The sequence below is a fragment of the Candidatus Clostridium eludens genome (assembly GCF_045310515.1).
GTDB lineage: Bacteria > Bacillota > Clostridia > Clostridiales > Clostridiaceae > Clostridium_B > Clostridium_B eludens.
This window is the reverse complement of record NZ_JBJHZX010000003.1, coordinates 1-209080: the sequence shown is the minus strand read 5'-3', so window position 1 is coordinate 209080 and position 209080 is coordinate 1. Positions and strand designations below refer to the sequence as shown.

At 30.9% G+C, this 209080-nt stretch carries 189 protein-coding genes, 6 tRNA genes, 1 pseudogene, 1 riboswitch and 5 other annotated features; of the genes and pseudogenes, 51 read left to right on the top strand and 145 right to left on the bottom strand.

Features of this window, described 5'->3' with window-relative positions:
- Window positions 1–408 precede the first annotated feature (408 nt).
- The 12 genes from ACJDU8_RS03485 to hflX form a co-directional block, all read right to left on the bottom strand.
- Window positions 409–612, bottom strand: a complete 204-nt coding sequence (locus ACJDU8_RS03485; RefSeq protein ID WP_406790759.1) for a hypothetical protein — start codon at window positions 610–612, stop codon at window positions 409–411.
- A 723-nt stretch (window positions 613–1335) separates the two neighbouring features.
- Window positions 1336–1539 (bottom strand): hypothetical protein, encoded by a 204-nt coding sequence (locus ACJDU8_RS03480; RefSeq protein ID WP_406790758.1) that lies wholly within the window; start codon window positions 1537–1539, stop codon window positions 1336–1338.
- 21 nt (window positions 1540–1560) lie between these two features.
- The gene (locus ACJDU8_RS03475) at window positions 1561–2115 is read right to left on the bottom strand and encodes a DUF3841 domain-containing protein (RefSeq protein WP_406790757.1); all 555 of its coding nucleotides are present in this window, start codon (window positions 2113–2115) and stop codon (window positions 1561–1563) included.
- The gene (locus ACJDU8_RS03470; RefSeq protein ID WP_406790756.1) at window positions 2112–2651 is read right to left on the bottom strand and encodes a hypothetical protein; all 540 of its coding nucleotides are present in this window, start codon (window positions 2649–2651) and stop codon (window positions 2112–2114) included. Before ACJDU8_RS03470 ends, ACJDU8_RS03475 begins: the two co-directional genes overlap by 4 nt.
- 725 nt (window positions 2652–3376) lie before the next feature.
- A complete protein-coding gene (locus ACJDU8_RS03465) occupies window positions 3377–3949 on the bottom strand; it encodes a hypothetical protein (RefSeq protein ID WP_406790755.1) in 573 nt (190 codons plus the stop codon).
- 6 nt (window positions 3950–3955) lie between these two features.
- Window positions 3956–4327 carry a hypothetical protein gene (locus tag ACJDU8_RS03460; protein ID WP_406790754.1) on the bottom strand — a complete coding sequence of 124 codons (372 nt, stop codon included), beginning with the start codon at window positions 4325–4327 and terminating at the stop codon, window positions 3956–3958.
- Window positions 4327–5247 (bottom strand): tyrosine-type recombinase/integrase, encoded by a 921-nt coding sequence (locus ACJDU8_RS03455; RefSeq protein ID WP_406790753.1) that lies wholly within the window; start codon window positions 5245–5247, stop codon window positions 4327–4329. Before ACJDU8_RS03455 ends, ACJDU8_RS03460 begins: the two co-directional genes overlap by 1 nt.
- Window positions 5248–5411: 164 nt before the next feature.
- Window positions 5412–6152, bottom strand: coding sequence for a YebC/PmpR family DNA-binding transcriptional regulator (locus ACJDU8_RS03450; RefSeq protein ID WP_406790752.1), 741 nt, complete (start codon window positions 6150–6152; stop codon window positions 5412–5414).
- Window positions 6153–6273: 121 nt separating this feature from the next.
- Window positions 6274–6918, bottom strand: coding sequence for a YigZ family protein (locus tag ACJDU8_RS03445; RefSeq protein WP_406790751.1), 645 nt, complete (start codon window positions 6916–6918; stop codon window positions 6274–6276).
- A 62-nt stretch (window positions 6919–6980) separates the two neighbouring features.
- Complete coding sequence (locus ACJDU8_RS03440) at window positions 6981–8423, bottom strand: aminotransferase-like domain-containing protein (RefSeq protein WP_406790750.1); 1443 nt, start codon at window positions 8421–8423, stop codon at window positions 6981–6983.
- Window positions 8407–9303 (bottom strand): nucleotidyltransferase domain-containing protein, encoded by an 897-nt coding sequence (locus ACJDU8_RS03435; RefSeq protein WP_406790749.1) that lies wholly within the window; start codon window positions 9301–9303, stop codon window positions 8407–8409. The genes ACJDU8_RS03440 and ACJDU8_RS03435 overlap by 17 nt, the downstream gene beginning before the upstream one ends.
- Window positions 9304–9469: 166 nt before the next feature.
- Entirely contained in the window at window positions 9470–11242 is a 1773-nt protein-coding gene (gene hflX, locus ACJDU8_RS03430; protein WP_406790748.1) for a GTPase HflX, read from the bottom strand.
- Between the two features lie 204 nt (window positions 11243–11446).
- Here hflX and ACJDU8_RS03425 point away from each other — a divergent pair, with 204 nt between their 5' ends.
- Window positions 11447–13807 carry a transglycosylase domain-containing protein gene (locus ACJDU8_RS03425; RefSeq protein ID WP_406790747.1) on the top strand — a complete coding sequence of 787 codons (2361 nt, stop codon included), beginning with the start codon at window positions 11447–11449 and terminating at the stop codon, window positions 13805–13807.
- A gap of 81 nt (window positions 13808–13888) precedes the next feature.
- On the opposite strand, the gene sigF is transcribed toward ACJDU8_RS03425, so the two are convergent.
- The 5 genes from sigF to ACJDU8_RS03400 form a co-directional block, all read right to left on the bottom strand.
- Complete coding sequence (sigF, locus tag ACJDU8_RS03420; RefSeq protein WP_406790746.1) at window positions 13889–14644, bottom strand: RNA polymerase sporulation sigma factor SigF; 756 nt, start codon at window positions 14642–14644, stop codon at window positions 13889–13891.
- A 9-nt stretch (window positions 14645–14653) separates the two neighbouring features.
- Window positions 14654–15082, bottom strand: a complete 429-nt coding sequence (gene spoIIAB, locus ACJDU8_RS03415) for an anti-sigma F factor (RefSeq protein ID WP_406790745.1) — start codon at window positions 15080–15082, stop codon at window positions 14654–14656.
- 14 nt (window positions 15083–15096) lie between these two features.
- Complete coding sequence (spoIIAA, locus tag ACJDU8_RS03410; RefSeq protein WP_406790744.1) at window positions 15097–15432, bottom strand: anti-sigma F factor antagonist; 336 nt, start codon at window positions 15430–15432, stop codon at window positions 15097–15099.
- A gap of 449 nt (window positions 15433–15881) precedes the next feature.
- Window positions 15882–16706, bottom strand: coding sequence for a polyamine aminopropyltransferase (gene speE, locus ACJDU8_RS03405; RefSeq protein ID WP_406790743.1), 825 nt, complete (start codon window positions 16704–16706; stop codon window positions 15882–15884).
- Between the two features lie 189 nt (window positions 16707–16895).
- Entirely contained in the window at window positions 16896–18665 is a 1770-nt protein-coding gene (locus ACJDU8_RS03400) for an N-6 DNA methylase family protein (RefSeq protein ID WP_406790742.1), read from the bottom strand.
- Between the two features lie 154 nt (window positions 18666–18819).
- Between ACJDU8_RS03400 and pdaA the strand changes: the two genes are divergently transcribed.
- Window positions 18820–19704 (top strand): delta-lactam-biosynthetic de-N-acetylase, encoded by an 885-nt coding sequence (gene pdaA, locus ACJDU8_RS03395; protein WP_406790741.1) that lies wholly within the window; start codon window positions 18820–18822, stop codon window positions 19702–19704.
- A gap of 185 nt (window positions 19705–19889) precedes the next feature.
- On the opposite strand, the gene ACJDU8_RS03390 is transcribed toward pdaA, so the two are convergent.
- The 19 genes from ACJDU8_RS03390 to ACJDU8_RS03300 form a co-directional block, all read right to left on the bottom strand.
- The gene (locus ACJDU8_RS03390; protein ID WP_406790740.1) at window positions 19890–20609 is read right to left on the bottom strand and encodes a WecB/TagA/CpsF family glycosyltransferase; all 720 of its coding nucleotides are present in this window, start codon (window positions 20607–20609) and stop codon (window positions 19890–19892) included.
- A 1-nt stretch (window position 20610) separates the two neighbouring features.
- A complete protein-coding gene (locus ACJDU8_RS03385; RefSeq protein ID WP_406790739.1) occupies window positions 20611–21264 on the bottom strand; it encodes a sugar transferase in 654 nt (217 codons plus the stop codon).
- Between the two features lie 83 nt (window positions 21265–21347).
- Window positions 21348–22322 carry an acyltransferase gene (locus ACJDU8_RS03380; protein WP_406790738.1) on the bottom strand — a complete coding sequence of 325 codons (975 nt, stop codon included), beginning with the start codon at window positions 22320–22322 and terminating at the stop codon, window positions 21348–21350.
- Between the two features lie 50 nt (window positions 22323–22372).
- Entirely contained in the window at window positions 22373–23923 is a 1551-nt protein-coding gene (gene murJ, locus ACJDU8_RS03375; RefSeq protein ID WP_406790737.1) for a murein biosynthesis integral membrane protein MurJ, read from the bottom strand.
- A 14-nt stretch (window positions 23924–23937) separates the two neighbouring features.
- Window positions 23938–25050 (bottom strand): glycosyltransferase family 4 protein, encoded by a 1113-nt coding sequence (locus tag ACJDU8_RS03370; RefSeq protein WP_406790736.1) that lies wholly within the window; start codon window positions 25048–25050, stop codon window positions 23938–23940.
- 26 nt (window positions 25051–25076) lie between these two features.
- Complete coding sequence (locus ACJDU8_RS03365; protein ID WP_406790735.1) at window positions 25077–25823, bottom strand: N-acetyltransferase; 747 nt, start codon at window positions 25821–25823, stop codon at window positions 25077–25079.
- Between the two features lie 88 nt (window positions 25824–25911).
- Entirely contained in the window at window positions 25912–27978 is a 2067-nt protein-coding gene (locus tag ACJDU8_RS03360; protein ID WP_406790734.1) for a cell wall-binding repeat-containing protein, read from the bottom strand.
- 49 nt (window positions 27979–28027) lie between these two features.
- Complete coding sequence (locus ACJDU8_RS03355) at window positions 28028–29290, bottom strand: O-antigen ligase family protein (RefSeq protein WP_406790733.1); 1263 nt, start codon at window positions 29288–29290, stop codon at window positions 28028–28030.
- 90 nt (window positions 29291–29380) lie between these two features.
- Window positions 29381–30406: a glycosyltransferase family 2 protein gene (locus tag ACJDU8_RS03350; protein WP_406790732.1), complete on the bottom strand. Its 1026-nt coding sequence runs from the start codon at window positions 30404–30406 to the stop codon at window positions 29381–29383.
- Window positions 30407–31951 carry a murein biosynthesis integral membrane protein MurJ gene (murJ, locus tag ACJDU8_RS03345; RefSeq protein WP_406790731.1) on the bottom strand — a complete coding sequence of 515 codons (1545 nt, stop codon included), beginning with the start codon at window positions 31949–31951 and terminating at the stop codon, window positions 30407–30409. It lies immediately after the preceding gene.
- On the bottom strand, window positions 31944–33392 hold the full coding sequence (locus ACJDU8_RS03340; RefSeq protein ID WP_406790730.1) for an O-antigen ligase family protein: 1449 nt from the start codon (window positions 33390–33392) through the stop codon (window positions 31944–31946). Before ACJDU8_RS03340 ends, murJ (ACJDU8_RS03345) begins: the two co-directional genes overlap by 8 nt.
- Window positions 33385–34473 (bottom strand): glycosyltransferase, encoded by a 1089-nt coding sequence (locus ACJDU8_RS03335; RefSeq protein ID WP_406790729.1) that lies wholly within the window; start codon window positions 34471–34473, stop codon window positions 33385–33387. The genes ACJDU8_RS03340 and ACJDU8_RS03335 overlap by 8 nt, the downstream gene beginning before the upstream one ends.
- 112 nt (window positions 34474–34585) lie before the next feature.
- Window positions 34586–35692 carry a Gfo/Idh/MocA family protein gene (locus ACJDU8_RS03330; protein WP_406790728.1) on the bottom strand — a complete coding sequence of 369 codons (1107 nt, stop codon included), beginning with the start codon at window positions 35690–35692 and terminating at the stop codon, window positions 34586–34588.
- A gap of 67 nt (window positions 35693–35759) precedes the next feature.
- Window positions 35760–37076 carry a nucleotide sugar dehydrogenase gene (locus ACJDU8_RS03325; RefSeq protein WP_406790727.1) on the bottom strand — a complete coding sequence of 439 codons (1317 nt, stop codon included), beginning with the start codon at window positions 37074–37076 and terminating at the stop codon, window positions 35760–35762.
- Between the two features lie 319 nt (window positions 37077–37395).
- Window positions 37396–39249: a polysaccharide biosynthesis protein gene (locus ACJDU8_RS03320; RefSeq protein ID WP_406790726.1), complete on the bottom strand. Its 1854-nt coding sequence runs from the start codon at window positions 39247–39249 to the stop codon at window positions 37396–37398.
- A 150-nt stretch (window positions 39250–39399) separates the two neighbouring features.
- The gene (locus tag ACJDU8_RS03315) at window positions 39400–41439 is read right to left on the bottom strand and encodes a cell wall-binding repeat-containing protein (protein WP_406790725.1); all 2040 of its coding nucleotides are present in this window, start codon (window positions 41437–41439) and stop codon (window positions 39400–39402) included.
- Between the two features lie 331 nt (window positions 41440–41770).
- Window positions 41771–42712 carry a UTP--glucose-1-phosphate uridylyltransferase GalU gene (gene galU / locus ACJDU8_RS03310; protein ID WP_406790724.1) on the bottom strand — a complete coding sequence of 314 codons (942 nt, stop codon included), beginning with the start codon at window positions 42710–42712 and terminating at the stop codon, window positions 41771–41773.
- 36 nt (window positions 42713–42748) lie between these two features.
- A complete protein-coding gene (locus ACJDU8_RS03305) occupies window positions 42749–43822 on the bottom strand; it encodes a tetratricopeptide repeat protein (RefSeq protein WP_406790723.1) in 1074 nt (357 codons plus the stop codon).
- Between the two features lie 24 nt (window positions 43823–43846).
- On the bottom strand, window positions 43847–45574 hold the full coding sequence (locus ACJDU8_RS03300) for a phospho-sugar mutase (protein WP_406790722.1): 1728 nt from the start codon (window positions 45572–45574) through the stop codon (window positions 43847–43849).
- Between the two features lie 341 nt (window positions 45575–45915).
- Here ACJDU8_RS03300 and ACJDU8_RS03295 point away from each other — a divergent pair, with 341 nt between their 5' ends.
- Entirely contained in the window at window positions 45916–47376 is a 1461-nt protein-coding gene (locus ACJDU8_RS03295; protein WP_406790721.1) for an aminotransferase class I/II-fold pyridoxal phosphate-dependent enzyme, read from the top strand.
- Window positions 47377–47494: 118 nt separating this feature from the next.
- Here ACJDU8_RS03295 and ACJDU8_RS03290 read toward each other — a convergent pair whose 3' ends face one another.
- The 3 genes from ACJDU8_RS03290 to ACJDU8_RS03280 form a co-directional block, all read right to left on the bottom strand.
- A complete protein-coding gene (locus tag ACJDU8_RS03290) occupies window positions 47495–47953 on the bottom strand; it encodes a 2-thiouracil desulfurase family protein (RefSeq protein WP_406790720.1) in 459 nt (152 codons plus the stop codon).
- A gap of 91 nt (window positions 47954–48044) precedes the next feature.
- Window positions 48045–50405, bottom strand: a complete 2361-nt coding sequence (locus tag ACJDU8_RS03285) for an endonuclease MutS2 (protein ID WP_406790719.1) — start codon at window positions 50403–50405, stop codon at window positions 48045–48047.
- A gap of 36 nt (window positions 50406–50441) precedes the next feature.
- Entirely contained in the window at window positions 50442–52799 is a 2358-nt protein-coding gene (locus ACJDU8_RS03280) for a U32 family peptidase (RefSeq protein WP_406790718.1), read from the bottom strand.
- Between the two features lie 323 nt (window positions 52800–53122).
- On the opposite strand from ACJDU8_RS03280, the gene ACJDU8_RS03275 reads away from it, so the two are divergent.
- Together ACJDU8_RS03275 and ACJDU8_RS03270 are read left to right on the top strand one after the other, a co-directional pair.
- Window positions 53123–53950, top strand: a complete 828-nt coding sequence (locus ACJDU8_RS03275) for a CsxC family protein (RefSeq protein ID WP_406790717.1) — start codon at window positions 53123–53125, stop codon at window positions 53948–53950.
- 312 nt (window positions 53951–54262) lie between these two features.
- Window positions 54263–55087: a hypothetical protein gene (locus ACJDU8_RS03270; RefSeq protein WP_406790716.1), complete on the top strand. Its 825-nt coding sequence runs from the start codon at window positions 54263–54265 to the stop codon at window positions 55085–55087.
- 214 nt (window positions 55088–55301) lie between these two features.
- On the opposite strand, the gene ACJDU8_RS03265 is transcribed toward ACJDU8_RS03270, so the two are convergent.
- Entirely contained in the window at window positions 55302–56777 is a 1476-nt protein-coding gene (locus ACJDU8_RS03265; RefSeq protein ID WP_406790715.1) for a synaptonemal complex protein 1, read from the bottom strand.
- Between the two features lie 140 nt (window positions 56778–56917).
- On the opposite strand from ACJDU8_RS03265, the gene ACJDU8_RS03260 reads away from it, so the two are divergent.
- Window positions 56918–57688: a hypothetical protein gene (locus tag ACJDU8_RS03260; RefSeq protein ID WP_406790714.1), complete on the top strand. Its 771-nt coding sequence runs from the start codon at window positions 56918–56920 to the stop codon at window positions 57686–57688.
- 121 nt (window positions 57689–57809) lie between these two features.
- A complete protein-coding gene (locus ACJDU8_RS03255; protein ID WP_406790713.1) occupies window positions 57810–58361 on the top strand; it encodes a DUF4489 domain-containing protein in 552 nt (183 codons plus the stop codon).
- Window positions 58362–58441: 80 nt separating this feature from the next.
- Here ACJDU8_RS03255 and ACJDU8_RS03250 read toward each other — a convergent pair whose 3' ends face one another.
- The 8 genes from ACJDU8_RS03250 to ytxC form a co-directional block, all read right to left on the bottom strand.
- Entirely contained in the window at window positions 58442–59044 is a 603-nt protein-coding gene (locus ACJDU8_RS03250; RefSeq protein ID WP_406790712.1) for a cell division protein ZapA, read from the bottom strand.
- A 200-nt stretch (window positions 59045–59244) separates the two neighbouring features.
- Complete coding sequence (gene pheT / locus ACJDU8_RS03245; protein ID WP_406790711.1) at window positions 59245–61623, bottom strand: phenylalanine--tRNA ligase subunit beta; 2379 nt, start codon at window positions 61621–61623, stop codon at window positions 59245–59247.
- A 56-nt stretch (window positions 61624–61679) separates the two neighbouring features.
- Window positions 61680–62699: a phenylalanine--tRNA ligase subunit alpha gene (gene pheS, locus ACJDU8_RS03240; protein ID WP_406790710.1), complete on the bottom strand. Its 1020-nt coding sequence runs from the start codon at window positions 62697–62699 to the stop codon at window positions 61680–61682.
- A gap of 60 nt (window positions 62700–62759) precedes the next feature.
- Window positions 62760–62994: a binding site (T-box leader), on the bottom strand.
- A gap of 69 nt (window positions 62995–63063) precedes the next feature.
- The gene (locus ACJDU8_RS03235; protein WP_406790709.1) at window positions 63064–63846 is read right to left on the bottom strand and encodes a TrmH family RNA methyltransferase; all 783 of its coding nucleotides are present in this window, start codon (window positions 63844–63846) and stop codon (window positions 63064–63066) included.
- Window positions 63847–63917: 71 nt separating this feature from the next.
- Window positions 63918–64277: a 50S ribosomal protein L20 gene (gene rplT / locus ACJDU8_RS03230; RefSeq protein ID WP_406790708.1), complete on the bottom strand. Its 360-nt coding sequence runs from the start codon at window positions 64275–64277 to the stop codon at window positions 63918–63920.
- Between the two features lie 29 nt (window positions 64278–64306).
- A complete protein-coding gene (rpmI, locus tag ACJDU8_RS03225) occupies window positions 64307–64504 on the bottom strand; it encodes a 50S ribosomal protein L35 (RefSeq protein ID WP_406790707.1) in 198 nt (65 codons plus the stop codon).
- Window positions 64505–64645: 141 nt separating this feature from the next.
- Window positions 64646–64780: a sequence feature (ribosomal protein L20 leader region), on the bottom strand.
- 78 nt (window positions 64781–64858) lie between these two features.
- Entirely contained in the window at window positions 64859–66772 is a 1914-nt protein-coding gene (gene thrS, locus ACJDU8_RS03220) for a threonine--tRNA ligase (protein ID WP_406790706.1), read from the bottom strand.
- Window positions 66773–66897: 125 nt separating this feature from the next.
- Window positions 66898–67155: a binding site (T-box leader), on the bottom strand.
- A 68-nt stretch (window positions 67156–67223) separates the two neighbouring features.
- Window positions 67224–68123, bottom strand: a complete 900-nt coding sequence (gene ytxC, locus ACJDU8_RS03215; protein ID WP_406790705.1) for a putative sporulation protein YtxC — start codon at window positions 68121–68123, stop codon at window positions 67224–67226.
- A 284-nt stretch (window positions 68124–68407) separates the two neighbouring features.
- On the opposite strand from ytxC, the gene ACJDU8_RS03210 reads away from it, so the two are divergent.
- The 6 genes from ACJDU8_RS03210 (at window position 68408) to ACJDU8_RS03185 (ending at window position 71015) form a co-directional block, all read left to right on the top strand.
- Window positions 68408–68483 (top strand) — tRNA-Val (locus ACJDU8_RS03210).
- 6 nt (window positions 68484–68489) lie between these two features.
- Window positions 68490–68566: transfer RNA gene (locus ACJDU8_RS03205), tRNA-Asp, on the top strand.
- 4 nt (window positions 68567–68570) lie between these two features.
- A tRNA-Phe gene (locus ACJDU8_RS03200) sits at window positions 68571–68646 on the top strand.
- Between the two features lie 5 nt (window positions 68647–68651).
- Window positions 68652–68726 (top strand) — tRNA-Gly (locus ACJDU8_RS03195).
- An 8-nt stretch (window positions 68727–68734) separates the two neighbouring features.
- Window positions 68735–68808 (top strand) — tRNA-Cys (locus ACJDU8_RS03190).
- A 341-nt stretch (window positions 68809–69149) separates the two neighbouring features.
- Window positions 69150–71015 (top strand): cell wall-binding repeat-containing protein, encoded by a 1866-nt coding sequence (locus ACJDU8_RS03185; protein WP_406790704.1) that lies wholly within the window; start codon window positions 69150–69152, stop codon window positions 71013–71015.
- A 103-nt stretch (window positions 71016–71118) separates the two neighbouring features.
- Here ACJDU8_RS03185 and ACJDU8_RS03180 read toward each other — a convergent pair whose 3' ends face one another.
- Window positions 71119–73356 carry an MASE3 domain-containing protein gene (locus ACJDU8_RS03180; RefSeq protein ID WP_406790703.1) on the bottom strand — a complete coding sequence of 746 codons (2238 nt, stop codon included), beginning with the start codon at window positions 73354–73356 and terminating at the stop codon, window positions 71119–71121.
- A 98-nt stretch (window positions 73357–73454) separates the two neighbouring features.
- Window positions 73455–73970: a hypothetical protein gene (locus ACJDU8_RS03175; RefSeq protein ID WP_406790702.1), complete on the bottom strand. Its 516-nt coding sequence runs from the start codon at window positions 73968–73970 to the stop codon at window positions 73455–73457.
- Window positions 73971–74642: 672 nt separating this feature from the next.
- Between ACJDU8_RS03175 and ACJDU8_RS03170 the strand changes: the two genes are divergently transcribed.
- On the top strand, window positions 74643–75803 hold the full coding sequence (locus ACJDU8_RS03170; protein WP_406790701.1) for a pyridoxal phosphate-dependent aminotransferase: 1161 nt from the start codon (window positions 74643–74645) through the stop codon (window positions 75801–75803).
- A 78-nt stretch (window positions 75804–75881) separates the two neighbouring features.
- Here ACJDU8_RS03170 and dapB read toward each other — a convergent pair whose 3' ends face one another.
- The 3 genes from dapB to ACJDU8_RS03155 form a co-directional block, all read right to left on the bottom strand.
- A complete protein-coding gene (gene dapB / locus ACJDU8_RS03165) occupies window positions 75882–76634 on the bottom strand; it encodes a 4-hydroxy-tetrahydrodipicolinate reductase (protein ID WP_406790700.1) in 753 nt (250 codons plus the stop codon).
- Window positions 76635–76779: 145 nt separating this feature from the next.
- Window positions 76780–77661, bottom strand: a complete 882-nt coding sequence (gene dapA, locus ACJDU8_RS03160) for a 4-hydroxy-tetrahydrodipicolinate synthase (RefSeq protein WP_406790699.1) — start codon at window positions 77659–77661, stop codon at window positions 76780–76782.
- A gap of 44 nt (window positions 77662–77705) precedes the next feature.
- The gene (locus ACJDU8_RS03155; RefSeq protein WP_406790698.1) at window positions 77706–78701 is read right to left on the bottom strand and encodes an aspartate-semialdehyde dehydrogenase; all 996 of its coding nucleotides are present in this window, start codon (window positions 78699–78701) and stop codon (window positions 77706–77708) included.
- Window positions 78702–79044: 343 nt separating this feature from the next.
- Between ACJDU8_RS03155 and ACJDU8_RS03150 the strand changes: the two genes are divergently transcribed.
- The 4 genes from ACJDU8_RS03150 (at window position 79045) to dapD (ending at window position 81932) form a co-directional block, all read left to right on the top strand.
- Complete coding sequence (locus ACJDU8_RS03150; protein ID WP_406790697.1) at window positions 79045–79314, top strand: alpha/beta-type small acid-soluble spore protein; 270 nt, start codon at window positions 79045–79047, stop codon at window positions 79312–79314.
- A gap of 123 nt (window positions 79315–79437) precedes the next feature.
- Complete coding sequence (locus ACJDU8_RS03145) at window positions 79438–80181, top strand: class I SAM-dependent DNA methyltransferase (protein WP_406790696.1); 744 nt, start codon at window positions 79438–79440, stop codon at window positions 80179–80181.
- A 16-nt stretch (window positions 80182–80197) separates the two neighbouring features.
- Window positions 80198–81085 carry an Hsp33 family molecular chaperone HslO gene (hslO, locus tag ACJDU8_RS03140; RefSeq protein WP_406790695.1) on the top strand — a complete coding sequence of 296 codons (888 nt, stop codon included), beginning with the start codon at window positions 80198–80200 and terminating at the stop codon, window positions 81083–81085.
- Between the two features lie 130 nt (window positions 81086–81215).
- Window positions 81216–81932, top strand: a complete 717-nt coding sequence (gene dapD, locus ACJDU8_RS03135; protein WP_406790694.1) for a 2,3,4,5-tetrahydropyridine-2,6-dicarboxylate N-acetyltransferase — start codon at window positions 81216–81218, stop codon at window positions 81930–81932.
- A 43-nt stretch (window positions 81933–81975) separates the two neighbouring features.
- Here the strand turns inward: dapD and ACJDU8_RS03130 are convergent, their stop codons facing one another.
- The 3 genes from ACJDU8_RS03130 to pdaB form a co-directional block, all read right to left on the bottom strand.
- Window positions 81976–82719: a single-stranded DNA-binding protein gene (locus tag ACJDU8_RS03130; protein WP_406790764.1), complete on the bottom strand. Its 744-nt coding sequence runs from the start codon at window positions 82717–82719 to the stop codon at window positions 81976–81978.
- A gap of 91 nt (window positions 82720–82810) precedes the next feature.
- The gene (locus ACJDU8_RS03125; RefSeq protein ID WP_406790693.1) at window positions 82811–83308 is read right to left on the bottom strand and encodes a hypothetical protein; all 498 of its coding nucleotides are present in this window, start codon (window positions 83306–83308) and stop codon (window positions 82811–82813) included.
- Between the two features lie 223 nt (window positions 83309–83531).
- A complete protein-coding gene (pdaB, locus tag ACJDU8_RS03120) occupies window positions 83532–84284 on the bottom strand; it encodes a polysaccharide deacetylase family sporulation protein PdaB (protein ID WP_406790692.1) in 753 nt (250 codons plus the stop codon).
- Window positions 84285–84455: 171 nt separating this feature from the next.
- Here pdaB and ACJDU8_RS03115 point away from each other — a divergent pair, with 171 nt between their 5' ends.
- Entirely contained in the window at window positions 84456–84980 is a 525-nt protein-coding gene (locus ACJDU8_RS03115) for a DUF4364 family protein (protein ID WP_406790691.1), read from the top strand.
- A gap of 5 nt (window positions 84981–84985) precedes the next feature.
- On the opposite strand, the gene ACJDU8_RS03110 is transcribed toward ACJDU8_RS03115, so the two are convergent.
- On the bottom strand, window positions 84986–85873 hold the full coding sequence (locus ACJDU8_RS03110; protein ID WP_406790690.1) for a YncE family protein: 888 nt from the start codon (window positions 85871–85873) through the stop codon (window positions 84986–84988).
- 139 nt (window positions 85874–86012) lie between these two features.
- Between ACJDU8_RS03110 and ACJDU8_RS03105 the strand changes: the two genes are divergently transcribed.
- The gene (locus tag ACJDU8_RS03105) at window positions 86013–86261 is read left to right on the top strand and encodes a TIGR03905 family TSCPD domain-containing protein (protein WP_406790689.1); all 249 of its coding nucleotides are present in this window, start codon (window positions 86013–86015) and stop codon (window positions 86259–86261) included.
- Between the two features lie 113 nt (window positions 86262–86374).
- On the opposite strand, the gene ACJDU8_RS03100 is transcribed toward ACJDU8_RS03105, so the two are convergent.
- The 10 genes and pseudogenes from ACJDU8_RS03100 to ACJDU8_RS03055 form a co-directional block, all read right to left on the bottom strand.
- Window positions 86375–87718, bottom strand: coding sequence for a bifunctional folylpolyglutamate synthase/dihydrofolate synthase (locus ACJDU8_RS03100; RefSeq protein WP_406790688.1), 1344 nt, complete (start codon window positions 87716–87718; stop codon window positions 86375–86377).
- Window positions 87719–87736: 18 nt separating this feature from the next.
- Window positions 87737–90385, bottom strand: a complete 2649-nt coding sequence (locus ACJDU8_RS03095; RefSeq protein ID WP_406790687.1) for a valine--tRNA ligase — start codon at window positions 90383–90385, stop codon at window positions 87737–87739.
- Window positions 90386–90584: 199 nt separating this feature from the next.
- Window positions 90585–90798, bottom strand: a binding site (T-box leader).
- A gap of 59 nt (window positions 90799–90857) precedes the next feature.
- Entirely contained in the window at window positions 90858–91658 is an 801-nt protein-coding gene (locus ACJDU8_RS03090) for an ABC transporter substrate-binding protein (RefSeq protein WP_406790686.1), read from the bottom strand.
- Window positions 91659–91739: 81 nt separating this feature from the next.
- The gene (locus tag ACJDU8_RS03085) at window positions 91740–92027 is read right to left on the bottom strand and encodes a hypothetical protein (protein ID WP_406790685.1); all 288 of its coding nucleotides are present in this window, start codon (window positions 92025–92027) and stop codon (window positions 91740–91742) included.
- 169 nt (window positions 92028–92196) lie between these two features.
- A pseudogene (locus ACJDU8_RS03080) lies at window positions 92197–92430 on the bottom strand (polysaccharide deacetylase family protein); the annotation flags it as partial.
- A gap of 21 nt (window positions 92431–92451) precedes the next feature.
- A complete protein-coding gene (locus ACJDU8_RS03075; RefSeq protein ID WP_406790684.1) occupies window positions 92452–92865 on the bottom strand; it encodes a hypothetical protein in 414 nt (137 codons plus the stop codon).
- A 577-nt stretch (window positions 92866–93442) separates the two neighbouring features.
- Complete coding sequence (locus tag ACJDU8_RS03070; RefSeq protein ID WP_406790683.1) at window positions 93443–93616, bottom strand: hypothetical protein; 174 nt, start codon at window positions 93614–93616, stop codon at window positions 93443–93445.
- Between the two features lie 623 nt (window positions 93617–94239).
- Entirely contained in the window at window positions 94240–94698 is a 459-nt protein-coding gene (locus tag ACJDU8_RS03065) for a hypothetical protein (protein ID WP_406790682.1), read from the bottom strand.
- Between the two features lie 74 nt (window positions 94699–94772).
- Entirely contained in the window at window positions 94773–95222 is a 450-nt protein-coding gene (locus ACJDU8_RS03060) for a CBO0543 family protein (RefSeq protein ID WP_406790681.1), read from the bottom strand.
- Window positions 95223–95622: 400 nt separating this feature from the next.
- Window positions 95623–95796 (bottom strand): hypothetical protein, encoded by a 174-nt coding sequence (locus ACJDU8_RS03055; RefSeq protein WP_406790680.1) that lies wholly within the window; start codon window positions 95794–95796, stop codon window positions 95623–95625.
- A 274-nt stretch (window positions 95797–96070) separates the two neighbouring features.
- On the opposite strand from ACJDU8_RS03055, the gene ACJDU8_RS03050 reads away from it, so the two are divergent.
- On the top strand, window positions 96071–96388 hold the full coding sequence (locus ACJDU8_RS03050; protein ID WP_406790679.1) for an ABC transporter substrate-binding protein: 318 nt from the start codon (window positions 96071–96073) through the stop codon (window positions 96386–96388).
- On the opposite strand, the gene ACJDU8_RS03045 is transcribed toward ACJDU8_RS03050, so the two are convergent.
- The 4 genes from ACJDU8_RS03045 to motA all read right to left on the bottom strand — a co-directional run bounded on the left by ACJDU8_RS03045 (window position 96335) and on the right by motA (window position 100739).
- Window positions 96335–97978, bottom strand: a complete 1644-nt coding sequence (locus ACJDU8_RS03045; RefSeq protein WP_406790763.1) for a recombinase family protein — start codon at window positions 97976–97978, stop codon at window positions 96335–96337. The genes ACJDU8_RS03050 and ACJDU8_RS03045 overlap by 54 nt on opposite strands.
- Before the next feature lie 177 nt (window positions 97979–98155).
- Entirely contained in the window at window positions 98156–99028 is an 873-nt protein-coding gene (locus ACJDU8_RS03040; protein ID WP_406790678.1) for a restriction endonuclease, read from the bottom strand.
- Between the two features lie 158 nt (window positions 99029–99186).
- Window positions 99187–99936 (bottom strand): flagellar motor protein MotB, encoded by a 750-nt coding sequence (locus ACJDU8_RS03035; RefSeq protein ID WP_406790677.1) that lies wholly within the window; start codon window positions 99934–99936, stop codon window positions 99187–99189.
- Window positions 99937–99953: 17 nt separating this feature from the next.
- Window positions 99954–100739 (bottom strand): flagellar motor stator protein MotA, encoded by a 786-nt coding sequence (gene motA, locus ACJDU8_RS03030; RefSeq protein WP_406790676.1) that lies wholly within the window; start codon window positions 100737–100739, stop codon window positions 99954–99956.
- Window positions 100740–100961: 222 nt separating this feature from the next.
- On the opposite strand from motA, the gene ACJDU8_RS03025 reads away from it, so the two are divergent.
- On the top strand, window positions 100962–102137 hold the full coding sequence (locus ACJDU8_RS03025) for an MFS transporter (protein ID WP_406790675.1): 1176 nt from the start codon (window positions 100962–100964) through the stop codon (window positions 102135–102137).
- A gap of 179 nt (window positions 102138–102316) precedes the next feature.
- Window positions 102317–103672: an oxygen-binding di-iron domain-containing protein gene (locus tag ACJDU8_RS03020; RefSeq protein ID WP_406790674.1), complete on the top strand. Its 1356-nt coding sequence runs from the start codon at window positions 102317–102319 to the stop codon at window positions 103670–103672.
- Between the two features lie 91 nt (window positions 103673–103763).
- Here ACJDU8_RS03020 and ACJDU8_RS03015 read toward each other — a convergent pair whose 3' ends face one another.
- Window positions 103764–104660 (bottom strand): MBL fold metallo-hydrolase, encoded by an 897-nt coding sequence (locus ACJDU8_RS03015; protein ID WP_406790673.1) that lies wholly within the window; start codon window positions 104658–104660, stop codon window positions 103764–103766.
- 679 nt (window positions 104661–105339) lie between these two features.
- Entirely contained in the window at window positions 105340–109644 is a 4305-nt protein-coding gene (locus tag ACJDU8_RS03010; RefSeq protein ID WP_406790672.1) for an acyl-CoA dehydratase activase-related protein, read from the bottom strand.
- A 400-nt stretch (window positions 109645–110044) separates the two neighbouring features.
- On the opposite strand from ACJDU8_RS03010, the gene ACJDU8_RS03005 reads away from it, so the two are divergent.
- The 3 genes from ACJDU8_RS03005 (at window position 110045) to ACJDU8_RS02995 (ending at window position 112109) form a co-directional block, all read left to right on the top strand.
- Complete coding sequence (locus ACJDU8_RS03005) at window positions 110045–110803, top strand: ABC transporter ATP-binding protein (protein ID WP_406790671.1); 759 nt, start codon at window positions 110045–110047, stop codon at window positions 110801–110803.
- Window positions 110803–111606: an ABC transporter permease gene (locus ACJDU8_RS03000; protein WP_406790670.1), complete on the top strand. Its 804-nt coding sequence runs from the start codon at window positions 110803–110805 to the stop codon at window positions 111604–111606. Before ACJDU8_RS03005 ends, ACJDU8_RS03000 begins: the two co-directional genes overlap by 1 nt.
- 143 nt (window positions 111607–111749) lie before the next feature.
- Window positions 111750–112109, top strand: coding sequence for a tetratricopeptide repeat protein (locus tag ACJDU8_RS02995; protein WP_406790669.1), 360 nt, complete (start codon window positions 111750–111752; stop codon window positions 112107–112109).
- 32 nt (window positions 112110–112141) lie between these two features.
- On the opposite strand, the gene ACJDU8_RS02990 is transcribed toward ACJDU8_RS02995, so the two are convergent.
- The 3 genes from ACJDU8_RS02990 to ACJDU8_RS02980 are packed head-to-tail and all read right to left on the bottom strand — an operon-like array spanning window position 112142 to window position 115487.
- Window positions 112142–113329, bottom strand: coding sequence for a transglutaminase-like domain-containing protein (locus ACJDU8_RS02990; protein WP_406790668.1), 1188 nt, complete (start codon window positions 113327–113329; stop codon window positions 112142–112144).
- Between the two features lie 45 nt (window positions 113330–113374).
- On the bottom strand, window positions 113375–114235 hold the full coding sequence (gene recX / locus ACJDU8_RS02985; protein WP_406790667.1) for a recombination regulator RecX: 861 nt from the start codon (window positions 114233–114235) through the stop codon (window positions 113375–113377).
- A gap of 22 nt (window positions 114236–114257) precedes the next feature.
- Window positions 114258–115487: a M16 family metallopeptidase gene (locus tag ACJDU8_RS02980; protein WP_406790666.1), complete on the bottom strand. Its 1230-nt coding sequence runs from the start codon at window positions 115485–115487 to the stop codon at window positions 114258–114260.
- Window positions 115488–115650: 163 nt separating this feature from the next.
- Here ACJDU8_RS02980 and ACJDU8_RS02975 point away from each other — a divergent pair, with 163 nt between their 5' ends.
- The gene (locus tag ACJDU8_RS02975; protein ID WP_406790665.1) at window positions 115651–117225 is read left to right on the top strand and encodes a DEAD/DEAH box helicase; all 1575 of its coding nucleotides are present in this window, start codon (window positions 115651–115653) and stop codon (window positions 117223–117225) included.
- Window positions 117226–117352: 127 nt separating this feature from the next.
- Here ACJDU8_RS02975 and ACJDU8_RS02970 read toward each other — a convergent pair whose 3' ends face one another.
- The 3 genes from ACJDU8_RS02970 to greA all read right to left on the bottom strand — a co-directional run bounded on the left by ACJDU8_RS02970 (window position 117353) and on the right by greA (window position 120365).
- Window positions 117353–118948: a glycoside hydrolase family 57 protein gene (locus ACJDU8_RS02970; RefSeq protein ID WP_406790664.1), complete on the bottom strand. Its 1596-nt coding sequence runs from the start codon at window positions 118946–118948 to the stop codon at window positions 117353–117355.
- 97 nt (window positions 118949–119045) lie between these two features.
- Window positions 119046–119555 (bottom strand): DUF4912 domain-containing protein, encoded by a 510-nt coding sequence (locus ACJDU8_RS02965; protein ID WP_406790762.1) that lies wholly within the window; start codon window positions 119553–119555, stop codon window positions 119046–119048.
- A 345-nt stretch (window positions 119556–119900) separates the two neighbouring features.
- Window positions 119901–120365 (bottom strand): transcription elongation factor GreA, encoded by a 465-nt coding sequence (gene greA / locus ACJDU8_RS02960; RefSeq protein ID WP_406790663.1) that lies wholly within the window; start codon window positions 120363–120365, stop codon window positions 119901–119903.
- Window positions 120366–120661: 296 nt separating this feature from the next.
- Here greA and ACJDU8_RS02955 point away from each other — a divergent pair, with 296 nt between their 5' ends.
- Both ACJDU8_RS02955 and ACJDU8_RS02950 read left to right on the top strand, forming a co-directional pair.
- Window positions 120662–121306 (top strand): undecaprenyl diphosphate synthase family protein, encoded by a 645-nt coding sequence (locus ACJDU8_RS02955; RefSeq protein ID WP_406790662.1) that lies wholly within the window; start codon window positions 120662–120664, stop codon window positions 121304–121306.
- 109 nt (window positions 121307–121415) lie between these two features.
- Entirely contained in the window at window positions 121416–121583 is a 168-nt protein-coding gene (locus tag ACJDU8_RS02950) for a CDIF630_02480 family spore surface protein (protein WP_406790661.1), read from the top strand.
- Between the two features lie 37 nt (window positions 121584–121620).
- On the opposite strand, the gene nifJ is transcribed toward ACJDU8_RS02950, so the two are convergent.
- Window positions 121621–125139, bottom strand: a complete 3519-nt coding sequence (gene nifJ, locus ACJDU8_RS02945) for a pyruvate:ferredoxin (flavodoxin) oxidoreductase (RefSeq protein ID WP_406790660.1) — start codon at window positions 125137–125139, stop codon at window positions 121621–121623.
- A gap of 297 nt (window positions 125140–125436) precedes the next feature.
- Here nifJ and ACJDU8_RS02940 point away from each other — a divergent pair, with 297 nt between their 5' ends.
- Window positions 125437–126351, top strand: a complete 915-nt coding sequence (locus tag ACJDU8_RS02940; RefSeq protein WP_406790659.1) for a cation diffusion facilitator family transporter — start codon at window positions 125437–125439, stop codon at window positions 126349–126351.
- 28 nt (window positions 126352–126379) lie between these two features.
- Here ACJDU8_RS02940 and ACJDU8_RS02935 read toward each other — a convergent pair whose 3' ends face one another.
- The 3 genes from ACJDU8_RS02935 to cobS form a co-directional block, all read right to left on the bottom strand.
- On the bottom strand, window positions 126380–126577 hold the full coding sequence (locus tag ACJDU8_RS02935; protein WP_406790658.1) for a DUF1858 domain-containing protein: 198 nt from the start codon (window positions 126575–126577) through the stop codon (window positions 126380–126382).
- A gap of 143 nt (window positions 126578–126720) precedes the next feature.
- A complete protein-coding gene (locus tag ACJDU8_RS02930; protein WP_406790657.1) occupies window positions 126721–127773 on the bottom strand; it encodes an FAD:protein FMN transferase in 1053 nt (350 codons plus the stop codon).
- A 52-nt stretch (window positions 127774–127825) separates the two neighbouring features.
- Window positions 127826–128584 (bottom strand): adenosylcobinamide-GDP ribazoletransferase, encoded by a 759-nt coding sequence (gene cobS / locus ACJDU8_RS02925; RefSeq protein WP_406790656.1) that lies wholly within the window; start codon window positions 128582–128584, stop codon window positions 127826–127828.
- A gap of 201 nt (window positions 128585–128785) precedes the next feature.
- Here cobS and perR point away from each other — a divergent pair, with 201 nt between their 5' ends.
- The gene (gene perR, locus ACJDU8_RS02920; protein ID WP_406790655.1) at window positions 128786–129214 is read left to right on the top strand and encodes a transcriptional regulator PerR; all 429 of its coding nucleotides are present in this window, start codon (window positions 128786–128788) and stop codon (window positions 129212–129214) included.
- A 59-nt stretch (window positions 129215–129273) separates the two neighbouring features.
- Here perR and ACJDU8_RS02915 read toward each other — a convergent pair whose 3' ends face one another.
- Window positions 129274–130500 carry an ABC transporter substrate-binding protein gene (locus ACJDU8_RS02915; protein WP_406790654.1) on the bottom strand — a complete coding sequence of 409 codons (1227 nt, stop codon included), beginning with the start codon at window positions 130498–130500 and terminating at the stop codon, window positions 129274–129276.
- A 125-nt stretch (window positions 130501–130625) separates the two neighbouring features.
- On the opposite strand from ACJDU8_RS02915, the gene ACJDU8_RS02910 reads away from it, so the two are divergent.
- Window positions 130626–131558 carry an FG-GAP repeat domain-containing protein gene (locus tag ACJDU8_RS02910; RefSeq protein WP_406790653.1) on the top strand — a complete coding sequence of 311 codons (933 nt, stop codon included), beginning with the start codon at window positions 130626–130628 and terminating at the stop codon, window positions 131556–131558.
- Window positions 131559–131844: 286 nt separating this feature from the next.
- On the opposite strand, the gene ACJDU8_RS02905 is transcribed toward ACJDU8_RS02910, so the two are convergent.
- Entirely contained in the window at window positions 131845–132807 is a 963-nt protein-coding gene (locus ACJDU8_RS02905; protein WP_406790652.1) for a helix-turn-helix transcriptional regulator, read from the bottom strand.
- A gap of 286 nt (window positions 132808–133093) precedes the next feature.
- Between ACJDU8_RS02905 and ACJDU8_RS02900 the strand changes: the two genes are divergently transcribed.
- Window positions 133094–133477 carry a hypothetical protein gene (locus ACJDU8_RS02900; protein ID WP_406790651.1) on the top strand — a complete coding sequence of 128 codons (384 nt, stop codon included), beginning with the start codon at window positions 133094–133096 and terminating at the stop codon, window positions 133475–133477.
- A gap of 110 nt (window positions 133478–133587) precedes the next feature.
- On the opposite strand, the gene ACJDU8_RS02895 is transcribed toward ACJDU8_RS02900, so the two are convergent.
- The 16 genes from ACJDU8_RS02895 to ACJDU8_RS02820 form a co-directional block, all read right to left on the bottom strand.
- Window positions 133588–134280, bottom strand: a complete 693-nt coding sequence (locus ACJDU8_RS02895; protein WP_406790650.1) for a CPBP family intramembrane glutamic endopeptidase — start codon at window positions 134278–134280, stop codon at window positions 133588–133590.
- Between the two features lie 66 nt (window positions 134281–134346).
- Window positions 134347–134940: a ribosome biogenesis GTP-binding protein YihA/YsxC gene (yihA, locus tag ACJDU8_RS02890; RefSeq protein ID WP_406790649.1), complete on the bottom strand. Its 594-nt coding sequence runs from the start codon at window positions 134938–134940 to the stop codon at window positions 134347–134349.
- Between the two features lie 12 nt (window positions 134941–134952).
- Window positions 134953–137274, bottom strand: coding sequence for an endopeptidase La (lon, locus tag ACJDU8_RS02885; RefSeq protein WP_406790648.1), 2322 nt, complete (start codon window positions 137272–137274; stop codon window positions 134953–134955).
- Between the two features lie 126 nt (window positions 137275–137400).
- Window positions 137401–138693 (bottom strand): ATP-dependent Clp protease ATP-binding subunit ClpX, encoded by a 1293-nt coding sequence (clpX, locus tag ACJDU8_RS02880; RefSeq protein ID WP_406790647.1) that lies wholly within the window; start codon window positions 138691–138693, stop codon window positions 137401–137403.
- A 19-nt stretch (window positions 138694–138712) separates the two neighbouring features.
- The gene (clpP, locus tag ACJDU8_RS02875) at window positions 138713–139297 is read right to left on the bottom strand and encodes an ATP-dependent Clp endopeptidase proteolytic subunit ClpP (protein WP_406790646.1); all 585 of its coding nucleotides are present in this window, start codon (window positions 139295–139297) and stop codon (window positions 138713–138715) included.
- A gap of 247 nt (window positions 139298–139544) precedes the next feature.
- A complete protein-coding gene (gene tig / locus ACJDU8_RS02870; protein ID WP_406790645.1) occupies window positions 139545–140837 on the bottom strand; it encodes a trigger factor in 1293 nt (430 codons plus the stop codon).
- 272 nt (window positions 140838–141109) lie between these two features.
- Window positions 141110–141898 carry a sugar phosphate isomerase/epimerase family protein gene (locus tag ACJDU8_RS02865; protein WP_406790644.1) on the bottom strand — a complete coding sequence of 263 codons (789 nt, stop codon included), beginning with the start codon at window positions 141896–141898 and terminating at the stop codon, window positions 141110–141112.
- A 101-nt stretch (window positions 141899–141999) separates the two neighbouring features.
- A complete protein-coding gene (locus tag ACJDU8_RS02860) occupies window positions 142000–142797 on the bottom strand; it encodes a hypothetical protein (protein WP_406790643.1) in 798 nt (265 codons plus the stop codon).
- A 375-nt stretch (window positions 142798–143172) separates the two neighbouring features.
- On the bottom strand, window positions 143173–143745 hold the full coding sequence (pyrE, locus tag ACJDU8_RS02855) for an orotate phosphoribosyltransferase (RefSeq protein ID WP_406790642.1): 573 nt from the start codon (window positions 143743–143745) through the stop codon (window positions 143173–143175).
- A 10-nt stretch (window positions 143746–143755) separates the two neighbouring features.
- Window positions 143756–144646, bottom strand: a complete 891-nt coding sequence (locus tag ACJDU8_RS02850) for a dihydroorotate dehydrogenase (RefSeq protein ID WP_406790641.1) — start codon at window positions 144644–144646, stop codon at window positions 143756–143758.
- A gap of 75 nt (window positions 144647–144721) precedes the next feature.
- Window positions 144722–145498, bottom strand: a complete 777-nt coding sequence (locus ACJDU8_RS02845; protein ID WP_406790640.1) for a dihydroorotate dehydrogenase electron transfer subunit — start codon at window positions 145496–145498, stop codon at window positions 144722–144724.
- Window positions 145499–145530: 32 nt separating this feature from the next.
- Complete coding sequence (gene pyrF, locus ACJDU8_RS02840) at window positions 145531–146418, bottom strand: orotidine-5'-phosphate decarboxylase (RefSeq protein WP_406790639.1); 888 nt, start codon at window positions 146416–146418, stop codon at window positions 145531–145533.
- 26 nt (window positions 146419–146444) lie between these two features.
- Window positions 146445–147632: a dihydroorotase gene (locus ACJDU8_RS02835; protein WP_406790638.1), complete on the bottom strand. Its 1188-nt coding sequence runs from the start codon at window positions 147630–147632 to the stop codon at window positions 146445–146447.
- Window positions 147633–147688: 56 nt separating this feature from the next.
- Window positions 147689–148120 carry an aspartate carbamoyltransferase regulatory subunit gene (locus tag ACJDU8_RS02830; RefSeq protein ID WP_406790637.1) on the bottom strand — a complete coding sequence of 144 codons (432 nt, stop codon included), beginning with the start codon at window positions 148118–148120 and terminating at the stop codon, window positions 147689–147691.
- Window positions 148121–148133: 13 nt separating this feature from the next.
- Complete coding sequence (pyrB, locus tag ACJDU8_RS02825; protein WP_406790636.1) at window positions 148134–149054, bottom strand: aspartate carbamoyltransferase; 921 nt, start codon at window positions 149052–149054, stop codon at window positions 148134–148136.
- 248 nt (window positions 149055–149302) lie between these two features.
- The gene (locus ACJDU8_RS02820; protein WP_406790635.1) at window positions 149303–150058 is read right to left on the bottom strand and encodes a C1 family peptidase; all 756 of its coding nucleotides are present in this window, start codon (window positions 150056–150058) and stop codon (window positions 149303–149305) included.
- Window positions 150059–150516: 458 nt separating this feature from the next.
- Between ACJDU8_RS02820 and ACJDU8_RS02815 the strand changes: the two genes are divergently transcribed.
- The 5 genes from ACJDU8_RS02815 (at window position 150517) to galU (ACJDU8_RS02795) (ending at window position 155641) form a co-directional block, all read left to right on the top strand.
- Window positions 150517–151134, top strand: coding sequence for a manganese efflux pump (locus ACJDU8_RS02815; protein ID WP_406790634.1), 618 nt, complete (start codon window positions 150517–150519; stop codon window positions 151132–151134).
- 207 nt (window positions 151135–151341) lie between these two features.
- Window positions 151342–151563, top strand: coding sequence for a FeoA family protein (locus ACJDU8_RS02810; RefSeq protein WP_406790633.1), 222 nt, complete (start codon window positions 151342–151344; stop codon window positions 151561–151563).
- 36 nt (window positions 151564–151599) lie between these two features.
- On the top strand, window positions 151600–153720 hold the full coding sequence (gene feoB, locus ACJDU8_RS02805; RefSeq protein WP_406790632.1) for a ferrous iron transport protein B: 2121 nt from the start codon (window positions 151600–151602) through the stop codon (window positions 153718–153720).
- Between the two features lie 382 nt (window positions 153721–154102).
- The gene (locus ACJDU8_RS02800) at window positions 154103–154576 is read left to right on the top strand and encodes a metal-dependent transcriptional regulator (protein WP_406790631.1); all 474 of its coding nucleotides are present in this window, start codon (window positions 154103–154105) and stop codon (window positions 154574–154576) included.
- 183 nt (window positions 154577–154759) lie between these two features.
- Window positions 154760–155641: a UTP--glucose-1-phosphate uridylyltransferase GalU gene (galU, locus tag ACJDU8_RS02795; RefSeq protein ID WP_406790630.1), complete on the top strand. Its 882-nt coding sequence runs from the start codon at window positions 154760–154762 to the stop codon at window positions 155639–155641.
- Between the two features lie 33 nt (window positions 155642–155674).
- Here the strand turns inward: galU (ACJDU8_RS02795) and ACJDU8_RS02790 are convergent, their stop codons facing one another.
- Together ACJDU8_RS02790 and ACJDU8_RS02785 are read right to left on the bottom strand one after the other, a co-directional pair.
- Window positions 155675–155857 carry an aspartyl-phosphate phosphatase Spo0E family protein gene (locus ACJDU8_RS02790; protein WP_406790629.1) on the bottom strand — a complete coding sequence of 61 codons (183 nt, stop codon included), beginning with the start codon at window positions 155855–155857 and terminating at the stop codon, window positions 155675–155677.
- Window positions 155858–156005: 148 nt separating this feature from the next.
- Window positions 156006–156362 carry a DUF4064 domain-containing protein gene (locus ACJDU8_RS02785; protein ID WP_406790628.1) on the bottom strand — a complete coding sequence of 119 codons (357 nt, stop codon included), beginning with the start codon at window positions 156360–156362 and terminating at the stop codon, window positions 156006–156008.
- Window positions 156363–156928: 566 nt separating this feature from the next.
- Here ACJDU8_RS02785 and ACJDU8_RS02780 point away from each other — a divergent pair.
- Window positions 156929–157555, top strand: a complete 627-nt coding sequence (locus ACJDU8_RS02780) for a flavodoxin family protein (RefSeq protein WP_406790627.1) — start codon at window positions 156929–156931, stop codon at window positions 157553–157555.
- A gap of 122 nt (window positions 157556–157677) precedes the next feature.
- Here the strand turns inward: ACJDU8_RS02780 and ACJDU8_RS02775 are convergent, their stop codons facing one another.
- The 7 genes from ACJDU8_RS02775 to ACJDU8_RS02745 form a co-directional block, all read right to left on the bottom strand.
- A complete protein-coding gene (locus tag ACJDU8_RS02775; RefSeq protein WP_406790626.1) occupies window positions 157678–158244 on the bottom strand; it encodes an accessory gene regulator B family protein in 567 nt (188 codons plus the stop codon).
- Entirely contained in the window at window positions 158241–159566 is a 1326-nt protein-coding gene (locus ACJDU8_RS02770; protein WP_406790625.1) for a sensor histidine kinase, read from the bottom strand. The genes ACJDU8_RS02775 and ACJDU8_RS02770 overlap by 4 nt, the downstream gene beginning before the upstream one ends.
- A 93-nt stretch (window positions 159567–159659) precedes the next feature.
- Complete coding sequence (locus tag ACJDU8_RS02765; RefSeq protein WP_406790624.1) at window positions 159660–159803, bottom strand: AgrD family cyclic lactone autoinducer peptide; 144 nt, start codon at window positions 159801–159803, stop codon at window positions 159660–159662.
- A gap of 244 nt (window positions 159804–160047) precedes the next feature.
- Window positions 160048–160377 carry a hypothetical protein gene (locus ACJDU8_RS02760; RefSeq protein WP_406790623.1) on the bottom strand — a complete coding sequence of 110 codons (330 nt, stop codon included), beginning with the start codon at window positions 160375–160377 and terminating at the stop codon, window positions 160048–160050.
- Window positions 160378–160655: 278 nt separating this feature from the next.
- Window positions 160656–161021 (bottom strand): P-II family nitrogen regulator, encoded by a 366-nt coding sequence (locus ACJDU8_RS02755; protein ID WP_406790622.1) that lies wholly within the window; start codon window positions 161019–161021, stop codon window positions 160656–160658.
- Between the two features lie 251 nt (window positions 161022–161272).
- The gene (locus tag ACJDU8_RS02750; RefSeq protein WP_406790621.1) at window positions 161273–162502 is read right to left on the bottom strand and encodes an ammonium transporter; all 1230 of its coding nucleotides are present in this window, start codon (window positions 162500–162502) and stop codon (window positions 161273–161275) included.
- 321 nt (window positions 162503–162823) lie between these two features.
- Window positions 162824–164071, bottom strand: coding sequence for an APC family permease (locus ACJDU8_RS02745; RefSeq protein ID WP_406790620.1), 1248 nt, complete (start codon window positions 164069–164071; stop codon window positions 162824–162826).
- A 130-nt stretch (window positions 164072–164201) separates the two neighbouring features.
- On the opposite strand from ACJDU8_RS02745, the gene ACJDU8_RS02740 reads away from it, so the two are divergent.
- Window positions 164202–165089 (top strand): LysR family transcriptional regulator, encoded by an 888-nt coding sequence (locus ACJDU8_RS02740; RefSeq protein ID WP_406790619.1) that lies wholly within the window; start codon window positions 164202–164204, stop codon window positions 165087–165089.
- 76 nt (window positions 165090–165165) lie between these two features.
- Here ACJDU8_RS02740 and smpB read toward each other — a convergent pair whose 3' ends face one another.
- From smpB to ACJDU8_RS02675, 13 genes are all read right to left on the bottom strand, one after another.
- Complete coding sequence (gene smpB, locus ACJDU8_RS02735) at window positions 165166–165639, bottom strand: SsrA-binding protein SmpB (RefSeq protein ID WP_406790618.1); 474 nt, start codon at window positions 165637–165639, stop codon at window positions 165166–165168.
- 38 nt (window positions 165640–165677) lie between these two features.
- Complete coding sequence (gene rnr, locus ACJDU8_RS02730; RefSeq protein WP_406790617.1) at window positions 165678–167813, bottom strand: ribonuclease R; 2136 nt, start codon at window positions 167811–167813, stop codon at window positions 165678–165680.
- A 214-nt stretch (window positions 167814–168027) separates the two neighbouring features.
- Entirely contained in the window at window positions 168028–168261 is a 234-nt protein-coding gene (gene secG / locus ACJDU8_RS02725) for a preprotein translocase subunit SecG (protein ID WP_406790616.1), read from the bottom strand.
- 179 nt (window positions 168262–168440) lie between these two features.
- A complete protein-coding gene (gene eno, locus ACJDU8_RS02720) occupies window positions 168441–169733 on the bottom strand; it encodes a phosphopyruvate hydratase (protein ID WP_406790615.1) in 1293 nt (430 codons plus the stop codon).
- An 82-nt stretch (window positions 169734–169815) separates the two neighbouring features.
- A complete protein-coding gene (gene gpmI, locus ACJDU8_RS02715) occupies window positions 169816–171363 on the bottom strand; it encodes a 2,3-bisphosphoglycerate-independent phosphoglycerate mutase (RefSeq protein WP_406790614.1) in 1548 nt (515 codons plus the stop codon).
- Window positions 171364–171378: 15 nt separating this feature from the next.
- Window positions 171379–172125, bottom strand: coding sequence for a triose-phosphate isomerase (gene tpiA / locus ACJDU8_RS02710; RefSeq protein ID WP_406790613.1), 747 nt, complete (start codon window positions 172123–172125; stop codon window positions 171379–171381).
- Between the two features lie 19 nt (window positions 172126–172144).
- On the bottom strand, window positions 172145–173341 hold the full coding sequence (locus ACJDU8_RS02705; RefSeq protein WP_406790612.1) for a phosphoglycerate kinase: 1197 nt from the start codon (window positions 173339–173341) through the stop codon (window positions 172145–172147).
- 119 nt (window positions 173342–173460) lie between these two features.
- Window positions 173461–174468, bottom strand: a complete 1008-nt coding sequence (gap, locus tag ACJDU8_RS02700) for a type I glyceraldehyde-3-phosphate dehydrogenase (protein ID WP_406790611.1) — start codon at window positions 174466–174468, stop codon at window positions 173461–173463.
- A 417-nt stretch (window positions 174469–174885) separates the two neighbouring features.
- The gene (locus tag ACJDU8_RS02695; protein ID WP_406790610.1) at window positions 174886–175725 is read right to left on the bottom strand and encodes a DegV family protein; all 840 of its coding nucleotides are present in this window, start codon (window positions 175723–175725) and stop codon (window positions 174886–174888) included.
- Between the two features lie 55 nt (window positions 175726–175780).
- Window positions 175781–176248: a tRNA (uridine(34)/cytosine(34)/5-carboxymethylaminomethyluridine(34)-2'-O)-methyltransferase TrmL gene (gene trmL, locus ACJDU8_RS02690; protein ID WP_406790609.1), complete on the bottom strand. Its 468-nt coding sequence runs from the start codon at window positions 176246–176248 to the stop codon at window positions 175781–175783.
- A gap of 182 nt (window positions 176249–176430) precedes the next feature.
- Window positions 176431–177438, bottom strand: a complete 1008-nt coding sequence (gene splB, locus ACJDU8_RS02685) for a spore photoproduct lyase (RefSeq protein WP_406790608.1) — start codon at window positions 177436–177438, stop codon at window positions 176431–176433.
- A gap of 56 nt (window positions 177439–177494) precedes the next feature.
- Window positions 177495–178259: an N-acetylmuramoyl-L-alanine amidase family protein gene (locus ACJDU8_RS02680; RefSeq protein ID WP_406790607.1), complete on the bottom strand. Its 765-nt coding sequence runs from the start codon at window positions 178257–178259 to the stop codon at window positions 177495–177497.
- A gap of 175 nt (window positions 178260–178434) precedes the next feature.
- Window positions 178435–178686 carry a BMC domain-containing protein gene (locus ACJDU8_RS02675; RefSeq protein ID WP_406790606.1) on the bottom strand — a complete coding sequence of 84 codons (252 nt, stop codon included), beginning with the start codon at window positions 178684–178686 and terminating at the stop codon, window positions 178435–178437.
- 181 nt (window positions 178687–178867) lie between these two features.
- Here ACJDU8_RS02675 and ACJDU8_RS02670 point away from each other — a divergent pair, with 181 nt between their 5' ends.
- Entirely contained in the window at window positions 178868–179449 is a 582-nt protein-coding gene (locus tag ACJDU8_RS02670) for a 5' nucleotidase, NT5C type (protein WP_406790605.1), read from the top strand.
- 29 nt (window positions 179450–179478) lie between these two features.
- Here the strand turns inward: ACJDU8_RS02670 and ACJDU8_RS02665 are convergent, their stop codons facing one another.
- The 4 genes from ACJDU8_RS02665 to ACJDU8_RS02650 form a co-directional block, all read right to left on the bottom strand.
- On the bottom strand, window positions 179479–180363 hold the full coding sequence (locus tag ACJDU8_RS02665; protein WP_406790604.1) for a DMT family transporter: 885 nt from the start codon (window positions 180361–180363) through the stop codon (window positions 179479–179481).
- Between the two features lie 647 nt (window positions 180364–181010).
- On the bottom strand, window positions 181011–181409 hold the full coding sequence (locus ACJDU8_RS02660) for a hypothetical protein (protein ID WP_406790603.1): 399 nt from the start codon (window positions 181407–181409) through the stop codon (window positions 181011–181013).
- A gap of 453 nt (window positions 181410–181862) precedes the next feature.
- The gene (locus ACJDU8_RS02655) at window positions 181863–182633 is read right to left on the bottom strand and encodes an ABC transporter permease (RefSeq protein ID WP_406790602.1); all 771 of its coding nucleotides are present in this window, start codon (window positions 182631–182633) and stop codon (window positions 181863–181865) included.
- Window positions 182621–183265, bottom strand: a complete 645-nt coding sequence (locus ACJDU8_RS02650) for an ABC transporter ATP-binding protein (RefSeq protein ID WP_406790601.1) — start codon at window positions 183263–183265, stop codon at window positions 182621–182623. Before ACJDU8_RS02650 ends, ACJDU8_RS02655 begins: the two co-directional genes overlap by 13 nt.
- 212 nt (window positions 183266–183477) lie before the next feature.
- Between ACJDU8_RS02650 and ACJDU8_RS02645 the strand changes: the two genes are divergently transcribed.
- Together ACJDU8_RS02645 and ACJDU8_RS02640 are read left to right on the top strand one after the other, a co-directional pair.
- Window positions 183478–183786 (top strand): PadR family transcriptional regulator, encoded by a 309-nt coding sequence (locus tag ACJDU8_RS02645; RefSeq protein ID WP_406790600.1) that lies wholly within the window; start codon window positions 183478–183480, stop codon window positions 183784–183786.
- Between the two features lie 87 nt (window positions 183787–183873).
- Window positions 183874–184146 carry a DUF1294 domain-containing protein gene (locus tag ACJDU8_RS02640; RefSeq protein WP_406790599.1) on the top strand — a complete coding sequence of 91 codons (273 nt, stop codon included), beginning with the start codon at window positions 183874–183876 and terminating at the stop codon, window positions 184144–184146.
- A gap of 380 nt (window positions 184147–184526) precedes the next feature.
- Here ACJDU8_RS02640 and ACJDU8_RS02635 read toward each other — a convergent pair whose 3' ends face one another.
- A complete protein-coding gene (locus ACJDU8_RS02635; RefSeq protein WP_406790761.1) occupies window positions 184527–184712 on the bottom strand; it encodes an HI0074 family nucleotidyltransferase substrate-binding subunit in 186 nt (61 codons plus the stop codon).
- Between the two features lie 371 nt (window positions 184713–185083).
- Here ACJDU8_RS02635 and ACJDU8_RS02630 point away from each other — a divergent pair, with 371 nt between their 5' ends.
- From ACJDU8_RS02630 to ACJDU8_RS02615, 4 genes are all read left to right on the top strand, one after another.
- Entirely contained in the window at window positions 185084–185578 is a 495-nt protein-coding gene (locus ACJDU8_RS02630) for a DUF2975 domain-containing protein (RefSeq protein WP_406790598.1), read from the top strand.
- 19 nt (window positions 185579–185597) lie between these two features.
- On the top strand, window positions 185598–185804 hold the full coding sequence (locus tag ACJDU8_RS02625; protein ID WP_012103730.1) for a helix-turn-helix domain-containing protein: 207 nt from the start codon (window positions 185598–185600) through the stop codon (window positions 185802–185804).
- A 14-nt stretch (window positions 185805–185818) separates the two neighbouring features.
- A complete protein-coding gene (locus ACJDU8_RS02620) occupies window positions 185819–187300 on the top strand; it encodes a DUF4153 domain-containing protein (protein WP_406790597.1) in 1482 nt (493 codons plus the stop codon).
- Window positions 187301–187928: 628 nt separating this feature from the next.
- On the top strand, window positions 187929–189014 hold the full coding sequence (locus ACJDU8_RS02615; RefSeq protein WP_406790596.1) for a uroporphyrinogen decarboxylase family protein: 1086 nt from the start codon (window positions 187929–187931) through the stop codon (window positions 189012–189014).
- A 692-nt stretch (window positions 189015–189706) separates the two neighbouring features.
- Here the strand turns inward: ACJDU8_RS02615 and ACJDU8_RS02610 are convergent.
- The 4 genes from ACJDU8_RS02610 to ACJDU8_RS02595 are packed head-to-tail and all read right to left on the bottom strand — an operon-like array spanning window position 189707 to window position 193553.
- Window positions 189707–190708, bottom strand: coding sequence for an ABC transporter substrate-binding protein (locus tag ACJDU8_RS02610; protein ID WP_406790595.1), 1002 nt, complete (start codon window positions 190706–190708; stop codon window positions 189707–189709).
- Between the two features lie 14 nt (window positions 190709–190722).
- The gene (locus ACJDU8_RS02605; protein WP_406790594.1) at window positions 190723–191922 is read right to left on the bottom strand and encodes a threonine synthase; all 1200 of its coding nucleotides are present in this window, start codon (window positions 191920–191922) and stop codon (window positions 190723–190725) included.
- Between the two features lie 30 nt (window positions 191923–191952).
- Entirely contained in the window at window positions 191953–192741 is a 789-nt protein-coding gene (locus tag ACJDU8_RS02600) for an ABC transporter ATP-binding protein (RefSeq protein WP_406790593.1), read from the bottom strand.
- Window positions 192742–192758: 17 nt separating this feature from the next.
- On the bottom strand, window positions 192759–193553 hold the full coding sequence (locus tag ACJDU8_RS02595; protein ID WP_406790592.1) for an ABC transporter permease: 795 nt from the start codon (window positions 193551–193553) through the stop codon (window positions 192759–192761).
- 174 nt (window positions 193554–193727) lie between these two features.
- Window positions 193728–193835, bottom strand: a riboswitch (SAM riboswitch).
- Window positions 193836–194207: 372 nt separating this feature from the next.
- On the opposite strand from ACJDU8_RS02595, the gene ACJDU8_RS02590 reads away from it, so the two are divergent.
- Entirely contained in the window at window positions 194208–195077 is an 870-nt protein-coding gene (locus tag ACJDU8_RS02590; protein WP_406790591.1) for a LysR family transcriptional regulator, read from the top strand.
- A gap of 147 nt (window positions 195078–195224) precedes the next feature.
- Here the strand turns inward: ACJDU8_RS02590 and ACJDU8_RS02585 are convergent.
- Window positions 195225–195311, bottom strand: a tRNA-Leu gene (locus ACJDU8_RS02585).
- Between the two features lie 91 nt (window positions 195312–195402).
- A complete protein-coding gene (locus ACJDU8_RS02580) occupies window positions 195403–196560 on the bottom strand; it encodes a VanW family protein (RefSeq protein ID WP_406790590.1) in 1158 nt (385 codons plus the stop codon).
- A gap of 184 nt (window positions 196561–196744) precedes the next feature.
- Between ACJDU8_RS02580 and ACJDU8_RS02575 the strand changes: the two genes are divergently transcribed.
- Window positions 196745–197977, top strand: a complete 1233-nt coding sequence (locus tag ACJDU8_RS02575; RefSeq protein WP_406790589.1) for a competence/damage-inducible protein A — start codon at window positions 196745–196747, stop codon at window positions 197975–197977.
- A 62-nt stretch (window positions 197978–198039) separates the two neighbouring features.
- On the opposite strand, the gene nth is transcribed toward ACJDU8_RS02575, so the two are convergent.
- From nth to ACJDU8_RS02550, 5 genes are all read right to left on the bottom strand, one after another.
- Entirely contained in the window at window positions 198040–198699 is a 660-nt protein-coding gene (nth, locus tag ACJDU8_RS02570; RefSeq protein ID WP_406790588.1) for an endonuclease III, read from the bottom strand.
- Window positions 198696–199415, bottom strand: coding sequence for a lysophospholipid acyltransferase family protein (locus tag ACJDU8_RS02565; protein ID WP_406790587.1), 720 nt, complete (start codon window positions 199413–199415; stop codon window positions 198696–198698). The genes nth and ACJDU8_RS02565 overlap by 4 nt, the downstream gene beginning before the upstream one ends.
- A 202-nt stretch (window positions 199416–199617) precedes the next feature.
- On the bottom strand, window positions 199618–200211 hold the full coding sequence (gene epsC, locus ACJDU8_RS02560) for a serine O-acetyltransferase EpsC (RefSeq protein WP_406790586.1): 594 nt from the start codon (window positions 200209–200211) through the stop codon (window positions 199618–199620).
- Between the two features lie 53 nt (window positions 200212–200264).
- Complete coding sequence (gene cysK, locus ACJDU8_RS02555; RefSeq protein WP_406790585.1) at window positions 200265–201176, bottom strand: cysteine synthase A; 912 nt, start codon at window positions 201174–201176, stop codon at window positions 200265–200267.
- 92 nt (window positions 201177–201268) lie between these two features.
- Window positions 201269–201507: a binding site (T-box leader), on the bottom strand.
- A 189-nt stretch (window positions 201508–201696) separates the two neighbouring features.
- Entirely contained in the window at window positions 201697–202518 is an 822-nt protein-coding gene (locus tag ACJDU8_RS02550; protein ID WP_406790584.1) for a YihY/virulence factor BrkB family protein, read from the bottom strand.
- 184 nt (window positions 202519–202702) lie between these two features.
- On the opposite strand from ACJDU8_RS02550, the gene ACJDU8_RS02545 reads away from it, so the two are divergent.
- Complete coding sequence (locus tag ACJDU8_RS02545; protein ID WP_406790583.1) at window positions 202703–204073, top strand: Ig-like domain-containing protein; 1371 nt, start codon at window positions 202703–202705, stop codon at window positions 204071–204073.
- Between the two features lie 143 nt (window positions 204074–204216).
- Here ACJDU8_RS02545 and ACJDU8_RS02540 read toward each other — a convergent pair whose 3' ends face one another.
- From ACJDU8_RS02540 to eutP, 5 genes are all read right to left on the bottom strand, one after another.
- Complete coding sequence (locus tag ACJDU8_RS02540; RefSeq protein WP_406790582.1) at window positions 204217–204687, bottom strand: EutP/PduV family microcompartment system protein; 471 nt, start codon at window positions 204685–204687, stop codon at window positions 204217–204219.
- Between the two features lie 10 nt (window positions 204688–204697).
- Window positions 204698–205078 carry a BMC domain-containing protein gene (locus tag ACJDU8_RS02535; RefSeq protein WP_406790581.1) on the bottom strand — a complete coding sequence of 127 codons (381 nt, stop codon included), beginning with the start codon at window positions 205076–205078 and terminating at the stop codon, window positions 204698–204700.
- 371 nt (window positions 205079–205449) lie between these two features.
- Window positions 205450–205998, bottom strand: a complete 549-nt coding sequence (locus ACJDU8_RS02530) for an NADH peroxidase (RefSeq protein ID WP_406790580.1) — start codon at window positions 205996–205998, stop codon at window positions 205450–205452.
- A gap of 122 nt (window positions 205999–206120) precedes the next feature.
- Window positions 206121–207092 (bottom strand): type I phosphomannose isomerase catalytic subunit, encoded by a 972-nt coding sequence (locus ACJDU8_RS02525; protein WP_406790579.1) that lies wholly within the window; start codon window positions 207090–207092, stop codon window positions 206121–206123.
- A 190-nt stretch (window positions 207093–207282) separates the two neighbouring features.
- A complete protein-coding gene (gene eutP / locus ACJDU8_RS02520) occupies window positions 207283–207729 on the bottom strand; it encodes a EutP/PduV family microcompartment system protein (protein ID WP_406790578.1) in 447 nt (148 codons plus the stop codon).
- A gap of 255 nt (window positions 207730–207984) precedes the next feature.
- On the opposite strand from eutP, the gene ACJDU8_RS02515 reads away from it, so the two are divergent.
- A complete protein-coding gene (locus ACJDU8_RS02515; RefSeq protein WP_406790577.1) occupies window positions 207985–208428 on the top strand; it encodes a hypothetical protein in 444 nt (147 codons plus the stop codon).
- A 48-nt stretch (window positions 208429–208476) separates the two neighbouring features.
- Here the strand turns inward: ACJDU8_RS02515 and ACJDU8_RS02510 are convergent.
- Window positions 208477–209080: YczE/YyaS/YitT family protein (locus ACJDU8_RS02510; protein WP_479723065.1), on the bottom strand; the 604-nt coding region annotated here is incomplete at its 5' end.

The following is a 209080-nucleotide window of genomic DNA, read 5'->3' as shown; positions in this document are numbered from 1 at the left end:
TCCTGCTATGCATCCATTATTCTCACAACAACCATGACGAATTAATAATAATTCCATAGTTAACACCTCTAGCTATAATTCTAGTTCCATCCAGCAACAATTTTAACATTATTTTAGTATAACCTGTATAATTTTACAAGCATGAGCTAAATGTTTTACAAAATTATTTATACTATATTATCCTAATACTAATATTCTAACGCTATTTTTCTCTTTTAATAAATAAGCATATGTACATAGAAATTTATATTTTTTCATTATATATTTATTACTACAAGGTATCCCCTATTTATTATAATATTACAGCATTTAATTTTCACAAAATAACCTAAACATGAAATAATAGGAATGAATTAAAGCATCATAAAAAGCCTTGTATTCCCTAGTAAATACAAGGCTTTTATTAAGTTAAATATCTTTACTACTGTTATTACTAGTATCATTTGTATTATTATTTTTTTTATTCTTATCTATGTATATATCTAATGCTTTTATCCCTCTTGTAGCTAGTCTTATAAATAAAACAAAAGTAACTATAGCTATTATCAGATATATTATAATAAATATAAAAGAAATGCCTGAGAACATCATTAAACCATGATTGACCATCATATTATAATATCCCCCTTTATTTTAAATAACTTTATATCCTCAATTAATAGTTTATTATAATTTTTGTGAAATATTACATATATTCTTAATATGTACATCTAAATATAGACATACATTCCTATTGGTGATCAAAAAGCTTGCCTTTTATCATATATATTATAAATAAACTTTCTTCTTAAATATTATTTTATAAATACAAGCTTTTTGATCACCTTTCTCATCCTCTCTTGTCAGATTAACTGCAGAGAAACATACGTATGAATTCTTGATAAAAGCAAATTATACTTTAATACCAAACTCAATAATAAATAATTAAATTTTTATATTGCAAATTAATGGTACAAGAAAACATACATACGCCAAACCTACTCTACTACTTTACTTGAACCCCTACTTCACAGTGTCATCCAATGAATATATGAGTGTCACTGAATCAATGTTTGTTATGTATAAAGCATTGATATATGTATCTTTTAAAAAACTTGTTACAAGTATTTTGTTTCTTTTTGTAATATAGTATCTTAGTATATAGAATCGAGTAATAGAATCTATTTTTTGAAGGCCACTGAAAAAGTATTATTTTCTTAAAAATCACATCCTTCAAACCTGCATTGTTTCGTTGTGATTTTGTTGAAAAAAGGACTTTTTCAGTGGCCTCATTTCTTGTATCCCTCTTTTAAATTCATTTAATGACACACCCTCTTTTATTAAACATAATCTATATTATTGATTTTCTCTTTTATTACTCTTGTCAATGACTTTTTGTACTGCCTCTAACCATTGTGGTTCCTCTGGAAAGAATATATCCCTGGTACCCATTTCACTAGCTATTATACTTATTAATTGTCCAAATCTTAGGTCTGGATATTTTAGCCACAGTCCTTCAATCTTACCTAAAAAAGGTTTAATTCTATTGGGATCTCTCATATTCATATTCTCCTTTTATTTTTAATCATCTTCCATCTGATATCCAGTTGCCACAAATTCGTATAGAACTTTAATTTTATTAATATTTATTCTACCAGTGACACCTTGTAGATCACTTATCTTACACCAATCACCCTGTTTAGATAACAAATGCAAATCAAAAATTCTTTCCCAACTCTCTTCTTTTGTTATATTAATTTTTCCTTCTTCATATAAGTTATCCTCTTTTTCAGACAAACTAAAAAACGCATTCATTAAAACTATATGCCATGCTTGAAAATCAGACAATAATACATCTTTTCTGTCCAATTCAATCTCTAACAAAATACCTTTAGCCCCTTTACTAAGATATCCTTCCTTTACATCTTCTCCGTCTGGTTTTTTAGTCCATACCCATACAGGATATTCTCCATTATATTTGACTAATCTCTTTCTCATCTGTTTCATCATCCAACTATAACTCTTTTTAAAATCTCCTATAGCAAAATTTTTATCACCTTGTAGATACCCTCTTTTCTTAGCATCTTCCCAGGCATTTATATGCTGTATAGTATAGAATTTCATATTAAATATCATTCCTTAGCCACATTAATAAATTTCTTTAGATCTAAAAATTCTTTATCTATATCAACATCTACTGGAAAAAAGAAACATAAAACATCATCTTTATATAATTCTTTTAAATACTTATTAACGGTATTTTCCGTTACCTGAAATATTTCACTTAACTCTTTAATACTTGGTAATATTTCATTTTCTATAATACTATACTGAATTATAAAATAATGATAACTTTTTTTACCTTCAATTAATGAATGCCAATTATCCGTTTTTAACTTATATTTATCAGTAACAAAACATAGTTTGACTGGCACTTTTCCTATTTTATAATTTTCACATGAAATACAATTTTTCTTTAAATCTTTCCAAACACTTAAATATTTTCTATAATTAGCTAAAGCAATTTGTTCAGATTTTATTCTGCGGTTCTTATCACAATTATGTTTTTTTCTCAAACTTTTGATATTTTCTAAAACCAGTAATCTTCTCCGATTATATTCTTTACATATTGCATCCATAGTTCTCTTATATTGATCTTCTTTATCAACCATCTATTTCATCCTTTTAATTCAATTTTATTTTTATTAATAGTAATTATATCATAGCTTCCATAATATACTCGGCATACTAATATTATAATGCCATTTTCCTCTTTTAATAAATATCATTCCTTTTTCCTATGCTTAAAGAATAGAATTTAGTAAGAGTAATCAAAATAATTTAAAGCAAGCTTTTATTATACTAAAAACTATATAGTTTTCTTTTTGGTGATCAAAAAGCTTGCCTTATGAATAAGCTTTTTAATCACCTATATCACTACTATATATTAATAATTAATATAAATAGTATATATATTTGAGTAATTTGGTACCCACATTTTAATTTAATTTGACACCCACATTTGGATGTAAACTAAGACTTATATTATTGAAAAACCACAGCTTACATCCAGAAATAAATGAAGGTATTTTACAATATTTTGAACATATTTAGGGCTGAATAACTGACTTTTGATTTTGAATACTAATTTAGAAATTATATTTTCAATAATATTTTGGATTTAAATGCAAAATAAAAATTATTTTTATACAACACAAATAAACCTTTTTCAATACTTTTAAAAAAGGCTAACTTTAATAAACTTATTTTTTAAATTTTTTAATGAAATCTTTAAAAAATAGTGTTATAATGTTAATGTTAAATTTCGATTTGTTACTGTATGTGTTGAGATTATGTAAGTTGCAACTTATATAATCTCTTTAACTTTTTTGCATTTTTATTCTAAGTCTTCCCATCCTAACAATTGTCTTTCTAATTTCTCAAAGTCGTATTCCCTTGGCTTAAAATTATTAAATGTAGATGTTTTTCCTTTGTTATATTTTCTATATGCTTTCTTTTGCTTGTTCTGTTTTTCTGTATTTCTAGTTTTAGCTTCTTCCTGCTGTGCTTGATATATTTGCTTTAATAAATCTACTAATTCTTTTTTCTTTTGCATTATGTAATAGTTGGCCTTATTAAGCCCCTGCCTAACCTTCACAAATGGACATAGAGGACTTTCTGACATACGATTAATGCAATAAGATATATATTCCCTACTAAATCTAAATTCTTTTGCTATCTCTTTCTGTGAGGCATATACTATCATATAATTTTTTTCATTTATATCGGTATTAACTCTACCTTCAAAAAAATCTAAAATTAGACCACAAGCTCCCATAATACCTTTAGGCAATGACTTTAAGAAAGCTATTTTTATGTTTACGGGGAACGCATTACTAAAAATTTTGAGGTTTTTTAGGGGCATGAATTCATTTCTTAGTCTTTCTTTTAACTGTTCACTAAGTAACATTATTTTCTACCCCCTAACCTGCAATCTCATTTTTTTAAATCTAATTTTCCATTTAGGTTTAATATAGATTGTCTCTATCCATTGCCAATGCTTGTCCATTGCAACAATGTATTTATTAAAAGCTTTATCTGTCTTAATTCCTAAGTATTCTTTTAATTTGTCATAGCTTGGTATTTCTCCAAAATTCCAAACGTAATATTGGAAATACTTAGCTAATAAATAACATTTCTTTTTATCGTGTTTCTCGTAACTTCCATCGTTTGTTACTACTAAATATTTATAGTTTTCAGTGTAAGGTATAAAAGATGGGTCAGCAATTCCATTTAATACCTTGAATGTAATTTTGTCTACGTTTATTTGTTCTCTTTTTTCAGCCATTACCTGCCACCTCCTTTAATATTCATTAAAGGACTAGTTTTTAGAGCTAAGTCCATTATTTCCTCATCCTTAATAGACTGCAAATAACGCCTAGTTATAGAAATATTTTCATGTCCAAGAAGACGACTTAAAGAATACACATCTAATCCGTTTTTTAGTTGTGTCTGTGCAAAATAATGTCTAAACGTATGTGGAGAACATCTTATATTTTCCCTAACTTTTGCCTTCTTGCCTGCACCTTTAATAACTCTCTCAACAGCTTCAACTGTAAGAGGATTTCCCCTATAGGAAAGAAAATAATTATCACACTTTACAAATTTATTTATCATGTAACTATTTCTAATTCTTTCATATTTAATCATTATTTTCTTTAACATTGGACTAATCGGAACATATCTCTCCTTATTTCCTTTACCATGTACTAATACAACAGTTTCTCTTACATCTAACATTCCCAAACTACATAATTCAAGATTTCTTATACCCGTATCTATCAAAGTGGCAATAATACACTTATTTCTTGCATTGTAGTAATTTGAATAGTTGTAGACATCTAGCATCTTAATGGCTTCTTTATCACTAAAAGAATTGATAATAACTTTAGGTTCTTTTTGCCAATCAACTTTTTTACAAGGATTGTTACATGTATATTCTTCTTTTTCACAAAACTTATAAAAGCTTCTTAAGTTTTTAAGTATACCATTAATGTATGTTTCTTTACGTCCTTGATTAGTTAAATACTTAAAATAATGTTTAATTTGTACATGAGATATCTGTTCTAGAGATTTGATATCATATTCCTTATCTAGGTAATTAAAGAATGCCCTAATATTATTTCTATATTCCTTAATTGTTCTTATAGAATACTTTTTAATTTCACACTCATACATATATTCTCTTAATAAGTCTGCTAATAACAAAAAAACCACTCCTCATATGAATCCTTATATTTGTCACATGAAAAATGGTTGTCATAATGGTTAAATACTAAAAATCTAAATGTTTATATACAGTGATGACATACCTTTAGGTTTTTTGTTACTTTAAACTATCCTCAAACCTATGTAACCTATTGATTTTCCTACTATTCTTCAAACTCATCAGGAAAATCAGCGTTGTGGTAAACATCCTGGACATCATCGTCATCTTCCAGCTTATCTATGAGCTTTTGAACTTTTCCTGCAGTAGCCACATCAACGGATACTGTATTATCGGGTATCATTGTAATTTCTGATGATAGAAATTCAAAGTCCTTATTTTCCAAATTTTCCCTTACGATACCAAAGTCTTCTACCGTTGTAGTTATTTGAAACACCTCATCCTGAACATTAAAATCTTCTGCACCGGCATCCAATGCCTGCATCATAATTTCATCTTCATCCATATCATCTTTTTTTTCTATTATTAGTTCTCCTTTACTTTGAAACATCCAGGATACGCATCCACTAGCTCCTAAATTTCCACCTTGCTTTGTAAATATACTCCTTACATTACCTGCTGTTCTGTTTTTGTTATCCGTTAAAGCTTTAACTATTACTGCCGCTCCATTTGGACCATATCCTTCATAAACTATTTCTTCATAGTTTACCCCTGCCATTTCTCCTGCACCTTTTTTAATTGCTCTAGTAATTGTATCCTGAGGCATGTTATTAGATTTAGCTTTTGCTATAACATCTCTTAGCTTAGAATTATTATCTGGATTTGAGCCTCCATTTTTAGCAGCAATGGCTAATTCTTTCCCTATTTTAGTAAATACTTTACCCTTTCTTGCATCCGCTTTACCTTTTTTCGCTTGTATATTATGCCATTTTGAATGTCCTGACATATAATATTCCCCCTAACCTACGGTCTTATACTTGTACTTATATATTGATTATGCAAACTGTATTATATCATATAAAAGCATTTAAATACAAATTTAGCTGCCATAATAATTAAAACGAACTCTATTCCTTAATAAGCCTGTTATCTATTTTAAAGTAGGACTCTTCGTCACCAACTATTACCTCACACTTTCCATTTGTAGCCTCTATAATTTCATTTATCAATTTATCAATACTTTCTATAATACAATTTATGGATAACTTAACTTTATCAGCATATTCTATATTTTCTACATAAATTGACTTTTGTTCAAACATGTACTGTAGTTTTCCCAAATTATCATATTCTATTAATATATCTATAGGAGAACCCTGTACTTTCTCCACTATCTTTGCTTCATGGATTGCCAAAGTTGCAGATTTGGAATAAGCTTTTATTAATCCTCCTTTTCCAAGCAGTGTTCCTCCAAAGTGTCTTGTAACTACTATTACCACATCTGTTATACCCTTCTGCTTAATTACCTCCAATATAGGTATTCCTGCAGTTCCCTGTGGTTCTCCATCATCACTATACCTCTGTATGTTCATTTTTTCTCCGATTACATAAGCATACACATTATGAGATGCCTTGGAATTTTCTAATTTTATCTTACTTATAAATTTTTTGGCTCCATTTTCTGTACAAACGCTCCTTATGCTTCCTATAAATATAGATTTTTTTTCTTCAAATCTGGAATTAGCTTCCTCTTTCACCGTAAAATAACTCACAGATAACCCACCTTTCCAAATATCCCTTATACCTAAACCATTAAAAATTTAACAATGAAATATTACACAATTATAATTTCACTCAATATTTTTATTCCATATTCTATATCTTTTTCATTTACATGAGAAAAACTGATTTTAAAATATTTTTTTCCTTCTAAAGAGTTTTTGTAAAATAATAGGCCAGGAGTAATTAAAATTCCTCTATTTTTTGCCTGTCTAAAAAGCTCTATGGAATCCATTTTTATATTTTCTTTAATCTTTAAATAAAAATGTAATCCCCCCCCTGGTTTTATAAACTCTACCTTATCCCCCAAATACTTTAATATACATTTTTGCATATGAATATATCTTTTTTTATAGGCATCATTTAAGGTTTCTATGTAATTTTTCCACAATCCTTTTCTTATATATAAATCCAAAGCTCTCTGCATAATACTAGATGTAGATATATCTGTATTAATTTTAGAATTTTGAATACTCTCTTTAAATTTTCTGGGAGGTATTAAATATCCAATTCTTATACCAGGTAAAAATATTTTTGAAAAACTTTTTATATATAAAACTCTATCATTATTATCTAGACTTCTAAAACTATTATACTTTATACTATTATCATAAATTAATTCCGAAAGATAATCATCTTCCATTATGTAAAAATCATATATCTGTGCCAATTTTAATATTTGTATTTTTTTATCATTACTGCAGCTTATTCCCGTAGGATTCTGAAAATAACTCATAGTATAAAAACATTTTATATTATTCTTTTTAAGTATTTTTTCAAACTTGTCCATATTAATACCATCTTTTTCAACAGGAACTTGAAAAATCTCTGTCCTTCTCCATTTAAATACAGATAAAGCCCCACTATAAGTTGGTTTTTCCACTATTATACTATCGTTTGTATTTAAAATTGCTTTTGAAATTAAATCTATACCCTGCTGTGCCCCTGAAATTATAAGTATATCCTCTTTATCTACTTTTCCATTCCAAAAAACATTACTTATGCTATTTCTAAGCCCTTCATAACCCAAAGATTCCTGATAAATTAAAGCTTTAGCTCCATCTCTATCCAATACTTCATTTAAGACATCCTTAAAAAAGTTTATTTGAAAAAATTCTCCGCTTGGAGTTTCTCCTGTAAAATCCACATAATTTACCATATCCTCATTAAATATCTTTTTTAAGGCTTTAGAGTATTCTCTATTAAAATTTTTATGTATATCCTTTTTTTTGGCATAAGTTCCACTTCCCATTTTTTGAATTGCATATCCTTCGACTTGAAGCTTTTTATAAGCATTTACTATGGTACTATTATTTACATTTAAAAATCTTGCCAAACTTCTTATAGAAGGCAGCTTTTCCCTATCTTCCACTACATTGGTGTCGATTAATCTTTTTATATGCTTCTCTATTAATAGATATTTGGGGATTTCTTCCTGATTTAAATCTACAAAATATTTTTTTAAGATAAAATTCACCTCCTCAGATAAAATATACATTTTCTTTGGCTAAAACGGTTCCATCTTTCATTTTGTAGTCCCTTGTATCTCTCTTAAGTAGATTTTTTTGCCATAATTTATTTAATATTTCCTCCATATTTATATTGTAGTTATAAAATAATTTATCACTTTTTATATCTTCAGAACTTAAAAAGGAATCCTTTTCCCTCATGTAATTTAGAAGTACTTTTGTAATACTTCTTATGTTTTTATCTACATTTTCTTTAAAATAATCCATAGTATCATTTATAGCTTCAACTACATCTCTCTTATTAAAAAATAACTCTTCTACACATCTTTTAAAGTCACCATTCAAATTCATAGCGATAATTACTGCATCTTTACTTATCATATGTCCTGAAGAATTTACATATAATTTTGAAAATTCTTCCACTGAACGTACTGCTGCAATATATGATGTATATATACCATCATTTTGAAGATATTTTTTACATATACCCATACTTTTGAACAGGTCTCCTAAATATACCATATTCCATCTTTCTCTATCTAGATCAGGGTAGTATCTTCCCACATCATACTTAGAAGTTATTTCAATATCTTTAGAAAATACCAATCTAGAGGAGGATATTATTCTATGTATAAATCCACCTTTTAAATCTTCTTCAGAAGATTGCAAAAAGTTGCTTTTACTCATAAGTTTAACATGGATTGGCACACCTTTTTCTTCTGTATATATATCCTTTAAACTAGTTCTTTTATTGTCAAATATTACAAGTAAATCAATATCTGATTCATCCCATAAATCTCCACTAACCATACTTCCAAAAACCATAACTGCGAGAACCGATTTATTAACTTTAAATCTTTCAATAGCACTGTTAAAAGCATTTTGGTATTGTAAGATAGTTCTGTCCATATTAATGCGGACCTCCTTTAAAATTTAATCCATACAAAGATTATTCTGAATTTTTATATATTATATATATTTTTTCCTAAAAACACAATAGCAAAATTTAAAGAAGAGTGGTTGATACTTATGCTACACCCTTCTTCTCACATGTTCACAAATTCAATATATTTTGCTATTCAACTATAAATTTTATACATTTATTATATACTTCTTCATCTACCAATGCACTTATATAGGTTCCATCTTCTCTATAATCTTCCTGTTCTATTTTACAATTTCTATGTATAAATGCTACTGCAGCCTGTTCTGTGTAGGGAATTAAATATTGTACTTTTTTTATACTGCGTGGAAGCATATATGATACTTTTTCCAAAAGTTCTTCCAAATTAATTCCATACTTAGCAGATATACATATTTTCTCTATATCATTACATTGGCTTTTTATACAATCTGTTTCCCCTTTATCTATTTTATTCAATACTAAGAGAATTGGTTTATCAATTACTCCAAGCTGAGCTAGAACCTTATTTACCGCTTCTATATGCTGATATGCATTATCTGAAGATACATCCACTACATGAAGCAGCAAATCAGAGTAATATACTTCTTCTAAAGTAGACTTAAAAGCTTCTACTAAATCATGGGGAAGCTTATTTATAAATCCTACGGTATCAGTTATGGTAATTATTCTGCCATCTTTTAGTTCTACAGCCCTGGTAGTAGTATCCAGGGTAGCAAATAACATATCTGCCTCAAATACCTTATCTTTATGGATACTTTCCTTGGGCACTGCTATTTCACACAGTTTATTCCTTAATGTAGATTTTCCGGAATTGGTATACCCTACCAAAGATACTTTATGTATTTCATTTCTCTTTTCCCTCTGTATTTTCCTTACTCCTTTTATCTTTTTTAATTCTCTATTGATTTCATATATTCTTTCCCTTATATGTCTTTTATCCGTTTCCAGCTTTTTTTCTCCAGGGCCTCTAGTACCTATGCCGCCTCCGGTTCTTGAAAGCATTATCCCAAATCCTGAAAGTCTGGCCAATCTATATTTAAGTTGTGCAAGCTCCACCTGCAGTTTACTTTCTTTACTTTTTGCCCTAGTAGCAAATATGTGCAGTATCAGTGTAGTTCTATCTATTACCTTTATTTTTAAGTTCTCTTCTAGATTTCTAACCTGAGAACCAGATATTTCATCATCAAAAATTATTAAATTGGCATTACACACCTGTGCCGTTAGTCTTATTTCATCTAATTTCCCTTTTCCAACATAAAATGCTGTATCCATGATGGTTCTTTTCTGAAATATCTTTTCCAATGCTTTTACATTACAAGCCTTTGCCAGTTCTTCCAATTCGTCCAAACTCTCTTCACTATCTGTTCCTACAAGTATTGCTCTCTCTCCTGCTTCTTCTAATACATCTCTTTTCTTTATGGACTCTTCTACTTCATTTATCTTCCTTAATACATTATAATTAATTGCATCTTCAGGTGTTAAGTTAACTAATACTTCACTTTCAATGGAATTATCTTTAATGCTGCAAAATCCCAGGCTCATACCTGTAGGACCTTTATGGTTAACTCCTATGGCTGATATACAATCTAATCTTAAATTTATTAAAGCAGAAATATCCACTTCTGAAAGCTGGGAATTGCCATTAGGATGAGTGTGTACCATTCTGATTCCGGAAAGCTTATTTTTTGATACATAAACTTCCTCAATATTTACACTATTACTGTCACCCACTGATATGCTTATAACTTTTCCTTTCCTATTAATAATTACACTTATTTCCCTATTTAAATACATAGTATTTTTACAAAGTATTTCTAAAATTTCCGTATCACAAATATTATCTTTAGATACTTTAATATTATACATTTCTTCTAGCTCATCTAATATAGATTTTTTTATTCCATCTGTATTTCCATATATCAAAAAATATCACCTCTATGTGTTCACTATTAATATTTAATTTTACCATTTACCATTTTAGTATACATTATAAATTTACAAAGTAGAAATGATTTTTATATGTTTATTCACTAAACATTCAAAAACCATTTATGTTTCATTAATACTTTAATTTGTGTTATAATGATTTAAATTAATAAATGTACAAATAGAGCAAGGAGGACAATTATGGTAAAGAGGCACAAAAAGGCTCGTTTTAAGACTTCTAAGCTTATACTTACTATCTTATGTGGTTTATTATTATTAACATTCGTATCGATAATTGGTGCAAGTTTAGCTATTATAAAAAACTCTCCGGAACTTGATGTAAACCGGATATTAAATTTAAACGAGCCTTCTGTTCTATATGACGATAATAACAATGTCATGGATGTAGTAGTTAGCCCCCAACAAAGAACAGTGATTTCTTTTGATAGTATGCCCCAGAACTTAAAAAATGCTTTTATCAGTATAGAAGACGAAAGATTCTATAAACACAAAGGTATAGACTTAAAAAGGATTATAGGTGTAATATTTATAGATGTTAAAAATAAAATTACAGGTAGTAATAACATTCAAGGAGCATCTACTATAACCCAGCAGCTGGTAAGGGGTATATTTCTATCTTCCAATGTAACTTTTAAAAGAAAACTACAAGAGATATATATGTCAATACAACTTGAAAAAAAATTAAGTAAAGATCAAATACTGGAAGCATATATGAATACAATTTATTTAGGAGGAAGGGCATTAGGTGTGGAAGCTGCATCACAGCAGTATTTCAGGAAACCTGCAAAAGACTTAAATTTAATTGAATGTGCTCTTATTGCCGCTATTCCTCAAAGTCCATCTGTATATTATCCCTACTCTACTACTGCTAAAAAAAATCCATCCATATATTTAAACAGAACTAAAACCGTAATTGCAAAAATGTATCAAAATGGTTACATTTCTGAAAGTCAGTATACGGCTGCCATAAATGACATTTCAAATGGTAAACTGGATATTAAACCAGAACCTACTGTAAATAACACATATAATAATGAATGGTTTACAGTACCTGTTATTGCACAGGTAAAAAAAGATTTGAAATCTAAATATAAATATACCGATGAAGAAGCAGAAAATCTGCTTACATATGGAGCTCTTAAAATATATACTACAATGAACAAAGAATTGCAGGAAAAAACAGAAGATACTATAAATAATGATAGTATTTTTCAAAATTCCACTACAGATGGGAATGGGATATTACAGCCTGAAGCATCTGCAGTAGTTATGGATTACCATTCTGGACAAGTAAAGGCTCTTGTAGGAGGTAGGGGGACTCAGCCTGCTAGATCTTTTAATAGGGCTGCATCTGAAAATTATTTAAGACCTCCAGGCTCCAGCATAAAACCACTGTCTGTATACAGTCCTGCTGTAGATTCACAACAATTCACAGCTGCCAGTGTATTTGAGGATTCTCCTCTATCGGATGAAATTGCAAATAAATATATGTCCAATGGTGAACCCTACCAACCTAAAGATGATGAGGCAATTGGCGGAGATATGACTTTAAGAACTGCATTAACTCATTCTATAAATTTAGTGGCAGTTAAATTAGAGGACAAACTAGGATTGGAAACTGGGGCTGCTTATGCAGAGAAATTCGGCATAACTTTAGATAATCATGATAGATCAAGTATAGCAGCATTATCTCTTGGACAACTCCATCATGGTGTAAATACCCTTACAATGTCTGCAGCTTACGGAGTATTTGGAAATTCCGGTACATATACTGCTCCAAAACTTTATACTAAAGTAGAAGACAGAAACAAAAAAATTATATTAGATAATAAGACGGAAACAAAAAAAGTGCTCTCTGCCCAAAGTGCCTATATATTATATGATATGTTAAAAGGACCTGTTAGTCAGGAAGGTACAGGACCTAATGCAAATTTCGGAGACATGGCTGTAAGGGGTAAAACCGGTACTTCCAGCAACAACAGAGACCTTTGGTTTTGTGGACTAACTCCCTATTATTCTGCAGCCGTATGGATTGGTAATGACGACAATTCCGTATTAAATAGTGCAGCAATTAACAGTAATTCTGCAGCTAAACTTTGGGCGGATATAATGTCTCCTTTCCATGAGGGCTTACCCTCAAAAGATATTGAAATGCCATCTGGAATAGTAACTGCTTCTATATGTTCCGAGTCTGGAAAGCTTGCCCGTGCGGCTTGTTATAATGATGTCACAGGCAGTAAGGTTTATGACGAATTATTTATAGACGGTACAGCTCCTACAAGTTACTGTACTCTTTCTCATTCCTGGAACATATTTGATGCTTTTCCCAAAAAAAACACTAATAAAAAACAACAGTTCAATACTAATGACAAAACTACAGATACTATCCAAAATAATACTGACAGTAATGTAGACACCAATGATTCCTCCGGCAAAAATCCAGATAATCCAACGGAAAATTCTGGAGATAAAAACAACACTCATAATAATAATTCATCCACTGACATACCTATTGGAAATACACAGGATACTTCAAGATAAATAACATACTAAAAATGCCTTAATTAAAATTCCACCTTTATGTTTCAGGTGGAATTACTTTTTATTGTGAAATTTTACAAACTACCCACTTAAAATTTCTCTCATAGTTTTAAGTACTTTTTTTTCAATTCTAGAAACCTGTACTTGATTTATCCCTAACATTTTTGCCACTTGAACTTGAGTTTTATCTTTAAAATATCTCAGCATTATAATTTGCCTTGACTTTACATCTAAATTTTTCAAAGCCTCTTTCAATGCAATTCTATCTATAACTTCTACATCTTCCTTGGGATTTTGACTTATTTTATCTATTAAGAGAACTGGAGAGCCATCATCCTGATGTATAGTATCATATAGATATTGAAGACTAGTTGCAGACTCTGTAGCAAAAATTAATTCTTCTACTTTTATTCCTGAGTATTCAGCCAGTTCTTCCACAGTAGGTTCTCTATTTAATTGCTTTGTAAGTGCTTCTCTATCATAGTGAATTTTTTTAGCTGTATTTTTTATACTTCTACTTACTTTTATCATCCCATCATCTCTGAGAAATCGCTTTATTTCTCCCAGTATCATGGGTACAGCATATGTAGAAAACTTTACATTATAGGTTTCATCAAAGTTATTTATTGCCTTCATAAGTCCCATACAGCCTATCTGAAATATATCTTCATATTCATATCCCCTATTTAAGAATTTTTTACTTATAGCTGAAACTAATGGTAAATTTAATTCTACCAGCTTGTTTAAGGATTCTTTGTCTCCTTGTTTTGCAGATTTAATTAATTTCAAGTTATCATTATAACTATATTTAATTTTTTTTGCTGTTTCCTCACCCATATCATTCACCTAACTTAATGAATTAAAAACTTTTTTCATAATTAATCTTGTCCCTTTGTTCTTTTCAGATTCCACTTCAAGAGAATCCATAAATGTCTCCATTACAGTAAATCCCATACCCGATCTCTCTAGTTCAGGCTTTGAGGTATAAAGAGGCTGCCTGGCAGCATTTATATCCTCTATTCCTGAGCCCTTGTCTTCTACTATTAAAATCAACTCTCTTCCTTTAATGGCAGCTTCAATTTTAACTATACCTTCTTTGTTTTCATAACCATGAATAATAGAGTTTGTAACTGCTTCTGAAACTGCAGTTTTTACATCTGTTAATTCATCTAATGTAGGATCTAGCTGGGATACAAAGGCCGCTACTGCTACTCTCGCAAAACTTTCATTTTGTGATTTACTAGTAAACTCTATTTTCACACTGTTATCATACATAATTTATCCCCCCATTAAATATTCTCAATTGCTTCCTCAATACTGTCATAAAGCCCTATAATTTTAAACATCCCTGATAGCTCAAATACCCTTCTCACCGAAGGTGATACACCTACAATACATACCTTGCCTTTTTGGGAATGTAATTTTTTATACCTCCCAATTACCACTCCTATTCCAGAACTATCCATAAAAGTTACTCCCGAAAAATCCATAATCAAATTGTCTGAACCTTCTGCATCTAATTGATTATCAATTTTATTTCTAACTTCTTCTGTACTATGATGATCTAGTTCTCCCTTCATATTAGCTATAAGATTATTCTCTTTGATATAAAATTCTAAATTCATATATTATACAAAACTCTACTAAAACTAATAAAAATAATCTGTCATACTATAGTTTTAGCGTTAAAATATACTTTTAACTTTAATTTACCATATAACATGTAAGTCCTGATGTTACATGACTAAAGTTTAATATATAAACTTTAGCATATGCAAAATATGCATAGTCCGAGTCAGACATTCTTAACCCCCCTTCTTTTATTTGATATTTATCTAAATAAAATACGTGTTTTTAATATATTCTACACAGGAAATAATTTCCCTTTATTTTTTTGCATTTTTATGGTTATTTTATTGATATTATTTCCATATGTTATATTTTTAAACATATGCCGAAAGATTTTCATATATTTCAATTGGTTTTACATATATAGAATAAACAAAAAAATACTAAAAGATATCTTAGTTTATAACAATAAACTAAAATATCTTTTACATAATTTAAAAAATATCTAAGTTAAATCTTCTACAAATTTTGGAAGTACAAAACATGCCTTATGTAATCTTTTAGTATAATATTTTGTGTCTATTTCTATGGTAGAAGATAAATCTACTGACTGTGGATCATACTTTTTAGAACCTACAGTAAAACTCCAAAATCCACTAGGATAAGTAGGTATCCCTGCCATAAATAATTTTGTAATAGGAAAAATTTCCTTTGCATCTTTATAAACCTGTTTTACCACTTCTGGCAAATAAAAAGGTGTTTCTGTCTGTGCTATAAATATACCGTCTTCTGTTAAGCATTTATATATTTCTTCATAAAAACTTCCACCAAACAATCCTTCAGCCGCGCCGAAAGGATCGGTAGAATCTACTATTATAACATCAAATTCATTCCTATGTTCATGAACATACTTTATTCCGTCTCCAATAAAAACTTCACATTTCGGGTTGTCTAACTGGCAGCTTATCTCAGGAAGGTACTTTTTGCACTCAGTAACAACCTGACCATCAATTTCACAGAGTACAACTTTTTCTACAGTGGGATGCTTCAGTACTTCTCTTACAGCGCCTCCATCTCCTCCACCAACCACAAGTACCTTTTGGGGATGAGGGTGAGTAAATAGTGGTATATGGGTTATCATTTCATGATATACATATTCATCTTTAACCGTGGTTTGTACTATTCCATCCAAAACCAACATTCTTCCAAGTGCATAAGTATCTACTATAGCTAAATCCTGATACTTCGTCTTTTTTGTAACTAAAGTTTCTTTTATCTTATAGGTCATAGCAGCATTTTCAATTTGACCTTCTTTTAACCATAAATCCATTTGTGAACTCCTCTCTTGCTTTTTAATTTTCAAATTTTCAGGCATCTTTAAGGCTTTAAATTAGTTTCTATTCACCGTAGATATTATTATAGCAATAATATTATAACATGACAATAATTATACAATTCACAATGCACGGTTCACAGTTCACAATTGAAGTGATTCTGTTTCTCAGAAATGAAGCAGTTTTTAGGTTACACTATCCACATTATTTTTTAAATATTGGATTTCTCTGCTTGTAAGCTGGAAATAACTATATAATTGTTCTTCTTCATTATATTCCTTTGAAAAAATTATAAAGGGAATATAAAGTTTCATAACATTATTAGGGTAATACTCATAGAGATTATGTCCTAATTTTTTTCCAAAGGTTTTAAAGTAAAATTCATAAAGAGAACTGTTTAGTATACTTAAAAGTGTACTGTAAGTCATTGAGCTATTATTCTTTAATACTAAAGAATATATATCTGCGCTAAAATAACTTCCCCTATCTAATGCGAATCTATTATTTGGGGATTTATAAGGAAATATAATTTTTTCACCTTCAAACACTTCCGCTTTTCTTCCCCATTGAAGTTCATACCACTTTCTTACTCCATTTCTACATTCTCTTCTCTTTACAAGTTTTTCTTTATACTTACTTATATATTCTATGGAATTAGGATATTTATTTTCATCTTCTATGAAATTGGAATATATTATAAATTTTTCATCTCCAATTATATTATTCTTATGTATATAACTGTTCTTTATCCATGGTCTGACTAATTCCAATTCAATTTTTTTCTTTATCAGAGTGTCTTTATTTATTATAAAGGCCTTATCACAACCCGTTATTATGCCTTGATAACTTTCACATATGTCATTTAGAGTAACCTGACACTTTTTCTCTATTTTATGGATTATATTTTTTTCAAATTCACTAATAAACACCCATCCACTATCATTTATTGAATCCTGTGCTATAAAAAAGTTTTTATATCTAATTTTATCTTTTTTAAAAAATAAAAAATCATAGAACTTACTTTCCGCTTTTCTTTCGCTCTTTTTAGGTCTTATAATTTCTATTTTGTTATTACAATTCTTTCTATTTTCCAAAAATATTATTACAGGATCAATTCCAACTCCTTTAAAGGGCCTTATACCATAAAAATCAACAATTTTATATATAGTTGTATTGCTGCTTAAAAAATTTCTTAGTTCTTTTCCGCTGCAGGCCTCACAAAAATACCTGGAAGTAACAAAAGCAAGCTTTCCTGGCTCTTCTAAACATTTTAATGACTTTTGAAAAAAACAATAGGAAACGTCTGATTTGTCCTTATATATACTTCCATAAATTTGTTTTAAAATTTTAGAATAGCTTCTTTCTATGGATTTATGTCCTATATAAGGAGGATTGCCTATAAATAGATGAAATTTTTCTTCTACAGATTCTATTAGAAAATCCTTTAGAATGAAATTCTTTTTGCTAAATTCCCCGCTCAATAAAAACAAGTCTATGCTTAAAATCTTAAGTGCAATTTCATCTATATCAAATCCAAATAGATTATTATGCACTATATGGGCATTTATATCTTCGGGTTTTAGATTTATATTATTCATTTCATTTATGGTTTGTATATTTTCAATAAATATATGTCTTAAATAACAAAAACAACTGAATATTATATTTCCACAGCCACAAGCGGGATCCATAATTTTTACAAATGGATTATTAATTACATCTTCTGGTTTTATTAAATTTTTAATCATATATAATGATATTTGCCCAGGAGTATATACCACACCATTTCTTTTATTTATTCCTGTTAATTCATAATATTTCTGTGAAAGATACTCTTCTCTGGCTATTTTAAATTTCACTCTATACTTTTCTATTAATTTTAGTTTTTCTTTTTTGGAATCTGATGTTTCTATAAAATTATAAATTGTTTTAATACTTTCAGTAAAATCATTCACATTTTTATCTCCATTTTATGTAATAATTGAAATCAACATTAATATACGAATGTTGATTCTAACATAATTTACTATTAATTCCTCCAAATTTCAAGTATAAGATAACTCATTAAGTGTACCATAAAATATATGTTATAAGGTAGGTGATACAATTATGAAGAAAAAATTTACATCAATGCTTTTATTATGCATAATTTTTTTATGTTCATTTAATACAAAAAACCATTATAGACAAAAAGTTATTCTAGGAAATAACAATACTCTAACTGTTAATAGCAATTTGAATAATACGGATACCGGAGTTACTTCTGAAAGATTGAAAAATTTAGATATCTCTAAATTGGACAGAAGCGAAAAAAATTGGTTTTTTAAACCTAACAACAAAGGTACCCCTTCTGAGGAGCCAGAAGAAATTCTACAACTTATAAGTAAATATTCTTCCTATTATTTAGGAGACACTTCTAAAAAGGTGCTTTACCTAACTTTTGACGAAGGATATGAAAATGGTTATACTTCTAAAATGCTGGATATATTAAAATCAAATAATGTACCTGCTGCCTTTTTTGTTACCACTCCATATATAAAGGATAATCCAGAACTTGTAAAAAGAATGGTAGAAGAAGGTCATTTAGTATGCAATCACTCTACAAGTCATCCTTCCATGGCAGAAGCTGCAAAGGATCCTGTAAAGTTTGAAAAAGAATTCACTGTAACCGAAAATACTTATGAAAAAATCACTGGTAAACAAATGCCTAAATTTTTTAGACCACCTATGGGAAAATACAACGAATTGTCTTTATTTTATACTAAAAAGTTAGGCTATAAGACAATATTTTGGAGCTTTGCCTATAATGACTGGAATATTAAAAAACAGCCTTCTCCAGCTGAATCCCAAAAGATGATAAGTCGCAGAACTCACAATGGAGCCATTGTTTTACTCCATGCAGTATCAAAAACAAACTCAGAAATACTGGATTCTGTAATAAAAGATTGGAAAAGTAAGGGCTACATCTTAGAAAGTTTGGATAAACTTCCTTGAGTAAGTTAAGAGTTAAAGGTTAATAGTTAAAAGTTAAGGAGGATTTTCTTCTGCTCCGCTTCAGAAAATCTAAAATGCAGAACCATTGAAGCAAAGCTTTAATGGTTCTGGTACTGTATTCCAGAATTTTTCGTAGGAAACCGGAGAAAAATTTTCCTTAACTCTTCACTTTTAATTCTTAATTCTTAACTAAATTTTTTATTATAGAGCATAACCTTTAACAAAAATTTAGGTATGGAAGAAAGCCTTTTTATTCTCCATGGTTCTTTGCAAACCCTATATAGCCATTCAAATCCTAGCTTTATCATCCATCTTGGAGCTCTCTTAACTTTTCCCGAAAAAATATCAAAACTCCCCCCTACTCCCATATATACTTTACAAGGGAGAATATCCATATTTTCAGCTATAAAAATGTCCTGCCGAGGTGAACCCATAGCCACAAATAAAGCATAAGCTTTACTTTTTTTTATATCCAAAATTATATCTTGGCAATTGTGTAAATCAAAATATCCATTATGGCTTCCAGCTATATTTAAATTAGGATACTTATTCGTTAAATTTTTAATACAGTCCTCCAGTATACTTTGTCTCGCTCCCAAAAGATATATTGCTCTGCCTTCTTTATGACATTTTTTTATTATGGATTCCATTACTTCTATGCCTGCTATTTTCTCTTTCACAGGCGACTTTACCATCCTTGAAGCTAGTATGGTACCTAGTCCATCCGGGATTATTACAGTGCTTTTTGAGGTGAAACTTTTAAAAAGCATACTGTTATTAAGTCCATTATATAAAATTTCCGGATTGCCTGATACTATATTTACTTTAAAAATTCCTTCTATGTACTTTAAAAATTCTACTTTACTTCCATTAAACACATTATATTTTAATATTCTTGTAAACATATTAAAATGCACCTTCACTTTTAAATACAGAAAAAACTGTTTTAAATAAAATTTTTATATCCATCCATAGTGAAAAATTCTTTATATAGGTTAAATCATAATAGACAGTCTTCCCAAGTTCTATTTCCCCTCTGCCACTAATCTGAGCTAATCCAGTTATTCCAGGTGTAACTAGAAGTCTTTGTTTATATGCATCAGGATAAAATTTAACCACATCTGGTATCTCAGGTCTCGGTCCAACTAGGCTCATATTTCCAAGCAGTACATTAAATAATTGGGGAATTTCATCCAAACTGGTTTTTCTCAAGAAAGCTCCAGATTTAGTAATTCTATTGTCATTTCTACTTTGGAATATGAAATTTTCTAAATTTCCAGGTTCTATATTTAAGCTCATTTTTTTCTCTGCATCTACTATCATAGTCCTAAACTTATATATTTTAAATTCCTTGCCGTTTTTGCCTACTCTAATTTGTTTAAATATAGCAGGTCCTTTTGAGTCCAACTTTATCCATATACCTAATATTATAAACACTATACTTAATATAATTATTCCTATAAGTGAAATTATGAAATCTAATACTCTCTTTAAAAAAAATTGCACCATTTTATGTTTTATATCCTCATGTAAATCTATTTTTATATCTTCTGCTTTCATAATCTTATGCTCTGTAAAAAATATAATTTACAGAACCTATATGTTCACCTACCTTAACTATTTATTTGTTTTTTATGTTTTCCTCACAGTAATTTTTTCACTTCATTTAAAAGTACAGCACCTATAAGTGTAACTATAAAGGCACTTAAGATAAAATGTAAATTTCCCATCTGTCCATATTTTGCCGTATAATATTGTCCATATAGATATATTATGCCGGCCTGAGATAAATAAATATCATAGGAAGTATTAGATATATACCTTATTATATCCATAAAAAATCCTTTTTTCCATCTAAAGCTAAATATAAAAAGTATAAAAAACAGTGAATAAATAAGTACTGCCGGACGTTGAAAAGTGGTAATATAATCTATACCTTTATTATACTGATTTTTTAATACCAAATCACACAGCATTACAAAAATAGAAAACAAGAACATAATACAAATTATAATTCTGTGTTTATTTAACTTTTCAGAAATACTATCAATATTTTTTCCCATATATCCTCCCAGAGAAAAATAGAAAAGCCAGTAAAATAAATTTTTTTTATTCCAAAACCACTGTTCTGGAGTTATTACTTTGAAATAATAGCTATATATCAAAAAAAACAAGGTAATAGAAAGGCTAAAAAAAAGCCACCACCTTTTCCCTATAAACCTATATATAAGAGGAAATATAACATAAAATTCTATAATTAAAGGTACGAAATAAAAATGATAAAATACATTTCCATATACCATATCATTTAAATCACCATATATATTAAAATTCTTAGTTATAATTAATATATACAGAACACACCACACCACATATTGAGGTACAACTTTTAAGAATCTTTTAACTATAAATTTTGAATAACTGAAATTTTCCTTATAATTTATAGTTAATCCCATTCCCGAAATAATTATAAATGCAGGAACAGAAAATCTTGAAAGCTGATTTAATAAAAATGTTATATTATAAGTAGTAGAATAAGGCTTACATTGGTAAAGTGCAGTTGCAGAAACATGCAGTATTATTACTGCCACTATGGCAACTGCCCTTATTATATCCATTTCTAAAATACGCCTTTTAATAATCTCTGCCACCTTCTTTACATAATAACTTATTTAAAAATTTTTATTTTAAATCCATCAACTAAATACTTAAAACCTTCCACTTTAAAAAAATACAGACATACAAAATAAATTATGCTGCCAAATATAAAAGACAAAAGTATAGAAATCAGACTGCCTATCATAATGGAAGAAACTATATTCATGCATATATTGTTTATAATATATATACATATACCCATTATAACTGAACAAAAACTTATTTTCAAAAAGCTAAAAAACACTCCTCTAAGTTTTATTCCCTGCAATTTTTTATTTAACTTCCACATCATAAGTAAAGTAGTTATGATAGCAGATATAGATGTGGCTAATGCAAGTCCCGACACTTGCATATATTTTATTACAAAAAAATTTATAATTATGTTTAAACCTATTCCTATAAAACTATTTATCATGGGAGTTTTTACATCTTTAATAGAATAAAAAGCTTTGTTTAAAATATCCCTTATTCCATAGGCTATCATGGCAGGGCAATAAAAAAACAGCGCACTAGAGGTTAAATTGGCAGCATGTAAAGTGAATGCTCCTCTTCTAAAAATTATATTTACAAGAGGATGTCTTAGCATGCCTATGGCAACTGCTGCTGGTATCATTATTATCATTATAGTATTTATAGAAGTTACAAGAGCTTTTTTATATTCAAAACTATTATTTTTAACTGCCAGTTCAGATAAAGTTGGATATACTATCATGGCTATTCCAATAGCAAAAACCTCATAGGCCAGAGTATTTACCTTGTTGGCATAGTCTAAAACCGTAACTGCTCCAAAATATATATTAGTTGCAAAAGACCTGTTTACAAAAACATTTAACTGAATCAGTGAAGTACTTATAACCACAGGTATCATCAATTTAAACATCTGTACTGCATATTTATCTTTAAAATTTAATATAAACTTATAACTATATCCAAGCTTCTTATATTTAGGCAAATTTATTACAAATTGGATGAAAAACCCCACTACTGTTGCTGCAGCAAACCCCTTCATTCCATATTTAGAAGTTAAAAACACCAAATATATTATGTAAACTAAATTAGACATTAAAGCCATAGCAGCTGGTTCATAAAAGTTTTTATGAGATTGGAGTACTCCTGTAACTACACTTTGAAGAGTCACAAATATTAAAGACAAAAGTAATATTCTGACAATTTCAACAGATTGGTTAAATACTAAATTATTATATGTAAAACCATGTGCAAAAATATATATTATTTGTTTTGAAAACACTATAAGAAAAATAGTCATAATTATAGTAAAAATAGATGATATATTTATAATATTATTTACAAAATTATTTCTTTCCTTTTTATTACTGTTTTCAATGTGTTCCCAGTGTAAAGGTATAAAGGTAGTAGTAAGTCCATAACTTACAGTAGTAAGAAGATATACTATGCCCAGTGAAAAATTATATATATCTGTAGTATAAGTTGCCCCAAATTTTGCAGCTATAAGGGCATCTCTTACTAGTGCTAAAATTTTCCCTACAATTATTAAAAGCATAACTATAACAGAACTCTTTATTACTTTTTTTCCTGTCATTATTTTCACTCCAACTATTTTTCTGAAAGTACCTCAGTATATGCTTCTAAATATTTTCTACAAAAGTTATCTATAGAAAATTTTGATACTGAAGCATTATATAAATTCTGCCCCATTAGCGAAATTTCATCTCTTTTATCATAAACCTCTTTCATCTTGCGGTATATATCTTCTTCAGATACAGGATTTACCAGAAGAACTGAGCCTTTATCCATAACTTTTCCTATGCTTCCCACATCTGGAGCTATAAAAAACTTCTTTACTGCTGCACTTTCAAGTAACACTATAGGAGGTGCCCCTCCCTCGTTAAAAGAAGTTAAAATTCCAACTTCACCTGCATTGATAAAATCTATTGCATTAGGTTTATATCCTGCAAGTATTACATTATCCTCCAAGTTCAGCTGCAAAATCTTTTTTCTCAACTCTTTTTCCATAGGTCCATCTCCTACTATAAGCAGTTTTACATTTTGCACGTAACTTCTTAGGAGATTAAATGCCTTTATAAGAGATATCTGGTTTTTTATAGGGTGCATCCTAGCTACATTCACATATACAAAGTCATCTTTTAAAATTCCATATTTTTTTCTTATATTTTCTCTATTACATTTTATATTTATATTGTGAAAATCTATCCCATTAGTTACTATAAATTTTTCACCTTTAAAATTATTTTTTTCCAGTAAATTTTTCAGGTAATTAGATACACAAATATAGTATTTGAATTTTTTTAGACTTATGGAACTTAGGGGAGTATAAAATAAATATTTTATTTTATTATTCAAAAAATCCTTTTTATAATTACTGTGAACTGTGGCCACTGCAGGTACTGTTATTTTGTTTCGCAGTAAATAGTAAATAAAAAAAGCCTTTGCACCATGAAAATTTACAATATCAATTTGATTTTGCATTATATATTCCATTATATCTTTGCCATAAGTAGGATTTTTTTTGAATTTTACTGTATCTATTTTTAAACTTTTACTTTTTTCATACAGTTCCCCTTCACCTATGGTTCCAATAGTACAGTGAAATACATTTTGTGAATAAAAAGCCAAATTTAGTACATGAACTCCTCCACCTCCGGTATCATTTGCCGATATAACCTGTAGTACTCTAATATGCGTCACCTCCCCTATTATCAAGTGTAAATTTACTATTGATTTTTAAGAAGTTGATCTTCAGGAACTTTTTTAAGTTTTCTGGCAGGATTTCCTGCAACTATATTTTGGCTTTCTACATTTTTTGTAACTACACTTCCAGCTGCCACAAATCCATCTTCCTCTATAATTTTTCCTGGAAGGATAGTAGCCTGAGCCCCTATTCTTCCCCCTTTTCTAACAGTAACACCCTTAAAATGCTTATACCTTTCTTTAGATCTGGCAGCAAAGTTATCATTTGAAGTTACAACTCCCGGGGCAATAAAAACATTATCTTCAATTTCTGAGTATGCAGTAATATATACGTTAGTTTCAATTTTACAATTGGAACCTATCCTGCAGAAATTCTCTACAGCCGCCCCTCTACCTATTATTGTTTTATTTCCCACTACAACATTTTCCCTCACTGTAGCTAAATCAGCAATTAAGGTGTGCTGTCCTATGTTACATCCACAGTATATTATAACTCCCGCACCTATGAGACAGTCATCACTTATTAAGGCCGGATAAGATTCTTTTTCATCTTTGAATATACTATTTACAGATCTCATAGGTTCTTTTCCAATTACAGTATTATCATCTATTCTTACATTATGGCCAATTTTACTTCCTCTGCGTATCACTACATTATGACCTATTATACAATTATCCCCTATAGTTACTTCATCCTCAATAACTACAAATTTGCCTATGACTACATTATCTCCAACTTTGGAAGTGTTAGATATATAATTCTCACCCATGTCAGTCTGAACCTCCTATTTTAATATTTCAAATAATTACACTTAAATGTAATAGTAAAAAGTATAGATAAGGATAAAATTACCGTGTCTATTTTGCCAGGTTTTGGCCAGTATATTCACTAACAGAACTATTACCACCAAGTATTATTTCATTGATATACTGAGCTGTGTCTATGTATTGCTTTTGTTCATAGTTATTATTACTTATAAGAATTATAGGTGCATTAAGTTTCGCTCCTAAAACACTTCCTGCAAGTGCATCTGGAAAATCTAACCCCGAAGCTAAAATAACGGTATTTCCATCCATTTTAAAATATCTAGCTATATTTAGAGATGTTCCATACCTATCATTTCCTCCAACTCTAGAAATATCCTCCTCTGAAATTCCAGTTAATTTTTTTATATTATCTTTTACAGTATCTGATATCACTCCTGTACCCCCAATTATATAAATCTTGGAAGGCTTTATTTTTGCTATAGTCTCTTGGGATTCACTTGGTAAACTATATGTATCCGAAAGTATTATGGGATATCCCTTAGATGCAGCTAGGGCAGAAACACTAAGTCCATCTGCAAAACTATTGCCAGAAGCTATAATTACCGGAGTGCCATTAGAAGCATTGATTTCATCATTTATGGCCTTTACAGCTCCATATTTTTCTCCGTCTGGAAGTATTTTAATATTAGTATAACCTAATGTTTTCAGAGCTATTATTATGTTCTCATTTATATCTCCCTCATTACCTAATATATATATCATACCACTTTTATTTAAATGTGACTGTATATATTCTAGTGCACTTTGATTTTCCGAATCATTTCTTCCTGACAGAAGTATAGGTGCATCCAACTTTTTTGCTAGTACACTGCCGCTTAATGCATTAGTAAAACTGTATCCTGATGTAATTATTACATTATTAACAAGATTCATATTATATTCTTCTGCTATACTTTTTGCAGTTTCAAACCTGTCTGAACCACTTAATCTTCTGCTTGTAAGTTCTTTTTGCTTTAACGGAGCCCAATTATCAGTAGCCTGCTGTGCTTCATCTGGTTCACTCAAGTATCTTCCTGACTGTTCTTCTGAATATGACTGCCACTCAGGATAGTTCAAAGTTTTATCGTATCTGTTAACTACATATCCGTTCGATTTATAGTAAGTGTTATAATCAAAAGAGTTATCTACAGATGTAGCATCTGTCAGCTGGACATTGTAATTACTCTGTGCTGTAAGAAACAAATTTGTTTTGAACCAATTATTTGTAGCTGCCTCTAACATATATACATCACACCAACGATTACCATAAAACATATTATTGATAATTTTATTATTTACTGCATTAGAACCTATAGCTAGTCCATACGCATGATTATCATACAAACGATTATTTATAATCAAGCAGTTGCTTCCACCATTTGGCTGTCCATATAACTGGATAGCCGCCCCAGCATTATCATGTATATTGTTGCTATCAAAAGTCCAATTATATGCTCCATAACCTATGTATATACCATGATCCTTGGGTCTATCCACTTCAAGTCCTACATTATAAATATGACAGTTTTTAACTGTGCAGTAACTAGAACCTTCTCCATCAATACCAGAAGTCCCATAAGGCCTATAAGTAGGGTAATCCAAATCCCATATAGTTAAATCAGACATTTCAATATATTTTGATGCCTGGGTTATGTATATTCCTGCTCCAGTATACTGAGTCATTTTTATGCCTTGAATTCTCCAATAGGAACTGTTCCTGAAGGTTATAGCATCAGGAGCTGTTTTACCACCCCAGTTAATTTTATAATCTCCTGTCATGGTAACATCCTCATTAGGATAATTCTTTACTGTATACCATCCATCTGAAGAACCATTTTTATCAAAAACATCTGTAGTCTCATGATAAACTCCTCCCCTGATTAGAAGGGTATCACCAGGCTGCAATTCATCCAACCCACGTTGTATTGTTGCAAATGGACTAGATTCACTTCCTTGATTCTTATCATTTCCCTTTGTTGATACATAGATAGTTCTATTTGAAGCAGCATATACTTTAGTAGACTTACCATATACAAAAATTTCAAAGTTTACAGCCATAAAAAGTGCTAAAAGAAAAACTTGAAATTTAAGATTTATTTTAATATTTGTCTTTACCATACTAGTTATCCTCCACTTAAGTATATTATGTTATTTACTATGTAAAATACTAACTGAATATTTTTTCTTTATTTCCAAACATCATTGCCTCGCCTATGGCTAATACAAACCAAAAACATGCTGTGGTTTTAGGTACAAAGAATAGATTATCTGATAAATTCATAAACAAGAATGCCAACATTGAACAAACAAAACCAATGTAAAAGTATCTATAAAATTCATCTTCCACAGAACTAATGATATTTTTAACCTTATTTAATGAAGCTATTAAAATACCTATAAAAAGCACACTTCCTGGAATACCTAGTTCACTTTGTATTTTTAAGTAAGAATTATGACATGGGAACCTTTTATACTCATAATAGATATAGAGTTCATGATATTTAGCAACATAACTATCATAGTAACTAACGAAATTTCCATTTCCTACGCCAAATAAAGGATGTTCTTTTATCATATACCAGGCTGTTTTCCACAATTTTAATCTTGTATAATTTTCAGCACTACTGCCTATCTCTCTGACTCTATCTCCTATTTGAGGAATCAAAAATCCCACTCCTCCCATAATTAAAATAGGGAAAATAAGTCTCCAGCTAAATATTATTGCTAAAACTATAATTCCTATGACAAATCCTAACATAGCATTACGAGAATAGCTGAAAATTATATTACAAAGTAAAGAAGCTGAAAGCAGGCCATAAAAAACCTTATTTTTTAGAGATTTTTCATACAGTGTAAGCATTATTATAGGAAAAATAGCTAGTATTAGAAATGCTCCGAAGTTATTAGCATTATCTAGAGAAACTGTTATCCTTGGCCTTCCCAGAAAACCATCTGTCTTTATAAAATTTTTATTCAATCCAAAACCTGTAAAATATTGATATATTCCAAATATGCTCATGATTGTTACTGAAAATATATAAGAATTTATGAACCCTTTTACATATTTACTATGATTAAACTCATATTTAATTATAAAAAATAAGATTATGTAAGTGGCAAATCTGAAAGTTTCAGATATAGCTAATCCTCTTTCTGCTGCGTAGGTTACAGATACAGCCATTACCAGCAATAACCCGAACATAAATAAACTAAGATAATCTGTAAAGAAATTCACTAACCCAGCAACAAATCTTGATCTAGCTGCTTTAGAAATAATTATTTTCAATACATACATGAAAAAAATTATAAATAGCACTATGTCGCCACCAGAAACATTCATACCTTTTATTTGAACTTTATATTCAATGAAAGGATTAGCTATTATATATAAACAAGTCATCATATAAATTAAAATATCATATATTATCAACCTATCACCTCCACTTTTAAAATGAACTTATTAAGCAACTATAATACCATTCAAGCTGCAAAAATCTGGCTTCTTCCTTAGCCCAATTACTTATCTGGACATCTTTGTATTTTTCTCTACAGCCTTATTGGATTTTAATACATAAAAGCTGAACAAACCCTCTATAAATCCTATACCATAGCTTAAATGTAATATAGGAAATATCAGGGGCATATACTTAAATAAGTTAATTTTTCCCTTAGAAACCTTCATTGAGGCCCATATACTGCATATAAAATACAATAATACTTCTAATAGCCAAATATACAAAATTGGCTTAACAAAAATGCCAAGTATTATACCAAGCAGATTAGCAGCAACAAAAATCATAGGAATCAGGTGCCTCAAGGATGCTGGCTTTCCGTGTTTCTGCATAACTCTAACTTTCCAAAATCCATATTGATAATATTGCTTCCATAATTTACTAAGAGATGATCTACTATAGTAGTAGGATCTTACTTTAGGTGTCAACAATACCTTGCAGCCACTCTTTACAACCCTATAATTAAGTTCATCATCTTGATTTCTTACTAACTCCTCGTCAAAGTATCCTATTTTTTCTAAGGTCTCCTTTCTATATGCTCCGAAAGCCACAGTATCTACAAAAGTTTCTTTTTGTGCATATCTAAAAAGGGCATTTCCAACTCCAAAAGGTGAACTCATAGCTAAAGCTATTGCAGTTCCCTTATCATCTTCACTTATAGTCTCAATAGGTCCCCCTGCACAGCCTATTCCCCTCTTTTCCAATGCTTCTACATTGTATTTTATAAAATCTTTGTCTGCAAATGCATGTGCACCAAAAATTACTACAATGTCTGCCGTACTCTTTTTTATTCCTAAATTCATTCCCTTAGGTGCAGTTAATCCCAGGTTATCCAACAGCTTTATGTTGCCATACTTTTTTTCATATTCCTTGACTATAGTCCTTGTTTTATCTGTAGACATTCCATCACATACAAAAACTTCAAAGCACTGCTTTGGATAAGTTTGATTTACAAAAGAATCTAAACATTTTCCTATGTAATTTTGTTCATTTCTACATGGAATAATTATAGAAACAGTATTCACACTGTTCACCTACCTTTTAATAACTCTATTTATCACCAATTTTTTTATTTCTTTAAGTTGTTCTATTCCAATTATTAAAGCAAATATAATAAATACTACTAATCCACCTAAAGAAGATACAGCTATCTTCAGAAAAATTAAAATGGTAGAATTATAGGTTAACCCTAGAATACTATTCAATAATTTTATAGTTATAATCATAGGTATTGATGCTGCTATTGTCTTAACAGCTGTATTTATTATATATTTGCCATTTATACTGCCTATTTTTCTAGTCAATGTATAAATAAGAAGCCCACAAGCTATATACATAGATGTAGCATTTGCCAATGCCAATCCATTAATTCCAATAAGGCTCTTAAATATAAAAATCAAAACTATATTGACACACATGGCTATGGCACTATTAATCATAGGACTCCTAGTATCCTTTAAGGTATAGTAAGCTTTACAGACAAAGTCCCTCATGCCAAAAGCCAAAAACCCTAAAGAATAACACCCCAAAAGAATTGAAGTTTGTATAGTCAATTGTTCCTTAAAAGCACCTCTTTGAAATAAAATATATACTATAGGTCTACTTTGCATTATAACAATAAAAGACATTGGAAGTATCATAAGTATTAAAGTTCCTAAAGATTTGCTTAATGTGTCCTTCATTCCATTTATTTCATTTCTCGCGGTTTGCCTGGCCATTTTAGGATATATGATAGTTGCTATAGTCATTACAAAAATATCCACAAAAAGTGCAAAGACTCTGTAAGCATAGTTTAAGGACGTAGGAGCACCTTCTCCAAAATGAGTGGCCTGCGCTCTTTCAATAAAAGTATTTATCTGTTGAACACCTGTACCAAAAATAACAGGTATAAGCATTAAGGACATCTTTATTAATAGAGGATCTTTAAAATTTACTTTAAAACTATATTTAAATCCCAGCCTTTTCATAGCTAGGATCTGAGGAATTATTTGTGCAAAGGTTGCTATAAAAGTTATAACTGTAAGCCCTACTACACCATGCTTACCCCCAAAAAATATGAGATATCCTATTGTAATTATATTTAATGGCAGTGCCACTAAAGCTGGTATTGTAAAGTTACCCTCAGATTGAAGTACTGCATTAAATATATAAATAACAGCATTAAATATAAGCGTAGGTATAAGTATATTAGTAAGCTTTCGTGTAAATATAAGCTTTTCACCAGTAAACCCTGGGTTTAAAAGTTCAACTATAGGTCCGCTAAAGATTATACATGCAGCAGATATTACTGCGGTAACTATTATAAAAACATTTAATACATTGTTTATAAATTCTACAGCTTCTTTCTTGCCATCCTTCAGCTTTTCATTATAGAAAGGGATTAGGGTAGTTGTAATAGCTGCGCCAATCATTATAAATAATACCATTGGAACATTAGATGCTTGAAAAAAGGCATCTAAGTTCCCCGCATCAAATTTCGCTGCAGTTATGCTATCTCTTAAAAGTCCAAGAAACTTGCTTGCAAAAGTACAAGCTACAATTAATCCAGCAGTAGTTGCTATCTTATTTTTGTTACTCATATCCTATCTTACCCTTTATTCTATTAGTTTGTATGAATGAAATACTTAGTGCAAATAATAAGTAATTAGGTAAAAAATATGTTACAGAACTTGGCGAAAAACTTCCTATAGTAAATCCAATCAAAGATGTAAATAAAGAGTATGCAATACACTTATCTATGTAACTTTTCTTCAATGCAATTATTAATAAATTGTAAAGCAAATATAAATAAAATACTCCATAAAGTATACTAAATACTCCAAAGTCCCCAAGTATTTCTGTTGCAAGTCCATGAACACTATAAATTTCATGGGTATTACCCTCATCCATCAAGTATTGAATTGTATTGCCAGCTCCAAATCCAAGAATCCTCTTATTTTTTACTACTCCATTAACCACATCATATATTATAGTTGCCCTTACATTCTCAGAACCTTCTTCACCTATTTTAGCACTGCCAATTTTAGCTATACTGCCCATTTTTTCTATCATTTTTTGTTCATACTCAGTTCCATGTCTAACCAACTTATAACTATACTTGTATATACCTGTAAATGCTACAGCTATTATTAACGGATAGATTAGGGCCTTCAGTTTTCCTTCTTTTAAAAGAACTAGCACAAAAACAATCATCATTAAACATATTGCTAAAATATTAGATCTTGAGTTTGTAAGTACTAGTGCTGTAAAGGTAAGTATTGCTGCTAATCCATAAAGTGATTTTATCACCATATTCTTTGCATAATAAAATAAGTATAATATAAACGGGATGCCCATACCTAAAAACGTAGCATAATTATTAGTATTAAAGAAGAATACTACTGGTCTGCTTTCTAGTACCATTAATTCCTTCAAAGTAAGTTTATATAAAATGCTGTCATAATAATGTTTTACCGGTAATTGGGTTCCTGTTACCGCTTCTATCATACCTATAACTACTGTGAACAAAAATACAAACCCTACTACTTTAAGCGTATTGTAAAACTTTTCCTTAGAATCATTAAATATAGCTATTATAAAAACAAAAGTAAACATCATAGCATAAATTACTATATATTTAATATTTAACGATTTGTTCTTTGACCAAATAAAACTTAGAGCTATATAAATAAACCATATTATGTAAAATCCCAATAATTTTTTATTTATTATTCTCAATTTATTATTATTTTTTAATACCTTAAAAAAGGTAATGCCAGCGCATACAGCTAATATAATATGAAAATAATACAATTTTTCAAGCTTAGGAAAATATGATGCATACTCAAAAATACTTGAAACTAGAAGAGTATAATATAGATTTTCATATAAACTATCAGCCTTTGTTAAAATACACGCTGCAACTATACATAACAGAAACAGTGCATTTATTATGTAATTCTTATTAACTATAGAAGATATTAAAAGAAAAATAAAAACTATCAGAAGATAAAAGCTACTTTTCTTTCTAAGTTCAACCATCCATTGTTCCCCCCGTTGTGGCAATTTTATCGTACAAATTTTTCATTATTCTTGCATTTTCAATCCAATTATATTTTTCTTCCACTAGCTTTCTTGCATTTACAGAAAAACTTTTAACTTTATCTTCATTTTCTATAAGTATTTTTAGCTTTTCTTTTAGCAGCTCACTATTGCACGGATCCACAGTATATCCATTATAGTCATCAAATACTATTTCTTTTAGCCCTCCAACATTAGTAGACACTACCGGTCTCCCACAGGCACAAGCTTCTACAGCCGCTACGCCAAAACTTTCACTCAAAGAAGGTATACATACAATATCCATTCTATTTATATAGTCAGACACCTTTGTATTATCTATATTTCCGGTAAAAGTTACCTTTGAGCTTATCTTTAAATCATCACAGAGCTTTTCAAGGTTGCCCCTCTCGCTTCCATGCCCAATTATCATCAATCTTATATCTTTATTTGTCTCTTTTAATAAAGCTTCAAAGGCTTTAACTAAATATTCTATGCCATATATCTTATGTAGGTTCTTGATTACACCAATAGTTACATATTCATTTTTTAAAACAGGAACTTTAACATTAAATTTATCTATATCTACACCAAATGGAGTTATAGTTATTTCCTTTTTACTGCAGTACTTTCCTGTTTCTTTAGCCATATCAGCACTAGTTGAGCATACAGCATCTGCGCCATTTAGAATATAACTTAAAAGTTTGGCTTTTAAACTATTAGACCTTGGAAATTCATATACATCGCTGCCCCATACTGAAATTATAAAAGGATGGTATCCACTCATTCTTCCATACAGGCCATAACTTGTAGCATAATGGCTGTGTAATATGTCCGGCTTTATTTCAAATATCAGCTTTTTAATTTGTTTCACAATAAAAAAATAAGAAAGTTTACTCTTAAAAGGCGGCTCTATAATTATTACCTTAACATTTTTTCTATACTTATAATTTGTATCTCTCATAGAGATTATAAATATTTCATTGTTAAAATTCGAGAAATAATCTACCCATTTTCTCGTATGTATACTATCCACATCTGCCAAAAAACATATCTTAGCCATGAATTCACCCCACAAAATAGCTGCTAAACTCTGGAAGTTTAATTAAATTTTAAAACAATAGAATTTTAACACAAAAATATATATTTTTTATTAACAATTAATAAATAAAAATCTACTGATGTATTTTACTTACTCCATGCATATCCATAGTAGAGAAGTTTTCTAAAGGAAATTTTACCGGCATTCCAGTAAGCCTTGATTTATAAGCAGCAAGAATTATAGACATACCTTTTTTACCTTCTTCTCCATTTATAAGAGGTTCCCTATTGTTATTAATAGCATCTATAACATCTTTAAATAGAGGATTGTGACCAAAACCATATACGTTGTCTGGATCCCCCTCCTGTAGCTTTAATATTTCACTTTCATTATCTTTATGATCCGCGAATCTCCATGTTTCTATTTTATTTACTGCAAGACCTCCAATGCATACTGTTCCTGTCTCGCCGAATATACTTAAAGTTTCCTCCAAATTTTTTGGATATACGCAAGCCGTCCCTTCTACCAATCCTATTGCTCCATTTTTAAATCTTACAATTATTGCCCCAAAATCTTCAGCCTCTATGTCTCTTAAAAATGTATCACACTGGGCATACACTGTATCTATTTCTCCACCCATCATCCATTGAAGTAAGTCTATATTATGTATACACTGGTTCATTAATGTTCCACCATCAAGTTCCCATGTTCCTCTCCACGGTGCTTGTTCATAGTATCCCATATTTCTATTCCATAGGATTCTAGCTGTACCATTAATTAATCTCCCAAATCTATTCTCCTCAACAGCACCTCTTAGCTGTTGGATTGATTTATTGAATCTATTTTGATGACTCACACATAGTTTAACATTATTATTTTTTCCACATTTTATCATTCTATCCGCATCCTCAATAGATAGCGCCATTGGCTTTTCTACTATGACATGCTTTTTCATATTCATGCAATATACAGCTATTTCCGGATGATAACCACTTTCAGTAGCTATAGCTACTACATCTATATCTTCTTTTTCCAGCATTTTTTTGTAGTCTGTATATATACCCAACTCTATCTTTTGTCCTATCTTTGTTATGTATTCTTTTCTTTTTTCTTCAGCTTTTTCTTCAGCTATATCACAAACAGCTGCCAAAATGGCCTCCTCTTTATTAGCAACCAAAGCCTCTACATGTTTGTATGAAATTCTCCCACAGCCTATAATGGCAAACTTTAGTTTTTTCACGTAAAACACTCCTTAACTTTAGAATAAGATAAGCCACAGGAACTTATCTTTTTATTTCTTCAATATATTATAATTTGTGAATCTTTTCTCTATTATTCTTAACATCCTTAGTAGCATTTCTTGTGTCATATACTATCTTAGCCCTAGATACAATTTCTCCATAATCATAACAACTGTGATCAGTTGTTATAATAGCTATATCAGCCTTATCTATTACTTCCCTCCAATCAACACAATAATACATTTTACCATTATGCCTGAACTCTGGTATATATGGATCATTCACTATTATGTCTGCACCATTCTTTTCTAAATATTCTATTACTTTTAATGTAGGGGATTCTCTTGGATCATCAATATCCTTTTTATAAGCAACTCCCAGAAGAAGAACCTTTGAACCATTCATTGCCTTTTTATGTTCATTTAAAAGTTTCATAGCATTATCTACTACGAATTCAGGCATAAAATCATTTATTTCCCCTGAAATTTCTATAAGTCTTGTATGATAATCATACTCCCTTGCTTTCCATGATAAATAGAATGGATCTAGCGGTATGCAGTGTCCTCCAAGTCCTGGACCCGGATAAAATGCCATAAATCCATAAGGTTTAGTTTTAGCTGCATCTATTACTTCCCACACATCTATACCCATTCTCTTACATAATATTGCCATTTCATTTGCAAGGCCTATATTTATATTTCTAAATGTATTTTCTAGTATTTTTTCCATTTCTGCTACAGCTGGCGAAGATACAGTATATATTTCACTTTCTAATATATTTCTATATAAAGTGGCTGCCACCTCTGTACATTCGGGGGTGCATCCTCCTACTACCTTTGGTGTGTTCTTGGTTTTATATTTCTTATTGCCAGGATCTACCCTTTCCGGTGAAAAAGTCAGAAAAAAGTCTTTCCCGCATTTTAGTCCTCCCTCTTCAAGTATGGGCCTTAGTACTTCTTCGGTAGTACCTGGATAAGTGGTACTCTCAAGTACCACAAGCATTCCCCTATGCAAATACTTTGCCACACTTTTAGTTGAATTTACTACATAAGATATATCTGGCTGTTTATACATATCCAGTGGAGTAGGAACACATATGGAAACTACATCTACATCTTTTACAAAACTAAAGTCTGTAGTAGCTCTAATAACCCCTGATTCAACCAACTTTTCAAGGTCTGAATCTACTACATCTCCTATATAATTATGTCCCTGATTTACAAGGTCTACTTTTTTATCTTGAACATCAAATCCAATAACTTCATATCCTGCTTTTGCTTTTTCTACTGCAAGCGGAAGACCAACATAGCCCAATCCGACTACGCCAAGCTTAGCTTTTTTATTGTTCAGTTTTAACATTAATTCTTCTTTTAACTGTGACATTTTTTCCTCCTATATCTATAAATCCCTAATAATTATTACATATTACCCCTTTTAATCTAGATTTAACAATAAAAAGCCTCTCATTTTGTTTAGTTCATTTGCAATACAAACATAGCAAATTTGAGACTTTTTGCATATACTTTTATATATTATGGTGAATAATTCAGGAAGTAGTAGAATCACTTATCCAGGCGCGTAGCAGTGCTTATCTCCCACTTTGATAGAAAAGCAGAGAACCAAAATCTTTAATTTTGTGTGAATCGCTTTCACAGAGTGCGATGGGAGTATTAGCAATGGTAGCGTTCGGATAAATACTGCTTTAAAGTTTCACCTTATTTGTTCTTTTTTTATAGGTAGGTACCTTTTCCTCCATAAGTTTAAATACTTCTTCTTTACTCATTTGTGACACATCATTAAACTGTTTTATAGATTTTTCTACAAAATCCATATCAAATTGGATAGGCTTTTCAATAAAAATTTTATTATGTTCCGTAGAAGTCAAAGCCAATTCATTCATTAATAACTCTTCATATAATTTCTCTCCTGGCCTTAGCCCTGTATATTTAATCTTTATATCTACATCTGGCTTATATCCAGAAAGAGTTATTAAATCCCTTGCCAGATCAATGATTTTAACCGGCTTACCCATATCAAGCACAAATATTTCCCCCCCATGAGCTATAGCCCCAGCCTGAATAACTAATTGCGCTGCTTCAGGTATTGTCATAAAAAATCTATTAATTTCAGGATGAGTAACCGTAACTGGTCCACCATAAGCAATTTGTTTTTTAAATAACGGAATAACAGAACCGTTGCTTCCCAAAACATTTCCAAACCTCACAGCCACATATTCTGTATTACTTACTTTGTCAAAAGCTTGAATCATAATTTCACAAAATCTCTTTGTAGCTCCCATTATATTAGTAGGATTAACCGCTTTATCCGTGCTTATCTGTACAAACTTTTTAACCTGAAACTTGTCACAGCACTTTAGTATATTGTAAGTGCCAACTATATTGTTCTTTATTGCCTCTGAAGGATTCTCCTCCATCAAGGGAACATGCTTATGTGCTGCTGCATGAAAAACTACATTGGGTCTATGTATGCGGAATATCTCCTGCATACGTTTCATATCTCTTATAGAGGCTATTATAATGTCTTTGGTCAACTCTGGATTATTTCGGTTCAACTCCATTTGCAGATCATATACATTATTTTCATATATATCTAATATTAATAATTTTTGCGGATTGAACTTTGCTATTTGCCTGCACAATTCAGAACCAATAGAACCTCCTCCACCAGTAACAAGTATTGTTTTACCTTTTATATATTTATTTATATCTTCATCATTAAGTTTTACTTCTTCTCTTCCAAGTAGGTCTTCAATATTTACATCTCTTAGTTTTGTAATATTCACTTTACCATCTATTAATTCATAAAGACCCGGAATAGTCTTTAATTTGCACTTTGTATCCTTGCATATATTAACAATTTCTCTTTTTACCTGTACGTCTGCTGAGGGAATAGAAAGTATTATCTCTTCTACACCTTTTTTCCTACAAACATCTACTATCCTTTCTCTGGTACCCATAACCTCTATGCCATTTATGAATTTTCCTTTTTTTAATGGATCATCATCTATAAGCCCTACTATATCGTAATTTAAATCTTTATGTCCTTTTATCTCTTTTATTAACAGGGCTGAAGCATCTCCTGCTCCAATTATTAATAATTTCTTATCTATATCTTCTGTAACTTTATCTCCTTTATTGCTTTCAACAATTCTATAAGTAAACCTTGTTCCCCCTAAAGCAATTACCGATAAAATCCAAAAAATTATATGCACTGAAAATGGGAATCTAAAATATCTGTTTTCCAAAAATTTGTAATTCACAAAATAACTATATATTATGAAAGCAATATTAGCTAGTGATACGGAATATATAATAGACATCAATTCTTCAATAGATGCATATTTCCAAATGCTATTGTATAATTTAAAAAATTTATTAGCTATTAGTGTTATAATTACCACAGGAATAATAGACATCCTTAAAAATACCATGTATTCCGAGGGTATATTAAAATCAAACCTTAATAATAAAGCAAAATACAAGGAAACTATAAGGAAAATCACATCATATCCTATTAGCTTTTTATCCTTTTCCACGCTAACACTTCCCTAAATAATAGATTAAAACTCTCTTCATCTATTTTACATCATAGAAAAAATTATTCAATATATTTTTTAGGTGCAGCTGATTTTATATATATCTTATATTACACTCTTCTCTTAAGTCTTTTGTATCAAAGCACTGGTCTATCTTGCTAAATTAAGTTTTAAATTTTCTCCAATTACTGCTGCTCCACCAAAAATAACTTCTTTTGTATAACTCTTTCCATCCACATAACTTTTTTGGTTTTTACTATCTCCATTTACAAGAATAACTGGAGCATTATATTTTGATGCATATACACTGCCAGCCAATGCATCCGGAAAATTTTCTCCCGAAGCAAATGTTACTGTATCTCCATCTAATCCAAAATATTCAGCTATATTTAGAGAAGTTTCATACCTATCCATTCCCCAAATTCTTACCATATTATCTTCTGAAAGGTTAGCTATAGTTTTAACTTCTTCTTTCACTGTATCTGATATAGCACCAGTTCCTCCAATAATATATATTTTAGAAGGTTTTACTTTTTTAATGGTTTCTATGGCATATTCTGATAAATTGTTGCTATCTGACAGAACTATCGGATATCCTTTGGATGCAGCTATAGTAGAAATACTTAATCCATCAGCAAATACATTTCCACCTGCTATAACTAAAGGAGTTCCTTCCTTAGCCTCTATTTCATCATTTATAATTCTTATAGTTTCGTATTTTGAATTACCACTGAGTCTTTTTACATTTGAGTACCCTAAACTAGCTAAACTATTTACTATATCATTATTCACCTCAGTTTCATTACCTAAAATATATATTGTACCATCTTTAACTAAATGCGACTTTATATATTCTAAGGCATTAATATTTTCAGAAGGTGAATTGCCACTTAGAAGTATAGGGGCATTTAATTTGTTAGCTAGTACACTTCCACTTAGAGCATTGGGAAAATTATATCCTGATGTAACAACTACACTATTTACATATCCTCTATTAAATCCTTCTGCTATTTTTCTTGCAGTTTCAAATCTATCTTGTCCACTCAACCTTATACTAGAATACTTTTTAGTACTAACAGGTACCCAATTATTTATTAATGTCTCTGATACATTTTCATCATTTATATATTGTCCACTATATTCCTGCGAACGAGCCTTCCATTGGCTAAATGTCAATACCTCATCGTATCTATTTGCCACTAATCCGTTAACCTTATAATAAGTATTGTTATCAAAAGAATTATCTACTGAACCTTCGTCAGATAATTGTACATTATAGTTACTGTATCTGCTTAAAAACAGGTTATTTCTGAAATAATTTTTAGTGGAGTTTTCTAACATATATACGTCATCATAAACATTTCCATAAAATACGTTATTGTATATGTAATTATTGGTGGCATTGCTTCCAATGGCCATGCCATAAGCGTGGTTATTATATAAAAAGTTATTTATAATTGTGCAATTACTACCACCACTAGGATCACCATACATCTGTATAGCTGCACCTGCATTATCATGAATCTTATTTCCTGAGAAAGTCCAATTATAGGAACCATAGCCTATGTATATTCCATGATCCTTAGGTTTATTTATCTTTAAGCCTACATTATATATTGTGCAATTCTTCACAGTGCAATTACTTGAAGCCTCACCATATACTCCAGAAGTTCCATAAGGTCTATATTCAGGATAATCCAAGTCATGTATAGTCAAATTATCAAGCTCAATATTGCTGGAATTTCCAGTTATATATATTCCCGCCCCTGTATAATTTTTCATCTCTATACCTTCAACCTTCCAATAAGAACTTCCGTTAAAAGTTATTGCATCGGAACCATCCTTTCCATCCATTATTCTATCATTATTTCCTGTCATAACGACAGTCTCACCTGGATAGTTTTTTATGGTGTACCAAGCACTACTTGATCCATTTTTTCCTATTACATCTGTAGTCTCGTAATAGGTTCCTCCTCTTATTAAAAGAGTATCCCCAGGATGCATGTAAGATATACCTTGTCCAATTTTGCTAAAAGGATTGTTTATACTTCCGTCCCCACCTCCAGTACCTCCACTCTGAGATACATAATACACTTTTCCACTACCTTCTGCGTAAACATTAGATGCAGTATAAATTAAAAATCCATATAAAAATAGAATTACAATGAAAAAACTACTGACCTTTTTCAATCTTATCCCCTCACCTCATAATATTTTTATCCCAACGCGGTAATTAGCTAATGCTCCCATCTTCTTCAAAGGGATATAAGCACTGCTGCACGCTTAGATAAGTTCTTCCCTTAAAGGATAACGTATTCTAAGTGCTAAGGACACTAAGAATACTGTTAATAAGGTTCACATGGAGAAAAACATTTCTCATAAATAAACTCCATGTGAACCTTAGAATTACTTGATTAACAAATATGGTTTTACCATATTTTATATTATTTGTTTGACTCTCTTAATTATCGTATAATAAGAGAATTCACTTAAGGATAGACTGGACTGTTTAAAAATTCAATTAAATTACAGTGAGGCTGTTATCTTTATTCTTTTCTTCGGCTGCGGTAATTTCTTCATAAACTTCTTTAAACACATGCTGCTCTTTTAAATCCAAAAGATATTTCATAAAAGGTTTTTTTAGTTCCTCCCTTTTTAAGGCAAACTCCACTGTAGCCTGAAGAAATCCAAGTTTATCCCCTACATCGTATCTTCTTCCTTCAAAAGTATATGCATACATGGCTTCATTTTGTGCCAGTGTTCTAAGGGCATCCGTAAGTTGAATTTCCCCTCCTTTTCCTGGAGTGGTATTTTGCAATATTTCAAATATAGAAGGTGTTATTATATACCTTCCAAGTATGCCCATATTGGAAGGTGCTTCTTCTACTTTAGGTTTTTCTATTAAATCTTTAACTTTATACACATTATTTTCTATATACATGCCCTTAACTATGCCATACTTATATACATCTTCTCTAGGTACTTCCTGTACCCCTATAATTGAAGTTTTATATTCATCATAGCAGTCTATAAGCTGCTTTAAACAAGGTACCTCATTATCTACTACATCATCTCCAAGCATTACTGCAAAAGGATGATTTCCCACAAAAGTTCTAGCACAGCTTATAGCGTGACCAAGGCCCTTAGGTTCTTTTTGCCTTATATAATAAATATCTGTTATGTTGGATATGTCCCTTACCATTTTCAAAAGTTCTTCTTTTCCCTTGATTTCTAATTCCCTCTCCAGTTCTACAGACTTATCGAAATGATCTTCTATGGCCCTTTTATTTCTTCCTGTTATTATGAGTATTTCCTCTATGCCAGATGCCACTGCTTCCTCTATAATATATTGTATAGTAGGCTTATCTACTATAGGAAGCATTTCTTTAGGCTGTGCCTTGGTAGCAGGTAAAAATCGTGTACCAAGTCCTGCTGCCGGTATTATAGCTTTTTTTACGTTCATAAAGTAAACTCTCCTTTCGTTCTTAACTGTTTAAGATTACATATTTTTAATGATACCCTCTAATTCAACTACCACTTGATCCTTATGGTCTAGTTTTTTGGCAATTTCTAAATGAATTTTTGCATTTTGTAGATCTCCGGAATTTAAGTAGCATAATATAAGATTTGTACATATTTCTACGGATTTAGTAGCTTCAAAGGCCTTTCTTAAATAAGCTATAGCTCTTTCATAATTTCCTATAGAAGCATAATTTATTCCCATTTCATTTACAACTTCTACTATATTGCTATCTATATTTAAAGCCTCGTTTAAATAATAAATAGCCTTTTCATGATTTTCAATCATCCTATATCCCATAGCTATATAATAATAAATAGAAGCATTATCACCTAAAGTATCCATAAGAGGAACTAAAAGTTTCAGTGCCTCCACAGGATTACTTTCTAAAAGTTCTTTTCCCCTATCATAATCCACAGCAGATTTTAGCCACTGTTTCATATCTGTTACTTCAGAAGTTTCCTCACCGCCTTTTGATATGTAGTTATTTATAGAGAACAGTGCCTTTTCATAGTTCTCTTCTTCTTTTCTCACAAGTGCCTCATATAGATAAGGCAGTGCATAATTATCTTTAAATCTAGCCTTTTCTAATATATTTAATTCTTCTTCTTTATAAATATTGTTTTTCTTTCTAATTTCATCTACCATAATTATGAGTCTGTCATATATTTCTATGCTGTGGTCTATTATAGACAAACCTTTTAGAATTATATAAGCATCTTCATATTTTTCATTTTTAACACTTTCTGCAATTATACCCTTTATAAATTTATTATTGTTCTTATCTTTAGAAAGTATATCTTTGTAATATTTATTAAATCTAAAATTCTCATCTGCACCTAATACATAAAACATGCCTTCAACAAAATATCCTACAGGTATATTATCCAATTGATTTTGTAACTTAATACTATCTACTATATTTTTAGAATTTACTGGCATATATATGTCTTCTTCCGGCAGAATTTTAAATATCCTTTCAATGTTTTCTTTTTTTATTTCTAAAAATAATATTTCAGACAATTTCTCTGCAAAGTATGATTTTATACTCATAAGTTTTGTCACCTACACAATTTATTAACAATTTGCATCCTTAATTACATTCATTACATTTTGTTTTAATCTTTCTATTTTATCTTCAGAATCTTCAAAACTATTTCCTATTACTGAAAAATAAATTTTTATTTTAGGCTCTGTTCCAGAAGGTCTGACTACAAACCAGCTTTTATCCTTCATAACAAATTTAAGTACATTTGATTTTGGAAGCTCTATTATATTTTCAGTTATATTTACCAGATCTTTCTCAATACTTAATTTATAGTCTAACTTCTTAACTATTTCCACTCCACCCAGTGTTCTCTTCATGGAATGTCTTAAATATTCAAGTATTGTTTCTATATCTTCACGGCCTTTTTTACCTTTAAGTTCTATGGAAACTATACCCTCTTTATAAAACCCATATTTGTTATAGAGATTAGTTAATGCTTCATAAAGACTTATTCCTTTCATTTTGTAATATACAGCCATTTCACATATTAAAGTAGCTGCAATTACAGCATCTTTATCTCTTACAAAATCTCCTGCTAAGTATCCATAACTTTCTTCAAATCCAAATATATATTTTTTACTTTGAAGCTCTTCAAATTCTTTTATTTTTTCCCCTATATATTTAAACCCAGTTAAAACATTTATAAGTTCTACATTGTATTCTTTTGCTATATCTTTTACCATTTCCGTAGTCACTATTGTCTTGATTATGACGCCGTCTTCAGGTATTTTATTCAACTCCTTTAATGACAATAAAATATACTCTGTTAAAAGAACCCCTACCTGATTTCCGGTAAGTGCCATGTACTTGCCTTCCCCATCTTTTACTATAATTCCTATCCTATCACAGTCTGGATCTGTTCCAAATATTATATCTGAGTTTACTTCTTTTGCCAAATTTAAAGCTAATTGAAATACCTTGGGATCCTCTGGATTTGGACATTCTGCCGTAGGAAAATTTCCGTCTGGATACTCTTGCTCTTTTACTATGAATACATTTTCATACCCTAATTCTTTTAAAGTTCTCCTAACAGGAATATTCCCGGTACCATGGAGAGGAGTAAATACTATATTTAAATCTTTCCCATGAGAGGCCACAAGTTCCTTTCTTATAACCATTCTCTTTACTTTTTCTATATAAGATTTATCTATCTCTTCTCCTATTATACGCAAAAGATTTTTATTTTTTGCTTCTTCTATGTCCATATGATTTATCTGTGAGAAATCATAAACATTCTTTATATGATAAAGTATTTTGTTTGCAACTGCATCTGTCACCTGCCCCCCATCTTCTCCATAAACTTTATATCCATTATAACTTTTAGGATTATGGGATGCTGTTATAACAATACCTGATTTACACTTAAGTTCTCTTACTGCATAAGAAAGCATTGGAGTAGGATGAAGCGTTCCAAAAAGATTTACTGTTATACCATTTGCACATAAATTACATGCAGCAACCCTAGCAAATTCCTCAGACATTATTCTACAGTCATATGCTATGGCCACAGAAATATTATTTTTATATCTTTCTGTAAGATACCTTGCTAATCCCTCAGTGGTTTTTTCTACAGTATGTATGTTCATTCTATTAGTACCTAAACCTATTACTCCCCTGAGACCTCCCGTACCAAATTCTAAATCCCTGTAAAATCTATCTTCTATTTCCTTTTCATCCTTTATACTTTTTAATTCCAGTTTTTCTTTATCATCCACATAACATGAATTTAACCAGAATTCATATTTTTCTCTATACATATTCTTACCTCCTACATGCAATATTTAACATTTACTATTATACTATAAATTTTGTACTTAAAAACACCTATAATTTTATATTTTACTTTATATACACAATTTTTAAACCTATTATTTATAGATTTTATTATTATGTAAAAATTAGCTGCATGTTATTGAATTTATAGATCAATTAACATATAATGATATTAGTTTTTTATTAAACTTCTGACTAACCCTTTAATTTAAAAAGTTAAAGGGATATTTTTAAGTATCTTGAAATAAATAACAAATGAATTGCTCCGGCATAATAATTAGTTATTCATTTTAAGATGCCTTATGAAAGAAGGTGCTTTATCAAGGTGTATAGATTAGATCAAAGTGAGACTCCACTATTTGATGCATTAATGGAATATGTAAACAGGAATACAATACCCTTTCATGTCCCAGGACATAAAAAAGGTATTGGAATGGATGAGGAATTCAAACACTTTATAGGAGAAAATCCATTTAAAATTGATGTTACTGTATTTAAATTAGTGGATAGCCTTCACCATCCTACAGGTCCAATAAAAAGAGCCCAACAGTTAGCTGCAGATGCCTATGGTTCTGATGCTGCTTTTTTTTCCATTCACGGTACATCTGGAGCCATACAAGCAATGATTATGTCTGTTGTAAATTCCGGAGACAAATTAATAATTCCAAGAAACGTGCACAAATCAGTTACTGCAGGAATTATATTAAGCGGTGCAATACCTGTGTATATGCAGCCAGCCCTAGATAAAAAAGTGGGGATTGCCCAAGGGGTTACTCCTGAAACTGTAGAAGAAACTTTAAAACAAAATCCTGATGCCAAGGCCGTTTTAATAATAAACCCTACTTATTATGGAGTAGCTACAGATATAAAGAAAATTTCAGATATTGTACACAGCTATGATATCCCTTTGATTGTAGATGAGGCTCATGGACCACACCTTGGTTTTAACGATAATCTGCCAATGTCTGCTATAGAAGCCGGTGCTGATATATGCGCACAGAGTACACATAAAATAATTGGTGCTTTAACCCAATGTTCTCTACTTCATGTATGTTCGGAGCGCATTGACATAAATAGGGTTCACCAAGTGCTGTCTTTACTTCAAACAACTTCCCCTTCCTACATTTTAATGGCTTCACTGGATTGTGCCAGAAGACAAATAGCCCTTTACGGAAAGGAACTTTTAGATAAATCTATTGAACTTGCAAATTATGCTCGATATGAAATAAACAATATTGAAGGATTTTATTGTTTTGGGGAAGAAGTAGTAGGAAATGAAGGTGTAGTGGCACTAGATCCAACTAAAATAACTATAACTTGTAGAGATCTTGGTATTACGGGATATGATCTAGATATGATTTTATCAAATAAGTACCATATTCAAATGGAACTTTCTGATTTATATAATGTTCTAGCCGTAGGCTCTTTTGGAGACACTAAAGAAACTATGGATACCTTAATACATGCGTTAAAAGAAATAAGCAGTGAATACTATGTAAAAGAAAATAAAAAATCTGACTTTTTGGATATACCTGATATACCAAGGCAGTTAAAGATTCCTAGAGATGCTTTTAATTCTCCAAAAAAATCCCTGCTTTTGAAAAATAGTATAGGTAGGATAAGCGGAGAATTTTTAATGGCATACCCTCCCGGAATACCAATACTTTGCCCCGGAGAAGAGATAACTAAAGAAATTGTGGACTATGTACAAAAATTAAAGGACACTGGATTATATGTCCAGGGCACAGAAGACCCTGAGGTAGAGTATATAAAAGTAGTAACATGACTTAAATATAAAGTTCAAAGTTCAGATATCAAAGAACAAATATCTCAAATTTCAACTTTGATATCTGAACTTTATACTTTAGACAAGCTCAAGCCTTCAACTAATACTATATCTGCTGCTATGGCATAGTATTTTTTATATGTTCCTCCGTATATATTTTAATTTTATTTCTAATAAGCAACTCTGCTGTAACTCCATTACCGGTTATAATATTTTTTTTAAAACTTCCATCATAAATTTTTTCATAACCACAAGAAGGGCTTTTAGATTTTAATACAGCTTTTTTTATATTAAATTGCTCAGCTATATGTAAAGTTTCATAAGCACCCTTTAAAAAATTATAGGTAAACTCATTCCCTGTTGAAGTTACCACACTAGCTTTTTTATTCAATACATCCTTACCTGTACCTCCACATATTTCACAAGGTTCCCTGGGAGTGCTAAGCCCTCCTAGTTGTTCTGGACATACAGGTATTACTCTACCTTCTCTTATAAACTTCAATACACTCGGAGAAAAACTATTTTTTCCATTGTATTTGGTATTAATTCCACATAAACATGCACTGACTAATATCATTTTTTGTTCCCCTCTACTGTTCACTTTTAACTCTTCACTTTTAACTTTTAACTCTTCACTTTTAACTCTTAATCATTAATTATAAACACCCTTATTTTAACTCTACTATTGTAACTCCAGTACCACCTTCACCATATTCACCAATTCTATAACTTTTTACGTGAGAATGGGATCTTAGCATATTTGTTATGGAACTTCTTAATATTCCAGTACCTTTGCCATGTATTATAGTGACCTCTTTAAGTCCACCCATGTAGGCATCATCTAAATACTTATCTGCAATATACACTGCTTCTATAGAATCCATTCCTCTTAAATCTACTGAAGTAGCCACAGTTTTTAAATTTAGGTTAGCTTCTCTTTTCAATTTGTTACCTTTAGGTTTGGAACCATCTTTAGAAGCCCTTAACTCTTTTAAGTTAACATTTATTTTCATAATCCCTGCTTGAACTTGTACTTCCCCTTTATTATCAGGTTTGGATAAAACCAATACTTTCTGATTTAATGACGGAATAAACACCTCTTGACCTTCTTTTACACACTTAAGCTGCTGACCATTTTCATCCTTGGCTTTATATAAATTTTCTTCCGCATTTTCCATCTTATCTTTAAGCATTTTTCTATATTCTTGCAATTTTTGATTTACTGAAGAAGTATACCCCATCTTTTCTAATTCTCTTATGTCCTTTAAAATCTCATCTGCCTCTTCTTTAGCGGTTTTTATTATTTCCCTTGCCTTTCTGTGGGCCTCCATAATAGACTTATCCCTTACTTGTTGCAGTCTGCTAGATTTTTCTTCATATTTTTCTTTAATCTTAGCTGCTTCTCTCTTTAATATTTCTGCCTCCCTAAAATAATTTTCAGCTTTTATTCTTTTTTCCTGAAGATTTTCAATTAAATCCTCAAATTTTAAAGCTTCACTTTCTATATTCGCTTTTGCATCTTTTATTATAAATTCAGGTAATCCAAGTCTTTTAGATATTTCAAAAGCATTTGATTTTCCTGGTATTCCTATCATAAGCTTATATGTAGGTCTTAGCGTATCCACATCAAATTCCACTGAAGCATTTTCCACCCCATGGCTTCTTAAAGCATATGCCTTAAGCTCACTGTAATGAGTTGTAGCAGCTACCATGCAGCCTCTGCTTTTCAGATTTTCAAGTATGGATACAGCCAGTGCCGCTCCCTCTGTAGGATCAGTACCTGCTCCCAATTCGTCAAATAATACTAAGGAATTTTCATCAGATTTATTGATAATATTAACTATATTAGTCATATGAGAAGAAAAGGTAGACAAATTTTGTTCAATACTCTGTTCATCACCAATATCTGCAAATATCTCTGTAAAAAATCCTACCGTTGAATTTTCCCTGGCAGATATCATAAGTCCACTTAAAGCCATAATATGTAAAAGTCCTATGGTCTTAAGGGTTACAGTTTTCCCTCCAGTATTAGGACCTGTTATAACTAAACAGGTAAAATCCTTACCCATATATACATCCATAGGTACTACTGTTTTTTTATCTATAAGAGGATGTCTTCCCTCCACTATATCCACTATAGAATTCTCACTTACAACTGGAATATTTCCATTTAGCTCACTTCCAAATTTAGCCTTGGCAAAGATAAAATCCAATTCCCATATTATATCTGCATCATTTTTAATTACACCTATGTTGTCATGTATCTCCTTTGATAATTCAGATAATATTCTATCTATTTCCGCTTTTTCTTTTAACTTTAACTCTTTTATTTCATTATTCAAATTTACAAGAGCCATAGGTTCTATATATATAGTTGAACCGCTGGCGCTTTGATCATGAACAAGTCCTGGTACCAAAGCTTTATTTTCTGCTTTTACCGGAAGCACATATCTATCTCCCCTTACAGTATACAAATTGTCCTGTAAATACAAAGAATATGTCCTTATAAGTGAATTTACCTTATCTCTTACTGAAGCATTCTTATCCCTTAAACTTTTTCTGATATTATATAAAAGAGAGCTGGCCTTGTCTGATATTTCATCTTCACTCTCTATTGAAATGAAAATTTTATCTTCTAAATCCTTAAGTGAAACAATACCTGCACAAATATCTTCTATAATTCTAAAGTGCTGTCCTTCTTCTTTTGACTTTATATATTTTTGAAATGCTCTGGAAACTTTTAAAATACCCCCTATTCTTAGAATTTGTGCCGGCATTAATATGGAACCCTTTTCTGCCATTTTTATACCCTGCCTTATATCATAAACTCCCTCAAAAGGGGGAGTTCCCTTTGATATAATGAGTTCTAAAGCCTCTTCAGTTTCCTGCAGGTGCTCTCTTACTTCATATATATTATCATAGGGTTTTAAATTATCTATTAAATCCTTAGCTGCACTGGTATTTGTGTATTTTTTCAACATCTCCTTTACTTTATAAAATTCTAGAATCCTTAATGATTTTTCATTCATTTAAATTTATCCATCCTTTCAAGGCCAAAATTACTTCTATTCCACTCCATTTCTATAATGTGCTCTTGTAAACTCACTAAAGTCACCATTAAATTCTTCTCTTTTAAAATATTTCAATATTTCTTTAGTTCGTTCATAATCTTCATCAATAAAATCCACTCTAAAGCTACGAATACCCATATCTCTTAATTCTTTTATATTCGATATTAAATTCACAGGTACTGTATTATATATATAACTCCTACAAAATTTATCTGTTTTTAATGTGAATTCTTTTTTCTTTCTATCTATAAGTACAAAATCTCCTCTTTTACAGGCTCTATTACAATCTTTAGAACTACATTTACCTCCAAAGGTACTTCCTATAACACAATACTCACTTACCATCAGTTCTATTTTACCATACACTAACATTTGGGCACTAAAATTGCTATTTTTAATAATATCTCTTATTTCACTCTTATTTAATTCTACACTTAAACAATTTCCATTTGTAATCTTATTATAGAAATCTAGAGAAGAACTATTTGTTATATTTAATTTGTAATCCCCAAAAATCTGTACCTTATCTGCAAATTTGCTTATTATACCTAGATTGCCAGTAACTATACCCTGTATTTTACTTAAATTTTCATTTATAAATTCTTCTATATAACTAAATTCTGTCCTTACTATGTTAGGTACTTTAACATATATCTTTTTAAATTTAATATTATTTAAGTCAATAGCTTCATTACCTTTAAACAAATTTACACATACATGCTCAAAATTTAGTTCCAATGCAGCTTTTAATTGTTCATTATTATTTACAACTACCATTTTTTCAGGTAAACAGATTCTATTAAATTTCATTTTTGACATCATACTATTTAAAATATTATTCTTCTTATTTCTTATTAATATATACTGTTCAATTTTATTTAAAAGTTCTCTTCTAGGTTCATTTATATCTGATATAGGTAAGAATCCATCTTGAAAATTTTCAAATTCTATGCTAATAAACTTAAATATGTTATCTCCAGTTTTATTTATACTTTTGCATATTCTCTCTTTACTTAAAGGTTGGTTTAAAGCTTTTAAAACTTTTTTTCCTCCTACTTTAAAATCTTTTCCACTGAAGCTAGTGGCAAGCATAATAGGTTTCCCCACTTGAAATTCTATTTTTAAATGTAAGTTAATTTTTTTCCCATAGGGATTTTTATATATCTCTTGCAATACTTCTAGCTGCAGGGAATCAGAAGTTTTATATATTATGTCACCACTACTATATTTCACAGGAATGATTTTTACTTTTTCTCCCTTGTAAGCTCTATTTACTTCTTGTTGTGATTTAATTATTTTAGAAATAGCAAAACCTTCATCTCTAATCCTAACGCCATCCTTTACCGATATATCCTCACATAAAAGAATGCTTTTATCATTTTCTACCTTCCCTAATTTTATTCCAGTGTTTTTAGGAAAAGAATAAGACATCATATCTTTTCCTTCATTTTTATATAGATAGGCTTTAGAAAATCCTTCTCTATTAAACAATTGCAAAAGTCTTTTTTGAATATAATTATCTTTATATGAACCATTACATAGCTGCAGGGAGCCATTATAAAAATTTTGAATTATGCTTTTATACTCTGATACCACTCCGGCAACATACTCTGGTCTTTTCATTCTTCCTTCAATTTTTAAAGAAAAAGTACCGCTTTCTATTATTTTATGAATTTCTTCAATAGTGCACATATCTTTAGGACTTAAAAGATATCCTTTTTTTTCATTACATTCTTTTTTATTTAATATTTTATAAGGTAACCTACATGGTTGAGCACATCTTCCTCTATTTCCACTCCTCCCTCCAATAATGCTGCTCATAAGACATTGTCCTGAATAGCATATACAAAGGGCCCCGTGTATAAATATTTCTGTTTCTATACCAAGTTCTTTAGATATATATGTTATCTCTTTTAATGAAAGTTCTCTAGAGAGCACTATTCTCTTAAATCCTATTTTATTTAAATACAGGGCAGCTTCCGCATTATGTATTGTCATTTGAGTAGAAGCATGAAGTTCAAAATCTGAAATTTCTGATTCTAAAATACAGGCAAAGCCAATATCCTGTATTATAAGGGCATCCACTCCTACATTATATAAAAATTTGGCATAATCACAAGCTTTCTGTAATTCATTTTCTTTCATTATAGTGTTCATAGTCACATATACTTTTACATTATATAGGTGACAGTATTTTACTGCGTGTATTACAGCATTATCATCAAAATTATGAGCATAAGCCCTAGCAGAAAATTTGTTTCCTCCTAAATAAACTGCATCTGCCCCTGCTTGAACTGCAGCATACAGACTTTCCAAATCTCCTGCAGGAGCTAGTAACTCTATTTTTTTCATAAATTTATCTCCTATCATATGTCAATTTACAATTCACAATCCACAGTTCACAATTCACAATTACAGTTATTATCTCCCACCTTTAAGAAGATGGGAGTATTAGCTAATTACCCCGTTCGGATAAATTCTTATTTATAGTACCATAAAATAATAGAATTATACAATAAACTTAAACAAAGGAAACACTAAGAGGATTGAGTAAAAAATCTTTTTTAATAAATCTATAAACTTCATGTGTACATTTCTTGTCTTTTAGAATAGTATATATCAGGATATAAAACAACATTATTATCCTACACTTTTTTTAAAAAGGAGATAATAAAATGGATAACAATAACTTTTATTCTGATTCTAGTGCTAGATGCAGTGCTAGGGTTATAAATGCGGATACACTTCCACTTGCTCATAATTACCCATGGCCACAAGGAGAATTTAAGATTCCAAAAGTTCTTGCAGAACTTGTAATTCAGATAGATTCAGAATCAAAGATAAGACTAAATGAACCTTCTTATGAAATAAAAAGAATAGAAAAACAAATATTTTTAACTCAATGCAGATATATTGCACCAACTAATAAAGTATTCATCGAAGGTTATATAAGAAAAAATATAGAATATGCTGTAAGAGAATGCGTAACAGAAGACACAACAGAATGCAAAAAAGGATCTGGAATAGGCGGAATTATTAAGGACACTACTGTTCACGTTCCATTTAAAGTCGCTACTGAAGTAGACTTTGAACATTTTCCAAAAGTTCATCCAAATCTTCCTCCTAGAGTAGCTAGGTATTTTGATGCTAAAAGAAGTGGAAAGAATATAAGAGAAGCAGATAGATCCAATGTTGAAATTTTTAATGAACCTATTTTTTGTGAACTTGAATGGTCTGCAGTTTTTGATGCAGATATTGATGATAGAGGTATTCCAATTGATGGATTTATCAATGAAGAAGAATTTGAAGAATTCACTGACAAATCAGTTGTATATTTATGCTTGAAACTATTACAGAAACAACAAGTTTCATATTTGGATACTTGTAATGATTACACTGGAAATGCTCCTAAACAAGGTGTTAAAAAACAAGTTAGAAAATCACACCCTACACTGGATTCAGACTGGAATTTTCCAATTAATGAATTAAAGCAAAGAAAATAATATTTATAGAAATAGGAGCTAGTTTCTAAAACTAGCTCTTATTGAAGTTAACAAAATATATTATAATGCATATTATATATAGAAAGTAAAATTCAAAATGTAATTAATACATAAACAAAGGATAGTGATGTGGGTAATATATTTTTAACTTTAAAAATCTGGACCATGAATTATTTTGCTATATAAATCCTATTAATAGAGAAGTAAATACTTTATTGACCAGCCATTATTTACTATAAAAAGATCACACCTATGATTTTTAAGCATAATATATAATGTAAATATTGTATACTTCTCAAAAGGAGGAAAACTATGTCAATAAGCTTTAATAATTTCACACCACGTCCTGGACTTGTAAATAAGCAAGGATGCCTGCCGGACCCATCAGAATTAGTTTGTATTGAGGTACCTAAAGTTTTTGACCAATGCTTAATTAAAAGATGTCTTTTTTATGCTGAAGGACCTGATACAGATACCACAGACTGTGAACTAAGAAGTAACCCATTAGATGAACCAAAAATATTTGCAGGTTGTAGAGACTTCAAAATTACATTAAAATCCATAGAGCAGATTCCCATTCTAGGAAAAGATGGATTTAAAAAAATAATTATTCGTTACGTTATATCCTTTTATGCAGACTATATTGATTGCAATGCAGTAAATAAATGCGAGTTTTTTGAAATCAATAGAAAAGATGTAATTGGCAGCTTCTATTGTCCAGATTCATTAGCCAAGGTATCCAGCACCCATGTAACATCTGATAGCTCAGACGACTGCGATACAAACATTATAAAACTTGAAATGGTGGCAGATGCACTTCAAGGTATACTAACTGAATGCAATAATAAAAAATATCTAGATATTACTTTAGGTTATTATATTATAGTTAAATGTCAAATAATAGTACAGCTGTTAATACCTGCTTATAGCTATTGTCCAGTACCTAAAGAGCCATGTGCACCTGAACCTGAGGAAAATTTATGCGATAAGTTTAATAATGCTCCTGTACCTAAATTTTATCCTGACCAAAACCTAAAACCATTATTTGCTGACCGAAATCCTGGATCAAGAATAGATGAAAATGAGTATGAATATGAAGATGAGTATGAAGATGAAAACCATGAAGAATATGAATAAAATTATGTAGAAGAATATTCTAAGTTAGAATATCAATAACAATATTAAACTTTCATAATTACACAATATTAAAAGATATACAAAAGGTAACAGTAAAATTATAAATTTAAAAGTTATAAGATGTACTTGTAGACATATAAATAAAGGCTATTTGCTTGAGGCAAGTTACCTAAGCAGTATATTATGACATAAATTAAAGAAGGAGCATATTAAATTACTCCTTCTTTCTAAATAATTTCGTCATTAAGGACTGACTTCTTTCAAACTCCAATTCTTGTTTAAGTCTATTATTCTCATCTATTAAACGCTCTATCTCTTCTTTAAGCATCTTGTTATCTTTCTCCTTTTTATTTAAATTATTTTTCATATTATTATTAAACATTTTTTGCTTTTCCAGTTCATTCTTTGTCTCATCCAGTTCCCCTTGAATATTTTGTTTAACTTCCATAAAAAAATTACAGTGTTCTTTTAATTTCTTTTTTTCTTCAAGTATTCTGTTAATTTTATTCTCATATTCCTGCACAATAAACTTTTTCTTTTTCATATTAGTACTAAATGAATCAATCTTCTCTTTAAGAAGGCTATTTTCATAACATATCCTTCTAAATTTATCTTTTATTTCTTCAATGCTCCTATCATCAGAGGCAATAATAGAATCATCTTCTGATTTTTCTTCTTCTACCTTAGGCGTCTTATTGTCAGCTAACTCTTCAAAAGATAAAATATATAAATCTTCATCTTCCGTACCATAAGTTATATATGTTCCAATTATATTTCCCATATTTAAAAAATTGTATGATCTAATAGGTGCCTTTAATTTTTTATTAAACTTAGCCGGTCTTTCCCACTTTCCAAAATTGTATTCTGAACAAAGTATATTGCTTTCTTCATTCCAGCAGGTAAGTATTTTATTATTTATATAAAATATGATTGGTTCAACAGGATCTACACTTCCCTTGTAAATTTCATGCTTTCTTATATTGACATTTTCTTCAATACGAACATGTTCAAGTGAATATATAGACCCTTCTCTGGATTTATTAATTATGTTAAATGCATAACCTGTATTTAATACTTTAAACATTATGTTATCACCTTGAATTCCATAGAGTCTTTTAGCTTCAGTCCATGAATTTTGATTATACATGCAATAACTTAATGATACCTCATCCCCCCTGTTTGAAACAAAAAAAACATCGATACAATTTTTTTTCTCTAATTGTATTTCATAATACCTGTCAACTTTATCTGATAAAATTATATATTGAATGGTATATAGTTTTATATCTCTGCCATCCCAAACACAATGTTTTAAAATTCCACGTTTACTGCCATCTACTGCGGCTAATAAATAAAACACGTGCATTTTGCCCTGCAAAATTATAGCTTTCAACTCTTGTACTTGAAAATTATCCTTCTTGATATCATAAACTTTTTCTCCAATCCATTTATCCTCTTTTCTTGTACAGTATTTCAATTCATTCTTTTTATTTACATACAATATATGAATTATTCCATCTTCTATACATATTGCAAATTCAATTATACCTATGTCAATAATTTTTTCTTCAGTCCATTTTTGTTTCTGATGCATTATTTTATACATTAATTCAGCATTATCATTCAGGTAAATTTTCCACACATCATTGTTTTCAGTAATAAATATCCACGGATATTTGTTAGTCATCATATTCTCCCCCTCCCTATTTATATTTTATAAAATATTTATAAAATGTATTACCTAAATCACAACTATAAATAATCAAGCATATTATATCAGTGTAACACTGCATATTTTCTTTATCATAATATTTAAAAGGAGGAGAATTTATGTCCATTAATTTCAATAAATTTGTACCACGTCCTGGTCTTGTAAACAAACAAGGACGTTTACCTGATCCTTCTGAATTAGTTTGCATTGAGGTACCTAAGGTATTTGATCAATGCCTAATTAAAAGGTGTCTTGTATACAATGAAGGCCCGGATACAAAGAGAACAGATTCTGAACTAAGAAGTAATACTCTTGAGGATCCTAAGAGATATCTTAGGAGTAGAGATTTTAATATAAAGTTAATTTCTGTAGATAGAATTCCACTTAAAGGAAATGAAGGTTTTAAAAAAATTACTATCTCTTACGTTATTTCTTTCTACGCAGATTACGTTGACTCTAATAATGTAAATAAAACTGAATTCTATGAAATTAACAGAACAGATGTCATTGGTAAATTTTACTGTCCTGATTCTATAGTTGAAACTTCCGGTAATTTTATACCTACCGGTCAGCCCAAGGACTTGGATTCAAATATTATCAAACTTGAAATGGTTGCCGAAGCTTTAGATGGTGAAATAAGCGAAGATCCGCAGGGGAATTTCGTGTTAGATATTACACTTGGATACTACATTGTGGTAAAATGTGAGCTTATTGTACAGCTGCTAATCCCAGCATACAGCTACTGCCCAGTTCCAGATGAACCATGTGAAGAATCTGAGGAAGATCCATGCGAAATATTTGAAAAAGCTCCTGTTCCTAAATTTTATCCTGATCAAAACTTAGAACCATTGTTCCCTTACTATGATGAAGATTCCAATGAAATACCTTAAGTTTTTGTATATATCATCACCTTTTTTTCATGAAATCATATATTATAGTAGAAGCTAATGACAAAATTATTGCCCTAATATATATTTTAACTTTAATACAAAAAAGAGGAGGATTTCGTTTATGAATTCTATGTCAAAATATTATTATAGAGACGACGACTGTGAGCCTTGCAACAAAGGTCACTTTGAGCCTTGCAACAAAGGTCATTTTGATCCTTGCGATAAGAAAAAGGAAAAATTCTGTCCGACTATTATAAAATGCAGCAGCCCTGGTTCCGTTACAATACCTGCTGCTACTGTTGCAGGCACCACATTTACTCTTACTTCGCTAACATTAAATACCCGCGAATTAGAAGATCCATGCATTAAACTTGAATTTGCAAGTAATCTTGTGGCAACTGTTGCTTTTACTGGCACTATAAATTTTCAAATATTTAGACAATGCAACAACCAGATTACCCCTACTCCTATTGGACCTATATACACTTTTTCATTGGTAGCATTACTTGCCAGCCAGACATTCTCATTCTTCGTATGTGACTGTAATTCTTGCTTTAATGAATGCTGTACCTATACTGTAGTTGCTACTGTTACTAGTGCAGTTACTGTTGGTACTCTTTCTATTAACAACGCAACACTGGGAGCAATAGCTACATGCGGTTCATGCTGCTAATATTTGTGCATAATAAATTTATAACTCAAGGTAAACAGCCTTGAGTTTTTTTAATTTAACTATTAAATAAAGGATAAAAATCACTTGATTCCGTCATTATTTAAAAGAGGGTTTTTTTGTTTTTTTTCTTTTACGAGACTTATTTCATTCTCTATTAATTTATGCTGGAGATCTATTACTTTATATTTTTCCGACTGAACTTGGAATTTCAGTTCTTTATTTTGTGACATAAGTTTTCCATTTTCATTAATATATTTTTGGGCAGATTCCTTTACAACCTTCAGCTCTTCCTGCAGCTTCACAATCTGTTGGTCTTTCTCACTTATAGCTTTGTTATTGCTGCTATTGCCAAGTTTAACTTTAAGCTCCATATTAAGTTCTTCTAAGGATCCAAGCTGCTCCTTTAGAAAATTAATCTGCTGATTATGAGATTTTTCAATTTCCCTCAGCTTGTCTATTTCTCTTAGCAATTCATAGTTATATTGTTTCATTTTCAACATATCATCTGCTACATTAACTGCAGATAAAATAGCTGCTGAGGACGTGCTTAGTTTACCATTATTTTTTAATACACTTTTCACTTTTTTGTCTACATAACTAGCCACTTTATGTAAATATTCCTCTTGTTCGTCTCCCTTTAAATTATATTCAATTCCATTTATAAAAACCGTCACTACGTTCATTTAAACACCCTCTCAGATCATGATGTTTTCCTAACCCATAAGAATATTTTATCACAAATCTCCAGTATATTAAACACATTATTTAACTTTCAAATGTCCATATATAAAAAATTCCCTGTAAATAGCTGATAAATTATAATTTTAAGGTTTAGAAACTCACCTGCTCTAAACCTTAAAAATCTATATTAAAGCAGCATTTTCTATCTAAGTTGTGCCCCTAACTTATACTCTAATGACTTCAATATCTTGTTATGGATTTTATTAACTTCTTCGTCTGTAAGTGTTTTATTTGGAAGTCTATAGGATATGGAATATGCTATACTCTTTTTACCATCTTCTATTTGTTTTCCCTTGTAAATATCAAAGAATTTCACCTTTTCCACCATGTTTCCACCTTGTTTTATTATAATATCCTCTATATCCTGTGTAAGCACATTATCATCTACCACCACTGCCAAATCTCTAGTGACTGCAGGAAATTTAGGAAGAGGTATATATTTGTTATAAGAATTTGAATATTTATATAGTATATCTAAATTAAGCTCCGCTATATAACATCTTTCTTCCACCTCATAATTTTCACATACATGTGGATGTACCTCTCCTAATATTCCTACTAAATCTTTTCTTATATAAAGCAGTGCCGTCCTTCCAGTGTGAAAGCTTGGATTTTCAGTTTCTCTCTTAAAAGAAAATTTTTCTATCTTTAAAATTTCCAATATGTTTTCTACTACACCCTTTAAATTAAAATAATCTGCACTTCCATACATGCCAATAGTTATAATATTGTTCTCTTCAGGTAGTTTACCTACATCTTTATGTGGAATATATACTCTGCCCATTTCAAACAATCTTACCAATTCGTTCTTTCTGGAATAATTTCTGCTTAAAGACTCCATCATAGAAGATATTGTGGTAGTTCTCATTATGCTATAGTCTTCTCCCAATGGATTTTTTATAGCCACTGCATTTCTAAGGAGGCTGCCCTCCGGTAAGAGTATTTTATCAAATACCTTCCTGCTAATAAAGGAATAGCTTATAGATTGACTCAATCCGCTGGAAATCAGTATTTCTATAACTTTATCATCTAATTTTTGTTTCTCATTCTTCCCTCCTTTTGTACTTACACTTTTTATTATAGTAGAAGGTATATTGTCATATCCATATATTCTGGCTATTTCCTCTGCCACATCTTCTTTTATATTTATATCTCCTCTAAAAGTAGGAACCTCTATTTTTAAGGTATTTTCATCTATTACTGTTTTTAATTCCAATCTATTTAGATATTCTGCCATATTCTCCTTAGGTATTTGGATTCCTAAGAATTTATTTACCCAATTATAATCAACTTCCAAGCTGTGAGATTGAACCTTTTCGTTATATATGTCAATTGTACCCTGCATTACTTTTCCCGCACCCAACTTCTCCACTAAATAACAAGCCCTATCCATAGCAATTTCAGCCAAATTAGGATCCAGGTCTTTTTCAAATCTAGAAGATGCCTCTGTTCTAAGCCCTAATTTTTGTGAAGAAATTCTTATATTAGTTCCATCAAAATTAGCACATTCAAATACTACCGAAGAAGTATCCTCTCTGATTTCAGAATTAAGTCCTCCCATTATTCCGGCAATACCTATGGTCCTACTTCCATCTCTTATAGTAAGTGTATCTTCACCTAATGTCCTTTCTTCATTATCTAACGTAACAAACTTTTCTCCTTTTTCTGCCCTTTTAACTACTATACTTCCCGATGTTATTTCTCTTGTATCATACGCGTGCATAGGTGCACCCATTTCCATCATTACAAAATTTGTTATATCCACTATATTATTTATTGGCCTCACTCCTGCTTCTAGAAGTCTCTCTTCTATCCATGAAGGGGACGGTTCTATTTTTACATCTGTTATACCCCTAGCTATATATCTTCTACAGAGGCTATCCTTTATTTCAACCTTTAGTTTATCCTGTATGTTTTCACTGGAAGACGGGTTATATTTCAATTCAGGGGTTTTATGGATTTCATTTAAGGTTGCTGCAGTTTCTCTTGCCATTCCTAAGATGCTTAGGCAATCCGGTCTATTGGAGGTTATTTCTAAATCCAATATGGAATTTGTCATATTTAATACTTCTTTTATATCTTTTCCAATAGGAGTATCCTCAGGCAAAATCATAAGACCCTGTACCTGTTTACCTTCTGCTATCCCCAATTCTTCTTCAGAGCAGAACATTCCATTTGAAATTAATCCTCTAAGTTTTCCCTTTTTTATTTTTACTCCTCCGTGAATTGTAGAATCATGCAGCGCCACAGGAATTATATCCTCTTCCTTCATATTTTTAGCAGCAGTTATAATCTGCAGCGGTTCTTCCCTTCCAATATCAACCTGACATACAAGTAAGTTATCCGCCCCAGGATGATTTTCTATTTTTAATAATTTACCGGTAACTACATTTTGTATATCTTCTCCTGTTGTAACTACCTCCTCTACTTTTGAGCCACTTAAAGTCAATCTATCTCCTAACTCTTTACCTGGAATATTTATATCTACATAATCCTTTAACCACTTTACTGGAACTTTCATATAAAAATCTCCTTTCTGAATAAATATCTACATATTAATCTTCATTTTACAAATATCTAAAATTGATTTAAAAATCTCATATCGCTTTCATACATATTTCTTATATCATCTATTCCATATTTTAACATAACCATTCTATCCACACCCATTCCAAATGCAAATCCACTATATATTTCAGGATCTATTCCACAATTTCTTAGAACCTGTGGGTGGACCATACCACAGCCTAAAAGTTCTATCCAACCTTCTCCCTTGCACACTCTACACCCTTCACCATTACATACAAAACATGTAGCATCCATTTCTGCAGAAGGCTCTGTAAATGGGAAATGGTGAGGTCTGAATTTTGTCTTCATATCACTTCCGAACATCTTTCTTGCAAATAATTCAAGAGTACCTTTAAGATCTGCAAAAGTTACGCCTTTATCAACTACAAGTCCTTCCATTTGATAAAATATAGGTGAATGAGTAGCATCTACTGCGTCTGAACGATAAACCTTTCCTGGAGATATCATTTTTATCGGAGGTTTTTGTTTCTCCATAGTTCTTATCTGTATGGGAGAAGTTTGAGTCCTTAAAACTATATTATCATTTATATAAAAGGTATCCTGTTCCCCCCTGGCAGGATGATTTTTAGGTATATTTAAGGCCTCGAAATTATAGTAATCCAATTCTACCTCAGGTCCTTCTTCTATAGTAAATCCCATGGAAATAAATATTTGCTTCATATCCTCTAGAATTTGTTCTAGGGGATGACGCCTTCCAATAATTTGCTTTACCCCCGGCATAGTAATATCAATGGTTTCATTTTTTAGTTTTATTTCTCTTTCACTGGATTTTATTTTTTTTGAAGCTTCTTCTATGGCATTTTCTAAAGCACTTCTAATTTCATTAGCAAGCTTACCTATAATGGGCCTTTCTTCAGAGGAAAGTGCTTTCATACCCCTCAATATTTGAGTTAGCTCACCTTTTTTTCCCAAATATTTAATTCTTATGCTCTCTATATCCAAATCTTTTCCTTTATTTTGTAACTCTTTAAATGCATTCTCTTTTATTTGTTTTAATTTTTCTCTCATCTTAATTAATCTCTCCTTTCAAAAATAAGGTTAAATTTTCAAACAAAAAAGTCCATCCCTTTAAGGGACGAACATAATCCGCGTTACCACCCAAATTGATACTAAAATAATATCCTCTTTGTATATTTATCGGTATTCCCGCTTAACTGCTACCTAGGCATCTTCAAATACCTTAATTTCACAGCAAGTACTCCAGAGTGAACTTCAATATACACCATTTTAAAAAAGCTTCCAGCCATAACTTTTTCTCTCTAGAAAACTTATATATATTTACTCTCTCTTTCACAGTAATTTCAAATATAGTATTTTTATTAATCATTTATACCATTAAATTTTACATACACATTCATATATTGTCAACACATCAACTTAATTTTTGTCTAACTATTTCAAACATCATTATAGAAGCTGCCACAGCTGCATTTAAAGATTCGGCCTTTCCTGGCATGGGAATACTTACTTCCATATCTGCAATTTCCCTTACATCTTCCCCCAGCCCACTGCCTTCGTTTCCTACAGCAATTATAATTTTTCCCCTTAAATTTATATTATAAAAATTAATATCTGATCTAAGAGAACTGGATATTAACTTAAAACCCGTTTGTTTTAAAAATTTTACTTTTTGGAGATCTTCATCTTCAATTACAGGTATATAAAATATGGATCCCATAGTAGATCTTAAGGTTTTTTCATTATATACATCTACTGTACCCTTAGTAGTTATGATGCCCAGAGCTCCCGATGCATGTGCACTTCTTATTATAGTACCCATATTCCCAGGATCTTGTATTTTATCTGCCAAAATATAAAAGCCTTCCTCATCTTTAACATTCAATTCCTTGTTTTTTACTAAGGCAATTATCCCTTGAGGATTTTCAGTGCCACTAATACTTCTAAGAATCTCATCTGTAACAAAATATATAGGGCATTTTACTTGAAGGGATTCTTCTAAAAAAAAGCTCTCTTCCCTATTTATAAAAATATGGCTCAAAAAAATTTCAGATATTTCAAAATCAGAATTGATAGCTTCTTTTACAAATCTGAAACCTTCTATCATAAATTCTTTCCTTTGAACTCTATACTTTTTTTCTTTTAGTTTTTTAGCTTCTTTCACATGTGAGTTATCTTTACTTCTAATTATATCCATATAAACATCTCCATATGATAAAAATGAGTGCAGCAAAATTTTGCTCCACTCATTTTTATGTAATCTCAAATTTATGCATTTAACTGTGTTTTAGCTATTTGAACTAGTTCGGTAAACGCTTTAGGATCATTTATAGCTATTTCTGAAAGTATTTTTCTGTTCATATCAATACCTGCAGTTTTTATTCCATTCATAAATTTTGAATAGGAGAGTCCATTTATCCTTGCTGCCGCATTTATTCTCACTATCCAAAGTTTTCTAAAGTCTCTTTTCTTTAACTTTCTTCCTATATATGCATATCTTAAAGCCCTTATAACTGTCTCGTTGGCAGTTTTAAATAATTTACTCTTACCGCCATAATAACCTTTTGCAAGCTTTAATATTTTTTTATGATGTTTACGGGCATTTACCGCCCTTTTTACTCTTGCCATAGTAAAAACCTCCTTTTAGAATTATCCATTTACACGTAAGGTAATAATTTTTTCATTACTTTTTCCTGAGTTTCTGAAACATATGCTGTCTTCCTAAGATTTCTCTTAGTCTTCCTGCTCTTTTTTGTCAATATATGACTTTTAAAAGCCTGTGCTCTCTTTAATCTACCTGTTCCCGTAAGCTTAAATCTTTTGGCCACACTTTTTTTAGTCTTCATTTTTGGCATAATAATTTCCTCCTCTCAATTATGCTTTTTGTACTTGCAAAACTATTGTAATATTTTTTTCTTCAAGTTTTAGTTACCTTCTATTATGCAAATATATTGAAGTGTAGAATGAAAAATGTACAAAATCCTTTTAACTCATAACACATATAAAAAAGGCGGCTTAAAGCCGCCCTAAATACATTACATAGTAAAGAATCTTACAATTAAGAAATTCTTATAACCATAACCTTACTAGCTTTGCTGTAAGGTGAGAAACGGCTGTTTCTTCTTAACATGCTACATTATACTATTTTTATTTAATACAGTCAATATATAATTTTTGTAAATTTGAACTTTGACATCTGAACTTTTAACTTAAACTTTACTTATTTTTTTATCAATTTCTTCTTTAAGTTTCAATATAAAGTCATCTAATGACATAGTTCCCATATCTCCATCTTTCCTGCTTCTTACAGATATATTTTTTTCTTTCATTTCCTTATCTCCTAAAATAATCATGTAAGGAACCTTCTGCATTTGAGCTTCTCTTATTTTGTAACCTATTTTTTCATTTCTAACATCGCACTCTGCCCTTATATTATTTTCTTTTAATTTTTCAACTATTTCTTTTACATACTCTCCTTGAGCATCAGTAATATTCATAACCTGCACCTGTATCGGTGCAATCCATGCAGGAAATGCCCCTGCATAATGTTCTATGAGAATACCTATAAATCTTTCTATGGAGCCGAACACTACTCTGTGTACCATAACTGGCCTGTGTTTCTCACCATCTGCACCTATATAATTTAGATCAAACTTTTCAGGCATCTGGAAATCCAACTGTACAGTTCCACACTGCCAGGTTCTTCCTATACAATCCTTTAAATGAAAATCTATTTTAGGTCCATAGAAAGCTCCATCTCCTTCATTAACCTTATAGTTAAGTCCTGCAATTTCTAATGCATTTTTCAAGCCCTCAGTTGCAGCTTCCCAATCTTCGTCACTTCCCATAGAATCTTCAGGTCTTGTGGAGAGTTCAACAAAGTACTCAAACCCAAATACTTTATAAAAATTATCTATAAGCTTTATAACTTTCATTATTTCATCTGCAATACCATCTCTGGTAATAAATATATGGGCATCATCCTGGGTAAAGCATCTTACTCTCATAAGTCCATGTAATGCACCTGATTTTTCATGTCTGTGAACAACTCCCATTTCTGCAAATCTCTTTGGAAGATCCCTATAAGATCTTATGGCATTTTTATACACCAGTATGGATCCCGGGCAATTCATAGGTTTTATAGCATAATTCTCATCATCTATTTTAGTAAAATACATGTTTTCCTTATAATGATCCCAATGTCCGGATCTATGCCATAATTCCTCATTTAATATAATAGGAGTCATTATTTCATCATATCCAGCCTTGGCATGCATTTCTCTCCAAAAATTCTGCAGGGTATTTCTAATAACCATTCCCTTAGGATGAAAAAATGGAAATCCAGGTCCTTCTTCATGAATACTAAACAAGTCCAATTCCTTGCCTAATTTTCTATGATCCCTTCTCTTTGCTTCCTCCATTAATTTAAGATAATTTTCAAGTTCACTTTTCTTTTCAAATACAGTACCATATATCCTTTGAAGCATCTTATTATTTTCGTTTCCCCTCCAGTAGGCACCTGCTATAGAGAGAAGCTTTATTGCTTTGGCTCTCCCTGTAGAAGGTACATGGGGGCCCGCACAAAGATCCACAAAATCCCCTTGTTTATAAAAAGATATTACTGCATCTTCCGGTAAATCCTTTATCAATTCAACTTTATAAGGCTCTTTTTTTTCTTCCATAAGTTTTATGGCCTCTTCTCTTGGAAGTTCAAATTTTTCCAACTTTATATTCTCTTTAACTATCTCATTCATTTTATTTTCAATTTTTTGAAGCAATTCTGGTGTAAAGGAAAATTCTGCATCTACATCATAATAAAATCCTGAATCTATAGCCGGCCCTATAGCCAGCTTAACTTCCGGATATAATTTTTTTATTGCCTGAGCAAGTATATGAGAAGCTGTATGCCTTAATATTTTCCTTCCTTCTTCATCTTCAAAGGTCAAAATTTCAAGTTTACAGTCTTTATTGACTTCATCATTAATTTCCGCTACTTTTCCATCTACTATTGCTCCTAATGCCTTCTTTGATAAAGAAACACTTAGTTTAGACGCAATGTCAGCAACTTTTGCTCCCTTTTCTACTTCTATTTCCTTACCATCTTTTAAACCTATTTTTATCATATGGTTCCCTCCTTCAAATACATCTTTGTAATTTTAGTCCTTAAACAAAATAAATATATAAATATGAATAACCTTCGATAATTTTAAAAATAAAAACATGCAAATAAAAAAACCCTTCCCTAAAACAATGGGACGAGTTTTGCCGTGGTTCCACCCAAATTAATAACACCATAATCCATATTTCAAAAATATATTTTAGCAAAATTAATGCAGGGTGTTACTATCTCTATGCCCTTAACGCAGGATAACGGAAATACTTACTGAAATTTCAGTATACAACTCAGAGGTGGTCTTCAATAAATTTTGCTTAAAGGATATTTCAGCTCATAATCCTTCTCTCTTAAAGCAATTCATTTATCTACTTTCCTATTCACAGCTTTTTACTTCTATTTTCAATTATTATATTATTCTAAAATTAGTATGTCAATATAAAAGCAGAAGTTTTTATGTGCTACACCCTATTTAAATTATTTTTTATACTTTTGCAAATTTTGCAATCATCACAAAAGTTAACTCTGTGTGTAAAAACTTTTTTTATAGTATCTATTAACTCCATGTTTTTGCAGTTTTCAACACAATGAATTACTATTTTTTCAGGTGAATTTGTTATCAAAGCACTTATTAAAATATCGTCCAACTCAGTATTAGCACTATATTTTAATTCCGTTAAATCCTTCAAAAAACCTTCTGTTATATCTTCTTCATATTTATCTTTTATAACGTAATTTCCATCATTTCCAATAATTATACTTAAATAATCTATTTTGCTTTCCTGGATTTCTACAAAATATTTTAAAAGCTTTATAAACTCATTATACTCCTTTTCTACCATATATTTTTCCACTACTTTGTCAATTATAACTTCTAAATCCTCTAAAACTTCTTTCATTCTGAAAGTTATGAATCCCTCTATATTTATTTCTCTATTTTCATCCATACACGCACATATTTTATCCAATATCTCATTCCTTTTATTTATGCAGTAAATAGAATTTTCATCTCTAATTTGCATTTCTCCTTTTAATACTTTTAAACTTTCTTCTTTAATTTCCTCTAATTCTTCGTATTTCAAAAAAAAGTATGTGTCAGACAAAAAAGCTAACACATCTTTTTTGCAAAATTCATCTACTATTATGTTATAAAGAATACTGGCAACATGCATATCAAATATATTGTTAAGCTTCTGGTTAATTTCTCTATCACAAAATATTTTAAGGAAGTGAGTATCAGACTCTATACTTTCATATATTCCAATAAGTACACTTTTGTGTTTAAAGTATTCTTTTATTTCCTTTATTCCCTGCATTATATGTTCTCTTTCTTTGTTGTATACTATAGTTATTAACAGCATTTTTTCACACTCCCTTCCAAAGTAGTATATGTCTAAAACAAATCTCTATTCAAATTTTTAATGTCAAATATCGACAGCTATGATATTATTGTAAATTATAATATATTATATATAAAATTATGTGATGGTTACAATTGTAAATGGTTATTTACTTCCTTGATAATGCTTAAATCAAATTTAATTTTAATAATATGTGAAAAAATTATAATAAAGTATTGACAATATATATGTGTGAATATATAATATTACTTGTCACCGTGACAAGAGTTTATTGAGATCTTTATGGGCGCATAGCTCAGCTGGGAGAGCATCTGCCTTACAAGCAGAGGGTCACAGGTTCGAGCCCTGTTGTGCCCACCATTTTAAGGCCCAGTGGCTCAGCTGGTTAGAGTGCCGGCCTGTCACGCCGGAGGCCGAGGGTTCAAGTCCCTTCTGGGTCGCCAATCTGGCCAGATAGCTCAGTCGGTAGAGCAGAGGACTGAAAATCCTCGTGTCCCTGGTTCGATTCCTGGTCTGGCCACCAGTTTTGCGGGAGTGGCTCAGTGGTAGAGCGTCACCTTGCCAAGGTGAACGTCGCGGGTTCAAATCCCGTCTTCCGCTCCAGTATATATGGCGCTATAGCCAAGTGGTAAGGCAGAGGTCTGCAAAACCTTTATCCCCAGTTCAAATCTGGGTGGCGCCTCCAAATTAATATGGAAAGTAGTCTAATCAGTGGTTAGACTACTTTTTTCTTTTGTATTCATTGTTCCAAAAAATACTAAAGAACCTTTGACTGTTGAATGGAAAAGAATAAAAAAATTTTAAATTATGGAATTTTGTATTATACTGGTAACAGTGTTTGTATTAATTAAAAAATTTATTTATCCGAACGCTACCATTGCTAACACCCCCAGCTTCTTCAAAGTGGGGGATAAGCACTGCTACGCGCCTGGATAAGTTCTTCTAAGGTTCAGGTGGAGAAAAGCATTTCTCATGAGCAAACTCCACCTGAACCTAAGAATCACTTGATATTTGGGGGGGACTGAAATGATTAAAAACAAATTAATGCTTATGCTGTGTGCTATAGGTATGACCTTTTCTATGTCAACTAAAGTATTGGCTTCAAATAACATCCAGCGCATCTGGGGCAGCGATAGATATGCTACGGCTATAGAAGTTTCTAAAAGCGGTTGGGCTAATGGTTCAGAGTATGCTGTGTTAGCTAATGGTGAAAACTTTCCTGATGCCCTTAGTGCAGCTCCACTGGCCAAAAAATACAATGCACCTATACTATTAAATCCAGGCTCAACTCTAGACAGCAGGGTTGAGGATGAGTTAAAAAGATTAGGGGTAAAGCAAGTATTTATTATTGGCGGTTCGGCTGTAGTACCCGATTCTGTTAAAAACAGACTTGAAGCGCTTAATATTAAAACTACACGACTTTGGGGACAAGATAGATATGAAACTTCGATTAAGATTGCAGAGCAATTAGACTTTAACGGTGAGGTTTCAGTAGCAAATGGTGAAAACTTTCCTGACGCTTTATCTATATCACCTATTGCAGCTCAAAAATCTATGCCTGTTATACTTACACCATCAAACACTTTACCTGATGTTGTAGCTAAGTACATAAAAAGCAATAAAATAACCAAAAGTTATATTATTGGTGAAGATGATGTGGTAAGCGATAAAATCTTAAATAGCTTTCCGAACAGCGAAAGAATATGGGGAAGTAGTAAATATGACACTAATATCGCAGTGTTAAGAAGGTTTCAAAATGAGTTGAACTTTGATAAAATTTATATGGCTAATGGTGAGAATTTTCCAGATGCCTTATCGGGCTCGGCTTTAGCAGCTAAAAATTCTACCTGTGTTTTATTAGTAAGTGATTACATTGGACTGCCAACAGAGAAATTCTCATTCGATAAATTGCCTTCTGTGAAGGATACCGAAATATTAGGAGGAACTGCAGTTGTTCCTGATAGCTTGGTTAACAAGGTTGTATATCCTGATGAGAATGAAGTTACGAATTTACGTTTATCCGGTTCAGAAGTTAGACAAGGAGATTGGATTTATTATTCCACAGGTGATTATGATAATGCTTCGCTTTTTAAATATAAAACAGATGGAACTTCAACAGTAAAACTATGTGATAAAGGTGCATACAATATTACTGTTATAGGGGATTGGATTTATTATAACGCAATTGCCCCCGAATTAAAAACATCTACAACCAATCAAATAGCTGCTCGTTTATATAAAATAAAAACTGATGGTACAAGTGATACTGAACTAAGTGATGAACCTTGTGTTTGGTTTAAAATAGTAGATAATAAAATTTATTCATCATCAGACAATAGTTTTACTACAATGGACCTAGATGGTGGCAACAAAATTAATGTGCCTGTCAATAGTATGATAGCTAGTCCTAATATCATAGATAACTATTTTTATTATATAGAACAACCTTCAGAAGGAGCTTCAAAAATATACAAAATGAAAAATGATGGTACTGACAAAGTGCAAATATCCTCGGAAGAATCGTATAATTTATATGACTTAAAAATATATAATGACAGGTTGTACTTTACTAGTTCCAATGATGGACATGTTTTTCATTTGGAAAACATGAAACTAGATGGAACGGAAAAAACTAGTCTAGTAGATATAAATGGAGGAGGTTCCTTTGATATATATGATGATTGGATTTACTATGCAGGTCTTTATGAAAGTAATCTATATAAGATAAAAATTGATGGTAGCAGCAATACAAAATTATTAGACACTCCTGCAGCTGCAGTAACAAGTGTATCTAATGGCTGGATATATTATTATTATCACACAGGAGATGATGAACTTTGTTTTGGATATAAAAAAGTTAGAATAGATGGCACTGATAATAGAGATTATTAAATTACTAGCACTAGGATTTACTCCTAGTGCTTTTTGTATGCAATAATAGATGAATTACATATAAGTTTTTGTAGAATGTAGCAGTTTCATTTTTCTTTTATATTCATACTAATTTTTCATCATCATCGTCAGGTATACACGGTAAAATTATATTAAAAGTTGTCCCAACATTTAATTCACTTTTCACCTCAATCCTTCCTTTATGTTCGTGGATTATCTGGAAACAAGAACTCAGCCCTAATCCAGTTCCATTTTTCTTTGTAGTAAAAAATGGAGTTCCTAACTTTGGCATATTTTTTTTAGGTATACCCGACCCATTGTCGGATATTCGCACATATATTTCATTAGCAACATCATCAATACCCGTTTCAATCTTCAGAACTGGCTGCTTCACGTTTTCCATTGCTTCAATTGCATTTTTGCATATATTTAAAATCACCTGCCTAATTCTCACTTGGTCACACATTACATATCTCTCATCATGATTAAAGTCAAAATCAACATCTATTCCTTTTATCAAGGATGAGGTCTGCATCAATTTTTTCACTGAACTAAGCAGATCATATACTGAAACTTCTTCAACGGCAATACTAGCTGGTTTTGCTAAAGTTAGAAAATCAGTTATGATCCTATTAACCTCCTGAGTATCGGTTTTAATTTTTTCAGCATATTCCTTTATTTTTACATCATCTGAATAAAGCTCAATTAACTGACAAGAACCATTTATCGTAGTTAAAAAGTTTCTTGTATCGTGAACTATACTGGCACCCATTTGCCCTAATAATGCCAGCTTTTCTTGATTTATTAATTTTTCCTGATTATTCTTCAGTTCAGTAACATCTTGCATTACAGATATTATTCCAATCTTCTCATTTTCAACATTATATATAGAGGATACTTGTCCAGTTATATCCTTTTTAATACCTTTCATGGACACTAATGAGGCCTCATAGTATTCATCATATAAATCGCCCTGGAAAAACTTATTCACTACTTCCCTATTATTAAATTTGACCATTTTATTTATCTTAAGAAGAGAAGTGCCTATAATATGATTCTTGTCTAAGTCCAGTAGATTCTCAAATGATACATTACAAGCCGTTATAATACCATGACTATTTATTATCATTGCTGGGTATACCATAGAATTTAGAATAGTCTCAGTCTGTAAATTTAAATTTTCAATAGCTTGCTCCCCAGCAGCTTCCCTGGATATAAACATGATACCGTTTTCTATTTTATGAATATTAACAAGGAGTTTAACTTTATTACCCTCTGGTGTTTTATATGTTCTAATAATGTTCTCCATAGTTATACCTTTTTCTATTAAACTACTTGGAAGCTTATTCTCATCTTCCCTGCCAACCTTTTCAACTTTCTTTAGAAATTCAGCCATGGTTAATCCAACCATATCAGCTGATTTACAGTGAAGCAATTCTTCAAATCTCTTATTTGCAAAAGTTATCTTTAGGTTGTTATCATAGGTATGAATTGCCAGTGGAATAGCATTTAATGTATCCTGCAACTGTTTGTTAACTTCATCTAACCTTAAATAGGGATAACTTATCTCTGTTTTCACTATACCTTTAAATAAGCATATATAATATGCTATCTTCAAAATATGTCCATAAGTTGCCACAAAGGCCGTTAAGGTTTTATAGGTAGTAAAGCAAATCTCCGCGGGTATAAATAACAGGATTGTAATAGCAATGTATTTATATGTAAATGTATCTTTATTATTTATTTTTTTTCTTAAGTTCCATATTGCAGCAACTAATATAAATATTATACAGTATTCAAGTAACATTTTAATATTAGTTACCCCATTTGAAGTATATAGTATTGGAAAAAGATTTTCATGAAAAAGTATAAAGTATGATATACCAAGGGAATAGGTAAGTGAACCAAATAGCCCTAACCATTTGTTTATTTTTATTTTAGATAAATTAACAGTAATAATTAAAAGTAAGATTGCTTCAGTAATTCTACCAATAATCCAAAACCTAGCTGATAAATCAAAGTAATTCTTTGGTGAAAATCCCAAAGCAGCAAAATAAAAAGCATGCAGAAGATCAAAAATTGCTATTGCTAAGAAACCCAATGCTATAATTTGGTTTTTGACAGAATTACTATAGTATCTACACCACACTACTAGAAACGAAGTAGAAGCTAAAACTATACACATCAGCTCCATAAATGAATGAAAAATCCCATTATATTCTGTCCACAATGGAAACACAAGATGTGTAACTACATCAGAAAAAAGTAAAATAATAATTGATTGGGTTACAATAAATAAAAAAGGTTTCTTCTTTAGTTCCTCTAATATTATTTTTATCATTATTACTTATCTCCCATCCTATAGCATTATCCTACATAATTATACCACCATATGAACATTGTGGGAATATATATACAATTTAGAATAACAATTATGTATTATATCTTTACTAATTTTAATAATTTTACCAATACGGGTAATGCCACTAAAGTTGATATAGCATGGGCTAAATCATAAGGGAAACTCATTATAAAATAAGCCATTACACTAGTTACCATGGTTCCAGAAAGTACAGCCATACAAATATTCATACTAAATCCATATACGAAAGCTAAACTAAACCCCATAATGGACAGCTTTAATACTGACTGTCTACCTATTAAGCCTTTTAGTAAAAGAGATACAAATACAACCAACATCCAGCATAATGCTTGTAAAATTGTCCAAACTCCTATACCATAAATCATTCCGGTGATTATGGGATACATAATAGCTATTATCAATCCTGACTTAATTCCTGTGCGATAGTCCTTATCACTAAAAACTATGGTAACTGCTATTACAACAGCTGTAACTATGGTTATATTGGGAGCTGCCATCATTAAAACCTTGAAGGCAATAGTAAGCGCAATAATTACACCCATAAGTGCTGTATATATTACACTATTTTTCACAATCCCCCTCCTCATTTAAGTATATTTAAAACAAATATCAGGTGAATTATACCACAAACCCTTTGATTATTCATCTAAAAGTGCCTTACTAATATGTCATTAATATGTGTATATCTGGAATATGTTACTTGTTTACTGGTATTTTTGATTGTGTTATAATTTTAACATAGTACTATACTACAAAATAACTAAATGCAGATATTCCCAACACTTTTAGCAAAATATATAATTACAAAACCTTTATCTCCAGTTCAAATCTGGATAAGATCTCCTTAAATGAGAAAGATTCTAAAAATATATTTTTAGAATCTTTCTCATAATCATTTATCCGACCGCTACCATTGCTAACACCCATCTTCTTCAAAGTGGGAGATAAGCACTGCTACGCGCCTGGATAAGTTCTTCTCCTAAAGGATAACGTATTCTAAGTGCTAAAGACACTAAGAATACTGTTAATAAGGTTCAGGTGAAGAAAAGCATTTCTTATAAGCGAACTCCACCTGAACCTAAGAATCACTTGATTCCCCAAATTACATCTGTAAAAAATAAATTAAAAGTGAAACATACCTTAAATCATACATTTTTAGTTTATTTTATAAAACTTAAATTATATAATAGGAATTAGGCTATATGTTATAAAATAATTTAGTTATATAGATGGGAAGTGAGAACTTGAATAACATATTAAAAAACTCAGCATCAGAAAATGTTAAGAATATAGAAATTTCAGGTATTAGGAAATTTTATAATAAAGTTGCTCTGTATCCAGGCGCCATATCTCTTACTTTAGGACAACCTGATTTTAATGTACCTGAAAAAATTAAAACTGCTATGATAAAGGCCATTGAACATAATAAAACCACCTACACCTCCAATGCTGGAATCCTGGAACTCAGAACAGAGATATCAAATCACCTCGGTAATTTAGATATATATTATGACCCTGAAGAAATTTGTATTACCGTAGGTGGAAGTGAGGGCCTAATGGATACATTCACCTCTCTGGTAAATCCCGGAGATAAGGTATTAATACCAACCCCTGCATATCCTGCTTACGAAAGCTGTGTAAAAATTTTAGGAGGAACCATAATAAATTACACTTTAAAAGAGGATTTCTCTATAGACTTCAAGGAATTAAAGAAGACACTAGAAAGTGAAAAACCTAAAATAATGGTTTTATCTTACCCTTCTAATCCTACTGGTGCCATACTATCTGAAGAGGATAACAAGAAACTTTTCAATTTATTATGTAAATACAATACCATTGTCATAAGTGATGAAATGTATGCTTGCCTGTGCTTTGAAGAAAATTATCATTCTATTGCCCAATATAAAAAAATAAGAGATAAAATTATACTGATAGGTGGATTTTCTAAGATGTTTTCAATGACAGGACTTAGGGTAGGATATATATGTGCTCATCCATCAATTATGAATGAAATAATGAAAGTACATCAATACAATGTATCTTGTGCCCCTTCTATAGCCCAGTGGGGAGCCTATGAAGGCCTTACAAGTTGTATGGAGGATGTAGATTACATGAAAGATGAATTTATAAAAAGAAGAGATTATATTTATAACAAACTAAAATCCATGGGATTTGATACAACTCTACCCCAAGGAGCTTTTTACATATTTCCTTCTATAAAAAGTTTTGCTATGAAAAGTGAAGAATTTTGCGAAAAGCTTTTAAAAGAAGCTGGTGTTGCCATTGTACCTGGTTCTGCCTTTGGTCCAGGCGGAGAAGATCATGTCAGAATATCTTATGCATACAGTATGGATAAACTTAAGCTGTGTATGGAAAAATTAGAAAACTGGATGGATTCTTTTTAGTAATTAAGAGTTAAAAATGATGAGTTAAGAGTTATAGAAAATTTTTCTATAACTCTTAACCATTAACTTTAAACCTTATTATTTACCACCGATTACATCATCCATTGAGTAAAAACCCTTTTCTCTGTTATACATGAATTCACATGCTTTTAGAGCTCCTACTGCAAATACTTCCCTAGAAATAGCAATGTGCTTAATTTCTATAGTTTCTCCCTGTCCTGCAAATATAACGTCATGCTCTCCTACTATACTTCCACCTCTTATGGCATGTATACCTATTTCATTATGAGTTCTTTTTTTAGTGCCTTCTCTTCCATTTACGAAATCTAACTTTTCTGATATGGAATCCTTTATAGTATTTCCCAGCAATAAAGCAGTTCCGCTTGGAGAATCTACCTTTTGATTATGATGCTTTTCTATTATTTCTATATCAAAATTTTTGTATAAAGAGGCACTCATATTTCTTAATATATTATTTATAACATTTATACCTATAGACATATTAGCAGACCTGAACATAGGAATATACTTAGAAGCCTCATTAATCTTCTCAATCTGTTCCTGGCTATACCCCGTAGTACACAGTATAACACCTATATTTTTTTCTTTGCCATATTGTAAAATAGGGTCTAAGCTCTCTGGCCTTGAAAAGTCTAGTATTACATCTCCTTCTACATTACATTTTGATATATCAGGAAACACAGGAAATTTAGCTTGCTCACAGTTTTTATCTACTCCAGCTACTATAGTTAAGTTAGTAGAACTTTCCGTCAAGTTAGTTATTACTTTTCCCATTTTGCCATTACAACCACTTAATATAATTCTAATCATTTACAACTCCCCTTAAAAATTATATTTACATATTTTAAATTTACTAATTTCACAACTTATAACGTGAAAGAAATTAATCTTCCACGCTAAAATTTAAAAAATAACCTTCCATTTTTACAATAGTCTAAATAAGTTAAATTTTATTTTATTTCAGGAGACCATAATTTTTAAGTTCTGTTTTTAAAACTTCTAAATTTCCTTCTGACATATCACAGAGTGGAAGTCTAAGTTTTCCAGCATTCATTCCTACAATATTCATTGCAGTTTTTATAGGTATAGGATTTGTTTCTATAAACATGGCATTAGTTAACGCCAAAGAATCCAGTTGTATTTTTAATGCTTCTTCTGTTTTACCCTCTAAAAATAATTTACACATATTATGCATATCTTTTGGAATAATATTTGCAAGTACGGATATAACTCCTATTCCTCCTAGGGATAGTATAGGAACTACCTGATCATCATTTCCTGAATATAAATCAATTCTATCTCCACACAAGGCTTTCATCTTAGCAATTTGACTTATATCTCCGCTTGCTTCTTTAATAGCAACAACGTTTTCTATTTCACATAATTCTTTCAAAGTTTTTGGCTGTATATTCATACCAGTTCTCCCTGGAACATTGTATAAAACCATAGGAGTTTTTACAGCCGAAGCCACTGCTTTAAAATGCTCCACTAATCCTTTTTGCGTAGTTTTATTATAATATGGAGTAATAACCAAAAGTCCATCTACCCCTATACTTTCTGCCCATTTGCTCATATCTACAGATGACTTAGTACAATTGCTGCCAGTTCCTGCAATAACGGGAATTCTCTTTTTTACCACATCTACAGTAAGTTTTATTGCATCTTTTCTCTCCTGCTCTGTCATAGTAGAAGCCTCACCAGTAGTACCGCAAATTATTATTGCATCTGTACCTGACTCAATTTGCCACTCTAACAATTCTTCCAATCTTTTCAGGTCCACACCTTTATCATTAAATGGAGTAACTATGGCAACCCCTGAACCCTTAAATAAACTCATAAAAACACCTCATTTTTTTATTTTAAAATATTTATTATAAATATTTATTTCTTATCTTTAATTATATATTCTGCTATTTGAACCGCATTTGTAGCAGCGCCTTTTCTTATATTATCTGCTACAACCCATAAATTTAATCCTGCATCTAAGCTGAAATCTCTTCTTATTCTTCCCACAAATACTTCATTTTTTCCTGCTGCATCTATAGGCATTGGATACTGTGTATTCTCCACATCATCTTTTAATACAATTCCTTCACAGTTCTTGTATAAATTAAATACATCTTCTAATTCAAAATCCTTTTCAAGCTCTATATTTATGCTCTCACTATGTCCATATACCACCGGAACCCTCACCGTAGTAGCAGTAATCTTTAAAGTATCATCATGTAATATTTTTTTAGTTTCATCTATCATCTTCATTTCTTCTTTTGTATATCCATTTTCTAAAAAGGTATCTATATGCGGAATTACATTTCCAGTTATAGCAAAAGGAAATTTCTTAGGTGGATTTCCTTTATATCCTTCCATCAAGTCATTGTATCCCCCTACTCCGGCACCAGATACAGCCTGGTATGTAGAATATACAATCCTTTTTACACCATACTTATCATAAAGCGGCTTAATAGCTACCAAAGCTTGTATTGTTGAGCAATTAGGATTTGCAATTATTCCCTTATTCCATTTTATATCCTCTGGATTTACCTCAGGAACCACTAGAGGTATATCCTTATTCATTCTCCACGCACTGCTATTATCCACAACTACTGCCCCGTACTTTGCAAACACAGGTGCAAATTCAAGACTTGTGTTTCCGCCTGCAGAAAAAAGAGCAATATCTATTTTCTTATTTTTAATATTATCTTCCTTTAACTCTTCTACTGTAAACTCCTTGTTGTTAAACGTCAACACTTTTCCATTAGATTTGGCAGAGGCATACAAATATAAATTTTCTATAGGAAACTTCCTTTCTTCAAGCACCTCAAGAAATTTTCTTCCTACCATTCCAGTACATCCGACTACAGCTAAATTGCAACTCATGTTAATTCCTCCTAAAAACTTTATATAATATTATTACTATTTTATAAAATTGTATTTATAAATACTAGTACAATTAAAATAAATTTAAAATATTTATTATTTATATCTATATAACATTTTACACCAAACTTCTGAAATATGTTAATAGAAATAAATATTATTTAGAATTAAAAATAACACATATTAGATGTAACTACAATAATATATGTCACATAATATTCATATGTGCTTCTCTATTGAAAGAAAATAATCTAAAATCTTTCATAAGTCTCATCCGTCACCGTGTATAAATCTCGCCTTTGAGGTAAAAATAATTTATAGTAAAAGTGGGAGGATGGTAATAATGACAAAAACACCGCTTAAGAAAATAATAAAAGCTAAATTAAAATCACATAAGGAGCTTACTGAAGTAGAAAAACTCAGGGAAAAATTAAAATATGAAATAGCTGAAGAATTGGGATTAAAAGACAAAATTGATTCTTATGGTTGGAGTGGTTTAACTGCTGAAGAAACAGGAAGAATTGGCGGCATAATGACAAAGAGAAAAAAAGAATTAAATATCCCCAAAAATGAAGCCTTATTGAACAATAGTAATAAACCCAAAGATTTATAGAAAAAATATTATCTTATATTAAAATATATACTATAATGATAATTATATTATATATTTTAATTTATAATATACACTGTAAGAAAGGAGTAAAACCTTATATATAGGTTTTTTACAAGGATATGGATGAAATGTTATAGAAAATTTGCCCATATATATGATGATTTAATAAATACTGATATAAATTATAATGAATGGTCTGAAAAAATTATAAGCTTATGTGAAATGTTAAATATTAATAATGGGAGTTATCTGGATTTAGCCTGCGGTACAGGTAACATGACAGAAAAATTAGCCCCCCATTTTCAGACTGCCTGGGGTGTAGACCTGTCAGATGAAATGCTTGCAGAAGCAGATAAAAAATTGAGAAATAAAGGATTAAAAATAAATTTAATATGTCAAGATATAAGTAAACTTAAATTAAATAAAAAATTTGATCTTATAACATGCTGTCTTGACTCTACAAATTATATATTAGAAGAATCAAATTTAAAAAATTACTTCAAAAATGTATTTCATCATTTGACTTCTAATGGAATATTTATATTTGACATAAATTCTCATTACAAAATCACAAATATACTGGGAAATAACACTTACACTTATGACAGCGAAAAAGTAACTTATATATGGGAAAATTTTTTAGAGGATGAAATTGTGGACATGTATCTTACATTTTTTATAAAATATAAAGATTTATATGAAAGATTTGATGAACACCACAGAGAAAAAGCTTATAGCTGTAAACATATTGAAAATGTACTTAAAGATTGCAATCTAAATATAATAACTAAATTAGACAATTACCAGGATAAAGCTATTAATGACACTTCCCAAAGAATAGTCTATGTGGTAAATAGAAATATATAAGGAGATGAAAAATAAAATGCAGGATGAATTAGTACGAGCTACAGCCAAGAATAACAATATTCGAATAATAGCGGCCTCAACTACTAATCTGGTAAACCAAGCTGTTAAAATTCATAACTGTGCTCCTACAGCTGCTGCCGCTTTTGGAAGAATGCTTACTGCCGGAAGTCTTATGGGAGCAATGTTAAAATCATACAAAGACAGTTTAACTCTTAAAATATCCGGAGGCGGAATAGCCCGTGGAGTACTTGTAACTTCCTATGCCGATGCCCATGTAAAAGGATATATCGGAAATCCTTTTGCAGATCTACCTCCCAATAATAAAGGCAAACTAGATGTAGGGGGAATTATAGGTACAAATGGAAATGTGACTGTTATAAGAGATATGGGATTAAAAGAACCTTATTCCAGTCAGATTCCTATACAAACAGGGGAAATAGGAGATGATCTAGCTTATTATTTTACAGTTTCAGAGCAGACTCCTTCTGCCGTAGCTCTAGGAGTTTTAGTAGATACAGATTTAAGCATAAAAGCCTCAGGAGGTTTTATAATTCAAATGATGCCTGGTGCAGACAGCTTTTTATCAGACCTGATAAGCTATAGATTGCAGGAAATTCCTTCTATATCTCATATGATAGACCAAAAACTAACTATACTTGAAATATTAAACACCATCTTTCAGGATATGGATTTAAAAATATTAGATACACTATCTCCCTGTTATAAATGTGACTGCTCTAGAGAACGAGTTGAAAAGGCCCTTATAAGCATAGGTGCAAAAGATTTGGAACAAATCTACCTTGAAAAAAAATCTGAAGAATTAAAGTGTAATTTTTGTAATAAATCTTATAAATTTACACATGATGACATCGGGGGACTACTAAAAAGCTGTAAAAAAGTTTAATAGATGATATTTTATATGGATTAAAAAAAATTTATATGTTATAATTTGCTTAAAAAACAGAAAATGCCACTACTATAAAAATTTATTATAGTGCATAAAATAGATAAATAAGGAAAGGATGATTTAATTTATGGAAACAAAATACGACCTTACAGACCCTTACCAAATAGCCAAGTACATAAAAGAAGCCAAAAAGTCCACTCCACTTAAAGTTTACCTCCAAGGCAATATATCAAGCTGCAATCTAGAAAAGATAGAATATTATGGCAGCAATAATTTTTATGTTCTTTTTGGAGAGAGTACAGATATATCTAAATTTTTAGATGAAAATAAAAATAAAATTGAACAATTTAGAATAGAACAAGATAGGAGAAATTCAGCTATCCCACTTATAGATTTAATAAATATAGATGCTAGAATTGAGCCTGGTGCTATAATACGTGATAAGGTTAAAATAGGTAAAAATGCAGTAATAATGATGGGAGCAGTAATAAATATAGGTGCTGAAATAGGTGAAGGCACCATGATAGATATGAATGCAGTTGTAGGTGCCAGAGGTAAAATAGGTAAAAATGTTCATTTAGGTGCCGGCGCTGTAGTAGCAGGAGTCTTGGAACCTCCTAGCAAATCACCTTGTGAAATAGGTGATAATGTAATGGTAGGTGCCAATTCTGTTATTTTGGAAGGAGTAAAAATCGGAAAAGACTCTGTAATCGCAGCGGGCTCAATAGTAATAGAAGATGTACCAGAAGGAGTTGTAGCTGCAGGCACTCCTGCAAGAATAATAAAATCTGTAGATGATATGACTAAAGATAAAACTAAAATTTTAGCAGATTTAAGAAAATAAACAATTACAGCAGGGATAAAATTTTTATCCCTGCAAATACAAACTAACTTATACGTTTGTCTTCTATATTTTCACGTAGGCTATCTTCCCCTTCCCCACTTTTTTCACAACTCTTCTCATCTTCAGAAAGAAAATTTTCTTTTTCTTCCATTTCTTCATAGTCCTTATCTTTATTTACTTTTTCCATCTTTGATATAGAGACCTCATATGCTATTTTTTTTACGGTTTCCGTATCGGATATTTTTTTCTGATACTCCCTACTTTGCAATCTTCCCCATATTCTTATGTTATCACTAATTTTCAAGGATTTGCAAAACCTAGAGTTCCTTCCCCATGCAATAGTAGGTATGTAATCAGATTTATTATAGGCTCTATTTACAGCTAATAACATATCTGAAATCTCCCTACCAAAAGGAGTTGTCCTATAAACAGGTTCTTTACATATAAATCCATCAAGAAAAATTTGATTTGGGTTTTTGCTCCTCTCCACACATAAACTTATATTTCTGGCAAATACAGTTAATATTAACCTATTTGCCCCATCTACAAATTTATTGTAAGATCTTAATTGTCCCTCCACTATAATTTCTGTCCCTAAACTTATATTCATTCCTCCTATAAGCCTTTCTGAAATGGTAATAAACAGTATATCCTTACTGTCACTTAATCTTTGAACTTCAATATTAAAAGTATAAAAACCTTCCCCATACATTTCATGACTAAATTGCAGTTCTGAAATTACCTTGCCTTCAAGATAGATCTTATTATTTAACATTAAATTGTCCATCATAAACCCCTCTTTCCCTTAGTTTTAAATATATCATTAACATATAAGTATTCATTGAAAAACAAAAATATACTTTAAATACTTAAAATATTTAAATTAAAACATTAAATATTTTATTTTTAAACAAATCATTATCATATTTACCTTCCATTAATCCTATAGTTATGGCTATCATAGAAGCATACAATTGTTCTATATCCTTCAAAATAATGTTTACTGGAATTTCCTGTGACTCAACAATTTTTCTTCCCCTGCACATAATATCCCTTTGAAGGCAATATACAAAACCGCTATTATAATCTAAACTAGATATAGTAACCGTATTTTTACTGCCCAATCCATAAGTTATAATATAGCCACATATATCTACGTTACTCTTTTCTCCACTTATTAAATCCATATTTACAAAACAATAACCGCTATTTAAAATCTTAAACTGTTCATTTATAGAATTTAATAATATATATTCAACCTTTTCATTATCATCATTATTTATAAAAATATTATAATGTAAATCCATCTCATGAAGTAGACTCATCAGATAGGTTGTAAATTTGCAGCTGTTTCCAATAACTTTTATAGATTTCATATTTATTGCCTCCTGTCAAAATATATAATAGTTTAAAATTATTTTAAACAGGATATATTTTTTTATACCAAGGCATGTGAAAATAAATGACAAGTTAAAGATGGAAACTCCATTTTAGCTGCTAAATAATGTATTATAATGTTTTAGGCTTATTCATTTACTATATTGCCATTATAATACATATTTATTCTATTTTTCAATAACAGTTATAATATAAGTTGAATTAATTACTTATCTGTTTCCCTGTATTATCCAATTCATAATTATTTTTATAAATTAAATCCCCCACTTTAACGAACTTATAACCTTCTTCACTTAATTTTTTTATTATTTTAGGTAAATTTTCCGGAGTGTATTTAGCTGTATTATGAAATAATAGTATAGATCCAGGTTTTGTATTTTTTATTATTCTATTATATTCAATATCTGCTCCCTGTTCTTTCCAATCTATACTGTCTACGTCCCATTGAATACAATAATATCCTGACTCTTTCACCGTATCTATAACCGTATCATTATAAGCTCCTTCAGGACACCTAAATAATTCTGTTCCAGAACCAGTAATATTTCTTATTTTAGCTTCATTTATATTTATATCTTCTATAATCCTTTCCTTTGATATATTAGTCATATTAGGATGTCTATTTGAATGATTGCCTATTTCATGTCCTCTTCTATATATTTCTTTTAACTTGTCAGGATTTCTGTCTATCCAATCTCCCACTATAAAAAATGTAGCTTTGACATTGTATTTATCTAGTATATTTAGTATTTGGTCAATGTACTCATCACCCAAACTAACATCAAAAGTTATAGCAACTTTTTTTTCTTTTATGTCAACACAGTAAATAGGCAACTTTTTATTTGTTTTCATAAAAGTTTCTTTATACCTATAATTTGTGAATATAGATACTACAATGGCTACAAGCAGTAATGAAGTTAACATGAATATCTTTTTTATAAGTCTTACCTTCAATTCCTTTCCCCCTATATATTTGTTTTCATAATTTTATATAGTATTCTATATTAATAAATATTACAGTAATATAAAAATTTATTGTTTAACATATTAATTATGTTGAAATACTTTATGTTATAATATATATATAATTATAGTATTTCGAATTTATATGGAGAGGATTTTATAATGTTTGAAGATACTTTAGAACTGGCAGAAAACAAATTATTATTACTTTATATATTTAAAAAAATTAAATTGCCCATTTCAAATAACCACATAACTGAAATTATACTAGAAAATGACTTTATAAACTATTTTACTATGAAACAATATTTAAATGAGCTTTTATCTTCTAATTTTATCAAACAGATAGATGAAACAAACAATCATAATCTTGTAATTACTGAAAAGGGGATAAAAGTATTATGTTTATTTAAAAGCAGAATTTCAAAAGACAAAATAGATACCATAGACCATTATTTAGAAGAACAAAGCAAAAATATAAAAGAACACCTTTCAATAAATACTCATATTTTAAAAGACAAAAATAATTTTATTGTAGATTTAAAGATATCAGAGAAGGATTCTATATTAATGGAAATAAAATTAAATGTAGATTCTGATAAAAAAGCCCAGGAGTTATGCAAAAAATGGGAAAAAAATTTTTCAGAACTTTATCAGAAAATTGTGGAATCTCTCATGGAAAACTAAAAGATTTAATTTATAATCATACCTGTAGGCTCCCCTCCTATAGGTATATATTTTTTACTTTCATCTTTCATGTCTAATTTTATAAGTAGATTATTATAATTGTCACCTATATATAAATTCTCTTTATACTTCACTATATTTCTTGGCATTCCCCCTACAATTATTCTCTTCTTCTCTTTATAGTTATTTATATCTAAAATACTTATTGTGCCATCACCAAAATTAGATACAAACCCATACCTACTATTGCAGTAAATATCCATAGGGGAATTCCCTACAATAATTCTATTTATAATTTTATAATTTTTCAAAGATAAAATAGCTATGCTGCCCTTAAATTCAGAGCCTATGTTGCTCTCGCATATCAAAATATGTTGCCCATCCACTGTAAATATGGCTTTAGTAGGATAGCAGCCTACCCTTATATTTTTAACATATTCTCTATTCTCGCAATCTATTAAAGTTATGCTGTCATCTTTCATATTAGCTATCAACAATAATTTTCTCTCTTTATTTAAGCATATACTGTATGGAAGGCTTCCGCAGGGTATTTCTTCCACTACTCTCTTTAATTTCAAGTCAAAAATCAATAAACTATTTAAATCACCGCATATTACATATGCATTATTACCATAAACTACTGCATCATTACAGCATGCTCCTATATAGTGACTTTCTTCTTGCACCTCATTTTTTATGTCTATTATAGTTATGCCATCATTATATCTATTTGTAGTTATAATCTTATCATTATTTACACATATCCCCTGAGGTCCAACCCTATAATTCATATCATTAGACTTTAGATATATCTTCTTTTCTTCATGAAAAGTATCTAAATTAACTTTTGATACAAGGTCAAAAGAAGTGCTACATACGTAAAGATAATCCAATACCACCACCCCCTTACAAATATAATATGAGTATCTATCAAAATGGGTAATAGCATTAATAAATTATTTTCTTGTATAAGGCAATTATATTTTATATAATTACCTTATGGATTTATTTTTTATAGAATAAGGTGATAAAATGTACAATTACATAACAAAAGGAGTATGTTCAAGACAAATAAATTTTGATGTATGTGATAATAAACTCAAGAATGTAAGCTTCATAGGAGGATGCAATGGTAATCTTCAAGGCATATCCAAATTAGTAGAGGGAATGGATTTAAATGAAGCAATAAAAAAATTGCAGGGTATTTCCTGCGGCTGGAGAGGAACTTCTTGTCCCGATCAACTGGCAAATGCGCTGAAAGAGTTTATCAAAAAAAACTAAGATATATACAAATGATTAAGAATACTAAAATAATAACGCCATTTTACTAAATGTTTTTTTAACTTGCAAAGCTTTAAACCATATAGTAAAAAGGCGTTAAGTGTAAATTTTATTTACATGATACCATATTTTTTTATAATTTTTCGCATATCTCCCACCATATACAGCGATCCAGATATTAAAAGTAAATCCTCTTCCCCGCAATATGAAAATGCTTTTCTATAAGCTTCCTCATAATTATCAAAAGCTTCACAATTAGAATTATACTTTTTTATTATAGTTCTTAATTTATTGGCTTCCTCTCCTCTGGCATCATTAGGAGTAACTGCTATAACTCTTTCTGCTAAAGGAACAATGGTCTTTACCATTGTATCTACCTCTTTATCTGCCAGTATACCTAGTATAAGTATCATATGTTTATATTTAAAATAGGTACGTACATTTTCTTTAAGCATTGAAATTCCCTGAGTATTATGAGCTCCATCTATTACTATCAATGGATTTCTATTCATAACTTCAAGTCTTCCATTCCAGCTTACATTACTCAATGCTTTAAGTATTACAGATTTATCCACCAAAATATCATATCTGGACAATTGTTCTACAGCAAATAAAGCTGCAGCACAATTTAACAGTTGATGTTTACCTAAAAGAGACAGTTTGATGTCATAATTAAATTGTTTTGTACATACTTCTATGTGTTGTATATATTCTTTGCTTCTACTATCTACTTTATTTTCGCCTATAAGATTGGAAGAATTCAATGGAACCTTTATAAGTTCACTACCTTTTTCCTGACATGCTTTTACTATAACTTTTTCAACAGATTTTAGCTGGGGATAAAGTATCACAGGAATACCCTTCTTAATTATTCCTGCTTTTTCATAAGCAATTTTCTCTAGAGTATCACCTAGTATATTCATGTGATCATAACTTATGGAGGCAATTATACTTGCCATAACTCCGCCTCCATATTCTCTAGAAAATGGAATCATAACATTGGTAGAATCAAACCTTCCTCCCAGTCCTACTTCAATTACTGCTATCTGTACGTTTTTCTCCCAAAAATAATAAAACATAGCACAAGTAATTATTTCAAATTCCGTAGGATTGTCATAACCAAGTTCTAAAACTCTATCTACAATTTTTGATACTTTGGTAACTACTCTGCTTAAATCGTCATGAGATATATTTTCCCCATTTATCTGAATTCTTTCTTCAAATTCCTCTAAATAAGGTGAAGTATACATGCCTACCTTAAATCCGGCCTCCATTAATATCTTACTAATCATTACGGTAATAGAACCTTTGCCATTAGTACCCGCTACATGCAGGGTTTTTATTTTTTTATGTGGACTGCCTAGAAGCTCCAGTATTTTTTCTGTTCTCTCAAGGCCTAAATTGACTCCAAATTTAGCAATATTGTTTATATACTGCAATGTGTCCTTATAATTCATAATGCCACATCCTATACTTTATTTTAGGCTTTCTAATCTTTCTATTACAGTTTTAAGCATTTCTTTATATTTATCCCCTTTTGCTCTTTCTCCATCTACAACAGATTGTGGTGCTTTTGATACGAATTTTTCATTTGAAAGCTTATTATCCACTCTTTTTATTTCATTTTCTAATTTTTCTTTTTCCTTACTAAGTCTTTCAATTTCTTTGTCCTTATCCACCAGATCTAAAAGTGGAATAAATAACTCTGCCCCTGTGGTTACTGCAGATACCACATTTTCAGGAGCCTTATTTTTATCGTCTAAAAATTCAACTCCACTTGCAGAGGCCAATTTTTTAAAGTATTCTTCTCCATTTTTAAAAGTATCCAGTGCATTTTTCTCTGTTATGTATACTAATACTTTTGCCTTTTTTGAAAGGGGAACATTCATTTCTGTTCTCACATTTCTAATTGCTTTAATGGATTCTATAATATATTCCATATCCTTTTCCACTTTTAAATTTTTAAGTTCTTCATCATACTTTGGCCATGATGAAATAGTTATAGATTCATATTCAGCATAAAGATGAGTATATATTTCTTCAGTTATAAAAGGCATTATAGGGTGCAGCAGCTGCAGGGAAGTAATAAGTACTTTATTTAATACATTATATGCAACACCCTTCTCTTTTTCATTCTCACCATACATAACCGGTTTAACAAGTTCTATATACCAGTCACAGAATTCCCCCCAAATGAAATCATATATTTTTTGTGAAGCTATACCAAGTTCAAACTTCTCTATATTATCCGTTACTTCTTTTATCAGAGTATTTAACCTAGAAAGTATCCATTTATCTGCATCACTATACTCCATGCACTCTTTATACTTATCCATTATATTTTCATCTAAATTCATAAGTACAAATCTTGAAGCATTCCATATTTTATTGGCAAAATTTCTGGCAGATTCTACTCTCTCCGGGTAATATCTTATGTCGTTTCCCGGTGCATTTCCTGTAATAAGTGCAAACCTGAGTGCATCTGCCCCATATTCATCTATTACTTCTATTGGATCAACACCATTTCCAAGAGACTTCGACATTTTTCTCCCATCTGAATCTCTTACAATTCCATGTATCAATACATTTTCAAAAGGAATGTCATCCATGCAATATAATCCAGAAAATATCATACGTGCTACCCAGAAAAATATTATATCATACCCTGTAACCAAGGTATTATTAGGATAAAAACACTTTAAATCCTTTGTATTTTCAGGCCAGCCCAGTGTAGAAAAAGGCCATAGTGCAGAACTAAACCAAGTATCCAGTACATCTTTATCCTGCTCTATATTGGTTGAATTACATTTACTGCATTTTGAAGGATCTGTATCGCTTACTATAACTTCCCCACAGTCTTTACAATACCACACCGGAATTCTATGCCCCCACCAAAGCTGCCTTGATATACACCAGTCCTGGATATTTTCCATCCAGTTAAAATAAGTCTTTTCAAATCTTTCAGGTATAAATTTAACCTTTTTATTTTTTACTACATCTACAGCAGGCTTTGCAAGAGACTCCATCTTCACAAACCACTGCTTTGAGAGCATAGGTTCAATAGTGGTCTCACACCTGTCATGGCAACCTACATTATGTACATGTTCCTTTACTTTTACCAAAAATCCCTGTTCTTCTAAATCCTTCACTAATAATTTTCTAGCTTTGTATCTATCAAGTGCATCATATTTGGTTCCTGGAAGTTTTACAGTTCCATTTTCATTTAATACTATGATTTCAGGCAAGTCATGTCTTTTACCTACATGATAATCATTAGGATCATGCGCTGGAGTTATTTTTACCGCCCCTGTACCAAATTCCATATCTACATAATCATCAGAAACTATTGGTATCTCTCTATTTAAAATTGGGAGCAGTGCAGTTTTTCCAACTAAGTGTTTGTATCTTTCATCTTTAGGGTTTACTGCAATAGCTGTATCTCCAAACATAGTTTCCGGTCTTGTAGTTGCTATCTCCAAATATTCATTGCTGTTCACTACTTTATATTTTATATGCCAAAAATGGCCCTGTTGTTCACTATACTCAATTTCCGCATCGGATATGGCAGTATGACATTTAGGACACCAGTTTATTATTCTGTTTCCCTGATATATAAGTCCTTCTTCATATAATTTTACGAAAAACTTTCTTACTGCCTTATTCAAACCTTCATCCATAGTAAATCTTTCCCGCGTGAAATCTACAGAACAGCCTAATTTTTTTATCTGCTCTCTTATCCTGGCCCTATACTCATCAGTCCATTCCCAGGTTCTCTCAAGAAAAGCTTCCCTTCCTATTTCCTTCTTTACAATTCCATCTTTTAAAAGTTCCTTTTCTACTTTAACTTCTGTAGCTATACTTGCATGGTCTTCTCCCGGTACCCATAATGTATTATATCCTTGCATTCTTTTAGTTCTTATTATTATATCTTGAATGGTATCATCCAGCGCATGGCCCAAATGTAATTTTCCTGTAATATTTGGAGGGGGTATAACTATAGTATAGGACTTTTCATTATGATTTGCTTCAGGTGTAAAATAGCCTTTTTCCTGCCAAATATTATAAAGCCTCTCTTCAAATGCTTTTGGATTATAGGTAGTTGCCATCTCTTTTTTTTCTGACATTAAATTTCCTCCTCTTATAATCAAGTGATTCTTAGGTTCAGGTGGAGTTTCCTCATAAATAATGCTTTTCTCCATCTGAACCTTAGAAGAACTTATCCAGGCGCGTAGCAGTGCTTATCCCCCCACTTTGAAGAAATTTAGGGGTATTAGCAATGGTAGCGTTCGGATAAATAAATTTCATTATAAAAAGCCTCCATCCATAAAGGACGGAGGCCCGCGTTACCACCTTTTTTCCTGTAAAACTACAGGCTCTTAAAAAATAACGATTAAGAAACCGTCTTTACCTACTGAATAGTTCAGTAAAGAAACTCTAAAGCTACCTTGGAGATAATTTATATAGAAAACCTCTCAACCAATAAGTTTTCCTCTCTTTATACTCTATTATCTCTACTCCTCTTTTTCACAGTTATTAAATTTAATTTAGTTTTACATATTTTTATTATAACCTTAATTTTAAGACTGTCAAGAAATTTTATTTAATAGCTTCTTTTGCAAAAGAATTATTAACTATCTTATCAAAAGGAGGCCTTTCAGGTATTAAATCAGCTTTATAGGACTGTATTATATCCATAAGTCTGTTTAAGTCTTCTTCTTGTATAACAGGTGTATCTGCATATGCATTTATATCTCTATAATTCTTTACCACAGATTTTAATATATCCTCATCAGTGCCAGGGAAAAATGATTTTATAGCTTGAGCTACTTCCTCATCACTGTGTTCTTTAACCCATATCTGGCCTTTATGAATTGCCGTAGTAAATTTTTGTATTGTTTCAGGATTCTTTGATATATAAGATTGGGTAGCAAAATAACATGTATATGGAAGTACGCCTGCGGACTGACCTATTGAAGCCTCTATATAACCATTTTTATCTTTTTGAAGCATGCTAGCTGTTGGTTCAAAGAGAGCTACATAATCTCCTGTATTAGCTTTAAACGCGCCAGCTGTTGCAGTATAAGCAAGATTTGTTATTATATTTACATCTTTTCCAGGTTCAATACCATGGTTTTTAAGTACATACTCCAGTGTCATCTCTGGAACTCCTCCAGGTCTTCCACCAATTATAGTTTTTCCCTTTAAAGACTCCCACTTAAAATCTTTTTCTTTATTTCTACCTACCAAGAAAGAACCATCAGTAGATGTTAATTGTGCAAAAATCACAGGGAAATCTTTTCGTTTTTGATTGTATATATATATTGTCTGTTCAGGGCCACAAAATCCTATATCACAGCTGCCACTTAGTACTTGCTGCATAGTTTTATCTGCAACCATGACAAAAACACAAATAGCCCCAAATTGGGGCTGCCTTCCAAGCCTAAAGTCAATATAAGGTTATACGTTTTGTTCTTTTTCCTATTGTTTTAAATACCATCTTGACGTGTTAATTTTCATACTTAAATTACTGGTTGCTAGTTCAAAACCTTTTATTACCTTACCTTCCTCTACAAGTTCACATAGTGCATTATAAACTTCAGAACCATCTAAATGAGTATTACTCATTTTCAAGACAAATTTCAAAGTACTCATTGGGCATTCGCTCAATTTACTTATATAATTTTGTTTTTGTAATATATCCAATATGTCTTCTTTTAATTTCTCCCTATCCATATTTAATTCTTCTTTATCCATATTATTTATCAACATCTCCTCCTTAATTTTTTATACATTAAATTTCTGCAAATAAATTTAAATTCCTTCTTAAAAAGATGTCATGCTAAATATACATTTTACTTTATACTTGATATAGCACATGCTTCTTTGTAAGCTTCTATTCAATATAACAATGACAATATTAGCAGCCAATTTTACTTTATGATATTGTTTTAAATTCATATCCCTGAGCTTTTAAGTATTCTATAATTTGAGGTAATGCTTTAGCTGTTTCTTCCTTACCATAGGTGTCATGCATTAATATAACCACTTTTTCTTATGTCTCTACACTTTTCTTTACATTTTCTAAAAGCTGTTCTGAATTTTTTCTTCTATCTTCTGAATCAAAATCATAAGCGTTCCAATCTATACTGTACATATTTTTTTCTTTTAATCTTGCATTAAATTGGGATCATTAACTTTCAAGCTTATTGTCCAATATATCTTTTACTTTTTGTACATCATAGGTATATTGCCTCCCATAATCGGACACATTGCCACTATTGTTATTTTCCACCTCATTAGATAAATTGACCTTAGTATTTATATTATAGTCTTTATTTTCATCTGAATTTTCTTCATTGTTATTTGCTTCATTAGTATTTCTTTCGTTGCCATTTTCTTTATCTTTTTTATAAGATTGATTTTTATAAACTTTACCCCCAGTTAATTGGGTAGCAGATATTACTTTATTATTCGTTATCTTAGAGGTATGAAAATAAATATAACTCTTATATAATAGAATAAAAATTCCAATTATGCTCAGTAAAAATAGACACCTATTCCTTAAAATTTTAATATGCTTATTTCTTCTACTTCTCCTCGTCATTCTTTTTATCCCCTGTCCATATGAAACCATAATTTGTACAAAACCCCTCTTATAATTTATATTACAACATACTTCTTAATTTTAGTTAACTAAAATATAAATTATTTTATCAATTCCAAAATAAGTAATGCCCTCCTTATAAACAACAAAAATTTTGTACTATTCTAGTCATTATACAATTTATATCAATATATGAAAAAAATTCATCCCTCCTTTATTAAATCACTACCTATGGACAAGTTCAATATATTTTTCCATCATTTTAATATTTATTTCCACATTTATCTTATTGTATTATGAAATAAATGTCGAATGAATAGATGGATTTAACATTGCACACTCTCCAGAACATATGTTTGTATAACAAACAAAAAAATATAGTGCCTATGCCAGCGACCAGAGCATCTACAACAATACTGTTTATAATTAATTCTTTTTAAATTATTGGCTAAATTGATTTTTTATGTCTTGTACATAAAAGTGAATTACGAGAATAGAAAAAGACACCCTTTCGAGTGCCCTTACTTTTTATTTTTCTTCAATTCTTCCAGAACATGTTTGTCTTTGCTCACATTAGTCAGTAGACATCTAAAAAATCATTAAATATATTACCACATTTATTGCATACATAAATCGGTGTCGAACCCCTTGATATTGTGTAATTCTCTGGTCCAGCTGTAAAACTTGAATTAGTAATGACTTTTTTAATATCTTCACTTCCACACTTTGAACATTTTGTATTTTCGTTCATACTAATTACCTTCCTTTTAGCTTTCTAAGAATAGGTTACTACACTTTTCTATAAACTGTCAAATTTTCCTATTGTGTATCTCTTTTATAAAACTCTATAAACCTTAAGTATTTTATAGAGCATACTTTGAATTTGTTTTAGACATGAAAAAATAAGTGCCCTATGGCAGACACTTATTTTTTTCATATTAGTTTACATAAATACTTTCTTATGGGAAATGTTACGTTATTTTTTATTATTTATATTGCATATATGCTTTTAATTATTTACCTGTATTAATAATATTATACAAATACCACTTTTAGTTTTTATATAAAGTTCACATGGATTTTAACTAACTGCCTTATAAAACAGCAATACTAATTTCATTTACAGTTTCCCGTATTGGGGCCCCATTTAACCCTGGGGCCATAGGCATTCACATATAACTTAAAAGGAGTATTTGAAATGAGCTATTATAAAATTAACAATACTTTATACATATATAATCGTACTTATTTCAAAAAAACTTCACAGGTTATTTCATCCAATTTATAATACAGATGTTGGTATCATAACTATATCTAAATACCATAGAAACTTATTTAATAGAATTGTAGCTGTTTATGAGCATTTTTCATTGATTATTTATTATATGATAAAATTTGTTCAATTCTAACTAAACGATAAAAATAATATGCCAAAATATAAGCCAGTGAATATGAAATAAATGTCCAAAATAAATTCCACCCAAATCCATACACTCCTCTTTTAAAAATTAACATTAAATATTCAAATTCAGTTGTAACCAAAGAGAATACAAGTATGAGATAGTATGCCTTAACTACGCCTCTATACAACAAGAATACAAAATAGGTTCCTGCAATAGGATATAATCCCAAATTAAGTGGCAATGAAGCAAATACACCGTATTTATAAGGTACAATACTCCAAAATTTAAAATAAAATCCTATTATATTGATTGTATAAGACACAGCACATCCGAACGGATATATAACAATGAAAAGGATTTTTTCTCTGATGTACATATATACGCCCAATATCCATGGGATTAAGAAACCAATAATAATATTAAATGTCATTTGAATACCTCTTTTACACGATTTTTATATTGAGACAACATTCTTTTCATTCTTATAGTTTTATCTGCGTTCAATTAAAATACTTTAATAGCCTTTAATTTTAAGTAATACAAGCATAGTAGTAAGTATGGAATAAAATATGATATAAAACTCCATCCTATATTCCAACCATTTCCGTAAGTAACCAACTTAAGTAAAAATCCTGCGTATTCAAATGTTGTAGTACCTAATGCAAAAATGAAAACAATTAAATATGGGTTTATACGATTTCTCCAAATGCAGTAAATTAAACAGCAGCCTAATATGGGATATAACCCTAAATTTACAGATGTAGAAGTATAATCATCTTGAATATTTAAAGGTGCCAACCTCCAGAAATTGAGATGAAAACAAAACTCATTTACTGTATATGCTAATATTGACGAGAATGGGGCAATAATTAATACTATTCTTTTATTTTTAAAATACAGAACTGTTCCAAATATCCATGGAATTATAAAACCTAGTATTATATTTAGAATCATAAGCATCTCCTCTGATCAGTTTTACTTTTATTATTCTCTGCAGAAACCTTTTTAATTTATATACTTCAACATAACTTACATCATATACTTTATTTTTGTATTGCTAAACAAAGACACCGTAAAATTCACTTTGAATAATACGGTGTTATAGAAAATTCCTCATTTCACTTGCAACAACTGTAAAACCCCTGCCTTGTTCACCTAACCTAGCTCCTGTAATATTTCGTTATTATTCAATAAAAAATAATCATTTCCTGTTAATTATACTTATCTTAGGACTTGTTATTTAATATCGCTGCTATAATTTTAGTAACAATAATTTAAAAATTTCATAGCATATATTGAGAATATATTTAGATTTTTAATTAAAACGAAGATTTTAAATAGGCCTTTCAGCCTGTTATCTCTCGTTTTCTATTTTTTTCATTAATATGTCCAGGCTGTTCTCCCCTAGACCTCTATCTGCAAATAATTTTCTAAGAGCTATTAGCGTTGCTCTTGCTTGACCTTCCCTGAGCTGCTGCATTGCTTCTGGATCATCCCACGGCCAATTGGCTATAACTTTTATCGCCATAGCATACCCCTTTTTTACTTTTTTACCATAATATGCAGTTGAAAGTTAAGTTGCTACTGTTTGCTCTAACTCCAGCAATTTGCTTATTGGTACTTCTAGAGGCAATGTATTGCCAGGATATATCTTATCCCCTTAATTATCTTAGAATTTCATATGATTAGGATTGCCTAAAAAGTGTTTTATATTAATTTTTATAGCACAGATTGAAAAGTTTTAACATAACCATATTAATATACATAGTATAAATTAATATTAAAACTGTCTTGGAGGATATATGATAAAGAAAAAACTGTATATTGGCTCTATTTTATTGTGTTTTGTATTTATAGTGACTATTTTTACAGCCTGCGGCAGCAGTAAAAAAGATAATAAATCTACAGTTACTGTAAAATTGAATGAAGTAGCAAGATCTGTATTTTATGCACCTATGTATGTGGCAGTAAACGAGGGGTTTTTTAAAGAACAGGGTATAAGTATAGATCTTACAACAGGACAAGGTGCAGATGTAACCCCAACAAAAGCACAAGAAGGCATAATACTAGAAGTTACGCCTTCTTACAGAAGCTTGGGAGATGGATTTATTGCTTATTAATGGGTTTATTTCTATTGTTTCATCTTTACTGTGCCATACAATATTTTTAACTAGGGATTTTATTAATAGTCTCTGAGTTTCTATGTCTACTAACTTATAGAACTTCTTAAAGTTAGATAAGGTTTCTTTTATGGTTCCAATAAATTCTTCTTTTGTTTCCAAAGGTTCCATTGACATTGTCAATTCTCTCATATTCTTTTGCAACTCATCATTTTCTATTTTAATATCATTAATTTCACTTTTGAATACTTGGATTAAATCCGGGTCATCTTCTAAAAATGCAAGCTTTCTCACCAGCCCCTTAATTACTTTATTATTTTCATCCAGCTGTTTTTTAGTTCTATCCAGTTCATTTTCTATATCATCTTTACTGGTTATATTTGACTTATCATTTTTATAGATTTTAAGTAGAGCTTCCATATCTAATTCCAGCAAATAATTTTCTATATATTCTTCTACTTTATAAGCATTGAGCATTTTATTACTGCATCTGTTGCTGGCCCTGTTTTTAAGGTTGCATCTGTAATACCTTTCCATGAAATCTCTTTTTTTATTATAGTGTGACCATGAGGCCATTCCAGAGCCACATTCACCACATACAACCATACCGGATAAAAGAAATTTATTTCCAGTTCCCCAACGCGGGGAAGGCTTTGCCTTGTTTTGTTTTAGTATGTTTTCACATTTTAGCCATGTATCAGAGGTTATGATTCCCTTATGTTTGCCTATTGCAACAATCCATTGATCCATTGAATTTGGTTTTTTACCCTTTTCCTTTCTTTTATTATATACCATTAATCCATGTATGCCATCTGGAGCGCCGTATGTTATAGTGCCCTGTTTTTTAAACCATTTGAATATATTTTCATCACTTATACAGTATACAGGATTAATTATAATTTGTTCAACGGTAGCCCTTGAAAATTCTCCACCATTTTTACCTTTATATTTATTTTTACATAAATAGGTGGCCACAGAAGCAAAGCCTCTTTTTTCTAAATATAACTTATAGATTAATTTTACTGTTTTCATTTCTTCAGGAACTTCACTTAACTTAAACATTTTTTTATCTTTTCCATCATGATTGGAATATTCTACTGCCTCTGATTTATAACCCAGGGGAGGTGTACCACCAAGCCAGCGGCCGGTTTTTGCAAGTTCCAGCATATTATCTCTAATACGTTCTGCAATTGTCTCCCTTTCAAGCTGGGCAAATACTGCAGCTATATTCATCATAGCACGTCCCATAGGTGAGCTGGTATCAAACTGTTCCTTTATACTTATAAAGTCTATATTGTGCCTCTGAAGATCTTCTATGGTATTGGAAAAGTCAGCAACATTACGGGAAATTCTATCAAGCCTGTAGCATATTAAAACATCAAACTTATTTTTTTTAGCATCGGTTATCAGTTTTTTAAATTCAGGTCTGTTAACATTTCCACCGCTAAAACCTTCATCTTCGTATATTTTTATATCTTCAATATTACTATAGTTTCTATTCAGGTACTCTTTACACATTTCAATTTGGTTCTCTATACTTTCACCCTTAGCTGTGAATTTTGATTTTCTTGAATATATGGCTGCTTTTATGATATCACATCCTCTCTAATAATATTTCATACTTATTATTACCACTATTTTCAGCTATATATGCATTAAAATAACGTACCTTGATTTGTTTTACACAAACCTAGGTACGTTCCATTTCTTAAAATGACTTAATACATAATAGTATGAATAGCATAATTATTCCTATCCATACGCAACTCAAAGCTTTGCTATATCTTGTCTGATTTTATCTAACTCATTTCCATCAATTAACTTAATATTATTTACCGCAGCTAATTCTATTGCGGATTTAGTAAAAATATTATTTGTAACTACAATTCCTTTTTGTGCGTTATAAAATCTTAGTGATCCAGCTAATTCTTCAATTGCCTTATTGTCTATTGGTGAATTGTAAAACTTTGCTTGAACTACTGTTTTAGTATCATCTTTTTCAAGTATTAAATTAGCACCTTGCTCCTGACTTGTTTTACTGACTGTAGTTAAAAATCCCAATTTATCAAAAATACTTTTTAAATAGTATTCAAAATCGTATCCAGTTTTAATATTATCAAAATTAGACTTATCTATCTCTGAACTTCTTTCTTTAGTTAAATTATCCTTTAATAATCTTTCTATTTCTTGCATTTTTTCATCATCATTTAAACTTTCAAGTTGTAATTGCCCCTGTTCAACTTCATCTTCATTTAGACTTTCAGGCTGCAATTGTTCCTGTTCAACTTCATCTTCATTTAGGCTTTCAGACTGTAATTGTTCCTGTTCAACCTCATCTTCTTCATTTAGGCTTTCAGGCTGTAATTGTTCCTGTTCAACTTCATCTTCTTCATTTAGACCCTCAGGTTGTAATTGTTCCTGTTCAACTTCATCTTCTTCATTTGAACTTTTCGGTTGCAATTGCTCCTGTTTAAGTCCTTCTTCATTTAGACTTTCAGGCTGTGATTGCTCCTGTTCAACTTCATCTTCTTCATTTAAACTTTCTGGTTGTAATTGTTCCTGTTGCTTTTCGTATTCTTGTACCTTTTTTTCATCTTTTTTTCCTATTTTTTTGAATTTATTTTTTAGAAAATTAAACATCTAACATCCCCCATTGCATAAATATATATAATGTGAGTCGCATCTCACAATTTCAACTTAGCTTGTATAAAAATTATAGCATATTTTTCATGTTTTTCAGTTATTTATTTTCTATATTCCCTTTAATAACATAATATAATTCTGATGCATTCTATCTTCTAATTCTTGTTAGTAGAAGTTGATGCATATTTTCGAACTATGAGTATATCTACCCTTCGATTTTGAGCTCTTCCTTGCTCTGTTGAATTATCATACTTAGGTCTATATTGACCGTGTGCTTGGATTGAAAATTTATCAGGAGCAACATTACCCTTATTAACCATGAAGTTCATAACATTTGAGGCACGCATATAACTCAAGTCCCAATTAGATCGGAATTCTTTATTTTCTATTGGAACATTATCTGTATAGCCACTAATTCTTATCTCATTATCCAAATCTTTTATCATATTTGATATTTTAATAAGCAGTGGATAAAAGTTACTTAATATATCTGCTTTTCCTGTATTAAAAATCACAGTATCTTGTATGGATATATCCACTCCTTCACCATTAAGGCTGACTTTTACCTTATCTGAATATCCCTCATTTTTAATCTCTTGCTCTAAAGTATTCTTTATTTCAGACATCTTGTCCTGTTCAACTATGCTATTTTCTTTATTTGACATACTGGGATTGTCCGACTGTGTAATATTTGAGTCATTTTCGCCACTATCATTTAATATCCCTTTACCGCCTGTAAAAATAACATTAAACTGTTGACTGAGTGCTATTAATTTCTGGTTATCCACTTTACTCATAGCAAACATGACAATAAAAAGTGCCAATAACAGTGTCAGCATATCTGAATAAGGAAGCAGCCAACTTTCATCCACATGTTCTTCATCATGTTGTTTTTTACCTCTCATCATTAATCCCCTTTGCTTTAATTCATATTACTAGTCTCTTGATATCTCTTTCTATCTTTAGGTGTTGTCATACTTAAAAGCTTCTTTTCAATAGTTTTCGGATTTTGTCCTTCCTGAAGTGCTAGAACACCTTCTAGTATTATTTGCATATTATACACTTCTTGGTGTGATTTCCTTTTCAATCTAGATGCAAACGGATGCCAAATAACATACCCAAAGAAAATTCCATAGAGGGTGGCAACAAAAGCTGCAGCTATGGATTCTCCGAGCTTTTGAGTATCATTTAGGTTTCCAAGGGCACCAATCAATCCGATAACTGCACCTAAAACTCCAAGAGTAGGAGAGACCCCTCCTGCTGTTGTAAAAATTGAGGCACCGCTTCGATGTCTCTCTTCCATTCCCTCAATTTCATCAACAAGGACTTGTCTAATATATCCGGGTTCAATACCGTCAACCACCATTTCTAATGCTAGTTTCATGAATTCATTGCTCAGTTCATGAATCTTACTTTCTAATGATAATAGTCCATTTTTTCGAGTTTCTTGAGATAAGCCAATAATATATTTAATTATTTCTGCAGTATCTTCAGTTCCTTTTTCTCTAAAAATAACTCCCAATATTTTTGGTATATTGAGAAGTTCCTTTTTCGGGAAAGAATTCATTACAGCTGCAATTGTACCTACAAGAATTACCATCATTGCTTCAGGACTAAATAATATAGAAACACTTGCACCTTTCATAAGTAATCCGGCACCAACTGCACACAATCCCACAATAATACCTATTAACAAGAATATGTCCATTTTTTCACCTCTGTTTATTATGTAGTATGAGGAACTTATAGAATAATTCAATTTTTTACAGATTCCTACATTATATTACCACATTATTTATCACATTGAAACTATCATATGACAAATATATTATAAGAAGTTTGCAGTAATATTTATTATTAAACTATTGGACTATTTCTTTCTTTAAATCTTTCTGATACAATTTTAATAACATATCAGTTTTGAAATGGGATGAGGATTATAATTCATAAAGATTTTAATAAGTTTAGAGTTTTTGCGTTTATATACTGGGGTATGATAATTAGTGTGAGTGGTATGTATACAATGTACATATCACAGATTGGTTTTTCAAAAGAGCAAATTGGAATAACAGTAACATTTTATAGTATATCAATGCTCGTAGGCCATAGTTTTTTAGGCTATCTTGTAGATAAATTAAGATGTATAAAAAAAATCATGTTATCATCAATCAGCATCGGGTTAATTGTAGCCGCAGGGTTACCCTTGGCCAGATTGAATTGGCAAGTATGCCTTTTAATATCTATGTGGGGCTTTTTTATAGGAGGTGCCTCAACACTCTTTGATACCTGGTGTATCAGTACATTAAAAGCATATGGAGAGCAAAATAATTTTGGAAAGATCAGAGGCTTTGGTTCTGTAGGCTATGGTCTTTCAGGAGCACTCCTCGGGTTGCTTCTTTGGAAGTTTGGATGGAACATATATTATCTGTACATTGCTGCAGTGGTTATGTTTGCTTTAATAATTATATACATAAATGATGAGAGGTATATAGAAAATATTAAAGACAAAAATCCTAAGGTTTCTGTAAAGGAAGCATTAATTCAGATCCTTAGAATTAAATCTTTTATTGTAATGTTAATTATAGTATCTATGTATAATTTTGTGTACATGGGAATATATAATTATCTGGGTGTTCTGGTTAAGGATTATGGTGGCGGAACCTTAAGCCTTGGTTTAACGTACTTTTTTGATGCTACTCCTGAGATAGTTACTTATTTCCTTACTGCTAGTTTGCTTAAAAAATATAAGAATAAGAGTCTTATTTTTGCAGCTTTTCTTCTTCAGGCAATAAGGCTCGTGGTAATTTATATATTTAGTAATGCACTTGCAGTAATGCTTATGGGCATATTATCAGGTTTTGCCTTTGGTCTTATGGATGCCTCTTACAAAACATACATATATGATCTTGCACCAGAAAAATACAAAACAAGCTGCTTAAGCCTATTCGATTGTATAGTTGGATTTTCAGGGATTCTATGTGCACCTATATTTGGATTCTTATTTGCAAGGTTTGGTACAAATGCTATTATAGTTTTTGCACTTATTATAGATATAATTATGGCCTTTGTAATGTTAATAAATATGGTTTCAAATCATAAATTTTAAGTTCTTCTAAGATTAAGATGGAAAAAAGCATTTCTCAATAGTTCTAATCACCAGTATAACGGAAAACAATTTTTCATTAATAATTATTTGTATTCGACTTGATTTTAATGAAGATGTATAATATAATAAAAATATATTAATAATAATTATTTATTAATAATGAATAGGAGGTATTAAATATGAATGCTTTAGAAATAAAAAAAGATATTTATTGGGTAGGAGCATTGGATCCAAACCTTAGAATATTCGATATAGTAATGAATACACCTTACGGAACTACTTACAATTCATATGTAATAAAAGGAAGTGAAAAGACTGCTATATTCGAGACTGCAAAAGAAAGCTTCCTTGATGAATTTTTAGAAAGGCTAAGCTCAGCAAATGTAGATGTAAATAATATAGACTACATAGTGATTAATCATACTGAACCGGATCATTCTGGCTCTATAGCAAAGTTGCTGGATCTTGCACCTAATGCAAAACTTGTAGGCTCTAAGGCTGCACTTAGATTTATAAAATCCATATCAAATAAAAAATTTGATTCTATTGCAGTAAAAGACGGTGATACTTTGAGCCTTGGAAATAAAACCTTAAAGTTTATTTCTGCGCCATTTCTTCATTGGCCTGACTCCATATATACTTATGTTCCAGAAGATAATATTTTAATTACTTGTGATTCTTTTGGTGCACACTACTGTAATTCAAATATATTCAACGATTTAAATGAAGATGAAAAAGGCTACATGGATGCTTTAAAGTATTATTTTGATGGTATAATGAGTCCTTTTAAAAAATATGTACTTGAGGCAATTGACAAAATCAAAGATTTAAAAATTGACATTATATGTCCTGGGCATGGTCCTGTTTTAAGGAAAGAGCCTTTAAGAATAGTAAATCTATATAAGGAGTGGAGTGCACCTGCAAAATCCAATGAAAAAAAATATATAGTAATACCTTACGTATCTGCCTATGGGTACACTGAATCTCTTGCAAATAAAATAATTGAGGGTATAAAGGATTCTGGAGATTTTGAAATACAACCTTATAATGTAATTTACAGTGATGTAAATGAAATCATAGAAAATATAGAGAAAGCAGATGGAATGTTATTTGGTTCTCCAACTATTAATGGCGACGCTTTAAAACCAATTCTTGATATATTGATTTCTTTAAACCCTATAGTACACGGCGGTAAAGTGGCTGCTGCCTTTGGATCTTATGGCTGGAGCGGTGAAGCTGTAACAAATATTGAAGCTAGATTGCAACAACTTAGGATGAACTTATTAACTCCAGGACTTAAAATAAATTTTAAGCCATCTGACGAAGAGTTAATGTCTGCTTATAACTTCGGAAGAGACTTTGCAAAAAAGGTTATAGAAAACTCTGATGAAACATCTGAACCTCTAAAATCGGCGTCTACAAAAAAATGGAAATGTACTGTTTGTGGTGTAGTAGTTGAGGGAGATAATCCTCCGGAAGTCTGTCCTGTATGCCGTGTTGACTCAAGTAAATTTGTAGAAATAGATAAAAATTAGTTACTCTATAAAAAATCTAAACTATGGCATTTTAAATAAGAACTGTATAAAAAATATTGCAGTTCTTATTTAACTTTTTTATAACATAGCCTTATGTAACTTTTGAATATTTGAGAAATCCATCTTCTATGTTTAATGTTATCATTCCCATTTCATCTAAATATTCTACATAAGATCTTACCATTCTTTCCATTGTAATGTACTTACTTATACCACTTATACCGATACCAAAATTATTAATAGCATTTTTTACAATAGTCTCCATTGTAATAGGGGCATCTATGATATTATATACTTTCGCTGCTATATTTTTATAAAAATTTATATTATCTGCTATGAGCTTAGTAACATCATCATAAATTCCTTTATGTGCCACTATGTATTTATCATGCTTTAAATCATAGAGCTTTGTTTTACTTTTTAAATCTTCACTTATGGTATAAGTATATGGCATTTTAGCCCCTTCCATAACTTCATAGCTTATAAGGGTATCCCCTAAATATGCTACATCATCAGGAGTAACAATACATATATGCGCAGGACTATGTCCCGGCGTATGGATAATTTTAAATTTAACACCATATACATGTATATAATCCTGATTGTCCGAAATTATAATATCTGATTCAAAGACCATATGTTCAAAATTTTCTTTAATATCAGATGAAGTCTGATTTCCATAATAAAACTTTAAATTCATTGTTGAACTACAGATAAAAGCTTCATATTTAGGTATGGCAATAATACAATTATATTTTTTCTTGAAATACGAATTATTTCCCACATGATCTATATGGGCATGGCTACATATTATGCCCACCAATTTAAGGTTATTTGCTTTCAAAAGCCGTTCTATTCCATCTGTCTCTGCTCCATGAAGTCCTGAATCTAACATAATAATTTCTTCATGGTTAATTTTATAAAAAGGTATGTAAGTCATTCCCGTATCAATACAAAATGTATTTCCCTTTATTTCTTTTATAACCATACAATTATTTAGCAACCGTATCTTTAAATATACAGTGACTAAATTTTCGCCCCCTCTCTTTCAATGTATAACACCCCCCCACCCTCAGCTTCTTTTAAGTGAAGGACAAACACTACTGCGCCCCCTAGATAAGTTCTTCTAAGAATGTTGATACTTATTACTATATTAATTATTGTACAAACAATTCGCAATTAAATTATAAAACTAAAAAATTATTATATCAAGTTAAAATAAATTTTATTGTAATTTAAATTTATTTATGATATTATTACCTTAGAATATGTTGCCCAAGTATTCTAAATAAAAAATATTTTCACATAATACCCTTTCTACGGGGTATTTTCTTTTATTTTTTGTTTAAAGATTCATGAGCTTAGGTATGATCAAATCAACCAATACATTAATTTATCCGAACGCTACCAGTGCTAATACTCCCATCGCACTCTGTGAAAGCGATTCACACAAAATTAAAAATTTTGGTTCTCTGCTTTTCTATCAAAGTGGGAGATAAGCACTGCTACACGCCTGGATAAGTTCTTCTCCTAAAGGATAACGTATTCTAAGTGCTAAAGACACTAAGAATACTGTTAATAAGGTTCAGATGGAGAAAAGCATCTCTATAAGCAAACTCCACCTGAACCTAAGAATCACTTGATTATCACATACCTAAGCTTAAATTTTACATATATAATTTATTCCCATTTTCTACAAGCACTGCTTCAGGAACAGGCTTTTCTTTATAATTCTCCAATTCCACTTCATTTTCCATAGATTTAAATGCTACAGATAACATAAGCTTTAATCTATTCAATTGGTTTACCTCACTTGCTCCCGGATCATAGTCTATAGCTGCAATATTGCTGCCTGGATATATCCTTTTTAGCTCTTTTATCATTCCTTTACCTGTTACATGATTAGGTAAACATGCAAAAGGCTGCATACATACAATATTTTTAGTACCGCTTTTTATAAGTTCTATCATTTCAGCAGTTAAAAACCATCCTTCTCCTGTTTGATTTCCAATGGATAGTATCTTAGAAGCATCTTCAGCCAGCTGGTCAATATTAGATGTCATACTAAATCTTTTACTTCTTTTTAATGCAGCATTCATATGTCTTCTAAAATATTCAATGAACTTTATTGCCCCATCTTTCACAACTTTATTAAAATAGCTTCCAGACAAATATTTATACTTAAACCCAGCATCATAAGCACAATATAAGAAAAAATCCATTAAATCAGGCACTACCACTTCTGTCCCTTCACTTTCTAGAATATCTACAATATTATTGTTTGCTGTAGGATGAAATTTCACCAGTATTTCCCCCACAACCCCAACCTTAGGTTTTGTTGTATAATTTATTTCCAGATTATCAAAGTCCTGTACTATATTATAAATATTTTCTTTAAACTCTTTGTGACTTCCATTTCTTACATTCTTCTTACATTTCTCAACCCATTTTTCATAGAGCAAATTAGCGGAACCTTCTGTTTTCTCATAAGGTCTTACTCTGTACAGTACCCGCATAAATAAATCTCCATATAAAAGCCCCATCATTGATTTATTTATAAGTCCCGCAGTAATTTTAAATCCAGGATTCTTTTCTAAGCCTGCTACATTTAACGATATAACGGGTATATTCTCCATCCCCGCTTCCTTTAAAGCTTTTCTCAAAAATCCTATATAGTTCGTAGCCCTGCAGCCTCCGCCGGTTTGAGATATTATTACGGAAGTATTATCTATATCATATTTTCCTGATTTCAATGCCTCTATTAACTGTCCTATTACTATTATAGAAGGATAGCAGGCATCATTATTTACGTATCTCAGCCCTTCTTCCACTGCTTTTTTATCTACAGAAGGTAATACTTCTAAATTATAACCTGACTCTCTAAATGCCTCCTGTATAAATTGAAAATGTATAGGTGCCATTTGAGGGCATAGTATAGTGTGTGCCTTTCTCATTTTTTTAGTAAAAATCACCTTTTTATGGTTATCTTCAATTTTATGAGGCTTAAAGCCATATTTTTCTCGCTCCTCAATAGCTGCTTTTAGGGAACGTATTCTTATCTTAACTGCTCCTAAATTGCTCCCTTCGTCAATCTTTAATACTGTATATATTTTTTCATACCTGTTTAATATTTCTTCAACTTGATCTGTAGTGACAGCATCCAATCCACATCCGAAGGAATTTAACTGTACTAATTCTAAGTTATCCTGATTGGCCACAAAGCTTGCAGCAGCATAAAGCCTGGAGTGATAAACCCATTGATCTACTACCCTTAGAGGTCTCTCCACTACCCCTAAATGGGCCACAGAATCTTCTGTCAATACTGCCATATCATAAGATGTTATTATATTTGATATTCCATGGTTTATTTCCGGATCCACATGATAAGGTCTTCCTGCCAGTACTATGCCTTTTTTCCCTGTTTTTTTAAGATAATTTATTGTTTCTTCTCCCTTTAACCTTATATCTTCCTTTAGTTTATCATGCTCTTCAAAAGCTTTTTCCAATGCACTTGATATTTCTCTTTTAGGTATATTAAATTCTCTCAATTCATATTGAAGCCTTTTTATAAGTCTTTTCTTATTATCCAATGACAAAAATGGATTTTTAAAATTAATCTTCTTTTCCCTGATTATATCTATATTATTTTTTATAACTTCCGGATAGGAAGTTACTATAGGGCAATTGTAATTATTATCTGCTTCCTGCTGTTCTTTTTGCTCATAGGGTATACAAGGGTAAAATATAAAATCTATTCCCCTGTTTATCAGATTCATTATATGTCCATGTACTATTTTAGCAGGATAACAAGCTGATTCCGAAGGTATCGTTTCTATTCCCATTTCATAAATGTGTTTTGAAGAACGTGAAGACAATTCTACTCTAAAACCCAATTCCGTAAAGAAAGTAAACCAAAATGGATAGTTTTCATATAAATTTAAAACTCTAGGTATACCTACTTGTCCTCTTTTGGCTTCACTTCTCTTAAGGGGAACATAATTAAATATTCTATCATATCTATAATCAAAAAGATTTGGCACACTTAGAGTATTGTTCTCTAAACCCGCACCTCTTTCACATCTGTTTCCTGATACAAATTCCTTTCCATCTGAAAACTTATTTATAGTTAAAAGACAATTATTAGAACATTTTCCACACCTTTTCATATTGATTTCCGTAGTGAAGTTATCTAGTTCTTTTTCATTTAATAAAGTACTTTTATAAACTCCATCATATCGTTCTTTTGCAATAAGCGCAGAGCCAAAAGCACCCATGAGACCTGCTATATCAGGTCTTACAGCTTCTCGTTCAGATATAATTTCAAAAGCCCTTAATATGGCATCATTATAAAAAGTTCCCCCTTGAACTATTATTTTTTTCCCTAAATGGTCCGGGTTGGTTATTTTTATAACTTTAAATAGGGCATTTTTTATAACGGAATAAGAAAGTCCTGCAGATATATCTCCCACAGAAGCCCCTTCCTTTTGAGCTTGTTTAACTCTAGAATTCATAAATACCGTACACCTGGAGCCTAGGTCTACTGGTTTTTTAGAACTTTCTGCAGAACTTGCAAAATCTCTCACATTCATGTTTAATGATTTAGCAAAAGTTTCTATAAACGAACCACATCCAGATGAACAAGCCTCGTTTAGCATTATACTATCAATTATTCCATCTTTTACTCTAAGACACTTCATATCCTGTCCGCCAATATCCAGTATAAAATCCACACCAGGTTGAAAAAACTCTGCAGCTTTATAGTGGGCAACTGTTTCCACTTCACCTATATCCACAGACAATGCTGCCTTTGTAAGACCTTCTCCATAGCCTGTAACTGCTGAATTCACTATAACAGCGTCCTCTGGTAATTTTTTATATAAATCCTTTAATATATTTATTGTAGATTTTAATGGATTTCCGTTATTACTTCCATAAAAAGAATAAAGCAAATTTCCCTGTTCATCTATAAGAGCCGCCTTAGTGGTTGTAGACCCTACATCTATTCCCAGATAACAGTCCCCATTAAATGTATCTAAATTTTTTCTCTTTATTTTGTTTCTACTGTGTCTTTCTTTAAAATCACTAAATTCTTTTTGGTCTTTAAAGAGAGGTCTAAGTATCTGGATTTCATCTTTTAAAGTTTTATTCAAACTTGGTAAATTGTCTATCAAAGTCCTAAAAGGAACAGGTTCTTCGTTTTTAGAGGATATAGCAGCCCCCATTGCTACAAATATTTGAGAATTTTCAGGAAAAATCACCTGATTTTCAGTAAGTTTTAGGGTTTCTATAAACCTTTTTCTAAGTTCCGATAAAAAGTATAAAGGTCCTCCTAAAAAAGCGATGTTGCCCTTTATAGATTTACCACAAGCAAGTCCACTTATAGTTTGGTTTACCACTGATTGAAATATAGATACTGCAATATCTTCTTTTGCAGCTCCTTCATTTAAAAGTGGCTGAACATCAGTTTTAGCAAATACTCCACATCTAGCAGCTATAGGATAAATAACTTTATAGTTTTTAGCTAATTCATTTAGTCCTTGGGCATCTGTTTGAAGAAGAGATGCCATCTGGTCAATAAATGCTCCTGTCCCCCCTGCACAAGTTCCATTCATTCTTTGATCAATACCACCATCAAAAAAGGTTATCTTAGCATCCTCACCGCCTAACTCTATGGCTACATCAGTATCTGGAATAAATTTCTCTACGGTGTTGGTACAAGCTACTACTTCCTGAATAAATGGTATACTAAGCCATTTTGAAACAGATAACCCGCCAGATCCCGTAACCATCACAGTTATATTGGCATCTTTTAACTTTTCATAGGCATCCTTAACAACTTTGGCTATGGTACTTCTTATATCAGAAAAATGTCTTTGATATTTACTATAAATTATACTGTCCTTTATATCTGACACAACTATTTTTACGGTAGTTGAGCCTACATCTAGACCTACGTGAAATAAATTTTTCATACTTAATCACCTTTTAAAAATTAATAATTTAAACTGAATTTTACAAACTTTAAAATAATAGATAATTAAAAAACATATTAATTATATTTTAAATAAATTTTGTCTTAAACAATTATATTTTTAACATATACCCTATATTTGTAGTATAAAAAATAACCCTATTCTTGTATACGGTTAAACTATCCACAATGATACCTTCATTGATGTAATAAAAATAATTTCACTTATATTATAACATATGTATGCATATGTGCAATTCCAATATATTGTACAAGTTGTTCTTAAAACCAAGATACAGAATCCATAACATATAAGTCATGAACCTTTAACACTATGCTAGATCTATTCATATAATGAACTATATATATTATAAGCACAGTTGATACGAGGAGATGATATTTTGGATAAATTAACTGTTAACAATATCTACATGAATTATCATTCATTAAAGAATTCTACTAAAGCACTGGAAAATATAAATTTCACTGTAGAAAAAGGAGAATTTTTAAGTATAGTAGGGCCTTCCGGATGTGGTAAAACTACACTTTTAAATATAGTAGCTGGCCTTATAAAGCCTTCTTATGGTGAAATATATATAGATAATGATAAAATAGATTCATTTTCCCTTAAAATGGGATACATGTTTCAAAAAGATCAGTTATTTGAATGGTTGAATATTTGGAACAATATATTAATTGGAATCAAAATACAGCATAAGCCTATAGATACCTACAAAGATAAAATAGTAACTTTATTAAAAAACTACGGCTTATGGGATTTTATATACCATTACCCTCCGGAATTATCCGGTGGCATGAGGCAAAAAGTGGCATTAATAAGAACTTTAGCACTTAATCCTGAAGTACTTCTGCTTGATGAACCTTTCTCTTCTTTAGATTATCAAACTCGATTAAACATAAGCGATGAAATATTTGAAATAATAAAAAATGAAGGTAAAACTGCAATAATGGTAACTCACGATATCTCAGAAGCTGTATCCATGTCAAATAGAATCATAGTTCTGTCTAAAAGACCTGCAAAAATAAAAAAAATATTCAACATAAACTTTAAAGAATCTCATGACTCCCCTTTAAAATGCAGAGAGGATCCAGAATTTAGAATCTATTTTAATGACATATGGAAGGAGCTGAACTATTAATGGTTGACTATATGAAAGAACACGAACTGTATATAAAAAACATAAATAGACGGAAGAAAAAAATTACACTATGCAGAATAATAATTTTGATAGCTTTTTTTGTTTTATGGGAAGTTGCGGGAGATTTAGGATGGATAGACCCTTTTTTAACCAGCACTCCTTCTAGAATGTGTAAAAATCTTATAGCGCTCTATCATGAAGGAACCTTATTTAGACATATTGGAATTACCTGTTTTGAAACAATATTAGGATTTTTATTAAGTACGGCCCTTGGAACTTTAATTGCTATAATTCTTTGGTGGTCTGAGCTTATTTCAGATATATTAGATCCCTATATAGTTGTATTAAATGCGCTTCCAAAAGTTGCTCTAGCCCCTATAATAATATTCTGGGTAGGTAATGGAATTTCTGCTATTATTTTAGTTACCGTATTGATTTCAATAATTGTAACTATATTAACTGTACTAAACGGTTTTAAGGAAGTAGATAGAGATAAAATCACACTTCTTAAAACATTCGGTTCTTCAAAATTACAAATTTTAACCTACCTTATAATACCCTCTTCAATCCCTACCCTAATATCTTCTTTAAAAATAAATGTAGGGCTTTCATGGGTAGGTGTAATAATGGGAGAATTTTTAGTAGCAAAAGAAGGTCTTGGATTTTTAATAATCTATGGTGGTCAAATATCTCAACTAGATACAGTTATGGTAAGCATAATCATACTTTCAATATTAGCCTACTTAATGTATGCCTCCATAACATTTGCTGAAAAAAAATTGAGAAAATTAATATTTCATTAATCAACAGGTCCTAGGTTTTAAAGGGTGTTTTTTTACTCCCTTTAAAACTATTGGTATATTTTTTTAAAAAATGGATATAAATTTATTAAAAGACTATAAATTCCACAGAAGGTTTTAGACACCTATACTTAAGGAGGATTAAAATGAATTACTTTCAAAAGGCCAATGAATATTATAATATCAAAAACTATAAAAAAGCTATTGACCTGTATGAAAAAGCAATACAGATAAAAGATAATGAAGCATCTTCACTATATAATTCCTCAGTATGTTTTATAAAATTAAAAAAATATGAAAAAGCAATATCTTTATTAAATTCTGCTATAAAATTGAAGAGGGAAAGCAAATATTTTTTTAATCTTGCATACTGCTACGTAATGTTAAGTAACACCAAAAAAGCTCTTATATATTTTAATAATGCATGGTGTCTGGATAATGAGGATTCAGATTGTGAAAAAGCTATAAATACTATATTAAAAAATTACATAACAAAAACTAACTAAAACTAATCTCAATTAAAAAGAGTGGTTTTATTTTACCACTCTCCTGCTATTTGTGAATTCTTATGATCAAGCTGAAATCTTTTGCTATCAAAATAATCTCCGCCTTTATAGAAAGTTGTATCTACATTTATCCACTTATCTCTCTCCGGAATATATACCTGATTCCACGCATGGCTTACCCAGCTTATTCCATTAAATCCTTCGCCAGTTATAAGCCTTACTTTCATATTATTAGCTCTTGCCATGGCCACATAAAGGCATGCATAATCAAAACAAATTCCTTTTTTAGAGTTATAGGTAGGAATGGCGCCAGATTCCACATTGAAGTCATTGTTCAATACTTTAGTAGCCTTTTGATGATCATAACTTATATTAGTGCCTATCCAATTATAAAGTATTTCCGACCTTTCAGTGGTATTAGTCCCTTCTGTAGCAAGAGCTTTTGCAAAGGTGTTAATTTCCTGATTAGATTTTACTCCCTGATCTATAGTAACTCCATTATAATATATTACGGTGCTTCCATTATTTTTTAACTGTTTTGAATCATCTATATTTTGTATGTTGTTTGAATTTGATTGCCTTATTACTATTTTAAAAGAATTATTAATTACGTTGGGAAGCTGCTTTGCAATAGTTGAATTAGTTACCGGAATTATTATTTCCCTGCATATAGAATTATAGGGCCTTGAATTTTCTAAATAAGTATTTAGTTTGGAATTTATATTAAACATAGATGTTATATTTAATATAAATGAAACTAAAAGTATATAACATATTGACTTAGGTAATTGAAAAATCAATCCTAATATTCTTTTAAAAATGTTATTTTTAAGTTTTAAAAATCTATCTATGCTGTCAAGTAAAGGATATAGGGTCAAATAATTTAGAAGATCTAACAGGAGCTTTATAATTTTATACAATATGAATATGAAAAGAGGAATCATAATTATATATATCATAAAATTATTATTTTCCAAATACCTTGCAATACCTTCAGGTATTATATTATATATCCTATCATATATACCATAATTATGCTGTATAAATATTTTTTTCCCAAAATACACACCAGTTATTAAAGATATTATAAAAGAAACATTTCTGCTTACATCATCTATATCCAATTTTAAATCATTAGAAGAAAATTTAAATAGAAATCCCTTTATAAGAGGATATAAGAATATTACTCCTATTGCTATAGTTACTGGATTTATACTCATAACCATCACCTCCAAACAGCAAAAAATTGGGGAAGGATATATTTATTAAATAACTAAATCTTTTATCAATTCGTTCAAAACTCTTCTTACATCCTCCCACAAATACCCCCTTCTTAGAAGATATGCTCCTAACTTTTTGTATATTTTCACGGAATCATTTTCTGATTTTACTACTATATCATACCTTTTCTTTGCAATATCATATAATGTATCTCTGCTATTTTCTTTATTATTATTTTTTAGATCCATAGTCTTTTTTTGTTTACTAGTGTAATTATACTCTTTTATAATTTTTTTCAGTATATTTTTCACCAGCTCAAAGTCATAACCATTTCTCACTAAGTAATTACCCAGCTTGGTGTATATTTTATTTGCATTTTCTTCATTTTTAATAATAACATCATATTTCTTCCTGGCAATATTAAAAGCAGCTTTTTCTTCCAGTGAACTATTTATGCCGCATAATTTTTCATCTACAATACTTTCTTTTATGCCTTTTTTTATTAAAGAGCATTTAATTTTATTTCTACCTTGAGAATGAATTTTCTCCTTTATATACATTTCTGCAAATTTGTCATCATCTATAAAATTATAACTTTTTAAAAACTTCATGCATTCTTTAACAGTATTCTCATCATATTTTTGAATTAACTTATCCCATATCTGTTTTTCTGTTTTATATGCTCTTTCTATAATTTTCAGCGCACAACCCTTGCACTTTATATAGTTATCCTTATCAATTATACCTTTTAAGTAATCTATATCCAAAACATCATCCTTAGATATATTATAACTATAAACAAGTTCTGCACTACAGGAAAAAGCAAACTCTTCATTTAAATATATATTAACCCTATCTTTGTTTTTCTTTTGCAGTTCAATTTTAGTTACTACATGCTTATTCAAATATTACCCCTCCAAAAACCTATCATCCTCTTTTAAGTATATGAATAGTGGGATTATTAAAAACAATTTTAGCTACTTCATATATATCTTCTTTTTTTATATCTTCAATTTTTTCTATATCATTGACAAACTTGTATATATCATCTCCTTTCATAGATTGATGCAGAATATAATTTCCCATATCTGTAGGATCTTCAAGAGTAAAAATCACTGCAGTTTTCAATACCTTTTTCATTAAACTAACCATGTCATCCAGAAAAATCATATCTCCATTCTTCACTTTGTCAATACAGTCTTCAATAATATCAACAGCAGTTTTCAAGTTATCATCACTTACAGAGGTATATATATATAAAGTTTTTATTCCATCATTTAAATCCAAATCTGTATATACATCATAAGCCAGTCCTCTTTCCTCTCGCAATTTTGTAAACAATATAGAATTGTTACTTCCTCCAAACTTATGATTTAAGATTCTAAGAGCCAATTCCTGCTTTTCACTCAATTCACCGAAAGTAAAAAGGTATAAAATAGTACTTTGTTCTATATCCTTTTTAAAAGATATCTTTTTGCAAGGAGTATTGTATTCAATTATTATATCATCCCGATTAAACTCTTTAAATTTCCATTGATTAAAATGCTGACAAACCAAATTATAAATTTCTTCATGCTCATAAGGTGACACTACTGATATAAAGCAATTATTAGGTACATAATACTTATTATAAAATTCAATTAAACTTTCTCTTGTAAACTTACGTATATCTTTTTCATCTCCAGCAACACTATATCTAAGTTGGCTTTTTTTAAAAGCTATTTTATTTATTTTATCAAAACTATAATCCTCTATATCATCTTTGCTAGTTCTCATTTCTGATAATATAACTTCCTTTTCTTTTTCAACTTCCTTTAAAGGAAATATAGAATTCATAAGCATATCAGAAATAATATCCATAGACTTTTGTAATTCTTCCCTTAAGCATGTAATGCTATACACAGTAGAGGTATTATCTGTATAGGCATTATATTCTCCACCTAAAGTCTCTAAATCTATATTTAGCTGCTTATTGTTCCTAGACACTGTACCCTTAAAAAGCATATGTTCTATAAAGTGAGATATGCCCCTCTCATTGTTATTTTCATACAGAGCTCCTATCTTAATTGCTGTATGAAAAGCTGCTATTTGGGTATCCTTTTTTACTGTAATGAGTTTTATTCCATTAGGCAAAACTCTTTGTCTAGCATCAAACATATTTAATTCTCCTTTTAAAAATATAAAGTTGTAGTACATTCTATTATAAATTATATTTTTACAAATAAAAAGTGTTTAAAAATCAAATTAAAATTTGATAATATGTATATACTATGATATGATAAACTTTGCTTTGCAATATAAAAAAGAAAGAGGAATTTTAATGAAAAATATTAGTTTTAACGATTTAAATTTACATCCCAAGGTTTTTGAAGCAATAGACAACATGGGATTTGAAGAGCCATCACAAATTCAAGCAGAATCTATTCCTATAATATTAGAAGGAAATGACGTTATCGGTCAGGCACAAACAGGTACTGGAAAAACTTTAGCCTTTGGAGCACCAATGTTAAGTAAAATAACTCCTAGAAATAAACATATTTCAGCCCTCATAATTACTCCAACAAGAGAACTAGCCATTCAGGTTAATGATGAACTATCTAGAATTGCAAAATTTATGAAAATACTATTACTTCCTATATATGGTGGTCAACCTATAGAAAGACAGATTAAATCTTTAAAGAGAGGCATAAACATAGTAGTAGGTACTCCTGGAAGAATACTAGATCATATCCACAGAAATACTCTGGATTTAAGTGGTATAGAATTTTTGATACTAGATGAAGCAGATGAAATGCTAGATATGGGTTTTATAGAGGACATAGAAGAAATAATAAAAGCTTCCAACTCAGACAGACAAACGCTGCTTTTTTCTGCTACCATGCCAGATCAAATTAAAAGATTAGCTTCCAAATATATGAAAACAAACACAAAATATATAACAATAGCTAAAAACACACTAACTGTTGAAAAGACAAAACAATATTATTATGAAATAAAACATAAAGATAGATTTGAATCTTTATGCAGAATTTTAGATGTAGATGAGCCTTCCAGTGCCATAATATTTTGTAAGACTAAACGTGGGGTAGATGAGCTAGTAGAAAGCATGCAGGCCAGAGGATATAATGTGGAAGGCATGCACGGAGATATGGGACAGAACCAAAGACTAAATACCCTTAGAAAATTTAAGGAAAATTCTCTTGATTTTCTAATAGCTACAGACGTGGCCGCAAGAGGTATAGACGTAGAAAATGTTTCCCATGTTATAAATTATGATCTCCCACAAGATATAGAATCCTACGTTCATAGGATAGGAAGAACTGGAAGAGCCAATAGAGAGGGTATTGCCTATTCCCTAGTGACACCCAGGGAATATATATTATTAAAACAAATAGAGAAATTTACCAAAAGCAAGATAAAAAGAAAAGATATTCCTACTATAGATGAAATATTTGAGGCTAAATATAAGAATATAGAAGAAAAAATAAAAAAAGTTATATTGGAAAATGATTATAAAAACTTTATTCCAGTAGCTACAGAATTAGATGAAGAATATAACCTGGTAGACGTAGCTGCTGCACTTATGAAAATAATTTTTGATAAAGAACTAAGTTTTGATTATAAGGAAAATTCCATAGGTATAGAAGACAGTAATGTAAGATTATTTTTCTCTATAGGTAGAATGGATAATATAACTCCGAGAAAATTAGTAAAATTTATAAGCGAAACTTCTTCAGTAGAAGCATATGAAATAGGTGATATAGATATATTAAATAAATTTACCTTTATAAATGTTCCCGAAAGAGTTGCAGCTATCATATTAAAGAAGTCCAACGGAAAAAAACTTCAAAGTAGAAGAGTTTCTGTAGAGCTAGCTAAAAGTAAGAAAAATTAATGATTTATCCATAAATATCGTCCGCTTTTTAGTGATAAATTAAATTTTTCAAATTATCTTGACAGTAAAATAATTAAGCCCTATACACCAAACTATATTCCAAAGGTTTTAGGGCTTTTTGTAGTACTTATACATTAAATTTAAATTTTTGATAAATTTTATAATCAATATTAGGAAATATGTTGTCTAGGGATTCCAAGTCTGATAAATTTTTCAAATCAATAGCATTTTTAGTTATACCATCATAGAGTTTATTAAATCTATCCACGTGGGTATTTATTCTTTTAACAGCATACTCTACAGTAGTATTATTTTTTATGATAAAAGGCCAATCTGAAGATTCTGCCAGCATCAGTTCCCTGGCTGCTTGATTCAAAGCCCTTCTTTGTAAATCTGTAGGGTTTACATAGGTATTAGAAAGTCTTATCATATACTCTGCACATTTATGTATCTCTCTATATATCCATTGATTTGAGGGATTTATCCATACAGAAAAGTCTCCATTTTCCCCCCAGCTTGAAGGACATGGGCTTGAACACTGAACTACAGGGTATTTTTTTAAATAATCCATAGGAGAAATTAACTTATAATTGCAGTTATCCTGGGAAGACCTTCTTATAAATTCATTTATAAAATCAGGACCCTCAAACCACCAATGTCCAAACAGTTCTGTATCATAAGGACATACTATTATAGGTGGCTGCTCCATGTGTTCACTGATTGCATCAATTTGTTCCACTCTACATCTTGAAAAATGCTCTCCATGACTTTTTATCTTTTCCATGGCTTTTTTTCTATTATAGTATTCTTTTCTGTCTGTATCACCAGTTATCCTATAGTATTTTATTCCAGTATCAATTCTAATTCTATTCTCATTTATATAAGGACTTATATATTCTAAAGGAAGTTCATATCCTATGTCTCTATAAAATTCCCTATAGTTGAAATCTCCTGGATAACCCATAAAGTCACTCCATACCTGATAAGACGACTCCATATCCCTTCCAAACACAGAAATTCCATTAGGAAGTGCAATAGGTGCATAAACCCCATATCTAGGTTTTGGAGAAGCATTGATAATTGCTCTATTCTCTGCTACAAAATATTTAATTCCGAATTCTTTAAGTATATAGTCCAAAGAATAAGTATAGGCACATTCAGGAAGCCACATTCCATCAGGCATATGTCCCATATGTTCCAAATAACACTGGACACCTACTGCTATTTGTGCTTTAATTGTTTCTGGATTTATAGCAAGCAGCGGTAAAAGCCCATGAGTAGCTGAACAGGTTAATATTTCCAAACATCCTAATTTGTCAAATTTTCTAAAGGCATTCATTATATTGTAGTCATAATTTTTATATACTTCTAATATTCTGCAAAATCTTTCATTATAGAACTCAGAAAGCATATTAAGTTCCTTACTATGTTTTGTTCTTTTTATTTCTTTTTCAGAAAGCTCTATAGATTTTTTTAAATATCGTAAATATTTATTATTTAAATAATCATCCTCTAACATAGTCATTAAAGTAGGGGTTATAGACATAGCTATCTTAAAATCCACATTATCTTCTATAAGTTTGTCATATATATCTATAAGAGGTATATAGCACTCACTTATACCTTCAAGCAGCCACCTTTCCTCTAATGGATCCTTCAAATTGGGATGTCTTATAAAAGGCATATGACTGTGAAGTATAATAGAAATATATCCTTTAGTCATTTTACACCTCCTCTAGAAGAAGTTAAAATATATTTTTCCTCTAACTTTTCCATGTATTTGTCTATAAATTCATCGTAATAATAATTGTCTTTAAATATTAATTGGGGATATTCACTTTTTTTTTACTGATTATAAAAGGATATGGTTTAGGTTCATTACAACTTACTTTACTTTCTTCAAATTTAGGAAGTTCCGCCTCTACATTAGATATAAAATCTTTAGAAACATCTACAAAACAAAGAGAAGTGTCTGAAGACCCATTATCCCTCGGAGTTGTCACTGTATTTGAAACTGCAAACGCAACAAAGGTATTGTCTGGTATAACCCTGCCTAATTTTACGAATAAATCCATATCGTCTTTTTCCACATCTATATACCAGCTATCTGCAAAGGGATCTATAAAAATTGTTTTTATATTTTTAGCTATACCATTTTCTACAGAATAGACTTTTATAACCGGCTTTGAATTTTTCCAAGATTTTTCTCCATGTCTGTCTTCAAACTCTTTCACTGTCATAGGTGATATGTTATAATAACAAAATATTCTATGGGAATTTTGAACCATGAGCACCAAAGAAGTCTTTTCATTACTCTTCAATAAATTCACCTCTTTCATTATAATAACTATATTATACCTGCAAACTCCATATATGTCACTTATAAATTGCAAATATATTACTTTAAATCATAAATTAAGCAAAAAAGTCCCTATAAGTGTAGATTAGAAATAAGCATACACACTCCTATGCCTAATGGGTTATCTCATCTATAGTTACAAGTTTAAGATATGTGATTTATAAGAAAATTATTCATCTTCACAAATATCAATCCACTGTTTCATTTACTAAATCTTTAATTTGTTGTAAATTTATTTTTAAATTACAAAAAAGGAGTTTCATATAAACTCCTCTGCCTATGTAGTAAACATATCTTCCAGACATGAAATATGATATTATAACAATTCTTTTATCTGTACATCATAGTTTCCATCAGGTGATATTACTGTTGCCCTATCTCCTATCTTTAATCTAAAAAGAGCCTTTCCTAAAGGAGATTCTATGCTTATCTTCATATTTTTAACATCTGATTCTACAGAACTTACCAGGGTGACCTCTTCAACTTCATCCACATCATAAAACTTTACTAAAGCAGTCCTATTTATATCAAACACATCTTTTTCCGATGAACTCTCTATTATCACAGCATTTTTAAGTTGATTTTCAAGTTCTTGTATCCTAGTCTCAGTCATAGATTGATCCTCTTTAGCTGCACTGTAATCAGCATTTTCACTAAGATCCCCTTGTGCACGGGCAGCTTTTAAAGCAGCCTTAATTTCTACTCTTTTAACCATCTTCAGATATTCTAATTCATCTTCTAATTTTTTCTTACCAGCTTCTGTCAAAATTACATCTTGCATAAAAAAACTCACCTACTATTCTAAATTTTATAAGCTTCTATTCCAGAAATCATCAAATTTCTACAAACTTAAAAATTTCTATACATCCATTTACTTTACTATTTTATTATAAAGTATCTGAAAATAAATAACAAGTGAAAGATACCACGTCAATTTTACTAACTACAGCCAAAATGGACCTGACAAAATTTTAATTATATGATTTTTAGAATAATAACTCAAATTATTGGCAATAATTTAAGTTACTACTTAGATATCTTTTTTAAGATACCTCAAACAAAAAGGAGGATTTAAAAATGGTGATGCCAGCTCACATAGGAATAATTCCAGATGGAAATAGAAGATGGGCACTAAAAAATGGTATGGGAAAAGAAGAAGGTTATAGTTTTGGTCTAAAACCTGGTATTGAGTTATTTAAATCATGTAAAAAGTTAGGCATAAAAGAATTAACCTTTTATGGATTCACTACAGATAACACCAAAAGACCTGCTCTTCAAACTAAAGCATTCACTAAAGCTTGCATAGAAGCTGTGAAGATGTTATCTATGGAAAATGCTTCTCTTTTAGTAGTAGGAAACGCAGACTCTCCTATGTTCCCAAAAGCTCTTCTTCCCTATACGGTTAGAAAAGATTTTGGTAAAGGAGGAATAAAAATTAATTTTTTAGTAAATTACGGCTGGGAATGGGATTTAGGTAAGGCAAAAAAGCTTGAGACCACAAATAGATCTTCTATCATGTCTAGTTTAAATTCCAAAGACATAACAAGAGTAGATTTAATTATACGATGGGGAGGACGAAGAAGACTCAGCGGATTTCTTCCTGTTCAATCAGTATACTCAGATTTTTATATAATAAATGATTATTGGCCGGATTTTAAACCTGAACATTTAATGCAGGCCCTTAAATGGTATAGCCATCAAGACGTGACTTTAGGGGGCTAAAAATCACTTTTTCTTCTTTACAACCTTTTAATTACACTATTTTTAGAAAATTTTTTCACTTATAATTAACATCTTTCCGAAAATACTATACATAGAGGTGATATAAATAATGTTAAAAAATCAAAACAAAGAAAAAGTTAACAAAGATATTCTAGAAAATCACCAAACAGCTGCCTGGGCAAATATAACTAAAACCAAGCCAATTTCAAAAGTAACTATACCAAATGAAACGGAAGTTAAAAATGCTAAAGAATGGGTAGACAGTAATGAAAAATAAGTTAAAGGCTGTTTTCAAAACAGCCTTTAACTTATTCTTATATTTGTGACAATTTTTTATATATTTCATACCTATCTTTAGAATTTCTTTCAGCCAAATCAAACAATCCTTCAGCCTTTTCCGGAAAAATATTTTTTAGTGAAGAAAATCTCACTTCTCCATCTATATATTCCCTAAAAGAAGATTTTGCTTCCTTAGAATCTAAAATAAAAGGATTTTTACCTTCTAACTTTAATATAGGATTAAACCTATATAAATGCCAGTATCCACATTCCACTGCCTTTTTTTCTTCAGCCATACTAGTTCCCATTCCAGTTTTTATACCATGATTTATACATGGAGAATAAGCTATTATTAAGGAAGGTCCTTTATAATTTTCAGCTTCTATTATTGTCTTTATAGTATGATTCATATTTGCCCCCATGGAAATCTGTGCTACATATACATAGCCATAACTCATTGCCATAAGCCCTAAATCTTTCTTTTTCATTACTTTACCTGAGGCTGCAAACTTCGCTACAGCGCCAGTCTGGGTAGCCTTAGAAGACTGTCCTCCTGTATTTGAATAAACTTCTGTATCCATTACAAATAGATTCACATCTTCCCCTGAAGCTAATACCTGATCTACACCTCCAAATCCAATATCATAAGCCCAGCCATCTCCACCTATTATCCAATGGGACTTTTTAGCCAGATAATCTTTTTTATCAATTATTTCTTTTAATATAGGATCCTTTGAGTAATCATAACTTTCGATGGCTTTTATAACTTTAGCCGAAGCAATTTGGGACTGGTTACCATCTTCCATAGTATTGAGCCACTCGCTAAAAGCTTCTATTATATTATCATGTTTACAATTTTCCAAATATGAAGTTATAAGAAATTTAAGTCTTTCTCGCATTTGTTTTACTGCCAAAGACATGCCATAGCCATATTCTGCATTATCTTCAAATAATGAATTTCCCCAGGACGGTCCTTTTCCATTTAAATTCTTAGTATATGCTATAGATGGAGCACTTGCCCCCCATATGGAGGAACACCCTGTGGCATTGGCAATCATCATTCTTTCACCAAACAGCTGGGTAAGTAATTTTATATAAGGAGTTTCTCCACAACCCGGACAAGCTCCATTAAATTCTAAAAGTGGTTTTACAAATTGACTACCCTTCAATGTGTTTCTGCTTGCCAGATCTTCTTTTGGAGTTATTTTTACTGCGTAATTCCAGTTCTCTGATTCAACATCAATCTGTTTCTCCAGAGGTTTCATAATAAGTGCCTTCCCTGGCGCAGGACATATATCTGCACAATTTCCACAACCGGTGCAGTCCATGGGGCTTATCTGTATCTTAAAGTTCAATTTATCCAGTCCACTACCTACAGCTTTTTTGCTTTTAAATCCCTGCGGTGAATTTTTCACTTCTTCCTCATCTAAAAGGAAAGCCCTTATAGTAGCATGAGGACAAATAAGTGCACATTGATTACACTGAATACACTTATCAATTTGCCATTCCGGCGCCATTACAGCTATGCCTCTCTTTTCATAGGCCGTTGTTCCAAGTGGATATGCTCCGTCTGCTCTATCTAAAAATGCGCTTACTGGTAAATCATCTCCTTCATTTCTGGCCATAGGCTTCTGAATGTTTTTAATAAAATCCGGATCATCATTAACTTCATTACAGTCAGCCTTTGCATTTGGCCAACCTGCAGGTACATCCACCTTTATAATAGCTTCTATGGATCTATCCACTGCCATTTTATTCATTTCTACTATATTCTCACCTTTTCTTCCATATGTCTTTTCTATTGACTCTTTTAAGTATTTAATGGCCTGGTCTATAGGTATTACGTTAGCTAATTTAAAAAATACTGCCTGCATTACCATATTAATTCTTCCACCAAGGCCAATTTCTCCTGCAATTTTAACTGCATCTATAATATAAAATTTTATATTATTTTCAGATATATATTTCTTTATATAAGCTGGAAGTCGTTCTTCCAATTCTCTTTGTTCCCAAGGACAGTTAAGCACGAAAGTTCCATTCTTTTTTAATCCTTTTAATATATTATAATTATATATAAAAGATTTGTTATGGCAAGCCACATAATCCGCACTGTGTACAAGATAAGGAGACTTAATTATTTTTTTACCAAATCTTAAATGAGATATAGTAGTTCCTCCAGATTTTTTACTATCATAGGAAAAATAGGCCTGAACATAAAGATTGGTATTATCCCCTATTATTTTTATAGCCGATTTATTTGCACCTACAGTGCCATCAGAGCCTAAGCCCCAAAATTTACAGCTTATAGTTCCCTCAGGAGTAGTTTCTACAATTCCCTGCTCTTCAAGAGAAGTATTAGTTACATCATCTATTATACCAATAGTGAATCTTTTCTTTGGCTTACTATTTATCATATTCTGGAATACAGCCAATATTTGAGAAGGAGTGGTGTCTTTAGAGCCAAGTCCATACCTTCCTCCAAATATTAAAGGTTTATTATCCATTTCATAGAATATTTTACATACATCCAAATATAAAGGTTCACCAATAGATCCTGGTTCTTTGGTCCTATCTAAAACTGATATGGCTTTAACAGTAGACGGCAATACCTGTAAAAAGTGCTTTTCTGAAAAAGGTCTGTAAAGATGTACTTTTATACATCCTACCTTTTTTCCCTTCTTTATTAAATAGTCCACAGTTTCATCTATGGTATCACATACAGAGCCCATAGCTACAATTACATATTCAGCATCTTTATGTCCATAATATTCAAAAGGTTTATAACTTTTTCCAGTTATTTTATTTATCTCATTCATATACATCTCTACCATTTCAGGCACTTTGTCATAGAATTTATTTGAGACTTCTCTGCTTTGAAAGTATATATCTGGATTTTGGGCAGTTCCTCTAACTGTAGGATGCTCTGGGTTTAAAGCCCTATTTCTGAATTCCTGTATGGCATCATAATCCACCAGAGGTTTAACAGCTTCATAATCTATAACTTCTATTTTTTGATATTCATGCGAAGTTCTAAATCCATCAAAAAAGTGTAAAAATGGCACTTTGCACTTTATGGCACTTAAATGGGCTACAAAGGCTAAATCCATTGCCTCTTGAACACTAGACGAAGCTAAAAGGGCAAACCCGGTCTGCCTGCAGGCCATAACATCCTGATGATCTCCAAAGATTGAAAGTGCATGAGCCGCAACTGCCCGAGCACTTACATGAAACACTGCAGGCAATTGTTCTCCTGCTATTTTATACATATTGGGAATCATAAGTAAAAGTCCCTGAGAAGCCGTATATGTAGTAGTTAATGCACCTGCTGCTAAGGAACCGTGTACTGCCCCTGCAGCTCCTGCCTCGGACTGCATTTCAGCTACTTTAACTGTCTGACCAAAAATGTTCTGTTTTCCATGGGCTGACCATTCATCTACACCTTCGGCCATAGGCGTAGATGGTGTAATTGGATATATGGCAGCCACATCTGTAAATGCGTAAGAAGCATATGCTGCTGCTTCATTTCCATCCATAGTCTTCATAATTTTAAGCATAAATTTATTACCCTCCTCTAAGTATATATTCTTTTATCTATTATTTGAAATATACAAATTCTCATGCATATAAAAACATTTTATTTTCAAATAACTTAATCAAAATTGCCTCTTTCACATATAATAAATACGTAATTTAATTTACAGGCCCTAATGATATTTAAACTAATTTTTATTATCAATTGATAAAATATATCGAGTGATTTTTCTATTGACTTACAAAGTTTTTTCCTCTATTATAATAGATATTACCATTTATCATTTGATAATTTCTGAATTTAAAGGGAGATGTTTTGATTGGAAGAAAAGGTAAAGGCAGCAAGACTTTCTATATTCTCTAACACCAGCCTAATAATCATAAAATTAATAGTAGGATTAATCACTGGCTCAGTTAGTATTATATCTGAGGCTATACACTCTACTATGGATTTAGCAGCATCTATAATAGCATTTTTCTCTGTGAAAATATCATCTAAACCGGCGGATAGAGAGCATCCCTACGGTCATGGTAAATTCGAGAATGTATCTGGCGTAATAGAGGCAATGCTAATTTTGGTGGCCTCTTTATGGATAATAATAGAATCTGTGGGAAAAATATTAAACAAACAAGAAATGTTTTCATCAAATGTTGGTTTTCTAATTATGTTTTTGTCTGCAGGTATAAATTATTTGGTATCTAGGAAACTATATGAAACATCAAAAAAAGTAGACTCAATAGCATTAGAAGCAGATGCTCTTCACCTTAAAACTGATGTATATACTTCTTTAGGGGTTGGTCTGGGATTGTTTTTTATATGGCTTACAAATTTTTATTTTTTAGATCCCTTAATAGCTATACTTGTAGCTGTATTTATTTTGAAGGAAGCTTTTGTTCTCTTAAAAACTGCCTTCAATCCTTTGTTAGATGTAAAATTATGTGATACAGAAATTGACACCATAACCAAAACCTTATCTAAATACAATTTAGGATACTGCAATTTTCACAAATTAAGAACTAGAAAGTCCGGAAATAAGCGATATATAGATTTACATTTAGTATTTCCCCAAGATATGTCTGTAAAAGATGCTCATGATATTTGTGATAAAATAGAAACAGAAATAGAGCATTCTCTAAAAAATACGGAATCAATGATTCATTTAGAATCTTGTAATAATAATTGCGAAAACTGCCAATTTTGTAAGAGAGCTGAATGTAAAACAGATAGGAATTAACTTATCCTATCTGTTTTGAATTTTCTATTTACTTTTTCTCATCATTTAATGCACTAATTAATCTATCAAGGTCTATTCCATGTACTAAGGAAGCTTCCTTTAATGTCTCAGATTGTGCTGAAGGGCATCCTATGCAACCCATTCCAAAATTCATAAGTGTCTGGGCATGTGCAGGACTTATCTTTATTATTTCACCTATAGTCATATCTTTACTAATTTTAGCCATAATCTTTAACCTCTCTTCAATAATTTTTTACTAAGTATTATATGTCATCTATTAATTATAATTAATATATATTTTAATACTAAATTCATATCATATCAAGATTAAAATAATTTTTATAATAAAAAAGATTATTTGAAGATGCCTTACTTAACATTCATTAACTTAAAACTAGAATTACTAATATTAAAGTTATCTTTTAATCCTTCTGTAATATATACTTCCTTGTTTTTAGTTATAAATATGGCATCCAAACCCTGTATTGTTTTTACATATTTTATTCCCTTATCCACACCTAGATAAAATATATTTTTAGTCATAGCATCTGCATCTATAGAAACATTTGTCACTAAAGTAACACTAGCCAAGTTATTATCCATAGGGTACCCTGTAAATGGATTTAATATGTGATGATATTTTTTACCATTTTTTTCAAAATATCTTTCATATATTCCTGAAGTTACTATAGTCTTATTAGTAACTTCTACAGTTCCCATTACCTCCCCTGTTGTTTCAAAGGGATTTTGTATTCCTATTTTCCAAGGCCTGCCATTAACATTATTATTTATAACCACTACATTTCCACCTAAGTTTACAATAGCATGTTTAACTCCATTTTCTTTTAATATTCTTGCAGCTTCGTCTGCAGAATATCCTTTAGCTATTCCCCCTAAGTCCAAAGACATGCCAGGTTTAGCCAGCATTACTTTCTTATTCTGTTCATCTAATATAAGATCTTTATAGTTAACTAATGATTTTTTTTCATCAATCTCCTGCTGAGATGGAAGTTTAGCATGGTCTGTACCTATTCCCCAGAGTTTTACCAAAGGTCCAATAGTTATATCAAAAGAACCTGATGATTTCTGTGAATAATACTTTCCTTTTTGTAAAACATAAAAAGTATCATCTGATACTTTAACAAAGTTTTTTCCTGCTGAATCTGCTACTGCATCTAATTCCGTTCCCAATTTATTCACACTCATCTTATTCTCAATTTCCTTAATTCTATTAAAAGCCTTATCTATAACTGTATTTGTCTTTTTATCATACACAGTTATAGTACATATAGTACCTAACATATACTCTGTTTTTGAAATAGGTTCTGTAGAAGTGTAACTATTTATACATGAATACAGAGGAATTACACAAATTACCAAAACAGCAATTAAAATAATATGTATTTTTTTTATATAGGTCATTTTATTCAATCTGCCTCCTTTTAACAAAGACTTACTTTTAAGATGCCTTAGTCTACTTTGTAATTATAACACATACAATAATCATAGTAAGTATTTCTATTATTTCATTATTTGCTCCAAATAAATCGCCAGTAAGTCCCCCTATCTTTTTATTGCAAAACAAATTAATTAAAAAAGACATAAACAGCGCACTAACTACCAGTATAATCACATATACAAAATTCATATTTAATAAAAAAAGCAAAATAACCATAGTTATAAACGCAGTCAAAAAGAGCTCATATTTACCTATGTTTCCTATAAACAAGTTTCCAGAACCTGTACTTTTAGCCGGTTTACCTATAAAAGCTATAAAAACTATTGAAAATCTAGCTACAACAGGTGCTGCTATTATTATAAAAGAAAATTTAGGTACTATAAAGCAAAAAAGGCTGTATTTCAAAAGTATATCCATTATTATAGATAAACAAGCATAAGTCCCTATTCTACTATCCTTCATTATTTCTATTATTCCACAGCTGTCTTTAAAAGCAAAAAAGCCATCACACATATCACCTAATCCATCTATATGTAATGCACCCGTAAATATTATTCCTATGAAAATTGTAATACTCACAGAAACATTTACAGGAAGTATAATTATACATAGTTTATATGTTACCCACTGTATTAACCCTATAATAGCCCCTATAAACGGCATGAAAATAGATGCTCTTTTAAAATTTTCTTTTTTACAAATTAAATTTTTATTAACTGGAATTCTAGTTAACAGTTGAACCATTAAAAGGAAATCATTTAAAAATTTTTTCATAACCCTTAACCTTCCTATGATTTATAAAAAGTTATATGATAATATTATTATATTATATCAAAATGTTATATACAAATTTATATATATAATACTCATATACATAAATTTACATTTATGATAACAATTACTTGAAAATTACTTTTGACAAATAATAATTTTTATTATATAGTTATAATTGATAATGAAAAGAAGGTGGTGCATATGGATAATTTAACTTCTATATTTAGAGAAAAAAAACTGAAGCTTACTCCACAAAGAATTGCAGTATATAAATATTTACAATCTACTAAAGAACATCCATCAGCTGAAACTATATATAAGGCTCTTCAGGCCAATTACCCTACTATGAGCCTGGCAACTGTATACAAAGCATTAAAAACCTTAGTTGAAGTAAATCTAATTCAAGAAATTAATGTAGGTGAAGGAAACTTTAGATATGATGGAAATGTTTGCCCCCACTCTCACATTCAGTGTTTAAGTTGTGGAAAGGTAAATGATGTAGAAGGAGTTTGCTTTGCAAACTTAAATGACCAAATTAAAAACTGTGTTGATTATGAAGTACTAAGTAACCAAGTTTATTTTTATGGAATATGCAAAGATTGTTGTGAAAAAAACTCTGAACAACATTAAATGATTACTAGGGCAGTTACTGTTCTTAACAAACGTAAGTAACTGCCTTTTTTACATTTCTAATAAGATTCATCCACTACTTCATTCCACTCATTGTCAGTATACTTTCCAGAAAGTATATTTTCTATTTTAGAAGATATGTTGTTTACAAGATTTTCTGGTATATTATATATAAAGGCAATACTATCTTCTGTTCCATTTTGCAAATGTGCTATTACAGTTTTTTTAATTCCTTCCTTAAAAGTATTAGCATTTTTATTTCCTGTAACAAAACCCTTTTTAGATAATTTTTTCTGGGTATTATCACTAAATATAAATTCTATAAAATCATCAATCTTATCTCCATTTTTATTATTCATAGGAATACTTATTATAGTATCTGACATAATAGGAACTTTTAATTCATGTTTACCATCTAAACTATAAGACTGCAGGCACTCTATACTTGGATTATCAAATCGATTTACATAATAGGAAGAAGCTATAATCATGGGAATGCCATTCCTGTTAAATTTTTCTATAGTACTTTCATTACCTATTTCAAAAGTATCTTTGTTGATGTATCCACTTTTAACCAAGTTCTCCAGCGTATCAAACCCTTTTTGAACCTGGCTTAATTTCTTATATTCCGAGGAGCTGCTATCATATATACTTTCAAGTTTTCTCATAGGTATCACATTATTTAATATAATGGAAAATATAGTATTATTTATATCCATCCCTTCATTTAACACTACAGGCACTCTCTCTGACAAAGAATTGAACGCTTTTAAAGTAGATTCAACTTCACTTATGGTGGATGGTACTTTTAAATTTAGTCTATTAAAAGCCTCTTTATTACAAAGTATTTCCACTGTATAAGGAATCACAGGAATTCCATAATATCTGTCATTAAACCTACCATAAGCTTTTACCACAGTATAATACCTGTCACTTAAATTATTTTTTTCATATAAACTTGACATATCACTTAAAAGGCTTTTTCTAACTAATTTCAACATATCATTTCTAGAAGTAAATACAACATCTACATCACTGTTTTCTGCTATATCCTCTTCTACTTTCCCTCCTATGGCATTATTTATATTAAGTTGGACCTTGGGATTTGCCTTTTTATATTCGTCTGTTAAGAATTTTATTATGCTTAAGGATTCTTTATCCTTTACACCTATATATATATTTATCTGCTCATTTTTTAAAACTTCCTCTTTTTTGCCACAGGCGCACAAATTAAATATAAATACTATAACTAATAAAATCATTATATTTTTATTTTTATAAAACATAAGTTCTCTCATCTCACTTTTTAATAAGTTACAGATCAAATTTAATGTTAATACTCTACAAATTTATTTTACACATAATAATTAAATATATAATAAATTCATATAATTAAATGGAGGTGAAATTTATGAAATTCAGAGTAATATTTCTAAAAAAAGCACATATATATCTTTTACTATTAATATTGCTAATTGTAGTATTATCCATAATTTTTATAACATCTAAAACTTCTTCTACATTTAATACTATTTCTAATAATAAAAATATAAAAGCAGATTTTAATGGTGATGGAAAGGAGGATATATTATCTGTTACCCGTGTTGATGATAACTACTTAATGGAGGCAACAATTGATAACAAAACTTTTAGTCTTAAAACAGATAAAAATTCTCCCTTAATTGAAACTTATTCTCCCTATTGGCCTTTAAGGGTGACTCTTATGGATATATCAAGAAACAAAGTTCCTGAAATATTCATACAAGGTTCCAAAAATAATAAACCATTACAGCGTGTTTTTATATTTCACGACAGTAACTTTGACAATATACTTTCTAGTTCTAACAACATACTAGGATTCATAGATTGTGTAAACAATAAAACCCCAAAGGTTATATCCGGTAAAATTCAAGGAGATACTATAACATTTTCAAACTATATTTTTTTAAATTATAAGTTTACAAATTATAGTTATGACACTGATAAAACTTTTATAGGCAAGGATACCATATATACATTTATAAAGCTAATAGAAGGTCTTCCTCAAAGTGAATCCTATAAACCAGGTAGTATATTTTCATCTAATATATCTAAAGAAGATATGTCTTTAATAGGAAATCTATCGGGAGAAAATAATTCTTATGTATTTCAGGATGCCTTATTTAAAGAAAATAAGTGCAATAAAAATGGAGATATATCCGAGGTATGCTGGACATTAAATTTTAGGGGTATATCCAATGCCGATAATAGTATAATAAAAAATTATACATTAAACCTAGTTCTCACACCGGATAAAAACAGTAAAGAAAATTATTATTTCAAAATTGCTTCTATGTACAAGTAAAAAGCACATAATTCTTAGATTTCAGGTAGAGTTTGCTTATAAGACATGCTATCCTGAGCCTTAGGAGAATATATCCGGGGACACAATCAGTACTTATCCTATTTTGAAGAAGCTGTAGCTATTAACAAGTCAGCTTTGAATAAAAATAAAGGGACCGTTCAATGCGGTCCCAAGGGGGATGGGGGGTTATTACATCAAATAATATTTATTATCTGATGTAAAGGAGAATTATATCTCCAATTACATTTATTATAATATCCAAATAAGCATAAACTATTCACATAAATTAAAAATTATAATATTTTTTATATAATTCTTCTACTTCTAACTTTACACTTTGTCTCAACTCTTCAGGTTCAATTATTTCTGCATTTTTCCCAAAACCCATTATCCATTGTTTTACGTCCTTAATATCATCTACATACAAAGTAAACAATATACTTCCACTTTGCAATTCATTTATATTTTGGTTTATATGCCATTTGGTATGTTGAATAAAATTAACTATTTCTTTATTGAATTTTATTACAACTTTTATTTTGTTTCCACCAAATAATCCCCAATGATTATTTAAATAGTCCTTTAAAGAAAAAGTACGGGGCCTCATATAAATGTCATTACTAACCTTTAAACTTTTTATCCTATTTAGTTTAAAGTTTTCCACATCATCTTTCATATGGCAATATCCTATTACATGCCATTCTCCTTCTTTAAATATCAAATCATAAGGATCTACTTTTCTCATAGTTAAATTATTCTTATTTATAGAAAAGTAATTTATATTTAAACTTCTTCCTTTAGTCATGGAAGAACTAATCTTATATATTTTATCTTCTAAATTTTCTATATTACCTATTGAATCTATTGAAAAATTCCCTGTAGTATCTACTCTGTTTAGATTTGTATTTTTATTTACATATAAACTCTTTATTTTGTGAACTGCACTTTTCAAATCCCTTTCATATATAAAACCTACTTTTTCAGTAAATACTTTTGCAACCATAAGGAGAGCCTTAAGCTCCTCTTCACTTAAATTTGCAGGTTTCATATAAAAACTTTTATCTATGTAGAATCCTCCATACCTTCCCTTCTTAGTACAAACAGGGATATCGGCTTCATTTAAGCTATTTATATATCTATATATGGTTTTTTTATCTACTTTTAATATTTCAGATAATTCTGACGCTGTAGTTAACTCTTTATATTGTAATATTATTATCATTTCTAATAAGTTGGAAATTTTAGACATGTATTTTACCTCCAGTATGAATATCATAACATTTAATTATATCGTCATTTTTTATATTTTTTTTAGTGTATTTTTAGATAAAATTAAATTTGTCCTATTATCTAACATTTAAAACTTGAAATATACTCTTTACTTTGTGTATCAAATTTTTTAATTAAGAATAGTATATAGTATATAATTAAATCTATATTATCTGCTTAATAAATTTTATTTGCACTAAGATATCTCCAAATAAAATTTTTAAGTAACTTTATTAAAGTTCTACTTAAAATAAGGGGTGAATTTAATGTCAAGACACCATCGCAAAAATTACAATACAGGCTTTAATTTAGGTGATATTTTAAAAAATGTAGATATATCCCAGCTTATGTCCATATTATCCGCTTTAAACGGCGGCGGGGGTTCCAACAATTTATCCGGTGATAAATTAAGTTCCCTTCTAAATAATATAGATTTAAGCAGTATATCTAATAAAAACAATACATCTGGATTTGACGAATCTACTATAAAATCTCAACTTGCTGCATTAGAAAGTAGATTATCTAAAATAGAGAGTGGAAACACCACAAAAGAACAGATAATGAAAACAGTGAAAGATCTTCAGCAATCTCCGGATGCAGCTAAAATATTAAATGATTTTATGAATTCTAACTTTAAAGACTCTGAGTAATTTTAGATACATTATATAATAGAATTATATTTAAAATCACATAAAAAATACTATCAAAATATATTAAACTAATTTTGATAGTATCCTTTTATTTTTCACAATACTAATAATTACATAAGTTTTATCTTTCCTATTAAAAGTGCCACTACAGTTATAGAATTAAATACAAAATGGTTAAATACTGCGTACCAGTATCCCTTCTTATTCATTAAATAGCAATTGTATAAACCCACCCACAGTATTACAGCAAATGCATTTAAACTAAAATGAATCATTGCAAATATTATACTACTTAAAAATGCAGCTAAATATACTCCCATTGCCTTTGAAAATATTTTTTCAAATAAAAGCCACCTAAATACAAATTCCTCAAGTATAGGTGCAAATATTATAACTACAGGTATCATTATCAAAAATTTTTCTAATGGCATATTTACCATATTAGTAACTATTTCCTGATGCTTTAGTTCAACCTTAAAATTAGTAAGTATTATGGCCTGAATTGTAGATATACCTATATTTACTATATAAAATATAACTGTTAAATTTAAAGCTTTAATGAATTTAAAATTTTTTATACTAAACTCACTTGTATATTTTATATATCTTATATTTATAAGTACAAAGACAAAGGGAATAAAGTTTTCTATGAATACAGAACTGACTATATATAATGTTCCAATCAATACAAGAAGTATGTCACTTCTTTTTCTTTCCCTCCAAAACTTTGCAAATACTAAAAAAGGCGGTATATATACAATCATAAATACAAGGATGTTTTTTATAATCTCTAATCCCAACATGGTTAACTTCCCCTTGCTATTATTTTAGGTATTTAATAATACCTTTATCACCTATACTTAAATTTTTCAACAATACAAATTCATTATATCCTCTAACACTTCCAGAAATTCTTCTTTCCCTTGTTTATTAAGAGAAGAAAAAATTAAAATTTTATCTTCAACATCTGGCTTTAAAGTATCTTTTATAATTTTCAAATTTTTATATAATTGGTTTTTGGATATTTTATCAGCTTTAGTGGCAATAATAATGGTCTGGTAATTATAGTATTTCAACCACTTATACATAGTTATGTCATCATTTGTTGGTTTATGCCTGCAATCTAAAAGAAGTATTACCCTTTTTAATTGTTCTCTGCCTTTAAGATAATCTTCTATTACCTTACCCCAATTTTGCTTTTCTGTTTTAGAAACTTTGGCATAGCCATATCCGGGTAAATCTACAAAATAAAATTGCTCATTTATCAGAAAAAAGTTAATTAATCTGGTTTTACCTGGGGTACCGCTTACTTTAACCAGCTTTTTTCTATTGGTAAGAACATTTATAAGGGAAGACTTTCCCACATTAGATCTTCCTACAAAGGCTATCTCCACTTTATCATCCTTAGGATACTGATCTGGATACACCGCAGAAGTTATGAATTCCGCTTGCTTTATTTCCATAAATAATCCCACCTAACTATAATTTGAAATAGCATTTTCTAACACTATATCTATATTATCTGCAAGTATATATTTTAATTTATTCTTAACTGTATTTGGAATCTTCAATAAATGTTTTTCATTCTCCTTAGGTATTATAACTGTATCTATACCCGCCCTGTATGCGGCAAGACTCTTTTCTTTAAGTCCTCCTATAGGAAGTACCCTTCCTGTTAAAGTTATTTCGCCTGTCATAGCTACATTATATCTAACTTTCTTTTTACTTAGAGCAGATATCATTGCAGTTACCATAGCTACCCCTGCTGAAGGTCCATCCTTTGGTACTGCCCCTTCCGGTACATGTATATGTAAATCATATTTTTTATAGAAGTCGCTTTCTACTCCATATTTATCAGCATTAGCTCTTATATAACTATATCCTGTTTTGGCAGACTCTTTCATTACATCTCCAAGTTGACCTGTTAATTCTAATTTCCCATTTCCTGACATAATGGTTGCCTCTATAGGCAGTGTATCTCCTCCATATCCTGTCCATGCCATCCCCATTACTACTCCTATTTTATCTTCTTTATCAATCTTATCATATGTATATATTTCAGGTCCAAGGTAAGATTTTACTTTAGTTAAATTAATATTAATACCCTTTTTATCTTTTTCCATCATTTCTGATACTGCTTTTCTTATAACAGAGGCAACTTTTCTCTCTAGACTTCTTACCCCAGATTCTCTAGTATAATTATCTATTAATTTATATACACATGTATCTGATAATATAATTTCATTATTTTTCACGCCATTTTCCTCTAATTGCTTAGGTATCAAATGTTCCTTACATATATGAAATTTCTCCTCACTTGTATATCCTGATACTTCTATAACTTCCATCCTGTCAAAAAGTGGCCTAGGTATATTACCTATGCTGTTTGCAGTAGTTATAAACATAACATTTGAAAGATCAAAATCTAGTTCCATATAGTGATCCCTAAAGGCATTATTTTGTTCACTGTCTAATACTTCTAAAAGTGCATCTGCTGGATCACCTCTAAAATCATTACTCATCTTATCTATTTCATCCAGTAAAAATAGAGGATTTTTGGATTTTGCTTGTTTCATACCATATACTATTCTTCCCGGAATAGCTCCTATATAAGTCTTTCTGTGCCCTCTTATTTCAGCTTCATCCCTTACACCTCCAAGAGACATTCTAACAAAATTTCTATTTAAAGCATGAGCTATAGATTTAGCTATAGAAGTTTTTCCTACCCCCGGAGGTCCCATAAGACAAAGTATGGGTCCTTTAAGAGATTTACTCATTTTTTTAACTGATAAATATTCAATTATCCTATCTTTCACATCTTTTAAACCGTAATGCTCTTTTTCAAGTATATCCCTAACAGATTTTATATCTAAATTATCCTTAGTCTGAGTGTTCCATGGAAGCTCCAGTATCCAATCTAGATAAGTCCTTATTACTCCTCCCTCTGCTGAATAGGCCCCTGTATTTTTTAGTCTATCTAATTCATACAGTGCTTTATCCTTAACAGCTTTAGGCAGCTTACCCTTGGTTATCCTATTTTTATATCTGTTCATTTCTTTTTTATCTTTATCATCTTCTCCCAGTTCTTCTTGTATTGCCTTTAATTGTTCCCTCAAATAATAATCTTTTTGAACTTTATCTATTTTATTTTTTACTTTAATTCCTATTTTTCTCTCTAATTTTAAGATTTCTATTTCATTTGCCAGTATAGCAAGTATTTTCTCAAGCCTTTTTTCTATTTCATAACATTCAAGAAGTTCTTGCTTTTTTTCTTGTTTTAGCATCAAGTAAGAACTAATAGTATCTGCTAGTCTTCCTGCATTATCTACTTCATCCAGTGTCATTATGGTTTCAGCTGGTATGTTACCTGATAACTTCACGTATTCATTAAAATTCTTTTTTATAGCACGTACAAGTGCCTCACACTCTCTATTTCCATCATAGTCTTCATCTTCTAAAGTCTCAACCTGAACCTTAAAAAAAGGTTCTTCGCTAATATATTCTTTAAGTAAAGCCCTAGTTTCACCTTCCACCAAAACCCTCACTGTATCCCCCGGCAATTTCAATATTTGTTTTATACTGCAAATTGTACCTGTTTCAAATATATCCTCTCTACCTGGCTCTTCAGTCTTTGCCTCTTTTTGTGCGGTTAAAAATACCTTTTGTTCCGAAATCATAGCCTTTTCCAAAGCAAGTATTGATTTTTCCCTGCCTACGTCAAAATGTAAAACCATATATGGAAATATAGTAATACCTCTCAATGGAATTAGAGGAAGATCTTTAAAATTTTTATCCATATCTCTCTCTCCTTTAAATATTTTCTTAATAATTCAAACAATGTAAGTTAACTTAAATAAATACCATTAACTTACTTAAAAGAGAGCACCGACATCACGACATCAGTACTCTCTTTTTCAATAAGGTTATGCAGTTTCAGGACCTTTTCGTGTTCTTGATTTTTTCAGTCTGATAGGAGTTCTTTTCCCATTTTCCGCCTCTATAAGTTCTGGCATCTTTGTTGCTACTGCATTCTTATCAATTATAACTTTAGCTATTTCTTCTTTTGAAGGAATATCAAACATTACATCCTTCATAGTTTCTTCTATAATAGCCCTCAGACCTCTGGCACCAGTATTTCTCTTTAAAGCCTCATCTGCTATTGCTTCTAAAGCATCATCTTTAAATTCAAGTTCTACATCATCAAGTTCGAAAAGTTTTTTATACTGCTTAACAAGTGCATTTTTAGGTTCCTTTAAAATACTTATTAATGCCATCCTATCCAATGCTTCTAAAGTAACTATAATAGGAATTCTTCCAACAAATTCCGGTATAAGCCCGAACTTCAAAAGATCCCCTGGCATTATTTCCCTTAAAAGTTTTCCTATATCTTTTTCCTTTTTGGATTGTATTTCCGCTCCAAAACCTAAAGTACTGACTCTAGTCCTACGTTCTATTATACTATCTATGCCATCAAAAGCTCCTCCACATATAAATAATATATTGGTAGTATTTATTTGAATAAATTCCTGATGAGGATGTTTTCTTCCTCCCTGAGGAGGTACCGAAGCCACTGTACCCTCCAATATTTTCAAAAGAGCCTGCTGTACGCCTTCTCCTGATACATCCCTGGTTATAGACGGATTTTCTGACTTTCTTGCTATTTTATCTATTTCATCTATATAAACTATTCCATGTTCAGCTCTTTCTATATCATAGTCTGCATTCTGTATTAACTTCAACAATATGTTTTCTACATCTTCACCTACATAGCCAGCTTCCGTTAAAGTGGTAGCATCTGCAATAGCAAAAGGAACATTTAAAAACTTTGCCAAAGTTTGGGCTAAAAGGGTTTTTCCAGAACCTGTAGGTCCTAGTAAAAGTATATTACTTTTTTGGAGTTCTACATCATCACCCGAATTGTTGTTTGAATTTATTCTTTTATAATGATTATATACTGCTACCGAAAGTGATTTTTTTGCACTTTCCTGACCTATTACATATTGATCAAGATAGTTCTTTATTTCTACAGGTTTGGGAATAGAAGTCATATCTATTTGAACATCTTCTTCAAACTCATCACTTATTATTTCAGAACAAAGTTCTATACATTCATCACAAATGTATACACCCGGTCCTGCAATTAATCTTCTTACTTGATCTTGTGTTTTACCACAAAATGAACATTTAAGCTGTTTTTTATCATCATTTTTGGCCATTTTTACACCTCTCTAAAGGTTATTTCTTTTTCGTAAAAACTTCATCTATTAATCCATATTCTTTGGCTTGTTCTGCCGTCATAAAGTTATCTCTCTCTGTATCTTGTTCAATCTTTTCAATGGATTGACCAGTTCTTTCACTTATTATAGCATTTAATTTTTTCTTTATTCTAAGTATTCTATCGGCATGAATTCCAATATCAGTTGCCTGCCCCTGAAATCCTCCAAGAGGTTGATGTATCATTATCTCAGAGTTTGGAAGTGCGAATCTTTTTCCTTTTGCGCCAGCTGTAAGTAAAAATGCACCCATGGAAGCTGCCATACCTATACATATAGTAGACACATCTGATTTTATATATTGCATTGTATCATAAATTGCCATACCTGCTGTTATTGAGCCTCCTGGACTATTTATGTAAAAGTATATATCTTTATCAGGATTTTCTGCTTCTAAAAACAAAAGTTGTGCCACTATGAGACTTGCTGTAACATCATTTACCTCCTCACTCAACATTACTATTCTATCTTTTAAAAGCCTAGAATAAATATCATAAGATCTTTCCCCTCTATTAGTTTGTTCTACAACTACCGGTACTAAACTCATAAAACTCTCCTCCTTTTACATAATTAATGTAGAACCTTGCAAAATTTAAAGTAATTAAATTTTAAGTTTATTAAACATTAGACATTAGACATATATCTTTCTGCCTCCACTTTTTAATAGTCAAGATCAATTTTTACAATAAGATGTTTTATAAACCATAGAACTCTTTAATACTATTCTGCAATTATCTATATATTTGAAATTAATTGCCAGAAAATCTTCTGACAATTAATCTTTATACTACATATTATGCTATTATTTTGCTACTGTCTACTAGCAATTTCATTACTTTTTCATTTACCACTTGTATTTTCAAATATTCTTTCTGACTATCAAAAACTATCTTTGCCATTTTTTCTACATCATCACTACCATATTGTTTAGCTACTTCATTTGCTTTTTCCATAATTTCATCATCTTCAGCTTCTATATTCTCTGCCTTTACTATTTCTGCAACTACTAAGTCTGCTTTCACTTTTTTCTCTGCTGTCTCTTTCATATAATCTCTGACTTTTTCTTCAGTATTATTTGTATATTTATAATATGTTTCAAGATCCAACCCTTGATATTTTAACCTAGTCTCTAAATCTTTAATCATATTATCTACTTCTTTTTCAACCATTACTTCTGGTATATTTATTTCTGTATTTGCGCACACTGCTTCTAAAACTGCTTCTTCAAATTCTCTTTCTTCTCTTAGCTTATTTGCTTCTTCTTTTTTATTTCTTATATCTTCCTTAAGCTCATCTAAAGTATCAAATTCTGATACTTCTTTTGAAAACTCATCATCTAATTCAGGTACTTCTTTAAATTTTATTTCCTTCACTGTTACATTAAACACAGCCTCTTTTCCATTTAGTTCATCTACACCATACTCTTCTGGAAATGTAACATGAACATCCTTTGAATCACCTGAATTTAACCCTATTAACTGTTCTTCAAAATTATCTATGAAAGTACCTGAACCAATTTCTAACTGATAGTCCTTTCCTTCTCCACCTTCAAATTCCTTGCCATCTACAAAACCCTTAAAATCTATTATAGCTATATTACCTTTTTCTATACTTCCACTTTCCTTTGTTTCTATTCTAGCATCTTTTTCTTGCATATTTTTTAATTCCTGTTCTATGTCTTCCTCTTTAACGTGATATGTATTCTTTTTTACTTCAACGCCTTTATATTCTCCCAGTTTAACTTCTGGAAATACAATTACTTCAGCTGTATATATAAATTCCTTTCCTTCTCCTATTTGGACTACGTCGATTTTAGGATAATCTACTGGATTTACGTCATTTTCTTTTAAAGCCTCTGGATATGTATTTTCACAGCAAAAACTCATTGCATCTTCATAGAATACGCCCTCGCCATAATATTTTTTTATTATATTCATAGGGGCTTTGCCCTTCCTAAAACCTGGTATATTAAATTTCTTTGCATTTTTAACAAATGCTTTTTTCATAGATTCATTAAATTTTTCTGCTTCTACAGTTATCTCTAATTTTACAACATTCTCTTCTATTTTTTCCACTTTAACATTCATTATAAAATTCCTCCCACTAACTAATTGCTCTACACGCTTATATTTAACTATGCCATTATACCATATATTTATAAACATTCCTATATGCTTAGTATATTACTTACTTACAGTTTATTTACTTATCAACATTTAATTGACATACAACCACAGCTCAGAAGTCATCTAATATATTCCATAAAAATTGCCAGCTATAACTTTATATTACCTATTTTTGCTATAAAAATAGTAGTATTATAATTATATATCAAAAAACACAACTTTTATAGTTTTTTTTAATATGTAAGGCATTTTTTAATATAATCTTTAGCTATTTTTAATTCATCATAATTTTTATAATTCTCTCTATACACTTCAATTATTCCTATTTTATTATACCCTATTTCCTTTAATTTACAAAATATTTTTTTATAATTTACATATCCTTTTCCCGGAAGCAAACAAGAGCTTTTAGAATCTCTATCATTTATATGCAGATTTTCTATAGAATCTCCCATGATTTCTATGTATTCTTCAGGTGTTTTACCTGATCTGTACGCTTGCTTTATATCCAGCGTAAAGTATATTGAATTCTCAAATCTTTCTTTTAGCATATATAAAAAATCAATATTACCTGACATACACCAGAATACATTTTCCTGACAAAGCTTTATACCGTATTTCTGTGATGTATATATTAATTTATCATACACATCAAATATCAGTTCTTTAGAAATCTTACTGAGTTTTTCACTTCTCATTCCATGAAAAGTATAACAATTAGCTCCTACAATTTTAGCCAGTCTGCATATTTTCTCAAACTGTAAAAATGAATCATCTCGCCTCCTCTTATATTGATCAAACAAATAAGGCTCAAAAGAAGCAGAAAATCCATGAATAGAATTGATACTAAAATCATTCTTCAGACTTTGCTCTAAAATTATATTTGCAAAATCCTCTTCATATTCACTAACACTATTTAAAAATATTTCCCCAGCATCAAACCCTAAACTTTTCATTAAAGATATACTTTCCTCTGTATTGACATAAGGATAAAAACTGGCAGAAGACAATCCTATATTCATAATCCCTCCAAAATATTATTCATGTAATGGTACTTAAAGATAAATAACAAGATATTCTTAATTATAATTACAATAATCCCAGTAGAAATTCAAAACCTTTTCTACTGGGCAACAGAACCTGATGCCGTTATATAAACAGTTGTACCATCTGCAATTACTGTAAGTCCTTTTTCAGTCAATTCCCCAAATTTTACGTCCTCACCCTGTATATTTTGAATCATGACATGATTCTTATTTTGAATGCTTTCTATCCAAACATACTTAGTAGTTTTTCCTATCCAGGGTAATTGAGTTATGTATGCAATATTATTATCATCTAAGAATTTTGGTGAAGAACACCATACATATGATGGATTACTAGCTATTTGAGAATTTTTTTCTATAACTGCTCCTGTAGTAGAAACATATTGAGGATTTGTTACATCCTGCTTATTCCCATTTATATCAATCAGTAATATACTCTGAGATTTATCATCAAATAAAACTACATTCTTATGTGACGGGCTAATATCATAAGTTACACTGCCAGATGGGGGAGTAACACTTTTAAATATTTTATTATTGCCCTCACCTTGGTAAGTCAAAGTAATATCCCTGCTATCACTTAATTGTATTTTATAGGAATCCTCTTTTTTTGTGTCTTTATCTTTAGATGCAGTTTTATTATTAGATTCAGATATCTTTTTGTTGTCATTGTTATTAGTTATCTGCTTACTTCCTGCTGAATTGTTAACTTTTACTTTATTGGCTTCCTTTACTACATCTTTAAATGCTCCCCTTATATAAATCACAATCAAAGTTATTACCAGCAAACATGCCACAACCAGTATAATTATATTTCGCCTACGTTGTCTCATTTTCTTTCCATAATCTTTACTAAAAATACTTGGCTTACCCACTAAAAAACTCCTCCTATACTCAGTATTAATAGACATCAAAATCGTACAATATATATAATGTGAAAATCACCACACAAAAAAGCTATTATAATTCTCCCTGTATATAATAACATAATATCTTAAAAATTATTACTTATTATAACTCAAAAATACGATAAATAGTAATAATTTTTTATAGATCTACTAAAATAGAAAACTTTCCTAATATAAATATGATATTGTTTAAAATTAATTTAAAATATGTAACAAAAAATAAATTCATTTCTAAAATTTGATTAACTATTGATATTATAAAACTTCTTGAGATTTACAAATAGTTAATTTACTAAAAAGAAATGAATTTAATATGAATTTATTTAAAATAAATTAAATATATTACTTAAATACTCTGCTTCCTGGTTTTACATATTCCAATCCTTCTTTACACATAGGACAATCTTCTTTATCATAGGTATTTATATCTAACTTTACTGCACTGTAAACTGGATAAGATATATTAATATCATTTGATCTCCTATCTACTATACAGCATATACCTAAAACTTCCCCACCTAAATTCTCTATTACTTTAGCAACTTCTAAAGAAGATTTTCCTGTGGTTACCACATCTTCTGAAATTATAATTTTTTCTCCCGGCTTTATTTCAAATCCCCTTCTTACAGTCATATTTCCATCCTGTCTTTCTGCGAATATTCCGGGTTTTCCTGTCTGCCTTGCAAGTTCATAAGAAACTAGAATTCCTCCCATTGCAGGTCCTACTATTTTATCGAAATCTACATCTTTCAACTTATCTACAATAACCGATATTACTTCTTTTGCTTTAGAAGGATATTGTAAAAGCTTCGCACACTGGCAATATTTATCACTATGTTTTCCAGAAGAAAGCAAAAAATGTCCTTCTAGGAGTGCACCTACCTCTTTTAAAGTATCTATAACTAAATTATCCATAATTCACCCCTTATATTATTCCTCTTATTTCATTTAAATTTTTTATTTTTTCATTTTGAATATATTTTTCTATACCCTTTATTATATCCAAACATACATCTGGTTTTATAAAATTAGCAGTTCCTACCTGTACTGCACTAGCTCCAGCCATTATGAACTCCACAGCATCCTGCCAGCTGCATATTCCACCTATTCCCACTACAGGAACTTTTACGGCTTTTGAAACTTCATATACCATTCTAAGTGCTATAGGCTTTATTCCTGGTCCCGAAAGTCCTGCGGTTACATTATCAAATACAGCTTTTCTATTTTTTATATCCACAGCCATGGCTTTAAATGTATTTACAAGGGATATGCTATCTGCCCCTGCTTCGCAGCACTTAGAAGCCATATCTACAATATCTTCTGCATTAGGAGATAGTTTTACCATAAGAGGCTTTTTACAAATCCTTTTTACAGAGTATACAACTTCAGCAGCTATTTCAGATTTTATTCCAAAAGCCATACCTCCACTTTTTACATTAGGGCAGGATATATTAAGCTCTATAATATCTACCTCCGAATTATTTAATTTTTCTACAGCTTTAATATACTCTTCCAGGGTACTCCCACCTAAATTAGCTATAACAACTGTATTAAACTTTTTCATTTTAGGAAGCTCAATGTTTATAAAATAGTCTACTCCAGGATTTTGAAGGCCCACGCTATTTAACATACCTGATCTGGTTTCAAAGCTTCTTATACCGCTATTACCCTCTTTCTTTTCTAAAGTAAGACCTTTAGAGCATATACCTCCCAGCTTTGAAACATCATAAATTTCATTGTATTCCTCTCCAAAAGCAAAAGTTCCAGATGCTGCAATCACAGGGTTTTTAAACTTTACACCACATATATCTATCAATATAATTAATCTTCCTTCCTTGTAGATTCTTATTAAAACATTTTTAACTTGTTGATTTGTAGATGCCTAAAAGTATTACATCATTATATCAGTTCCTAAAAACACCGGTCCATCCCTACAGACTCTTTTATTGCCGTTTATTGTATTACAGGTACATACCAGGCAAGCTCCAATTCCACAGGCCATCCGATTCTCCATAGATACATATACAGTTACTTGCTTTTCACTACACATATTTACTACCTTTTTCATCATCACCTGGGGGCCACAGCATACTACCATATTATAATTTTCTGGATTAAAACCATCCGTTACATAACCTTTTTTTCCTGCTGAACCTGTTTCTGTAGAAACATAGATATTATCTGCAAAAGGCTGAAATTTTTCTATGGAATATGTACTGTCTTTAAATCCAGCATATAAATCTAACTTATAATCCTTAAACTGTATGCTGTCTATACTAATTTGTTTTCTTATATCTTTTGCCAAATAAAACATAGGTGCAATACCTATTCCTCCTGCTATTATGGCAATGTTCTTTTTTATTATATCATTTGTGAAAAAACCATTTCCAAGAGGTCCCAAGAGTTTGATTTCATCTCCCTTTTTTAGATTGCCAAGCTTTCTAGTTCCCCTGCCTGTTATCTGATATAAGAAAACTATTTTTTCCTCATTTAAATAATGTATACTTATGGGTCTCCACAGCACAGGCTCCATATCCCAGCATCTCAACATATAAAATTGGCCGGGTATTCCTTTGAAATTTCCCTGCACTTCAAGCTGGTATACATTTTCATCTATTCTTTTGTTTTCATATACTCTTTCAATAGTGTAATCCAACTTACTTTTCAATATGATTTCTTCTCCATTCTAAAATATTTTACTTACTGTTCATTTTCAGATACCTTATTGGCAGCCACTTCTAAAATATCATCTCTTATTTTGATACACTCCTGCCTTGCATATTCTCCATAATTTTTTTGGCCATCTTTTTTATTTTTATAGGCAAGCAGTATACCTCTTGAAGAATTCACCACTCCACCATTTCCTTCTTTAAGGTAGGCTGATATGTCCTCTGCAGTACCGCCTTGCGCTCCATATCCCGGTATCAGGAAAAATACATTTTGTAAATTATTTCTTAGTTGTATTCCCTCTTCTTGATGGGTACAGCCTATTACTCCCCCTATGGAACTGTAGCCGCAGCTTCCTAAATATTTTTCTCCAAGAGAATTCACTTTTTCTCCTACAACATCATATAATTTTCTGCTTCTACCTGTATTTACATATTGCAGATCTCTTGCACCTTTATTTGAAGTCCTTATTAATATAAACAATCCTTTATTCTTATTTATCACATAGGGCAAATAAGGCTCTATTGTATCAAAGCCCATATATGGATTTAATGTTACAAAATCACTTTCAAATTCCCCTTGAAAATGTGCTTTTGCATACATTTCAGCTGTTTTAGCTATATCTCCTCTTTTAACATCAGCAATAACCAAAACTTTTTTATTCCTTATATATTTTAGAGTCTTACTATAAGCTCTAAGTCCTTCAATGCCCAGTGCCTCATAATATGCAATCTGCACTTTGTAACAAGCTGCTATGTCATAAGTACTGTCAACTATTGTCCTATTAAACTCAAATATACATTCCTCTATACTTTCACAGGAATTCCTTACACTTTCAGGTATATATTCCAATGCTGTATCCAAGCCTACACATACATGTCCCTTTTCATTTACAGTTTCATACAACTTATCTATAACCATAAATTTTCCACTCCCATCAAAAGCATTTACACTTCTTGGTCAAATACAATTTTTCCTGCCTTTATTGTTTTAATTACTTCTCCAAATACGTTATACCCTTCAAAAGGAGTATTTTTACCCTTGGATACAAATTTATTAATCTGTATATTATAGTTCTTATTTAAATCTAGTAAAACTAAATCCCCGTCATAACCTGGAGTTATCTGACCCTTTTTTACTCCTAATATATTAGAAGGATTTTTGGACATTATCTCTGAAAGCTTATTTAAAGTTATATGTCCATTTTTCACAAGATTTGTATAGCACACACTAAAGGCGGTTTCTATTCCCGATATACCTGGTGCTCCTTCCTTCTTATCCTGTATAGTATGTGGAGCATGATCAGTACTTATAGCATCCACCCATCCATTTTTTATTGCTTCTATTAAACAATCCCTATCTTCTTCTGCCCTAATGGGTGGATTTACCCTGTAGTTATTTTCATAAAGTGCTATATGGTGAGGTGTAACCTCACAGGTTACATTATCTCCCTTAATTTTACTATCTATTATATACCCTATAGCTTCTTTAGTACTTACATGGGCTATATGTGCAGCACATCCTGTAACCTGAGAAAGCATTATATTTCTCCAGGTCATTATATTTTCCGCTAATCTCATATCTGTATCCGAAAGAGAATGATCTTCTGAATGGCACATAACTATTCTTCCGGATTTCTTAGCTTTTATCATTGCCTTCATCATAATACTACTGTCCATAACATCTTTTCCGTCTTCAGATATTATTTTCACCTTTGAATCTAATCTATCTAAATGACTTACATCTTTTCCCTCAAAATTATTGGTTATGGATACGGATTGGTGCACATCCAAAATACCAATTTCCTGAGATCTTTTTAAAACGTAATTTACAGTGTTCATATTGCTGCAAACAGGATTTGTATTTGCCATGAGATTTACCATGGTATAGCCTCCTTTAACTGCAGCCTTACTTCCACTTTCTATATCTTCTTTCATGGTAAAACCCGGTTCTCTAAAGTGTACATGCAAATCTACAAAAGATGGCATAACAACCAGACTTTTTCCATCTATTTTTTCACAATCTTCCTTTAAGTCTATACCTATTTTATTTATAATTCCGTCAGCTATATAAACATCTCCTATAAAATCTTTACAAAAGTCAATTATTCTAGCCTCTTTTATTAGAAGTTCCATTTAAAGCCCCCTTCCTTAAACTACACAGCAGTACATTGTAAAATAAGCAGCTAATTCTATAATGATAAATTCTCATATATTTGATCACAGTATTCACATCTATATTCCCCAGTACTTTCATCTACCAATTTAAAAATATGGGGTATATTTTTTTCCATAGAAGTTACACACCTTGGATTCTTACAAGTTATAATATTTTCTACTCTGTCTGGTAACTTCAGTTTTATCTTTTCATATATAGTTTCATTCTTTATAATATCAATTGTTATATTAGGATCTATAAAACCCAATACCGCAAGATCCAATTCTATATTATTTTCTATTTTGATTATATCCTTTTTATTTAATTTTTTACTTTCTGCATTCATTATAAGGGCTACAGAATAATCAGCCTTATCTAAGTCCAGATACTTATATATTTTCATTCCATATCCTGCTTTTATATGATCAATTACAATTCCATCTTTTATGCTATTTATTGTAAGCATTGTATACCTCCCCTTACTGAATTCCCAGCAATTTTATCATTAAAGCCATTCTAACATACATGCCGTACTTGGCCTGCTTAAAGTAATAAGCTCTAGGATCTCCATCTACTTCATAAGAAATTTCATTAACACGAGGCAGCGGATGCAGAACTATCATATTATCTCCTGCTTTAGATATTCTTTCTTTATCAAGTATATAACTATCCTTAAGCCTTATATAATCCTCTTCGTTAAAAAATCTTTCCCTTTGCACTCTGGTCATGTAAAGTATATCTAAAGATTCTATAGAACCTTCCAAGTTCTTAGTTTCTTTATACTTAACATTTTTTTTATTTAACTCTTTTTTCAAATAATTAGGAATCTTCAATTCTTCTGGAGATATTAATGTAAAACTGTTATTTTCATACCTAGACATGGCCTTGATAAGTGAATGTACTGTTCTTCCGAACTTTAGATCACCGCAACAGCCTATTTTTAGATTGGACAATTTTCCTTTTATAGACTTAATAGTCAAAAGATCTGTTAGTGTTTGAGTAGGATGCTGATGTCCTCCGTCCCCTGCATTTATAACAGGTATTGTAGAATACATGGCTGCGATCTTTGGTGCCCCTTCTTTTGGATGCCTCATAGCAGCTATATCCGCATAACAGCCAATTACCCTTATTGTATCAGCTATACTTTCACCTTTTGAAGCTGAGCTTGAACCTGGTTCTGAAAATCCCATTACTTTTCCACCTAGCCTTAACATAGCAGATTCAAAACTTAATCTAGTTCTAGTACTTGGTTCGTAAAATAAGGTAGCCAATAATTTGCCTTCACATATATGTGAAAATTCTTTTTCTTTTAAAATTATTTCATTGGAAAGTTTAAATATTTCTTCTAATTCTTCTATTGAAAAATCCATCACATCAATCAAATGTCTTCCCTGTAACATTTCATTCCTCCTTCTCAGCATCTCTGTGCTAAATTTAAAGGCTTAAGGCATCTTTTATTTTCAGATACCTAAAAAAATGCCCTCCTAATTGGAAGGCATTATTATACCATAAATATAATAATATTATAATTCTTACTATGCCTTCCTAGTTTCACGGAACTAGTTTTAAAGGTTTTAGTACTTAAATTTTATCTTGCCCATGTTATCATAATTTCAATTTAAAGTCAATACCTGACGTCAAATTGAAATTATTTACCTGTCCACATATCCATAACATAGCCATTTTCATAATTAAAATATTCATAAGGAAGATAAAAATATCCCTCATCACCCCACTGACTCCCCCATGAGTTACGCATGATAACTTGTTTTTTAGTGTCATCATAGCCAACGGCGAGCACTGCATGGCCACCTAATAATTGCTCACGGTTGGGATTTGGCATTGGTATTATCCCTGTTTTTGCAGCTTCATCTGATTCAAAGCTTTCATAAACTTGAATACCCACTACTACCGGCAATTTTTCTGCTAAAACAGTTTTTACTCCAATAAGATCCTTCACACGATTATATTCAGCGATTTTGAAATCTATACCACCTATTATAGCTTTTGCATCAGGTTCTTTAGTAAACTCATTAATGTCATAAGGGCAGTCAAGTTCCGGTGAACAACCAAGTTGCTGTAAAATTTTCATGCCATCTCTAATTTCAGCTCCGCTATCTTCATCCACACTTCCTTCCACAAAACGCTCCCACCAATATAAATACAGTCGGCTAAGAGGTGTAACCTTATTTAATTTTACATTCTGCAAATATTCACCTAAACCTGAAGCTATGGCATTAGCAGTACAGGAACCTAATTGTCCCTGGTCAACTATTGGTGAACATTTAGATCTGAAATCTATTTTTGGGGGTAAATTTGAAGATTGCTTTATAGATTTAGCATAATATATTCTGTCCCTCATATCTGCCTTGTCAGACTTTAATTTATAAACTTGTTTTGACATTACTATCTTCTCCTTAGTTTTATATTAAAAAACAGTTTAATGTTAATTTTCTTTAACTCTTTTAGTTGATTAGTACAACAAATTCTATATAAAATATTTGTATTTTGTAACATATTATGAAGCAGTGCTCTATTTGTGTTCACTCTAACTTTTATACAATATGTAAATTTATCCGAACGCTACCATTGCTAATGCTCCCATCGCACTCTGTGAAGGCGATTCACACAAAATTAAAAATTTTGGTTCTCTGCTTTTCTATCAAAGTGGGAGATAAGAGGTGCTACGCGCCTGGATAAGTTCTTCTAAAGGTTCAGATGTAGATAAGTATTTCTCTATAGTAAACTCCACCTGAACCTAAGAATCACTTGATCATTAAATATCTTTATATTACTGTACTGTAACGGATTCAGAGTAAGTCCATATAATAAAACCATACAGCATTTTATAGGAGAAAACAGATGCATTTACTCTATATGATTTCAATAGCCCTTGCAAATAACATCGATAATATAAGCGTTAGGATAGTATATAGTATCAGAAATATAAAAATATCTCTTGCAAAAAACTTATGGATTTCAATTATAACCTTCTTTATCTCATCTGCTTCAGCCTTTTCAGGGTCCATTCTACCAAAATACCTAAATAAGCAAATATCTTCTATATTAAGCTTACTATTATTAGTAGGTATGGGCCTATGGATTATATTGGAGCCCTATATAAAAAAAGCATATAACAAAAAAGTAATTTTCAATAAAATGCAACATACAAACTTTGTTAACATTTTAAATGAGCCAGAAAAAGCTGATGCTAATAACTCCAAAGATATTGACTTTAAAGAAGCAACCATTCTTGGAGTTGCTCTATCCCTGAATAATATAGGTGGAAGCCTGAGCATAGGTATAATGGGCTTAAATCCAGTATTTATAGGCTTATTTTCTTCGTTAATAAGTTTTTTAGTTCTTCTACTTGGAAATTATGCTGCTGAATTTTTTAACAGATGGAATTTCCAAGACAAAGCAAATATAATAGCGGGTATAATTCTGATACTAATAGGAATAAAACAAGTTATACACTAATTAAATTGCATTATAAATATTTTAAATATATAATATTTTTCTCACCTATAAGGCCACATTGGCATAAGTTATTACTAGTAAAAAAGTTAGTCACGTACAACTCTATTGAACGCAGCTAACTAACCATAAATAATAGATGAACTTCAACGGGTAGCTTACACACATAATAGGCTACCTGGTGTTATGATTAAAAAAGGAGGTATGTTTATGCAAAAACTTAGCAATGTTGATATGGGTAAACTTGTAAAAGTCGAAAATCTTACAGCTGAAGGATTATTAAGAGAGAGAATGCTTGCCATAGGCCTTACAAGAGGCACCGAGGTTGAAGTAATTCGTAGAGGTCCTTGCGGAGATCCTACTATATATAATATTAGAGGAACAATGATTGCATTAAGGCGAGATGAGGCCTTTTTAATACATGTGTCTTAAACAAACAATTTATCAATGTTTATTGGGAGGTCAATAATGGGGCTTACTTATCAGTCAACAGGGCTTGATACTTTAACAGAAATGTATAAAGTAGACAAAAAAGAGGGTCAATATGTTTTTGCATTAGCAGGAAACCCCAATACAGGAAAAAGTACTGTATTCAACTCACTAACTGGACTAAGACAACATACTGGCAACTGGCCGGGTAAAACAGTGAGTAACGCAAGAGGTAATTTTAAAGTTAAGGATAAAGAATATATACTTGTTGATTTGCCGGGGACTTATTCTCTTTTCGCCTCATCTGTAGAAGAAGAAATAGCAAGAAATTTCATTTGCTTTGGACATCCTGATGCAGTTATTGTTGTTACTGATGCTACCTGCCTTGAACGAAATTTAAACTTAGTATATCAAGTCATGGAACTTACAGACAATGTTATTTTATGTATTAATCTCATTGATGAAGCTAAAAAGAAAAAAATTAATATTCACGGAAAAGATATAGGAAAAGCCCTGGGAATACCAGTAGTATTAACAGCAGCAAGGAACGGATTGGGAATAGATGAACTTAAGGAAATTATATTTAAAGTAGCTTCAAAAAAAATAACTCCCAATCCTAAAAAAATAATTTACCCTGATACTATAGAAAAAATAATTGAAAAATTAGAACCTACGGTAAAAGAAAAAATAAAGACTTTAAACTCCAGATGGCTTTCATTAAGACTTATTGATGGAGATAAAGGAATTATGAATACTCTCTTTAAAAGTATTAAACAACAGGATCTAGAAACACTTATAAAAACAACGGACAGTATAAAAAAAGACTACGATACAAAGCAAATTAGAGATGATATAACTTATACAATATACAAAAATGCAGAAGAAATTATAAATAACTATGTGGAAATTAATAAAAATGGAATCAACAGAGACAGAATAATAGATGATTATATTACTTCAAGAATTTTTGGTATACCAATTATGATAGCAATACTGGCAGTTGTGTTATGGCTGACAATTGTAGGTGCAAACATACCGTCTCAAATATTATCAAATATATTATTTGGTTTTGAAGACAAACTTACAGTTTGGTTTACACAGTTGAATGCTCCTGGCTGGATCCATGGAATATTAGTTCTCGGTCTATACAGAACACTGGCCTGGGTAGTTTCAGTAATGCTTCCACCTATGGCAATATTTTTTCCTCTATTTACACTACTTGAAGATCTGGGATATTTGCCAAGAGTTGCTTTTAACCTTGACCATCTATTTAAAAAAGCATGTGCCCACGGCAAGCAGTGTTTAAGTATGTGTATGGGGCTTGGATGTAATGCCGCAGGAATTATTGGCTGTAGAATTATTGAATCGCCAAGAGAAAGACTTATTGCAATATTGACAAACAACTTTATGCCTTGTAACGGAAGATTTCCTACATTAATTGCAATTTCTTCAGTATTTCTGCTCACTACATCAAATGGTCATTTTTTTAACTTTCTTCCTGCCTTAGCTGTTACATGTATGGTTATACTTGGAGTTATTATAACTTTATTAACTTCTCGTATATTATCTAAAACTCTATTAAAAGGATATCCGTCAAGCTTTACTCTTGAACTTCCGCCTTATAGAATACCACAAGTAGGAAGAGTATTATATACTTCAATAATTGATAGAACCATATTTGTACTTGGTAGAGCTATTACAATAGCTGCTCCTGCAGGAGCAATTACATGGATTCTTGGCAATACTTATATAGGAAATTTAAGCGTTATTGGTCACATAGCAGCTTTTCTTGACCCTTTTGCAAGACTCATTGGCCTGGACGGGTTTATCCTCATGGCATTTATACTTGGTATACCTGCTAACGAAATAGTCCTTCCAATACTACTTATGTCTTATCTTTCTACAGGATCAATGATTGAATTTAATAGTATTGATTCCCTTAGAAAAATACTCCTTGCCCATGGGTGGACTTACCTTACTGCCTTAAATTCAATGCTTTTCTGTCTACTGCACTGGCCTTGTGCCACTACTCTTTTAACAATAAAGAAAGAATCAGGTAGTTTGAAATGGACAATACTTTCTGCAGTGATTCCTACAGGAATTGCAATTGTAGTTTGTTTTATCACTACCTCTATAACAAAACTTTTAGGTTTATATTAAATAATATAATACCATGAAAAAAGTACAGGTATAACTTGTACTTTCTTATTTTATTAAAAAACTAACATTACTGATACCAGCTTCTTGAAAATGTTAAATAACCACTGCTGCGGCCCTGGATAAATTATCTAAAGTAGACCATATGAATGCAAACTATATCAAGTGATTCTTAGGTTCAGGTGGAGTTTGCTTATAAGAAATACTTTTCTCCATCTGAACCTTAGAAGAACTTATCCAGGTGCATAGCAGTGCTTATCCCACACTTTGAAGAAGATGGGGGTGTTAGCAATGGTAGCATTCGGATAAAAGTAATTATACATACCTTTAAAACATATACCTTTAAAAGAAAATCAAGTTTATTTTTATTTAGGAAGTGTTGTTTATGAACAATAATCAATCTTTTCATACCGTTAGAGGATATGAAATCTTAGAAAAAGCAAAAAAAAACTTAACACACAGTATGGAAGATTATCTTGAAATGATTTACAGATGTCATTTGAAAGAAGGCTATGCCCGTATAAACAATCTGTCAGAATTATTAAATGTAAAAGCCTCTTCTGCAACTAAAATGGTTCAAAAATTAACAAAATCCGGATTTATTAACTATGAAAAATATGGAATTATACAACTTACAGAAGAAGGAATAACTATAGGAAAATTTCTTTTAAATCGCCACATTATAATTGAACAATTTTTAAATATAATAGGAGTACAAAAAGATATTCTAATAAATGTTGAACTTATGGAACATAATATAACTCCAGATGCATTAACAAAGATTGAAACATTAAATAATTTTTTTACAGATAATTCAGATATATTAAAAAAATTTGTTCACTATCAAGAATCAACTTAAGCTATACTATAAAATTACTATCTAGACTTAATTATAATCACATAAATTTCACATAAACTTTTGATATTTACACAACAAAGAGTAGTTATAATTTTATATAAAGATTAGAAATAAAATATTAAATAAAAAATAAATTGAGATTTTGATTTTAAATAAACTTTATTAAAAAAGGTGGTAAATATTATGAGTATAAAAAAAGCAGTAATTCCGGCTGCTGGTTTAGGTACAAGATTTTTACCTGCTACAAAGGCACAACCCAAGGAAATGTTACCAATAGTAGATAAGCCCACAATTCAATATGTAGTAGAAGAAGCCATTGATTCCGGCATCCAAGAAATATTAATAATTCTAGGTAAAAATAAAAAATCTATTGAAGATCATTTTGACAAGTCTGTGGAACTTGAAGATGAACTAAAAACTAACCATAAGGATAAATTATTAGAATTGATTCAAAATATAAGTAATATGGTGAATATATATTATGTACGTCAAAAAGAGCCCAAAGGATTAGGTCATGCTATAAGTCTTGCCAAAGCTTTTGTAGGTAACGAAGCATTTGCTGTCATATTAGGAGATGATATAGTAGATAGTGAAGTACCTTGTTTAAAACAATTGATTAACTGTTATGATAAATATAATACTTCAATTATAGGAGTACAGCCTGTTAACAAAAAGGATGTATCAAAATACGGAATTATTGATGGCATAGAAATTGAAGATGGTATTCACAAGATAAAAACTATGATAGAAAAACCTAAAAAGGAAGAATCTCCATCCAATATTGCCATTTTAGGCAGATATATAATAACTCCAGAAATATTTGAAATACTGGAAAGAACTAAGCCCGGGAAAGGTAATGAAATTCAACTTACAGATGCATTAAAAGAATTACTGAAACAAGAAGCAATATATGCCTACTCCTTCCAAGGCAAAAGGTACGATATCGGTGATAAGTTAGGGTTCATTCAAGCTAACATAGAATATGCTTTAAAACGTAAAGATTTAAGAGAAAGTCTTACTTCTTATATTTTCGATATTAATAAAAAATTAAGATTAAATCCTTAGAAATATAAGAGAGGCCAGAGCCTCCCTTTTTTCTCACTTGTCCAATTTACTTATTTTTTTCTTGAGCATTTTGTTATACTCATTTAAAATTAGATCCAGCTTTTGACTTTCTTTAATTATATGCGGATCAAGTAAATTTTTCTTTTCTCTAATTGCATCTCCTAGTTCCATTCTTAATATTTCTATTTCTCTCAATATAGCTTCAACTTTGGACATAAAAAAAACACCTCCTTTCGAAATTAGTATAAACTATACTAGAAAAAAGGGGTTTTTATACATATTAATCTAAATTAGTCTAATAAAGCCACAAAAATAACTCCAACTTAAAATTAAGTTGGAGTCTCTATTCGTTAAAACAACAATATTACACAGCAGCTTTGGGTTTGCTTTCGTCTTTCTTAATAATACCCATCAACCCAGGAATCACCAGAAGTATGCCAGATGGAATATAAAAATAAGTTATACACAGTAATCCACCTAAGGCTGCAATAATCATAAATATTCCTCCAAGTTTACCTTTGCTTTTAACCAATACAGCTCCAATAATACCTACTATGGATAACAATATTGCACCTATTCCAAAATTATTTACTGTAACCGCTTTGTCAACCTGAAATACAGACGCCAATCCCCCGATATTCATTGCATATATACCCGCTATAATTCCTAAAATACCTCCAATAAGTCCTAGAACAAGCTCCACTGTTCTTTTATTTTCCATAACAACTCTCCTCTAAAATATATATCCCATTACATTATATCAAATAATTTACTATTTGTCCATTTTATTGAAAAATATTTATATGATTTAAATATACTAATAGCTAATAATACCTACATACTGGATACTATCAAGTGATTCTTAGGTTCAGGTGGAGTTTGCTTATGAAAAACACTTTTCTCCATCTGAACCTTATTAACAGTATTCTTAGTGTCTTTATCACTTAGAATACGTTATCCTTTAGGAGAAGAACTTATCCAGGCGCGTAGCACCTCTTATCCCTCACTTTGATAGAAAAGCAGAGAACCCAAAATTTTTAATTTTGTGTGAATCGCTTTCACAGAGTGCGATGGGGGTGTTAGCAATGGTAGCGTTCGGATAAAAACAAAAAGTCAGTAAAATAAACTATATTATTAATTATATGTTATTATAGCTGTATAATATATTTTAGTAAAAAATAATGTTAAAAGGAAAGTGAGGTGAAAAGTGGTAAGTAAAGAGTTGTCTATGACAATGGGCAATTCCTCCCCGATTTTTATGAATGGGAGTATACTTGCCACAAATGGATGAAAGTATTACTTATTAATGGAAGTCCCAAAGCTAAAGGATGTACTTATACTGCTTTATGTGAAATATCAAAGGAATTAGAAAAAGAAAACATCGAGACAGAAATTTTTCACATTGGTAATAAACCTATTATCGGTTGTACAGCCTGTAATAACTGCTCTAAAACTAACTCCGGCAAATGTGTATTTAACAATGATACTGTAAATATTGCTTTGGATAAGGCCAAAGAAGCCCATGGTTTTATTTTTGGTTCTCCTGTACATTATGCAGCAGCTTCTGGTCTGATAACATCTTTTTTAGATAGATTCTTCTATGCGGGAAATTGTTTTCAATATAAACCCGGTGCTGCAATTGTAAGTTGTCGAAGGGGCGGTGCAACAGCAGCTTTTGAACAGTTAAATAAATATTTTACTATTTCAAATATGCCTATTGTATCCTCTCAATATTGGAATATGGTTCACGGAAACACTCCTGAAGAAGTAAAACAGGACTTAGAAGGAATGCAGACAATGAGAACCTTAGGTAAAAATATGGCATGGCTTTTAAAATCTATAGAGGCGGGTAAAAAAGCAGGAATTCAACTACCAGAAAGGGAACCGGCAGCAATTACTAATTTTATACGCTAATCAATATGCCAGTTTATTTCGCATAATACCTAAATAGATCTCTTTTAATAATAACCTATTATGAGAGTAACTTGCTGTATTATGTGAAATAACCCCAGCTTCTTTAATTTCATAATAATATTTTAAGCTGTTTTTAAATTGATTACCCAACCAACCATCATGAGCATTACTGCAAAGATAATGGATATTACAGCAGTGCTTAAAAATCTATCTGGCAGCAAATAACATACTATACTTAAACAAAAGGTAATTATTATAGAAATATATTTAAGCTTCATTCTCCACTGCTTACTTTTTATTCTCTTGTTAACGTTGTCCACAGGAGAAAAAATACAAACAAATATAAAGGAAATAATCAATAATACTATTGAAATAATAGTATTAATTAAAATATACTTGCCCATAACAATCATAACTAAAAATGTGATAAATGTAATAAAAAAACATCCCCAATAGGTTTTTGCATGATAGCCCCCGGTAAATAACCTAATGGGGCAAAAAAATATAAGAATAACTATATAATATTGCTGAAGTGAAAATAGCCAAAAGATAATAAAATAAGGAATAATTTTTGTAATTTCATCCAAAATACATTCCAATCCATATGCTATTTTTTTTAATTCTAGATCTGAGAATTCTGGATTTGTTTCGGAAATTTTTTTCACTAATCGGCCTATAAATTTATTCATTTATGTACACCTTCCACTTTAAACTTTACTAGAAATTTAGTTCTCTCTGGAGTGCTTTCTAAAAATATACTGCCATTATTTTTTTCAATTAATTGTTTAGTAATATATAATCCAAAGCCATGTCCACCTTTTTGTTCTGTTTTTGTAGAAAAACCTTTGTCAAAAATCTTTTTCTTTATATCTTCAGGAACGCCATCCCCATTATCAACTATTTCAATACAAAAGTTCATATCTTCTTCAAAAGTATTAACACATATTTCCTTATTTTCAATGTCTGCTTTAATCCGAAATGCTTCAAAAGCATTGTCTACAAGGTTACTTATAATACTTATTAATTCATCTTCTCTAATTTTTATTAAACTAAAGGGTTCATCAATTATTACTTTAAAATCTATATTATTTTTTATTGCATAGTTGTTTTTTATAGATAGCATGCCGTCTATATAGTCGTTTCCTGTATCCAAATATCTAAAAGAAGAATGTATTGTATCTGAAATTCTCAGTACATAATTATTTATTCTCTCTACAGTGTTAGGCTTGTTTAACAAACATAGTCCCTGTATAACATTAATATGGTTGGCAAAATCATGTTTTTCCTGCCTGATTATACTGATTATCTCCTCCATATTTTTAATTTGATGTTTTTGCACTTTGTAATTTATATTTATATTTACAAGCATTTCTTTTTCTCTTAAGGTTCTGAACTTCACTATTAAAAATATAAAATACAAAGTAAAAATAAAAATATTGTAGGTTTGAATATTTTTTATATTAAAAACACTAAAGTTAACACAAAACATAAAGATACTAAATATACCTAATTCAATTATTAAATTTGCAAAAATCCTTCCTTCTTTTTCAAACAATTTAAGTTTAACAAAATAGGAATTAAATTCAAAAATCATAGCTACAATAATTATTTGCAGTGTTTTAGAAGTTATTGCACCAATCCAAAAATATCTCCCTAAAAAATTTTGCTCTAAGTTTATTCCAAATATAATCATTTGAATAACTTCAATAAAGTTTTCCGTAATAAAAAGTATTGTAAAAAATAAGCAAATTATAACCATAGAATCAAAAATCCTTATTTTCATAACATAGGCCAGTAATAAAATATCAAACACTATAAGAACCGGTGTATGATAAGGCATGGTCATATGAAATGTGCTCCAATAAGTTACAGAAACAAACAATATGTAAACTACTCCCGTTCTAATTTTATTTTCTATTACAAATGTCTTTTTGTCACATAATGCTTCAAAAATCCCCAAAATGAGTAATATTTCTATAGTATCGAATACAATTTCTCTTATACTCTCCATAAACCTCCTCCTTTGCTCTCAAGGTTTTTTACAAATGTTGTAAGTTAATATTTCTATGTTTTTACCTACAACATTCATAAAAAACCTAAATTACTATTTTAAAAGTTTCTCAGGGCATTTGGGCTGATAATATCCACCACTCGATGTTACAACTAAAACTACTGCTGCTAAAACTAAAGATACATTACCCAACATTTTCATACTTTTTCTTAACAATTTTTCCTTTAAAAGTTTCATTTTACACATCCTCCTTAATAATTTGTTATCAAGTAGTTTAAATATTTCATTTTATACATTCTACAATATTTTATTATTTCCTTCTTAATTATTAAAAAAATTTAAAATTATTGAAATTAAATAAATACCATCAAATTTCATTTTATAAATCAAAAAAATAATTGCATAAATGCCATTTTATAACTTATCATAACATAACACAACTTAACATAACATAATTTAACACAACGCAACTTAACATAACTTATACGAATTTATTTTTTTTAGCTTTAATCCTCCATTGATTTCCATCATAAGATGTAACTTCCCCTTCTATAAAATCCTCTTCTACAATTTCAATCCATGCACTGCCATTTAGTATTTTGAGTTTATCCATGCCCAGCCATTTGAATATAAATTTTTCAGTACTGCCTTGGTATACAACTTTTCCCGTCAAATCACCTGTATTCAGGCCAAATTTAAACTCTCCCTTTCCACCATCATGAATTCTAACAAAAGATTCTACTTCTAGATTGAAATAATCTCCATTTATGACCTTTACTTCACAAATATTCCATAAACCTTTAAATCTCATATTTTTCATCTCCTCCTATTGCTTCTACTAACAATTTTATATTAATAAAAGTTTATGTACAATCTAAAAAGGACTTTTATAGGCCTACCATATTTTGTAACACAAAATTATTTTTATATAAACACAAAAAGAAAAAAGAGATACTATATTTCAGTACCTCAAATTCTCTTTTGCTATTAAAATAATTTTATTTTTTTTAAGATGCCTTATAATAGTATATACCAAATTTTTATATATAGTATAATCTCTTATATAATTGCTAATGTTTTTAAATTGTTTTAAGATTCACTATATTGTAAAGCTGCCCTGCCTTCATCGCCAGTGCTTATGCGTATGACATTTTCTACATTATAAACAAATATTTTTCCATCACCCATTTCTCCTGTATGAAGAATTTTTTTAGCAGTTTCAACAACCAATTCCACAGGTACTTCACAAACCACCACTTCTACCTTTACTTTTGGCAGCAGATTAATATCCATAGTTAATCCTCGATAATACTCTTTATGGCCCTTTTGTACCCCACATCCTAAAACATTTGTAACAGTCATACCTGCAATTCCAATTTCGTTTAATGCTTCTTTCAATTCGTCTAATTTAGCTTTAGAAGTAATAATATCTACCTTTGTAAGTTTATCAGCCATTGTTTTACCTCCCTTATTAAATATATATTTTAGTTTCTTTCATGATTTTAAATATTTGTATATATTTAAGATATGCAATTCCTGAAAAGTTAGTCCTTTCCATTACAGTAACTTAAGCAAGTTCTAAACTTATTAATATTCCTAATTTAAAATGGGAAATGAGCTAAAATATATATTTATATTCTATATATAGATTTTATACTATTTTATAAAAACTTTTCAACTATATTTCTATATTTAAGTGATCTTGATTATATTCCCAGTCCTCCGTAAGCTTCTTCTCCATGCTCCGTAACATCAAGACCTGTCTGCTCGTTTCTTTCGCTTGTCCTTATACTGCCTACCACACTAATTATTTTAATAACTACAAATGTACCTATTGCTGAATATGCTATACTGGCCAAAATAGCTATAAGCTGAATACCTATAAGCTTTGGATTTCCATGTATTAATCCATTTGCACCAGCTGGATTTACTGCCTTCCAGGCAAATATTCCTGTAGCAATTCCTCCCCATATTCCGCCTATACCGTGACATCCAAAAACATCCAGAGCATCATCATATCCAAATTTAGCTTTAACAAATGTAATAGCTATATAACATACAGTTCCTGCAACTAAACCAACAATTATTGAAGCCATAGGACTTACAAAACCCGCTGCTGGAGTTATAGCTACAAGACCTGCAACTATGCCGCTGACAACGCCAAGAGAAGTTACCTTCTTTCTATATATATATTCACAAATACTCCAGCTTACAACAGAAGTTGCAGCAGAAGTATTGGTAGTAATAAAAGCATTTAGTGCTACACCGTTTACACCAAGTGCACTGCCTGCATTAAATCCATACCATCCAAACCAAAGTAATCCAGCTCCTAAACAAGTTAAAGGAAGACTGCTTGGCTTACCTACATTCTTTCTCTTTCCCAGCATCAATGCCGCAACAAGCCCGGATATACCTGAACTTATTTCAACTACATTGCCTCCTGCAAAATCCAAGGCACCTAGAGTTCTTAACCAACCTCCTGCACCCCATACCCAATGAGCAATAGGATCATACACTAATGTTGTCCAAAGCAGAAGAAACACAACCCAGTGCATAAACTTCATTCTCTCCGCAATAGAACCTGATATAACTGCTGAAGTTATTATTGCAAACATAAGCTGAAATATCATAAATGCCTGCTGTGGAATTGTACTTGAATAAGCTGCATTAGGTGTAATTCCAACCCCTTTTAGACCTGCAAAATTGAGACCACCTATTAACCCGCCAATATCTCTTCCAAAACATAACGTATAACCAATAAGTATCCATTGAATAGATACTATTGCCAGGGCTGAATAACTATGAAGTGTACTATTTAACGTATTCTTACCCCTAACCATGCCTCCGTAAAATAAAGCTAATCCCGGAGTCATAATCATTACCAGAACTGTACTCATAATTACAAATACAGTATCTGCTCCATTTACTCCACTCATAAAATATACCTCCTGAAAAATAAATTAAAAAATAAATTAAAATAAATTATTATATAAGTTTTTTAAAGGCCCTTAAAAGAAACTATTTATATAATACTAATTTTTGTGCAAATTATCTATAGTTATACTGAAATTTTTATTAATTTATTATTTATAATGTGTTTTCATTGATAATTGCAAAATTACATGCATATATAAATTCTAGAAGAAGTCTAATATTCAATTGACTTTCATCATTTCTCAATTTTATGCCTATAATTTTATTATTTTTTAATTTTGCAAGTATAATTTTATTAATTATATTAGTATTATTTAGTATTTTTACAATACAGTTTTTTTAAGAATACTAATTATACCCAACTTCTTACTGTTATATAGGGATAGGAGGATAACCATAATTAAAAGTAAAAGACTCCAGAGATTTGCCTTAAACAAGAGTAAAGTAAAAGCCATAATGAGTATAATAATTGCAGTCTTTAGCTTCATATTGTGAAGCAGCCGAAAACCAGCAAATAACCCAATTATTGCATTAGAGAGAAAAAATACATTTGCACAGGTTACAATACTATCAAGATTTAAAATTCCTGCCCCAGTGAGAAGCAACACCAAGGAGTGTATAATAACAAAAGTTATAACAGCATTAGATGGACTTTCATTTCTATTTAATTTTGAAAGATAAACCGGCAATCTACCACTTGCTGCACGTGCGGCACTCATTCTCGAAACTGCTCCCACTATCATAAGATATGTGGATATACAAAGCCCCATTGCAATAATTCCTATTACAGGCAAGGCAAATACACCAAATAAAGGAGTCATAATTGCTATGATATCATGTGTACCATTTACTATACTTTGTATGGAAAGTGCAACAACCATATATAATCCTACAATAATTACGAGGCTTATTGTCATAGCCTTCATAAGCGTTTTTGGGGGATTTTTTATATCTTCAATATAGTTGCCAATAACTTCCCAGCCCACTATAGCCCAGAATAAAAGCAAAAGTGTATATCCAAATTTAGATAAGGGAAATAAGGTTCCAGGTAAATGTATATTAGATGCAAAAAGCAGAGTATAAACACTTCCACATAATAATAATATTGCAGTAAATCCTGTTAACAGTAGAGTAACCTGTCCCAAAGTTTTAATACCTGAAATAATTACAGCAGCACAAATGATCTCTATTACAAAAGCAATTACTTCAACATTTATATCTGAAAAAAGCCTAAAACTTTTTAAAAAACCTGAGGCAGTAATTAAAACTGCCACTGGTCCGAAACAAACGGCAGCTGTGAGAAAATTTTGGGCAAGTTCACGCCAGAAATCTCCTAGTACACTGCCTACTGCAATTGCGACTCCCTCATTTCCCGGACTGTTCAGAGTTAAAAATATAAAAACATATGCAAATATAATCCCCAGTATCATTATGATAATCCACGCAAATACAGACCACTTGCCAATAATTCCATAGGCCATAGGCGGCAGCAGCACTATGCCTGACCCTAAAATAGGCCCAACTATAAGCCCACAAAGTGTAATGATTCCGATATCTTTATCTTTACTCATATTTATCCCACTTTCTCTAAAAATTTCTTGAATTTTTACTAATGTTATATTAGCATAAGATTAATTATTAATAAAATTGAATTATTTGAAATTATAATTCAGTTTTATTGAAGTAAAGAGAGGAAGTAACATGGAACTTAGAAATTTAATAACATTCTGTAAAATTAACCATTTAAAAAGTTATTCTAAGGCAGCCGAGGAGCTTGGATATGCTCAATCTACAATTACAACTCAAATTCAACTCCTGGAACAGGAACTTGGAATAAAGCTATTTGAAAGAATCGGACGTAGTATGAAACTAACTCCAAAAGGCTGTATTTTACTTGAATACGCAGAAAATATAGTAAGACTTGCAAATGAAGCTAAAGAAGCAGTAAGCGATGCAAATACCCCAACGGGTACTTTAAGAATTGGTATTGTTGAATCACTTTGTACAATAAGGCTTCCTCAATTACTTAGAAATTACCATAAAAAGTACCCCAATGTTGAAATCATAATCAAATTAGGTATCTGCTCCGATTTAAGAAACATGCTCAAAAATAACATGGTAGACCTAATATTTATATTAGATGAACCAATTATTGATCCAGATTTAATCTTATGTATGTCTTATAATGAACCTATGGTAATTTTGGCTTCGCCATTAAATAAATTGTCACACAAAAACAAACTAACCATAGAAGATATTGCAGATGAACCCCTAATTCTTACAGAAAGAGGGTGCAGCTATAGAAATGTTTTTGAAAAGATGTTTCATAAAGCAGGCTTAAAACCACATTTATCTTTAGAGGTAGGAAGCATTGAGGCCATTAAAACTTTTACTATGAGTAACCTTGGAATTACTCTATTACCTGCTATGACTGTGAGAAAAGAATTAGATGAGAAACATCTAATAGAATTAGAGTTAGTTGGATGTGATTTTAACATGATGACACAAATACTTTATCACAAAAATAAATGGATGACAGCGGCAATAAAAGCCTTTATATGGGACTTGAATAATAGTATAAACCTTTAGAAAAAATATGAGAAGATTGTAAAAATCAAATCTTCTCACATTTTATCCGCTTTTATAGGTAAATTGTTCTATGTAATTACCTGAATTTCTCCTTCATCTGCCTCTCAATATCTCTCTTAGCAGCCTTTTCCAACATGGCATCCCTTTTATCATAATTCTTTTTTCCTTTGGCCACTGCTAAATTCACTTTTACCCTGCCATTTTTAAGATAAAGAGATAATGGCACAATAGTATATCCCTGCTGGGCAGTATATCCAAGCAGTCTGGCTATTTCCTTCTTATGGAGCAGTAACTTTCTATCTCTTAAAGGATCTTTATTAAAAATGTTCCCCTTTTCATAGGGACTTATGTGCATATTACGTATAAATATTTCTCCATCTCTTATTTCACCATAACTATCTTTTAAATTGGACTTACCAGCCCTTATAGATTTAACTTCAGTTCCAACTAGTTGTATTCCTGCTTCCATTGACTCTTCAATAAAATAATCATGTCTTGCCTTTCTATTCTCTGCAAGAGTTTTATTATTGGATTTATTTTTAACCGCCACACTTCATCACCCCTTCCCATTTGCATAAACTATTTTACCTACACTTCATCTTCTCCATTATGATTTTCTTTTACTACTTCAAAATATATCTCATGGGCATCTGTGTCAACCCTTGACACATAAATTTTTATTTCATCACCTAGCTTATAAATATTCCTGGTTCTTTCCCCTATAAGGCTTAAATGTTTTTCATCATATACATAATAATCGTCTTCTAAAGTACTTATATGAACCAATCCCTCTATTGTATTTGGAATTTCTACAAACATTCCAAAATTAGTCACTGAAGATATTATGCCATCAAATTCTTCTCCTATTCTCTTACTCATATATTCTGCTTTTTTCAGATCATCTACTTCTCTTTCTGCTTCCTGAGCTAATCTTTCCATATCAGAAGATTGTCTTGCTGCATAATCTACTTCTTTAATTAATCTAGTTATTCTATTATCAGTTAACTGCCCATTTATAAATTCCTTGATTATCCTGTGTATAATTAAATCAGGATATCTCCTTATAGGCGATGTAAAATGGCAATAATACTTGGCTGCCAGCCCAAAATGGCCTATACACTCCGGAGAATACCTAGCCTGCTTCATAGAACGAAGCATTAGTGTACTTACCACGGTTTCTTCTTTTTTCCCTTTTACCTTTTCTATTATATCCTGAAGGGTTTTTGGATGGACATCTTTTCCCCACCTTACAACATACCCTAAATTATGGATGAACTCATTGAAATGTGTTAATTTTTCCTCATCAGGATCTTCATGTACTCTAAATACAAAGGGTACATTAGCCCAAAACATGTGCTCTGCTATAGTTTCATTGCACACAAGCATAAATTCTTCTATTATTCTATTTGATATTCCCCTTTCATAGGGTTCAACTTTTATAGGTACCCCTAATTCATTAAGAGTTATCTTACACTCCTCGAAGTCAAAATCTATGGCTCCTCGTGTCATTCGCCTCTTATTCAAAATTCTGCATAGCTCTTCCATAAGTTTAAATGTATCTACCAGATAATCATATTTTTCTATAGTTTCCTTATCTTCCTGAAGTATCTTAGTTACATCTGTATAAGTCATTCTTTCATTACTTTTTATTATACTTTCTACAATATTATGTTCTATAACTTTCCCATTTTGATCTATCTTCATAAAACAGCTTAAAGTTAGTCTATCCGTATTAGGATTTAAACTACAAATTCCATTGGATAATTTTTTAGGCAGCATTGGTATAACTCTATCTATAAGATAAACTGAAGTTCCTCTCTTTAATGCCTCTTTATCCAGAGGATTTTTTTCTTTTACATAATGAGATACATCTGCTATGTGAACGCCTAAATAATAATTTCCATCAGGAAGTTTTTCCAGAGACACTGCATCATCCAAATCCTTGGCATCTTCTCCATCTATTGTAACTGTAAGCATTTCTCTTAAATCCATTCTTTTTTTATATTCTTCATCCGGTATTTTTTCCGGTATATGTTCAGCATAAGACTGAACCTTTTGCGGAAATTCTTCCGGCAGGTTATTCTTTTTTATTATAGTTAGTATATCTATACCTTTTTCTCCCTTTTTACCTAGTATATCCACTATTTTTCCCTCTGGATTTCTCCTTGTGCCTGGCCATTCAGTTATTTCTGCAATTACAATATCACCTGTTTCTGCATGCTTTTTACAATCCTTAGGTATAAATATATCCTGATATATTCGTTTTTCTTCCGGTACCACAAACCCAAAATTACTGCTATTTTCAAAAGTTCCTATAACTTTGTTATTTGCTCTCTCAAGTACCCTTATTATTTCTCCTTCACATTTCTTTTCTGTATCTCCCTCTTTAGTTATCTTTACTACTACTTTATCTCCATTCATAGCACCATTCAAACTAGAAGATGGCACAAATATATCTTTTCCTTCATTATACCGTATTACAAATCCATAGCCTTTTTGATGTCCTTGAAATTTTCCTGTCACAAGACCCATTCTATCAGGTATACCATACCTATCGGTACGGGTTTTAACTACAAAGCCTTCTCTCTCTATCTCATCTAATATCCTCTTGAACTTTTTTGTATCAGTTTTTTTAATAGAAAATACTCTTTCCAACTCTTTTATATTCATAGGCTTATATGCCTGTTCTTTAATAAAATCTATAATAGCTTCTTTTATATCCATTTCTTCACCACCTCTTATTATCTTGATATTAGTAAGATAATAATATTCAATAATTATGCAAATATTTTTTATTTTATCCTAATCATATATTATGTTCGTGTTATAAGTCAATATATTACCTCTATTGTAAAATATTTTATAAAAATTATTAACACTATATTAAAAAAATAAATAGAGCATTAATCTACTCTATTTATGTAAACTGCTATTTAAATTATTTTACTATATTCTGTACTACGCATATAATCGCAAATATTACAGCTAATACAACAGTTACCTTGGCCAACATTGCTTCCGAAGTCCTGGATTTGTTTTTTGAATAAAAACTCTCAGCAGGTCCTCCTGATATGAATCCACTTAATCCATTAGTTTTGCCTGGCTGCATTAATATAAAGGATATAAGCATAATTCCTATTACCAATTGTGCAATTATTAAAAAAACGTGCATGGATTTCCACCTCCTGCCATTGCATAGGAAATATTAACCTAAAATAAATTCACATACACACTAGATATCTTTTAATTACTATTTATTCTCAGATATCTTATTGTAGCACATATATACATCAATTGCAATTTTAAAGACCCATGCAAAAATAAGTCTTTAAAATTCAATCTTATCTAAAATTACTTGATATTGTAAAATGTCTCTAATCCCCTGTACTCAGCTGTTTCTCCCAGTTCTTCCTCTATCCTGAGAAGCTGATTATATTTTGCTACTCTTTCACTTCTAGCCGGTGCACCAGTTTTTATCTGTCCTGCATTTACTGCCACAACTAGATCAGCTATTGTAGTATCCTCTGTCTCTCCAGATCTATGTGATACTACTGCGGTATACCCTGCTCTTTCTGCCATTTCTATAGCATTTAATGTTTCTGTAAGGGTTCCTATTTGATTCAATTTTATAAGTATAGAATTTGCAACCTTTTTATCTATACCTTTTTTTAACCTTTCTGTGTTGGTAACAAATAAATCATCACCTACCAGCTGTATTTTATCACCTAATTTTTCTGTAAGTATACTCCATCCTTCCCAATCCTCTTCTGCCATGGCATCCTCTATGGATATTATAGGATATTTATTTACAAGATTTACATAATAATCCACCATTTCTTCTGAACTTAAAATTTTTCCTTCACTTTTTAAATTGTATTTTCCATCTTCATATATTTCCGTAGAAGCAGGATCTAGAGCTATGAATATATCCTTTCCCGGAGTATATCCAGCTTTTTCTATAGCCTCAACTATTATTTGTATTGCTTCCTCATTGGAATTTAAATTTGGAGCAAATCCTCCTTCGTCGCCTACACCTGTATCCTGTCCTTTAGATTTTAAAAGTGATTTTAATGTATGATAAACCTCAGAACTCATTCTAAGTGCTTCTGTAAAACTTGGAGCACCCAGAGGCATTATCATAAATTCCTGGAGGTCTACGTTATTATCCGCATGCTTTCCTCCATTTACTATGTTCATCATTGGAACAGGGAGAACCTTGGCATTTACCCCTCCTATGTACTGATATAAGCTGAGGCCTAAATATTTAGCCGCAGCCCTTGCACATGCAAGAGACACTCCTAAAGTGGCATTGGCACCCAGTTTGCTCTTATTATTTGTCCCATCAAGTTCTAACATGGTTTTATCTATTAAAACCTGGTCAAATACATTCATTCCGATAAGTTCTTCTGCTATATAATTATTTACATTATCTATAGCCTTTAAGACCCCTTTTCCCTTATACATTTCTCCGTCTCCATCTCTTAACTCCACAGCCTCAAATGCCCCTGTAGATGCGCCAGAAGGTACTGCTGCCCTGCCTTCAGTGCCATCTTCCAATATTACTTCCACCTCCACAGTTGGATTTGCTCTGGAATCAAGAATTTGTCTTGCTGTTACGTCTACTATTTCTACATAATTTTTCATAAACATTCGCCGTTATAAAGAATATAACGACTTTTTCAACTCCTTTCAGTTCTTTATTTTTATATAGCATTTTAAAAGTTAATTAACTTTCAGTTTCATCCTTTAGAATAAGACTTTTACCTGTCATTTCTTTAGGTTGGGTAAGTCCCATAATCTGGAGTATAGTGGGGGATATATCCGCTAATATTCCATCTTGCCTTAATTCAGCTGCATTTTTTGATACATATAAAAATGGAACTGTGTTTGTTGTATGGGCTGTCATGGCATCTCCTGTAGAATAATCTATCATCTGTTCAGAATTCCCATGATCTGCAGTTATAAATACTGTACCATGTTTCTCCAATAATTTATTTATAATTTTACCCAAACACTCATCAACCACTTCTATAGCTTTCTTTGCAGCCTGAAATATTCCTGTGTGCCCTACCATATCCGGATTGGCAAAATTCAATATTATAAGATCATATTTATCCTCATCCAATTTTTCTAAAACTCTCAATGTTACCTCCCTGGCACTCATTTCAGGTTTTAAGTCATAAGTTGGAACTTTTGGAGAAGGAATAAGTTCTCTATCCTCATTTTTATTAGGTGTCTCAATTCCTCCATTAAAGAAAAAAGTTACATGGGCATATTTTTCTGTTTCTGCTATCCTCAATTGGTTTTTTCCCATTTTACTTACATATTCCCCTAAAGTGTTTTTATAAATTTGGTTTTTAAATGCAACATATACATTTTCAAGGGTGGAGTCATATTCAGTCATGGTTACAAATTGGAGATCTAATCTATTCCTTTGAAACCCTTCAAATATGGTATCATTTAGTGCCCTTGTAAGTTGTCTTGCTCTATCTGGCCTGAAATTAAAGAATATTACAGAATCTCCATCCTTTATGGTAGCCACAGGTCTGTTATCTTCTTCAATTACTGTAGGAATTATAAATTCATCAGTTTTTCCATTATCATAGGAATTTTTCACTGCTTCTGCAGCACTGTTTGCCTTATGGCCTTTACCATGTACCAGTACATTATATGCCATCTGTACTCTTTCCCATCTTTTATCCCTATCCATTGCATAATATCTGCCTGACACCGTTGCTATTTTTCCTACTCCAATTTCTTTTATATACTTTTCCATGTCATCTATATAAATATGGGCAGAACTTGGGGGAACATCCCTTCCATCTGTAAAAGCATGGATATACACTCTGCTAACCCCTCTCTGTTTAGCAAGCTGCAGAAGTCCCTTCAAATGTTCTGTATGAGAATGCACTCCCCCTGGTGATAAAAGTCCTAAAAGGTGGAGATCTGAATTATTCTTAATGGCATTATCTAGTGCATTATTTAGAGCTGTATTTTTAAAAAAATCTCCTTCTTTTATGGATTTTGTAATCCTGGTCAGTGACTGATATATTATTCTTCCTGCTCCTATATTTAAGTGTCCCACTTCCGAATTACCCATTTGACCCTCAGGTAATCCTACACTTAAACCGCTGGCTCTAAGCTCAGTATGGGGATAATTTTCACAGTATCTATCAAAATTAGGTTTATATGCTGCCTTAATGGCATTTCCCTTTTCTTCCTTAGAAATTCCAAAACCATCTAATATTATAAGCATTACTGGTTTTCTTTTCATCTTTTCCTCCAAAATTTAATAATTTACTATGGCTGCAAAATCTGCTGACTTTAAGCTGGCTCCCCCAACCAATGCCCCGTCTATATGAGGCTGTTCCATCTGTGCTTTAATTGTAGCAGGCTTTACAGAACCGCCATATTGAATTCTTACCCTTTCCGCCATTTGCATTCCATACATTTTTTCAATTACACTTCTTATGTAAGCTATTGTATCATTAGCTTGTTTGTCCGTAGCAGTTTTACCTGTACCTATAGCCCATATAGGCTCATAAGCTATGACCAATTTTTCCACCTGTTCCTTTTGAAGACCTTTAATATCCAGTTTTATCTGTCTTGCTAAAATTTCCTCTGTTATGCCATCCTCTCTTTCCTGTAAGCTTTCCCCACAACAAACTATAGGAATTATACCATATTCAAAGGCTTTTTTTACCTTCTTATTAATTATTTCATCAGTTTCATTAAAATATTGTCTTCTTTCACTGTGTCCTATTATTACATAATCTACTTTAAGCGATTTCAACATTCCCGGAGACACTTCCCCAGTATATGCACCACTTTCCTCATAATGCATATTTTGTGCTCCAACTTTTATATGAGTTTCACTTACTGCTTTAACCACTACATCCAGACAAATATAAGGCGGACATAAAACTACATCACACTTTGCATTACTTACCAAAGGCTTTAATTCCTGGATTAACTTCAGCGACTCCTCTATATTATTATTCATCTTCCAATTTCCAGCTATTATTGGTCTCCTCATAAATAATTCCCCCTTGTTTCTATTTATCATTTAGAGCTGATATTCCCGGCAATTCTTCTCCGCCCAAAAATTCAAGAGAAGCTCCTCCACCTGTAGATATATGACTCATTTTATCTCCAAAACCCAGCTGATTTATAGCTGCGGCACTATCTCCTCCACCTATAATAGTGACAGCACCAGATTCAGCCATAGCTTTAGCCACGGCAAAAGTTCCTTTTGCAAAACTTTCGAATTCAAATACCCCCATAGGTCCATTCCAAATTACAGTTTTAGCACCCTTTATAGTATCTGCATATAATTTGGCAGTCTTAGGACCAATATCCATTCCCATGTAACCATCTTTTATATTTCTATCTTCTTCTAATATAGGCTCTGCATTTGCATCGAACTTATCTGCAACTATTCTATCTATGGGCAGTAATAATTTTATGCCCTTGGACTTTGCCTTATCTATCATTTCCTTTGCATATTCTATTTTATCCTCTTCCACCACTGAAGTTCCTATGGTACACCCCTCAGCTCTTGCAAAGGTATAACTCATTCCTCCTCCAATTATCAAAATATCTACTTTTTCCAGCAGATTATTTATTACATTTATTTTATCGGAAACCTTTACGCCACCGAGTATAGCTACAAAGGGTCTAGATGGATTTTCTATTGCGTTCCCCAAAAATTCAAGTTCCTTCTGTATTAGATAACCACATACAGCTATAGGTAAAAATTTCGTAACCCCTACAGTGGAACAATGTGCCCTGTGGGCTGTACCAAAAGCATCATTTACAAAAATTTCTCCAAGAGATGCTAACTCTTTTGAAAAGTTATCCTGATTTTTAGTCTCTTCTATTCTATACCTTGTATTTTCCAGCAGTACTATATCGCCATCTTTCATATTTTTCACTGCGGATTTAGCATTCTGGCCTACTACATTATCATCTGCTGCAAATATCACTTCTTTTCCTAAAAGTTCTGGAAGCCTCTTTGCAACGGGGATCAATGACATATCTGGTTTTGGTTCTCCCTTTGGCTTTCCAAGATGTGAACACAGTATAACCTTTGCACTATTTTCTACTAAATACTTTATAGTAGGAAGTGACCCCATAAGCCTGTTCTCATCTGTAATTTTACCATCCTTTAGAGGTACATTAAAGTCACATCTTACCAGCACCCTTTTCCCCTTTACGTCTATATCTTCAATTGTCTTTTTATTAAAAATCATCTATCTTTTCAACTCCTTTATAAACACTCTATTTAACATTATACAACTGTTCCATAAAATATTATAGTAAAAAATTCCTGTCTTATAGCAAAAACTAAAGATCAGGAACCTTGTAATAATTATAGTCTGTCAGCAACATATTTAGCCAAATCCGCCAGTCGAGTGGAATATCCGAATTCATTATCATACCAGGCAATAACTTTTATCATATTTCCACCTATAGCCATAGTTGAAAGTGCATCTATTATAGATGATCTTTCATCACCTCTATAGTCTATGGATACCAAAGGTTCTTCGGTATATCCAAGTATACCCTCCATATCAGTTTCCGCAGCCTTTTTTAATGCTGCATTTACCACATCTACAGTAATATCCTTTGAGAGTTCTGCAACTAAATCTGTACAGGACACCGTAGGAGTAGGCACTCTAAGTGAAAACCCATTTAGCTTGCCTTTTAGCTCTGGAAGTACTAATGCAACTGCTTTTGCAGCTCCCGTAGTAGTTGGCACCATTGATTCTATTGCAGCTCTGGCCCTTCTCATATCTTTATGTGGAGCATCAAGCAATCTCTGATCTCCTGTATATGAATGAACTGTAGTAATCAACCCTTTCACTATGCCGAATTCTCTATGGAGTACCTTTGCAAAAGGCGCAAGACAATTCGTAGTACAGGATGCATTTGAAATTATATTATGTTTAGAAGAATCATAAGTTTCTTCGTTAACCCCCATAACTATGGTAATATCCTCATTTTTAGCTGGAGCTGATATCAAAACTTTTTTAACACTTCCTCCAATATGTGCATTAGCCTTTGAAGCATCTGTAAATAGTCCTGTGGACTCTATAACTATTTCTGTACCTAATGAACTCCAATCTATATTTTTAGGATCTCTTTCTGCAAATATTTTCACTTCTTTTCCATTTACAACTATTGAATCTTCCTTTGCATCTAAAGTACCCTGAAATTTTCCGTACAATGAATCATATTTTAACAAATGAGCTAATGTCTTTGCATCAGTTAAATCATTAATACCTACAACTTCCAGTTCATCAGCATAGTGCTTTACTAGTGCTTTAAATACATTTCTACCTATTCTACCGAAGCCATTAATACCAACTTTAGTCACTTCTGATTCCTCCTAACACTAAAATATTTATCCTAAAGGCGGTAATTAGCTAACACCCCCAACTTCTTCAAAGCAGGGAATAAGCACTGCTACACGCCTGGATGAGTTCTTCCCCTAAAGGATAACCTATTCTAAGTGCTAAAGACACTAAGAATACTGTTAATAAGATTCAGATGAGGAAAAGCATTCCTCATAAGCAAACTCCACCTAAACCTAAGAATCACTTCATCCTTAAAAAAACATAGGGAGAATTGAATTTTTTCTCCCTATGAGTATTTTATCCCGTTTCCTATTTATATTTTATCGCAGTTCCTACAAAAATATTCATAAATATAAGGCATATAAAAAAATAACTAATAGCCCTATTAGTATATTTTTTTATATGCCCGATGATAGAATTTGACCTACTGCTCCATTCTAATAATTTTCCGCAAAAAATAACCCACAAGCCCTGGAACCTGAATGTACTCCCACTGTACATCCCACTTCACATTCTATAAATTCTATTTTCTTTTCCTGCAGATGAGTTCTTAATGCCTCTAATATATCTGACTCTCCCGCATGAAGCAATATGGATATTTCTCCTTCTTTTATTCCCTGCTTGTCAATATATTCTATCATATTTCTAAGAGTTCTTTTACTTCCTCTTACCTTATCAACTACTGCCATTTCTCCATTTTCTACTGTAACTATTATTTTTATTCCCAAAATGTTGCCTATAACTCCAGCTGTTTTAGAAAGACGGCCTCCCTTTACAAGATTATCTAGGCTATTAAATGCAAGAGTGCTTTTTATATGTAGGGAAATTTCTTTTATTTTTCTTTCTATTTCTTTTATTCCAAGTCCATCCTCCTTTAATTTGCCAGCCTTAATAACCTGAAGTCCTAACCCGGAAGTTACATTCATGCCATCCACTACAATTATATCCTCTGTTTCAAGCATTTCTTTTGCAATGCATGCGGATTGATATGTACCACTCATTTTAGATGAAAGATGAATAGAAACTATTTTATATCCCTGCTTTATGTAAGAACTATAGCATTCTGAAAATATTTGAGGATTTATCTGTGTTGTTGATGGAAAAACATGACTTTTATCCATTTTATCTAAAAGAGTATGAATATCTATGTCAATTCCATCCCTATAAGAATTTTCTCCTAAATTAATAAGAAGCGGAAGCACTTCTATATCATATTTTTTCAATATACTATCCGGTAAATCTGCAGTACTGTCTGTTACTATTTTTATTTTCTCCATTTTAAAATAGCTCCTTCCTTAGGTATGTAGACATACATATAAGCCCAAATATTCCTTATTTCATATTTGGAAAATCCATCTGTCTTAAGGCTTCATAAACAACTATGGCTGCAGCATTGGATAAATTTAAAGAACGAGTAGTTGTTTTTATCATAGGTAACCTTATACATTTTTCCGGATCGCTATTTCTTATTTTATCAGGCAAGCCACAGGTTTCTTTTCCAAAAACTATAAAATCTTCATCTTTAAATTTTATACATTCATAAAGATTTTTTCCATGAGTAGTTGAAAAATAAAAGGTGCCTTTTTTATATCTTTCCCTAAGCTCTTCATAACAATCATACACAGTCAGATCTAGATACTTCCAATAATCAAGACCTGCTCTTTTTAAATGCTTTTCATCCAAACTAAAACCTAAAGGTTTTATCAGATGAAGTCTTGAACCCGTAAGTACACAAGTTCTGGCAATATTGCCTGTGTTTTGAGGTATTTCAGGTTCAAATAAAACTATATTTAAACTCAACTTCAGTTCCTCCCCCTAAATGTAATACTTTAGTCCTTTTAAGCACTGGTAGTTAAAAATTAAAAGTGAACAGTGAAAAGTAAGAAAAATTTATTGAATTGAAACTTCAATAGACCCTATAACTCTTAACTATAAATATATTACTCTATAATAATAATACAGTAAAGAGAAGATGCTATAAATTATATAATATAATTTATAGCATCAGCACCGAAATTTATTGCTATATTTTCATCAAAAAACTTTTTCATATCTTGTAGTTCATCCTGTTTATATATATATTTACCGTAACCAAATTGACCGTATTTGAATTTTCTTAACTCCTCCTCCATAGGAAGCTTGGTTTTAGAATATACTTTTAAAATATTTTCTTTGGCTCTTTTTGTAAACCTATGGGATATTATCTCAAAAGAAATATGTTCCCCAGAAAACATATTGTTTATTTTATCTAAAAGCTGTTTATATTCCTCTTTCCAGTCAGAATATAAAAATACAGGTGCAACTATAAAGCCAAGATTATAACCAGCTTTTACCACCTTAAAGGCCGCATTTAACCTTTTCTCTACCTTTGGAGTTTTATGCTCAAATTGTGTTATTATCCTGTCTGTATTAATACTAAATCTTATGGTAGTTTTGCCATTATGTTTTAAATGAAGTAAACTATCTATGTCTGTAAATTTTGTAACAAATCTAAAATAAGAATTATCACTGAGGCCAAAAAACTCTATGGCCTTTTTCAAAGCTCCTGTATATAATTCTACAGGAACTGGATCAGAAGTGGCAGCTCCTTCAAATACAGTTACATCCGGATATCTTTCCATTTCATATTCTTTAGCTTTATTTAATATTTCATCTAAATTAACATATACTTTTACATAGGGTTTTTTACCCATTTGGGTGTTTAGATAGCAATATTCACACATTCCCATACACCCACTGCACAGAGGCAGCTGATAATTAGCAGAAGGTTTACAGGATTGAAAGCTGGCACTTTTTCTTATACCTACCACTAAAGTACTTTTGCCTTGAAAATACATTTCCTCTGGACTTTTACCTGGTATTCCAACTATCCTCCCACTTTTAGAATAAATTATTTCTACATTTTTATCTTTAAAATAATTAAAAATATCCTTTCCTAAATTATATTCTAAAGCTTTTTCTTCAAATACTACTCTCTTTGGTATAAACATGCTAAAATTCACCTCAAAAATAGTATAATCATAAGACTTAAAAATATTTATAAAATTTATCTTCCACTTTCATTCAAATAATTAATTATCCCATTTGAAATATTTTGTGCTAATGTTTTTAATACTTTTTCATCCGATAATCTCTTCCTGTCTTCTGCATTAGTTATAAATCCACATTCCACTAATACTCCGGGTATTTTGCTATATCTTAACACTGCTAAATTTTGTTTTCTTATGCCTTCACTTTCCCAATTATCACTCTTCACGCACTCTTTCTCTATGGCATTAGCTAATTTTATTCTCTCTTCCTCCTGATACCCATTTACATCATAATATAATGTAGTTATACCTTTAAAGTTTTTATCATTTAATGAGTTTACATGTATAGAAACAAAAGCATCTGCACAAGAGGAATTCACTATGTCTCCTATCTCATCAAGTCCCAACAGCTTGTCCTCTTCTCGGGTAAGAAATACTACATTTCCCTTACTACTTAAATAAGTTTTAGCATACTTTGCGATTTTTAAAGTTATATTCTTCTCCTCCATATTTCCATAGCTAGTACCTTTATCTATACCTCCATGTCCCGGATCAAGAACTATGTAGTATTTTTTCAGAGAAGTATGCTTGTCTTTATCTTTATTCACTATATTTGCCATAGGAGATGCTGTTATATTAATTGAATTTTTCCTATTTGCTATACTAATATGTTTGGTAAAAATCAACATAAGCAAAGTAAAAAAAACACAAGAAAACATAATTTTTTTCTTGCTATTAAATGGCATAATATCACTACTCTCTTTTCTATTCTTATAATTCATCCTCCATCTGAATCTAGAAATTGCTTAATGTAATTATAACATTTATTTCCTTTAAATTCCATATAATCTAAATTTTATTTATCTAGATTTAGTCATGCAAATAGTCCGAATACTTCAATTTTTGTTTCTTCGGACTATTTTACACACTTTTACTTATCTATTCTTCTTTATTTTTTTAAACATCTATCTGTGGTGAGGGAATTACATGTACCGCTACTAATTGTCCTACCCTTCTGGCAGCTTCTGCCCCGGCCTGGGTAGCCACCTTTACTGCCCCTACATCTCCTTTTATTTTTACTGTTACCAATCCTGCACTTACTTTTTCGTATCCTATTAACTCTACATCAGCATTTTTGACCATTTCATCTGCTGCTTCCATAGCTCCTATTAGTCCCCTGGTTTCTACCATTCCCAGTGCTTTTCCCATATTATAATACCTCCACTATACTTATACTTTTCCTGTCTCTTTTTAGTATCACTATTTCTATATTTTACAATAATCATTGCTTCAATATTACAGCATATTTTTAGTAAACATATATTTTATTTAATTTTAATACGTTATTAACATTCATATATTAATATATTCTACAAAGGAGTTGATAAAAATGAAGTACCTTAATATATGTATTGATATTGACGGAACAATTACCGATCCTTATTTTTGGCTTGATATCGCTAATAAACACTTCAAAAAGAATGTATCCATTCAGGAAATAACCCAATATAGGGTTGATCAAGTTATGGGAGTAACCAGAAAGGAATATATAGATTTTTATAATAAAAATAAATTTGAGCTTCACAATGGAAAAGAACCTATAAGAAAAGATGCAATAAAAATTATTCAAAAACTTATAAAAACAAATAATATCTACTTTGTAACTGCCAGAGAAAAGGACTTGGAAATTCTCACTCATTATTATTTAAACAAACACAACATACCCTATGACGGAGTTTTTGTACTAGGAACTTCTTACAAGGTAGATACAGCCATAAATTTAAATTGTGACGTATTTATAGAAGACTGTTATGAAAATGCCCTAGAGTTGTCCAAAAATGGATTTAAAACTTTATTAATAGATACCAACTACAACCGTGTGCCCCTAAATAAAAATATAACAAGAGTTTTTAATTGGAATGAAATATATGGTATTTTAGAAAAAATGCTATTACAGAAAAAAGTCATATAATAGCATTTCTTTAAATAACTTAGATTTAATTATACTCCATCTTTAGAAGCTATAATCATGGCAATTATTATTAATACTCCCCCTATAAAAAAACTGGCATTTAATTGTTCACCAAGACAAAGCCAGCCTAAAATTGACCCTGTAACAGGCTGGAAAAACAAAAACAAAGATCCTACTCCCGTATCCATTAATTCAAGACCCTTATTCCATAAAAAAAATGCGCCTGCCGTTGATACAACTCCAATATAAATTATTGCAAATAAAAGTTGTCCATTATTTAAAATTGAAATAATATTTTCATTTTGCCACAACATTAAAGGAGTTGTAAATATCAGTGCAAATAGCATTGCATAGGTGGTGGTAACTAAAGAATCAAAGCGCTTTGATGCAACTTTAACATAAACAGACAATAATGCCCAAGTTACAGCAGCTCCAACTAGCACTATATTTCCTAAAAAGTGTTTTAAAAACATTGTATCTAGTCCTATAACTATAACAACACCTAATGTAGCAAGTACTAATGAGATTATTTTTTTCTTGGTAAATGCCTCTCCTAATATAAATCTGGCAAACAAAACAACAAAAACTGGTGTAGATGCTGTAATTAAAGAACCTGTATGTGCATCAGATAGTTTTGTTCCCATAAATTGCATAAAAATGGATATAAAATATCCTATAAATCCTATCCATGCTATAAGGAGCCAGTCCCTTTTTTTCATCACAACTTTATAATTTTTTTTATGTTGAAAAGCCATAAGTATTATAAATAACACTACAAATGCAATAGCATATCTAAGCCATACTAATGTAATAGGCGAGACAAACTCCAGAATATATTTACTAAGTACATACATTGAACCCCATATAGAAGCCGCCAAAAATAAACATAACGATCCCATTAATTTTTCCTTCATTTTAAATATCCTCCGTCTTTTCATTTATTTGTATTCATGTAATATCTAAAATGAGGTATTATATCACCATAACTACCTATCCTCATTCTAGATTAAGAATGGGCAACTGGTTGATCATTTTCAAATAAATTCAAATAATACATATTAAAAGCCCCCTTGAAATTACATTATTAAATAAGAACTAAAAATTCTAAAATATCAAGTGATTCTTAGGTTCAGATGGAGTTTGCTTATAAGGATGACTCTCTCCTGCTGAACCTTATTAACAGTATTCTTAGTGTCTTTAGCACTTAGAATACGTTATCCTTTAGGAGAAGAACTTATCCAGGCGCGTAGCAGTGCTTATCCCCCACTTTGATAGAAAAGTAGAGAACCAAAATTTTTAATTTTGTGTGAATTGCTTTCACAGAGTGCGATGGGGGTGTTAGCAATGGCAGCCATCGGATAAATAAATTTTCAGTCATATTTTTGTTATTTTATATAATAATATGGTGTTGAATAAATAAAAGTCAAGCCTTTTTAAAATTTTCTTTCAATAAAAAAAGAACTTATATTTCTATAAGCTCTCTTATATAATAAATTATAAGTTTTTAGGCATATGATAAAAATTAGATTTTGAAATAAAAGGCTGGTATTCTTCTCATGTTCTATATTCGCCTTATGTCAATACCTTTTTTAAATCCCTTTTTTACATTAAGATAAACAATGGTTATTCCATCCTGTGTCCTGTAGTCTATACATTCAATATTGTTTCTTATATTCCAATCCAGAGGTAAATTGTAGCTAACACAGTAATCATAGTTATCTAAAACACTCTTACCACTTACGTGTATATTATCATCTTTTAAAATCACCTTAACATCTTCAGGTCTTATTCCTACTGTTCTACAAGTAGCTTTGTAACCATTTGGGGCTTCTTCCCAACAAACAGGAGACATATCTTTATTCTTGCAATTAACTACTAAATTCTTAGGCTCACCAAACCATTTTCCTAAAAGTTCATCTACTGTATCAAAATCATGGTATTTTGTTAAAGAATTACTCATAAAAATTTCCTCCTTATTAAAATTTAATTTTTATAAATCATTTCTTCTATATTTTAAAATATTCTTACTTTTGTAAAATATATATTGTTAAATTATTATCATTCTTTAATTTAATTATACTCCTCTACAAGAAATATGTCCACACAATTTATAATTTATTTATAAAGTTTTACTTCTTTATTTTCATCTGTTTTGATTGGCATTATATCTAACTCTAAATAAAATTTTCATCAAGATATTACATGCAAAATTTTGATAAAAATAAAAAACATCCATTAGACCCTATATGCCTGATATATACTCTAATGGACTTTTTTCTCCTTATTTATCGTTAAATTTTACACATATTCTAATGCAATAATTTCCGCATTAAAATATATTTATTTAGAATAAGGATTATATATTTTTGTTTATCGATTTCCTAACAGTATCAGACTCAACAGTAAGTCATTTTTACTGTAATTGTTTTCTATTATTATATAAAGACTTATAGCCTAAATTTAATGATAAAAACACTGTCATGCAAACTGAAGTACAGATTGCAATCATAATAGCTATTTGGTACATAATTGCTGTGGTAGGTAACGTGCCAGATAATATCTGTCCTGTCATCATTCCAGGTAAAAATACTATTCCCATTCCTACCATGGAATTTAGGGTGGGAATTAAAGCAGTTTCTAAGGCATTATTAGCAAAGGGTTTCAAAATATCTTTAGGTTCTACTCCTAAATTGAGTAAAGTATTAATTTTACTTTTTTCTTTACTTATAGAATCCATAAAGGTTTTTATTCCAATATTTATTCCAGTCATGGCATTTCCAATTATCATACCGGCTAAAGGTATGCTGTATCTAGGATTAAATATAGATTTATTAACAACTGCAGTCATAAAGAAAAATAAAATAAAAATCCCTGAAAATGTTAAAGAAGTTCCTATTGCAATCTTAAAATTATAATTTAGATCCCTTCTGCTTTTAATTACTCTATTAACAGCAAATGTTATCATAAGTATAAGAAAAACAACAGTAAACAAAGGCTTTGGATTACTAAATATATATTGAAGTATATAACCTACAATTACCAGTTGAACTGACATTCTTAAACTTGCAGCTAAAAGGAGTTTTGTTTGATTAACTTTTGATTTTTTCATTATTAATAGCACCATAATTAGCAGTAAATAAATAAGCAAAAACTGATAAATACCCATTGAAACTACTCCTTCCAAATTTTGTCCTCCTTAACTATTTCAATTTTATTTTGGCAAAACTCCTGAACAATATTTTTATCATGACTTACAATTACAATATCAATATTTTTTTTCTTACAAAAATTTATTATATTTTTTATTATTTTATAACTGTTTTTTTCATCTAGTGCTGAAGTGGGTTCGTCCAACAATATAACCTTTGGACATAATGATAAAAAAATAGATATATAGACTCTTTGACGCTCTCCACCAGAAAGACTAGATGCATTTTGATCTAAGGGAATATTTACAGAGCAGAGTCCAGTAATATAACTGACATAATCTTTCTCAGGCATAGGTAATTGCCTCAGGGAGTAAAAGGTCTTAAAATTATCTAAAATACTCTCATGGAAGAGAAAAGCTTCTTGAGAAACCAGACTTACCTCACGTCTTAAAGCAATAGGGTCATATTCTTCTATTGCCTTACTTTTATACAATAATTCTCCAGATACCGGACTTATGGAATGATTCAACAGTCTTAAAAAAGTACTTTTACCGCTGCCGCTCTCCCCAACAATAAAATTAATTTTATTCTTTTCAATTCTAACATTATCGTAAGTTAAATTAGCTTTATAAATAAGGTTACTGGCTTGAAATAATGGTTTATTCATTATACTTCCTTCCTTTATTTCTGCATACAACTCAGGGAGGCTAAGAATATTTATATCTATTTCAAGCTAACTCCCCTCCTTGACTGCAGTGTATCCAATTGATAAAATAATGTCATAAATAGCGAAAATTAATATCTGAATCAGATATCTGTATTAGATATCGAACTACGATATCTAAATTCTAAATCAAGGATATCACAGGAGGAATTTAAATGCAAGATCAAATTATGAGAAAATTATTTTTAGGATTTATTCATATTCATATATTACATCATGCCAAAGAGGAACCTTTTTATGGAGCATGGATGATAGAAGAGCTCAAGGAGCACGGATATGAAATCAGTGCGGGGACACTATATCCTATACTTCACACTCTGGAAAAAAACGGTGTTTTGAAAGTTGAAGATAAAAATGTGGAGGGAAAGATAAGAAAATATTATTCAATTACTAAGTTTGGAGAAGATGTTCTTAAAGAAGCAAAATCAAAAGCATACGAATTATTTAAAGAAATAAAAGATTAGACCTATTTTATTTTTACAGAAAGTTGTATTCCAATTTACTCATATAATATATTTACCACTTAAGAAAGGATAAGAGGGCTTTAAGTTATGAAAATATTTTTATACTATATTTTACTTATAAACATATATGGCTTTATATTAATGTATTTGGATAAAAACAAATCTAAAAAAGGAAAATGGAGAATATCTGAAAACAAGCTTTTTATTACAGCTATTTTATTTGGAAGTTTAGGTATTTTTTTAGGCATGTATACTTTTAGACATAAAACTAAACATCCAAAATTTGTTGTAGGAATTCCATGTATTCTTGCATTTCAGTTATTTTTGTATTTCAAATACATAAATAATCTAATTAGGTAACACAGATGGTTTTTATAGAAGGATACTCTTTTATTTTAAAGCAATCGGGGCAGTAAACCAAATATACAGCTTAAACTTTAGATAAGGAGCCAGCCCAACTAGCAATATCCACATTCCTATAAAGCCTATGAACAGAATAATATATTTATTCGGTAGAGTGATAAAGATCCTCAAGATATTCCTTGTTCAAAAAGGAAACCTGATAGACAAAAATGTTAATCAGATTTCCTTAAGTTTATGATATTGAGCTCAGCTGGACGTTCCTCCCGAGATCCTAGGATGCATAATAAAGCTCCTTGATCAACTTTTCATAAAGTTTTTTTAGTTCAGGAAAATAAATCTGCACTATATCTTTAAGCATTTTCTCTGCCAATTTATCATCATAAGTGTATAGTCAAATTTCTATCTGCAAGAGCATCTATCCAAACATGTCCATCATCAATTAACCCTATTTGATAAGCTTGCTTGATTGTTTCCCTTGGGCTTTTTGTATATAATTCCTGTGCTTCTAGGTAGTCCTTCATCAATTTCCATGATAGTTCAAAAGCAATCTCAAAAAACTGTATAATACCAGCACGTTCTAATTCTGTTTCAAGAGGTTGATTAATATATTTACTTAATAATTTATGCCACTCCGAGGTAACTATTTATCCTTTATACCTAGCTTGCAGTTTTTTATTATGATACAGCAAAAAAGTAGGAAAATCAAACTGCATTTTGGTTACAAAAACTGCATTTCGTTTACAAATATTCAGTTGTTGATTACAAACATTGCATTTGGTTTTACAAAGTTGCATCTCGTTTTGCTATTTAGTTAAATTTTTTATTCATGTATAAGTTTCAATAAATCTTTATTGAAAAACAATAAATAATTATTGAAATTATTGAGAGGATGTAGTATGATGAAATTACAAAATGTAAATGGAGGCAGTGATTTATGAACGAGAACAAATATAATTCTATGGCTAGATTTTTGATAATTGTATTAAATGTACTTATTGTCTTTGGGATATTGACCTTTATAAGTTTAATTATAAGTACATCAACTTCAGTGGATACTGGAGCAGCAAATAGGAAATATATCGTAAACTGTATATTATTTTTCATTGGAACTTCTTCTTTAGTATTTATTCTTTACTGTCTTAGAAAGATTTTAAAATCTGTTATAAAGGCAGGCCCCTTTAATATGAGTATTGTGAAAAGTCTAAAGAATATAGCTTTAAGCTGCTTTACTATAACTATATGCTATTTAATAAATTTCTTTTATAATAATCAGTTTAAAAGCTTCAGATTAATAGAGATAGATCCAAAGGGCATACACACTGATACGGAGTTCTTGATATTCTTCTTTGCAGGGTGCTTTGTTTTGATACTGGCTCAAATATACAAGCAGGCCGTGGAAGTAAAAGAAGAAAATGATTTCACGGTTTAGGCACTAAAGGAGGCGCATTATGGCTATAATTGTAAACCTTGATGTAATGATGGCAAAACGAAAAATCTCTCTTAATGAACTGGCCGAGAAGGTTGGAATAACAAATGCCAATTTATCAATATTAAAAACCGGAAAGGCCAAGGCTGTAAGGTTTTCCACACTAGAGGCTATATGCAGGGAACTTAAATGTCAGCCGGGAGATATTTTAGAGTTTAGAGAGGAATGAAAGGATGAGGCAAAATGGAAGTTAATAAAACTTTAGAAACTAGAACTAAGGATGGGCTATACTGTGTGCTATTTTCACTGCTGCTTGGAATTATATTTGACAGATTATTTTTCGACAAGACCCCCGGCATATCCTACCCCATATTTATAGGACTGTGTATTGGATTTTTCCTATGGTCCATAAGAGATAGGATAAAAATAGGAAAAAGCTTTGGCTGGTTTTTACTTATACCAATAGCCCTGATGTCCCTCAGCTTTGCAGTTCATACAGAGAACATATTTTATTTATTAAATTTTTTAGCGGTTCCAGTTCTTATGATTTCAAGTTCCATTTTAATAGTGAATCCAAGGCTTAAATGGGATAAATCCAACTTTATAGCTGAAATGTTAAGAAAAGGAATAGCAAATGTGCTTAATAATATCATCAAGCCCTTTACAATTTTAAAGACTTCAGTAAAAATAGGAAAAACTGTTCAAATGGAGGAAGGAAAAAAGCAAATATTGATTGGCATACTTATTTCCTTGCCTTTGCTTGTGATTTTGATAATACTCTTAAGCTCTGCAGATATGGTTTTTGGCTACTACTTTGCTAACCTGACAAAGCTTTTTAATAATATAAATATAGAAGAGTTTGTACCACATACCATAATCATTTTAGTTATAACATTCTATTTATTTGGTTATGTTTGGGGCTTTAAAAGTGAGGAAAAAGCAATTGAAAAAGGCTTGGATGCCCTTGCTGTAAGCTGGGAGGCCGTTACAATAATAACCGTATTGGCTGCTTTGAATATACTGTATCTGATTTTCACAATAATTCAATTTTCTTATCTTTATGGTGGAGATAATATAACACTACCAGCTGGCTTTACCTATGCAGAATATGCTAGAAAAGGCTTCTTTGAGCTGGCCACAGTTACCTTCATCAATTTTATAATAGTGCTGGGCTGCCAGAAATATGTAAAAAAAGATAATAAAAAGCTTTTAAAGACAGCAAATCTTCTTTTAACTCTCCTTGTAGCATTTACCTTAAATATGCTTTTTTCTGCTAATTTTAAACTTACTTTGTATGAGGCTGCCTTTGGTTATACCTTTTTGAGGGTATCAGTGCATTTATTTATGCTGCTGCTTTTCATACTATGTCTGGTTGTGGCTGCTGGCATTTGGTACAGAAAAATTCCTATAGTGAAAAGCGTAATTGTGATAACAATAATTATGTATACAATAATAAGCTATCTTAATATAGATGGATTTATAGCCAAGAAAAATATAGAACGCTATAATGAAACTGGTAAGCTGGATACTTATTATTTGACTTCATTATCTTTTGAAGCCGTTCCTTACTTGATTGAAGTGAGAGATAAGAGCAACAGCCATATAAAAATGATTATTGATAAAAATTTAAAATACAGAAAAAAAGTGCTTGATAAGCAAAATTCATGGACTGAATTTAATTTTAGTAAAAACAGAATCAGAAAATTATTAAACCAGGGAAGCTAAAACCCTGGTTTTTCTACCCTTTCATGTCTATAAGTGCACCTGCATTTCAAGCTCTTCCCATCTTCCATGGTCTTCGCCTTCAGGGGCAAGTCTCGACTTCCTCTTTTGTTCTGCTTATACAGAACCACCTTACGATACGGCAGGATTCACTTTATGTTACAACCTATACTTTTTGCTCGCGCTCTTTCAAACACTTTATCACCACACTTTATACATATAATTTCTTATATGCATAGTGGATGGCTAAAAGGCTCCTTGACGATTACCTTTACTGGACTTTCACCAGTTAGCATGCTCCAGCTTAGCTGGACGTCTCCCCCCGAGATACTACGAGGTGACTAGAAGTCAGCTTCTTGCTCCCTTCAAGAATCTATTGACAATGTCTTTGTATAAAGTATATTATTACGATATTAGTAATCTCATTGGTATACTACAAAAACTCCATTATAAATCTCACTAGAAAAACTAGAGGATATATTTTTAATTGACTAAAAATATATCCTCTTTTTAATATATTGGTATTCAAGTCTGAAATTTGACTTCTGTTAGGTATTACTATGGACATTCTTGAAGAAACATTTAACAATTAAACCTAAAAAACAAACAATTTAAAAGGGGGTAAAAAAATATGACTGATAATATGACTGATAATATTACTGCTGATTCTATGACATCATTAGAAAGGCTTATAGCTTGGCTCGAAGGAAAACCTTATGATCGCATACTAATTAATCCAATGCTAGGTGAACATGCAGCAAATGTCATTGGCATAAAAGCATCTGAGTATAATCTTTCAGCTGAAAAGATGGCAGAAGCTCAAATTGCAGCATATAGAACTTATGGACACGACTTTGTAGGCACAGGTCCTGGACAAGCAGCAGTACCGGAGGCTATTGGAAGTGTTTTAGATTTTCCTGATTACAGTACTCCTTATGTAAAACAACCTGTTATTAATGAAATTTCCGATTTAGATAGACTAACAATTCCAAATCCCCATAAGGATGGAAGGTTGCCACTTTTCCTTGAGGCTACCAATATAATTATCGATGAAGTCGGTAAAGAAGCTCCAGTGGGAACAATTTTAGGAGGGCCATTTACAACTGCAAGTAGTATAAGAGGTACAGATAAGCTGCTAAAAGATATATATCTTAATCCTGAGTTTGTTCATAAGCTTCTTGAGTTTACCTTAAGTAGTATAATTTCATTTGCAAAGGAAATTGCTAAAACAGGTTCATCTATATGTATCGTTGATCCAGTTTCTTCTGGCAGCTTGATTAGTCCAAAAGTATTTAGAGATATTTCATATCCATACTTAAAGAGATTTATTGCAGCCATTTCAGAATTTTCTTCACCCCCTACACTCCATGTGTGCGGAAATACAAAGAAAATATTAAATGATTTAGCTGATTCAGGAGCTGGTGTCCTTAGTATTGATAACTCTCTAGATCTGGAAGAGGTAAAAAATACAATTGGACATAAAATACCTATTACGGGAAATGTACACCCCACTGATGTTATGTTTCAAGGAACACCCAAACTTGTTGAAACAACTGTAAAAGAAAGTTTAAAGAAAGCATATGATTCTCCTAAGGGATATATCTTAGGTCTTGGATGTGGATTGCCTATACCAACTCCACCTGAAAATATTCATGCACTTGTTAATGCAGGTAAAAAATATGGAAGATATCCATATGATCCAGAATTATTTGAATAATAACATACTTGATTAGAATTTAATAAAAAGCCGTGTAAATAATTAGGTATATTCTCTTTCTTTTGACAAATGCTTTTCGAATGACATATTTATAGAATAATGTAAATTAAGATCTATAGCTTCTATTTCTTACTCAGCATTACATTGCACTATTTCCACTTTTAGTCAATAATATACATACAATAATAAGATAAGGCAATGCTGATGAGCAACCTGAGTGATTATTGGTGTTCTATACAGAAACGGATAGGATTAAAACTATCCATTTTATCCGTTTCTCATAGAACAGGCGCGATAAACCTCATGGGTCTGGGGACAGAGTCTCCAGCATATTTATGCTTCTTTGTTTAATACTTCACTAAACAATATATTAAGTTGGTTTATAACCAACTTCCAATTTGCATAGGCATGGATCCTTTCTTATTTATTTTCTGTGTAACTATTGCTCTTCCTTCGAGGTACTAGGAGGCAATTGGAAATGGCTCCTTGCTATCCATGTTAAAGATATATACGGGACTGTTTACTTTACCTTTTATAATAATACGTTCTTTGACTTTATCTGAATTAATATCATATTGTAACATCCTAATTAAGTAAAAAGACAAAACCTTATATATAACTCACTGGGTTTCATCTTTTTACTTCACATATCGCTGCTAGTTACAATTGTGTCTTATATTTAATTTATATTTTTATTTAATTCCAGCATCATTTAAATAACTTTTATCCAACAAATCACTTACCTTCACGTCTTTTCTAACTGTATTATTTTGTCTTAAGCTTTTAATGGTAGCTGCTAGTGATGTTGTAACTTCATCAGTTAGTCTTATATCAAAATCTTCTTTAGCAAGACCCTTTACTACAATTTGCTTATCTAATTTAAGCTCTTTAGAAATAATATCAGCAGCCTCATCAGGATTTGCTTTAGCCCATTTTTCTGATTTTTCATAAACCTTTAGAATCCTTTTTACAATATCAGGATTTGTTTTTCCAAAACTATTATTTACTACAATCAAATTGACTTCATACTTTAAGTTTGTTCCATCTCCTATTTTATAGGCTGTTCCTTCAGCTTCAATTGAAGATGCGTATGGATCCCACACAATTGCAGCATCAATATTTTTAGATGTAAAAGATGTCTTTATATCTGGCGGCTGTAAATTTACAAGTTGGATATCACTTTGCTTAAGTCCTTCTGATGCCAGATATTTGACAAGAAGTAAATGTGCAGAGGAACCAACGGTAACTGCTACTTTTTTACCTTTCAGGTCTTTAGCCGATTTTATGTTTGAACCGGCTGCTGCAAGTATTGTATTTAGCTTATATCCTACTGCATAAGCCCCAATACCTTTAATATCTATGCTATTTGCTCTTGCCTGTATGGAGGGCTGATCTCCAATTTGTCCTATATCAAGTTTTCCACCTGCAAATGCTTCAACCATAGGAGGCCCAGAGACAAAACTTTGAAATTTAATTTTTATATTATCATTTTTAAATTCTTCATCAAGCCATCCCTTATTTTTTGCAATAATTAAAAGTGCATGATTTATTCCCGGCTGATAGCCTATATTTATTTCTTTTAACTTTGATTGTTCTTGTTTTTTACTGCTTGATGAATTATTCGCTTGTCCGCAGCCAGATAAAGCAAGTAAGCTTATCAAAAGTACTGTAATTATAGAAAATATTTTTTTCATATTATTCATCTCCTTTAAATATCTGCATTAATTTCAGCTACTGGTAATTTTTCCTTAATTAAATCAGGATATTTCAATCCACTTCCAGTATTTAAAAGCACTATTTTTTCATCAGATTTCAAAAAACCCTCTCTTAACAGTTTTTTAACTCCTGCAACTAAAGACGCTCCTTCCGGACATATAAACAATCCTTCTGTCTTTGCCAAAATATCAAGCAATTCCACAATTTCAGAATCTTTTACCTCTATTGCTGTACCATTACTTTTTCTTACTGCATCTAAAACTATGAAATCTCCTAAAGCCTTAGGTACCCTTATTCCACCTGCTATAGTATTAGCACCTTTGCAAAACTCAGAATCTTTAGTTCCCTCATTAAATGCCTTTACAATAGGATTGCATCCTTCTGCTTGAACAGCTATAAGTTTAGGAACTTTGTCTTTAATCCATCCCAATTCCTTGAGTTCTTGAAAGGCTTTCCATATTCCTATTATTCCAACTCCTCCCCCTGTTGGATAAAGTATAGCATCCGGAAATTCCCAATTAAAGTACTCTGCAATTTCAAATCCCATTGTCTTTTTTCCTTCAATTCTATATGGTTCTTTAAGAGTGGCAGCATCAAACCATCCATGTTTCTCTACACCTTTTGATATTATTTTTCCAGCATCAGATATTAATCCTTTTACAAGATAGGTTTTTGAACCATATACATAAGCTTCCTTTTTAGCAAGCTCAGGGGCATCCTCTGGCATAGCAACTACAAGCTCAATTCCTGCTTTACTGGAATATGCTGACCAGGCTCCTCCTGCATTTCCTGCAGTTGGCATAGCTATGGTTTTTATTCCAAGCTCTTTTGCCTTAGATATCCCAACGGCAGCTCCTCTGGATTTGAAAGTGCCTGTAGGGTTTAATGCTTCATTTTTTATATAAAGTTCCTTTGCACCTAATTTTTCCCCCAAATTCTGAATTTTAAGTACTGGAGTATCACCCTCCCCAAGTGTAACTATATTTTTCTCATCTTCAATTGGAAGTAACTCTTCAAATCTAAACAGTCCTTTCTTCCTTGTCTTAAAGATATCCTTGTTCACTTCTTTTTTTACCCTTTCAAGATCATATTTTACCAGCAGCGGACCTCCGCAATGGCATAGATTATGTGGTTCATCTTTTGAATACCTTTCTCCACACTTTGAACATTCTAAATAATTAAAATAACTCATGACTTTACTCTCCCTTATTTAATTTTATTTTTATATATTATATGAAAATGGATTTTCCACTTTTGTAAAAAATTCATTATATATTTCACTTTTAATCCGTGAAAAATCATAACTTCCTCTATCTCTAGGTCTTGAAAGTTCTACTTTTACCACCCTTTTTATTCTTCCAGGCCTGCTGGATAAAACAATCACCCTATCACCTAAATAAATCGCCTCGTCTATATCATGGGTTACAAGAATCATTGTAGTATTTTGTTTTTTCCATATTTTCAATATTTCCTGCTGCATATTAATACGGGTCATAGCATCTAATGCTCCAAAAGGTTCATCAAGAAGAAGCAGTTTAGGTTTATTTACAAGTGCTCTTGCAATACTTATTCTCTGTTTCATTCCTCCAGACAGCTGCTCGGGATATGATTTTGCAAAGCCGTCCAGTTCGACCAGTTCAAGCTGTTCATTTACTAATTCTGCTTTTTTCCTCTTAGATAATTTTTTGCTTATTCCAAACTCTATATTTTTTTCTACTGTAAGCCATGGAAAAAGTCTTGACTCTTGAAATACCATACCTCTATCTATACCTGGACCTTTTACAGGCTTATCGTAAGAATAAATATTGCCCCTATAATTTGTATCTAATCCCACTATAGTTCTAAGCAAGGTACTTTTTCCACACCCACTTGCCCCTACAATGCTTAAAAATTCTCCTTGTCTAACTGACAGGTTAATATCATCCAATACATTGAGGTAACCATTATCAACTTTAAAATCTTTATTCAAATTTTCTATTTTAATAGCCTCATAACTTTCATCAGCACTCATGTAATATTTACTCCTCTCTAACTTTGATTATTTGTATCCCATTTTATAATTACAAACTGAAATTTTTTTATTAAATAATCTATCAAAAATCCAACTACGCCTATAGAAAAAACTCCAACCAACATAACATCCGGCTGAGATAATTCCCTAGCATAGGATATTGAATATCCTATGCCAGACGTGGCAGCAATTATTTCCGCTGTTATAACACTCATCCATGCACTTCCGATTCCAATTCTCAATCCTGTAAAAATAGATGGAAGTGCCGAAGGAAAAACTATTTTTGTCAGTACCTGAAATTTATTTTTTTCTAATATCTCAGAGACTTCTAAATATTTTTTATCTGCTCCTTTTATACCATGAATAGTATTTATAAGTATGGGCCAAAAACTTCCAATTGCTATTACAGTTATTTTAGAAGCCTCATCTATACCCATCCACAATATAAGTACAGGAACCCAAGCTACAATAGGAATTGGTCTCAAAAGACCTATAAGCAAATCAACAGCTTTTTCGGCTATTTTAAACAGTCCAATCAATGTTCCACATACTACACCCAGAGAAGCTCCTATAAGATATCCTTTTATAACCCTTAATATACTTATAAATAGATTTCTAGCTAAATCACCACTTTTCACCATGTCTAAAAAAGCCAAAAATATGGTATGAGGAGATGGAAGAACTGACTGCTTAACAAGTCCCTTATTACTTAGTAATTGCCATAATATAATCACTATTACAGGGAGTATTAATGCAATAAGTATATTTCCAATAAATTTAATTTTTTTATTTAATTCTGATTTTACATTCATTATTATTCACCCCGTCATAATATATAAAGAAATTTGCTAATATAAAAAATATTCAAACTATTTTTTTTGCACAATATCATAAATTTGACTTATACATATTGTAAATTTAAAAAGCTGTTTTTCAAATAAGAAAAACAGCTTAAATCCAAGTTAAAAGTCTTAACTTAACTATCCTTCTTATCTCTCAGAATAATTATATTCTGCAGGAATTGACACCGATACATAATAAATGCCGGTTGTCGGGCTTCATAGGGCCAGTCCCTCTACCTCTCATGATAAGATAATACTTTATCAGTATTAATATGAAATTTTATTATTTATAAAAAATAAAACCTCTATCCTCTAATTACAGAGGCAGAAATTTTCCGCGGTTCCACTCTGTTTACTGCAAATAATTACCTCCATCGCAGCAACTTTTGAATTAATTACTCAAGAATGCACTTCAGTTAATTCATTCCAAGATCTCTCACAGCTCAATAAAGATCTCTCTCTTAGGACTTTTTTAACTTACTCTTTCTATCATAGTAAATATACTTTTATAATTTCTTAATTTCATGTATCATTATATCAGACAAAAAAACATATTTCAAATACTTAAAAGGTATTGAATTAATACAAATAAGATATAAATAGCAGATAGAGGTGAACATTTCTATGGATATTAGACAACTTAGATACTTTTTAGCTATAGTAGAAAATGGCAGCATAACTAAAGCTGCAGAACAGCTTCATATCGCACAACCGCCACTTAGCCAACAACTAAAATTACTTGAAGATGAACTTGGATTAAAACTAATAGAAAGAAATACAAGAAAAATACAAATAACTGATGCAGGCAGAATACTTCAATATCGCTCCAAACAAATTTTAGATCTGGTCAAAAATACAAAAGAAGAATTAAATAATTTAAAAGAGGGATTTAAAGGCTTACTTTCTTTGGGAACTGTGCCATCTTCTGGCACTACAATCTTATTAAAAAAACTCAATCACTTTCATGATAAATATCCACATATAAATTTTAAAATACGAGAGAGCAATACTTCTCAAATTTTAAAACTGCTTGATATAGGCACTATAGAAATAGGCTTGGTATTTACTCCTTTTGATTCTGAAAAATTCGAATCATTATTACTATCAAGTGAATCAATGGTAGCAGCAGTAAATCAGGATGTATTTTTTACAAATTTCAAAGATAAGATTAGTTTGAATGATTTAATAAACAAGCCCTTAATAGTTGATCATAAGTTTAAAGATATGTTAATTTCCTCGTGCCAGCAAATTGGATTTGAACCAAGAATACTTTGCGAAAGTGAAGATGCACGTGCAGTGCTCCTTTGGGCTAATACTGGAATTGGTATAGGAATAGTTCCAGAATCCGCCTCAGAACTCATCCCTGGTCTAAATTTAAAATACATTGATATAAATGAACTTTCTCTAAAAGCACGTCCTGCTGTAGTATGGATTAGAAATAGATATTTATCTGACGTAGCTAAAGATTTTCTAAAAACTTTTAAAGGAAATTGACCTATGAAGAAGGTATCTTACTAAATTGAACATTTCAAATAATTTTCCCAAATAAAAAAGCATTAGAATTTGACCTTTTAATTAAACATTCTAATGCTGAATTATTTTTCTATAAACATTCTATAAATTTTTTATATTGTCAGGTTTTGGTGCGGATAACAGGACTTGAACCTGCATGAAGTTGCCCTCACTAGGACCTGAACCTAGCGCGTCTGCCAATTCCGCCATATCCGCACAAAGTACTTAGTTATTATAACATATTTTTTAAATTAAGTTAATATATAAAACATATAAATTCCATACTAATAAACAATAATATTTTTATCTAGTTTGCTGCAGCAGAGTTTGAATATAAGTTAAAAACTACATTTCCCCCAGAAGTATATCCTTGTATATATATAGGATATTTAAAATCATTTCTAAATTTGTAATCTATATTTCCATAATCTACAGTAGCATCCATTCCTTCATCTACATAGTGTACAGGAAGTGTATGGTGAACTCTTTCTACAGATGTAAGTCCTGCATTATTAACCGCATTGTAAAGTGTCGTAGATACCTGACATATTCCCCCGCCTAATCCTGTTTCCAGTTTATCTCCAATAATAACAGGGGCAGCCTGGTATCCTTTGGCTGCAGTTCTTTGTCCAACAACTCCGTTAAAACTAAAGGTACCTCCTGGCATTACCACATATCCATTTATACTCCCGGTAGCAAGTTGTATGTTATTTGCCCTTTCTGCTGAGGATATGCTTCCGTAGTTTGTACTAAAACTGGATATTAATGTATCTACAGTTTTTAGTTCATCTTCTTTTATTGAGGCTTCAACTGATTGTAATTCTGCCTTTATGCTTACATCCTCATGTATATTACCATTTATTTTAGACGATAATTCTTTCTCCAGGGCTTTCCTGTTCAATTTAACTCCATTCTGCTGAGGAGTTATTTGAAAACCAAAGTTTGCCATTTTTAAAGATGCATTTATAGGATCTAAATTGACATCCTTTTCCATGCCATCTACAAATGCCTCTAAAGGTTTTTTGTCATAAGTAAATTTCAATGTATATTTTACAGCTTCGGGGGCATTTAAAAGTTTATACTTTTTTAATATGTTACTGTCCTTCCCATATGAATAAGCCTGATTTACCACTTCATCTACATTATATTTGGCACCGAGATTTGAATAAGGCAGCTCATATTTTTTATCTCCAGCTGTTACAATAATTTTCTTATTCTGTATCTCATCTGAATAGGCAGTTTTTATTATATTTTTAGCCTCTGATTTGGTTTTTCCAGAAAGATCTATATTGTTTATAGAAACTTTAGGATAGACTAAGTTATCCCAGTATTTTATATCATTATAATGATATACTATAAATCCGCAACTTATGCTTATAAAAATAGCTAAAGCACATATAATTGCCACTGATAACCTTTTTTTCAACAACTTTCTTGACTCCTTCGACCGATCCTTTCTACTCATTTTGACCACCTCTTTATTTCTACATAGTTATTATACTATACAGTTATAACTTTTTGTATGTAAAATCTGATAATTTAATTTTATATTATTTTCTAAAAACAGACATAATTTTATGCTATTATAAAACTATAGCAATTTAATTAAAAAATAGTTCAAATACTTAAAAGACGGAGGTAATAGAGTCATGAAAGCTGAGATATTATGTGTAGGTACCGAAATCTTATTAGGAGATATAGTAAATACCAATGCCCAATTTATTTCTAAAGAATTGGCCAATTTAGGTATAGAAGTATACCACCAATCTGTAGTAGGAGATAATCCTAAAAGACTTTTAGACGAACTTGAAACTGGCTTTAAAAGATCTGATATTATAATTACTACAGGCGGTCTTGGACCTACCCAGGATGATTTAACCAAAGAAACCAGTGCTAAGTTCTTTAACAGAGAACTTTTATTAGATGAAAAAGCATTAAATGACTTAAGAGAACATTTTAATAGAATGGGAAAATCCTACTCTGAAGGCAATAATATAAAGCAGGCCTACTTTCCCAAAGATTCCACAATATTTCCTAACCCCCATGGTACAGCCCCAGGATGCGCTATTGAAGACAAGGGTAAAATTTTAATAGTTCTTCCAGGTCCGCCCCGGGAAACAAAACCTATGTTTCAGGATTATGTAATACCTCTATTAAAAAAATATAGCAAAGGAACAATAAAATCTAAGATACTTAGAATTTATGGGATGGGAGAGAGTGTTATGGCAGAAAGGGTATCAGAATTTATAGAAAAAAGTGTAAATCCCACCGTAGCACCTTATGCCAAGGAAGAGGATATAATACTTAGAATTACTGCAAGGGCAAACACGGAAAGTGAGGCCTTAAATCTTATAAAACCTGTAGAAATTGAGCTTAAGAAAAGTCTTGGAATAAATATATACGGGGAAGATAATGTAACAATGGAAGAAGTACTTGGCAGACTGCTCATAGATAAAGGATATACTCTCTCATCTGCAGAATCCTGTACCGGAGGATTAATAGCTGCAAAACTTATAAATTATCCAGGTATATCTGCTGTATTTAAAGAAGGTGTTGTGGCCTACCACAATGAAGCTAAAATTAATAGGTTAGGGGTGAAGAAAGACACTTTAGATAAATATGGGGCCGTAAGCCCTGAAGTTGCAAAAGAAATGGCTCTAGGTATAGCTAAAACAGCTAATACGGACATAGGTATATCTACTACAGGAATTGCTGGCCCTGAAGGTGGTACTCCTGAAAAACCTGTAGGACTTGTATACATGGGTCTTTATAATAGAGGTAAAGTTAAAGTAAAAAAACTTCAGTATGCTGGAAACAGAGATATAATAAGGAGAAGAACCACCATGAATGCTCTAGACTGGATAAGGCGAGAAATATTATGATACATTTTAAAGACTAAGGTTAAGTTTTAGGTATCTGAAAATAAATAACAGGTGTGAGCCGGTTATTTATTTTCAGATACTTTCTCATATTTTTCAGGGTAATTAAAATACTGACAATAAGGAGCTAGGGGACACTTTTGGCAATCTGGCTTTCTGGATTTACATATACTTCTGCCATGCCATATCAAATAATGGTGGGCATCACTCCACATACACCTTGGTACATTTTTCATCAGTTCTGCTTCTACCTTCTCTGGCGTACTTCCTACTGCAATGCCAAGTCTGTTAGACACCCTAAAAACATGGGTATCTACTGCAATAGCTGGTACTCCAAAAGCATTCGATAAAACTACATTTGCAGTCTTTCTTCCCACTCCCGGTAATTTAATTAATTCTTCCATAGTTTCTGGAACTCGGCCTTGACAATTTTCTATAATTGCTTTACTGGTCTCTAGAATGTGTTTGCTTTTGCTCCTAAAAAAACCACAGCTTTTTATTTTTTCTCCCAATTCTTCTTCTGTTAAAGAAATCATTTTCCCGGGAGTATTATAATCTTTATAAAGTTCATTGGTAACTTTGTTCACTCTAACATCCGTACACTGGGCTGATAATATAGTTGATATCAATAGTTCATACGGAGAATTAAAATTTAACGCACATTTTGCATCAGCATATGTTTCACTTAGTATTTTTAATATAGAATCTATGTTCTCTTTATTCAAATTTTATCACCTTCATCAAAATTATAAACACCTCTGTACTCCTCAGGCAGCAGTTCAGATATTTTAAACATTAAAAAATCCGCTGCCCTATCTTCATAATCATGTTTATTTTCGTCCTTACCTTTAAGTGGAATATCTATTTGTTTCCCTATGTTTACATTGACTTCAGCCCTATGAAAATTTTCTAATGCCATATCCTTATTACTTATGGGTAAAAGCTTTTCAGTACCATAAATACCAATTGGCACAATTACAGCTTTACTTAATTTTTGTATTAAAACCACACCTTTTCTGGCCTTTGCCATGGTTCCTGTTCTGCTTCTTGTTCCCTCTGGAAAAATAAGCATATTGTCTCCCCCTTTTAAAGTTCTTACAATTTTGGATATAGCTTCTTTATCTGCACTATTAGGTTTTATAGTTATAGTTTTAGTTATACTCATACCAAGCTGTGTTAAGGGATTTTCATTAAGTTTGGATCCTGCTACAAAAGTTAAATTTTCTGACTTAAGTACACTGCTTAACACAAGTGCATCTGAATTACTAAGGTGGTTGCAAATAAACATTACAGGTCTTTTGGCCTTATTTAAATTCTCTATGCCCTTTACCTTTATATCCGCATACTTTTTTAAATACCCAAACAATATCTTCTCTGAAATATAAGTTACTCCTCTTTTAGGAAGACATCCTATTAATCTAGCTACCCATGGAGAAATCATAAATAAAGTCACCTTTCCTCTCACATAATGATATGCTTTTAAAATATATCTGCATACCAAGTAGTTATTTCTTTGATGATGCTCTAATATAAATTATAATTTTAAAATCTGGAAAAGTCTATTATAATAATTTTAAAACAAACTAAGAAAAGACAATAATGCTATTGCCTTTCCTCCACATATGCACTGGTAATTACAAAAGTTATATTACCATTTCATTGTATATTTTTCTTCTTTTTCCTGAATAATCTTTTATTTCTATAACGGGGGCGATGGGCTTATATATAGTTCTTGCAGGTATTCCCACTGCTGTACAATTTGACGGTACATCTTTTAATACCACTGAATTTGCACCTATTTTAACATTATCTCCTATTACTATGGGTCCCAGTAATTTTGCGCCACTGCCTATAAATACATTATTTCCAACAGTAGGGTGTCTTTTACCTGTATCTTTGCCGGTACCGCCTAAAGTCACTCCGTGATATAGTGTAACATTATCCCCTACTTCTGCAGTTTCGCCTATTACAACTCCCATTCCATGATCTATAAATAATCCTTTGCCTATTTGGGCTCCTGGATGTATCTCTATACCAGTTAAAGCTCTGGAAACCTGTGATATAAAACGGGCAATAAAAAAACATTTTCTCTTATAAAAAAAGTGGGCTATTCTATAATGTATTACTGCATGTATAAAAGAATACAGTAAAAATACTTCCAACGGATTTCTAGCAGCAGGATCATTTTTCATAGCATTTTTAACATCATAGGCTAGTAATTTAAATGGATTCTTCATTGCTATCTCCCCTCTTAAGTTTTTAGATCAAAATCTTTCCTCACATGTTGCAATTAATCATATAGTCCCATAGATAAATATTTTTCTCCACCATCTGGCGCTACTGTTACTACTTTCTTACCATCTCCAAGTTCTTCAGCAATTTGTATTGCTGCAGCTATATTAGCACCGGAAGATATTCCAACTAGTATACCTTCTTCCTTTCCCATAAGCCTAGCATATTTAAAAGCTACATCATCTGTTATAGTAATTATTTTATCTACCAATTCTGGTTTATATATGTCTGGCACGAATCCTGCACCAATACCCTGTATTTTGTGCGGTCCTGTTTGGCCTCCAGACAAAACTGGTGAGGCTTGAGGTTCTACTGCAATAATTTTTACATTCTTATCATGTCCTTTTAAATTTTCTCCTACACCTGTTAGTGTTCCGCCAGTACCAACTCCAGCTACAAATGCATCTATATTGCCCAAATCTTTTAATATTTCTTCTGCTGTAGTTTCAAAATGTTTTTTAGGATTGGCTTTATTTATAAATTGCTGTGGTATAAAATATCCTCTTTTATTTTTGGCAATTTCATAGGCCTTTTCTATAGCCCCTTTCATTCCTTTAGTACCATCTGTTAAAATTAATTCTGCACCATAAGCCTTTATCATATTCCTTCTCTCTACACTCATGGTCTCCGGCATAACAATTATAACTCTATACCCTTTCAATCTTCCTATCATGGCAAGGGCTATTCCTGTATTGCCGCTGGTAGGTTCAACTATAGTACCACCCTTTTCTATAAGAGCATCCTTTTCTGCTGCCTCAATCATCCCAAGGGCAGCTCTATCTTTAATACTTCCCCCTGGATTATATTTTTCAAGCTTAACATATATTTCAGCTGAATTTTCATTCTTAAAGTTATCCAATTTAAATAAAGGTGTAGCTCCTATCATGTCTATGGCATTATTAAATATCATTTTTTATTCCTCCCAATAATTCTTAATAATAATTTAATATTTTACTGAAGTAGTTTAAATTTTAACATCAAAAAAAACTCCATCTCTATACTTATAGAGACGAAGTTATACTCCGTGGTTCCACTCTTTTTAGATCTCCTATGACCTCACTCATCAAACACAGCACTATGTTCTATCACTATAACGGGTGAACCCGATACAACCTACTATCAGTTCGGCCAATAACTCCAAAGAGCACTTCATTTAAACTCCACTTAGAAACTTTTCAGCCATATAAGTTTCCTCTCTGTAAAACTTCATTTAAACTACTTTTCTTTTTCAAAGCATTTCTGACTATTTCACTATGATTTATATATTTATATTATACAACTACTTAAATTTTTGTCAATATTTTTTTCTGTTTTTATATTTTATTGCAAATATAAAAAATTATTTTATAATATACTTTAATTTTAGACCTATAAAATACAATAATTTATTAATTTAGCATTTACACACAAAAATATGACTGCTGACTAAATCACCTTTTCCCATATCCAGATAATACAGAATTAAGTTCTCCCCCCAAAATGGTTATAACAGATAAAATAAAAAGCCAGGTCATAAGTACTATTGCCACTCCTATACTTCCGTAAATTACAGAATAGTTAGCAAAATTGTTTACATAAAATGCAAAGCCTATGGATACTATTACAATACCAATAGTAGAAAAAAATGCTCCAGGTATTACTTCTTTCCACCTGAGTTTCAAACTAGGGGTATAACGATATACTGCAGCAAAGATAAATATAGTTGAAAAAAGTATTATTAAATACCTGAATATATTCCATATAAAATTAAATTCTTTAAAAAGACCTAAATTCAAAGCTAAAAAACTTCCAATAATCTGTCCGAATACTAAGAGCAATATGGTAATTACTATTATAACAGTTATTCCCAGGGTACATAATATGGATATGACATAGATTTTAAACACAGATCTATTCTCTTTTTTATTATATGCTTTATTAAGACCTTTTATAACTGAATGAAATCCTCCTGAAGAGGACCATATGGTAAATATCAAGCTAATACACAGCAATTTGGTATCCTTGGTATTAGTTATTCTTATCACCGTGCTTTTTATTAACTCAAGTACATTTGCAGGGAATATATAACTTAGACTAGCCAGCATATCGTTACTGGTTATATCGCTATATCCTATAACACTTATAATAAATATTAAAAAAGGAAAAAAGGAAAATATCAAACTATAGGCCAATTGGGAAGCTAGTGCCAGCACATCGTCTTCTATAAACCTAAAAACAAGGGTTCTGAATCTGTTAAATGCTTTTTTTTCCACACACATACCTCCCTTTACATTTCTTAATTACATTTATATTATATTATATTATCATCATATTATTATAGTTTTTTATTTCAGTATGTTAAATTATAAATAAATGTCCCTAAATATGTTGAATATATTTTTTAAAACAATTAAACTTAACTATGGAAGTATTTTATAAAAAGAAAGGAGGATAAAAGTGAAAAAGTTCATCAAGAATCTTGTAATATTCTGTATAGTTTACATACTTGCCCAAAGTTTTCATTATAAAATTGCATTGGCATCAAATAATGGGGACAATCCTTCCACAGTTTCTTATACCACAACTGAAGAAGTTAGTCCTAATCAAAGTGAAAACTCTGATTCTTTATCAGAAGATAGTAATGTAGATACACAAAGCTCCAATGATACTACCGGAAAAGAACAAATTCAATCACAGAATACTGTATCTGAAACCAGTACATATTATAATGAAAGTTCATCATCTAGCAGTACTGAAGATATTGCCCAAAAAAATACTGCAGAAAAAACCACTGCAGCTGGTGATGAAGATACAACGTATAACACACTAACTAAATATAATGTGTCTTTGAATAAAGAATGGAAAATAACGTTTAACCAACCAGTAGACATTGATTCTTTAAAGGATAACATAAAATTAGTTGACAAAAACAATACAGAAATACCTATAACCCTGTCTTCAGAGGATAATGGAACTTCAGTTATCATAACACCTGAAAAGGCTTATAGTGCTGAAACAGAATATACCTTGACTGTGGGAAAAGATATTGTATCTAGGTACAACAAAAAACTTAAAAATCCCACTATAGTGGAATTCAAAACATCACCTTCCATAGTATCCATTGATGATATAAATGTAACTATCAATCAAGAAGATGAATACAGCTTACCTACAGAGGTAACCGCTAAAATGTCAAATGATTCAACTACTTCTGTAGGCGTGTCCTGGGATAAATCCGTAGATAGGACAAGTATACCAGGTAATTATACTTACACAGGTACAGTAGATGGTTATAATAAAGCAGTAACACTAAACTTAACTATAAACCCTTTTGAACCTGTAGAATCTATTTCAAATGAATATAGAACTCAATCTTCAATTGGGACAAACCTTTATAATTACCTTATGAACTACGACAATAGGCAATCTGTTTTAAACAAAGCCATTGAACTCCACAACGGAGATACCAGCAACAACTGTGTATATTTTGCCAGTGAAGCACTGCGCAGGGCCGGATTAACTGACCTTCCAAATTATGTGGCAAATACTGTTACACTTACATCCCAGCTGCAGAGCAGGGGATGGCAGACCTCTACAGATCTGTCCATGCTTTTACCAGGAGATATATGTTTTACCACTTCCTATGGATATGGTCCAACTCATACTTATACATTTATGAAATGGGTTGATCCCAACAGCCATGACTATGGTTATATTTGTGACAATCAAGGCTATGATTATGGATATAACGACTATCATAAGAGAAATATAAATATTGCTACATCAGAAAAAGATGCTATATCTTACTTTATGTATCTGCCTACTTAAAAAAATAAAAAGAACCTGAATATACAGGTTCTTAGAGTGTGGATCTTGTCCACACTCTGCTATTTTAATATATAATAACAAGTAGTAATGAAAATCTGTAGACGTTCTCATTTGAATTCAGTGTAGATAAATTTTTTCATTTATTAGCTATGCGGCAAATCCTTCGTATACAAAGATACATCATCCCCATCCTCTTTAAGGTAATCCCAAATTTGCCATATTCCTTCTTTAGTATAGGAACTCACATGAAAGATTGTTCCACAGCCCGCAAGCTTCAGCCATTCTTCTGAGCGTTTAGGATTAGCATTAGGCCGATCTATTTGTGTCACTATGCCTACAACTTCTCTATTTACACAAGGGGCAATATTAGGACGATATAATGAGTAAGGTTCTATAGAGCTAATCAATAGACCTACTACATCTGCCTCATAGGCGTATAAAGCAAGGGCACCTCCTAAAGATCTGCATTCTGCATATTCCCCAGGGGTATCAATAACTACATCAAAGTTATTAATATATTGAGTTTTATGGTAAATTATATCTTGGCCTCTTAAGACCTGTGTCAAAGTAGTTTTTCCACATCCACTTCTACCAAATAAGATTATTTTCTTCATATATTATCACCTACGTTCTTGTCATTTCACATACCGTAAAAAGAAGCTTGTCCCTGCAATAATCTACAACTGACCTCACAGCAGCTTCAACTTCTGAAACCCCTCCTGTTATAATAAGCGTTCCGCTAAATCTATCTACAAATCCGATATCTACACTAGCAGTTTTAGAAGCAATATCTCCTGAAATGATTGTAGCTTCACTTGGGCTCATGCATACAATTCCAATAGCTGCTTTTCCATAATCAATAGTAGGATTTAATCCTAACTTTTTATATATAATATCATCCGGGCTGGCGATTACATGTGCAATTGTAATTTGCTTACCTGGAACAATTTCTTGAATAATTCTCATCTTACCTTCCTGCTGCGTTAGCATATTTTGTAAATCCATGTCATAATCTCCTTTTCGACTTTTTCGATATTAATTTAAGTTAATAATACGCCACTAATGTATATTTGTCAACTATTCAGAAGAAGTTATACCAAGATAAACAGGTGAAAATTTATAGCTATATAAGTAAAATTAGGTTTTACTGTATTTCCATATATTTGAATTTATTTACAGAATTTCTTAAACAGGCATATAAAATTTTATATAACGGTATTTTTATAATAATATTTCAGAAATCATATTCTTAAAGTTCAAAAATACAAATTTTGTATTATACACTAAGAGAACCTGGATGTCCAGGTTCTCTTTACTATATTTTTAAGAGGAGTAACTTTACGTTACTTTAGTATATAGCAATAACTTGTTAATGCTTATTTAAAATATCTATTTAACAATCCCTGGAATGCACTTCCGTGTCTTGCTTCATCCTTACACATTTCATGTACTGTATCATGAATTGCATCATAGTTTAATTTCTTAGCAAGAGTTGCCAAATCCTTTTTACCCTTACAGGCACCTTCTTCTGCATCTACTCTTGCCTGTAAATTTTTCTTTGTATCTGCCACTACCACTTCTCCTAATAATTCAGCAAACTTAGCTGCATGTTCTGCTTCTTCAAAAGCTATTCTCTTATATGCCTCTGCGACTTCAGGATATCCTTCCCTATCTGCCTGGCGGCTCATAGCTAAATACATTCCAACTTCTGAACATTCTCCTGTAAAGTTAGCCCTTAATTCTTCCACTACTTTTGGATCTATGTCTTTAGCAATACCTATTACGTGCTCATCCGCCCAGCTGATTGCTCCTCCTTCTTTCTTTTCTATAAATTTATCTGCAGGTGCACCACATACAGGACACTTTTCTGGTGGTGTATCTCCCTCATGAATATATCCACAAACTGAACAAACAAATTTTTTCATTATAAATTCCTCCCCATATATATTTATTTATATTATACAATTATTTTTATAAGTTTGTTTTAACAATTATTATTATATAATATAAATTATCATATTGCAAGAGGTTTTTAAAATTTTTTTATTTATTTTAATATTTCTTTTTCTAATCTATTATAGTCAGGCACATAGCTTTTTAGTACTTTCATTTTTCCCTGCAGTATATACCTTCCAAGAAAGGCTGGAATAAGAAGGCTATCACCTTTAAATACGTAAACCAAGCCACCTTCGTACATTATTTGTCCCTGTCCCTCAACACATGTAAATATATAAAATCTTCCCCTGTCGCTTTCTTCTACTACTTTACCATGGATATCATATAACTCTAAAGAAAATTCTTTAGAAGAACATAAATATGTTTTTTCATAACCTTCCTTCTTTAATGCAACACCTTTGATTTTTTCCCCTTTTAGCTGTAAATCTATCACATCTAAAGCCTTTTTAATATGAAGCTCTCTTTCCCTGCCATAATCATAAACTCTATAAGTTATATCACTATTTTGCTGAATTTCAGCTATTATAACACCTCCAACTATGGCATGAACAAGTCCACTTTTTATGAAATACACATCACCTTTCCTTGCTGGTACCTTATTTAAATACTTTTCTAGATTGCCCTGTTTAATGGCATTTTCGAATTGACTTACATTAAGCTGGTCTTTAGTACCTACTATTAAACTAGCTCCCTGAAATGCCTCTATAACATACCAAACTTCTGATTTTCCCCAGTCCTTCTCCACATTCTTTGCATATATATTATCAGGGTGCACTTGTATGGAAAGTTTATCTCTGGCATTAATGAGTTTTACAAGAAGGGGAAATTTTTCTGTTCTAATTTCCCTGCCCAAAAGCTTTTCCCCTTCCCTTGCAATAAGTTCATCAAATTTAACACCCTTTAGTTTTCCATTTTCTACTATTCCTGTGCCATTTTTGTGACATGCTATATCCCAACTTTCCCCTATTTTTCCCTCCGGCAGATTACTTCTAAAAAGCTCCAGATCCCTTCCTCCCCAAATTTTACTGTGATATAAGTTTTCAAACTTAATTGGATATAACATAATTCATCTCCTTATATTTAAAATTTAATGACTATGTTATATACTTATAAAAAAAAACCATTATTATTATTACATAATAGAAAAATAAGTAATTAATATACCAAAAAATAAAAATATCTTCTGACAACTCACTTGCCAGAAGTTACATTCTACTGAAATCTTCTCACCAATAATTTCAACCTATTTACAATTAATTTTTAATATATTCCTTTATTTCTTCAAAACCAATTTTACTTAAACTGCTGACTTTAAATATAGCTTCAGCGCCTGCCATACTTAGCATTTCCTCTACCATTTTAAGATTATTCATATCCTCACAAAGATCCATTTTAGTTATTATACCTATGACAGGTTTAGCAAATATGCCAGCAAAGCTTGGAGGAAATACATTGTCCATACTTGTACAATCCTGACAAATAGCCATAATGTCACAATCGGCTGAAATAATTGTAAGAGATCCATACCACTTATTTTCTATATACTGCCCTGGTGTATCTATAAATGTACCATTTATAATATCTGTAGTCTGAGTACTTCTATAATTTATTTCTTCAATACTTACATCTTGTCCACTTATAGCCTTACACAAAGTAGTTTTTCCCGAGCCTGTTTTACCTATTACCATTACAATTTTCATCATAACTCCCCTATTGGCCATACTTGATACAGTACCCAAAACCTTATTTAATAAATTTAATACTTCACTAAAAAGCTTTACACTGGAAACATCCCCTAATATATCTCTTATGTTTAAATTTTATGCTTGAAATAAATATTTGTCAATACCATGGTTTTGATAAAAGCACCCTAAACCTTATTTCATATAACTTGTAACTATATGCTTAATAAACACATATAATTTAATTAACAGTAAAAAATAGGAGTTGTATATATGTACGATTATAATTACTTCAGATCTGAAGATGCTAAATATGAAGAAGCTAATTATGATGATATTAATTATGATAATATGCCAGAAGATATGGAGCCTTTCAATGAGTTTTATTGCCCTTATCTTCAATTTTATGCAGTCCACCCACCTATGTTTATGAACAGACAACAGCACCAGCTTCCACCAGGACCACCGCCATCTCATACTCCTAAAAAGGCTCCTGGCGGACCTGGAGTACATGGCGTTCAGCCTCAAATGGTTAGTCCTACTTCACTAAGACCATGTTTATTTAAATATACTTACATCTGGCCAAAGAGAGGTAATGGCTTCTGGGCATGGCTGACCTACGTAGAAAGAAGAACTGTTTCCGGCTATAGGTGGTACAGAAATAGATGGGCTTATTTTGGCATGGATACAAGACAAATAGACAGCTTTATGTGTTAATAATAGTACAGGGACACTTTTGTCCCTGTTAATTTTAGGATTGAAATTTCAAGTTCCCTTTAGACATTTTTCAGACCTTAAATCCCTATATAAATCCGCAAGACTCACATGCTCTACACTTTGAGAATTATATCCTCCGATTTTAAATGCAAATTGTATAGAAAATCCCAGACTTAAAGCAATTATAAGAGTACCTATACCTACCGGACCTCCTAGAAAATATCCTATAATAAGTACAGTTCCCTCTATAAATGTCCTTATAATCCACACAGGTTTATTTATCTTTTTTACCAATCCTTCCATCAAACTATCTCTAGGACCTGCTCCCAAATTAACCCTCAAATAAAAATATGTTGCCCATCCTATTACTAGAACTCCTGAAACTAGCATAAGTATTTTTAGCAAGAATACATTTGGTGTCCTTATAATGTTAAGTTTTTCAATTATATCGATAAACAGTCCTATAAATATCATATTGAATATACTGGCTAGCCCTAAAGGCACATCTATAAAGTAGCACATTATAAGTATTGCAACTCCCACTAACTGAGATACCTGACCTAAAGTCAAAATACCTGACGTATGGACATATATATGGTTATAACAAGTTAATCTTCTAAAAATTTCAATAAATACTTTCATGGAGTGCTGC

Coding starts and splice junctions, on each gene's coding strand:
- ACJDU8_RS03485 (WP_406790759.1), bottom strand. CDS start 612: ATGATGGTCAATCATGGTTTAATGATGTTCTCAGGCATTTCTTTTATA.
- ACJDU8_RS03480 (WP_406790758.1), bottom strand. CDS start 1,539: ATGAGAGATCCCAATAGAATTAAACCTTTTTTAGGTAAGATTGAAGGA.
- ACJDU8_RS03475 (WP_406790757.1), bottom strand. CDS start 2,115: ATGATATTTAATATGAAATTCTATACTATACAGCATATAAATGCCTGG.
- ACJDU8_RS03470 (WP_406790756.1), bottom strand. CDS start 2,651: ATGGTTGATAAAGAAGATCAATATAAGAGAACTATGGATGCAATATGT.
- ACJDU8_RS03465 (WP_406790755.1), bottom strand. CDS start 3,949: ATGTTACTTAGTGAACAGTTAAAAGAAAGACTAAGAAATGAATTCATG.
- ACJDU8_RS03460 (WP_406790754.1), bottom strand. CDS start 4,327: ATGGCTGAAAAAAGAGAACAAATAAACGTAGACAAAATTACATTCAAG.
- ACJDU8_RS03450 (WP_406790752.1), bottom strand. CDS start 6,152: ATGTCAGGACATTCAAAATGGCATAATATACAAGCGAAAAAAGGTAAA.
- ACJDU8_RS03440 (WP_406790750.1), bottom strand. CDS start 8,423: ATGTATATTTTATCTGAGGAGGTGAATTTTATCTTAAAAAAATATTTT.
- ACJDU8_RS03435 (WP_406790749.1), bottom strand. CDS start 9,303: ATGGACAGAACTATCTTACAATACCAAAATGCTTTTAACAGTGCTATT.
- ACJDU8_RS03425 (WP_406790747.1), top strand. CDS start 11,447: ATGGTAAAGAGGCACAAAAAGGCTCGTTTTAAGACTTCTAAGCTTATA.
- sigF (WP_406790746.1), bottom strand. CDS start 14,644: ATGGGTGAGGAAACAGCAAAAAAAATTAAATATAGTTATAATGATAAC.
- spoIIAB (WP_406790745.1), bottom strand. CDS start 15,082: ATGTATGATAACAGTGTGAAAATAGAGTTTACTAGTAAATCACAAAAT.
- spoIIAA (WP_406790744.1), bottom strand. CDS start 15,432: ATGAATTTAGAATTTTATATCAAAGAGAATAATCTTATAGCTAATATG.
- speE (WP_406790743.1), bottom strand. CDS start 16,706: ATGGATTTATGGTTAAAAGAAGGTCAAATTGAAAATGCTGCTATGACC.
- pdaA (WP_406790741.1), top strand. CDS start 18,820: ATGAAGAAAAAATTTACATCAATGCTTTTATTATGCATAATTTTTTTA.
- ACJDU8_RS03390 (WP_406790740.1), bottom strand. CDS start 20,609: ATGTTTACAAGAATATTAAAATATAATGTGTTTAATGGAAGTAAAGTA.
- ACJDU8_RS03385 (WP_406790739.1), bottom strand. CDS start 21,264: ATGAAAGCAGAAGATATAAAAATAGATTTACATGAGGATATAAAACAT.
- ACJDU8_RS03380 (WP_406790738.1), bottom strand. CDS start 22,322: ATGGATATAATAAGGGCAGTTGCCATAGTGGCAGTAATAATACTGCAT.
- murJ (WP_406790737.1), bottom strand. CDS start 23,923: ATGACAGGAAAAAAAGTAATAAAGAGTTCTGTTATAGTTATGCTTTTA.
- ACJDU8_RS03365 (WP_406790735.1), bottom strand. CDS start 25,823: ATGGGTGAGAATTATATATCTAACACTTCCAAAGTTGGAGATAATGTA.
- ACJDU8_RS03360 (WP_406790734.1), bottom strand. CDS start 27,978: ATGGTAAAGACAAATATTAAAATAAATCTTAAATTTCAAGTTTTTCTT.
- murJ (WP_406790731.1), bottom strand. CDS start 31,951: ATGAGTAACAAAAATAAGATAGCAACTACTGCTGGATTAATTGTAGCT.
- ACJDU8_RS03340 (WP_406790730.1), bottom strand. CDS start 33,392: ATGGTTGAACTTAGAAAGAAAAGTAGCTTTTATCTTCTGATAGTTTTT.
- ACJDU8_RS03335 (WP_406790729.1), bottom strand. CDS start 34,473: ATGGCTAAGATATGTTTTTTGGCAGATGTGGATAGTATACATACGAGA.
- ACJDU8_RS03325 (WP_406790727.1), bottom strand. CDS start 37,076: ATGTCACAGTTAAAAGAAGAATTAATGTTAAAACTGAACAATAAAAAA.
- galU (WP_406790724.1), bottom strand. CDS start 42,712: ATGAACGTAAAAAAAGCTATAATACCGGCAGCAGGACTTGGTACACGA.
- ACJDU8_RS03305 (WP_406790723.1), bottom strand. CDS start 43,822: ATGAGTATAAAATCATACTTTGCAGAGAAATTGTCTGAAATATTATTT.
- ACJDU8_RS03300 (WP_406790722.1), bottom strand. CDS start 45,574: ATGTATAGAGAAAAATATGAATTCTGGTTAAATTCATGTTATGTGGAT.
- ACJDU8_RS03290 (WP_406790720.1), bottom strand. CDS start 47,953: ATGATATTAGTCAGTGCATGTTTATGTGGAATTAATACCAAATACAAT.
- ACJDU8_RS03285 (WP_406790719.1), bottom strand. CDS start 50,405: ATGAATGAAAAATCATTAAGGATTCTAGAATTTTATAAAGTAAAGGAG.
- ACJDU8_RS03280 (WP_406790718.1), bottom strand. CDS start 52,799: ATGAAAAAAATAGAGTTACTAGCTCCTGCAGGAGATTTGGAAAGTCTG.
- ACJDU8_RS03275 (WP_406790717.1), top strand. CDS start 53,123: ATGGATAACAATAACTTTTATTCTGATTCTAGTGCTAGATGCAGTGCT.
- ACJDU8_RS03270 (WP_406790716.1), top strand. CDS start 54,263: ATGTCAATAAGCTTTAATAATTTCACACCACGTCCTGGACTTGTAAAT.
- ACJDU8_RS03265 (WP_406790715.1), bottom strand. CDS start 56,777: ATGATGACTAACAAATATCCGTGGATATTTATTACTGAAAACAATGAT.
- ACJDU8_RS03260 (WP_406790714.1), top strand. CDS start 56,918: ATGTCCATTAATTTCAATAAATTTGTACCACGTCCTGGTCTTGTAAAC.
- ACJDU8_RS03255 (WP_406790713.1), top strand. CDS start 57,810: ATGAATTCTATGTCAAAATATTATTATAGAGACGACGACTGTGAGCCT.
- ACJDU8_RS03250 (WP_406790712.1), bottom strand. CDS start 59,044: ATGAACGTAGTGACGGTTTTTATAAATGGAATTGAATATAATTTAAAG.
- pheT (WP_406790711.1), bottom strand. CDS start 61,623: ATGAAAGTTCCAGTAAAGTGGTTAAAGGATTATGTAGATATAAATATT.
- pheS (WP_406790710.1), bottom strand. CDS start 62,699: ATGAGAGAAAAATTAAAACAAATAAAAGAGAATGCATTTAAAGAGTTA.
- ACJDU8_RS03235 (WP_406790709.1), bottom strand. CDS start 63,846: ATGGATATAATTAGAAGTAAAGATAACTCACATGTGAAAGAAGCTAAA.
- rplT (WP_406790708.1), bottom strand. CDS start 64,277: ATGGCAAGAGTAAAAAGGGCGGTAAATGCCCGTAAACATCATAAAAAA.
- rpmI (WP_406790707.1), bottom strand. CDS start 64,504: ATGCCAAAAATGAAGACTAAAAAAAGTGTGGCCAAAAGATTTAAGCTT.
- thrS (WP_406790706.1), bottom strand. CDS start 66,772: ATGATAAAAATAGGTTTAAAAGATGGTAAGGAAATAGAAGTAGAAAAG.
- ytxC (WP_406790705.1), bottom strand. CDS start 68,123: ATGCTGTTAATAACTATAGTATACAACAAAGAAAGAGAACATATAATG.
- ACJDU8_RS03185 (WP_406790704.1), top strand. CDS start 69,150: ATGATTAAAAACAAATTAATGCTTATGCTGTGTGCTATAGGTATGACC.
- ACJDU8_RS03180 (WP_406790703.1), bottom strand. CDS start 73,356: ATGATAAAAATAATATTAGAGGAACTAAAGAAGAAACCTTTTTTATTT.
- dapB (WP_406790700.1), bottom strand. CDS start 76,634: ATGATTAGAATTATATTAAGTGGTTGTAATGGCAAAATGGGAAAAGTA.
- dapA (WP_406790699.1), bottom strand. CDS start 77,661: ATGAGTTTATTTAAGGGTTCAGGGGTTGCCATAGTTACTCCATTTAAT.
- ACJDU8_RS03155 (WP_406790698.1), bottom strand. CDS start 78,701: ATGAGTTGCAATTTAGCTGTAGTCGGATGTACTGGAATGGTAGGAAGA.
- ACJDU8_RS03150 (WP_406790697.1), top strand. CDS start 79,045: ATGACAAAAACACCGCTTAAGAAAATAATAAAAGCTAAATTAAAATCA.
- ACJDU8_RS03145 (WP_406790696.1), top strand. CDS start 79,438: ATGAAATGTTATAGAAAATTTGCCCATATATATGATGATTTAATAAAT.
- hslO (WP_406790695.1), top strand. CDS start 80,198: ATGCAGGATGAATTAGTACGAGCTACAGCCAAGAATAACAATATTCGA.
- dapD (WP_406790694.1), top strand. CDS start 81,216: ATGGAAACAAAATACGACCTTACAGACCCTTACCAAATAGCCAAGTAC.
- ACJDU8_RS03130 (WP_406790764.1), bottom strand. CDS start 82,719: ATGGACAATTTAATGTTAAATAATAAGATCTATCTTGAAGGCAAGGTA.
- ACJDU8_RS03125 (WP_406790693.1), bottom strand. CDS start 83,308: ATGAAATCTATAAAAGTTATTGGAAACAGCTGCAAATTTACAACCTAT.
- ACJDU8_RS03115 (WP_406790691.1), top strand. CDS start 84,456: ATGTTTGAAGATACTTTAGAACTGGCAGAAAACAAATTATTATTACTT.
- ACJDU8_RS03105 (WP_406790689.1), top strand. CDS start 86,013: ATGTACAATTACATAACAAAAGGAGTATGTTCAAGACAAATAAATTTT.
- ACJDU8_RS03100 (WP_406790688.1), bottom strand. CDS start 87,718: ATGAATTATAAGGACACATTGCAGTATATAAACAATATTGCTAAATTT.
- ACJDU8_RS03095 (WP_406790687.1), bottom strand. CDS start 90,385: ATGTCAGAAAAAAAAGAGATGGCAACTACCTATAATCCAAAAGCATTT.
- ACJDU8_RS03090 (WP_406790686.1), bottom strand. CDS start 91,658: ATGGTTGCAGATAAAACTATGCAGCAAGTACTAAGTGGCAGCTGTGAT.
- ACJDU8_RS03075 (WP_406790684.1), bottom strand. CDS start 92,865: ATGACGAGGAGAAGTAGAAGAAATAAGCATATTAAAATTTTAAGGAAT.
- ACJDU8_RS03070 (WP_406790683.1), bottom strand. CDS start 93,616: ATGAACGAAAATACAAAATGTTCAAAGTGTGGAAGTGAAGATATTAAA.
- ACJDU8_RS03065 (WP_406790682.1), bottom strand. CDS start 94,698: ATGACATTTAATATTATTATTGGTTTCTTAATCCCATGGATATTGGGC.
- ACJDU8_RS03060 (WP_406790681.1), bottom strand. CDS start 95,222: ATGATTCTAAATATAATACTAGGTTTTATAATTCCATGGATATTTGGA.
- ACJDU8_RS03055 (WP_406790680.1), bottom strand. CDS start 95,796: ATGGCGATAAAAGTTATAGCCAATTGGCCGTGGGATGATCCAGAAGCA.
- ACJDU8_RS03050 (WP_406790679.1), top strand. CDS start 96,071: ATGATAAAGAAAAAACTGTATATTGGCTCTATTTTATTGTGTTTTGTA.
- ACJDU8_RS03040 (WP_406790678.1), bottom strand. CDS start 99,028: ATGTTTAATTTTCTAAAAAATAAATTCAAAAAAATAGGAAAAAAAGAT.
- ACJDU8_RS03035 (WP_406790677.1), bottom strand. CDS start 99,936: ATGAGAGGTAAAAAACAACATGATGAAGAACATGTGGATGAAAGTTGG.
- motA (WP_406790676.1), bottom strand. CDS start 100,739: ATGGACATATTCTTGTTAATAGGTATTATTGTGGGATTGTGTGCAGTT.
- ACJDU8_RS03025 (WP_406790675.1), top strand. CDS start 100,962: ATGAGGATTATAATTCATAAAGATTTTAATAAGTTTAGAGTTTTTGCG.
- ACJDU8_RS03020 (WP_406790674.1), top strand. CDS start 102,317: ATGAATGCTTTAGAAATAAAAAAAGATATTTATTGGGTAGGAGCATTG.
- ACJDU8_RS03015 (WP_406790673.1), bottom strand. CDS start 104,660: ATGGTTATAAAAGAAATAAAGGGAAATACATTTTGTATTGATACGGGA.
- ACJDU8_RS03010 (WP_406790672.1), bottom strand. CDS start 109,644: ATGAAAAATTTATTTCACGTAGGTCTAGATGTAGGCTCAACTACCGTA.
- ACJDU8_RS03000 (WP_406790670.1), top strand. CDS start 110,803: ATGGTTGACTATATGAAAGAACACGAACTGTATATAAAAAACATAAAT.
- ACJDU8_RS02995 (WP_406790669.1), top strand. CDS start 111,750: ATGAATTACTTTCAAAAGGCCAATGAATATTATAATATCAAAAACTAT.
- ACJDU8_RS02990 (WP_406790668.1), bottom strand. CDS start 113,329: ATGAGTATAAATCCAGTAACTATAGCAATAGGAGTAATATTCTTATAT.
- ACJDU8_RS02980 (WP_406790666.1), bottom strand. CDS start 115,487: ATGTTTGATGCTAGACAAAGAGTTTTGCCTAATGGAATAAAACTCATT.
- ACJDU8_RS02975 (WP_406790665.1), top strand. CDS start 115,651: ATGAAAAATATTAGTTTTAACGATTTAAATTTACATCCCAAGGTTTTT.
- ACJDU8_RS02970 (WP_406790664.1), bottom strand. CDS start 118,948: ATGACTAAAGGATATATTTCTATTATACTTCACAGTCATATGCCTTTT.
- greA (WP_406790663.1), bottom strand. CDS start 120,365: ATGCAAGATGTAATTTTGACAGAAGCTGGTAAGAAAAAATTAGAAGAT.
- ACJDU8_RS02955 (WP_406790662.1), top strand. CDS start 120,662: ATGGTGATGCCAGCTCACATAGGAATAATTCCAGATGGAAATAGAAGA.
- ACJDU8_RS02950 (WP_406790661.1), top strand. CDS start 121,416: ATGTTAAAAAATCAAAACAAAGAAAAAGTTAACAAAGATATTCTAGAA.
- nifJ (WP_406790660.1), bottom strand. CDS start 125,139: ATGCTTAAAATTATGAAGACTATGGATGGAAATGAAGCAGCAGCATAT.
- ACJDU8_RS02935 (WP_406790658.1), bottom strand. CDS start 126,577: ATGGCTAAAATTAGTAAAGATATGACTATAGGTGAAATAATAAAGATA.
- ACJDU8_RS02930 (WP_406790657.1), bottom strand. CDS start 127,773: ATGACCTATATAAAAAAAATACATATTATTTTAATTGCTGTTTTGGTA.
- cobS (WP_406790656.1), bottom strand. CDS start 128,584: ATGAAAAAATTTTTAAATGATTTCCTTTTAATGGTTCAACTGTTAACT.
- perR (WP_406790655.1), top strand. CDS start 128,786: ATGGATAATTTAACTTCTATATTTAGAGAAAAAAAACTGAAGCTTACT.
- ACJDU8_RS02915 (WP_406790654.1), bottom strand. CDS start 130,500: ATGTTTTATAAAAATAAAAATATAATGATTTTATTAGTTATAGTATTT.
- ACJDU8_RS02910 (WP_406790653.1), top strand. CDS start 130,626: ATGAAATTCAGAGTAATATTTCTAAAAAAAGCACATATATATCTTTTA.
- ACJDU8_RS02905 (WP_406790652.1), bottom strand. CDS start 132,807: ATGTCTAAAATTTCCAACTTATTAGAAATGATAATAATATTACAATAT.
- ACJDU8_RS02900 (WP_406790651.1), top strand. CDS start 133,094: ATGTCAAGACACCATCGCAAAAATTACAATACAGGCTTTAATTTAGGT.
- ACJDU8_RS02895 (WP_406790650.1), bottom strand. CDS start 134,280: ATGTTGGGATTAGAGATTATAAAAAACATCCTTGTATTTATGATTGTA.
- yihA (WP_406790649.1), bottom strand. CDS start 134,940: ATGGAAATAAAGCAAGCGGAATTCATAACTTCTGCGGTGTATCCAGAT.
- lon (WP_406790648.1), bottom strand. CDS start 137,274: ATGGATAAAAATTTTAAAGATCTTCCTCTAATTCCATTGAGAGGTATT.
- clpX (WP_406790647.1), bottom strand. CDS start 138,693: ATGGCCAAAAATGATGATAAAAAACAGCTTAAATGTTCATTTTGTGGT.
- clpP (WP_406790646.1), bottom strand. CDS start 139,297: ATGAGTTTAGTACCGGTAGTTGTAGAACAAACTAATAGAGGGGAAAGA.
- tig (WP_406790645.1), bottom strand. CDS start 140,837: ATGAATGTTAAAGTGGAAAAAATAGAAGAGAATGTTGTAAAATTAGAG.
- ACJDU8_RS02865 (WP_406790644.1), bottom strand. CDS start 141,898: ATGAATATAGGATTGTCTTCTGCCAGTTTTTATCCTTATGTCAATACA.
- pyrE (WP_406790642.1), bottom strand. CDS start 143,745: ATGGATAATTTAGTTATAGATACTTTAAAAGAGGTAGGTGCACTCCTA.
- pyrF (WP_406790639.1), bottom strand. CDS start 146,418: ATGGTTATAGATAAGTTGTATGAAACTGTAAATGAAAAGGGACATGTA.
- ACJDU8_RS02835 (WP_406790638.1), bottom strand. CDS start 147,632: ATGGAACTTCTAATAAAAGAGGCTAGAATAATTGACTTTTGTAAAGAT.
- ACJDU8_RS02830 (WP_406790637.1), bottom strand. CDS start 148,120: ATGCTTACAATAAATAGCATAAAAGATGGAATTGTAATTGATCATATA.
- pyrB (WP_406790636.1), bottom strand. CDS start 149,054: ATGTTACAGGGAAGACATTTGATTGATGTGATGGATTTTTCAATAGAA.
- ACJDU8_RS02820 (WP_406790635.1), bottom strand. CDS start 150,058: ATGTCAAAACAAGTTTATAAATTAAAGTCTGACAAGGCAGATATGAGG.
- ACJDU8_RS02815 (WP_406790634.1), top strand. CDS start 150,517: ATGCATTTACTCTATATGATTTCAATAGCCCTTGCAAATAACATCGAT.
- ACJDU8_RS02810 (WP_406790633.1), top strand. CDS start 151,342: ATGCAAAAACTTAGCAATGTTGATATGGGTAAACTTGTAAAAGTCGAA.
- feoB (WP_406790632.1), top strand. CDS start 151,600: ATGGGGCTTACTTATCAGTCAACAGGGCTTGATACTTTAACAGAAATG.
- ACJDU8_RS02800 (WP_406790631.1), top strand. CDS start 154,103: ATGAACAATAATCAATCTTTTCATACCGTTAGAGGATATGAAATCTTA.
- galU (WP_406790630.1), top strand. CDS start 154,760: ATGAGTATAAAAAAAGCAGTAATTCCGGCTGCTGGTTTAGGTACAAGA.
- ACJDU8_RS02790 (WP_406790629.1), bottom strand. CDS start 155,857: ATGTCCAAAGTTGAAGCTATATTGAGAGAAATAGAAATATTAAGAATG.
- ACJDU8_RS02785 (WP_406790628.1), bottom strand. CDS start 156,362: ATGGAAAATAAAAGAACAGTGGAGCTTGTTCTAGGACTTATTGGAGGT.
- ACJDU8_RS02780 (WP_406790627.1), top strand. CDS start 156,929: ATGAAAGTATTACTTATTAATGGAAGTCCCAAAGCTAAAGGATGTACT.
- ACJDU8_RS02775 (WP_406790626.1), bottom strand. CDS start 158,244: ATGAATAAATTTATAGGCCGATTAGTGAAAAAAATTTCCGAAACAAAT.
- ACJDU8_RS02770 (WP_406790625.1), bottom strand. CDS start 159,566: ATGGAGAGTATAAGAGAAATTGTATTCGATACTATAGAAATATTACTC.
- ACJDU8_RS02765 (WP_406790624.1), bottom strand. CDS start 159,803: ATGAAACTTTTAAAGGAAAAATTGTTAAGAAAAAGTATGAAAATGTTG.
- ACJDU8_RS02760 (WP_406790623.1), bottom strand. CDS start 160,377: ATGAGATTTAAAGGTTTATGGAATATTTGTGAAGTAAAGGTCATAAAT.
- ACJDU8_RS02755 (WP_406790622.1), bottom strand. CDS start 161,021: ATGGCTGATAAACTTACAAAGGTAGATATTATTACTTCTAAAGCTAAA.
- ACJDU8_RS02750 (WP_406790621.1), bottom strand. CDS start 162,502: ATGAGTGGAGTAAATGGAGCAGATACTGTATTTGTAATTATGAGTACA.
- ACJDU8_RS02745 (WP_406790620.1), bottom strand. CDS start 164,071: ATGAGTAAAGATAAAGATATCGGAATCATTACACTTTGTGGGCTTATA.
- ACJDU8_RS02740 (WP_406790619.1), top strand. CDS start 164,202: ATGGAACTTAGAAATTTAATAACATTCTGTAAAATTAACCATTTAAAA.
- rnr (WP_406790617.1), bottom strand. CDS start 167,813: ATGGATATAAAAGAAGCTATTATAGATTTTATTAAAGAACAGGCATAT.
- secG (WP_406790616.1), bottom strand. CDS start 168,261: ATGCACGTTTTTTTAATAATTGCACAATTGGTAATAGGAATTATGCTT.
- eno (WP_406790615.1), bottom strand. CDS start 169,733: ATGAAAAATTATGTAGAAATAGTAGACGTAACAGCAAGACAAATTCTT.
- gpmI (WP_406790614.1), bottom strand. CDS start 171,363: ATGAAAAGAAAACCAGTAATGCTTATAATATTAGATGGTTTTGGAATT.
- tpiA (WP_406790613.1), bottom strand. CDS start 172,125: ATGAGGAGACCAATAATAGCTGGAAATTGGAAGATGAATAATAATATA.
- ACJDU8_RS02705 (WP_406790612.1), bottom strand. CDS start 173,341: ATGATTTTTAATAAAAAGACAATTGAAGATATAGACGTAAAGGGGAAA.
- ACJDU8_RS02695 (WP_406790610.1), bottom strand. CDS start 175,725: ATGGAGAAAATAAAAATAGTAACAGACAGTACTGCAGATTTACCGGAT.
- splB (WP_406790608.1), bottom strand. CDS start 177,438: ATGTTTATACCAAAGAGAGTAGTATTTGAAGAAAAAGCTTTAGAATAT.
- ACJDU8_RS02680 (WP_406790607.1), bottom strand. CDS start 178,259: ATGAATTATAAGAATAGAAAAGAGAGTAGTGATATTATGCCATTTAAT.
- ACJDU8_RS02675 (WP_406790606.1), bottom strand. CDS start 178,686: ATGGGAAAAGCACTGGGAATGGTAGAAACCAGGGGACTAATAGGAGCT.
- ACJDU8_RS02670 (WP_406790605.1), top strand. CDS start 178,868: ATGAAGTACCTTAATATATGTATTGATATTGACGGAACAATTACCGAT.
- ACJDU8_RS02665 (WP_406790604.1), bottom strand. CDS start 180,363: ATGAAGGAAAAATTAATGGGATCGTTATGTTTATTTTTGGCGGCTTCT.
- ACJDU8_RS02660 (WP_406790603.1), bottom strand. CDS start 181,409: ATGAGTAATTCTTTAACAAAATACCATGATTTTGATACAGTAGATGAA.
- ACJDU8_RS02650 (WP_406790601.1), bottom strand. CDS start 183,265: ATGAATAAACCATTATTTCAAGCCAGTAACCTTATTTATAAAGCTAAT.
- ACJDU8_RS02645 (WP_406790600.1), top strand. CDS start 183,478: ATGCAAGATCAAATTATGAGAAAATTATTTTTAGGATTTATTCATATT.
- ACJDU8_RS02640 (WP_406790599.1), top strand. CDS start 183,874: ATGAAAATATTTTTATACTATATTTTACTTATAAACATATATGGCTTT.
- ACJDU8_RS02630 (WP_406790598.1), top strand. CDS start 185,084: ATGAACGAGAACAAATATAATTCTATGGCTAGATTTTTGATAATTGTA.
- ACJDU8_RS02625 (WP_012103730.1), top strand. CDS start 185,598: ATGGCTATAATTGTAAACCTTGATGTAATGATGGCAAAACGAAAAATC.
- ACJDU8_RS02620 (WP_406790597.1), top strand. CDS start 185,819: ATGGAAGTTAATAAAACTTTAGAAACTAGAACTAAGGATGGGCTATAC.
- ACJDU8_RS02615 (WP_406790596.1), top strand. CDS start 187,929: ATGACTGATAATATGACTGATAATATTACTGCTGATTCTATGACATCA.
- ACJDU8_RS02610 (WP_406790595.1), bottom strand. CDS start 190,708: ATGAAAAAAATATTTTCTATAATTACAGTACTTTTGATAAGCTTACTT.
- ACJDU8_RS02605 (WP_406790594.1), bottom strand. CDS start 191,922: ATGAGTTATTTTAATTATTTAGAATGTTCAAAGTGTGGAGAAAGGTAT.
- ACJDU8_RS02600 (WP_406790593.1), bottom strand. CDS start 192,741: ATGAGTGCTGATGAAAGTTATGAGGCTATTAAAATAGAAAATTTGAAT.
- ACJDU8_RS02595 (WP_406790592.1), bottom strand. CDS start 193,553: ATGAATGTAAAATCAGAATTAAATAAAAAAATTAAATTTATTGGAAAT.
- ACJDU8_RS02590 (WP_406790591.1), top strand. CDS start 194,208: ATGGATATTAGACAACTTAGATACTTTTTAGCTATAGTAGAAAATGGC.
- ACJDU8_RS02580 (WP_406790590.1), bottom strand. CDS start 196,560: ATGAGTAGAAAGGATCGGTCGAAGGAGTCAAGAAAGTTGTTGAAAAAA.
- ACJDU8_RS02575 (WP_406790589.1), top strand. CDS start 196,745: ATGAAAGCTGAGATATTATGTGTAGGTACCGAAATCTTATTAGGAGAT.
- ACJDU8_RS02565 (WP_406790587.1), bottom strand. CDS start 199,415: ATGATTTCTCCATGGGTAGCTAGATTAATAGGATGTCTTCCTAAAAGA.
- epsC (WP_406790586.1), bottom strand. CDS start 200,211: ATGAAGAATCCATTTAAATTACTAGCCTATGATGTTAAAAATGCTATG.
- cysK (WP_406790585.1), bottom strand. CDS start 201,176: ATGATATTTAATAATGCCATAGACATGATAGGAGCTACACCTTTATTT.
- ACJDU8_RS02540 (WP_406790582.1), bottom strand. CDS start 204,687: ATGAAGAAAATAATCTTATTTGGTAGAAGTGGATGTGGAAAAACTACT.
- ACJDU8_RS02535 (WP_406790581.1), bottom strand. CDS start 205,078: ATGGATTTACAAAATATGCTAACGCAGCAGGAAGGTAAGATGAGAATT.
- ACJDU8_RS02530 (WP_406790580.1), bottom strand. CDS start 205,998: ATGAAAAAATTTGTTTGTTCAGTTTGTGGATATATTCATGAGGGAGAT.
- ACJDU8_RS02525 (WP_406790579.1), bottom strand. CDS start 207,092: ATGTTATATCCAATTAAGTTTGAAAACTTATATCACAGTAAAATTTGG.
- eutP (WP_406790578.1), bottom strand. CDS start 207,729: ATGAAAATTGTAATGGTAATAGGTAAAACAGGCTCGGGAAAAACTACT.
- ACJDU8_RS02515 (WP_406790577.1), top strand. CDS start 207,985: ATGTACGATTATAATTACTTCAGATCTGAAGATGCTAAATATGAAGAA.